The sequence below is a fragment of the Paractinoplanes rhizophilus genome, from assembly GCF_042664765.1.
Lineage (GTDB): Bacteria > Actinomycetota > Actinomycetes > Mycobacteriales > Micromonosporaceae > Actinoplanes > Actinoplanes rhizophilus.
Map to the genome: position 1 here is coordinate 1 of NZ_JBHTBJ010000015.1, position 169526 is coordinate 169526.

A 169526-nucleotide genomic window follows, 5' to 3' on the forward strand; every position below is an offset into this window, starting at 1 on the left:
AGGGCCTTTCCGCTCGACTTGCATGTGTTAAGCACGCCGCCAGCGTTCGTCCTGAGCCAGGATCAAACTCTCCAACAAAAACCTTGTCAAAAAGCATCCTGACAACAAAAGTTGCCAAAGGAATCCAAGCCGGATCAAACCGGCCAGGGAAAAAACTACATTTGGCACTGGCTTTACAAGCACCCTGTTGAGTTCTCAAAGAACAACCACACCCGAAGTAAAACCACCCTCGGGGCAACCGCTCAAACTTACCTGGTCGGTTTCGCCACCGCAAGATCCTAGATCTTGCTGGCACCGCCCAAATTTCCCCGCAAGACGCACCCGTGATTAAGCGGCTTGGTCGTCGAGGTAACCTCGCTGGACCGGCCGACGATCGCTGAGGCGATCAGTCTGCCCGGCTCCCTGCGGGCTTTGTAACTCTACCCGGTCAACTCCGCCGACGCAAACCCAGTTTTCAAGAGGATCTTCGCAGGCTATCGCCCGGTGCTTCGGCAAGTTTACCGCTCGCTTCCGCCGTCCGTGGAATCTCCGACGACCGTCACTTTCGTGCCGTTCCGTCCGGGTTTCCCGCGGGCAGAGAGAAAGTTACGTGATCACCGGCGGCCGATGCAAATCGACCCTCATGACCGCGAGGTCCCGCGCCCGCCCGCGGGACCATGACACAGTGGGGTCATGGGTTCCTCCCCCACGCTGGCGGCCGACGCCATCTCCGATCTCCTCCTCCCCGCCGGGCAGCTGGTGATCGGCGCACTTGTGCTGGTCACGCTGGTGATCTCGACCCTGCGCTTGGCCCGCCGCGGCCCCACCCGGATGGGCGGGGCTCTCCTGCTAACCGGCAGCGCCGTGATCGGGCTGGCACTGATCGGCTACCTGGTGCAGCTCCTGTGACCCCGGTCGCACCCGGTAATCTCAGGGCAGACGACGGTTCGCGAGGCTGGGCAGCTCCTCGCGAATCTTCTCCAGACGCGCCAGGTCAAGCTCGGCCGTGGCGATCGTGACGTCGTCCGGCGCCTGCGCGAGCACCGTCCCCCACGGGTCGATCACCATGCTGCGGCCGAAGCACGTACGGGATGGCTCGTGGTCCCCGATCTGGCCGGCGGCGACCACATAGCACTGGTTCTCGATCGCGCGGGCCCGCAACAGGACCTCCCAGTGGTCGCGTCCGGTGTGCATCATGAACGCGGCCGGCACCACCAGCACCCGGGCTCCGTCGATCGCCAGACGCCGGTACAGCTCGGGGAAACGAAGGTCGTAGCAGATCGACAGGCCGGTAGGGATGCCGGCGATGTCGGCGACCACGGTGCGCTCGCCCGGCGAGACCGAGCGAGACTCCTGGTAGGAGACGCGTCCGGCGATCTCCACGTCGTACAGGTGAATCTTGCGATAAGTCGCGGCAAGCTCTCCCCCGGGCGAGAACACCAGGGTGGTGTTGTAGGTGTGCTCGTCGTCGGGCCCGACCTCGTGGAACGAGCCGGCGTGCACCCAGAGGCCGAGCTCGCGGGCCGTACGGGCGAAGAACTGGGCGAACTCGCCGTCGATCGGCTCCGGCTTCGGCGCGGTCTTTCCCGGGCCCAGATAGTCGACGTACTCGGGAAGCACCGCCAGGTCGGCGCCGACGGCCGCGGCACGCTCCAAGAGGCCGCGGGCCACGCCCAGATTGTGGTCGCGGTCGTCGCGAGAGTTCAGCTGGCACACGGCTACGCGCATGACCCGAGCGTACGCACAAGCACCGCGCCAGAGCCAAGCCGATGCGGCGCTGGGCCGACGCGGTGCTGGTAGAGACGCGTGCTGGACGAACAGCCCTAGGCGGACTTCTCCTCGCGGTCGGCACGACGGCGGCGGCCGACGAACTCGCGGGGCACGATGGTCGGGTTGACGTTCTCCAGGACGACCTCGCGGGTGATGACGACCCGGGCGGCGTCGGGGTTGCTGGGCACCTCGTACATCACGGAGAGCAGAACCTCTTCCATGATGGCCCGCAGGCCGCGCGCGCCGGTGCCTCTGAGCATGGCCTGGTCGGCGATGGCCTCGAGGGCGCCGTAGTCGAACTCGAGCTCCACACCGTCCAGCTCGAAGAGGCGCTGGTACTGCTTCACGTACGCGTTCCGGGGCTCGGTCAGGATCTTGATCAGCGCGTCGCGGTCGAGGTTGCGCACCGTCGTGATGACCGGGAGCCGGCCGATGAACTCGGGGATCAGCCCGAATTTCAGCATGTCCTCGGGCATGACCTTGCTGAAGATGTCGTCGGTGTTGCGCTCCGAGATCGAGCGGAGGTGAGCGCCGAAGCCCACGCCGCCGTGGCCCACCCGGGACTCGATGATGCGATCCAGGCCGGCGAAGGCGCCGCCCACGATGAACAGCACGTTCGTCGTATCGATCTGGATGAACTCCTGGTGCGGGTGCTTGCGCCCGCCCTGGGGCGGCACGTTGGCGACCGTGCCCTCGAGGATCTTGAGCAGCGCCTGCTGAACGCCCTCGCCGGAGACGTCGCGGGTGATCGACGGGTTCTCGCTCTTGCGGGCGATCTTGTCGACCTCGTCGATGTAGATGATGCCCTGCTCGGCGCGCTTCACGTCGTAGTCGGCGGCCTGGATGAGCTTCAGCAGGATGTTTTCCACGTCCTCGCCGACGTAGCCGGCCTCGGTCAGCGCCGTGGCGTCGGCGATCGCGAACGGGACGTTGAGCATCCGGGCGAGGGTCTGGGCCAAATGGGTCTTACCGCAGCCGGTGGGACCGATGAGCATGATGTTGCTCTTGGCCACCTCGACGTCGCTGCCGCTGCCGGGCGCGCCGCTCGACTCGGCCTGGATGCGCTTGTAGTGGTTGTAGACCGCCACCGAGAGCGCCTTCTTGGCCTGTTCCTGCCCGACCACGTAGTTGTCGAGGAAGGCGCAGATCTCCATCGGCTTGGGAAGCTCTTCCCACTTCACCTCGCCGGTCTCGGCCAGTTCCTCTTCGATGATCTCGTTGCAGAGGTCGATGCACTCGTCGCAGATGTAGACGCCGGGGCCCGCGATGAGCTTTTTGACCTGCTTCTGGGACTTCCCACAGAAGGAGCACTTCAGTAGGTCGCCACCGTCACCGATCCGTGCCACCTACGTTCTCCTTGCGATCATCGGCCGGCTTGACGCCGACACCTGGTCGAGGGCAGATCGCCCCGTTGCCATCCCATCGTCTGCCGAACCGCGTAACTGAGGCTGCATGCTCGACGTTACCCGCAAAGGGGCCGTTCTCCGACCCCCCAAAACGGGCGTGTCAGGGGTCGGCCATTTTAACGCGCACCGGCCGGCCCCCTGACATCCCGTCCGACTGCCCCGCCGTCACCCGTGAGCGGGCCGAAGGCGGGGAGGATTGTCCAGGCCCGTGGAGAGCGACCCGCTGACGTGCGGCGAGGTACAGCTCAACGCGGGCACCGAACAACCTTCCCGCCTCGTCAGCTGCCCGATCCGACGGCCTGCAGGCTCTTCTTGCGGGTGGCCAGGACGACGTCGACCAGGCCGTACTCCTTGGCCTCGTCGGCCGTCATGATCTTGTCGCGGTCGATGTCCTTGCGGACCTTGTCGACCGGCTGGCCGGAGTGGCGCGAGATCATCTCCTCCAGCTGCGTGCGCATGCGGAGAATTTCGCGGGCCTGGATCTCGATGTCCGAGCCCTGGCCGTACCCGCCCTCGGTGGCCGGCTGGTGGATGAGCACCCGGGAGTGCGGCAGCGCCATGCGCTTGCCCGCCGTGCCGCCGGCCAGCAGGACCGCGGCCGCGGAGGCGGCCTGGCCGAGGCAGACGGTGGAGATGTCGGGGCGGACGTACTGCATGGTGTCGTAGATCGCCGTCATGGCGGTGAACGAGCCACCCGGGGAGTTGATGTACATCAGGATGTCGCGGTCGGGGTCGGAGCTCTCCAGCGTCAGCAGCTGGGCCATCACGTCGTTCGCCGACGCGTCGTCCACCTGGACGCCGAGGAAGATGATCCGGTCCTCGAACATCTTGTTGTACGGGTTCGTCTCCTTCATCATCCCGTTCGAGGAACGCTCGACGAAGGACGGGAGAACGTAGCGGTTGTGCACCGGAGCGAACCCGGGAGGCATGGTCAGGTCGGTCATTGTTCAGCTCCTCAGTTCAGCGTTCCAGCGCCCTCGGAGACCTCGGTGGCCCCGGTGATCACCTTGTCGATGAAGCCGTAGTCCTTTGCCTCCTGGGCCGTGAACCAGCGGTCACGGTCGAAGTCGGCGGCGATCTGCTCCTGGGTCTGACCGGTGTGGAACGCGATCCGCTCCTGGAACATGCGCTTGGTGTACAGCATCTGCTCGGCCTGGATGGCGATGTCGGCGGCGGTGCCGCCCATGCCACCCGACGGCTGGTGCATCATGATCCGCGCGTGCGGCAGCGCGAAGCGCTTGCCGGGGGCGCCGGCGCAGAGCAGGAACTGCCCCATCGACGCGGCCATGCCCATCGCGACGGTCTGCACGTCGTTGTCGATGAACTGCATCGTGTCGTAGATCGCCATGCCCGAGTAGACCGAGCCACCCGGGGAGTTGATCCAGAGGTGGATGTCGCGCTCAGGGTCCTCGGCGGAAAGCAGCAGCAGCTGCGCGCAGATGCGGTTGGCCACTGCGTCGGTCACCTCGCTACCGAGGAAGATGATGCGCTCGCGCAGCAGGCGGTTGAAGACCGAGTCGTCGAGGTTGCCACTGAGGGTGTCGCCGCCGCGCAGCACGGGGCTCGCGGGGATGTGGAGATCGGTCATGGCAGCCCTTCACAGCTGACTGTGTCGGCCGAGGTTCCGGCCGGCAGGTTGTCCGTCGTACGACCAACCTAACCGGTCGAAAGACCATCAGCTTCCCGCTCGGGCAGGTGTTCGCTGACAGCGCAGTGCTAGCTGGCTCCGCTTCGCTCCGCGGGCGACCGCCCCCTTCAGGGTGATGAGGAGTCAGCCGATTTCCGACGCCGCAAACCCCACGGCGTCGGAAATCGACTGCCTCCTCATCACCGGGGCGGTCGCGACTCTCCCCGGCTCAAACCAAATCAATGGTTGTGGCCCTCGTGCTCGGCCTCGCTGACCTCGCGCAGGTCGTCCAGGGTGAGGACGTTGCCGTCGCTGTCCTTCATCTCGACCTGCTCCATGACGCTGGCCAGCGCCTTGCCGCGGCGGACGTCGCCGAAGACGGCGGCAGCCGCGCCGGACTGGACGAGCTGGTCGTAGTACTGCTGCGGCTGCATCTGGGCGCGCTGCGCGCGGTGCACGATCTCGTGGCCGAACTCGTCGTCGGAGACCTGGACGTCCTCGGCGTCGGCGATCGTGTCGAGCAGCAGCTGGATGCGGACACCCTCCTGGGCGGCCTCGGTCAGCTCCTGGTCGATCTGCTCCTCGGTCTTCTCCTCCGAGGTGAGGTAGTCCTGCAGAGTCGCGCCGATCCGCTCGAGCTGGTCGGTCATGGCCTGCTTGCGGCCCTCGACCTCCTCCTTGACGACGCCCTCGGGGGCCGGGATGTCGGCCGCCTCGACGAGCTGCTTGAGGGCCTCGTCGCGGGCCGCGTAGATCTGCTCGACCTTCTTGACCTTGGTGAGCCGCTCGCGGAGGTCGTTGCGCAGCTCCTCGAGCGTGTCGAACTCGCTCGCCAGCTGGGCGAACTCGTCGTCGATCTCGGGCAGCTGCTTGTCCTTGACGCTGCGCACGGTCACCTTGACCTCGGCGTCGCGGCCGGCGAAGTCGCCGCCGACGAGCTGGGTGGTGAACTCGGCATCGGCGCCGGCGACTAGCCCGACGAGGACCTCGTCGAGGCCCGGGAGCAGCTGCTTGCTGCCCACCTCGTGGGAGATGTTGGTGGCCGAGCCGCCCGGCACCTCCTCGCCGTCGACGGTGGCGTTGAGGTCGAGCTGCACGTAGTCGCCCTCGGCGGCGGGCCGGTCGACGGTCTTCAGCGTGGCGAAGCGCTCCCGCAGGCCGTTGATCTGCTCGTCGATCTCGTTGTCGCCGATCTCGACGGCCGGGACGGTGACCGAGATGGTCTTCAGGTCCGGCACGGTGATCTCGGGACGGACGTCGACCTCGGCGGTGAACTTCAGCGGGGCGTTGTCGGCGAACTCGGTGATCTCCACCTCGGGGCGGCCGAGGGTCTTCACGTCGTGCTCACGGACCGCGGCGAGGATCTGCTGCGGGATCGCCTCCTGCACGGCCTCGTTGAGGACCGCGCCGCGGCCGACCCGCTGGTCGATCACGGCGGCCGGGATCTTGCCACGACGGAAGCCCGGCACCTGCACCTGCGCGCCGATCTCCCGGTACGCCTTCTGCAGGCTCGGCTTGAGCTCGTCGAACGGCACCTCGATGGCGAGCTTCACCCTGGTCGGGCTCAGAGTCTCGACGGTGCTCTTCACAGGCGTACTCCTTGTTGCTGCGGATAGATGATGTCAGTCGGGGTGGCGGGATTTGAACCCACGGCCCCTCGCTCCCAAAGCGAGTGCGCTACCAAGCTGCGCCACACCCCGGTGGCGTGGGCCAGTGTATGCGGTCCGCTTTCGTCAACGTGCTTCGGAGTCACCTAGTGGGGAATCCGGTTCGCACTGACGCTGAGTGATTCAGTAAGCTGGGCGGCGCGCCCCGGGCAGCCGGGGCCACGCGGGCGTAGCTCAATGGTAGAGCCTCAGTCTTCCAAACTGATTACGCGAGTTCGATTCTCGTCGCCCGCTCCAGTCCGGCGTGTTCCCTGTCCGCGGAGGGCGCGGACCTGGGACTTCCGCATATCTGCCTGGGGGCCGAGCCCCCAGACCCCCACGGTGACTGATTCTTGCGGTGGGTGCACGGTCCGGGACACGGACTGCGGTCGGTGCATGGTCCAGGGACACGGCCTGCGGTGGTTGCATGGTCCGGCATACCGCCTGCGGTGGGTGGGTGGTTCCGCCTGCGGCCATTGCCGTGTACGCCTCGCCTGTGCCGATCATTGCTTGTGCAAGGCCCGGCGCAGGGCTGCTGGGGTGTTGCCGGTTTCGGCACGTACGGCCCGCGTCATGTGTGCCTGGTCGGCGAAGCCCACGTAGGCGGCCAGGCCGGCGAGGTTGTCGGCGGTGGGTAGGTGATCCAGCGCGGCGCGCACGCGTAGGCGGCGGCGATAGCGGTTGATCGTGTCGCCGGTCGCTCGGTGGAAGACCCGCGAGAGGTGCCACGGCGACCAGCCGACGGCGGCGGCCAGGGCGGTCAGGTCGAGGGTGGGATCGGTGTGCAGCAGCGCCCGGACGTCGTCGATCGCGGGGGCCGAAACGCCGTCGGGTGCGGGGAGCAACGCGCCGATCAGCTCGGCCACCAGGTCGGAGCCGTCCGGCTCGGCCAGCCGCGGACAGCGGTCGGTGCGGTCGGCCGGACACGAACTGGGGTCGGTGCGGGTGGCCGGCCGCGGGCGACCGTCGGTGCGGGTGGCGGCTAGCAGGCGACGGTGGGCCAGGTCGGCAGCCGGCGGCACCGCGAGCCGGGGCGCGGCGGCGAAGCGTTGCGCCAGCTCGACGGGGAGGCCGATCGACGTGCAGACGTCGCCGCCGGCGGGGTGGGCGATCTGCTGGCACTGGCCCGGCAACTGGACGTAGCCCGTGGTCACGTCGGCGAGCGCGGAACGCCCGTCGGCTCGGCGGAAGAAGACTCCGCGCCGGACCAGCACCACGGAGGCGGGGCCGACGTGCTCCTCGGGGCTCCACGCGTGGCCGCCGGGGCAGCGCACCTCGGCCACCCGCGCGATGGGCGACTCGAGGAGCACACGATGCTCGAGCACGCCGCCAAGGCTAGGCCGGGGGTGCGACAAGAACGTTCAAGACCGGCGCCGCCGGCCCGCGGCAGCCTGTCGGCATGGGCATGACCGACGAGCTTGTGGCGGCCGGACCGTGGCCGGGGCACGAGCGGGAGATGAATCTGTACGGCCGGCTGGTCGGCACCTGGGACGTGGTGAACCGCTACTACGTCGAGGACCGGCAGGAGTGGGTCACCGGCACCGTGGTGTGGACGTTCGGGTGGGCGCTGGCGGGCCACACCGTGCAGGACGTCATGTGGTTCACCGCGCCGGGCCCGGACGGCTATCCGCGCCGGGTCACCGGCAGCACGGTGCGGCACTACGACCCGGCGAGCAAGACCTGGGCGATCGTGTGGTTCTCGCCGCTCGGCTCGGTGACCTCGCTGACCGGGCGGGCCGCCGACGACGGCGGGATCACCCAGGAGGGCACGCAGGCGGACGGCCGGCGGATCCGATGGGAGTTCACGGACGTGACCGGCGACAGCTTTCGCTGGCGCGGCTACACCTCGAGCGACGAGGAGGGCCAAGAGAGCGACAAGGGCGAAAGCTGGCGGCTGGAGCAGGAGATGCTCGCCCGCCGCCGTTGAAAGTCACTGAAGGACCATAAAAGGGGCACAGCGCCGGGCCGCCACCCGGCGCTGTGCCGTCTCAACTTGCGACGGAGAGGAAGAACTCCGCCGCCGGTGAGGTGGTGCACCCCCGGCGGAACGGGAGCGGGCCGGCGGAACTGGGAGCACTTCCATTCTTGAAGGTTTCCAGTGATTCCGGCCGCCAACGTAACGCCCGCCTTCGATGCGCGTCTATTAGGAGTCTCTTAAATCTGACCACGGATCAGCACGCGATCACGCACCGCAATCGCCCCGCCGAGGAGGGCGATGGCCCGCGGAGCGAAGCGCAGCCCGACAACTCAGTGCTTGACACGTGACCGGATGGTCACATAACTTTGCGTCATGGATGACGACGACCGGGTGTTCAAGGCGCTGGCCGACCCGAGCCGTCGTTTCCTTCTCGACCTGCTCTTCGAGCGCGACGGCCGCACGCTCTCGGAGCTCGAGTCGGAGCTGGAGATGACACGGTTCGGCGTCGCCAAGCACCTCAAGGTGCTGGAAGAGGCGGGCCTCGTCGTCACGCGCCGGTCCGGGCGGGAGAAGCTGCACTTTCTCAACCCCGTGCCGATCCGGCTGATTCACGACCGATGGATCGACAAATACACCGAGCACCACGTGCAGGCCCTCGTCGATCTGAAGCACACGCTGGAGGAAGAGCCATGACCGACACTGCCCCGACCACCGCCCTGACCACCCAGGTCTACCGCGTCTGGATCAAGGCGACGCCCGAGCGGATCTGGGCCGCCATCACCGACCCGGAGTGGAACAAGCGGTATGCCTACCAGGCGCCGAGCTACTTCGAGCTGACGAAGGGCGGCTCGTTCCACGCCACCGCCACCAAGGAGATGAAGGACTACGCCGCCGCCAACGGGTTCGAGCTGCCGGAGACCATTCTCGACGGCGAGGTGCTCGAGTGCGAGCCGCCGCGGCGGCTGGTGCAGACCTGGCGGATGCTGATGGACCCGAGGACCGCGGCCGAGCCGTTCACCACGCTGACGTACGAGATCGAGGACGCCAAGATGCAGGCCGGCGTCTGCAAGCTGACCATCACGCACGAGCTGGCCGGCGCGCCGGAAACGGCCGCGATGGTGGCGGGCACCGAGGACGAGGGGGCCGGCGGCGGCTGGGCCTGGATCCTCAGCGACCTCAAGACGCTGCTGGAGACGGGCAAGAACTTCGCGGCGTGACTGTCAACCGGCTCGGCCCTGGGAAGTTCCGGGCCGGGCCGGTATCGTCCGGCCGGTGACCTGGCTCTGGACATTACTGATCGTGATTGGCATCGCCATGATCGTGGTGGCGGTGTGGCCGAGCATCCGCGGGAACAAGCGCGACGCGACGCCGGACGATCAAAACGCGGACGGCGTCTGAGGCCCGCGGGCATGAATCGCGTCCGTCCGGGCATCCCGTCGGCATGATTGATCCGCGCAGCAGATACCCGAAGCCGTCGCTCGATGGCGGCGACCAGCAGCCGCCCGGCTCGACCGAGGCGATGCCCGACCGGCCCGATCACGGCGAGGAGAGCTACCGAGGCTCGGGCCGGCTGACCGGGCGGAAAGCGATCATCACCGGCGGCGACTCCGGCATCGGGCGGGCGGTGGCCATCGCGTACGCCCGGGAGGGCGCCGACGTCCTGATCTCCTACCTGCCGGACGAGGAGGAGGACGCCCGCGACACCGCCGCCCTGATCGAGAAGGCCGGGCAGAAGGCCGTGACCATGCCGGGCGACATCCGCGACGAGGCGCACTGCGACGCGATCGTCGCGCGGGCGTTGGCCGACCTCGGCGGGGTCGACATCCTGGTCAACAACGCCGCCTACCAGATGATGGTGCCGGGCGGGATCACCGAGATCACCACCGAGCAGTTCGACCGGGTCATGAAGACCAACCTGTACGCGATGTTCTGGCTGTCCCGCGCCGCCGTGCCGCACATGCCGCCCGGCTCGTCGATCATCAACACCGCGTCGATCCAGGCGTACCAGTCGTCGAGCGCGCTGCTCGACTACGCCACCACCAAGGGCGGGATCGTGGCATTCACCAAGGCGCTCGCCGAGGACCTGGCCGACAAGGGCATCCGGGTCAACGCCGTCGCACCGGGGCCGATCTGGACGCCCCTGATCCCGTCGACGATGACTTCGTCGAAGGTCGAGTCGTTCGGCTCGGACACACCGCTCGGGCGCGCCGGGCAACCCGCCGAGCTGGCGCCGGCCTACGTCTATTTCGCCAGCGACGACGCCTCGTACACGACCGGCGAGGTACTCGGCATCACCGGCGGCAAACCGGTCAGCTGACCGTTCCCGATCCCTGTCGCACGGCCGTTCGTTGTGGCCGGGCCGTTACTGCACCTGGCCGACCACCCAATTCCAGGCGGTCATGACCCACTCGGTCTGCTGCAGGTCGGCGATGCCGACGCCGGCCAGGAACAGGGCGGTCACCAGGTGCGAGCCGCGGGCCGACCGGCGCTGGCGGCGCATGCCGCGCTCGAGCACGTAGTAGCCGACCACGCGGGCCAGGCAGAAGACGCCGACCGCGACGATCAGGGTGACCACGAAGACGATCACCGACGTGCCCAGCGAGCCGCCGCCGGAGAGCGCCCAGATGCCCCAGCAGACGAAGGCGAACAGCGCGGCCGCGGTGGACCACTCGTTGCCCCGGCGCAGGTCGCTCCAGCGCCAGCTCATGCCCCGGGCGTGCGGCGCGTCGGCGCCGGGCCAGCCCACGCCGGTCGGCTCGTGCTCGGCGAACTGCCGCTGGTGCGCCTGCGGGTTGACCCGGGCGCGGCCCCGCGAGAACGGCGGCTGCTCGTGCTGGACGGGCTGCCCAGGCTGGAGGGGCTGGCCGGGCTGGACGGGGTGGCCGGGCGGAACCGCCGGGAGTGTGTCGCCGGCGCCGCGCGGGCCCGTGGCCCGGGCCGTGGGCTGGTCGGCCCAGGGGTCCTGCGGTGGCATGTCGAGCGTCCGCTCATGCCACTGCGGTTGCTCAGGCATCGTTCCCCCTTGGTTTCGTACTGCCGCCCCCACATCGAGGGTAGCGAGCCCACAAATCGTTCGCCCTCGCGCGTCGAGTCCGTTACACAGAACTCCATGGACGAATCCGTGCGTCTTCGCCAGGGGACGGCCGACGACCACGACGCGATCGTGGATCTGCTCGGCTACGTCTTCCACCACGACTACGACGACGAGGCCCGGGCCCTCGAGCAGACGATCCTGGAGCCGGAGCGCTCGCTGGTGGCCGACGACGACGGCGCGATCGTCGGCCACACCACGGCGCTCACGCGCGACCTCACCGTTCCCGGCGCGGTGCTGCCGGCCGCACATGTCACCGGCGTCGGCGTGGCGCCCACGCATCGCCGGCGGGGCCTGCTCAGCGCCATGATGCACCGCCAGCTCACCGAGGTGGCCGAGGCCGGCCGCGAGCCGATCGCGGTGCTCTGGGCCAGCGAGACGACGATCTACCCGCGCTACGGCTACGGCCCCTCGGCCGGCGTGATGTCGCTGAGCGCGATGACCCGCGAGCTGCGGATTCGCCCCGAGATCCCGGGCGCCGGCCTGCGCCTGCGGCTGATCGACCCCAAGAAGGCGCGCGACGACCTCGCCGCCATCTTCGCCCGGGTCGCCGAGTCCCGGGTCGGCTGGTCGAGCCGCCCCGGCCCGTGGTGGGACTACCACCTCGCCGACCTCAAGGACAACCGCGGCGGCGCGACCTCCCGGCACGGCGTGATCTGTCACGACGCCGACGGCAACCCGGCCGGCTACGCGCTGTGGCGGGTGAAGGGCAAATGGGACGAGTACGGCCCCGACGCCCAGGTGCGCGTCAACGAGGTCGCCGCCGACGACCCCGCGGTGTACGCGGCGCTGTGGCGCTTCCTGCTCGGCATCGACCTGGCCCGCAGCCTCACCTGCGAGACCGCCGCCGTCGACGAGCCGCTCTACCTGATGGTCGACGAGCCGCGCCGGCTGGGCCGCAAGTACGAGGAGGCCCTCTGGGTCCGCATCGTCGACCTGTCGTCGGCGCTGGAGGCCCGCCGCTACCAGACGCCGGTCGACGTGGTGCTCGAGGTGACCGACCCGCTGCTGCCCGCGAACGCCGGCCGCTGGCGCCTGACCGGCGGCCCCGACAAGGCGAGTTGCGTACGCACCGAGGAGTCGCCCGACCTGGCCATGACGATCACCGACCTGGGCGCGCTCTACCTGGGCGGCACGTCCCTCGGCGCACTCGTCGCCGCCGGCCGCGTCCGCCCGCTGACCGCCAACGTCCCGCCGGCCGCCTTCGGCTGGCACCGAGCGCCAAGCCCGATCGAGGTGTTCTGAGTGCTCCACCCGGCGGTAGCGTCGGCACCATGGCCGAGCCCGAACGCCGACGCCGCCGCGTGCGTCCCTCCTCATCCCACGCACAGGCGCCCGCCACCCCGCCCCCGGACCACGAGACCACCGTCCCGCCCGCCGTCGACCAGGGGAATGACCCAGCCTCGGCCGCCGGCGCGCCCGCGGCCGGGACGGGCACCCATCACCCGGCGAGCGACCGGGCCGCGGCGCCTCCGGACGCGGTGACCGGCGCGATCGCCGACCTCGACGAGCCGGCCCGGCCCGCGCCGCCACCGCGCCCCGCAGATCGCCCGTCCGCAGACCGCCCGGCAGGCTCCGGCCCGCCCCGGCGCCCGTTTCCCGGCCGCGGCATCCCGGGCGGCACCCCAGGTGGTACCCCGGGCAACGGCACCCCCGCCGGCACCCCAGGCAATGGCACGCTGGGCAGCGGCACACCAGGCGGCACACCAGGCGGCACCCCAGGCAACGGCACCCCCGGCGGCATCCGCGGACCGGGCGGCAACAACGGCGGGGGCATCGGCAGGAGCGGCGGCAACAGCGGCGGCCGCGACGGAAACGGCGGCGGCAGTGGCGGAAACGGCAGCAGCGGCGGAGGCGGGGACGAGCGGGAGGCCGAGCGCGGGCTGCGAGGCTTGGTGGGCAGTGGTTCGTCGCAGGTCAGCGTGGGTGCGGCGCTGCGGGCACGGGATGCGGCGCGGCCGTCCGACGAGCAGCTTGCCGACGCGGACCGCAACCTGACGATCGTCCGGCGTAACTGGGTGCCGCGCGAGGAGCTTCCGCGCAACCGCTGACATCCCCGACGAAGCGCGCGAGCGAAGCAGGCGCGACCCGCGCGGGCGAAGCGGGCGCCAGCCCGCCTCGCCCGGATGGCCCGGCGGCCGGGTATGGCCGTGAGCCGGCACCCGGCTTGCCCCTGAAACGGGGACTTATCCCGACTCGTACCGTAAAAGGAGCGGCAGAAAACCGCCCAGGGTGACCCCGGCCGACTCAGGATGCGGGGAGGTCGGGGAGTTTGTGGGACTGTTCGTATTCGGCCAGTTGGGCGATGCGGCGGGCGTGGCGTGGGTTGCCGGAGAACGGGGTGGCCAGGAACGCGTCCACGAAGGCCGTCGCCTCGTCCAGGGTGTGCTCGCGCGCGCCGATGCTGATCACGTTGGCGTCGTTGTGCTGCCTGGCCAGCTGGGCGATCTCGGTACGCCAGACCAGCGCCGCGCGGACCCCGTCGATCTTGTTGGCGGCGATCTGCTCGCCGTTGCCGGAGCCGCCGATGACGATGCCGAGCGAGCCCTCGTCGGCGACCACCTTGGCGCCGGTGTGCAGGCAGAAGGCCGGGTAGTCGTCCTCCGGGTCGTAGACGTGCGGTCCCACGTCGACGACGTCATGGCCCTGCTTGGTCAGGTGGTTGACGAGGTGCATCTTCAGTTCGTAACCGGCGTGGTCCGAACCCAGGTAGACACGCATGTCCGAAGTCTCCCAGACGGTCTTTGACTTTTGCTCGCGGTCCGGCGGCGCGTCAGAACAGCAGGGCCGCTCGCAGCGAGGACGCTACCTGGTCGGTCGCGGCCCGGGCGGCGTCGATCAGGGCCAGCTTGCGGGCGAAGCCGTGGTTGACGCCCATGTAGCGGGTGTGCACGACCTGGACGCCGGCGGCGATCAGGGCGTCCGCGTAGTCGGCGCCCTCGTCGCGCAGGGCGTCGTACTCGGCGGTGATGATCAGGGTGCTGGGCATGCCGGACAGGTCGGGCGTGGCGAAGATGGCGGCGTCCGGCGTGAGGCGCTGCACCGGGTCGGGGATGTAGGTCTCCCAGGCCATCTTCATGGCCTGGCGGTCCAGGCCGTATTCGCCCACTTCGTCGTAACTGGCGGACGCCGTCATGGGATCCAGCGCCGGATAGATCAGGGTCTGGTGGTCGAGGGGGGTGCCGGCGTCGCGCTGCCGGCGCGCGGCGATGGTGGCCAGCTGGGCGCCGGCGCTGTCGCCGCCGATGGCCAGGCGGGAGGCGTCCACCCCGAGGTCGGATTTACGGACATAGGAGAGGACGGCCTCCACGTCCTCCTGAGCCGCCGGGAAGACATGCTCGGGGGCGAGGCGGTAGCCGACGTTGAGCACCGCGCAGCCGGAGCGGTCGGCGATGCGGCGGCAGGTGCGGTCGGTGGTCTCGATGCTGCCGTAGGACCAACCGCCGCCGTGCAGGTAGACGAAGATCGGGGCGTCGGGGCGGGTCGCGTAGAGGCGGCACGGCACGCCGTGCGCATCGACGTCGGCGACCACGGCGAGCGGGAGGGCGGGGCCGCACTCGGCGTCGACCGCGTCCTCCATCGCCTGCCGGGCGAACTTGAGCTGCTCGTACGGGTCGGCCGCGAGGATGTCGGAGGGCGGCCGGTGGCGGATCTTGGCCGCCGCCGTCACCTGGGGATGCAGCATGTCAGTCGAGCTGGGCCAGGACGAGGCCGCCGCGCGCCTTGGGCGTGAACCAGGTGCTCTTGCGGGGCAGCTTCTGCCGCTCGAGGTTGACCGTCACGAAGTCGTCGACCGTGACCGGGGCGATCAGCACGGCCAGCTCGGCGTGCTGGGCGTCGACCTCGCCGCGCAGCCAGGCCGCGGGGTAGTCGCCGCCGATGTAGGAGATCCGCTTGTCGCCCGGGTCCAGGCCCAGCACGTCGCCGAGGAGGACCCGCTCGACAAGGGCGTGGTCGAGGTTTTCCACCGGCGGCAGGCTGGGGTCGGCGGGCAGGCCGATGGCGAACGTGCGGCCGGCGACGTACAGCTCCACCGTGCCCTTGGCCGGGACACCAGCCGTGTCGGGCAGCTCGTGGACCGTGCCTCCGGCCTCGCCGAGCCGCTTGAGCAGCTCGCCGAGCGGCAGCGGCAGCTCGCTGACCAGCCGGTTGTAGGGCTGGATGGCGACCGACGCGGGGGTGGTGACCACCGCCAGGAACCGTGGCAGGCGCCCGGTCTGCGCGGCCAGGCTGCGGTGGTTGCCGTCGGCGACCACCAGCTCGCCGCCGCCGGCCAGGGCGGTCAGCTCGTCCTGCCGCGGGCCGGGGGCGATCGGCCAGATGGCGTGGGTGCGACCGGACTGGTCCACATCGGTGGCGGCGGGCTCACCGACCGTCTCGGTGGCGGCCGCGAGGGCTGCGTGCAGCTGGTCACCCTGGGCGGTCTGCAGCAGGAGTACGGGTGAGAGCAGCGTGCCCAGCGCTCCGGCCAGGGCCACCCGCTCGCGCACCTTCTCGATGAAGACTTCCTCGTTGCGGATCACCAGGCCGGCCTCGTCGGCGCTGGCGGAGATCTGATCGGTGTCGACCATGCACCACAGCCCGTACGCGGCGGGCTCGCCGGGCGCGGTGATCCGGTAGAGCACCACGACCTGCTCGGACGGGAGGTAGTTGCCCTCGGCGCGCGCCAGCGCGAGCCGGGCCACCGCGTCGGGCAGCGCGTCGGTGAAAGACTTGCCCAGGCTCTCGGGCGCCAGGTGCGGCATCTCGACGGCGAGAGCGCTGTGGGGGTTGGCGGAGATGATGGCGGTGATTTCGGCGTCGTCGGCGAACTCGTCGTAGTTCTGCGCGCCGGTGGCCCCGGTGGTGAGCCAGGCCCGGCTGATCGGATGCACGACCGTCATGGGGCGCAACCTACCTGGTCGGACGTCGGTGCCGAGTAACCGGCATGTTTCCCCGTGACCTGGCTAACTGTGCTTTGCGCCACGCGCCGAGCGGCCGGCCGACCGGGGCTGCCGAGACGATCACCGGTGGCGCCACCATAGCGGCCATTTCGGGCGCCAGGCCCACCCAGTCGGCACGCTGCACCGCGATTGCCGAGGTGGCGATCGCCTCCGTGTCGGACATCTGTCCGTCTCCGCTCGCTCATGTCGGTCTCCGTCACCCATCCAACGACCGGCGGCCCCGGCCGGTGGTGTGAACGGCCGGTTTCGGGTCTGATTTCCGCCCTGCGGACTCCGGGTGAGGTGCGCCACGACCGGGACGAATACTCTGGCGGGGAATAGCTCGTGCGCTCTGAAGGAGAGTGGCTGTGGCCGGAGTTCGAAACTTGACACAGGTGGAGGCCGCCGATCGCGCCCGCCTGCTCGAGGTGACCGGATACGACGTCGCGCTGGATCTGACCGACGGTCACGGGAATCCGAGCGACGGCACGTTCCGCTCCACCACGGTCGTGACCTTCCGGTGCGCCGAGCCGGGCGCCGCGACGTTCATCGAGACGGCCGCCGCCTCGGTGCGCTCGGCCACGCTGAACGGGGCCGCGCTCGACCTCAGCGGCTTCTCGGCCGAGGAGGGGCTGACGCTGACCGGCCTCGCCGCCGAGAACGAGCTGGTCGTCGACGCCGACTTCGCCTACTCGGCGAGCGGCCAGGGCCTGCAGCGCAGCCTCGACCCGGTCGACAAGGAGATCTACCTCTACAGCCAGTTCGAGACGGCCGACGCGCAGCGGGTGTTCGCCTGCTTCGACCAGCCCGACCTCAAGAGCGCGTTCACCTGGCACGCCACGGTGCCGAGGCACTGGAAGGTCATCTCGAACATGCCGGTCGAGGCGGAGGCGGCGGCCGGCCCCGGCGCCAAGACCGTGCATTTCCGCACGTCGCCCAAGATGAGCACGTACATCGCGGCGATCTGCGCGGGGCCGTACCACGAGGTGCGGCACACCCACGACGGCGTCGACATGGGGTACTTCTGCCGCGCCTCGATGGCCCAGTACATGGACGCCGACGACCTGCACCTGATCACCACGCAGGGCTTCGACTTCTTCCAGGAGCAGTTCGGCGTCCGGTACCCGCTGCCGAAGTACGACCAGCTGTGGGTTCCCGACTTCAACGCCGGCGCGATGGAGAACTTCGGCTGCGTGACCCATGCCGAGGCGCACTACATCTTCCGGTCGCAGGTCACCGACTTCGAGTACGAGCAGCGGGCGAACACGATCCTGCACGAGCTCGCCCACATGTGGTTCGGCGATCTGGTCACCATGCGCTGGTGGAACGACCTGTGGCTGAACGAGTCGTTCGCCGAGTGGGCCAGCCACTGGTGCAACTCGAAGGCGACCCGGTTCACCGACGCGTGGACGACGTTCCTGTCGGTCCGCAAGAGCTGGGGCTACCGGCAGGACCAGCTGTCCTCGACCCATCCGGTCTACACGGAGATGCCCGACCTGGAGGCCGTCGAGGTCAACTTCGACGGGATCACGTACGCCAAGGGCGCCGGCGTGATCAAGCAGCTCGTCGCCTACGTGGGGATCGACTCCTTCCTCACTGGCCTGCGCAGCTACTTCACCAAGCACGCCTGGGGCAACGCCACGTTCGACGACCTGCTCACCGAGCTCGAGGCGGCCTCCGGGCGCGAGCTGCGCAAGTTCGCGGCGCAGTGGCTCGAGACGGCCCAGGTCAACACCCTGCGCCCGATCGTCTCGCTGGCCGAGGACGGCAGCTACGCGAGCGTGGTCGTGCAGCAGGAGGCGCCGGCCGACTATCCCACCCTGCGCACCCACCGCATCGGCGTCGGCCTCTACGACCTGCAGGGCGACCGCTTGGTCCGGCGCGACCTGCTGGAGCTGGACGTCTCCGGCGAGCGCACCGAGATCCCGGCGCTGCGCGGCGTCCCGGCCGCCGACGTGCTGCTGCTCAACGACGACGACCTGTCGTACACCAAGCTGCGCCTCGACGAGCGGTCGCTGGCCACCGTGGTCAACCACATCGCCGGGTTCGACTCGTCGCTGTCCCGCGCGCTGGTGTGGAACGCGGCGTGGGACATGCTGCGCGACGCCGAGATGGCCGCCCGCGACTACGTCACGCTGGTCTGCTCGGGCCTGCCCCGGGAGACCGACATCAACCTCACCACCTGGACGGTCCGGCAGGCGGCCAGCGCGGTGGCGCAGTTCGCCGACCCGGCCTGGCAGCCGACCGGCTGGGCCAAGCTGGCCAAGCTCTCGCGGGACGCGCTGGCCTCCGCCGAGCCGGGCAGCGGCTGGCAGCTGAGCTGGGCGCGGTCGTTCATCAGCTCGGCCCGCACCCCCGAGGAGCAGGCCGTGCTGCGCGGCTGGCTGGCCGGCGAGGGCGTGCCCGAGGGCCTGGTCGTCGACACCGAGCTGCGCTGGGCGCTGCTGCAGGCGCTGACGTCGCTCGGCGCGGCGGGCCTCGACGAGATCGAGACCGAGCTGTCCGGCGACCGTACGGCCAGCGGCGAGCGGGAGGCGGCCATCGCCCGGGCCCTGATCCCGACCGCGGAGAACAAGGCCGCGGTCTGGGCCGAGCTGACCGGCGAGGAGGGCGTGCCGAACTGGCTCAACCGGTCGCTGCTGTCCGGCTTCCAGAGCGTCAAGCAGGTCGGCCTCACGGCGCCGTACGCGGCGAAGTTCTTCGAGGTCGTGGGCGACGTGTGGGCCCGCTCGGACAGCGAGCCCGCGCAGGAGTTCGTGATGATGGGCTACCCCGTCTACCAGATCAGCGAGGAGACGATCGCGCTGACCGACGCGTGGCTGGCCCGCGACGGGCAGCCGGCGTCGCTGCGCCGGCTGGTGGCCGAGGGACGCGACGGCGTGGTGCGCGCGTTGCGGGCCAGGGCCAAGGACCTCTCCGCGGCCTAGATCCAGGCCGCCGGGGCGATGCGCATCGGATAGGGGGCGTCGAGCTTGACCGGCTCGGCGCCCTCGATGCTGTGGCCGGGGCGGGGCCCTTCGTTTGGTCTCAGTGCCGGTTGTGCTCAGTGCCGGTTGTTCTCAGTGCCGGCCGGCGTGGCTCGCCAACTGGTCGATGCCGGACAGGATGCCGCCGGCCAGGTCGCCGCCGGCGAACGCGGCGGCCATCGAAAGGCCGGCCAGTTTCGCGTCGCGGTCGGAGATGCGCTTGCGCGCCTCGTGGCCGGTGACGATCTCGAGCTTGCGCTGGTTGGGCGAGACCGCGATGAGCACGGCGCGGGCCGAGCCGTCGATCTGCTTGTGCAGCTTCTCGGCGGTCTCGCGGCTCGGGGCGACCAGCTCGCCGATGTAGACGCTGAACGTCAGCCCGGTCTGCCGGTCGGCCATTCGCAGCGCCTCGTCGAGGCGCAGCAGCTGGCGGGTCGTGAAGGGGCCGTCCAGGACGGCGTTGGGGCCGAGCTCCTCGGGGTCGGCGACCAGCGTGTCGCCGCCCGGCTTGGTCAGCGCGGTCAGCGGCTGCTCGTGCGAGATCTCAGCGGTCTTTCCCAGGTCACCAGCTGTCACTTGCGCCTCCTACAGGCCCGGGGAGAACCCGATGTCCGGTGGCGTCCTCGAGAATCGGCGCCTCGATCGCCTTCTGGTGCCCGTCAGCGCCGGCGGATGCCCCGGTGACCTGCTCGGGCGAGGCCAGGAACCACATCGGCTGGAAGTCGTAGGGCCGGCCCGGCCGGTACCGGCGGGTCCGCCTGGTGCGGTCGCTGCCGGCGAGGACCAGCAACGCCACCACCAGGATGATGGCGGCCGGAATGATCACAAAGACCAGTACGGTGCTAGATATCGACAACCTCAACGCCCCCAGGCGCCAGCTTTCCCGTTGATCCGAACAACAGTCACGGTAGCGGAGCCCGAGACGTGCCGGACCGTCGGGTCTCATACCGAGGTTCTCACGCCGTCGAGATCTCGGCGAACCTGGCGTTGGGGTGCGAAAATCACCCTCACGCGCCGTTCGTGTCCCAGTGCCCGCGGACGGCAGGAGGGTGATCTCATGCGCCGGTCTGTCCCCGCCGCCCTGGCGGCGCTGTTCCTGGGCCTGTTCGTCCTGTTGCTGGACCCGGCGGCGGCGCGGGCCGCGGCCATCTACCTCGAGCTCAACCCGAGCACGGTTCCGGCCGGCGATCAGGTCGGGCTGCGCGCCTCGTGCGACGACAACCTCAAAGCGGCGAACGTCTCGTCGGCGCTGTTCGGCACTGTCCCGGTGAATCCGCAGTTCGGGCTGCTCACCGCCACGGTGACGGTGCCGGCGAGCACCAAACCCGGCGACTACAAGTTCCAGCTGCATTGCTCCGACAAGGCGACGGCCTCGGCGACCCTGCACGTGGTGGCCAAGGTGGAGCCGGCCCAGGGCCCGGCCACCGGGGGCGGCGGCACCGCGCCGGAGCGGTACGCGCCGATGCTGATCGGCACCGGGCTCGCCGTGATCGGCGCCGGGTTAGCGCTCGGCCTGACCACCCGGCGACGCCGTCGACTCGGCTGAGGCCGCCGTGGCGCGCCGACCGACGCCGGTGACCGGCCCCCGCATGCCCGCTTCGGTGCTGCGCAAGCAGCCCGCCCAGATCGTGGCCCCGCCGCCCGGGACGATCACCGGCCCGCTGCCGCCGACGCCGCCGGCGCCGGGCCGGCATCCCTTTCGGGCCCCGCATCCGCGGCCGAAGCCGAAAGACCCGCCGCGCCCGGCTCGCGGCAAGAAGCCCTGGCCGGTCGGGCCGATCGTGCTCGCCCTGGTCTTCTTCGGCCTGTTCCTGGTGGCGATGGGGATCGGCGCGGCGACCAGCATCGACCTGCCGCGGCTCTTCGACCGCGGGTCGGCCGGCGAGCCGCCGCCGCGCTCCTTCCCGGTGCTCGATCCGAGCCGGCCGGAGCGGCTGACCATCCCGTCGATCAAGGTGGAGGCCCCGATCCTCGACGTCGGGCTGGCCGCGGACGGGTCGGTCGGGGTGCCGCCGCTCAAGCGGCACAACGAGGCCGGCTGGTTCGACGGCGGACCGACGCCCGGGCAGTTCGGCCCGGCGCTGATCGTCGGGCACGCCGACACGAGGACCGGGCCGTCGGTCTTCCACGACCTGCCCAAGCTGAAGCCGGGGCAGCGGATCGAGGTGCTGCGCGCCGACCATTCGGTGGCGATCTTCGAGATCAACTCGGTCGAGCACTTCGACAAGGGCAAGCTGCCGATCCAGCGGGTGTACGGCGACTACAGCCGCCCGTCCCTGCGCCTGATGACCTGCGGCGGCGACTGGATCGGCGGCGACACCGGATACCAGGACAACATCGTGGTCTTCGCCTCGCTGGTTCGCACCAGAGACAGTTAGGCCGCCTCGGCGGCAGGTTCTGCCGGGGCGGCCGGTAGGTCGAGCCAGTCGGCCCAACGCGGGTCTGGCGTGCGGTGCCCGAGCACCCGCCACGCGACCCCGCGTGGCGCTTGCGGTATCGAATGCAGCCTCCACCCCAGCTCGGCGGGGGTCTTGTCGCCTTTGCTGTGGTTGCACTTGGCGCAGGCGGCCACCACGTTCTCCCAGGCGTGCAGACCGCCGCGGCTGCGCGGGAACACGTGGTCGATCGTTTCGGCCGAGCCGCGGCAGTAGGCGCAACGGCCGCCGTCCCGGGCGAAGATCGCGCGGCGGGAGAGGCCGACATGGGTGCGGTACGGCACCTTCACATACCGGGTCAGGCGGACCACCGACGGAACCGGGAGGTTTTGGTAGGCGCTGTGCAGGATGCCGTCCCCGTCGGAGACGCACTCTGCCTTGGCCGTCAGCACGAGAATGGTGGCCCGACGCACCGATACGACGCACAGCGGCTCGTACGTGGCGTTCAGAACTAACGCGGATGAGCCCACTGTGGGTCGTATGTCAGGCATCGCGATCACCCTCCGGTGTAAGTGCTGCCAACCGCTCCCGGTTCGTCGCTGTCGTGGTCCGTGCCAATAGTCCCTGATGAATAACCAAATTGCGAGCGCTATCCCGGGCCGGGCGGCAAAGGTCTGAGGTCTGCGAGCTGTGCGGCACCTGGACGGCGCCTCAGCTTCGCCCGGTACGGTGACTTCCCGTGTTGCTCCTCGCCCCCGTTTCTCCTTCGCCGTCTCCGGCGCCCGACGTCTACAAGACGATCGACGTGAGCGCGATCTGCGATACCGACTGGGTGTGCAGCCGCGTCTTCGAGTGGACCGGCAACCAGTGGCTGGCCAACTCCAGCTACTGGATCATCACGAAGCCGCTGCGGATCCTCGGGATCATCCTGGCCGCGATGCTGATCCGCTGGCTGCTGCACCGGTCGATCCAGCGGCTCACCACCAGCACCACCCGGGCCGCGATGCCGGCCCTGCTCAAGCCCCTGAAGGAGCGGGCCGCGCCGACCGCCGAGGACGGGCAGTTCATCCCCGAGCGGCGCCGGCAGCGGGCCGAGGCGATCGGCTCGGTGCTGCGCAGCTTCGTCACGGCCGTGATCTTCACGATGGCGGCGCTGCTGGTCTTCGGCGAGCTCGGCTTCAACCTGGGCCCGCTGCTGGCCAGCGCCGGCATCGTCGGCGTGGCGCTCGGCTTCGGCGCGCAGAGCCTGGTCAAGGACCTGATCGCGGGTCTGTTCATGCTGCTCGAGGATCAGTACGGCGTGGGTGACACGGTCGACCTGGGCGAGGCGGTCGGCGTCGTGGAGACGGTCGGCCTGCGCATCACCACGGTCCGGGACGCACGCGGGGTGCTCTGGTACATCCGCAACGGCGAGATCGTGCGGGTCGGCAACAAGAGCCAGGGATGGGCGCTCGTGGTGATCGACATCCCGATCGGCTTCGTCAACTCGGAGCAGGCGATCGCCGTGCTCAAGATGGCCGCCCAGGCGGTCGCCGAGTCGGCCGAGCACAAGAACGAGTTCCTCGAGCCGCCGGACGTCGTCGGCATCGAGCAGTTGACCGTCGACGGGGCGGTCATCCGGACCATCGCCAAGACCACCGCGGACGGCAAGCCGGTGGTTCAGCGCGAGCTGCGTCGCGCGTTGGCCGAGGCCCTGGAGCAGGGTGGACTCTCCGAACGCATCGCTGCCTCTCGATTGATGCCGCGTTCCGCGGTGCCGCCGCCGGGTTTCTTTCAACCTTCTGAACCGGAGCCCGGCCCGGACCGGGCCACGTGAGCTGGGATTAGTTCGTCCGGGGGATGCCGGCCCTCCACCGAATGGCCGACAATCCACTCGCACGCCCTAGCATCGACTCGGACGATCGGGCAGAATCCGCTAAAGCTAAAGCATCTGCACATGAGGCATCACGTTCCCGCCGGGCCCGCCCGCGGGTACGCCCGGCTGTCGTCGCGACCCGGCGAGTGCCGAGATCGATGGAGGACCTGGTGTCCGAGGAACCCGCCCGGGGGGCTGACGCGGCCCAAGCGGTGACGGAAAGCGACCGACCGGTTACATTCCGGGATGTCTTTGCCCTACGCGAATATCGCGCGATCTACACCTCCACGCAGGTGAACTGGATCGGCGACTATTTGGCCAAGGCAGCCGTCACCCTTCTCGTGTACCAGCAGAGCGACTCGGTCCTGTTGTCCGCGGCGGCCTTCGGCGTCAGCTTCCTCCCCTGGATCATCGGCGGGACGCTGTTGTCGGCGCTCGCGGAGCGCTACCCGTACCGCCGGGTGCTGATCTCCGCCGATCTGTTCCGCATCGTGCCCACCACGCTGCTGCTGGTACCGCACATCCCGATCTGGATCATGGTGGTGCTGGTCTTCCTGGCCAGCCTCGGCGTGCCGCCCACCCAGTCGGCCCGGTCCGCGCTGCTGCCCCACCTGGTCGGCCGGGAGAAGCTGGCGACCGCGATCGCGATCAACCAGACCACCACGCAGGCGGCCCAGGTCTTCGGGTACATGGCCGGCGCGACGATCGCGACGCTGATCAGCCCCCGGCTGGCGCTCGGCGTCGACGTGCTGACCTTCGCGCTCTCCGCCACACTGGTCACGCTCGGCATCCGCCCGCGCCCGGCCGCCCGCACCCGGGCCCAGCGCACCCACCTGCTGCACGAGTCGGCCGAGGGCTTCCGGCTCGTCTTCGGCCGGCGGGTGCTGCGCTCGATCGTCGTGCTGGTCTGCCTGAGCGCGATGATCACGGTCGTGCCCGAGGCGCTGGCGGCGGCCTGGGCCGCCCTGGGCAGCGACAACCCGGCCACCCGGGGCCTGAACCAAGGCCTGATCATGGCGGCCGGCCCGGTCGGCTTCGTCGTCGGCGGGCTGCTCACTACCCGTCTGGCCGGCCCGGCCCTGCGCGACCGGCTGGTCCGGCCGTACGCGGTGCTCGGCTCGCTCGTCCTGGTGCCGGCGCTGCTCAGCCCGCCGCCGATCGTGGCGGCGCTGCTGGTGATGCTCTCCGGTGTCTTCGCGGGCGGGCTCTCGCCGACGCTCAACGGCAAGTTCGTGCTGATGATCCCGCACGGCTACCGCGCGCGGGCGTACGGCGTGGTGCAGACCGGCTTGCAACTCAGCCAGTTCGCCGGCGTGATGCTCGGCGGCGTCCTCGCCGACAGCTTCCGGCTGCCGATCGTGGTGGGGCTGTGGAGCCTCGCGGGCACGGCGGTGCTGCTCGGGCTCGTGGCCCGCTGGCCGGCCAAGCGCGAGTTCGACACGGCGATCGAGGAGGCGGCCGAGACGATGCCGCCGGGCGTGCCCGCCCCGGCCGGCCCGGCGGAAGCCACGGTCCGGCCGGCCACCCCGGTCGACGACTACCAGCCGGCCCACCTGTCCCGGACGCCGGGTGAGACCACGGCGGCGTCCAAGCCGTACCGGCCGGCGCACGCGGCGAGAACGACGAGCATCACACCCGAGCGGCACTGACCGCCGCCTGCCGCCGCCGCGACGGCTGGCAGGATGGAGAGGTGACGGACGAGCCCAGCTTCTATGACGCGATCGGCGGCGAGCCCACCTTCCGCCGACTTGTCGACCGCTTCTACCAGGGCGTCGCCGCCGACCCGCTGCTCCGGCCGATGTATCCCGAGGAGGACCTCGGTCCCGCGGCCGACCGGCTGACCCTGTTCCTCATGCAGTACTGGGGTGGCCCGAACACGTACTCGGCGACCCGCGGCCATCCGCGGCTGCGGATGCGGCACGCGCCGTTCGTGGTGAACACGGCCGCCCGCGACGCCTGGCTCACGCACATGCGCGACGCGGTCGAGTCGCTGGAGCTCCCGGAGGCGTACGAGAAGGCCCTGTGGGACTACCTCGAGCGGGCCGCGTACTTCATGGTCAACAGCTGAGCCCAGCCGGCTCCGCGTCGCTCCGCGGGCGATCGACGTGTCCGAGGCCAGTTGTTGGTCGTTGTCGAGATTGACAACCGATCACCAGTGTCCTGGAGTCGCCCGCATGCGTCGTCGCCTGCTCGCCGCCGCCGTACTCGTCGCAGCCGCCGTCGCCTGCGCCCATCCGGCCGAGGCCGACCTGGCCCAGTCCTCGATCGTCTCGGCCAACCCCGTCGACTGGACACCGCACGTCCTCGACGGCACGGTCTGGACCATGACCGTCGTGGGCGACACCGTCGTCGTCGGCGGCGCTTTCACCAAGGTCGCCGACAACAGCCGGCGGGACACGTACGCCCGGAAGAACATCTTCGCGTTCGACGCGAACACCGGCGCGATCCGCCCGTTCGCGCCCGCCGTGGACGGCGCGGTCTACGCGCTCACACCGGGCGCCGACGGCACCGTCTACGCCGGCGGGGCGTTCAAGACCGTCAACGGCGCCTCCCAGCGCGGCCTGGCCCGCCTGACCTTGTCCGGCGACCGCGTCTCGTCCTTCGGGGCGAAAATCAACTGGGGCGACGTGCGGGCGCTGGCGGCGCGCGGCCATTACGTGTACGCCGGCGGCACGTTCTCCGCGATCAACGGCGTGAAGCGGGCCGCCCTCGCCCGGATGAACGCGACCACCGGCGCGGTCGACAGCGGCTTCGACGCCCGGCTGTCCGCGCCCGGCCTGAGCCGCACCCGGGTCGAGCACTTCGACATCTCGCCCGACGGCCGCCGGCTGGTCGCGATCGGCGCCCTGCTCCGGTCGGGCGGCTACGACCGCACCCAGCTCGCCATGTTCGACGTGTCCGGCCCGACCGCCGCGCTGACCAGCTGGTACACCGACGCGTACAAGCCGCAGTGCATGAAGGGCTTCGACACTTACCTGCGGCAGGTGAAGTTCTCTCCGGACGGGTCGTACTTCGTGGTCGCGGCGACCGGGCGGGCCTCCTCGCCGGACCGGCTCTGCGACTCGGCGGCCCGCTTCGAGACCGGCGGCTCGGGCCGGCACAACCCGACGTGGGTGCAGCGCACCGGCGGCGACTCGCTCTACGCCGTGGCGGTGACCGGCTCGGTGGTCTATCTGGGCGGGCACCAGCGCTACTTCGACAACCCATACGGCACCGACGCGAAGGGCCCAGGCCCGGGCGCGGTCTCTCGTCCCGGCATCGGCGCGGTGAGCCCCACCACGGGCCGCGCGCTTTCGTGGAACCCGACCCGCTCGCGCGGCGTGGGCGTACGCGTCTTCGTAGTGACCCCGCACGGCCTCTACGTAGGAAGCGACACCGACCAGCTAGGCCACGAGTACCACGGCCGAATCGGCATGTTCCCCCTATAACCCCCGTCTATAAATCCCGTCCATAACCCCGTATTTCCGGTCACTCGGTATCGGGAGACTCGCGCGATCGCCCCGCTGATGAGGAGGCAGTCGATTTGCGTCGCCGCGGGGTTTGCGGCGCCGCAAATCGGCTGACTCCTCATCAGCCCCAAAGGGGCGATCGCCCGCCGAGCCGAAGGCGAGGCCAGCCAGCTCAGCGATCGCCCCGCTGATGAGGAGGCAGTCGATTCGGTGTCGCCGCGGGGTTTGCGGCGCCGCCGAATCGGCTGACTCCTCATCAGCCTAAAAGGGGCGATCGCCCGCGGCGCCGGAGGCGACGCCAGCCAGCTCAACGAGTTTGCGCGACGCGGGGCCTGCTCTCAAAGCTTCGCGACGCGGGGCTGCGCTCAAACTTGCGTGGGCGGCGCCAAGGCAGGCCCGCCAAACCTGCTACAGCAGAGCTCCCTCGTCGTGGAGCCAATCGACGAACGACGTGGCCACGGCCGCGCCGCAGTCGAGCATCTCCACGAGGAGGGGGTCGTGGGCTCCGGCGGCCAGCGGGACCTGCAACTCGGCGTAGATGGGGAGCTGGCCACGCTCGGTCGGGTCGCCCACGTAGGCCTTGCAGAAGCGGCGGGTGTGGTTCCACTCGTTGACCACGCGATAGGCCCGGTCGGCCCAGTCCGGCGGCACCGTCGAGTGCGGCCGGGCGCGCATCACCAGGATCTCGTCGTCGGGCCCCTCGAGCGTGAACAGCACGGCGTGCCGCTCCCACATCGCCAGCAGGCTGCCGCCACCGTCGGCCAGGAACCGGATGTCGAGCAGGTCGAGCGCCTTGCCGATGCGCGCGAGCGTCACCTGCGAGATCTGCTCGCTCTCCTCGGTCTTGGTCGCTTCGGCCGGAATCCCCGTCCGGCTCGGCTCCCGCTGAGCCGGAACTCCCACCCGGACGGTGCTCCGCACCGCCGAATCGCCGTCGGCATCCGGCGGGTTGCCCGCAGCCGAACCCGGACGCCATGACCACCACGGCATCGTTGCGCACCTCACTCCCCAGCAGACCCACCGCCGGACGTAGCGAGAGGATCCGAGGGCCGACGGTACCCGTACAGGTCGCGGAGGTCATCCCCCCAACGGGAGGGCGAGACCGGTCGTCCGATGCGCCATCACCCTTTCGGGTGACCACCTATAGGCATAACGGTCAATTTGCTGACTGTCTGTAGCCAGGCAACTCCATATGGTGCCGAAAGACCCACCCAGCGGCCGGCGATCCGGACTCGCGTGTCCGGCACGCCGGCGCCGCCGGGGCCGAGGAAACCCATCCGGGAGATCGCCTGAACGAGTCGCTGTGACACCTCGACCGGTTCGCCGGCGGACGGTGTCACAACCAGGGCCACGTGATCGAGGAGCGCGTCGCGTACCGCCCGCGGCCCCACCGCGCGCCCGGCCAGGCCGCCGGCCGACACCTCGCGCAGCGTTCCGGCCGCCGCCGCGGCCAGCCTCGACAGCTCGGCCGTGGACACCGTCTCCACCGTTTCGGCGATCTTCGGAGGCAACGGCCAGCGCCATTGGGCATCGCGCCGGGTCGGCAGCTCCTGGCCGCCGGCCGCCAGTACCGACAGCAGCTCGGCGGCGGAGACCGTGGCGTCGTCCGGGCCGCGGCCGGCCACCTCCCGGGTGACCAGCACCTCCCACGGCAACCGGGCCCACAGGGCGGTCCGGCCGCCGGAGCCACGCAACCGCACCGGCGCGCCAGGATCGAGACGGGTCAGCCGGGCGAGAAAGGCGCCGGCGTCGGGCACGCCGGTGAGCCCGTGGGGCGTCATGCGGCCAGGTAGGGACGCAGGAACTCGCGCTCGTCCGCGGAGAGCCGGCGCGGATGGCCGTCGGCCAGGTTGTAGGGCACGCAGACCGACTTCGCCCGGCCGGCCAGCTCGCCGTCGTCGAAGAGCTCATAGGAGACGGTGAACGACGCGGCCCGCTGCTCCGAGATCCACATTTCGACGCGTACGGGATCGCCGTAGTCCACCGGGCGCAGGTAGTCGATCTCGTGCCGGGCGATCACGATGCCCTCCTCGAACGAGCCGAGGCCGTGCTCGCGCGCGCCCTGGAAGAACAGCGCGACGCGCGCCTCCTCGTAGATGGTGAGGAAGCGCGCGTTGTTGACGTGCCCGTACGCGTCCATGTCGGACCAGCGGACGGGCACGTCTACTACAAAACGCCCATGGTTTTCGATCTGGGGTTTTCCGCTGCGGGTCGGCTCAGTCACGGGTCAGCTTGCGGTAGGTGACCCGGTGCGGCCGGGCGGCCTCCGCGCCGAGGCGATCGATCTTGTTCTTCTCGTACGCCTCGAAGTTGCCCTCGAACCAGAACCACCGGGACGGATCTTCCTCTGTACCCTCCCACGCGAGCATGTGGGTGGCGACCCGGTCGAGGAACATCCGGTCGTGGGAGATGACCACGGCGCAGCCCGGGAACTCGAGCAGCGCGTTCTCCAGGCTGGAGAGCGTCTCGACGTCGAGGTCGTTGGTCGGCTCGTCGAGCAGGATCACGTTGCCGCCGATCTTCAGCGTCAGCGCGAGGTTGAGCCGGTTGCGCTCGCCGCCGGAGAGGACCTTGACCGGCTTCTGCTGGTCGGGGCCCTTGAAGCCGAACGCCGCCACGTACGCCCGGGACGGCATCTCGACCTTGCCGACCATCAGGTGGTCGAGCCCGTCGGAGACGACCTCCCACACCGTCTGGTCGCCGCCGAGGCCGGCCCGGTTCTGGTCCACGTACGACAGCTGGACCGTCTCGCCCACCCGCACCGTGCCGCTGTCCGGCTCCTCCAGCCCCACGATGGTCTTGAACAGCGTGGTCTTGCCGACGCCGTTCGGACCGATGATGCCGACGATGCCGTTGCGCGGCAGCGAGAACGACAGGTTGTCGATGAGCGTGCGGCCGTCGAAGCCCTTGGTCAGGCCGTTGGCCTCGATCACCGTGTTGCCCAGGCGGGGGCCCGGCGGGATCTGGATCTCCTCGAAGTCGAGCTTGCGGGTCTTCTCGGCCTCGGTGGCCATCTCCTCGTACCGGTCGAGGCGGGCCTTGCTCTTGGTCTGGCGGGCCTTGGCGTTGGACCGCACCCACTCCAGCTCCTCGGTGAGGCGCCGCTTGAGCTTGGCGTCCTTGCGGCCCTCGACCGCGAGGCGCTGCGCCTTCTTGTCCAGGTACGTCGAGTAGTTGCCCTCGTACGGGTAGGTGCGCCCGCGGTCCAGCTCGAGGATCCAGTTCGCCACGTTGTCCAGGAAGTACCGGTCGTGGGTGATGGCGATGACGGTGCCGGCGTACTTGGCCAGGTGCTGCTCCAGCCAGCTCACGCTCTCGGCGTCGAGGTGGTTGGTGGGCTCGTCGAGCAGCAGCAGGTCGGGCGCCTCGAGCAGCAGCTTGCACAGCGCGACCCGGCGGCGCTCACCACCGGAGAGCTGGGTGACGTCGGCGTCCGGCGGCGGGCAGCGCAGCGCGTCCATCGCCAGCTCGAGCTGGGAGTCGAGGTCCCAGGCGTTGACGTTGTCGAGCTGCTCCTGCAGCTTGCCCATCTCTTCCATGAGCTCGTCGGTGTAGTCGGTCGCCATCTCCTCGGCGATCTTGTTGAACCGCTCGAGCTTGGCCTTGGTCTCCGCCACCGCCTCCTCGATGTTGCCGAGGACGGTCTTGGACTCGTTGAGCGGCGGCTCCTGCGCGAGCATGCCGACGGTGTACCCGGGCATCAGCCGGGCCTCGCCGTTGCTCAGCGTCTCGAGGCCGGCCATGACCTTGAGAAGCGTCGACTTACCGGCGCCGTTCGGGCCGACGACGCCGATCTTGGCGCCCGGCAGGAAGTTCAGCGTCACGTTGTCGAGCACGACCTTGTCGCCGTGCGCCTTGCGCGCCTTCTCCAGGACGTAAATGAACTGGGCCACGGTGCGCCCTACCTCCGCGATGTTGTGCTTCAGCCTTTAGTCCGCTCATGGGTGGCGGGCGGGGCGGTTGGATGGAAGCCGAATGAGTTGCCGGGATGAGTTGCCGAACGCATCTTTCCAGGTCGGCTCCCGCGCACCTAAGACAACCCCGTCGGCGGCGGAAGGATTCCCTCACTCGACCGTTTCGACCGTATTGATCTGAGGCGTCCGGCCGTCGGCGAAACGCACCTCGAGGCGGCGCGTGTTGATCAGGAACGTGTTGCCGTTGGAGGCGGTCGCCTCGTACGCGTTGTCGCCGTCCCGCACGACCCGGTCCAGGAACAGACCGTTCTTCCCCTGGACCAGCGGGGCGTCCACGCCCCCGGTCTTGGACTGGTAATACAGCGAACCGGCCCCGTCCCGGCAGATCCAGACGGTCGTGCCGTTCACCGTGACGACCTTGAAGATCTGTTTCAGGTCGGTCGGGAGCTTCTCCCGCGCCGCGAAGTCGATCGCCTCGGCCGGGCAGTCCTTCGCGGGCTCGACCCAGGACGTCTCGGCCGGCTCCGGCGTCGAGCCGGTGCCGTCGTCCGGCGCGGCGACCTGATTGCGGTGCCGCTCGCCCAGCACGAATCCCCCGGTCATCCCGATGATCGTCAAGAACACCGTGGCAATCACCACAGGGAAGAAGATCGGGCGCCGCGGCGGGGAAAGATCGTCGGACGGTGTCACGGGCCCAGGATGGCACCCGGCAGCCACCCCGGTCCATCGAGGCTGCTTCAGACTGGGCAAGCCCCGCGCAGCTACGCAAAGTAGGCTCGGGGAGGGAACAGAAACGACCCGGAGGTGCACTCAGCGTGGCCGAACGAAGTTCCTTCGTCGTTGTCGCCAACCGTCTGCCCGTCGATGAGATCACTACCCCGGACGGGGAGCGCCAATGGCGCACGAGTCCGGGTGGCCTGGTCACCGCCCTGCATCCGGTGCTCACCGAGCACGGCGGCACCTGGATCGGCTGGGCCGGTGGCACCGGCGCGGCGCCGGAGCCCTTCGAGCTCGAGGGGGTCCACATCCACCCGGTGCCGCTGAGCGCCGAGGAGCTCGAGCGCTATTACGAGGGCCAGTCCAACGCGACCATCTGGCCGCTCTATCACGACGCCGTCGAGACGCCGGTGTACAAGCGCCGCTGGCGCGAGGCGTACCGGATAGTCAACCAGCGCTTCGCCCGGGCCGCCGCCGAGGTGGCCGACGAGGGCGCCACCGTGTGGGTGCAGGACTACCAGCTACAACTGGTCCCGGCCATGCTGCGCGAGCTGCGGCCCGACCTCAAGATCGGGTTCTTCCTGCACATCCCGTTTCCGCCGATCGAGCTGTTCATGCAGATGCCGTTCCGGGCCGAGGTGCTGCGCGGCCTGCTCGGCGCCGACCTGGTCGGCTTCCAGCAGCGGCTGGCGGCGCAAAACTTCGTCCGCCTGGCCCGGCACCTGCTCGGCCTGCGGTACGAAGGCCAGTCGATCCAGGTGGACGGCCGCAAGGTCAAGGCCGGCGCGTTCCCGATCAGCATCGACACCCGCGAGATGGAGCGGATGGCGGCCGACCCGCAGGTGCAGGCCCGCGCCAAGCAGATCCGCGCCGAGCTGGGCGACCCCCAGACGATCATCCTCGGCGTCGACCGGCTCGACTACACCAAGGGCATCGAGCTGCGCCTCAAGGCGTTCCGCGAGCTGCTGGCCGACGGCAAGCTCAAGGTCGGCGACGCGGTGATGGTGCAGGTGGCGACCCCGAGCCGCGAGCGGGTCGAGCACTACCAGGCGCTGCGGGTCAAGGTCGAGCGCGAGGTCGGCCGGATCAACGGCGAGTTCGGCCGGGTCGGCACCCCGGCGGTGCACTACCTGCACCAGTCCTACAGCAAGCAGGAGCTGGCGGCGATGTACGTGGCTGCCGACGTCATGATGGTGACCCCGCTGCGCGACGGCATGAACCTGGTGGCCAAGGAATATGTCGCCTGCCGCGGCGACAGCGGCGGCGCGCTGGTGCTCAGCGAGTTCGCCGGCGCGGCCACCGAGCTGCGCCAGTCGTTCCTCTGCAACCCGCACGATCCCGACGGCGTCAAGGACGCGTTGCTGCGCGCAGCGGGCGCCGAGCCCAGCGAGCTCAAGCGGCGGATGCGCGTGATGCAGCGGCACCTGCGCACCCACGACGTGGCCCAGTGGGCGCGCACGTTCCTGGACGAACTGGCGGCTGCGTCCGACGCCTCCAACGCCAAGGAGTCATAGCACCCCGACGACGTCCCCGATCACCACGGTGGCGGGCGGGCGGAGGCCGGCCGCAGCGACGTCCTCCGCCACCGCCGCCAGGGTGCTGCGCAGCGACCGCTGGTGCGCGGTCGAGCCCTCCTGCACGACGGCGACCGGGGTCGCGGCCGGGCGGCCCTCCTCGATCAGCCGGGCCGCGATGGCCGGCAGGTTCCGCAGTCCCATCATCACCACGATCGTGCCGCGCAGGCGTCCGAGGGCCGCCCAGTCGACCAGCGACTGCTCGCTGTCCGGCGGCACGTGTCCGGAGACCACGGTGAACTCGTGGGCGACGCCACGGTGGGTGACCGGAATGCCGGCCAGCGCGGGCGCCGCGATCGAGCTGGTCACGCCGGGCACGACCAGCACCGGGACGCCGGCGGCGGCGCAGGCCAGGGCCTCCTCGCCGCCACGGCCGAAGACGTACGGGTCGCCGCCCTTGAGCCGGACCACGAACTTTCCGGCGAGGGCCCGCTCGACCAGGATCCGGTTGATCTCCTCCTGCGCCTTCGCCGGGCCGTACGGGATCTTGGCGGCGTCCACGAACTCGGCATCCGGCCGCAGATCGCCCAGCAGCAGGCCGGGGACGAGCCGGTCGGCCACCACCACGTCGGCCGCCGCGAGCAGGCGGCGTCCCTTCACCGTGATCAGCTCCGGGTCGCCGGGCCCGGCGCCGACCAGGGCAACCCCCTTGTACTCGGGCAGGGTGGGCAGCTCACTCTGCAGGGCGTGGGCGACCAGATCGCGTACGGCCATCGCCCGCCGCCGCCCGCCCCCGTCGGTGACCGCGACGGTGACCTGGCCGTGCCGGGTGACCGCGGGAGTCCACGCCGTGGCGGCGTCGCGGTCGTCCGCCCGTACGCAAAAGGTGTTGTGCTCTTCGGCGGCCGCGCTGACCTCGGCCGCCGCGGCCGGATCGTCGATCGCGACCTGCACCAGCCAGGCCCCCTGGACGTCGGCCGGCTCGAACCGCCGCGCCTGCCAGGTGACCCGCCCGGCGTCCACGTGCCCGCGCAGCGCGGGGGTGAGCTCGGGCGCCACGATGTCGATCCGCGCGCCCGCCGCGATCAGGGCCGGCACCCGCCGGGTCGCCACCGCGCCCCCGCCGACCACCAGCACCCGCCGGCCGGTCAGCTTCAGCGCCAACGGATAGAGGCTCATTTCTCCGACACTCCCGCCGAGTCGAACGTGGCGACCTCGTGCAGCACCCGGACGGCGGCGGCGACGACCGGCAGCGCGAGCACCGCGCCGCTGCCCTCGCCGAGCCGCATGCCGAGGTCGAGCAATGGGGTGAGGCCGAGGTGGGCGAGCGCGACGGAGGCGCCCGGCTCGGCCGACCGGTGCCCGGCGACCATGGCGGCGACCGTGTCGGGCGCGAACGCGGCGGCGGCCAGCGCGCCGGACGCGGCGATCACCCCGTCGACGATCACCGGCACCCGGTGCGCGGCCGCGCCCAGGATGAAGCCGGCCAGGGCCGCGTGCTCGAGGCCGCCGACCGTGGCGAGAACGCCGAGCGGGTCGGCCGGGTCGGGGCGGTGCAGCGCCAGCGCCGCCGCCACTATCTCGGTCTTGTGGGCATGAGTCGCGTCGTCGATGCCAGTGCCGCGGCCGGTCACCGCAGCCGAGCGGGCCCCGGTGAACGCGGCGATCAAGGCCGCCGCCGGGGTGGTGTTGGCGATCCCCATGTCGCCGGTGAGCAGGCACCTTGCCCCGCCCGAGATCAGCTGTTCGGCGATCCGGATGCCGGTCTCCACGGCCGCGCGGGCCTCGTCGCGGGTCAGCGCCGGCTCGACGGTCATGTCCCGGGTGCCGCGGCGGACGTTGGCCGCGACGAAATCGCCGGACATCGGCGTCGCCACGCCCACGTCGATCACCGTGACCGACGCGCCGACCTGGCGGGCGAACGCGTTCACCACCGCTCCCCCGGCCAGGAAGTTCGCCACCATCTGGGCGGTGACCTCCTGCGGCCACGGGCTCACTCCCTGGGCGTGCACGCCGTGATCGCCGGCGAAGACCGCGACCGCGGCCGGCTCGGGCAGCGGCGGCGGGCAGACGCCGGCCAGCCCGGACAGGCGCACCGAGAGCGGCTCGAGGTCGCCGAGCGAGCCGGCCGGCTTGGTGAGCCGGGACTGCAGCTCACGGGCGACGGCCATGGCCGGCTCATCGGCGGCGTGGATGGCCGCCACGGTCGTCTCCAGGGTCACGGGCGCTCCTCGATCACGTCGGTCAGGGTGGACACGAAAGCATCGGTGATCGCAGTGTCGCGCACGGCGATCCGCAGCCAATCGGGGCCCAGGCCCGGAAAAGTGTCGCCACGACGGACCGCGTAGCCGCGTTCCCGCAGCTCAAGCCTGATTTTGTCGGCGGACGGCAGGCGTACGGAGACAAACGCGCTCGCCGGTGTGCCGGCGACCGTGAGCTTCGGCACGTGCGCGAGGCGGCGAAGCAGGTGATTTCGCTCGGCCGTGACGCGCGCCGCCAGCTCTCGCTCCGCGGCGATCGCGGTGGGTGACGCGCAGGCGATCGCGGCAGCCAGCGCGGGCGTCGAGACGGGCCAGAGCGGTTGCGCGGCGGCGAGGCGCTCGACCAGGCCGGCCGACGCCAGCAGATAGCCGATGCGCAGGCCGGCCAGCCCCCAGGTCTTGGTGAGGCTGCGCAGCACGATCAGCCCGTCGATGTCCCGGCGGCCGGTCAGCGATTCGGGTTCCCCGGCCACGCCGTCACGGAACGTGGTGTCGGCGAACGCCTCGTCGACCACCAGCACCCGCCCCGGCCGGGCCAGCTCGGCGATCTCGGCGGCCGGGTGCAGCACCGAGGTCGGGTTGGTGGGGTTGCCGACGAAGACCAGGTCGGCGTCCTCGGGGACCAGGCGCGGGTCGAGCCGGAAGCCGTCCTCCGCGCGCAGGATCACCCGTTCGACCTCGTGCCCGGCGTTACGCAGCGCCGCCTCGGGCTCGGTGAACTGCGGATGAACCACCACCGGCCTGGCCTTCGGGAAAGACCGGGCGATAAGGACGAACGCCTGGGCCGCGCCGGCGGTCAGCAGAACCTCATCGGGGGTCCGGCGATGCCTGCGGGCCACGGCCGCCTTTGCTTCAAGATCATTCGGGTACGCCCTCAGCCGGGTCAGCGAGTCGCGGATCGGGCCGGCCAGCCACTCCGGCATCGGCTCGTGCCGCACGTTGACCGCCAGGTCGATCAGGCCCGCATCCACCTCGGCATCGCCGTGATGCCCCAGGTCGATCGTCATGCCACCAGCATGCCCGACGGTATTCCCCGTCTCAGTTCGGCCGTTTCGTCAGTACATGAACGTTTTTGTCATAGCTTCGAGGGGTGGCAGCCGGAAAGATCGCTCCCCTCGTCCGCGCCGGCCTGATCGCGGGGCTCGTGATCGCCGGCCTCGCCTACCCGCTCGCCGCCCTCGCCGGTCTCGGCGTGAAGGCCGGCACCGACGCACTCGCCGGCCTGCCCGACGAGCTGATCGAGGTGCCGACCGCGCAGACCAGCTACCTGTACGCGCGGGACGGCAAGACGGTGCTGACGATGTTCTACGAGGAACACCGCAAGCCCGTGAAGATCGCGGAGATGTCGCCGTACATCACCGAGGCGATCGTCGCCTCCGAGGACGCCCGCTTCTACGAGCACCACGGCGTCGACGCCAAGGGTGTGGCCCGGGCCTTCGTGGCCAACCGGCAGGCCGGCGGCGTCTCGCAGGGCGCGTCGACGCTGACCATGCAGTACGTGCGGATGGCCCTGCGAGACAGCGCCAAGTCGCCGAAGGAGGCGCTCGAGGCGACCGAGCAGACCACCCAGCGCAAGCTGCGGGAGATGCGGCTCGCGATCGAGCTGGAGAAGCGGCTGTCGAAGCAGGAGATCCTCGAGCGGTACCTGAACTCGGCGTACTTCGGGCACCGCGCCTACGGGATCTTCGCGGCCGCGCAGGTGTTCTTCTCGAAAACCCCGAAGGATCTCGGCCTCAACGAGGCGGCGCTGCTGGCCGGCCTGGTCAAGGCGCCGTCCGCGTACGACCCGGCGGCCGGTGACCAGCGGGCCGCGACGAACCGGCGCAACTACGTCATCGACCAGATGCTCAAGATGGGCGTGATCACCCCGGGCCAAGCGTCCACCGCGAAGCGAGCCAAGATCCAGCTCCACCTCACGACGCCGCCCAACGACTGCGGTTCGATCCCCGACAAGCTCAACGACTGGGGATTCTTCTGCGATTACGTGAAGGCGTGGTGGCGGGAGCAGCCGGCGTTCGGCGCCACTCCCCAGGAGCGCGAGGAGAACCTGCGCCGCGGCGGTTACCGCATCGTCACCTCGATCGACCCCAAGATTCAGGGGTACGCGATGAAGCACGTGCTCGCCAAGGAGAAGCGCCGCAGCCGCTACGCCCACGGCCAGGTCGTCATCGAGCCGAACACCGGGCGGGTCCTGAGCATGGCGGTCAACCGGACGTACTCGCTGCGGCCGAACCCGCGCGGCAAGGATTACCCGAACACGGTGAACCCGCTGCTCGGCGGCGGCACCATGGCCGGTTATCAGGCCGGATCCACCTTCAAGATCTTCACGCTGCTCGCCGCCCTCGACGCGGGCATGCCGCTGAGCACGTCGATCTACGCACCCGACCGCTACGTGTCGAAGTACATCACCGCGCCCGGCCCGGCGACCTGCGGCCGGCACTGGTGTCCGAAGAACTCGAGCAAGTCGATGAGCGGCACGCAGACCATGTGGAGCGGGTTCGGCAAGTCGGTGAACACGTACTTCGTGCAGCTGGAGGAGAAGGTCGGCGCGGACAAGGCGGTGGCGATGGCCGAGCGGCTCGGGCTGGCCTGGCGCACCGGCGTCGACCGGGAGCTGGCCAGCCCCGCGCACGCCGCCGGCTGGGGCGCCTTCACGCTGGGGGTCAGCGACGCGACGCCGGTGGAGATGGCGAACGTCTTCGCCACGCTGGCGGCCGAGGGCAACTATTGCGAGCCACTGCCGGTGCTGCGGATCCAGAACCGCGACGGCACGAACGCGAAGTTCCACGGCAAACTGGTCGCCGCGCCGCGCTGCCACCGCGTGGTCACCGCCGACGTGGCCCGGGCGGCAACCGACGCCGCCCGCTGCGTGACGGGTTACGGCTCCGCCCGGGGCGGCTGCGGCGGCTGGTCGACGTCGCCGATGGTCTACGCCACGATGCACCGCCCGGTGGCCGGCAAGAGCGGCACCACCGACAACAATCGAACGGCCTGGTTCTGCGGCTTCACGCCCCAGCTGGCCGCCGCCGCCTTCGTCGCCGACCCCGACGATCCCAACGACTACGTCGGCTCGGGCCGCTCGACCATCTCGAAGTACACCCTCGCCCAGACGCTGCGCGACGCCCTCAAGGGCCAGCCCAAGCTGAAGTTCCACCCGCCCTCCAAGAAGATCGCCCGGCACGGCTCCACGAGCGACGACGAGGACGCCACCAGCAAGAACGACGACCGCGACAACGGCCGGAACAGCGACGACAACTGACCGAACGCGGCCCCTCTCACCTGCGCGGCCATCCCCTCGCCGCGCGCCCTGCCGCCGTGGGCGACGGACCGCCGGAGCGCTAGGCGGCCGGGGCCTGGGGCTGCCGGCTGCGGCGGGGCGGGCGCCAGGCCGGGTCGCGGCCGGCCAGGGCCAGGGCCTGGTCGAGCAGGGTGGGCTCGTCGTCGGTGGGGACCGGCGGCTCGAACACGCCGGGGGCGCCCGCGGGCGGGGCCTGAGCCAGGAACTCGATCAGCACCTCGAGGGTGCGCGGGTCGGCGAAATACTCCTGGCCGGTGGCGCGAGCCAGGTCCCAGCTGTGCATGATCAACTCGTTCATGGCGACGATGCCGAGGGTGGCGGCGGGCATGGTCACGCCGCCGGCCCGGGACGTGCCCGTCCAGGACGCCGGATCCTTCCACGCGGTGGCCAGCTCTTCGAGGAGGACGGGCAGGCGGCCGCGCCAATGGCGGGAGAGGTGCTGGGCCGACGGCGGCGAAGGCGGCTCGGCGGTGCCGGGCGCGTCGGTGCGTTTGCGGGCGGCCTGGGCGAACGCCTGGGCGAGGACCATCAAGTGATCGAGCAGGGCGGCGACAGTCCAGTCCGGACAGGGGGTCGGGTTGGTCAGCTCGGTGTCGTCGACGCCCAGCAGAAGCGCTCGCAGTTTACGAACCGGCGGGTCGAAATCCAGCGGCACACGATCGGCCACGGTCGTCCTCCTTCGGGTCGTCGGTGTTGAACCCACGTTACGGGTGGGGTACGACACTTTCGCGTTCAACGAAGGCCGTTTTCACGGCAGGACGGTTTTCCGATCGTCGATCTTCCACGGCCGGCGACGAAGGCCACCCCGTCTTGCCCGGCGAGCCCCGGCGATCGATGACGGCCGAGGTCAGGACGCGGTGATGTCCGCGGTGTCGGAGAGGTCGGCGGCGCCCGCGATGCCCGACGCGGGGATCGGGCCGGATGCCGGGTCCGGGCCGCCGGGCACCGCGCCGGAGCCGGGCGCGGGCGGGCGAGGCTGACCATGCGGCATGCCCGACTGCGGCTGGTAGGGCCCGTGCGGAGAGGCGGGTGAGGCCGGCTGCGCGTACGGCACGGGGTAATCCTGCGACGACTGCCCGGCGTAGTCGTGAGCCATCGCCTGGGGTGGGTATTCGTGGCCGACGGCGGGCGAGGACGGCTGGTCGTGGGGCATCGCCGACGATGTCGCCAGCGCCGCGGCCGGCATCGACACGGTCGGCGGCTCCTCCGGATCCTGCGGGGCGGACATCGGCGGCATAAGGGGTTGGGTGTGAGCCTGGGAACCGTGCGCCTGAGCGGCGTGCGGCTGGGGGCTGTGTGGCTGCGGGTTCTGCTGCGGGCCGGGCGGGCCGACGATGGCGGCGGCGACCACGCGCTTGGCGATCTCGGGCGCGGCCGCCCAATGCAGGCCCAGGTGGGAGGCGTGCACCTGCCGCCAGACGAAGCCCTCGGGGTTGCCGCCCGACCAGGTCCAGGCCGGGACCGCGCCCGCGCGCGGTGTGATGATCGCGCGGTGCTGCTTGTACCCGGTGATCCGGGCGCCGGCCGGCGCGAGCGGGGACGTCGTGGGGGCGGTCGCCTCGCGGTAGCCGGCCACGGTCTGGTCGCCGGTCACCGCCGACGCGTCGAGCACGGCACACATCGGCCGGCCGTCGAAGTCGCGGCCCAGCCACGGCAGGGCCACGCCCTCCGCGACGACCGGCCAGCCGTCGTGGGCGAACTTGGCGACCGCGTTGCACAGCCGCCGGTTCGCGGAGAGCTCCTCGGCGTACCCCTCGGGCAGGCCGGCCCCCACGACCAGCGCGCGCGTGCCCGCCGGCAGCGACTCGTCGCGCAGCGGATCGATCACCGCCACGTCGGCGCCGGCGGCCGTGAGCAGCTCGGCCGTCTCGACGTACGTGTAAGGAGCACCCGGACCACCGGCCAGCGCGACAATCGGACGTTGGTCGAAGACCTCCCCGCCCACCGCGTCCCCGGGGGTCCAGATCGGGCCGGGAAGGCCCGGCGCGGAGTTGGCCAGACCCATCAGGCGGTCGATGTCGAGGCCGGCCAGCACCGCCTCGCCCAGCCGGCGCACCGCGCGGATCGCCTCGACCGTGCGATGCGCCACCGGCACCGGGCCGTGTGACCGGGCGGGCAGCACGTTCGGCAGGTCGCCGCGGTGCAGCGCGCCCAGCACCGGCATGCCGATGTCGTCGAGCGCGGTGCGCAGCATCTGCTCGTGGCGCGGCGAGGCGACCCGGTTGAGGATGACCCCGCCCAGGTGGACCATCTCGTCGAACATGCGGAAGCCGTGCACCAGCGCGGCGATCGAGTGGCCCATCGCGGCCACGTCGACCACCAGCACGACCGGCGCGCGCAAGCTCGCGGCGACCGCGGCCGTCCCGTCGATCTCGGGCTGACCGGTCAGCGAGTCGAACAGGCCCATCGCGCCCTCGATGACCGCGAGCTGCGTGCCCGAGGCGCCGTGCTGGAAGAGCGGCGCGATGCGCTGCGCGCCGACCAGGCGAGGGTCGAGGTTGCGGCCGGGACGACCGGCGGCCAGGCCGAGGTACGCGGCGTCGGTGTGATCCGGTCCGACCTTGAAGCCGGCGGCCGGGATCCCGCGCGCCACGCAGGCCGCGAGCAGCCCCACGGCGATCGCGGTCTTGCCGTGCCCCGAGGACGGCGCGCTCACGACCAGACGAGGCTGAGCGCTCATCGTGTTCCCCCCACGCTCCAAATTGCTACCCCCAGGCGACCGCGCACGTGAACAGGGCCGCCGGTCAGGCACAGTACCCGGCCTGAGCGGTCGCCGCCCGGTGGCCGGGTAGCCTCAGAGCGTGTACCGGTTCCTGCTGACGCCGCGCTGGCTTGGCGCGGCCGCGCTGGCCGTGGTCGCCGCCGTGATCATGGTCATGCTCGGCAACTGGCAGCTGCGCCGGTACGAGGAGCGCAGCGCCATCAACGACCGCATCGACGCGGCTGATTCGGTGCAGGCGGTGCCGCTGACCTCGGTGCTGACCACCCCGACCGCGGCCGGGACGGCGGGCGCTTCGCCCGGCAAGGGCCTGGCCTGGACAAAGGTCACGGTCGGCGGCCGGTACGACGTCACCCACGAGATCCAGGCGCGCGGCCGCACGGTCGACGGCGACGTCGGCTTCGAGATCATCACGCCGCTGGTGCTGCCGGACGGCACGGCGGTCCTGGTCGACCGCGGCTGGGTGCCGGCGCCCCCGGGCGGCGCGGGGGCTGCGCCGGCGGTGCCGGCCGCCCCGAGCGGCGACGTCACGGTCGTGGGACAGGTGCACCTGTCGGAAAGCCGACCCACGGCGATCGAGCACCGCAACGGCCGCCTGGACACCCGCCGCGTTTCGGTCACCCGCCTGGCGGGCGAGATGCGCTACCCCGTGTACGGCGCATACGTGCTGCTCACCGAGCAGACGCCGGCGAACGATCCGGCCTTCACCCGCATCCCGATCGACCACGAGGACGCCTGGCAGAACGGCGGGTACGCCGTGCAATGGTGGCTGTTCGCGGGGATGGCGTTGATCGCGTTCGGCTGGCAGGCGCGCAAGGAGGCCCAGATCCGTTCGGGGTCGGGCTCTGGGTCGCGGTCCGGCTCGGGGTCGGGCTCGGCCGGCGCTCCCGCGAAGCCGCGGGTGAAGCTGAGGGACCGGGTGGCTGAGGCCGATCGCCGCCGCGAGGCCGCGCGCATGGAATCGCTGCGCGCTCCCGTCGACCGCGTGGAAGAGGCCGACCGCAAACGGGAGGCGGATCGCCGGCAGGAGGCCGCCCGCCAGGCTGCCGGCGGCGACCCCACCTGAGCGACAGCGGCTCGCGACCGCGGGCGGGTCCGACTAGGGTTCCGGCATGACCTCCTCGCCGAGCGACCCGTGGGGCAACTCGGGGGTGCCCGACCCGACGCAGCCGCTCAGGCCGACCCAGCCGTCCGATCCGACCCAGCCGTTCGGATCGACGCAGCAGCCCGACCCGACCCAGCCGTTCGGGCCGCCGGAGCCCTATACGCCGCCGTCGGGCGGACCCGTGGCGCCGGAGCCCTATACACCGCCGCCGGCCGGTCCCGTGCCGCCGCGTTCGCTGTTGCCGGCGCCCGGGCCGGTGCCGCAGGATCCCGGCCCGGTGATTCTGCAGATCGCCGAGATCTCGGTCACCTCCACCACGGTGTTCACGCCGACCGGCGACATCCCGCTGGCCGGGTCGCAGTGGCAGGTCAACGACTACTGGTTCGCCCAGCAGCGCATCCCGAAGTGGGCGATCGTGCTGGCGATCGTCGGCTTCTGCGTGCTGACCATCTTCAGCCTGCTGTTCCTGCTGGTGAAGGAGACGGTGATGCAGGGCACCGTGCAGGTCACGGTGACCAACGGCACCCGGCAGTACGTCGCCCGGATCCCGGTCACCGACCAGGCCGCGGTGACCGCCATCAACCAGCAGGTCAACTACGTCCGGACGCTGGCCGCCCTGTAGTCGGCGCGTCAACCACCGCGCACACCGGCCGCCTTTCGGTCGGCAGGTCGACCACGTCCCACCTGGCGGCCCTGGGGTCACGGCGTGGGATAGCCGCCGATCGTGCGGACCGTCTCAATCGTGTCGGCCTCGGACGCCGGCTTGTCGTCGCGGTAGCGGAGGACCCGCGCGAAGCGGAGCGCCACGCCGCCGGGATAGCGCGGCGAACTCTGGACGCCGTCGAAGGCGATCTCGACGACCTGCTCGGGGCGCACCTCGACCACCCAGCCGTTGTCGCTGACCGCCAGCTCCTGGAAGCGAGCCGTCTGCCAGCGGAGCAGCTCGTCAGTGAGGCCTTTGAAGGTCTTGCCGAGCATCACGTAGCCCCCGGTGGCCGGGTCGAGCGCGCCCAAGTGGAGATTGGACAGCCAGCCCTTGCGGCGGCCGTGACCCCACTCGACGGCGAGAACGACCAGGTCGAGGGTGTGCCGGGGTTTGACCTTGACCCAGGCCGAACCGCGGCGGCCGACGTCGTAGGGAGCGTCGATGGCCTTGACCACGACGCCCTCCTGGCCGGCCGCGATCGCGGCGGCGAAGGCGGCGGCCGCCTCCTCTTCGGTGGTGGCGGTCGAGCGGCCGACGTTCAGCTCGGCGGGCAGGGCGTCGGCGAGGGCGGTCCAGCGCACCCGGCCGGGCTCGTCCAGCAGGTCGACGCCGTCGAGGTGGAGAAGGTCGAAGAAATAGGGAACCAGGGCCGGCGCGGAGGGAGGCGTAGTGGCGGCGGCGGATTTGCGGGCGCCTCGGGTGGCGGCGCGGCTCGACGTCTCCTGGAACGGGCGGGGGCGGCCGGCCGCGTCGAGTGTCATGGCCTCGCCGTCCAGGACGGCCTCGCGGATCGGCAGCTTGCGGACGGCAGCGACCACCTCGGGCATGCGGGCGGTGATGTCGTCGAGGCTGCGGGTGAAGACGGCGACCTCGTCGCCCGACCGGTGCACCTGGATGCGGATGCCGTCGAGCTTCACGTCGACCGTGGCGGGCGCCCCCGTGGCCAGCAGGGCGGCACCGACATCGGGGGCGCTCTGGGCGAGCATCGGGGTGAGCGGGGTGCCGACCCGCAGGTGGATCGCGGCGAGCGCGGCGGCGCCGCCGGTGAGCGCGGCGACGGCGACCTGCTTGAGGTCGCCCGACAGCAGCAGGGCGCGCCGGACGGCGGTGAGCGGCACCCCGGCGGCCTTGGCGATGGCGTCGGCGAGCAGGCCGGCCTGGGCGCCCTGGCGCAGCTCGCCGCCGAACAGGCCGATCAGCAGGCGCTGCTCGTCGGCGGTGGCCGCGCCGAACAGCGCGGCCAGCAGGTCGCGCCGGCGGGCCTGCGAACCGGCGCCGGACACGACCGAGATCTCGGCGATCGCGGCGTCGACCCCGCCGACGGAGAGGGTGGGCTCGGCCGCGGGCGGCGGGCGGTCGCGCAAGCTGGCGTAGCCCACGCCGGTCTGCCGCTGGCGCAGCTCACCGGCGAGGAACGCCGAGCCGGCCGCGATCTCGTCGGGGTCGAGCCGGCGGAGGGCATCGGCCAGGAGCTCGATCTTGGCCTTGCGCCCGGAGGTGGCACTCACGGCGGCCGAGGTGGCCGCCAGGTCAAGGAACCGCACGGACCTATCCTGGCAGCCACCTCTGACATTTTTGCGGTGAAGAAGCTCCTGCGACCCGACCCCCGGGTCGTAGAGCGGGGGACATCAGGCGGCGAGCGGCTCGGCGATGCGGAAGCCGCGGGCACGGACGGCGTCGGCGACGCGGGCGACCTGCGCGTCGAGCTCGCAGAGGGTCTGGGAGATCTCCTCGAGGTGTTCGGTGAGGGCGGAATCGTCCCAGCCGGAGACGTCCACGTCGTCGAGCGCCCGCACCGCGGCGCGCATGCGGACGATGGACTCCAGCCGATCATGGGAGCGAAGCCGATCGATGGCGTTGCGCGGCCCGACGGGCATCGGCCGCACCAGGAGGGTTACCGAGGCAGGCACATCATTCGAACGCATGTTCGAGATCCTAACAGGATCGGCGACCCCGCCGCACCGGGCAGCGGCCCGATTCACCCCGTCATCAGCGGCGGGAAAACGCGCACCGCGTCGGCCGGATCGGCCTCGGCGGCCACGAAACCGTCGGGCCGGACCAGATAGAGCCGCCCCGGGCGGAGCGGGGTCGCGGGGGCCGGCGGGAAGACGTGGACGGGCACGCCCAGGTCGGGCACGTCGGCCGCCTGCACCCCGCCGTACGCGTGAATTTGCCAATGCAGCGAGCGCAACGCGGCGAAATTGTCGCCGGCCCACGGCAGACGCCGGCCGACCACCGGATCCCGGCGGCCGCCCGATGAGCCGGGCGTCATCCAGTAGTGGATGCGGATCTGGGAGATGTATTGGAAGAGGCGGGAGCCGCCACGGGTGTTCGGCAGGGCCCGGATCGCGATCGGCGCCACCAGCGGGACGACCATCCGGCGGGCCAGGCGCGCCCACGCGGTCTGCGCGGTGACACCGGCGAAGATGCGGTCGGTCGTGGCCACCAGGCGCTTCGCCACCGGGCGGCGCTCGGCCTCGTAGCGGTCGAGCCAGGTGTCGCGGCGCCGGCCCTGGAGCACGTCGGCAAGCTTGAACGCCAGGTTGTGGGCGTCCTGCAGGCCCGTGTTCATGCCCTGCGCACCGACCGGCGAATGCACGTGCGCGGCATCGCCGGCCAGGAAGAACGGCCCGTCCCGGAACGCGGCGGCGATGCGGTGGTGCACCCGATATGTCGCGAACCAGCGAGACTCGTGGTAGGTGACGGCGAACTTGCGCAGCCGCGGGACGACGTCCTCCTCGGCCAGCTCGCCGTCCCCGTCCTCGTCGCGGACCAGGCCGATCAGGCGCCACGAGCCGCGGCCCTTCATCGGGAAGGCCAGCATGAAGTCGGCGCCACCGGGGCGGACGTTGACCGCGCCCTCGACCAGCCCGGCCGCCCCGAGCCCGTCGAGCACGTAGAAGCGGTGCGGGTTGGTCGTGCCCTCGAACGGGATCCGGCGGTGCTTGCGGATGGCCGAGCCGGACCCGTCGCAGCCGACGCAGAAGCGGGCGCGGACGGTGTCGTTGCCGACCTTGGCCTCGACGCCGTCATCGGTCTGGGTGACGGCGGTGACCGCCGTCTCCCAGCGCACGTCGACGCCGAGCTTCTGGAGGCTCTCGTAGAGGATCTCCTCATTCCGGCTCTGTTCGAGGACCATCAGGTACGGGTACGGCGTCACGCCCCGGCCCAGCGGACCGATCGGAATCCGGCCGAACGCACGGTCGAGATAGCCGGGCGCGAGAGCGTCCGCCCGCTCCGCCGCGGCCAGGACCAGGTCGCCGAGGCCCAGCTGGTCGTAGATCTCGAGGCTGCGGGCCTGGACGACCAGCGCCCGGGACTCCCGGGTCGGGCCGTCCTTGCCGTCCACCACGATCACGTCGACCCCGAGCTTGACCAGCCAGTTGGCGAGCATCAGCCCGGTCGGGCCGGCGCCCACCACCAGCACGTCGCACGTCAGGTCGGCCATCGGCGACCCGCCTCCTTAGGTCGTGAGCGCCTCCGCGACGTTCTTGAGAAGCAGCGCCTCGGCGACGCAGCACCGCTCGAACTCGCCCAGGTGCAGGCTCTCGTCGGGGCCGTGCGCCCCGGAATAAGGATCTTCCACGCCAGTGACCAGAATCGATGCCTGCGGGAACAGCTCCTGGAAGGTGGCGATGAACGGGATGGACCCGCCGACCCCCATGTCGATCGGCGCGGCGCCGTCCCAGGCCGAGGTGAAGGCGGCGCGGGCCGCGTCGTAGGCCGGGCCGGTCGCGTCGATCACGCACGGCGAGCCGTCGCTCTCCAGTGTGACCTCGACCTGGGCGCCCCACGGCACGTACTTCTCCAGGTGGGCGCGGACCGCCGCGTACGCCGACTTGGGATCGTCGCCGGGCGCCAGCCGTACGCTGATCTTGGCCTTGGCGGTGGGCTGGAGCGCGTTCGCCGCCTCGAACGTGCGCGGCGCGTCGATGCCGAGCACCGAGATGGCCGGCTTGGTCCAGATGCGGTCGGTGATCGTGCCGTGGCCGATCAGCTTGACGCTGTCGAGCACGCCGCCCTCGTGCCGGTACCTGTCCTCGGGGTAGTCGACGCCGGCGCCCTCGCGGCCGACCAGGCCGTCGACGGCCACCTCGCCGTTGTCGTCGTGCAGGCTGGTCAGCAGCCGGGAGAGGACCATCAGCGCGTCCGGGAGCGGACCGCCGAACATGCCGCTGTGCACCGCGCTCTTGAGCACCTTGACCTCGGCGAACAGGTTGACCAGGCCGCGCAGCGAGGTGGTCAGTGCGGGCTTGCCGATGTCCCAGTTGCCGGAGTCGGCGATCACGATGACGTCGGAGCGCAGCTCGTCGCGGTGCGCGGCGATGATCTCGTCGAGCGAGTCGGAGCCGTACTCCTCCTCGCCCTCGACGAAGACGACCACGCCGACCGGCAGCTGGTCGCCGAAGGCGCGCAGGGCGGCGACGTGGGCCATCACGCCGGCCTTGTCGTCGGCGGCGCCGCGGCCGTAGAGCCGGCCGTCGCGCTCGACCGGCTCGAACGGGTCGCTCGCCCAGAGCGAGAGGTCGCCGACCGGCTGCACGTCGTGGTGGGCGTAGAGCAGCACGGTCGGCGCGCCGGGCGGGGCCGCCTTACGGCCGATCACGGCGGGCTGGCCGCCGTGCCGGACGACCTGCACCTCGAGGCCGCAGCCGCGCAGCAGCTCGGCCACGGCCTCGGCGGACCGGTCGACCTGGGTGTGGTCGAAGCCCTCGAAGGCGATCCCGGGGATCCGGACCAGCCGTTCCAGGTCGGCGCGGACTCCGGGCATCTCCCGCGCGATCGCGGCGCGCAGATCGGTTTCGTTCAAGCTCATGAACCGATCCTATGGTGTCTAGCTGTCGGTTTCCCCGTCGCGGCGGCCCCGGCCGGACGCCCAGCCGCGGGCGCCGCGCACGGCCGATCCGGCCAGGTCGCCGGCCCCGTCGCCGACCTTGCGCAAGAGGTTGGCCAGCGGGTCCTGGGACGTCGTGAAACTTTCCCGGTACGACGCCGCGGCGGCCTTCACGTCGTCGGACACCGACGCGTCACCGTCCGAGTCGCGGCGCGGATAGTCGCCGCCCAGGATCCGCGCGTACTCGCCGGAGTCGATCCATTTGCGCAGCTCGGCGGCGCGCGCGACCGGCACCGGGTGGGTGGCCCACAGGGTCAGGCCGATCTTGTGGACGCTGTCCCGGAGGTCGCCGCCGCTCTCGTACTCGGCGGCCTGCTCGAGGAACGCGGCCGTGTCGATCTGGGAGAGGTCGCCGCCGCCGGCCAGCTTCATCAGCAGCCGGGTCGAGGCGGCCGGGTCCTGGCCGGCGAGCAGGCCGGCACGGTCGGCGGAGAGCTCGGCCTTGCGCCACCACTCCAGCATCGCCGCGATGATGGCGCGCAGCGCGATCGCGCCGATCGGCAGCCAGGCCAGCGAGACCGTCCACCGGGTGAGGATCATCATGATCGTGCGGTAGACCGAGTGACCGCTGCGCACGTGGCCCAGCTCGTGCCCGAGCATGGCGCGCAGCTCGTCGTCGTCGAGCTTCTCCACGGCGCCGGTGGTGACCACGATGAACGGCTTGTCCAGTCCGATCGCCTGGCCGTTGATCATCGGATCCTGGGTCACGAAGATGTCGGGCAGCTCGGCCACGTCGAGGGTGGCGGCGGCCTCGGTGAAGCGCTGGTAGACGCGCGGATACTGCCGGTGGTCGACGCGGATGGCGCTGGACAGGAAGGCCAGGCGGAAGCCGCGCTCGTTCCACATCCCGAAGAACGCCTTGATCATGTCGTCGAAGCCGCGCAGCTCGCGCAGGGCGGTGAGCGCGCCGCGGTCGGCGGGGTGCTCCCACGCGCGGGAGCTGATCCCGGTGAGCGTGACCCGCCGGCGTACCGGACGGCTCTCTTCGTCGGTCATGGTCCCACCCCGTCTCCCCGCTCCCGCAGCAGCGTGAAGCGGTCGTCGCCGGTCGTCGCCTCGCCGTCGACGATCAGGTCGGCGGCGGCGCGCGTGTCGTCCTCGGCGAAATGCCGGTCCTCGGCAGCACGCCACCGCTCAAGGTACGCCCGGAACGCAATGCTGTCGTCTCCGTCGCGCGCCACAGACCGGCGCAGCCGCAGGTCGGAGGGCGCCACGACAAAAACGGCGAGACTGAGCTCGGGACGGATCTCGCGCCTGGCGGCGCTGACGCCTTCCACGAGTACGGCGGGAGCAGGGTCGACGCGGACCGGAGGGCCGGCGAACTTCCCGAGGTGCCATTGGTAGCGCCGGTAGGTGGCGGTCTCGCCGCGCCGCAAGGGGCCGAGCACCTGGCGTTCGAGTCGTTCCCAGAAGGTGAATTGATCGTCCCAGCCGTCGAGCAGGTCGTCGGTGTGCACGACCGGGGCGTCGAGCTGCTTGGCCAGCCGGAGGGCGAAGGTCGTCTTGCCGGCGCCGCTCGGCCCGTCGACCGCGATGAGCCTGGTCGCGCCCAGCCGCGGGGCCATATGCCCGATTTCTCGCGCTAATTCTTCATATCTCATGGCGCCGCTCCCGGGGGCACGAACGGCAGGCCCCTGGTCGGACCGTGCTCGATCAGCCGCCACAGCGCCTCGGTGTCGAGATGCTCCTCGACCAGGTCGCCCAAAACGTCAAGAGCCTTTTCCCGTACGGCGGCGAACCGCGTGCCGGGAGCGACGGTGAAGCCGTGCCGGCCGGCCTGCGCCGCCGCCATGGTGAGGAAACGTCGCCGGAACTCGTCGTTCTCGAAGGCGCCGTGCCAGTGCGTGCCGTAGACGTTCTTCAGCGCCGCACCCTCCGGCCGGCCGTCCGCGTATCGCAGCAACGGCGGTGGCGAACCCCGGGTCACCACGCCGTGGTGGATCTCGTAGCCGCTGACCGGCGCGCCGAGCCCCTCCCCGGCCGGCCGGGCCAGGGTCTTGCGCGCCGCGAAGGTGATGCCGATCGGCACCAGGCCGAGCCCCTCGACCTCGCCGCTCCCGCTCTCCACCTCGTCCTGAATGCTCTCGGCGAGCATCTGGAAACCTCCGCAGATGCCCAGCAGCGGCTTGCCCGCCGCCACGTGCTTCTTCAGGGCGGAATCCAGGCCGATCTGCCGCAGCCAGTCGAGGTCGCCGACCGTGGACTTGGATCCCGGCAGCACGACCAGGTCGGCGTCGGCGATGTCGCCCGGCTCGATGGTCAGCTGCACCCGGACGCCCGGCTCGGCGGCGAGCGCCTCGGCATCGGTGGCGTTGGAGACGCGCGGCAGCCGGATCACCGCGACCCGCAGCCACTGCTCGCCGCGGGGCGGACCGGGCCGGCCCAGCGTGCGGCCGTAGGCGAGCGAGTCCTCGGCGTCGAGCCAGACGTCGAGGTGGAACGGCAGCACGCCGTGCACGGGCCGCCCGGTCACCGACGTGATCATGTCGAGCCCCGGCCGGAGCAGGCCGGCGTCGCCGCGGAACTTGTTGATCACGAAGCCGGCGACCAGCGCCTGATCCTCGGGGCTGAGCAGCGCGAGCGTGCCGTGAAAGGCGGCGAAGACCCCGCCGCGGTCGATGTCGCCGACCACGATCGTGGGCAGGCCGGCGTGGCGGGCGAGGCCCATGTTGACGAAGTCGCCGTCGCGCAGGTTGATCTCGGTGGGGCTGCCGGCGCCCTCGCAGATCACCGCGTCGTACTCGGCACGCAGCTCGTCGAGGGCCGCCCAGGCGGTCGCGGCGAGCCGCTCGCGCATCGACCGGTAGTTGTCCCCGGTGACCGTGCCGACCGCCTCGCCGAGCAGCACCACCTGGCTGGACCGGTCGCTTCCGGGCTTGAGCAGCACCGGGTTGAACCGGATGTCGGGCGGCAGCCCGCACGCCGCGGCCTGCATGGCCTGGGCGCGGCCCAGCTCGCCGCCGCGGCCGTCGGGGCCGACCACGACCGCCGAGTTGTTCGACATGTTCTGCGCCTTGAACGGCGCGACCTTGACGCCCCGGCGGTGCAGCCACCGGCAGATCCCGGCGGTGACCACGCTCTTGCCGGCGTCGGACGCGGTGCCGGCGACCAGCAGGCCGCCGCTCATCGCGGACCCCGCCGGCTCAAGGCCAGGCCGGCGGCGATCAGAGTGGCGGCGGCGCCGACCGCGCCCGAGACCCGTGCGGCGCGGCGCAGGTGCACCGCCGCCGGTCGTGGGCCGTCGCCGAGGAACGGGCGCACCTCGCTGCGTCCGAAATAGACGTTGCGGCCGCCGAGGCGTACGCCGAGCGCGCCGGCCATCGCCGACTCGCACTGCCCCGCGTTGGGCGACGGATGGTCGTTGCGGTCGCGCCGCCACACCCGCAGCGTCTCGCGCGGCGAGCCGCCGGCGATGGGCGCGACGGCGATGGTGAGCAGGCCGGTCAGCCGGGAGGGCAGCAGATTGAGCGCGTCGTCGAGCCGGGCCGCCGCCGTGCCGAACCGCTCGTAGCGCGGCGACCGGTGGCCGACCATCGCGTCCAGCGTGTTGGCCGCACGGTAGGCCAGCAGGCCGGGCAGACCGAGCAGGCCGCCCCAGACCAGCGGGGCGACGACCGCGTCCGAAGTGTTCTCGGCCACCGACTCGACCGTGGCCCGGGCCAGCTCGGAACCGTCCAGGGTGGACGGATCTCGGCCGCAGAGGTTGTTGAGGCGGCCACGGGCGGACGGCAGGTCGCCGTGGTCGAGGTGACCCGCCATCAGGCGGGACTCGCGGCGGAGCGTGCGGCCGCCCAGCACGGTCCAGGTCGTGGCGGCCACCAGCGCCGCCCGCGCCGCCGGGTGCCGCCGGGACGCCCGCGCGGCGGCGAGCCCGGCCAGCGCGGGCCCGCCCACCGCCAGCGCGGTGAACGCCGCACCCGACCGGCGATCGGGCCGGTACAGACGGCGCTCGAGCGCCCCGGCCGCCGCGCCGAAGCCGGCGACCGGATGGAACCGTCGTGGATCGCCGAGCACGGCATCGAGCAGATAGCCGGCCACCAGACCGGCGGCGTCCGCGGTCGCCATGTCTCAACCCCCGTTGGACGAAATGTGCCTTATGGGCACAGATTGCACACCCAGACCCGGCGTTCCGACACGCCGGACCGGAACGGCACGGGCTCGGGCTGGCCCCAGACGAGCGCGCCGGGGGCGCGGTCCTCCAGGAACTCGGCGACGATCGCGTGCAGGTCGCTCGTGACGCGGTAGGGCGCCTCGAACGGCAGCTTGTCCTGCCCGCGGGAGCCCGTCGAGCAGCGCAGCTGCCCGGCGTCGCCGTCGTGCCAGACGTAGAACGTGGCCGGCCCGGCGTACGGCATCGCGGACACCTGGTCGCGTAACAGCTCGGCGGTCTCCTCGAACGCGGTGACCACCTCGTCGGCCGACAGGCCCATGCGCTCGTGCGGCGGGGCGCCGAACCAGCTGGTGTTGGCGTGCTCGGCGTCCTGGTCGTGCGGCGCGAGGACCAGTGTCTCGCCCGCGATCGCGCGGATCTCCTTCAACAGCACGGAGCCCAGTGTGCCCGGCCCACCCGGGGCCGGGCCAACCGGGCGGTCAACCCCTGTGCGGACGACCTAACTCGAACAGGGGTTGACCAGCGATCAGGCCGCGACCGGCTCGCGCTTGGTCCGGCGGGTGCGCCGGGTGACCACCGGCTCCTCGGCGACCAGGCGCTCCACCTCGATGGCGAGCTCCTCGTCCGAGCCGGATCCGGGCCCGTCGGCCGGGCCGGGCTCGGGCTTCGCGGCGGGCTCGGGCCCGGGCTCGGCGGCCGGCTCCGGCGTGGCGGCCGGGCCGGGCTCGGCGGCCGGTGCGGGCTCGGCGAAGGTCGGTGCGGGCCCGTCGGGCACGCCGTCGCCGTACGCGATGGGGGTCTCGCCGACCGCAAGCGCGACCGTCTGCTCGCCCGCGACCAGCGTTTCGCCCTCGGCGTCCTCGATCTGCGCGGCGCTCGTGCCCGTCCGGGTGCGGAAGAAGCGGGCGCGCCCGCGGGAGAGGTCATGGCCGATCGCCGACGCCTCCATCTCGTACGAGACCCGGTGGTTGCCGCCCTCGTCCTTCCAGTCCCGGGTGTAGAGCCGGCCCTGGACCATCACCGGGTCGCCCACGGTGATCGAGGAGGCGACCCCCTCGGCCAGCCGCCGCCACGCGACGACGCGAATCCGCAGGTTGTTGCCGTCGATCCATTGACCGCTCTCCTTGTCGTAGCGACGCGCGGTCGAGGCGACCTTGAAGTTGGCGACGAGCGTGCCGGTGGTCGGGATGCGGCGCCACTCCGGGGTGGTGAGCACGTTGCCCACGAGCGTGATGGTGGTGTCGAACACAGGTCCTCCTGATTCGGGAACGGGTGAGGCGGCGAGCATGCTCCCGACCCGTACGCGATGGAGGCCTTGATCTTGATTTTTGGGGACGAGGGCCGACATGTGGATTTCGCCAAGCGGGCCTGTTGATCTGATATGCCTGATCGTGTGGAGATCGACGTGCTGGGGCCGCCCTACGAGAGGCACACCATCGACCTGGGCAGCGACGACGAGGGCGCGGTGATCGCGACGCTGGTGCGCCGCCGCGCCGACCGGCCCACCCGCCGGGCGGTTCTCTACGTGCACGGTTTCGTCGACTACTTCTTCCAGACCCATCTCGCCGACTTCTTCGTCGAGCGCGGCTGGGACTTCTACGCGCTCGATCTGCGCAAGTACGGCCGCAGCCTGCTGCCGCACCAGACGCCGAACTTCGCCCGCAGCCTCACCGACTACTACCCCGAGCTCGACGAGGCGGCCCGGATCATCCGGGCGGTCGACGGCCACAACCAGATGCTGGTCTGCGGCCACTCCACCGGCGGCCTGATCACCTCGCTGTGGGCGCATTCCCGGCAGGGCCGCGGCCTCGTCGACGGCCTGTTCCTGAACAGCCCGTTCTTCGACTTCAAGCTGCCCTGGCTGGTCAAGCGCCCGCTGATGGCCGCCCTGGTCGGCGTCAACGGCCGCACGCCCTACCGCAAGATCCCGACGTCGTCGCCAGGGTTCTACGGCAAGAGCCTGCACACCGACCACCGTGGCGAGTGGACGTACGACCTGGCCTGGAAGCCGATCACCGGCTTCCCGGTGACCGCCGGCTGGCTGAACGCCATCCGGCGGGGCCAGCAGCGCCTGCGCGCCGGCCTCGGCATCGACGCGCCGATCATGGTGGCCTGCTCGACGCGTACGTACCGGGGCCGCGTCTGGTCGGAGGACGTCCGCCTCTCCGACGTGGTGCTGGACGTCGACCACATCGTGCGCTGGGCGCCGAGACTCGGCCCGCGCGTCACGATCGCCCGTTTCGACGGCGGCGTGCACGACCTGACCCTTTCCGGGCCCGAGGTGCGCGCGGAGGTGTTCCGCGAGCTGGCACGCTGGGTGGACGCCTTCGTGCCGCCGCCCGGCACGCCCGAGATCGACGTGCCGAGGGCGCCCGAGGACAAGACGGACGACAAGTCCCAGGCGACCGCCTAGTATGTGGCTGCCAGCCAGCGCTCGTAGCTCAGCGGATAGAGCAACGGACTTCTAATCCGTCGGTCGCAGGTTCGAATCCTGCCGGGCGCGCCCATGTCAACGGTCCTTCGGGGTCTTGCATTGATCGCGGAGTGGAGCCAGCCGCCCCAGGGGCGTTATCGCGCAGCGGTCCCCTCGCGTGCTTCAGCGGTTCATACCCCGGAGTCGGTCGCCGAGCACACGATGCGCGCGGCGCAGCTCGATGCGCCAAGGACGCGGACAAGCTGGAGATGCTCCTCCAAGCTGTCGAATACCGCGATGCCGGCGTTACGCGTACCGGTGGCTGGATCGACTCGGCACGCAAGGACCTCCACCTCGAAACGAGCCGCCGGATCGCCGAAGCGGCCATCACGCTGTCGCCGCTGTCCTGGCGCGACCGCTGAACAGTCAGCCGTGCAATGCGCGCCCCAGCCGAGCCCCGACCGGCGCACCCACCGCCGCGATGACCCCCGCGATCACCGGGCCGATCAGAATGCCGCTGATGATGTGGCCGCCCAGCGCGTCCCCGATCATGTAGCTGCCCACCTCCGGGTATCCGCTACCCCGGTAAGCGGCCCGATCGTACGCCCCGGTCAGCGACCACCGCTGGACCGTGAGCAGGCCGATGGTAACGACGGCGACCTGCAGCGGCGCGGCCAGGCGGCGATCAGTAGGCCGGCCCGCCGCCCGGCGGCGGCGTTGCCGGTCACGACGGCCACGCCGATCGCGACGACCAGGCATATGGCGATGGCGGCGGAGGGCAGCATGGGGGCGACGCCGGCCGAGGCCGGTCCGGTCGTGGCGTTGAGGGCGGTGACGCCGACTAGACAGAGAGCGCCGGCCGCGGCGTAGCGGATCGGGTCGGCGTGGGCGGCGGGCCGGTGCATCGCGCCGGCCAGGTAGCCGGTCAACGCTGCGGCGAGCACTGTGGACAGGACGTGCGCGCTATCGGTCGTGGCGCTGGGATGCGCGATGGCGACGGCGCACAGAACCGCGAGGAAGGTCACCGTGCGGTGGGCGACCGTCGTGGTGTGCGGGGTCGAGCGGGCCGCGCGGGCGGTGGCGTACAGGGCCAGCAGCGCGGCCAGCGTGATGAGGAACGGGGCGAGGGCGGGTACCGCCACGACGGCCACTGTGGACAGCAAAACGACGCCGGTGATGTATACGGCTGCGGTGCGCATGACGTGGTGCGGTCGGCGCGGCGGGGGCAGGGCGGCCATCCGCAGGGCAGCGGCCCGCGCCGATCGTCTGCGTGTCGACGCCGGTGACATAGACGGCGCCCTCGGCGGCCGAGGTGATCTCCGCGCGCTCGCCGAGCTCGGTGCGCAACCCCGCCAGATCGGGCGTGCGCACCAGGGTCCGCGCCGGCGCGACCAGCCGGCCCACCACCGACGCCATCGGGCCCTGCGCCACCAGCCGCCCGCCGGCGATGATGATCACGTCGTCGGCGAGGTGCTGCATTTCCGCCAGCAGATGACTGGACACCAGGACCGTGCGGCCCGCCCCGGCCAGCAGCGTCAGCAACTCCCGCAGCCAGCGGATGCCCTCGGGGTCCAGGCCGTTGGCCGGCTCGTCGAGGATCAGCACCTGCGGATCGCCGAGGAGCGCCGCGGCGATGCCCAGCCGCTGGCGCATCCCCAGCGAGTAGCCCTTCACCTTCCGGTCGGCCGCGCCGGCCAGCCCCACCAGCGTCAGAACCTCGCCGGCCCGGGCCTGCGGGATCCCCGCCGCCTGGCACAACACCCGCAGGTGATTCCGCCCGCTGCGGCCCGGATGCGCCATCTCCGTCTCGAGTACGGCTCCGACCTGGCGCGCCGGGCGCATCAAGCCGGCGTAGCGAACGCTACGAGGAAGCGGTGACGGCCGCTCGCAGCCGGTCGAGCGCCTCGGCCCGCACCCCGGCCAGGACAGCGTCCCGGCCGGCCCGCGCGACCCGCAGCGGGACCGTCCGTGGCATCCGCTCGACCGCCGCCGCGATGCCGCCGATCAGCTCCGGGCCCCAGGATCCGCCGACCACGACCTCGCTCGGGTCGGCCAGCGCGACCACGGCGGCGACCACCCCCGCGATCGCCGAGCCGATGGCCTCGCGGGCCGCGTCGCCGCTCGCGAGCAACCGCTCGACGTCGATCGCCGTGGAACCGGCCCGGCGCAGCCCCAGCTCGCCGAAGACCTCGATGAACGGCACGGCCTGCCCGCGCGGACCGGCGGTCAGCAGGTGCGCGATCTCGCCGGCCAGCCCGCCGTGCCCGCGCCGGACCTCGCCGTCGTTGACGATCGCGCAGCCGAGCCCCTCGCCCAGATAGAGATAGGCGAAATCGCGCGGGCGCCCGGGCTCGGCCAGCGCCGCCCAGTTCACGTCGTTGTCGACGACCACTTCCAGCGGCGCCAGGAGGGCGACCGGATCCAGCTCGCCCACGAGGAACGGCGAGTCGGGCAGGTGGACCAGCTTGCCGGTGGCGCGATCGACCGGGTCGGCGGCGCCGACGACGGCCAGCCGCACGCGCCGGTCCGCCGACACCTCGGCGGCGGCCTGCCGCAGCGCCTCGGCGACCTGGCTGGGCCGGGCGGGCCGGTCGATCTGCCGCGCGGCGCGCGCGACTGTTTCGCCGTACACGTCGAGACTCTCGGCCGTGACCCCGGCCGGCGCGATGGTGATCGCCAGCGCGACGCCCGCCTCCGGCGTGAGCGCGTAGTAGGAACCCACCCGGCCGCGGCCACGACCGCCCGGGGTGCGCTCGCCCGTGTCGGCGACCAGGCCGCGCTCGGTGAGCCGGCGGACGCTCTCCCCCGCGGTCGGCTTCGAGATGCCGATCTCGGCCGCCAGCTCGGCCCGGGTCAGCCGCCGGTGTCGCATCAGCGCGCGCAGCACGTGGTCATCGGTCTGCGCGCGGACCAGGGAGTCCATTTGCCAATTCTAGTGAGGAGCCTTGCCTTGAACTCGGGGCACGGCCTACAGTCCTTCAAGTAAAGAGAGCTGACTAGAAAGGGGAACGCCGTGCTGCCGCACTGGGAGGAGACACCCGCCGACCTCGGCGCCGCGACCCGCGAGATCAAGGCCGCGCTGCGCGAGCGGATCGCCGCGTCCGGCCGCACGGTCGAGGAGGTCTTCGCGGTCGTCGAGCGCCGGGTCGACAAGGCCGTCGGCGAGATCGTCGAGGCGCGCAAGCAGGGTCCGGTGTGGCCCGAGATCGAGTACGCCGACATCGCGGCCGGCACCGTGCCGCCGGCGCAGGTGGCTCTGCTCAAGAAGCGCGGCTGCCTGGTGGTGCGGGGCCACTTCGAGCGTCCCCAGGCGCTGCAGTGGGACCGCGACATCGTCGAGTACGTCGAGAGCAACAACTTCTTCGAGGACTACCGCGGCCCCGGCGACGACTTCTTCGGCAGCGTGGGCTCGAAGCCCGAGATCTACCCGATCTACTGGTCGCCGGCCCAGATGCGGGCCCGGCAGAGCGAGCGCATGGCCACGGTCCAGTCCTTCCTCAACCACCGGTGGAAGTTCGAATCCGCGGGAACTCGGTGGTTCGACCCCGACCGCGACTCGATGTACCCGGACCGCATCCGCCGCCGCCCCGAGGGCGCCGACTCGGCCGGCCTCGGCACCCACCTCGACCCCGGCACCCTCGACCTGTGGATGACCCGGGCCTACCAGCAGGCGTTCCGCCACCTCTTCGACGGCCACGTCGAGCGGTACGACCCGTGGGACGCCGCCCACCGCACCTCGGGCCCGCAGTACCCGGGCACCACCATGTGCTCGGCGTTCCGCACGTTCCAGGGCTGGACCGCGCTGTCCGACATGGACCACGACCAGGGAGTGCTGCACACCGTCCCGATCCCCGAGGCGATGGCCTACCTGATGCTGCGCCCGCTGCTGCCGGACGTGCCCGACGACGACATGTGCGGCGTGACGGTCAACCAGGTCTTTCCGGCCGGCCACAAGTGGCACGCCCCGCTGATGGAGGCGCTCTCCGGCATCCCCGACGTCAAGGCCGGCGACTCGGTCTGGTGGCACTGCGACATGATCCACAGCGTGGCCCCGGTCGAGGCCCAGAAGGGCTGGGGCAACGTCATGTACATCCCGGCCGCGCCCTGGTGCCCGCGCAACGAGGCCTACGCGGCGTCCGTGCGGGAGGCCTTCCGCAAGGGCGAGAGCCCGTCGGACTTCCCGGCCGAGCACTACGAGCGGGAGTGGCCCAACCGCTTCCGCGAGGAAGACCTCAACGAGATCGGCCGCCGGGGCCTCGGCCTGACCTAGCGCTCGCATGCCGTACGGCGGTATAGCTGACAAGTCGCGTCAGCTATACCGCCACCAGCTCACGCCGCGGCCAGCGCCTCGGTCGGCGCCAGGCGCGCGGCCCGGATGGCCGGATAGAGGCCGGCGATCGCGCCGATCACGACCGTCGCGCCGACGCCGCCGCCGAGCGCCCACAGCGGCACCACGGTGGGCCAGCTCTGGGTGGCCGCATAGATGCCGGTCACCACGCATCCGAGCAGCACCCCGGCCACCCCGCCCAGCAGCGACAGCAGCAGCGACTCCATGACGAACTGGCTGCGGACCTGGCCCCTGGTGGCGCCCAGCGACCGCCGCAGGCCGATCTCCGCCCGCCGCTCGAGCACCGAGATGACCATGGTGTTGGCCACCCCGATCCCGCCGACCAACAGCGCGACCGCCCCGAGACCGAGCAGCAACGCGGTGAAGGTCGCGTTCGCGGTGCGCTGGGCGGCCAGGGCGTCCGACGGCTTCGAGACCTTCACCTCGTTCGGGTTCTCCGGGTTCGCGGTGGGGGCCAGCACCGCCCGCACCGCCTCGACGTGGGAGTCGACGGCCCGGGTGTAGACCGTGGTCGGATGACCGTCGAAGCCCAGATAGGACGCGGCGGCCGGCCACCCCACCAGCACCGAGGAGTCGAGCTCCGGCGCGAGCGGCACGGGATCCAGCACCCCGACCACGGTCCACCAGCGCCCGAGCATGTATACGGCGGGCACGTCGCCGAGCCGCCGGGCCGCGTCCGAGCCCAGCACGACCGCCGGGTATCGCGAGGTCGCGGCGTTGAGCCAGGTCCCGTCGGCGAGCTTGGCGCCGACCGTCCGGAGCAGGTCCAGCTCGGCCGCGACGACCCCGAGACCCCCGGTCTGGCCCGCCGGGATCCGGTCGGTCCGGTACACGTGCGCCCCGTCGACCGCGCCGGTGGCGGTGGCCGACAGGACCGGCGCGATCCGCCGGATCATCGGCACCGACGTGTCCGGCAGCTTCGCCTCCTTGCCGAACATGGTCTGGCCGGGCGTGACCGTCAGCATGTTGGTGCCGAGCGCCGCGAGCGCCCGGTCGAGATCCGCGTGGCTGGACGACGAGATCCCCACGACGGCGGTCATCGCGGCGATCCCGATCGCGATCCCGAGCGCCGACAGCACCGCGCGCAGCGGACGAGCGCGCAATCCGGTCCCGCCCAGCCGGAGCAGGTCCGCGGCGCGCATGCGGGCCGGGCTAAGCGGCGCGGGCATCGGCGGCCACCTCCCCGTCGCGCATGGGCACCCGCCGCGGCAGGCTGTCGGCGATCTCGTGGTCGTGGGTGATCACCAGAACGGTCGTCCCGCTCGCGTTCAGCTCCCGCAGCAGCTCGACCACGCCGGCGCCGGACACCGAGTCCAGGTTCCCGGTCGGCTCGTCGGCAAGCAGCACGGCGGGGTCGCCCGCGACGGCACGGGCGATGGCGACTCGCTGACGCTCGCCGCCGGAGAGCTGGTGGGGGCGGTGGGTGAGCCGGTCGCCCAGGCCGACCCGGACGAGGGCGGCCTCCGCGCGCCACTCACGCTCCTTTTTCGGTACGCCCGCGTAGAGCAGCCCATCGGCCACATTGGCCACCGCGTCACGCCCCGGCGCCAGGTGGAACTGCTGGAACACGAAGCCGATCCGCCGGGCCCGCAGCGCCGAGAGCTGCCGGTCGGAGAGCGTCGCCACGTCGTGCCCGTCGATCCGCACGGTGCCCCGCGACGGCCGGTCCAGCGTGCCGATCAGGTGCAGCATCGTGGACTTGCCGGAGCCGGACGGGCCGACGATCGCGACCAGCTCGCCGTACTCGACGGCCAGGTCGACCGACCGGACCGCGGTGACCCCGCCCGGGTAGGTCTTGGTGACGCCGGTGAGCTCGATGACCCGGCCCCCGGCGTCGGCGGCGGACATCTCCGTCACCGCGCTCATACCGGCATCCCGACCTTCATGCCGGCGGCCAGGCCGGCGCCGGTGATCTCGACCTTGCCGTCGGCGAACAGGCCGGTCTCGACCGCGACGACCTTCGTGGTGGCGCCGTCCACGACCTGGACGCCGTACCCGCCCTCGGAAAGCGCCAGCAGCGCCGCGACCGGAACGGTGAGCACGTCCCGGCGCTCGGCGGCGACGAAGTCGACCGAGACGGCCGCGTCGTCCATGCCCTTGGGCGCGCCCGCGAAGCTGATCGTCACCTCGATCAGCGTGGTGTCCTCCTGGTCGCCCTGGCCCTCCTGCACGGTGGTGCCGACCTTGACGATCTTGCCGGGTACCTCGGTGCCGTCGGGCATCCCGACCCGCACGGTGGCGCCCGGCTTGGCGAGGCGCTGCGCGTCCATCGTCAGATCGACGGTGGCGACCAGCGCGGTGCCGGTGTACTTCAGCAGGTCCGCGCCCGGCTGCACGACCGCGCCCGTCGCGGAGGTCTGCGCATCGACGCGGACGGCCGCCGGGGCGTACCAGATCTGGCTCGTCTCGACCGTGCCCGTCTCGCTCCGGCCGAGATCGTCCTGCCATTCCCGCACCGCGTCAGCGGTGGCGGCGGTGAACCTGTCGTCGACCGTGAAGCCCCGATAGCCCAGCGCCCACAGGTTCTTCTCGAACTGCTCGACGTCGGCGCCCGTCACCCCGCTGCGCAGGGTGCGGTAGGCGGGAAGTGTGCCGTAGAGCAGCACGACCGGCCGGTTGTCGAGCTTGTAGAGCGGCTTGCCGCGGCGCACCGTCGCGCCGGCCGCGGGTAACCAGGTCACCGTGCCGCTGCCGCGCGTGGCGAGCGTGGTCGTGCTGCCGTGGCCGAGCGTCCCGTCGTGCGTTTCCCGGTCGACCAGCGTCTCCTTCCGGATGTCGGCCGTGTTCGCGACCGCCGGCCGGTCCGGGGAAGCGCTGCTCTCCGCGTCCGGCAGATTGAACGCGGTGACCGCGGCGGCGACCGCTCCGACCGTGACGACCCCGGCGACCACGCCGGCCTTGCGCCGGGCGCTCATGCGGCCCGCCCCACGGTGCCGGCGCCCCCGGAGTGCTTCTCGGTGTGTTTCGCCCCATCGGGCGCGTATTTCGAGCACGCCTGCTCGGCCTTGTCGAAGGTCGGATCACCGGGGCCGGTGCCGATCTTCCCCCCGTCGAGGGCGATCCCGCCGTTCGGGTCGGGGTCGGGGAACTTCGCGACGCCGTTCTCCCGCATGCATTTGGCCATGTCGCGGGCCCGCTGCAGATCCTCGGCGCTGAGCTTGGGCGGATTGCCGCCGTTCGGCATGTACTTCTTGCACGCCTCGTGGGCGGCCTCGACCTTCGCGCGGTCGGTGCCCTTCGGGATCGCGACCGACATCTTCCCGTGGCTCGGGTCCGGGAACCACGGAAGTCCGTGCTCCCGCATGCACCTCGAGAACTTCAGCGGCGCGTCCGGGTCCTCCGACTGGCTCGGGCGGGGACTCGCGCTCGCCGTCTTGTCGCCCTGGTTGGCGCTGGCCACCTGCGGATCGTTCGCCGCGGTCCGCGCGCAGCCTGCCACCGGCAACGCCAGCATCAGGGCGAGCGCCGCGACCGTCCGGGTTCGCATTGAGGTCTCCTTCCATCTCGTGGAGAGGAAGTAGAGCGAAACGGAGGTTTCCCGGCCGTCACGGAAAAGCGTGACGCCGAGTTGACGCCCCGGCGCGGCACCATGGAAGGCATGCGGATCCTGGTGGTCGAGGACGAGCCGCTGCTCGCGGACGCGGTGGCGCAGGGGTTGCGCCACGAGGCGCATGCGGTCGACATCGCGTACGACGGCGCCGCCGCCCTCGAACGCATCGACGTCAACGACTACGACGTGGTGGTGCTCGACCGCGACCTGCCGGTGGTGCACGGCGACGACGTCTGCGGCTTCCTGAGCGCGAAGGGCGGCGCGACCCGCATCCTGATGCTGACCGCGGCGGCCGGCATTGACGACCGGGTCAACGGCCTGGCCCTCGGCGCCGACGACTACCTGCCCAAGCCGTTCGCCTTCCGGGAGCTGTCCGCCCGGGTCACCGCGCTCGGCCGGCGCGCCCGCCCGGCCGCCCCGCCGATCCTGCGCCGCGCCGGGATCAGCCTCGACCCCCACCGCCGCGAGGTGTATCGCGACGGGCGCTACGTGCCGCTGTCCCGCAAGGAGTTCGCCGTGCTGGCCGAGCTGCTGCGCGCCGACGGGACGGCAGTATCGGCCGAGACGCTGCTGGAGAAGGCCTGGGACGAGAACGCGGATCCGTTCACCCACGCCGTACGCATGACGATTTTGAAATTGCGCCGCAAGCTGGGCGATCCGCCCGTGGTGCTCACCGAGCCGGGAGTGGGGTACCGGATCTCATGAGGCTCACCGTCCGCACCCGGCTCACCCTCGTGTACGGCGGCCTGTTCGTGCTGGCCGGCATGGTGCTGCTCGGCGCCACCTACATCCTGATGCAGCAGCGGCTGCCGATGGTCGCCGGCGAGGCCTCCCGCGCCACCCCGCCCGAAGGCGCGGTCTTCGACGGCCCGCAGAACGCCACCTTCGTCCAGAAGGTCATCGACGGCACCCAGAGCTCCGCGCTGCACACCATGCTCACTCAGGGGCTGATCGCGCTGGCCGTGGTCAGCGCGGCCGCGATCGCCCTCGGCTGGCTGATCGCCGGCCGGATGCTGCAGCCGCTGCACCAGATCACCGCGACGGCGCGCCGCATCGCCGAAGCGCCGCCGGACGCCGACCGCGGCCTGCACGAGCGCATCGCCCTGACCGGCCCGTCGGACGAGATCAAGGAGCTGGCCGACACCTTCGACGTCATGCTGGCCCGGCTCGACCACTCCTTCGACGGCCAGCGCCGCTTCATCGCGAGCGCCTCCCACGAGCTGCGCACCCCGCTGACCCTCAACCGCACGCTGCTGGAGGTCGCGCTGGCCGCGGAGGCGCCGTCCGAAGAGGTACGCCAGCTGGGCACCACCCTGCTGGCCATCAACGACCGGCACGGCCGCCTGATCGACGGGTTGCTGCTGCTGGCGCAGTCGGACCGGCCGGTGAGCGAGCGCTCCTTCGTCGACCTGGCCGACATCGTCGACCACGTGGCGGTCTCGGACACGGTCAAGGTGATGGCCGAGCCGGCGGAGGCGCCGGTCGCGGGCAACCCGGTGCTGCTGGAGCGCCTGGTGCAAAACCTGGTGGAGAACGGCGAACGCCACAATCTGCCGGTCAACGGGTGGGTACGGGTGCGCAGCCTGGCCCGGCCGGACGGCTGGGTCGTGCTCGAGGTGAGCAACTCGGGGCCGGTGATCCCGCGCTACGAGGTGCCGGGGCTGTTCGAGCCGTTCCGCCGGTACAACGCCGAGCGGGTGCACTCGCCCGGGGCGGGGCTGGGGCTTTCGATCGTCCGGGCGATCGCGCGGGCACACGGCGGCGACGTGGTCGCGGGGGCCCGCGACGAGGGCGGCCTGATCGTCACGGTGACCATGCCCCGGGCGGTCTAGGAACTACTGCACCACGGACGCGGCCGAGCTGCCCGGCCGCGACTCGTCGGCGGCCCGGGGCGATGTGGTGCGGCGGGCGAGACCGATCACGCCCAGGGTCATGACGGTCCCGGCGAGCGCGACCACCACGAGCCCGGCCGTGCCGAAACGGAAGCTCTCGTCGAAGAGGATGACGCCGGCGACGGCGGCCACGACCGGGTTGGCGACGCTCACCGTGGCCAGCGGGGTGGCCAGCCCGGCGCCCCGGTAGGAGAGCTGGACCAGCAGGTAGCCGCCGACGCCCAGCAGCACGACCATCCCGGCGAGGAGCATCGAGACGGCTCGGACGCCGTGCTGGGTGAAGGACGCCAGCACCGCCTTCGACAGCACCGACGAGATGCCGAAGGCGACGCCGGCGGCGGTGGCCAGCAGCACCGCTCGCCAGCGGGCCGAATGGGCGATCGTGGCGACGGTGGTGAGGGCGCCGACCACGGCGAGTGTCAGAAACGCGACATACCGGCCGGAGGTCTCGGTGAGCAGGGCCGGCGCCGGGGACTCGACCGAGAGCGACATGATCAAGGACAGGCCGATCACGGTGAGAGCGGCGTCGATCCAGGCGGGGACGCTGATGCGTACGCGATAGCGCAGCACCGAGACCGGCAGGGCGAACAGCAGCGTCAGCGTGCCCAGCGCCTGCACCACCGCGACCGTGCCGAAGTTGAGCGCGAGAATGTGCAGGCCGACGCCCCCCGCGGTGAGCAGCAGCGCCACCGCCCAGCGAGCCAGACCGCGATGGCCATGCTCGGCCAGCCGCTCCTGAGCCACGGCCGCGCCCGCATAGCTCGCCGCCGACAGGATCGACAGTGCGACAGCCCACGCCAGTGACCCCATGGACACCCCTCTTCGAGCTTGCCTCACCGACCCGGCCATGAGCCCGGCGAAAACGCGGATTCTTCGCGTCATCCCCCGGAGGTAAAGATCCTGCCGCAGTTGTAGTACCCCATGGGGGCGCGGTGCCACGAGAATTCGGGTCGCCGACCTCCCGCGCCTCTGCCACGATCGGGCGCATGACGCAGGCGACGAGGGTCCGGATCGGCTGGCGCGACCTGCCCGAGGCCGTGCGCTCCCGGTCCGAGCAGATCATCGGCGGCCGGGTGGTGGCCGCGCATTCCCAGCCGGGTGGCTTCTCCCCCGGCAGCGCCGACCGGGTCGTCACCGACTCCGGGCGCCGCGCCTTCGTCAAGGCCGTCACCCCGGCGGTCAACGAGCGCTCGGCCGAGCTCGCCCGGCAGGAGATGCGCATCACCTCGGCAATGCCCGGCGACGCCCCGGTCCCCCGCATGCTGGGCGGCTTCGACGACGGGCAATGGGTGGTGCTGATCCTCGAGGACATCGACGGCACCCACCCGCGTACCCCGTGGGTGGAGAGCGAGATCGACGCGGCCGTCACCACTCTGCGCGAGCTGGCCGCGGCGGTCACGCCCTCGCCGGTGCCCGGCGTGCCGTCCGCGGCCGACAACCTCGCCGGCGACTTCGCCGGGTGGGACAGGATCGCCGCCGATCCGCCGGCCGACCTCGACCCCTGGGCCGCCGGGCACCTCGGCGAGCTGCGTGCCGCGGCCGCGCGGGGGCTCGCCGCCGCCGCCACCGGCGAGACGCTGGTGCACTGCGACATCCGCGCCGACAACCTGCTGATCCGGCGCGACGGCCGGATGATGGTCGTCGACTGGCCGTGGGGCTGCGTCGGGCCGGAGTGGTTCGACCGGCTGCTGCTCGGGCTCGACGTGCTGGCCAAGGGCGGCGACCCGTCCCGGGTCTTCGAGGGCATCGACGAGGGCACGGTGACCGACGTCATCGCGGCCATCGCGGGGATGTTCGAGCACATCTGCCGCCAGCCTCCGCCGCCCGGCATCCCCACCGTGCGCGCCTTTCAGAAGGCCGGCGCCGACGCGATCCGCCCGTGGCTGCGCGAGCGGCTGTGAGCCGAGCGCGGCCCCCGGCCGTATGCCACCGCGGGTAGTTACGGCCATCGCACCAGATGGGAGGTCCGGCACACCCGGCCGGACCGGGCCCGGCCGCGCACTAGGCTGGGGGAATCTGGGCTTCGACGTGGCGGCCCGACCGGCCACAAATGTCTCACGGAACGGAACATGATGATCGACCAGGCCAAGGTACGAGTCCTTCTGTTGGAGAGCATTCACCGCGATGCGGTGTCCCGGCTCGAGGCCGAGGGGTACCACGTCGAGTCCGTCCGCAACGCTCTGGACGAGGCCGAGCTCATCGAGCGCATCCAGGGCGTCCACCTGCTCGGCATCCGGTCCAAGACCAAGGTGACCGCCAAGGTGATCGAGTCGGCGGACAGCCTCGTCGCGATCGGGGCGTTCTGCATCGGCACCGACCAGATCGACCTGACCGCCGCGACCGCGGCCGGCGTCGCCGTCTTCAACGCGCCGTTCTCCAACACCCGCTCGGTGGTCGAGCTCGCGATCGCCGAGATCATCTCGATGACGCGCCGGCTCACCGAGAAGAACGCGCTGATGCACCAGGGCGTCTGGGACAAGTCGGCCGAGGGCGCCCACGAGATCCGCGGCCGCCGTCTTGGCATCGTCGGGTACGGCAACATCGGCACCCAGCTCTCGGTGCTCGCCGAAAACCTGGGCATGCACGTGTCCTTCTACGACACCGCCGACAAGCTGGCGCTGAGCAACGCGCACCGCTGCGCCTCGCTGGAGGAGCTGCTCGAGACGTCCGACGTGGTCACGCTGCACGTCGACGGCCGGCCCGGCAACGCCGGCTTCTTCGGCGCCGAGCAGCTCAAGCGGATGAAGCCGGGCGCGCTCTTCCTCAACCTGTCGCGCGGCATCGTCGTCGACCACGAGGCGCTGCGGGACGCGCTGACCAGCGGTCACCTGTCCGGCGCCGCGGTGGACGTCTTCCCGAAGGAGCCGAAGGGCCGGGGCGACGAGTTCGTCTCGGAGCTGCGTGGCCTGCCGAACGTGATCCTCACCCCGCACATCGGCGGCTCGACCGAGGAGGCGCAGTCCGACATCGGCGACTTCGTCGCCAACAAGCTGACCCACTTCGTGAAGGACGGCAACACGACGCTGAGCGTCAACCTGCCGTCGGTGGCGCTGCCCGAGCAGTCCGGGATGAGCCGGATCGTGCACGTCCACATCAACATGCCGGGGGTGCTCGCCCAGGTCAACAGCATCCTGGCGGAGCACCACGTGAACGTGGAGGGTCAGCTGCTGAGCACCCGCGGCGAGTACGGCTACCTGATCACCGACATCAGCGGCGGATACTCCGACGAGGTGCTCGATCAGCTGCGCGGCATGGAGCAGACGGTCCGCCTGCGGGTGCTCTCCTAGGGAAATCTAGGCGTTCTCGATGGTCAGCGCCGTGATCCGGGCGCCGGCCGTGACGTCGTAGCGGTCGGCTGTGTCCCAGCCCTTCGGGGTGAGGGTCGAGCCGGCCGCCACGTCCTTGAGGGTCTTCGACCCGGCCACCACGCTCTGGGCGCCGCCACCCACCTTGATGCGGACCGGATTGTCCGCCGGGGACTTGAGGATCAGCTTGTCCACGGCACCATTGATCTTCAGGGGCACGGTGCCGGACGGCTTGGCCAGGGTGACCTCGGCCTGCTTCATCGCCGCCACCATCTCGATCCCGCTGACCCGGCCGCCGCTGAGGTCGATCACCTGCTTCTCGGCGTACCCGGAGAAGCGCAGCTGCCAGCGCACCTTGGCGGCCAGCACCACCTCGATCTCCCCGCCGGTGCCGTCACCGTCCTTGCTGACCTGCAGCTTCACGTCGTCGTTGCGGATCGTCGGGCTGGGCCGGAAGCCGGCGTCGTCCGGTGTGGAGATGCGGTAGAGGTCGTCGCCGAGCTCACCGATGGTCACCCGCACCGAGTTGGCGCCGGCCAGCAGCTCGAAGCTGGCCTTGGTGCGCTTGTCGAGCGGCGCGGTCACCGTGCGCCCGGCGGTGGAGCTGCCGTTGCCGAGCGGGAGCACCGGGTCGGCGCCGGTGAAGTACATGACGCCGGCGATCGACCCGAGCACCAGGACGAGCGCGGTGAGCAGGCCGAGACCGACGGTGACCACGCGTGACTGCCGCGGGGCAGGCGGCGGGGCGGCGGCCGGCGGGTCACGGCGGGCGACGCGGCGCTCACCGGTATCGGTACGCCACGCGTTCGGTTCGCCGGACGGCGCGGCGGTCCGGCGTTCGGCCGTATCGCTGCGCCAGGCGTTGTGTTCTCCCGATGGCGCACGCTGGGCGTCGTCGGGATCGAGCCGGGCCGGCGGCGGCCAGCCGGCGGACGGCGGCGCGGGCGGCGCCGAGGTGGGGCCGTGCCGCACCGGCGAGATCGGATCGTCGGAGAAGCCGAACGAGGCCCGGGAGTTAGCGGCGGCGGGGGCGGCACCGGCGTTGGCCGCGGCAGCCGGCGCAAAAGCGGGGGCGGCACCGGCGCTGGGCGCGGCAGCCGGCGCAAAAGCCGCGGCAGCCGGCGCAAAAGCGGCAGCGGCGCCCGCAGCCGGCACGAAAGCGGCGTGCGCGGGAGCCGATGCCGGCCGAACGCCGGATGCGGGACCGGGCGACGCGGCGGGGATCTCGGTGCCGTCGGTGAACCAGGAGCCACCGGTGGTGGTCTCGGCCGGCGGATGAGCGATCGGCCGGCGATAGAGTGTGTCCCCACGCGAGTCGGCCGCAGCCACATCGGACGACGAGTCGCCAGCTGCTCGGTCCACGAGTCTCCCCTGTCGCAATGCCGGCCACCCGGCGTCCCCGACAGTGGTACGTATTTGCCGTTCTCCCGGATGAGTGCTGGCCGCAACTACTTGCAGTTACTGCCGGCCGGGCCGGATGAGCCCCCGCCGGGTCGCGATCGCCACCGCCTCGAGCTGGCTGTGCGCGCCGAGTTTGGCCAGCACCGCCTTCACGTAGCCGCGGCACGTGTGCAAGCTGATGCCGAGCCGCCGGGCGATCGCGCGAGCGTCCAATCCGGCCGCCATCAGATGCAGCACTTCGTCTTCCCGTACGGTGAGCCCGCTGCTACGCGGCGCGACCACCGGGGACTGACTGCGCAGCAGCCGGGCCAGGATGTCGGTCGACACGGTCATGCCGCCGCCGTGCGCGGTGCGCAGCGCGTTCAGCACGTCACCGAGCGCGCCGTTCTTGGAGAGAAAGCCGGCGGCGCCGGCCGCGGTCGCGCGGCCGACGAGCGCGCCCTCATCGCTGGCAGTGAGGATCACCACACGGGTGTCGGGCTGGCGCACCCGGATCAGCTCGGCGATCGCAATACCGTCCGCATCGGACAAGTCGGGATCGAGGAGGATCACGTCGGGTTGAAGCTGCTGCGCGAGCTGCAGGGCCTCGGCGCCGGTGCGCGCGTGCCCCACGTACTCGAGGTCGGGCTGACCTGCCAGAGCGTGTCCGAGCAGCTCGGCGAACGTCTGGTGGCCGTCGACGACGAGGACGCTGATCGCTTCGCCGTGTTTCATGCGCCACCTTTCAAACCGAACGGACCTCGGAAGTCTAAGGAGTATCCGCACCTATCTTTGCCCTACCAACAGCCTGCCGCGGCGACGGGGCGGATCCGTTCCGCCGGTACGCCCGGAAGCAGGATGAGGCCAAGCGGTCGCGATCACCAGTCTTTCGGTTGATGAGACCCCTAGCATTGGGCCTTGCCGGTCAACTTTGCCAGACGCAAAGTTTGCGTTCATGTTCGACATCCAGCTCTTCGGTCGCATCGAGGTCCGTACTCGGGGCGAGCGCCTCGCGGGCGCCGACTTCGGCGGCGACCGGCCACGCCACCTGCTCGCGCTGCTGGCGCTGCGGGGCGAGGCGTCCATCTCGGAGCTGGCCGACGTGCTGGGCACGGGCAAGAAGTCCGTCGAGGCCGACTTGTCGGTTCTTCGGGCGCACCTCGAACCTGGCATCAACCCGCGCGAATCGGTCATCCTCGCGCACCGCGGCCGCCTCCGCCTCGATCCCGACCGGGTCCGCATCGACGTGGCCCGCTTCGACGAGCTCATCGCTCTCGCCGCCGGCCGCGCGCCGGAGCGCGCCGTGAAGCCGCTCACCGCGGCGGCGTTCCTCGCCACCCGCCCGCTGCTCGAGGACGAGGACGAGCCGTGGGCCGCTGAGCTGCGCAACGAGTACCGCGCGAAGCTGATGATGGCCCGGCGGCCGGCGGCCGAGGTATCGGTTAAATAGCGCGCGCCGCTCCGGGCGGAAGAGCAGAATCGCCGGGTGCTGACCACGTTGCTGCCGGTGCCGCTGGCGCCGGAGATCTCGCTGCATCTCGCGGGCGGCGATGTCGGCCTCTTCGACCTGACCGGCGGCGAGTTCCGCAGCGACCGGCCGCCGCCGTTCTGGGCCTTCGTCTGGGCCGGCGGCCAGGCGCTGGCCCGCCACCTCCTCGACCACCCGGGGACGGTCCGCGGCAAAACGGTCGTCGACCTCGCGACCGGTTCCGGGGTGGCCGCGATCGCCGCCGCGATGGCCGGGGCCCGGCGGGTCGGAATCACCGATATCAACCCCGACGCGGTCGCCGCCGCGCACCGCAACGCCGCCGTCAACCACGTCACCGTGAGTGACGACGTTGTCGACCCGGACGTGATCTTGGCCGGCGATGTCTTCTACAGTCCGGCCGTCGCCCCGCAGATGATCGAACGGCTGCGGGCGGAGCGGCGGAAAGACCGGCTGGTCCTGGTTGGCGACCCCGGGCGAGGGTATTTCCCGGAGCGGCTGTTCGAGCCCCTGGCGGTGTACGTCGTGCCGGTCCCGCCCGCGCTCGAGGAGACCGAGGCACTCACCACGACGGTCTGGCGGATGCGATGAGCGTCACGCTTCGTCCGTCCGCCAAGAGAATGCTTTCACCAAGCAACAAGTTGTAGGCTGCACGCATCAATCGAACGCCGCGGAAAGAAACGCCATGACGGACAGAGCCGAAGCGCGGTTGGCCGACGAGATCATGCGATTCTTCCGGCTCGGCGCGCGAGCCAAGGGCATGCTCAACAGCGGAGAGCTGGGTGCGGAGTTCTCCGCGCTGATGCTGCTCTTCCCGCTGCGGTTCCTCGGCCCGATGCGCGTGACCGACCTCGCGGAGGCGAAACAGGCCGATCCGTCGACGGTCAGCCGGCAGGTCGCCCAGCTGGTCAAGGCGGGCCTGGCCCGCCGCGAGGCCGATCCCACCGACGGCCGGGCATCGCGCCTGGCGATCACCGACGCCGGGCTGTCCGCCTGCCGGAAGCTGCACGACGCTCGCGAGGTCTTCCTCGTCGAGGTGCTCAGCGGCTGGCCGGCCGAGCGCGTCGAAGCGTTCCTCGAGCTCTTTGTCGAATTCAACACCGCGGTCGAAGCACGTATCCGCAATCAGACCGCGCCACCCCAACGGGAGAACGCGTGAGTAACCCCAAGACCGCCGCGCCGCCCGCCGCAGGCTCCGCGGACTTCACCCACCGCCAGATCCTCACGGTTCTCGCCGGCCTGATGATGGGCATGTTCCTGGCCGCCCTGGACCAGACGATCATGGCAACCGCCACCCGGACGATCGCCGACGACCTGCGCGGCTTCGACCTCCAGGCGTGGGCCACCACGGCGTTCCTGATCACCTCGACGATCTCGACGCCGCTGTACGGCAAGCTCTCCGACATCTACGGCCGGCGGCCCTTCTTCCTGTTCGCGATCGGCATCTTCGTGATCGGCTCGATGCTCTGCGGGCTGTCGCAGAACATGTACGAGCTGGCCGCGTTCCGCGCGATCCAGGGCATCGGCGCCGGCGGCCTGATGTCGATGGCGCTGGCGATCATCGGCGACATCGTCCCGCCCCGCGAGCGAGCTCGCTACCAGGGCTTCTTCCTGGCGGTCTTCGGCACCGCCAGCGTCATCGGCCCGCTGCTCGGCGGCTTCTTCGCCGGCCAGGACTCGATCGCCGGCATCACCGGCTGGCGCTGGATCTTCTACCTGAACGTGCCGGTCGGCATCGCCGCGATGGTGGTGGTGGCCCGCGTGCTGCACCTGCCGCACCACCGCACCGACCACCGCATCGACTGGCCCGGCGCGCTCGCCCTGATCGTCGGCCTGGTGCCGCTGCTGACCGTCGCCGAGCAGGGCCGCGACTGGGGCTGGGACTCGCCCCGCGCGTTCGGCTGCTACATCGTCGGCGCGATCGGCATCGCCGCCTTCATCTTCGCCGAGCGGGCCTACGGCCACGAGGCGCTGTTGCCGCTGCGCCTGTTCCGCAACAAGACGGTCTCGGTCGGCGCCATCTCCAGCACGATCATCGGCATGGCCATGTTCGGCGGCCTGCTGACCGTCCCGCTGTACCTGCAGATCGTCAAGGGCTCCACGGCCACCGAGGCCGGCCTGCAGATGATCCCGTTCGTGATCGGCATCATGGCCGGCTCGATCACCTCCGGCCAGCTCATCGCCCGCACCGGCCGCTACCGGATCTTCCCGATCGTCGGCAGCGTCCTGATGGTCAGCGCGCTGGTGTTGTTCTCCCTGATCGGCGCGGACACCCCGCTGTGGAAGACCATGCTGATCATGGTGCTAATGGGACTCGGCCTGGGCGGCAACATGCAGCCGATGATCACCGCCGTGCAGAACGCGGTGAACCCGCGGGAGATCGGCGTGGCGACCAGCTCGGTCACCTTCTTCCGCTCGATGGGCGGCACGCTCGGCACGGCGATCTTCCTGTCCGTGCTGTTCAACGTCGTCGGCGGCAAGATCGCGACGGCCTACCAGAAGGCGCAGGACACCGCGGCCTTCCAGCAGTCGGTGGCCGCCGACCCGAGCCAGATGCAGACGCTCCAGCAGGCGCAGGGCAGCAGCGCGCTGAACGACACGTCGTTCCTCGAGAAGCTGTCGGCCGTCGTGTCGCACCCGTTCAAGGTCGGCTTCTCGGACGGCATCCAGATCGTCTTCATCCTGGCCGCCATCGTCATGGTGGTCGGCCTGATCGTGGTCTTCTTCCTGCCCGAGGTGCCGCTGTCGCAGCGATCCGCCCAGCAGCAGCGCGAGGCCGACATCCTGGCCGCCGAGAACAGCGACGGCGTCCCCGGCGAGGTCGGCGCCGGCCCGCTGCCCGACAAGATCAATCATTAAGGTCAAACCCGTTTCCGGGTACGCCCGGAGCACCGTCGCCACCGAGCCGGGACGCCCACGCGTCCCGGCTCTGTGGTCTCCCGGCTCGGTGCCCTCTACCGGGTGGTGTCGCCGGGCGCGGCGGCCTGGTCGGAGCGGCGGTTCTCGATCGCCTCGGGGTCGTCCTCGCGCCGGTCGGAATCGGCCAGGATCGCCTCCGCCTGCGCCCGCGGGTCGGCGCTGCCCGCCGCACGCTCCTCCGGCAGCAGCTCGGCCGCGCGTTGCTCGATCCGGTCATCGGTCATGGATGATCAAATACCCGGTCCCGGCGGGGGACGAAACACGTCCGCCGCCCCCGGGCGAACCGGAGGCGGCGGACGAGATGTCGGTGTGCATGTCGCCTCGCGGCGAAAGGCACGACACGGCTCCAGCCGAACGGTATTCCGTGAAGGCAAAGTGGTGAGGCCCGGGGACACTGGACACACCGACATCCGTTCACAACTGTCGGTCGCGCCCGCTGATTCCGTTAGCCACTGTGACCCACGCCACCGCGTTTACCGGGGACGGGCCGGGGTAGTCCCGACCCGTGACCGACGAATTCGACCAGCTCGACGCGTTCCTCGACGAGGCGTACGAGGGCCAGGAACGCCTGAGCAGTCTCGACCTCCAGCGCCGGGCGATCGCCGCCGGCCTGCCGGCCACCCTGCTGACCCGGGTCGACGCGCTCCCCGAGGGGGAGTACGCCCAGGACGAGGCGGCCGAGGCGCTGCGCCTGGCCTAGCCTTGCGCCTGGCCTAGCCTTCCGCCGCCTGCTTGGCGCGGTCGTAGGCCATCTGCAGGAAGTCGGAGGCGGCCGTGGCGGTCAGCGCGGTGGCCACCAGCCGGGTCAGCCGGGGCGCCAGGACCAGGCCGCCGGTGAGCCCGGTGGCGACCCAGACCGCCAGGCAGAACGGGCAGGTGATCAGCTCGCCCAGCCCGTGCCGGACCGAGCTGCCCTCGTCGCGCACCTCCTCGTTGAGCTCGGCGGCGCCGGCCGGCTCGGCGTAGCGGGCCAGCGGCGCCCGCAGCGGGCTCGCCACCGCGTCCTTGGCGATCAGGCGGCTGAGCTTGTGGGTGGCGATCGAGATCAGCAGCACATCGGCGAGCGCGGGACGGTCGGGGACCGGCCGCCCGGTGAGCTTCGCCGCGGCGGCCAGCCCGGCAGCGAGCGCGCCGAACGCGCCCATCGCCACCGCGTACCCGGCGAGGGGCCGGTGCTCGTGCGGCGCGTACTCCTGACCGACGCGTTCCATCCGGTCACGCAGCGACTCGGTCACGCGGGCTCCTCAGAAGTCCTGGGTGAGGCGGGAGGGGTCGACCTCGCGGCCCGGATAGCGGGTCATGTACTCGGTCTCCAGCTCGGCGGTACGCCGGAAGTGGTTGTCGAGGGCCGCGTCCGGGCCGTGCCGCAGCGTGGACATCCGGGCCCGGTAGAGGCTGGACAGCTCCCGGAACAGGTTCTCGTCGTCGAGCGTGGCCGGGTCCACGCCGATCTCGGTCTCGGCGTCCGTCATCGTGCACCTCCGTGTGGTCGGCGCCTGGCTTCACAGGCCATACCCGCTTGCCCGCGCCGACGGCGGGCAAACGTGCCGCCGGCACGCACCCCGACCGCCGGCAGCGCGCCCGCCGGTACGCACCCGGCGGCGGGCGGACGTGCCGCCGGTAGGCTCTTGTGCATGAAGGGGCTCTGGACGCCGGCGTGGATCGCGCGGCACGTCCTGGCGCTCGTCGCGATCGCGGGCTGCCTCGGGCTGGGCTGGTGGCAGTTCAGCCGGGCCAGCGGGGGCAACACGCTCAGCTGGGGCTACACGTTCGAGTGGCCGGTCTTCGCGGGCTTCTTCGCCTTCCTGTGGTATCGCGAGGTCCAGCTGGCCCGCAAACCGCCGAGGCCGGCCGACGAGGAACCGGACGATGAGCCCGAGAGGCTCCCAGGTTCGCCTGTTACGGTCGGCCGGCCGGTCCGGGTCGCGATCGACGCGCCGCCCGCCGAGGACGATCCCGAGCTGGCCGCCTACAACGACTATCTCGCCTGGCTCGCCGCCCACCCCGGCGCCCGCCCGGCCGATTACCCTCGCCATCAAAGCAAGCAGAGATCCAAGAAATAAAGGGACGTGGCACTGTGCAGGGAGCGCTCACCCGCTATCGGATCATCGCGTGGATCGTCGGCGTCTGCCTGCTCACGCTCGTCCTGGTCGGCATGCCGCTGAAGTACCTCGCCGACAACGACACCGTGGTGGCGATCGTCGGCCCCGCGCACGGCTTCCTGTTCATGGTCTACCTGGTGCTGACGTTCGACCTGGCGCGCCGGGCGGGGTGGCCGTTCCTCCGGATGCTCCTCGTGATGGCCGCCGGAACGATCCCCTTCCTCTCGTTCTGGGCGGAGCGTAAGGTCAGCCACGCGTGGGTTCCCGCCGACCTGGCGAAAAGTCCGGTTTAAGGCGTCGAATAACCCGCAGTCTTCGTCGAATGACAATGCGTTATCGGGATCAACGGCGCATATCTGGCCTTTCCTTAAATCCCCCGCAGAGACCTTGATTTTGTTTCGCGCATCGATAGGTTAATGCGGTTGGTCCGGTCCGCAGCCACATCCCTCGGTGGCGCCGGCCAGCGCCGCCCTATCGACGCGGCGATCGCGCGCGCCCTCCCCGGGGCGAGCGAGTCCGTCGCGCACGAGCCGGGAAACCGCGTTTCTGGGCTGGATCCGCGGAGCAGCCGGGCCTTCTTCCCGCCCACTGAACCGCCCGGATCCGGTGACAGCTGACCCGGTCGGCGGCCCGTAGCGGAAGAAAGGTCAGCAACCGGTGCCAACCCCCCGCACCAGGCTTCGGGCACTCTTGGCCTCGGCGATGGCGATCGCGATCACCGGATCCATGGCGACCGCGGCACACGCGGCGCCGTCCGAGACCGAGCTCAAGAAGCAGATCGAGACCGCCTCGAACCAGCTCGAGGACATCACCGAGTCGTACAACAAGCTCAAGATCGACCTGAACAAGACGGCGGCCGACCAGAAGGCGCTCCAGGCCTCGCTCGCGCCCGCCAAGGCCAAGCTCGTGGTCGCCGAGGCTCAGGTCGGCAGCATCGCCTCCCAGGCATACATGCAGGGCCGGGTGGGCCCGATGAGCGCGCTGCTGGGCAACCAGCAGGGCGGCCTGGTCGAGAAGATGAGCTACCTCGACATGATCAACCGCAACAATCAGCGGGACATCGACGCCTTCACCGAGACCACGCAGAACTTCGCCGACCGCCAGGCCGCCCTGAAGACCACGCAGGCCAAGCAGGCGGCGCAGCTCAAGGCGATGGACGCCCGCAAGAAGACGATCGAGGCGAACATCAAGAAGCTGCGCGCCATGCGGGAGCGGGCGTACGGCAGCGCCACCGAGAAGGGCGTCGCGGGCGCGGCCGGCCCGGCGCCGTCCATCTCCGGCAAGGCGGGCATCGCCGTCGACTTCGCGTACACGCAGGCGAACAAGCCGGCCTACTACGGGTACGGCGACGCGGGTCCCAACACGTTCGACTGCTCGGGCCTGACGATGGCCGCGTGGGCGAAGGCCGGGAAGTCGCTGCCGCACAACGCGGCCGCGCAGTACAGCGCCACCGCCCGGATCAGCAAGTCGCAGCTGGAGGCCGGCGATCTGGTGTTCTACCGCAGCCTCGGGCACGTCGGCCTGTACGTCGGCGGCGGCATGATCATCGACGCGTCCCGGGAGGGCGAGCCGGTCAAGAAGAGGTCGATCAACGTCATGACCCCGTACGGCTACGGACGAGTCAAGTAACCCCGAACGCAAGGAAGGCCGGTACCCCAGGGGGTACCGGCCTTTCGCGTCACGGAGGGGGGATCAGGCGGCCTGCAGGCCCTCGGCCCGGGCCAGCTCGCGCAGCCGGCCGAGCGCCTGGATCTCGAGCTGGCGGATGCGCTCCCGGCTGAGCGAGAAGCGCGAGGCCACCTCGGTCAGCGAGTGCTCCCGGCCGTCCTCGAGGCCGTACCGCGCCCGCATGATGCCGGCCGAACGGTCGTCGAGGTGGTTGAGCAGACCCTCGATGCGCTGGCGCTCCAGGGCGGTCAGCACGATCTCCTCGGGCGAGGGGGCGTCGCTGTCGGCCACCAGGTCACCGAGGTTGGTGTCGCCGTCGTCGCCGACCGGGGTGTCCAGGGACACCGTGTCCTGCGCCCAGCGGGTCAGCTCGTTGACCCGCTCGACCGTCACGCCGAGCGCCTTGGCGATCTGCTCGGGCTCGGGGTCGGCGCCCAGTTCGCGAACGAGCTGACGGGTCACGTTGCGCATCCGGTTGACGTCCTCCACCAGGTGCACGGGGAGGCGGACGGTGCGCTCCTGCTGGGCGATGGCCCGGCTGATCGCCTGCCGCACCCACCAGGTGGCGTACGTCGAGAACTTGTAGCCGCGCTCGTAGTCGAACTTCTCGACCGCGCGGACCAGGCCGGTGTTGCCCTCCTGGATCAGGTCGAGCATCGGCATGCCGGAGCGCACGTAGCGCCGGGCGATCGACACGACCAGTCGCAGGTTGGCCCGGATGAACAGATCCTTCGCCCGCTGCCCCTCGTGGACGAGCCGCTCGAGCTCCTCGCGGCTCACGCCGCGCGGCACCTCGCCCTCGTCGAGCAGGAACTCCGCGTAGAGGCCCGCCTCGATCTGCTTGGAGAGCTCGACTTCCTGTGCTGCGTCCAGCAGTGGCGTCCGGGAGATCTCGTGCAGGTAGACGCCGACCAGGTCTCGCTCCTCGGCGACCTGATCGGTCCGCATCACGGTGTTCTTCTCCACGTTGCCCACGGTCCCCTCATTGCCTTCACTACTTACCCCGCTACGGGCAAACCCTGTGTTCATCAGTTCCTCCCCGTAACGTCCGCAGTTCGCACATTGCGGTTACTGGCATCTACACAACAAATGACTGCTCGCACTGATTCCGGCTGGTGGGTCGAAAGTGTCACGAATGCCTGGGTGATTGCTGAGAGCCGCATGCGATGTTGCTGAGGAGGGCTCGATCGCGGCATTCGCGTGCCGCAGCCGCTGTCGGTCACGCAGCAGAACGGTTACCCGCGTTGGTCTCAATGACACCATCGGCCCCTCGTCCGTCGCAGCGACGGGCATCACCCAGGCCCGGGGACGTCCGTCACTACCCAGTACGGCCGTCCGGCTTCCTGGGTTCACGTGCAGCATCGACAGCTTCGCGACCGGCCTGAAACAAAAACCTCATCAAAAAGATCCCGAGTCGCGGTGGCGAACGGGACCACCTGCCACAATGCGGCACGACGCGCCGCACTTCACTCGCCCGCACGGGTGACGCCCGTGCAGGTGACGGCCCTCTTGGTAACGGAATTCCGCGCCTCGGGTCATCCGCCGGCGACCGTGACGAAAACCACACCGTGGCGGGCGGCGAAGCGGGCAGCATGATCCCATGGCTAACGCGCGGACGGTCTTCGTCACTGGCGGCGCCGGCGGGCTGGGCAGGGCCACGCTGAGCGCCTTTCTCGCGGACGGGTGGCGGGTCGTCGCGCCCGTCCGGCCGGGCCGGCGGGGCCTGCCGGAGGGCGCGATCACGGTCGAGGCCGACCTGAGCGATGAGACGGATGTCACTGCCGCGATGTCCGTCGCGGCCGACGATCCGGAGGCGCCGTTGCGCGCCGTGGTCAATCTGGCCGGCGGGTACGGCGGGAGCGGCCTCGTCGCGGAGGCGCCCGTCGCGGAGTTCGAGGGGATGCTGGCCCGCAACCTCCGGCCGACCTATCTGGTCACCCGGGCGGCGCTGCCGCATCTGGTGGCGGCCGGCGGCGGCGGGATCGTGTGCGTGTCGTCGCGCGCCGCGGTGGCGCCGTTCCCCGGCGCGGCGGGCTATGTCACCGCGAAGGCGGCGGTGCTGGCGTTCGCGAGCGCGGTGGCCGTCGAGTACAAGAAGCGGAACGTCCGCTGCAACACGATCCTGCCCAGCGTCATCGACACCCCGGCGAACCGGCGCGACATGGCCGGCACGGACTTCTCGAAGTGGGTCAAGCCCGAGGAGATCGCGCCGACCATCCTGTTCCTGGCTTCGGACGCGTCGGCGCCGACCACGGGCGCGCAGATCCCGGTCTACGGCTTGGCCTAAAGGACTTCGGCGAGCTGGTAGCCGAGGGCGGTCGCGCCGGCCAGCAGCGGAGCGCCGGCCAGCATCAGCGCGCGAGCCCGGGCGCGGGCCGGGGTGACCGGGGCGGGCCGCGGCAGCCGGGCACGGATCTCGGCGGCGACCTGGCCGGGGGTGCCGTTCGCGTCGATGACGACGAAGCTGTCGTGCTCGGGGAGCGAACGGTAGGCGGCCGCCGCGGCCGAGAGGTAGTCGATGCTCTCGTGGTCGTAGGCGCGGGCCTCGATCCGGTCGTGAGCGACCTGGGGGTCGACCGCCAGCAGGAAGGTCACGTCGGGCCGCGGGAACAGGCGATAGGCCCGGCGGGCGCGACGCTCGGCGGCCGGGCGGGCGGCCCGGGCGCGCAGGCTCGCGTACTGGCAGACGGCGTAGCGGTCCATCACCGTGATCTCGCCGGTCAGCGCGCGGCGCAGCAGGGTGCGCAGGATGGCCAGCCAGCGCAGCACCGATTCGACGAGGAGCATCGCCGGCCGGCCGAGCAGATCTTCGGCATCGTCGCCGCGCCCGAGCCGGGCGGCGAGCCGGCCGAACCAGCGACGGCCACCGGCGTTGCGGCGGTAGGCGGCGCGCAGTCCCCCGCCGGCCAGGTCGTCGGCGAGCCGGTGGGCCTGAGTCGTCTTGCCCGATCCGTCGATCCCGACGAGGGCGATGGTCCGAGGTTGGCGCGTCATGCCTGTCAACGGTAGCGAGACGTGCCCACCTGGTTTCACGGAAACGGTGCTCATTCCCGTACCAAAATGGGGTTGAGCAGTTGATTTTGCTTGTGGTTCAGACCGGGTCGGGTCGGGTACGGGTTACCGGCACGGACCGGAGTCGAACAGGGAGAACGCCCATGCCGCACCACGTGGACGCCGGCCTGGCCACCACGCTCAAGCGGGTGGCCTCCACGCTCAAGACGGCCGACATCCCCTTCGCGCTCGGCGGCAGCTTCGCGGTGTACGCGCACGGCGGCCACTCCAGCGACCACGACGTCGACTTCCTGCTGCGCGAGCAGGACAAGGAACAGGCGCTCAAGGCGCTCGCCGCGGTCGGCTTCCGCACCGAGCAACCGCCCGAGGACTGGCTGGTCAAGGTCTACGACGAGGACCGGATGGTGGATCTGATCCATCGCCCGGTCGAGACGCCGGTGACCGACGAGACGCTGGCCGACACCGAGGTGATCTCGGTCGAGGCGATCAGCATGCCGGTGATCTCGGCGACCCAGCTGATGATCCACAAGCTGCTCAGTTACAGCCAGCACTACTGCGACTTCGCGACCGGCTTCCCGGTGGCGCGCTCGCTGCGCGAGCAGATCGACTGGCAGCGTGTGCGGCGGGAGACCGCGGGCTCGCCGTACGCGGAGGCCTTCCTGATCCTGCTCGACCGATTGGACGTCGTCCCCAGCGATAGGGACGAGCCGGATGGGGAAGGGGGATGAGATGAGCACCCAACTCGACGAATACCTGGAAGCCGAGATCCAGAGCATGCTCACCGACGGGCGGATCGCCGAACTCGGCATCACCGTGCACCGCCGCGAGCACGCGCTCGTGCTCGGCGGTGAGGTGGAGAGCCCGCACCGGCGGGACGAGATCTGCCGTCAGATCACCGAGCGGTTCCCCGATGTGGAGCTGGTCTGCGACATCGGCATCACCCGGGCCCAGGCGCCCAGCGATGTGGAGGAGATTTCATGATCCGGATCGCCGCCGTGGGCGACGTGCACGTGGACAAGGACGTTCTCGGCCGGTTCCGGCCCGCCCTCGAGGAACTGCCGGAGCACGCCGACGCGCTGCTGGTGGCCGGCGACCTGACCCGGCACGGCACGGTCGAGGAGGCTCGCTGCTTCGCGCGGGAGTTCGGCGGGCTGGCCGTTCCGGTGGTCGCGGTGCTGGGCAATCACGACCACCAGAGCGACCAGCAGTCGCGGATCATCGACCTGCTCACCACGTCGGGCATCACCGTGCTCGAGGGCGAGGCGACCGTGCTGGAGCTGCACGGGCACCGGCTCGGCGTGGCCGGGGTGAAGGGGTTCGGCGGCGGCTTCGCGGGCGCCTGCGCGAGCAACTTCGGCGAGCGCGAGATGAAGGACTTCGTCGAGACCACCGAGGTCGTCGCGCGGCGGCTCGAGGACGCCCTCAAGTCGGTGCAGGTGGACGCGCTCGTGGCACTCACGCACTACTCCCCCGTGCCGGACACGCTGCTCGGCGAGCCGCTGGAGATCTACCCGTTCCTCGGCTGTTACCAGCTCGGGCGGGCGATCGACTCGGTGCCGGCCGCCCTCGCGCTGCACGGGCACGCGCACCACGGCTCGGAGCGGGGACGGACGCCGGGCGGCGTGCCGGTGCGCAATGTGGCGCACCCGGTGATCAAGCAGGCGTACAACGTCTACCAGCTACTTTCCGAAGAAGCCGATCTTCAATTGGTCGCCACATAAGGTGGTTTTGTTTTCCGGCGCCTCGGGTAACCGGTGTGCATGGACGTTCTCCTCTGGATCCTCGCAGTCATTCTGGTGGTCGCCGGTATCCTCGCGCTCTTCCGGCGGCAGCTCATCTGGGGCATCGTGCTGATCATCGTCGGCCTGCTGGTCGGCCCGGGCGGCGTCAGCATCTTCACCTGATCCCTCTCCTCCCGAACCACGTTCACCCGGGGCCACCGATGCGGTGGCCCCGGGTTCTCTTTGTGGTGGGGCCGCACACGCGGTGCGATAAATGTCCGTTGTTGTCCGGGACCTTTGCGCAGTGACAGAGGTCCATCACTTCACGTACGGGGTCTTCAATCCCATCGCCGCCTACCTCCTGGCGTTCCTCGGCTCGCTCTTCGGGCTGCTCTGCACGGCGCGGGCCCGCAACGCCCGCACCCGCGGCCGGCGCAACCGCTGGCTCGGCATCGCCGCGTTCTCGATCGGCGGCGGCGCGATCTGGCTGATGCACTTCGCCGCCATGCTCGGCTTCGACGTTCCCGCCAGCCCGGTGCGCTTCGACGTGCCGATGACGCTGGTCAGCCTGGTCTGCGCGGTGATCGCGGTGGGACTCGGGCTGATGATCGTCGGGCACGGCAAGCGCAGCTTTCCCAAGGTGCTCGGCGCCGGCCTGCTGACCGGCGGCGGGGTGCTGGCGATGCACTACTCCGGCATGGAGGGCATGCACGTCGCCGGCGAGATGCACTACAACCTCTCGCTCGTCATCGCCTCGGCGATCATCGCGGTGGTGGCGTCCACGATCGCCCACTGGTTCGCCATCTCGGTGCGCGGCTGGGCCCGGGTCAGCGTCGCCGCCGCGATCATGGCGATCGCGGTGTGCGGCATGCACTACACCGGGATGGCTGCCATGTCGGTGCACCTCGATCCCGACATGATCGATCAGGTGCACGGGATCCGGCCGCTCACGATGATCGTGCCGATCACGCTGATCACCGCGGCCACCATCGTGGGCGTGGCGCTGAGCGCGCTGCAGGCGATGACCGAGGAGGAGTTCACCGACGGCGCCGGCACCCCGAAACGGGGCGTGCACGCCGAGAACGCCAACCCGTGGTCGCTCAAACAGGCGTCTCTCGCCCCGGTCGCTCGCCGCCCGTCCCCCCGCCCCGTGCCGATGAGGTCGACAAGCAACAACTGACCACTACAGTGTGCGCATGGCGGCCGCGCGGATGCTCCTGTCGATGCCACTGCATGCGATCACCGAGGTCTACGGCGAGGAGGGGCTGCGCGACCGGTTCCTCCTCGAGGTCGACGCCTTCCCGCCCGCCGAGGCGGAGCAGTTGCGCGAGGCACTCGGCCTGGCCGCCAAGCTGCACGCCGGTGACCGCCGGGTCCGCGAGCCCTACCTCAACCACCTGCTGCGGGTCGCCATCCGCATCGTCAAGTACTACGGGGTCCGCGACGTCGACGTGCTCACCGCCGCGCTGCTGCACGACGCCGTCGAGGACCACCCGGCCGAGCTCGGCATGCTCGCCACCGGAACCCACCAGGAACTCACCGAGGCGGCCATCGCCGAGCTGGCGCGCCGCTTCAACCCGCGGGTGGCCGAGCTGGTCCGGTCGGTGACCAACCCCGAGTACGATCCCGAGCGCGACCGCCACGAGCAGTACCGCGAGCACGTGGCGGCCAGCCTCGACCGCGACCCCTGGGCCCGGGTGATCAAGGTTTCCGACTTCACCGACAACGGCGTGGGCGTCATCCACACCACCGCCGCGAAGGCGTTCTCCTCGGCGACGAAGTACCGTCCGCTGGTGCCCAAGCTGCGCGAGCTGGTCGGGCGGCCGGACACCCCGCTGTCGGTGGCGGCCAAGGACCACATCCTCGACCAGCTCGACCTGGCCGAGGAGCGGTTCGCCGCCATCCTCGACGACTGACATCCTGGTGGCATGCTCAACCAGCACCAGTGGTGGCGTGACGCGGTCATCTATCAGGTCTATCCGCGGTCGTTCGCCGACAGCGACGGCGACGGCATGGGTGACCTGCCCGGGATCACCGGGCGCCTGCCCCGGCTCAAGGAGCTCGGCGTCGACGCCGTCTGGCTTTCCCCCTTCTACCCCTCGCCGCAGAACGACGCCGGGTACGACGTGGCCGACTACCGCGGCGTGGACGCGCGCTTCGGCGACCTGAGCGACGCCGACAAGCTGATCGGCGAGGCGCACGCCCTCGGGCTGAAGGTCATCGTGGACCTCGTGCCCAACCACACCTCCAGCGAGCACGAGTGGTTCCAGGCGGCGCTGGCATCGCCCCCGGGGAGCCCGGAGCGGGCGCGCTACATCTTCCGGGCGGGGCGCGGGCCGGACGGCGCCCTCCCGCCCAACGCGTGGACGAGCACGTTCGGCGGCAGCGCCTGGGAGCGGGTGCCCGACGGGCAGTGGTACCTGCACCTGTTCGACGTCTCGCAGCCCGACCTCGACTGGGGCAACCCCGAGGTGCGCGCCGAGTTCGTGAGCATCCTGCGGTTCTGGCTCGACCGGGGCGTGGACGGCTTCCGGGTGGACGTGGCGCACGGGCTGGTCAAGGAGGAGAGCCTGAGCGATTGGGAAGGTCCGTCGACGATCCTGGGCGGGCTCGAGCCGGTCGGGCCGCCGCCGCCGATGTGGGACCAGGAGGGCGTACACGAGATCTATCGGGAATGGCGCCGGGTCGTCGACGAGTACGAGGGTGGCCGGATCCTGGTGGCCGAGGCGTGGGTGCAGCCCGCCGAGCGGCTCGCCCGGTACGTCCGGCCGGACGAGATGCACCAGGCGTTCAACTTCCTGTACCTGAGCGCGCCCTGGCGGCCGGCCGACCAGCGCGCGGTGATCAACCGGTCGCTGGCCGCCAACGACGAGGTCGGCGCGCCCACCACCTGGGTGCTGTCCAATCACGACGTGATGCGGCACGCCACCCGGCTCGGCTTCCCGGTGGGCGAGGCCCGGCTGCACGGCATCGGGCCGGACGACCCGCAGCCGGACACGGCGCTCGGCCTGCGCCGGGCCCGGGCGGCCACCCTGCAGATGCTGGCCCTGCCCGGCTCGGCCTACCTCTACCAGGGCGAGGAGCTGGGCCTGCCCGAACACACCACGATGCCGCACGAGCACCGGCAGGACCCGGCCCGGACGCGCTCGGGGCACACCGTGGTGGGCCGGGACGGTTGCCGGGTGCCGATCCCGTGGGAGGCGGACGCTCCGTCGTACGGCTTCGGCCCGTCGGACCACAGCTGGCTGCCGCAGCCGGCGGTCTGGGCCGAGTACGCCCTCGACCGTCAGCAGGGCGTGCCCGGCTCGACGTGGGAGCTGTACCGGGCCGCCCTGGCGGCGCGCAAGGAGCACGGCCTGGGCCGCGGCACGATCGAGTGGCAGCAGACGCCCGAGAAGGCACTGGCGTTCCGCAACGGGGAAGTGCTGGTGCTGACGAACTTCGGCGCCGGACCAGTCCCGTTGCCGGCCGGCGCGACCGTGCTACTCGCGAGCGAGCCCCTCGACACCGATGGCGGCGTCCCCACCGACGTCACCGTCTGGGCGGTGCTCTGACTCCGACGCGGCCACCAGCAGGGCGGAGTGCGTATCGGCCATGTCCTTCGCCACCGTCCGGCTGGCCAGCCAGAACATGACCCCGGTCGGCACCCAGAAGAGCTGGAAGCCGGCCAGCCCGAGCGCGTAGTTCAGCGGCGGCGGGAACGCGCCGGCCAGGCCGCGGAAGGCCACCGCCACCATCGCGTTGCCGCCGGCCCGGCCGAAGCCGTTCACCAGGTTGCCGAGGCTGTAGACGGTGCCGCGGTGCTCGGGCGGGTTCACGTCGGCGATCAGCGCGAACCAGTTCGGCGAGTTGGCCGAGGTCAGCATCAGCGCGAAGACCGCGGTGATCAGGCAGAATCCGACCGTCGGCTCGGTGAAGACGTCGGCGAGCACGGCCCGGATGACCGTTCCGGTGCCGGCCCCATCGGGCACGTCGATGGTCATCGGCACGAAGAACAAGACCAGATAGAAGGGTACGGCGGCCAGCACGCCGACCGCGGCCACCAGCGCCCGGCCCCGCGGCGTACGGCGCTGCAGCCGGTCGCCGACCAGGCCGCCGAGGATGCTCAGCGCGCCGCCCAGCTGGAACAGCGTGGCGAAGACGCTGCCGACCAGCACCGCGGTGCCCGCCGAGTAGCCCTGGTCCTCGGCCCGGGAGCGGAACAGGATCGGCAGCCAGACCAGCGAGCCCAGCGCGATCTGCGCGGTGAAGCCCTGGAAGATCAGCCAGATGTTGGTGCGCCGGCCGAGGATCACCGGCAGGTCGCCGGCGTGGATCCGCTCGTCGTACTCGACGCCGGCCAGCTCGGGCTGGCTCTCGCCGCGGGGCACGTTGTAGGTGAACAGGTACGCCACCGTGGCGACCACGCCGGCGGTCGCGGCGACCAGGAAGGGCTGGCGCCAGTTGTTGTGCCCGAGCAGGCCGCCCAGCAGCGTGCCGGCCAGCGTGCCGACGCCCTGGGACAGGCCCCAGAAGCTCATCACCAGGCCGCGGCGCTTGGGCGAGATGAGGTCGCTGACCACGGCGAAGCTGACCGAGGCGACGGCGCCGAGGCCGAACGACGCGACCACCTGGGCGAGCAGGAACGACGCGTACCCGTGGGAGAGGCCGGACCAGGCGGTGCCGGCGACCCAGATCGCGGTGCCGAGGATCAGCACCGGCTTGCGGTCGGTGCGGTCGCCGGCGTACGCGAAGCCGATCGCCGCCACCGCGCTGATCAGGAACATGATCGTGGTGGCCAGCGCGATGTGGCCCTCGCCGACCCCGAAGGTGTCGCCGATGCTGCCGTAGAGGGGCGGCACCAGGCCGATCGCCACGTTGTCCAGCGACGCGAGGATCACGAAGACCACGACGCTGTAGACGCGGTGCGCGGTGCCGCCCTTTCTCACGCGAGAAGAATAGTTGGGACGGACTCAATTGGCCCGCGGCGGAAAACCCATGCCAAACCGGTCGAGGACCGCGTCTTGCGCGGCCTTGTACTGCTGCCTGATGAGCGGAACGGGCGTCGCCTCGTACGTCTCGGGGGACTCGGCCGACCAGACCGGCGGCTCGGCCGAGCCGGCGGCCACCCACGCGGCCTGGCGTGCCGCTCCGTCGGCGACGTACTCCCCCGGTGGCGGGACGATCACCGGCAGCCCGAAGAGCTCCGGCGCGATCTTGCGAACGGCCTCGCTCCGGGCGCCGCCGCCGATCAGCACGATGCGGTTGGCGGCCGCGCCCCGCTGGACCAGCGCGTCGAGACCGTCGGCCAGCGCGCCGAGCATGCCCTCGACCGCGGCCCGGGCCAAGTGGGCCGGGTCGGAGGTCTTGAGCGTGAGGCCGTGGATGGCGCCGGTCGCGTTCGGCCGGTTGGGGGTGCGCTCACCCTCGAGGTAGGGGATGAGGACCAGGCCATCTGCCCCGGCCGGCGCTTCCAACGCCAGCTTGGAGAGGGTGTCGTGGTCGACGCCGAGCAGCTTGCCGGCGGCGTCGAGCACCCGGGCCGCGTTGAGCGTCACCACGATCGGCAGGAACCGGCCGGTGACGTCGGCGAAGCCGGCCACCGTGCCGCTCGGGTCGTCGGGCGAGACGTCGGAGCTGACGAAGACCGTGCCCGACGTGCCGATCGAGACCACCACGTCGCCGGGGCCCGCGCCGGTGCCGAAGGCCGCCGCCGCGTTGTCACCGGCGCCCGGGCCGAGCGGGGCGCCGTTGGGCAGGTGGCCGGCGATGCCGGTCGGGCCGAGCACCTCGGGCGTCGCTATCTGCCGGCCGAAGCCCAGCTCGAGCAGGTCGGGGCGGTACTGGTTGGTCTTGGCCGACCAGTACAGCGTGCCGCTGGCGTCGCTGCGGTCGGTCTTGATCGTCGAGATGTCGGTGGACCCGGAGAGCTTCCAGGTCAGCCAGTCGTGCGGCAGACAGACCGCCGCCACCCGGGCCGCGTTCGCCGGCTCGTGCCGGGCCAGCCAGCGCAGCTTGGTCAGGGTGAAGCTGGCCACCGGGACGATGCCCACGGCCTCGGCCCATTTGTCGCCGCCGCCGAGCTCGGCGATGAGGTCGGCGGCCGCGCCGGCGCTGCGCGTGTCGTTCCACAGCAGCGCCGGGCGGACCACCTCGCCGTTCTCGTCGAGCACCACCATGCCGTGCTGCTGGCCCGCGACCGAGGCCGCGGCCACGTCGTCCAGGCCGCCGGCCTGGTCGATCGCCTCCTGGAGCGCGGCCCACCAGGCGTCCGGATGCACCTCGGTGCCGTCCGGATGGCTCGCCCGGCCCTGCCGGACGAGCTTGCCGGTCTCCGCGTCGCGGATGACCACCTTGCAGGACTGGGTGGAACTGTCGATTCCGGCTACCAGAGTCATGTCGTCAGTCGGCCTTCAGGACGTGGTCGATGGCGAGCTGGTGGAGCTTGACGAAGCCGTAGCCGCGCTCGCCGGCCGCGTCCGGGTCGAAGTCCTCGAACGCGCTGCGGTCGTTGAGCAGGTCCTGGTACGTCTCGCCCGCGTTGAGGGTCGGGGTGTTGAGCTCGGCCACGCCGCTGGCCGCGAGGGCCTCCTGCACGGCCGGGTCGGCCCGGAACGCCGCCGCCCGCTCCTTGAGCAGCAGGTACATCCGGATGTTGGCGCGCGCCGACTCCCAGACGCCCTCGTAGTCCTCGGTGCGCGACGGCTTGTAGTCGAAGTGGCGGGGGCCGTCGTACGCCGGGGCGCCCTGCGGCCCGCCGAACTCCAGCAGGTCGACCAGCGCGAACGCGTTGAGCAGGTCGCCGTGGCCGAAGACCAGGTCCTGGTCGAACTTGGGGCCGTGCTGACCGTTCAGGTCGATGTGGAACAGCTTCTTGTGCCACAGCGCCTGGGCGATGCCCTGGGCGAAGTTGAGGTTGGACATCTGCTCGTGGCCGACCTCGGGGTTGATGCCGAACAGCTCGGGGCGCTCCAGGTCGTTGACGAACGCGATGGCGTGGCCGGCGGTCGGCAGCAGGATGTCGCCGCGGGGCTCGTTGGGCTTGGGCTCGATGGCGAAGCGCAGGCCGTAGCCGCGGTCCTCGGAGTACTGCGCGATCAGGTTGAGGCCCTCGGCGTAGCGGTCGAGCGCGGCGCGGATGTCCTTGGCCACGTCGTACTCGGCGCCCTCGCGGCCGCCCCAGAGCACCAGCGTCTTGGCGCCCAGCTCGGCGCCGAGGTCCATCTGGCGCATGACCTTGCGCAGCGCGTAGCGGCGGACCGAGCGGTCGTTGCTGGTGAAGCCGCCGTCCTTGAACACCGGGTGGGTGAACAGGTTGGTGGTGACCATCGGGACGATCATGCCGGTCTCGTCGAGCGCCTTCTTGAAGTTGGCGATGACGCCGTCGCGGGTGTGCGCGTCGGCCCCGAACGGAACCAGGTCGTCGTCGTGGAACGTGATGCCGTAGGCGCCGATCTCGGAGAGCTTGTGCACTGCCTCGATCGGGTCGAGCGGGGCGCGGGTCGCGTCACCGAAGGGGTCGCGCGCTTGCCATCCGACGGTCCAAAGGCCGAAGGAGAACTTGTCTTCACGTGTGGGCTGGACCGGCACGGTTACCTCCACGAAACTGTCTCGATTTGTTTATTGGTTGAATTATTTGAAGCCGGTGTGGCAATGTCAAGGGCGTGACGGCCCGAATCATGACTGCCTCCCGCGCTCCCGTGCGGCAATCGAGCGTGCGGGCCCATAATCTCGCGCTGGTGCTGCAAACCGTGGCGAACAGCACAGATCGGCCATCTCGGGCGGCGATCGCGTCCGGGACCGGCCTGACTCGTGCCACGGTGTCCGCCTTGGTGGACGACCTGATCGCCGGCGGCCTGCTGACCGAGCACGACCCGGCGCCGCGCACCGGGGCCGGACGGCCGGCGGCCGGGCTGGCCCTCAACGCGGCCGGGCCGGCCGGGCTAGGGCTGGAGATCAACGTCGACTACCTGGCCGCCTGTGTGGTCTCGCTCACCGGCGAGGTGCGGCAACGGATCGTCGAGCACGGCGACCAGCGGCCGCTCGCACCCGCCGACGCGCTGTCGGCGCTCGACTCGCTCGCTTCGCGGGCCCGGGCGGCGGCCGCGGCCGAGGGGCTGACGCTGGCCGGGGCGGCGCTGGCGGTGCCCGGCCTGGTCGCGGCGGACGGGCTGGTGCGGGTGGCGCCCAACCTCGGCTGGCAGGACGTGGACGTGCCCGCGCTGCTGCCCGGGCTGGCCGACCTGCCGCTGATCGTCGACAACGAGGCCAACCTGGCCGCACTGGCGTCGGCCGAAGGCGAGCGGACCTTCCTGTACGTGTCGGGCGAGATCGGCATCGGCGCCGGGATCGTGCTCGACGGCGAGCTGTACCGGGGCGGCCGGGGCTGGAGCGGCGAGATCGGGCACGTGACGGTCTACCCCGACGGGCGGCCCTGCCGGTGCGGGGCGAACGGCTGCCTGGAGCAGTACGCGGGCCAGGAACAGGTGGCGGCGGACGCGGCGCTGGCCGCGTCGGCGCTCGGCATCGCGCTGGCCGCGGTGGTCAACCTGCTCGACATCGGGGTGATCGTGCTGGGCGGCGCCTACGCGCCGGAGTTCGACCAGCTGCGGGCCGGGATCGAGGCCGAGCTGACCCGCCGGGTGCTGACCTCGGCGCTGGCGCCGGTCACGCTGCGGGCGGCCACGCTGGGGCCGGACGCGGCGATGCGCGGCGCCGCCGACGCGGTGGTCCAGGCGGTACGCGCCGATCCCGCGGCCTGGTTGACCCGCTGACCCGCCGGCAGCCGGGCCGTTGAGCCGCCGAGCCGTTGAGCCGCCGAGCCGCCGAGCCGCTATCCCGAGCGCGCCGCTACGCCGAGCGGGCCGCTACGCCGAGCGGGCCGCGGCGGCGGCGTCCTTGCCGGTTTCGACGGACGCCGCCGCGAACTCGGTGAGGCCGCGCAGCAGCGACGCCCGGCCGGCGCCCGACATCCGCTCCAGCGTCTCGGTCAGCGCCCGCCGGCGGATCCGCCGCAGCTCGGCCAGCAGCGCCCGGGACGACGGCGTGAGGTAGAGCGCGATCTCGCGGCGGTCGGCCCGCCCCGGAACCCGCTCGACCATGCCGTTGGCGACCAGCCGGTCGCACAGCCGGCTCGCCGACGAGAGCAGCATGTTGAGCTCGGCGGCGAGGCCGCCCAGATTGACGCCCTCGGCTCGCTCGACGGCGAGCAGGGCGTTCAGCTGAGGCCAGGAGAGTCGCGGCGTCACCTGCTCGCGCGCCTGGTCCCAGGCGAACAGCAGGGCTTGCGCGGCGTCGTCGATCGCCGCGGCGTGCATCGGGTCCGGCCCATCGTGAACCGCCATGGTGCAGCAGACACTACCTCCCCTGCCGCCGGACGCGCCGACGGCCGCCACCCCATCGGTGACGGCCGCCGGTTCGTACGGTATGGGGGTTTAGTTCGCCCCGGTGCGGGTCGCGATCGCCTCGAGGAAGATCTCACCGATCTTCGCCGGGTCCGGCGCGATGAACACGCCGCCCGCGGCCGTCGGCTTCACGATCGTCTCGAGCTCCTGCCGGTTGACGCCGGTGCCGATGCCGACGATCACCACGCGGACCGGGCGCTTCGGGTCGTTGAGCGCCTTCAGCTTGGCGACCAGCGTCTGCTGGCTGATGCCGTCCTTGTTCTCGTTCACGCCGTCGGTGAACAGGATGACCGAGTTGACCTTGCCCGGCTGCCACGTGTTCTGCACGTTCTGGTACGCGGCCAGCAGCGTGTCGTAGAGACCCGTGTCGCCGTTCTTCTTCGGCACGATCTTGCCGATCGACTCCTGGATCGTCTGCCGCGACGACGAGAGCGGGCTGATCGGGACGATCTGCTTGTACGGTTTCTTCCCGTCCAGCTCGGTCGAGAACAACCACACGCCGACGGCCCACTTGTCGTCGAAGAGCGCGAGACCACCGCGCGCCGCGCCTCTGGTGACCGCGGCCCGGTCGGCGCCGCCCGCGGTCGGCACCGGCTCGAGCATCGAGCCGGACACGTCGAAGACGGCGAGCACCCGGCCCGGCAGCGTGACCGCCGCCCAGCTGCCCAGCGCCTGGGCGAGCACGCTGGCGTCCAGCCCGGCCGCGGCCGAGCCGCCGGCCGACTTGCCGTCCGCCTTGCTGGCGGAGACGGCCGGCGAGGCGTCCGGCGCGCCGAGCGGAGCCGCGAAGCCGGCGCCCGCCGAGCCGTCCGGGGAGCGCAGGCCCACGGAGGCCAGCGCGTTCTTGAACGCGGGAGTCTGCAGCTGCTGCCGCAGGGCGGTCGCGGCGGCCGACTTCTGCAGGTCGACCTCCGGCATGATCGCGTACGGGTAGTCCAGCGGCAGCGGGCTCGGGTCGAGGTAGAGCGCGACCAGCGGCACCGGCGGCTTCTCCGCGTTGTACGCGACCACGTCCTCCTCCGACAGCGGCGCCGCGCTCAGGCTGGTCGCGAGGTCGTTGGCGTCGGCCGAGTGCGGGAACTTCTGCAGCAGGTCCTCGCGCAGCGCGGAGGCGCTGTTGGCCAGGGCCTTGATCGCGCCCACCTTGGCCGCCTGGGCCTGCGGCCCGGTGCCGGCCGCCTGCCCGAGCGCGAGCAGGCCGGAGAGGCCGGCCGCGTCGCGGGTCGGGTCGACCATGCCGGTGCGCAGCTGGGTGCTGGTAGTCAGCTGCGCCAGCAGGTCCTTCCAGCCCAGCTTCTTGTTGGGCCAGTCGACGGCCTTCTCGGCGATCGGCTGTGGCATGGCGACGACGACCGGGCTCTGCGCGATCGGCTTGCCGTCGGTCGGCACGAAGCCGGTGGCCTCCTGCTTGAGCCGCAGCAGCCAGGTCGACGAGTCGGCGACCCAGACGTCGGGCACCTTCACCGACTCGGGGGCGGCGCCGAGGCCGGCCAGCGTGACCTTGTGCTCGCTGGCCACCGCGGCGGCCATGGTCGCCGGGTTGACCCCGTTGACGGTCACGGCGACACAGGTCCCGTTGACGTTGGCGCCGTCCTGGATCCAGCGTTGTGCGGTCTGCTCGATGGCAGGCGCGATCTCCGTCGCGGCAGCGACGGTCAACCGGATGGAGCCGGTGCACTTGGAGTCGGACAGTCGTTGGTAGCCCACGTAGGACCCGGCGAACACGACGACAACAGCCATCGCGGCACCGACGACGCCCGCTCCTCGGAAATTGAAGTTTCGACGATGGCGGCCTGACACGCGCTCTATAGTGCGCATCACAGAAGCCGAATGCCATATACGTTCGGCGGAAAGTTACTCGGATTAGGTCACTTGGCCGACAAAGTAACCTTCCGTGATGTTTCCATCTCGAGCAGTGCGGGGCCGTGCCCGGGTTGCGGGCATTTTTCAGATGTGTCGGGATCGCCCCATCTAGCGCATCATCTGACGGTCATCGATGTCCAGCGCAACAGGCAGGTGGGGCTGGCCTCGGCCGTTGCCTCACCCTCGGCCTCGGGGATGCCGGTCTCGCGATCGATCCTCAACGTTGTCACGGTCTGTGACAGCTGATTGGCTACGTAGAGGTGATCCCCGAGCAGGACCATGTGCCGCGGCCAGTCACCGCCGGTGCTCACCTCGGCGAGCGGCGTGGCCCGCTCACCGTCCCACGCGAACGTCGCGACGGTGTTCGGCCCGCGGTTGGCCACGTAGAGGAACCGACCGTCCCGGCCGCAGGTGATCTCGGAGGGGAAGGTCGGGCCGGCCTGGGCGCTCGACGGCAGCTCGCCGGCCAGCTCCAGCGAGCCGTCGGCGGCCGGGCGATACCAGGTCAGGTTGGCCGCCAGCTCGCCGACCAGCAGCAGGGTGCCGTCCGGAGCGTGGCGCAGGTGGCGCGGGCCGGTGCCCGGCTTGGCGGTGACCGCCGGCGTCAGCATCGTGAGCCGGCCGCTCACCGGGTCGAGCCGGCACCGCCACACCCGGTCGGCGCCCAGGTCGGCGACGAGCACGGCGCCCCGGTCGGCGACCACCATGTGGGCGTGCGACCCGCTCTGGCGTTCCGCGTCGGGCCCGCTGCCCTCGAGGTCGAGCAGGTCGCTGCGCTCCCCCGGCGCACCCTCGGGGTCGAGCGGATGCACCGCGACCGAGCCGCTCGAGTAGTTGGCGACCAGCAGGAACTGCCCGTCGGAGGTGACCGAGACGTGGGCCGGGTCGGAGCCGCCGGTCGGCTGGACCGCCAGCGGGGTCAGCTCGCCGTCCTCGGCCACGCGGAACGCGCTGACCGTGCCGTCCGGCTCCAGCTCGTTGACCGCGTAGAGGACCGGCAGCGTCGGATGCTGCGCGAGGAAGGACGGCGAGGGTGTGCGCGCCGCCACGCCGAGGCGGGTCAGCACGCCCGAGGCCGGGTCGCGCCGCAGCAGCCCGATGCCCTCGGCCGCGCCGCCCTTGTCACCCGTGTAGCCGCCGACGTAGATCAGCTCATCGTTCGCGCCCATGCCCAAATCCCACCACATCCGGGGCGCGCGGTGGTGGACGCTTTGCTACCAGGGCGTCCGCATCAGGCGATCGGCGGCGCGCCGGCAGGCCGGCGGCAGTGGCAGCGGGTGGCGGGCGGTCACGACGTCGGCCGCGTCGAGGCCGTCGCCCCGCAGGTCCCGGGTCACCGTTCCGGTCAGGCGCGGATAGCGGTCATGCAGATCAAGAGCGGTGATGACGTACGCGAGGGGCACGCGCACGCCGTCCGCGTCGGTGCCCATCGCCGCCAGCAGGGTCGCGGCGTGCGCGGTGCCGATCTCGGCGAGGTCGGTGGTCAGGGACACCGGGCCGCCGTGCAGGACGTCGTACGGGAAGGAGCTCAGCCGGCCGTCGGACCGCCACAGGTGGAACTGCCGCGCCGAGCGGCTACTGTGCAGGCGCCAGCGGACGCCGGCGTCCACGCCGGCCAGCCAGAGCGGCCAGCGCTTGCAGTGGTACGCCTCGACGGACTCCGCCCAGGCGCTCGCACATTCCCGATCGGCCAGGCAGGTGACGTGACACGGCCCGGGAAGAGCTCCCGAGCCGGATTCCACCATCCAGGGCAGGACGGTCCAGTCGTGTCCCGCCAGGCCCAGCACCAGCCGGTCGCAGAGCGTGCACCGGCTCGCTGTGTCGTGGATCAAGAGTCGGTCCCGTCTTCGGACATGCTGGGGCGGCCGCGCGGACCCCCGTAGACCCGCGCGACCGCCGGTTGATCAGCCAGCCAGCATCTCGTAGATGACGCTCGTGGCCTTCTGCTGCTCACCCGCGGCCGGCGCGGCCGGGGTGGCGGTCTTGCCGAAGCCGTCGTACTTGACCGCGTACGTCTTGGCCTTGACCTTGCCGGCCGCCGGGATCTTGGCGACCAGGCTGGTCAGATTGCCGTCGGCGTCGACGACCGCCTCGAACGGCACCTTCTTGGCCTTGTCGCCCAGCGCCTTGAGGGTCTTCTCGTCGACGATCTCGGCCTCGGTCGACTGGGTCAGGTCGGTCGTGCCGGCGAAGTGGCCGGGGCTGGTCTCCTTGATCCCGGTCGACTTCTGCACGAGCAACTTGGTGAAACCGGGGTCGAGCGATCCGTCGTACCCGATGAGGTCCTTGTCCTTGATCTTGGACTCGTCGAGAAGTTGCCAGTTCTTCGGGATCTTGGGAAGGCCGGGGATGGCCGCCGGGCGGAACGCCATCTTGACCCAGGTCTGCTCCCCGATCATGCGGGTGGTCATGGTGAGCGTGAAGCCGGCGTCCGGCTCGGTCTGCACCGCCTTGATCTCGGCGGCCTTCTTCGGGGCGTCCAGCACGCCGGAGGTCGGCACCTCGGCGCCCTTCACCTCGAAGTGGTAGGCCCCGTCGTCGTCGCCCGGAACCGCGTCGATGAGCACGACCTGCGGGTCGGCGGGCTTGGTCGACGTCGGCGCCGCGGCGGGCGGATCGGCCGCGTCCTTCTGCGCCCCGCAGCCGACGGTGGAGAGGGCCAGGATGGCAGCGAGTCCAGCGAGTTGCGCCTTGCGTGCGGTCATCGTCATCGTCTTTCTCAGGTGGGGTTCGGATCGTGCCTGACGTGGCGGTCGCCACCGACGGATCGAAGACTGCGGAACTCCGCCGCCGTCGCGCTGCGGTTATGCTGCTGCCCGCTGCCGTTTCGCTGCGGTTCCAGATAAGTGCTGCTCAGGGGGTGTCTGGTGGCGGTCGACGACCGCTTGAGGTTTGAGGTCCTCGGCGAGGTGCGGGCGTTCCGCGCGGGCCTTCCGGTCGATCTCGGCCCGGCGAAACAACGCGCGGTTCTGGCCGTGCTGCTGTTGCAGGCCGGCCGCCCGGTGCCGACCCACCAGATCGTCGACGCCGTGTGGGGCGACGAGCCGCCGGAGAACGGCGCCAACGTGGTGCAGAAATACGTCGCCGGCCTGCGCCGGGCCCTCGATCCCGACCGGGCGCCGCGCACGCCCGGCGAGTTGCTCGCGCTCACCGGCAGCGGGTACGTGCTGCGCACGGCCGGCGCGGTGGTGGATGCCGACGAGTTCCAGGCGGCGGTCAAGCGGGCCGCGGCCGAGCGGGCGGCCGACCGCCCGCTCGAGGCGGCGAGCACGCTCCGGGGCGCGTTGGGTCTCTGGCGCGGCGAGGCCCTGGCCGGGTTGGGCGGGTCGGTCTTCGAGGCGGCCCGCACCCGGCTGGCCGACGCGCGCGCCTCGGCCTGGGAGACGTGGGCCGAGATCGGGCTGGCGCAGGGGCGCGCGGCCATGATCATCCCGGAGCTGACCCAGCTCGTGGCGGAATTCCCGCTGCGCGAGGGGCTGCGGGCCCAACTCATGCTCGCGCTGCATCAGACCGGGCGGCAGGCCGAGGCGCTGGCGGTGTTCCGCGACTCCCGGGAGTACTTCCTGGACGAGTTCGGCGCCGAGCCGGGCGAGCGGATGCAGGAGGCGCACCGCAAGATCCTGCGAAGCGAGCCGGCGCCGCCGCCCGACCCGGTTCCTTCTCCTGCGCCGGCGCCCTCGATTCCCGCGCCCGCGCCTGCGCCCGCGATCCCGGCCCCTGCACCGGTGCCGTCGATTCCCGCGCAGGTCTCGCCACCCGCGCCGCACCCGGCCCTGCCGCCGCTCTACTGGCGGCCGTCCACGCAGCGTGCATCGGTGGTGGAGGTGCTGTTCGCGGCGATCGTGCCGCTGGCGACCTGCACGATGGCCAGCTGGAGCTACTTCCTCTACACGGCCGTCCGCCGCCGCGACCGGGCCCAGTTCATCACCGCGGCCGTCTACTTCGTGCTGCTCGTGGTGGGCGTTCTGATGTTCGCCGTCGACCCGACCGGGCTGGACGAGGAGGCGTCGGGCGCCGAGACGCTCGGGATCTTCATCGTGCTGCCGCTCGCGATCAGCGCGACCATCCACGGCGCGGTGGTGGCGGTGCGCACCGGCGACTACGAGCGGGCCAAGACGCTGCGCGAACAGGCCCGGCAGTTCGCGACGTTCGACCCGGCCCGCGCGATCGAGGTCGGCGTAGGGCGGCCCGACATCCTGAGCCGGCCCTTCGACGACGGCGGGCTGGTCGACATCAACCACCTGGGCGCGCTCGAGCTGTCCCGGGCCCTCGACCTGCCGCTCGCCCGGGCCCAGGAGATCGTGGTCGACCGGGGGCGGCGCGGACCGTTCGGGCAGCCCGGCGAGCTGGTCACTCGCGGGCTGCTCGGCGAGCGGGTGGTGCGGCGGAACGCCTACCGGTTGATCGCCATCCCGCCGCAGTCCTTCGTCCCCGCCGGTCCCGCCTTCCCCGCCGCTTCTGCCGACGGCCCGGTTCCACCTCCTGCCGACGGCGCGCTTCCGCCTTCTGCCGACGGCCCGGTTCCACCTCCTGACGACGGCGCGGTTTCGGTCGACCGCTCGGCCTCGCCGGATCGGTCAGCGGGTGCCGGCGGCCAGTAGCTGGCGGCGCGCGACGTACTCGACCAGTTCGATCAGGACGTTGCGGGCGCCCAGCGGCTCGCGCGCGTCGAACAGCACGACCGGGACGCCGGGGTCCAGGTCGAGCGCCCGGCCCACCGCGTCGGCGGCGAAGCGCTGCTCGGCCTCGAAGCAGTTCACAGCGACCACGAACGGGGTGCCGCGCTGCTCGAAGTAGTCGATCGACGGGAAGCAGTCGGCGAGGCGGCGGGTGTCGGCGAGCACCACGGCGCCGAGCGCGCCCTGCGAGAGCTCGTCCCAGAGGAACCAGAAGCGGTCCTGTCCGGGGGTGCCGAACAGGTACAGCTGCAGGTCCTCGGTGATCGTGATGCGGCCGAAGTCCATCGTCACGGTCGTGGTGGTCTTGCCCTCCACGCCGTCCACCTCGTCGGCGCCCTCGACGCCGGTGAGGATCTCCTCGGTCTGCAGCGGGCGAATCTCGCTGACCGACCCGACCATCGTGGTCTTGCCGGCGCCGAATCCGCCCGCGATAAGGATCTTGAGCGCTACCGGAATGCGCGACGACGCGCCGTTGCGGTCAGAGCGCACGGAGTCCATTGACAACCGCCTTGAGTACGTCGACGTCGTGCGGCCTGGAGGCCGCCGGGGGTTCGTACATCGAGATGAGACCTGCCGAGCGTAGATCACCGAGCAAAACCCGGACCACACCGACGGACAGGTCGAGACTGGAGGCGAGCTCCACCACCGGGATCGGCTCGCGCGCGGTCGCGACGATCGCGTGGTGCTCCGGCTGGAGGCGGCCAGCCGGTTGCGCCTCGGCGGTGGTCGCCACGACGAACGCCATCATGTCGATCTCACCGCCCGTCGGGGCCACTCGGCCCTGTGTCACCGCGTAGGGACGGACGACCGGACCGGCGTCGTGATCGAGCCAGTCGTGGGCGACGCCGATCGGGTCAGCCGGCATCGGAGGGGGTCACCGCCGGGCGTTCCGGGGCGCTCATGTTCTGACCCACCCGGGTGACGAGCATGGCCATCTCGTACGCGATCAGGCCGAGGTCGGCGTCGCTGGAGGCGAGGACCGCGAGGCAGGCGCCCTGCCCGGCGGCGGTCACGAAGAGGAAGGCCGACTCCATCTCGACCACCGTCTGCCGCACCGGGCCGGCCTTGAAGTGCCGGCTCGCCCCCTTGGCCAGACTCTGGAAGCCGGCCGCCATGGCCGACAGGTGTTCCGCGTCCTCCCGCTTGAGCCCCGCCGAGGCGCCCATCATCAGCCCGTCGGCCGACAGCACCACGGCCTGGCGCGCGGTGGGCACCCGCTCGACGAGGTCGTCGAGCAGCCAGGTGAGGTTCGCGCTCTGGTTGGTCGTCTGGGTCACTATGCGTCCTTTTCCGGCCTGGTCTTCTTCTTGCCCGTCGGCTCGGTCCGGTTCTCGCCGGCCGCGCCGTCTCCCGTGCTGTCTTCTCCCGTCGCGTTGTCCTGCTTGGCCGCGCTGCCTCGTCCGGTCGCGCTGCGTCGTCCCGCCTTGCCGGCTTCTCCCGTCGGGCCGGCTTCTTCCGTTGGCTTGCCGGTGGGCGGCAGGATCGCCGGGAGGATGACGGTAGCCGCATCCGCGCTGGACGCGCCTCCGGGTGATGCCCGGTTGCCGTTTTTCTCCGGCTTCGGGCGATCTTCAGATGGAGAGCCGGTGCGCTGCTTCGGGACACCGAGCCGGTCCGCGTCGATGCGGCCGCGGGTGGTGCCCGACTGGAGCGCGCTCATGATGCTGCGCACCTGCTCGGGCGAGCGGAGCGGGACGGTCGGCTCGTCCGGCAACGCGCCCGCCGGACGACGCAGCTGGGGCACCAGGTTGGCCTGGCGGACCCGCTTGGGCAGACCGTCCTCAGTGGCCGGCCCAGCGGGGGCCACAGCGGGGGCCACAGCGGCCCGCAGGATCTGGGTGACCTCGGCCGCGGGCGGCGCGGGCGCGGGCCCGGCGGTGGCGAGGTCGACCGGGCGGCGTACGCGTCGGCGCTGCACCAGGCCGTCGGAGTTCACGCCGTCCGCAACCGACGACGGCACCGGCCCGTTCAGTGCTGGCGTGGGCTGTTCGACGGCCGGCGCCCCCGCCGCCGCCTCCTCGGTCTCGGCCGGCTTCTCCTCGGTCGTGGCCACGCCGGAGGTGCTGATCTCGATCTCGCGGCGGGCCAGGGCGATCGGGCGACCGGCGACCGTGATCTCGCGCAGCTCCTCGGCGCCCGCCCACTGCAGCGACGCGAGCGAGCGCCGGTCCTCGGTGCCGGAGCCGACCAGCGGGCGCTCCCACCGGTCCGGCAAGGAGCCGCCGGGCAGGGCCGCCTGATCCGGTCCGGCCACCACCAGCTCGCCCGGGATCAGCACGATCGCCGTGACGCCGCCGTACGCGGACTCGCGCAGCGAGACCCGGATGCCGTGCCGGTTGGCCAGTTGGGCCACCACGAACAGGCCGAGGCGGGCGCTGTCGGCCGGGTCGAAGTCGGGCGGCTCGACCAGGCGGCGGTTGGCCGTGTCGATCGCCTCGTGGGTCATGCCGAGGCCGCGGTCCTCGATCTCGATGGCGTACCCGTTCGGCAGCACCTGGCCGGAGACCTGCACCCGAGTTTGCGGCGGGGAGAACGAGGTCGCGTTCTCGAGCAGCTCGGCCAGCAGGTGGATCACGTCGCCGACCGCGCGGCCGAGGATCGCCGACGACTCGATCGAGCGGATGTCGATGCGCTTGTAGTCCTCGACCTCGCTGATCGCGCCGCGGATCACGTCGACCACCGGGACCGGGTTGCGCCAGCCACGGCCGGGGGCGGCGCCCGCGAGGATCACCAGGTCCTCGGCGTGGCGCCGCATGCGGGTGGCGAGGTGGTCGACGCGGTAGAGATCCTCCAGCTCCTGCGGCTCGGTCTCGCGGCGCTCCATCCGGTCGAGCAGGGCGAGCTGGCGGTGCAGCAGCGTCTGGCTGCGCCGGGCGATGTTGAGGAACACCTCGTTGAGACCGCGCCGGACGTTGGCCTCCTCGACCGCCGACTGCACGGCCGTACGCTGCACGTCGTTGAACGCGTGGCCGAGCTGGCCGATCTCGTCCGCGCCGTACCGCAGCGGCGGCGTCTCGACCTCGACGTCCACCGTCTCGCCGCGCTGCAGGCGGCGCACCACGTTGGGCAGACGCTCGGTGGCCATCTCGAGGGCCTCGGCGCGCAGGCGGCGCAGCCGGCCGACCATCGAGCGGCCCACCCGCACCGAGATGACGACCGAGACCGCGAACGCGAACAGACCGAGGATCGCGGCGAGGGCCAGCCGCATCAGGATGGTGACCGCCAGCGACTGGCCGCGGTCGGCGAGACCGTCGATCGCGGCGTTCTCGAAGTCGCGCAGCTGCTGGGCGGTCTGGGTGTACGGCCCGTGCCAGCTGTCCGCGCCGACCGGCGAGATCTGCCCGGACCGGCTCTGCGAGATCAGCCGGTCCATCATCCCGTTGATCTGCACGAACGGGGCCCCGCTGCTCAGCTTCTGATACGCCGCGCGACTCTCGGCGGGCATCTCGTCGACGCCGGTGGCGAGCAGGAACCGGGCCGTGCCCACGTCCTGCACCAGCGCCGAGCGCAGCTCGTCGGTGAACTGGCCGGCCACCGTGGCGCCGGCCAGCAGCGAGTCGACGCGGCTCAGGTACTCCTGGCCGCGGCCCAGCGTGGCCAGCGCGCGGACCTGCCGGTCGATCTCGTCGTCGGGGAAGGTCGCGGTGGCCGTGAACATGTCGAAGCCCGACGAGACCATGCCGTTGTACAGGTTTTGCGCACCGACCGCGTCGAGCTCGCGGAGGTCGATGTGCGAGCGCTGCGACGGCAGCACGTTGATCTCAGTGAAGAACTGGTTGATCCGGCCACGCAGGTTGTCACTGGCCGAGCGCCAGGCGTCACCGCCGCTGGCCGCCTTGCGGAAGTCGTCGACGGCTCGGTCGGTGGCCGCCCGCTGCTCGGTGAGCAGGCCACGGGTCGCGCTCGGGTCCGAGAGGTACTGCACGGAGAGGCGGCGCTCGCGCTGGAGCTCGCCGACCACGACCTCGCCCGGGTTGCCCACGTTGTCGGCGAGAGTGCGCGCCGACAGCAGGCTGAACGCCGGACCGGCGGTCAGCGCGGTCGCGAACAGCCACACCGCGAGCAGGGCCGCCAGCGGCACGGTGACCATGGTGATGATCTTCGAACGGATCGACCAGTTGCGCGTTCTCATCAGGCACCCCCCGGGGAGACGACCGCCCGCTTGCGGTGGGCCGTCACCGTCCGCGTACGCCTCAGGGAGGATACGTAAAACCTTCATGCGGAGCCACCGTCTGACCGTACGATAAATGCCGTGACTGTCCTTTTTGTCCTGCGGATTGGCATGCGGGAGAGCGCGCTCTCGTAGTCGACCTTGCGACAGACCCCTTTTGGACCGTTCTCGGGGAAGGGGATTGACGACTACGGGTGAGTGGGAATAACCGGGGGTGAAGAAGGAGGAGGCCGATGTCCCCCGTTATCACCATCGTCCTGATAATCGTCGTCCTGGTGGTCATCGCCGCGATCGTGTACGGCGTGCAGGCTGGGCGGCGCAAGAAGCTGCAGAGCACCTTCGGGCCGGAGTACGACCGCGTGGTGGCCGACACCGGGAACCGCACGGAGGCCGAGAAGGAGCTGCGCGAACGCGAGAAGCGGCACGCGGAGCTGGAGCTGAAGGAGTTGTCGCCGGAGTCCCAGCAGCGGTACCGCGCCGCCTGGGAAGAGGTGCAGATCCAGTTCGTGGACAACCCGTCCGAGGCCGTCGGCACCGCCGACGAGCTGGTCACCCGCCTGATCGCCGAGCGCGGCTACCCCACCGGCGAGTACGACGAGCGGCTCGCCAACCTGTCCGTCGAGCACGCGAACACGCTGCAGCACTACCGTGACGCGCACGAGATCAGCGAGCGGAACACGGCGGGGTCGGCCACCACCGAGGACCTGCGCCAGGCGCTCGTGCATTACCGGGCACTTTTCGCGGATCTGCTGGGCACCGACCCGGTTTCGGTTCCGCCGTCGACGACTGCTGGTACTACTACTTCCAGTCCCGAAGCTGCTTCCAGTCCCGAAGCTACTTCCAGTCCCGACGACGAGTCCCTCTCCCGTTCCGACGAGTCCACGTCCCGTTCCGACGAGCCCATCTCCCGTGCCGACGAGCCCGCTTCCCGTGCCGACGAGCCCGCTTCCCGTTCCGAGGACGAGCTCAGGTCCCGTTCCGACGATGAGCCGGCGCCCGCTCCCCGCAGGGCCGCCGACACCGATGCCGCCACCGACAACCGCCGCTGAGGGAGCCATCGACCATGAAGTTCTTCTCCAACGAATCCAAAGAGACCGACGACCCCGACCGCGACCGTGACCAGCACGGCGACGTGGTGACCTCCGACCCGGTCGCGGTGCCGCAGCAGCGGGCCGGGTCGCCCTGGAGTGACGCACCGGGCAGCACCGACACGGCTCCTCAGGCCGACACCCTCCCGGCCACCGGCACCGGCTACGAGTCCACCGACTCGGATTCCCGCGGCACCGACTCCGGCGATGCCGACTCCACCGTCGTCGAGGCCGGCAGCCCCGACGACGAGCTGGCCGAGCAGGAACTGCGGGACGGCACCGACGAGGAGCCGGCCGCGCGGCGCGACGGGACCGTGACGACGTACGGGCCGGACGGGACGGTGACCGAGCGGTCCGCGGACGACGACCTCGACCTGAGCCTCGACTCCGACTCGCCCCGCGACGACTCCACACGCACCGACGACGACTCCCCGCACGCCGACGACGACTCCGCGCGCACCGACGACGCCGACGCGCTTCGCCGCGACGACGGCGACACCGCGGGCACCGACGACGTCGACTCCACGGGCACCGAGGCCGGCTCCCTGCGCGGCGACGACGGCGGCGAGCATCGCGCCGAGGACGCCGCGGTCCAGGACGCCGCGGTCCAGGACAAAGGCACGTTCGACAGCCCGCAGGCCGTCGAGCCCGGCACCGGGGAGCCGCTCTCTGGTTCGTCCGACACGTTCGATGATGACGAGAACGCCCGCGACCGGGCCGCGGCCGAGGCGGAAGCCCAGCAGACCATCGACGAGGAGCGGGCCGACGAGCGGCAGGCCGAGCTCGACGGTCAGCCCGTGTCCGTCGAGCCCGAGCCGGTCCCGGTGGCGGCCGCCGCCACTCCCGGTGGCGCCCCGGCCACCGCGCTCGACCGGCTCTTCACCGACGGCGACTCGTTCGCCGACCGGTTCCGCGACATCCAGCTGCGCTTCGTGGACAGCCCCAAGGAGGCGACCGCGGAGGCCGCCGCCCTGGTCGGCGAGGCGGTCGACAAGCTGACGGACGCGCTGCGGGCCCAGAAGGACGCCCTCGGCGGCAACTCGGACGACACCGAGCAGCTGCGCGTCCAGTTGCGCAGCTATCGCGACCTGCTCAACCGCCTGTCCGCTCTCTGATCCCGCACGTCTTCCCCGGGGGAGCCGGTCCGTCCGGCTCCCCCTTTGTGATATCCGCCGGTTAACGTGCGGGGGTGCGCGCCGGCCGACTCGTGTCCCTCCTCCTGCTGCTGCAGACCCGGGGGCGGATGACGGCGCGCGAGCTGGCCGACGAGCTGGAGGTCTCCGTCCGTACGGTGTATCGGGACGTGGAGTCGCTCGGCTCGGCCGGCGTCCCGATCTACGCCGACCGCGGCCCGGCCGGCGGCTATCAGCTGCTGGACGGCTATCGCACCCGGCTGACCGGCCTGACCGGCGACGAGGCCGGCACCCTGTTCCTGGCCGGCATGCCGGGTCCCGCGGCCGAGCTCGGGCTCGGCTCGGTGCTGGCCGCGGCCGAGCTCAAGCTGCGCGCGTCGCTGCCGGGCGAGCTGGCCGATCGCGCCGATCGGGTACGCGAACGCTTCCACCTGGACGCGCCCGGCTGGTTCCGCGGCGACGAGCCGACGCCGTACCTGTCCACGGTGGCCGAGGCGGTGTGGAGCTCCCGCCTTCTCGAGGTCCGCTATCGCCGGTGGAAGGCGCCGCGCGAGGTGACCCGCACGCTGAACCCGCTGGGCGTCGTGCTCAAGGCCGGCCGGTGGTATCTGGTGGCGAGCGCCCGGGAGCGCACCACGGGCTACCGCGTGTCGAACATCCTGGAGGCCGAGGTGCTGGACGCGCCGGCCGAGCGCCCCGAGGGCTTCGACCTGGCGGCTTTCTGGCAGGAATGGGCCGAGCGATACGAGCGGAGCGTCTACCGCATGACGGCGACCGTGCGGATGACCGAGGACGCGCTGCGGTTGATGGCCTTCGTCTTCCCGCCGGAGATGTCGCGCACGGCCCGCGACCTGGCCGGCGAACCCGGCGACGACGGATGGCTGTGCACCACCGTGCCGATCGAGTCGATCAAGCAGGGCCACGTCGAGCTGCTCAAGCTGGGCGCGGACGTCGAGGTCTTGGAGCCCCCCGAACTGCGCGAGCGCATGGCCGAGACGGCCCGGGCGATGGCCCGGACATATCTGTCCACGAACGCCACGACCGCCTCCGCCTGACCTCCGCCGAGCATCGCCGGCCCGAACCGCGCTGCCGGCGACCGCACCGGCCGGACCGTCGCGCCGGGGATCTCAGGCCGCCCGGGTGGTTGCCGATCCGGCGCCGGCGGCGATGCCTCAGGCGCCCGGGTGGTTGCCGATCGGGCCGCCGGCGGCGATGCCTCCGGTGCCGGGCTGGAGGTTGTCCGGGTCGGTCGGGGCGGCGGTGCTGGTCTCGGTGGGCGGGTCGGGCGGCTGGGTCGGATCGGTGGGGTCGCCGGTCGGCGGGGTGGCGGGGCCGGTCGTCGACTCGGTGGGCGGGGTGGACGGGCTGCCGGTGTCGCTCGGCGCCGGGGAAGCGCTCGGCGACCCGGACGGGGTGGCGGGCGTCGGCGAGGTCGTAGTGGTTGCGGACGGCGTGGGGGACGTCGAGGCGGTCAGCCGCAGGACCTTGCCGCGCGGCGTGGCGCCGGCGGTCTGGTCGCCGTCGAGCGGGCTGTCGCCGGCGCCCGAGCCGCCGACCAGCTGCTCCGGGCCGGCCGTGCGCTCGCCGACGACCGCCGGCGGACCCGCCGGCGCGACCTCGACCGCCCCGAGCCGCACCCCCAGCCACATGGCCGGACCGAGCCCGACCGCGACGATCGCCCCGAACAGCGCCGCAGGCCCTCGATGCATGAGTGACCTCCCCCGTATAACCCGATCATCCGACCGCGTCCCCGCACTGCACTACCCATTTCGGAAAACGCCAAGCGAACAACCACTGAGGCTATTGTGACCCAAGGTGATCAGGCGCTAGCTCATTCGTCGCGGATGAGACGCACCTGCTTCCGGTCACGGATCCGCAGGCCAGGAAGTTCACGGTGGGTCATGCCCGTTTCCGCGCAGTGTGCGTGGACGCCCGGTTCGGGGCGTCCGCGACCACGCTGCGAAATACGCCCGGGGCGGCCGGGGTCAGCGCGTGCTGGTGAGGAAGGACACCGCGTCGTCGAGGGCCGTCCAGCCGCCGGGAAGCTCGTCCGAGTCGAGGGCCGTCCGGACGCTCAGCGTGCCGCCGTCGCTCAGCCTCATCGCCCACGATCGCCGCCCGTTGCGGCTCGCCGACGCGCCCGCCATATCCGCGAACGGAATGAACCGGCTCCCGTCGAGGGACGCGAGGACGCCGGAACCGGTAACGAGATCGGAGGCGGGAACGGCTGCGGGACCAGGGGCGGGACCGAGGGCTGCCGGATCGAGGGCGGGGGCTTTCGCGGCGGCCGGGGTGCCGTCGGCCAGGACGCCGTCGGCGGCCAGGCGGGTCAGGCGGCGTTTGGCCTCGCCGGCGCGGGAGCGGGGCAGGCCGGGCAGCAGAAACAGCCCGGTCTCGACCACCAGCACGTCGGTGCGCACGCCGTCGACCAGCACGTTTACCACTCCGCCGACGACCGGCACGCGGGCCGTGGGGCGGCCCGCGGCGGCGGGGCCGGCGGTGGCGAGGTCGATACCCATGGCGGCCAGGCGCTCGCGGGCCGCGCCGACCGTGGCGGGGTCGGCGGCGAGCTCGGCCGGGCCGACCAGGTCGAGATGGGAGCCGTCGATCGCGACCAGCTCGGCCGTGCCCGTCCAGCTGTGCCGCCAGCGGGCCACCCCGCCGTGCAGCGCGGCCAGCGCCAGCAGCAGCGCGATCAGGTCGACGATGCGGCCGGCCACCTCGTCGGCGGGGCGGTCGTCGAAGACCGTCTCGGCGATCTTGCGGAGGCGGCCGTCGGCGGCCAGCTCCAGCACGTCGGCCGCGCCCGTGACCGGCGAGCCGGCGACCCGGGAGATCGCCCGCAGCGACGCGTCGGCCTCGCGTTCCATCTCGCCGGCGCGGGCCGCGTCGAAGAACTCGTCCCAGGACAGCACCGTGCGCCCGGCCGGCGGGAACGCCACCGCCTGCAGCGCGCGGCCGAGGGCCGGCAGGTCGGGCACCAGATCGGCGGCGGCCGGCCGGACCGCGACCTCGGGGCCCTCGTCGGTCAGCGCCACCAGTGCGGCGATGCGATCGGCGAACGGCGGATGGGGATCCCACTCCCCCGGCGGCTCGGGCGTGCGGGCGCGCAGCAGCGCCATGTCGTCGGGACGGGCGGCCAGCACCCGCAGGAAGCCACCGAACACGTCGTCGGGCACGTGGCCGGCCTGCCAGCCAGGGCTGAGGTACTCGGCGTGGAACAGCTGCTGCATGCCCTCGAGCGCGGGGCCGTCGCGCAGCACCTCGGCGGCGGGCCGCCCACCGCCGAACTCGGCCGCGACCCGGTCGGCGGCCAGCTCCTGCTCGCGGGCGAAGGGCGCGTCGATCCGGCGATACCACGCCGCGTAGGCGCGCAGCACCGGGCCGGCCGGGCTGCGCCGCGGGATGCGCGGCACGATGCGCGCCAGCGCGACCCGGCCGCGGTACGCCATCGGGGCGAAGCGGCCCAGCCGGCGGGTGCCGTGGGCGAGCTCGTGCGCCACGGCGGCGCGCAGACGCGGCTGATCCCACGCCAGCAGCAGCGGCAGGCCGAGGAAAAGCTCGCGCCGGCCGCCGACCAAGCCGGTCAGCCGCACCCGCTCGGCGAGCGTGACGAAGGCGCCGGCGACCACGGTCACCGCGTCGGGCGGGCGCGCACCGGCCGCGGCCGCGGCGGCGTCGATCACCTGCCACAGGGCCGGAGCGTCCGCCCTGGTCACCGGCACGCCGGCCGGAGCCGGGCGGGGCAGGCGGAGGGCCCGGACGGTGGCCCACCAGAGGAGGCCGGCGGTGGCGATCACCAGCGGGACCGCCACTCGGACGGCGGCCGAGCCGGGCAGCACCGACAGCACCAGCGCGACGGCGAGCAGCGCCGCGATCACCTGGAACCAGGCGATCAGCAGGAAGCCGGCGAAGCCGGCGGCGGAGAGCGCAGCGCGGTTGCCGTGGCGCACCCGAACCTCCGTACCCGAGGGGAACACGACGGGCACAGCCTAGAGCGGGGCACCGACAGAAAACCCAGACGCCGAGTCCGGCGGCGGCGAGAATTAAGGAAGTCTTGTTGCGGCGGTGTCGGGCAGTCACGGGAGGGAATACGGATGGCCATGGATCGGCTCGATCAGACCTTCGCCATCCCGATCAAGGGTTACGCCTGGCTGCCCGACCTGCGGCGGCGCAGCCACGGACAGCCGGTGACGATGCGTCTGCTCGGCAAGCCGGCGGTCGCGATCGGCGGGCCGACCGCGGCCAAGTTCTTCTACGACGCCGGCCACCTCGAACGCCACACGGCGATCCCGGGCCCGGTGATCGACACGCTGTTCGGCCGGGGCGCGGTGCAGACGCTCGACGGGCCCGAGCACGAGGCGCGCAAGGCGCTGTTCGTCGCGCTGCTGATGGGCGACGGGGTCGAGACGCTGGCCAAGCTCGTCGGCGTGGCGTTCGACGAGGCGGCCGACCGCTGGCGGGGCGCCGGGGAGATATCCCTGTTCGACGAGACGGCCCTGGTCATCAGCGACGCGGTGAGCCGCTGGTGCGGCGTACCGGAAAATGAGCGTGACCGGACCGACCTGGCCTTGGATCTCGTCGCCATGGTCGACGGGTTCGCGACGGCCGGCCCCCGCCACCTCTGGGCCCGGCTGGCGCGACGGCGGCGTGAGCACCGGCTGACCGAGCTGATCGGGGAGGTGCGCCGGCAAGATCCGGCGCCGACCGCGGTGTCGGCGATCGCCCATCATCCGGCCGGCGGCGACCCGCTGGACGCCCGCACCGCGGCGGTCGAACTGCTCAACATCCTCCGCCCGGCGACCGCGGTGACCTGGCTCGCCGCCTTCGCGGCACACGCCCTCGAGCGATGGCCGCAGATGCGTACGAAGATCGCCGAGTCCGACGAGTACACGGCCGCGTTCACCCACGAGGTGCGCCGGTTCTATCCGTTCACCCCGTTCCTCGCCGGCCGGGCCCGGCGCGACCTGCGCTTCCAGCGGGTCGACATCCCCCGCGGGGCGCTGGTCCTGCTCGACGTCTACGGCCAGCACCACGATCCGCGGGTGTGGCCGGAGCCGTACGAGTTCCGGCCCGAGCGATTCCGGCGGCGGCCGATCGGCGAGTTCGAGCTGATCCCGCAGGGCGGCGGCGACCCGCGCACCGGGCACCGCTGCCCGGGCGAGCAGATCACCATCGCGGTGCTCGGCACGCTCGCGCAGCGGCTGGCCCGGCTCGAGTACTACCTGCCGCCGCAGGATCTGACCATTGATCTCGCGCGGATTCCGGCCCGGGTGCGCAGCGGCCCCCGGATCGTGGTGGTGTGAGAGCTAGGCCCTGTTTCGTAACCCGACCAGGGCTGCGGCGTGGCCCAGGGGTCGGCTGACGGCACCCGCAGAACGGCCACATCCAACACCGGGATGCGACCGCCCTGCGGGCGACGCCAGCCGACCCCTGGACCTCGCCTCGCACTTGGCCGGGTTACGAAACAGGGCCTAGGCCCAGTCGATCTCCGCGGATCGGTAGTAGTTGATGCCCTGGGCGGTCCAGCGCGGGCCGTACCCGCCGAGCCGGCGGCGGAAGGAGCGCCACTCGCGGTCGGCGCGCGGGGTCCAGCCGACCTCGGCGATCGCGGCGAGCCGCGGGAACACCAGGAACTGCACGTCGGCGAGCGAGCGCACGGTCTCGGACCAGAGCGGCGCCTCGACGCCGAGCAGGGACTCCTCGCCGACGCCGGGCAGCCGGTCGGCCGGATCCCAGTCGTAGCAGCGCTCGACGCCGACCAGGCCGGCCCAGTCGAGGCCGAGCGGGGTGTCCTTGTCGTACTTCATGTCGAGGTAGCTGCGGTCGGCCGGCGACATGATCACCTGGTGGCCGGCGGCCGCGGCGCGGGCCACGCCGTCGTCGGCCGGCTCGATCCGCCAGTACTGCGGGATCGCGGTCGGCGGGAGCTCGACGGCGGCGATCTCGTGCCAGCCGATCGCCCGCTTGCCGTACTTGCCGGCCAACGGCAGCACCCGGCGCAGGAAGACGCGGTAGTCCTCAGGCGGCGTCGAGAACGCCTCGTCGCCGCCGATGTGCAGGTAGGGGCCGGGCGTGAGGGCGGCGACCGCGCGGACGACGTCCTCGACGAACGCGTACGTCTCCTCCTTGCCGGCCGCCAGCGAGCTGTAACCGACCTCGGCGTCGGTGCGCGGCGGCACCGGTTGCCCGTCGGCGGTGAGCTCGGGGTAGGCGACCTGCGCGGCGTTCACGTGCCCGGGCATGTCGATCTCGGGGACGATCGTGACGTACCGAGCGGCCGCGTAGGCGACCAGGTCGGCGTACTCGGCGGCGGTGAGGAAGCCCGGCCCGGCGCCGTCGACGCCGGTGCCGGGGCCGCCGCCGATCTCGGTCAGGCGCGGCCGGCCGGGGATCTCGAGACGCCAGCCCTGGTCGTCGGTGAGGTGCAGATGCAGATGGTTGATCTTGAGTTGGGCGATCGCGTCGATGTGCGACTTGATCTCGGCCGGGCCGAAGAAGTGCCGGGCGATGTCGAGCATGGTGCCGCGATAGGCGAAGCGGGGCTCGTCGTCGATCCGCCCGCCGGGCAGGACGATCTCGCCGGCCGGCCGCTCCGGCAGGAGCTGCCGCAGCGTTTGCAACGCCGCGAAGAGACCTTGGTTGCTCGGCGCGCGGAGGGTCACGCTTTCCGGCGTGATTTCCAATCCGTACGCCTCGGGAGGCTTGCCGTTCCGGTCGGCGCCCTCGAGGAGGACCCGGAACGAGCCGCCGCTCCCGATCGGGACGGGCCGGCCGGTGGCGCGCCGCAGCAGCTCGGCCAGCTGCTCGGCGATGTCCGCCGCCTCCGGGGAGGCGCTCACGGACAGATCGGAGGGGACGCGGAAGTTGGCGGCCGGATCGGGCCGCACCGAGACCGGAAGGGGGATGACATCGCCGAGTTGCCTGGTGAGTGCCTGCACGCGAGAAACCTTAAACTGTCTTTCCATGTCGATCACGACCCGTCGCGCCGATCTTTCCGATACCGGCCTGCTGCACGACCTCGCGGCTCGTACGTTCGGGCTGGCCTGCCCGCCGGGGACGCTCCAGGCCGATATCGACGCGTTCATCGCCCGGCACCTGTCGCGGGAGGCCTTCCGGCAGTACCTGGCCGATCCGGGCCGGATCCTGCTGATCGCCGAGGAGGACGGGGTGGCGCTGGGTTACTCGATGCTGGTCGGGGGCCCGATCGCCGACCCGGACGTGGCCGCGGTGGTCGACTCGGCGACGAGCATCGAGCTGAGCAAGTTCTACCTGGCGCCGGACCGGCACGGGTCGGGCGTGGCGGCCACGCTGATGGCGGACACGCTGGCCGAGGCGGCCAGGACCGGGGCGAAGTTCTGCTGGCTCGGGGTCAACCAGCGGAACGTGCGCGCCGCGAAGTTCTACGCGAAGCAGGGCTTCGAGGTGGTCGGGGTCAAGCGCTTCCTGGTCGGCGACGTCTGGCACGACGACCACGTACGGATCCGACCGCTGGTCCCTTAGGCGGTCGGGATCGGCACCCAGGTGCGGTATTTGCCGGTGCGGGCGTCGCCGGAGGACCGGCCGCGGAGGCGGCGGTTGATCCACGGCAGGACGTGCTCGCGGTAGTAGCGGGCCTCGGCCAGCACCCGGCGCGGCTCCTCGGGTCCCGGGTCGATCACGTGCGCCTCGGTCGGGTGGCCCAGCGCGGTCAGCACCAGGCCGGCGACCCGGCGGTGGCCGGCCGCGTTGAGGTGCAGCCGGTCCGGCGACCAGTAGCCGGCCCGGCGGATCTCGGTGTCGTGGAAGACGTCGACGAAGGTGAGGTCGAAGCGGTCGGCGAACGGCCGGATGGACTCGGTGAGCATCTCGCCGCGGCGGCGCATCATGGCGCCGAACGGCAGCCGGTCGGACGGGTCGGCGCCGCTGAGCAGCAGCACGCGTACGCCGGCGTCGGCGCACCGGCGCAGCGCCCGCTCGGTGAGCCCGACCAGGCTCGACATGTCACTGCCGGGACGCATCATGTCGTTGCCGCCGCCGTTCAGCGACAGCAGCGTCGGCAGCGGATCCAGCGCCAGGGCCGCTTCCAGCTGTTCGGTGACGATGGGTTCGAGCAGGCGGCCGCGGATGGCCAGGTTGGCGTACTGGATGGTCTGTTTCTCCGCCGCCGCCAAGCCGGCGGCGACAAGGTCGGCCCAGCCACGCTGTGACCCGTCCGGCAACGTGTCGCCGAGGCCCTCCGTGAAGCTGTCCCCGATCGCCACGTACCGCGTCACTGCTGGTTCCCTTCCCGCGCCGAGTGGAGATGACCAAGCTGGCCTTCCCGCGCGAGATTACCGAAGGGTACCGGCCGGTAAGGGTGGGTCGTGACCGATGTCGCCGATCAGTCGATCAACGGACGGATCTCCCGCGCGACCGAGCGGACGAACGCCACCGGGTCCGGGTCGTCGGGCGTCGGCTGGAGGATCAGGCTGGTGGCGCCCGCGGCGACGAACTCGCGCAGGCCGGCCGCCATCTCCTCGGGGGCGCCGGAGACGCCGGGGTGGTCGGCGCCTTCCCGGTGCTGCTGCGCGCGCAGGCGGTCGGCGGCGCCGGGACCGAACGCGGCGGGGACGAAGACGACCAGTTCGTGCTCTCGGTCCGGCACAGCGTCGGCGTGGATGTGGCCGAGGGCCGCGACGACACCGGCCGGCGAGGTGCCGCCGGTGAGGATCGTGCCGTCGCCGACCTGGCCACCGAGCGCCAGGGTCTTGGGGCCGGTGGAGCCCACGTACAGGGGCGGGACGGCGGTGGGCGGCCAGTCGAGCCGGACGGCATCGAGGTTGACGTAGCGGCCCTTGGTGGTGACCTCTTCGCCGTTGAGCAGGGCGCGCAGCGCGGTCGCGTACTCCCGGAGGAGGGTGAGCGGCGACGCCGCGCGATTGCCCACCTGGCCCATCCACTCCTGCACGCCGTGGCCGATGCCCGGCCGGGCGCGGCCGCCGGAAAGGCGGCTCAAGGTCGCGATCTCCATGGCGGCCAGCGCGACGTTGCGGAACGGCAGCGGCATGATGCCGATGCCGACCTTGAGCCGCTCGGTCCAGGCCAGCGCGGCCGCGGCGGCCGAGACGCCGCCGGCGAGGAAGCAGTCCTCCCACAGCCACAGCTCCTCGAGGCCCGCCTCGTCGGCGGCGCGGGCGATGGCCCGCAAGTCCTCGGGCGGGTTCTGCGGCAGCGAGATGGCCCCGATGATCGTCATGAGTGCTCACTCTGCCATTCGTGGCGGGCACGCATCAGGGCGAAGCCGAGCAGGTTGAGGCCGCGCCACCGCGCGGGGTCGGCGGCCCGCTCGTCGGCGGCGGCCAGGCCGATGCCCCACACGCGGTCGGTCGGGCTGGCCTCGACCAGCACCCGGTCGCCGGTGCCGACGAGCCAGGCGCGCAGGTCGTCGTGCTGGCCGAACTTGTGCCGGCTCGCGTCGGTGACGATCTCGAAACGGTGCTCGGCCCAGGTCTCGCCGTCGAAGCCCCTGATCTCACGGCCGAGGGCCTTGGCATCGCGCGGGTCGGTGGTGGCGACGATGCGCTCGGCCATCTCGTGGTCGCCGAAGAGGCGGGCCTTGCGCCACATCATGTAGTGCTCGGCGGAGCGGAAGAGGACGCCGTCCACGGTGAACTCGACCGGCCACCACTGGCTGAGGCAGCCGGCGCCGATGCTGCCGTCGCGCTGCGGTCGATGACTCCAGAAGAAGAGGAATTTCGGAGGTACGGGCCGGGCCAGCAGGTCGGCCACCGAGCGGGGAGGCGTGATCACGGCGTCCATTCTGCGGCCACCGCGCATATCCAGCAATTCTTATCTAAGCGCTGTCTTATAAGCGGGCGAAAAATGTCGGTGGGCGCCGATAGCTTTCTCCTCGCGGATCGGCGCCACGGGGGCGCCGATCCGTCCACCCGTCAGGCGGCGCCGCGCAGCAGGGTCTCGCCGGTGGCTCGGACGCGGTCGCGGAGCTCGGGTGGGGACTCGATCGTGAAGGGGGCGCCCATCGTGCCGAGCACCCAGACCGGCCAGGAGAGGTCGTCCACGTTCATCCGCAGCCGGCACGAGCCGTCGCCGTCGACGGGCTCGACCGTGCCCCAGTGGCCGACCACGGCCCGCACCCGGTCCGGTGCGACCTGCAGGACGACCGAGACCTCGTGGCGGGTGGGGATGGCGGCGATCCGGGAGCGGAGCCAGGCGACCGGGTCGCCGCCGGGGATCTCGCGCGGGCGGAAGCGGGCGCCGGTGGCGGCCGGGCCGGAGAGGCGGTCCAGGCGGAAGCTGCGCCAGTCGGCGCGGTCGAGGTCCCAGGCGATCAGGTACCACCGGCGGCCCAGGGAGACCAGGCGGTGCGGCTCCACGTGGCGATCGGAGGTGTCGCCCTCGCGCGGGGCGTAGGCGAACCGGAGGCGCTCCTCGCCGCGGCAGGCGAGGGCGACGGTGGTCAGCGCCGTGGCGTCGAGGGCCGGGCCGCCGCCGAAGGCACCGGGGGCGGTCACGGCGCGCAGGGCGTCGATGCGCTTGCGCAGCCGCGGCGGGAGGAGCTGGATGACCTTGGCGAGGGCGCGCACCGAGGTCTCCTCGAAACCGGCGACCGCGCCGGCCGCGGCGGTGCGCAGGCCGACGGCGATGGCCACGGCCTCGTCGTCGTCGAGCAGCAGCGGCGGCACGGCGGCGCCGGCCTGCAACTGGTAACCGCCGGCGGCGCCCCGGTTGGCGTCGACCGGGTAGCCGAGGTCGCGCAGGCGGTCGACGTCGCGGCGGAGCGTGCGCGGGCTGACCTCGAGGCGGTCGGCCAGCTCCGCGCCGGGCCAGTAGCGATGCGTCTGGAGCAGGGAGAGCAGCCGCAGCATCCGAGCACTCGTGTTCGCCATGAATCCAGACTCCGCCGTATTGAGGTCAGGAACTGTCCGCAACGCACCCTAGCGTCGAAAACATGATGGAGACACGAGGACTGACCAAGCACTTCAAGGACGTGCGGGCCGTCGACGGCATCGATCTCACGGTGGCGCGGGGCGAGCTCGTGGCGCTGCTCGGCCCGAACGGGGCCGGCAAGTCGACCACGCTGCGGATGCTGACCACGCTGATCCCGCCCACCTCCGGCACCGCGAGCGTGGCCGGCTTCGACGTGGTCCGGCAGCAGCGGCAGGTGCGGCAGCGGATCGGCTACATCGGGCAGGGCAACGGCGCCGGGCACAGCCAGCGCGGGCGCGACGAACTGACAAGTCAGGGCCGGGCGTACGGGATGAGCGTGCGCGCCGCCCGGCAGCGCGCCACCGAGCTGATCGAGTCGCTCGGGCTGGCCGAGGTGGCCGACCGGACAGTGGCGACCCTCTCCGGCGGGCAACGGCGGCGGCTGGACATCGCGATGGGCCTGATCCACGCGCCCGACCTGCTCTTCCTCGACGAGCCGTCGACCGGGCTCGACCCGCAGAACCGCGCCAACCTGCAGGAGCACATCCTGCGGCTGCGCGCCGAGCACGGCACCACGATCGTGCTGACCACCCACTACCTCGACGAGGCCGACTCGATGGCCGAGCGGGTGATCGTCATCGACCATGGGCGGGTCATCGCCGACGACTCGCCGGCCCGGCTCAAGGCCGAGCACGTCGGCGACACCATCCTCTTCGGGTTCGACTCCGAGCACGAGGCCGCGCGGGCGGCCGGCGTCCTGCGGGGGCGCGAGCTCAACGCGTACGGGAAAGAAGTGAAGATCCGCACTCAGGGTGGGCCGCGGCAGGTGCCCGGGATGCTCGAGGATCTGCGCTCCGCCGGCCTGCCGGCGGCGTCGGTCGAGGTCACCCGGCCGACGCTCGACGACGTGTTCTTGCAGCTCACCGGCCGCAGCCTGCGCGAAGGCGGCGCGGGCCGGGAAGAGGAGTCCACCCGAGAGCTCGTGGAGGTCTGACATGCTCACCGACACCGCCGTGGTGTTCAGCCGCGAGCTGCGGCCGACCCTGCGCAACCCGTTCACGATCATCATCTCGATGGTGCAGCCGCTGGTGTTCCTGGCGCTGTTCGCGCCGCTGCTGCCCGGCTCCGACTCGCTGCGCTGGTTCGTGCCCGGCATCGTCGTGATGTCGTGCCTGTTCGCGGCGTCGATGACCGGGTCCAACCTGCTGTTCGAGATCCAGACCGGCTCGCACGAGCGGATGCTGGTCACCCCGCTGCGCCGCCCGGCCCTGCTGATCGGCCGGGCGCTCAAGGAGATCGTCCCGATGATCGCGCAGGCCGCGCTGATCGTGGTCGTCTGCCTGCCGTTCGGCTATCGGCTCGACGTCGGCGGCGCGCTGATCGGCCTGGTCGTCCTGGCCGGCTTCTGCGTCGGCATCGGCGCGCTCTCCTACACCCTGGCGCTCGCCTCGAAGCACCAGGAGTGGCTGTTCTGGACCGTGCAGCAGACGCTGCTCTTCCCGATCCTGCTGCTGGCGGGCGTGCTGCTACCGCTGGACGGCGGGCCCGGGTGGCTGCGCGCGCTCGCCGCGTGGAACCCGCTGCGGTACGTGGTGGACGCCGAGCGGGCGCTGTTCACCGGCGACATCTGGGCATGGACCACGGTGGCCGGCCTCGCCGCGGCCGCGATCGTCGCCACACTCGGACTGGTCGTCGGCGTGCGCGCGATGCGACGTTCCGCCTGACCGCTACCGTCGGTCCGGCAACGTTCAGGGGCGGACAGGGGTCGACGGATGTTCGGGTTGCGCAGGCGCGGGACCGCGCCCGTCTCGGAGCGCCTTCCACGGGCGCTCGGGCGGCTCATCGAGGGTCTCGCGCCGCGCCCCGCGGCGACGATCCCGCGGCAAGGCGGGCACAACCCCGGCGCCGTCGTCGACTGCGCGATCTACGCGGCCGGCGTGCGGCGGCCCGGCGCCGTGCACTACACGGAGGCGGCCCGGGCCGCCCGGCGACGCCGCGGCACGTACGTCTGGCTGGGTCTGCACGAGCCCGACCGGGCCACCATGCGCTCGATTGCCGAGGCCTTCGACCTGCACGAGCTGATCGTCGAGCAGGCGATCGAGGGCGGTCACCGGCCGGCGCTGGAGACCATCGGCGACGTGACCCGGCTCGTGCTGCGCACCGCCCGCTACGTCGAACACGAGGAGCTCACCGCCACGTCGGAGGTCGTCGACACCGGCGACGTCACGGTGCTGATCGGCGCGTGGTTCGTGATCAGCATCCGGCACGGCGCGGCCGGCGCCCTCTGGCACGTGCGGCGCGACCTGGAGAAACGCCAGCCGGTGCTGCGGCTGGGACCGTGGGCGGTGGCGTACGCGATCGGCAGCCGCATGGTCGACGAGTACCTCGGCGTCGCGGCGGCGGTCGAGCGTGACCTGGAGCGCCTCGAGGAGGAGACCTTCTCGGCGCACGTCTCCCCCGAGATCGCCCACTTCTATCAGCTGAAGCGCGAGATGGTGGAGTTCAAGCGGGCCGTGCTGCCGCTGCAGGAGCCGCTCGACATGGTCCTCGGGCAGTCCGGGCTGCCGGCCGGCCTGCGACCCTACTTCGTCGACGTGCGCGGCCGGCTGGCCCGGGCCGTCGACCGGGTGGCCGGCTTCGACGACCTGCTCAACTCGATCCTGCAGGCGCGCCTGGCCCAGGTCTCGATGGGGCAGAACAACGACATGCGCATGATCGCCGCCTGGGCCGCGATCGCCGCCGTCCCCACGGTCATCGCCGGGGTCTACGGGATGAACTTCGCCTGGATGCCGTTCCTGAACGCGCACTACGGCTTTCACGGCGTGGTCGGCCTGATGGCGCTGGTGTGCGCCGGCCTTTACTGGCGGTTCAAGCGCGCGGGCTGGCTGTGACCGGATCCATTTCCCCACCGGCAACAAAGATCAACCGAACGGCCCATCCCCCGCCACCGGCCCGCCGCACGTCCACTCCGGACGGCACCACCCGGGTCGCCCGCTCTCCCGTAGCCCGCGATACACCAAATCATTAGCTTTGTTTCCATCGACGCCTTGCACGTCGATGCGAGGACCTGCGCCCGGCCGACACTGCCCCCCAGCCGGCCGGGCGCATCCCTTTTATATGTTCGGCGAACGAGGTCCGCCGGGTACGAACAGCAGCGGACCACCTTCGCCCGCCCGCGTCGCGCGACCCGATAGCGCCGGCGACTCCCCCGACGTTAGCGGCCGTACCGCGGCGTACGGGCCGATTCCGCCGATTTACCCGGTTCTCGCCGGGCCCGCGGCGAGAACGCGATCAGCGCTTGCCGTGCCCGTTGCCCCCGCCGTGCCCGTTCCCGTGCCCGTTGCCGCCCCCGTGCCCGTTGCCGTTCCCGTGCCCGTTGCCGTTCCCGTGGTCGTTGCCGTGGCCCTGACCCTGGCCGTGGTCGTTGCCGTGGCCCTGGCCGTGGCCCGGCCAGCCCGGGTTGCGGAGGACCGGGAGCGCGAGCGAGAAGAAGCGGCGCTCGGTGCGGGCCCTGAAGCCGCAGTCGTCGTACGAGATGATCGCGCGGAGCCGGGCGATGCCGCCCCGGTCGAGGTCGGCCCGCACCCGGATGGGGGTGGCGTCGACGCGCCCCGGGCGGAGAGTGTCGCCACGGAGGAAGGTCGCGTAGTCGCGCCGGCCCCGGTAGTCGATGTCGACGTCACGGCCGCCGACGACTCGGACCTGAACGTCGCAGATCCGCCGGTCCGTACGCCAGTTGATGTTGACCCAGCTGGCGGTGTGGGCGCGCACCGCGCCCAGCACGCTGGAGACCGGCCGCGGGCCACGGGCGGCGGCCGCGGCGGGCGCGGCGGTGGTCGCGGCGGCCATGCCGACGGTGGCGGTCGCCAGGGCGACCATCGCTCCGATACGCCGAGTGTTGTTCATTCGTTCCTCCGGGAGGCTGTTCCGAGACCGGCCGCAGGGACTCGCGACTGGCAAAACGGACACTATGGGCAATCCGTCGCCTAGGCCCGCCTTTCCGGCGCGTTTCGGACTTATCTACTATTTCTTGTACAAAATGTGTAGTCGCGGCTCGGCCGAAAAGATGATGTTGGCGAGTGGCCGGCGGGGCGACCCGTACGGCGCCGAATACGCATCGCGTCGCGCGCCGCTCGGCCACGATGGAAGGCGTACGCCAGAAGGGAGACGGCATGTCGCTCAGCGGCGCCCACAAGGCGGCGTTCCGCCGGGAGGTGACGCAGGAGGGCCAGGTCTTCGCGATCCGGGACGCGAACGGATTCCCCGCGCCCGCCGACGACGAGGGCCGGCGCGCGGTGCCGTTCTGGTCGAAGCCCACCCGTGCCCAGCTGGTCGTCAAGCACGTCACGGCCTACGGCGGATTCGAAGTGGTGCCGATCCCGATCGAGGAGTGGCTCGGGGACTGGATGGTGGGCCTCGAGCACGACAACCTGCTCGTCGGGATCAACTGGGCGGGCGCGCGGGCCACCGGTTACGACCTCACCCCGGGACAGGTGCTGCGCTGGTTCGCGGAGCTCGAGCCGACGGCCGCCGCCGACGAGCGAATTCATTCGGTCCAGCGCTAGTTGCCATCGAGGTGTACCCCTATGCTTGCGGCACTGCAAACAAGGGGGACATCGTGCGTAGCCTGCAGATCCTCGTCGTCGACGACGACGACGCGGACGCCCTCATGATCGAGGAAGCGCTCGCCGCGACCGAGACGCAGGCGTTGGTCGATCGGGTGACCGACGGCCGCGAGGCGCTCGACTATCTGCGGCGGGAGGGCTCCTACCCCCAGGCGCGGCGGCCCGACCTGATCCTGCTCGATCTCAACATGCCGCGGATGGACGGGCGCGAGACGCTCGCGGCCATCAAGACCGACGACCGGCTCAAGGCGATCCCGGTGGTCATCCTGACCACCTCGGGCGCGACGCCGGACATCGTGGCGAGCTATCAGCAGCGGGCCAACGCGTATGTCACCAAGCCGTTCGGCCTCGAGGCCTTCGAGTCGACCGTGCGCCAGATCGACCACTTCTATCGCGAGGTGGCGAGCCTGCCCGACGTGCGAGCCTGACGAACACGCGCGGGCCCGACGAGTCTGTGTATCGGCGAGGCCCTCGGGGTAAACCCCGGTGCATGACCGACAAGGAAGCTCCCGAGGACCTCGGCGCGCCGGTGTCCTACCTCGTGCTCGCGGACGGCACGCCCGTCTTTGACCGCTCGGGCGACCGGGTCGGCGAGGTCGAGCACGTGCTCGCCGACGAGGGCGCCGACGTCTTTCACGGGCTGCTGGTCAAGACCGCCGCGGGCCACCGGTTCGCCCGGGCGAGCCTGGTCGACGGCCTCTACGAACACGGCGCGATCATCGCGGTGCCGGCCGCCGAGCTGCCCGAGCCGAGCGCGGACCCGTCGGCGCGCCTCGCCGAGGAGGACGAAGGGCTCGGCCACAGCCTCAAGAAGGCGTGGGACTGGCTGATGCAGCCCCGCTGAGGCGATCAGCGGGAGCGATCCCGGTAGGTCCACGCGCCGCCGCCGAGGGCGGATGCCCCGCGCGAGGGCTGCTGCTCGGCCATCGGCGCGACCGGCTGGCGCGGGATCGTCCCGGGCTGGCTGCTCTCGCGGCGAGCGGCCAGATAGGCGGCCGCGGCGCGGTCCTCCTCGGTGGGCGCGGCCATCAGGGCGTACGCGAGGCCGAGGATGCCGAAGACCACGGTGGCGCCGATCGGGACGATCAGGCTGGTGGCGGTGGCGCCGGAGAGCTCGTCCGGCGCCTCGAGGCGTACCGACATGGCGGACATGCCGGTGAAGTGCATGGCGTTGACGGCGATGCCCATGACCAGGGCCGAGATGAAGATGGCGAGCGGCTTGTGCACCGTGACCGCCAGCCAGAGCGCGACCGACGCGGCCACCACGGCGATGCCGATCGACATGCCGACCCGGGTGGTCGAGTAGGAGATCTCGCCGTTGAGGTGCATCGCGGCCATGCCGGTGTAGTGCATCGCGGCGACGCCGAGGCCGGAGATGACGCCGCCGGCGATGATCCGGGCGTTCTGCGCCCGCTCGCCGAACAGCGCGATGGCGAGGCCGACGCCGACCGCGACGACGGCCAGGATGGCGCTGGCCGCGGTGATGCCGACGTCGTACCGGATCGGGGTGCCGCTGACGCTGAAGCCCATCATGGCGACGAAGTGCATGCTCCAGATCGCCGTGCCGCCGATCGCGACCGCGGCGAGGATCAGCCACCAGACGCGCTCGCCACTCGAGCGGGCCGACCGGAACCGGGCCGCGAGCGTCAGACCGAGCAGGGAACCCAACACGGACAGGGTGTAACTGATCGTGGGGGTGATCCACCCGTGGTCGAAGTGATGGATCTGCGCCATTGCCGTTCCCTCCCGAAGCCCCGAGTTCGCGCTGCATCCTGCCTGCTTGATCACCACCTTGTGAAGCGGTGTGACGCAGGTTGCGGCACTTTCCGGCTACAGATGTCGAAACAACGCGCGAAGCTCTCCTAGGCGGCATACCCGCAGCTCAGACGGGCATTGATCGCCGTCGTTGGCGATCATCCAGCGGTTTGGAGCCCGCTCGCCCGGCATACGTCGGACATATCGGAAGCGGCGGCACCAACCGCCGCCACCTTGTCTGGTTCGTCTGCTTTGTCGTGTGCGGCGACGGCCGCCCGGTACGCGTCGCCGAGCCGTGCCGCCGCGTCGGCGAGCGGGGCGTCGGCGTCGGCGCTCGCCGTGACGATCTCGTCGACGACGCCCGCGGTCAGGAACGAGCCGGCGTTCATGGCGGCGGCCAGCCGCGCACAGGCGAGCGATCCCGGCGGGTCGTCGACCGGGGAAGGCCAGGTGGAAGCGGTCGAGGGGATCACGCTGGGTGATCGTTCGGGCGTCGACGGGGACCGCCCACACCCGGCGAGCAGCAGGCAGGCGAGGACGAGCGCAAGTCGCATATGTCCAGATTAGGCGCACTCACGACGTACGCACGAAAAAGCGCGGTCGTCGCCGACCGCGCCTTTCCCGCCGAGCGTGACCCATCACTTCAGGTAGCTGAGTTTCTTCCACTCGCTGTAGCTGACGTTGAAGTCGGTCCAGCCGTTGCCCTGCTTGAGCTTTTCCTCGGTGCCGCTCACCGTGATCGGGTCGCCCATCATCGTGCGGCTGAACAGCCAGGCGCCCATCGCCTCGGAGACGTTGACGCAGCCGTGCGAGACGTTGACGCGGCCCTGCTTGCCCTCGGACCACGGCGCGGCGTGGATGAACTGGCCGCTCCAGGTGATGCGCTGGGCGAAGTCGATCGGGGTCTTGTAGCCGTTGACCGGGTCGGTGTCGGTGGTGTCGAAGACGGTGTGCTTCATCTTCTCCATCACGACCATCGTGCCGCTCGACGACGGGGTGCTGGCCTTGCCCAGGCTGACCGGGAGCGTCTTGATGACCTTGCCGTCCTGCTTGACCGTCATCTGCTTGGTCTTGTTGGAGACCGTCATGACGAACGAGCGGGCGATGTTGAGGTCGACGGTGAGGTCGCTCTTGCCGTAGTAGCCGCTGCCCAGCGGCACGCCGGCCAGCCGCACCTTGTAGAAGACCTTGGAGTTGGCCTTCCAGAAGACCTTGGGACGGTAGTGCACCTCGGTCGGGCTGATCCAGCCCCAGGAGCCCTCCTGCGCCGGGGTGGCGGTGACGGTCATCCGGCGCTCGACGTCGTCGCGGTAGCTCGCCGGGATGGCCCGGCTGAACTTGATGATCAGCGGCATGCCGACGCCGACCTTCTGCCCGTCGCCCAGGAAGCTGGTCACCCGGACGATTTTCGACGGCTTGGCCATCGTGGTGAACGTGCTGGACGCCGTGCCGCCCTTGCCCTCGGAGGCGGTGCCGTTGACCGTCACGGTGTACTTGGTGCCGTAGGCGAGGGCCTTCTCGGGGCGCCAGACCTTGTCGTCCTTGTCGAGGGTGCCCTTGACCTCGTCGCCGCTGGCGTCGGTCACCGTGACGGACGTGTTCTCCGGGTCCTCGCTGGTGTACTTGATCTCGGTGATCGCGGTCACGCCGGTCGCGTCGGCCGCCGGCGAGACGACCGCGACGGTGCTCAGCGTGGGCGACGGGGACGGGGAGGCGTCGTCGGTGCCGGTGCCGTCCCCCTGGGCCTGGTCGGCGCCGCCCTGCCAGCTCGGCGACTTGTCGCCGTGACCGCAGCCCGAGCTGAGCAGGACCGCGCCCGCGATCAGCCCGGCCGCGGCGATCCGCCACGGCCGGCGAACTCGACTGATGTTCATGGTCCCCTCACGGCGTCGTTCGTCCCCGGCGCCCAATCTTGCTCTATGAAAGCCAGGAGACCAATCCCGGATTCGTGCCGCGGCGCGGCCGTCGCACAGGTCAATGGGGCAAGTCGCCCGTTTCGGGCAGTTCGCGAGCCGGGGGGTTTCGCGTTTCCCTACCCATCAGACGCACCGGGATCACGTTCTCGTTGCTTTTCTCACCCCAAAGCTTCGGGTACGGGCAGCGCACTGCCCTTGACGAACTCGTTCCAGCTGAGGTTCCACGGCGTCCAGCCGTCCCCGTAGTCGGCCTTCACGCCGGTGCCCTTCACCGTGACCGGGTCGCCGATCAGCGTCTTGTCGAACAGCCACCGCGCGTTCGACGGCGAGACGTTGACGCAGCCGTGCGAGACGTTGGTGCGGCCCTGCGAGCCCACCGACCAGGGCGCCGAGTGGATGTACTGGCCGCTCCAGGTGATCCGCTGGGCGAACTCGATGTCGGTGCGGTACCCGGCGGCGCCGTCGGTGTCGGTGGTGTCGAAGACGGTCTGCGGCAGCTTGTCCATCACCACGAGCGTGCCGCTCACCGAGGGCTTGCTCGGCCGGCCCAGGCTGACCGGCGCCGTCCGGACCACCTTGCCGTCCTGGGTGACCGTCATCTTCTTGGTCTTGTTGTCCACGGTCATCCGGAAGTCGCGGCCGATCTTGGCAGTCGCCCCGCGGTCCCGGTCCCCGTACCGCCCGCCGCCGGTCGGCACGCCGCCCACCGCGATGCGCACGGTCAGCGTGGTGCCCGGCGTCCAATACTCCTTGGCGCGGTAGTACGCCTGGGTGCCGCTGGACGTCCACGACCAGACACCGGGCTGCGCCGGCGAGGTCTGCACGAACATGCGCTTCTGCACCGCGGCGCGGTCGGCCTTCTTGATGCCCGGGTTGAACTCGACCACCACCGGCATCGCCACGCCGTACGTGTGGTTGTCGAACAGGTAGAGGCCGGTGCCGGTCTTGCGGGCCGGCGTGCCCATGGTGGTGAAGCTGGTGGTGACGGTCTTGGTGAGGCCGCTGTCGGAAGTGGCGACCACGCTCGCCGCGTACGTCTGCTTGGGTTTGAGGGTTCGGCCCGGCACCCAGCTGGACCCGTCGTCGCGCAGCTTGCCCGGGACGGCCTTGCCCTTGCCGTCGGTCAGGGTGACCGAGGTGATTTTGGCGCCCGAGACCTGGAGGCCCAGCTCGGCGCTGAGCGGCACGTTCTTCTTACCGGCGGCGGGCGTCACGGAGAGCTCGATCGGGACGGCGGCGGCCTCGGTCGGCGGGGCGCTCGGCTCCGCGCTAGCGCTGGGCGCTTCCTTGAAGGAGGCGGCGGCCGGCTTCTTGTTGTCACCACATGCGGACAGCGCGAGGGGCGCGATCACCGCCGCCACCACTGCCGTCACCAGCGAGCGCCGCATGCCGACCATCCCTTGATCACGTTCTGGAGTTGGCGCACATCCTGCCCCATGGATGCAAGGCTGCGGGAGCACCCTGAAGTTGATTCACACGGCGAGGGCCGATTTCAAAGATCATGGGGGTGCGTGCTAACGTTTCCGTCGTTGCCGGAGAGCGCCGCTAGCTCAACTGGCAGAGCAGCGGACTCTTAATCCGCGGGTTGTAGGTTCGAGTCCTACGCGGCGCACGTTTTACATGGTCCTTGACCTGGTGTTTTCCTCACCTGGTTGGGGCCATTTTCGTTATGGCGCCGTTGGTCGGGATGCTCGGTGGCTGCCCGGGAGCCGTTGGATCAGTCGCCGCGGTCATGGATTCGCAAAGAGTTCAGCGGACCGCGTGCCGAGACCTGTCAGAGCGAATTGATGTTCTGCGGAAGCCACGCCATCGTTCCCGCAACCGGCCCAGCGGTGGAAGCCGCCGGACCGGCACCACGGCGGGAGCCCGAGTGGCGATCGCTGCGGCAGCGTCGCCGGGCATCCATGCGGGTGTCCGGCGCGTGGCCTTTGACCAAGCGGCGACCCCCGACCGGGTAGACTAAGCTGTTAGCTAACCGAGGGGGTGGGGCGATGTCCGCGGAGGCGGTGCACTACAACATGCACGACGCCAAGACGCACCTGTCGCGCATCATCGAGCGGGTCGAACACGGCGAAGAAATCATCATCGACCGGGCCGGCACGCCGGTGGCGAAAGTCGTTCCGCTGGTCCGCCGGGTAAACCGGACCGCTATCGGCTCTCTTGCCGGTCAGGTCGACCTGTCGAGTGACTGGGACTCGGCCGAGACCAACGCCGAGATCGCCGCCGACTTCGGTATCGGCGGATGAGCCTGCTGCTGGACACCCACATCGCGCTGTGGGCCATCACCGGTGACGCCACCCTCGACGAGGATTTCCTCGACCGGCTGCGCCGCGACCCCGACGTCTTCCTGTCTCCGGTCAGTCTGTGGGAGATCACCATCAAGCAGGCCACCGGGAAACTCACCGGCCCGGCCGATCTCGCCGAACGAGTACGCGACATGGGCTTTCGCGAACTGCCCGTGACGTATGCCCACGCGATTGCCGCCGGACGGCTCCCGCCGCACCACCGCGATCCCTTCGATCGCATGCTGGTCGCGCAGGCGGCCGTCGAGGGCCTGACCCTCGTCTCCCGCGACGAGTCGATCGCACGGTACGACGTCGACATCCTCAAGGCGTAAATCACGGGGTCCGGCAGGTCCGGTTGCTGAGCACCGACGCATCCGCGGCAGGCGCATGGGAGTGCGTCTCAAGCTCGCGCGGACGCTGTCTGGGATTGGCAGCGAAAGTTGGCACACTCGCGCCGCCCTGGACGCTGGGGCCTTCGGCAGACGGGGGCGTGTCCGCGTGGACTGGCCGACACGCGCCGGGACGTTCGAGTGCCGCGGCCGCGGCAGCGCCTCAAAACTGGGTTGGTGAAAGCGCTTGACATGCGCTTTCTGCCGCGCGGTACTGGGTACACGTTCCCCGTGCGGCGGTTGCTTGCCGGGCCATATGGGTCGATGCCGGGGCGCCCTGTCGGGCGCCTTTCGTCGTTCAGGGCCCGGAACCGGGCCGATCGTCGACGCGAGGTTGACCGCGTGTCAGGAGGACCGCGATGAAGGATCTTTTTCCGGCGAGTTGAGCCGCTACCCCGCTACTTCGGCCTCGCCGAAGGATCGGAGGCCCTACGGCTCGGTCATGCACGGTGCTCGGCGGGTGCGCACCCGCGCTGGACCCGTCAGCATCAATTGGACGCCACGGCCGAAATGGCGTGCACCAACAGCGTGTCTGGTCCGAGCACGGCCTCGCCGAACACCGGTATGCCCCTCCCCCGCGCTCGCGAGCGGCCCGAGCTTGTTGTCATCGCGACCGATAGCTTCGCCGGAGCTCGAACCGCGGCCAGCGCCCCCGAGGCCATCCCGGTCGATCGTGGCGCCGGCCGGACCAGCTGGTTCGGGCCGCCGAAGTCTTCGGCCAGCACCCGTGGCATCTGACCGCGGCCTTGCGGGGCCGGCCCGCGCCCACCTGGTCAAGCTGAAGGCGGCGGAGTGGGTGAGCGCCGCGTCCACGACTCACCGGAGTCAGCCGCGCCGCGCTGACCGGTCTGCTGTGAGGCCGGCGCGGGAATCCGCCCACGATCGGATCCGACCGGCAACAGCGGCGGCGATCCTCGCGCTCAACCTAGACCTGGCGGCGCCGGCCGCCAAGGCGATCGTGGACGGGGCAGGCACCGCCCGGCGTATCCGAGCACTGTGCTGCATCGGCTGGTCGCTGACGGCGCAGGCGGCGCAGGTCGGTTGGACGGTGCAGAACTACAGCCCGCTCAAGGATGGTGGACCGGACACCGCGAACACGGCGCGGCTGATCGCCGATCTCCACAGCCAGCTGTGCATGACATCTGCCGTGGAGACGGCCGGTGCCGGCGTCCAGCACCAGGCCGGCCACGACGGTCGATTCGCCATCGATGCGTACCGCGTGTGACACGTCACGGATCAACACGATCCACCGCATCCGCGGTGCGCCTGTCGGGCATTGGGTCAGGGCCGCGTGCTAGGCAGACTGGCCGGCGTGGTGGGCGAGCCGACCGGGGCTCGACCTGCGCGCGGGAGGACATCCACTATGGGAGTGGCTCTGCACAGCAGCCGGTTTGCAGCTGGATCCGGTCGCTCTGGTGGGAGTTGGCGCTTCTCGCTGGGAAGGGCTGAGTCAGATCGTGTGGATCGTGATGAGGTCCTCGAGGCCTGCGAGGTCGTCGGCGTTGCGGGTGTAGATCGCGGCGTCGTGGGCATGTGCGGTCGCGGCGATGAGCAGGTCCATCACTCTTGCGCGTGGCTGGCGGCCGGTCTCGACGACGCGCGCGGCCAGTCGTGCGTAGCTGTCGGCGATGGCTTCGTCGATGGGGAGCGGGTCGAATCGGCGTTGAATGGCGCTGAGCCGAGCCAGGCGCAACGCTCTGGCCTCGGCGGTCTTCGCGACCAAGACCCCGAACTGAAGTTCGGCCAGACTCGCGACGCTGATGGCCAGTTCGCCGGGGATCGGGGTGACGTCAGTGGCGATGAGGATACTGGTGTCGAGAATGCCTCGGCTCACGCTTCGGCCCACGGGTCGGTGACAGCGTCGTCGAGGAGATCCCGGTCGTCGGCCCAGCCAGGGTCGGTGGGCTGATCGAAGACTCCAGCAAAGTCGTCCCATTCGCGCCAGGCGCGAGGACTGACCGGACCGAGTACAGCGGCCGGCCGGCCGGCGACGGTGATCGTCACTCGTTCACCGGCTTGCGCCCGGCGCACCAGGTCGCTGGCGTTCTGCCGCATTTCCCGCAGTCCGACTTCACGCACGGACCAACTGTAGCACATGTGCTACCTACCGTTGAAACGCGCGGGTCGCGACGCTGACCAGCGCCGCCCTTCTGACCGCCTCGGCAGCCCACCACGCGGCGGTGGTTGGGCTGCGGCCTGTCCCTGCTCGTGGGCGGGGTTATCGCCAGCGGGAGCGTTGTTGCGGACCTCTTCGGCACGGGCGGTAGCGGTGCGTCGATCTCAGTGGCGAAATCGAGCATTTCCTGGTGGCCGGAGTAACGGCTCGCCGTCGGTGTCGGGCAGCCGGGCCAACAGCATCCGGTGCCATTCGGCGAGGTCGTCGGTGCGTCGCTGCCGGGTGTAGTCGCCGCAGGGCCTTGCGGCCGATCCCGCCGGGCCGTGGGCAGACGCGCGCCGTCGTCGCCGGCCGGTCAGCGTGCGGGAACGCCACCACCGTCCTCCTGCCTCCGGCCGCCCGCGGCCGGCCGGTGTCCGCGGAGGCGGAGCAAGGACGCCAGGAACGCCCGGCACATGGAGACGAAGACGATCAGCCAGGCCAGGACCGCCACGATGGTCCAGGCCCGGCCGATGCGTTCGACGATGGGCATCTGGACAGCCTTGCCGAGGTGCATGCTGGCCACGGCGTACATGCCGAGCGGGAAGACGATGCTCCACAGCGCCGGCAGGTACGCCAGCCGCACCCGGCTGGGACCGTGCCGCCAGACCCCGAAGATCACCAGGAGGGGGATGAGCCAGGTCCCGAACGCCCACAGCACGACAGCCAGGCCCCCGACAACTGGTCGGGTGGCGTTGGCCGCCGGGGAGTTGGGCATGGTGAGGATCTGCGCGGCCGCGAGGACGGTGATCGCGGTGGCGCCCATGGTGACCCAGTACGGCGGCGTGAGGTCGGCCGGCCGGACCTCGAGCAGGAGCAGTCGGGCGAGGACCAGGGTGGCCACCATGAGATACAGCACCACGCCGACCGACCACATGAGAACGGCGAGCAACGCGGTGAGCCGGGCCTGGCCGTGGGCGGGCTGGTCGAGCATGGCGGCGCTGACGGCCACCGACTGGGTGCCGACGACCCAGACGAACCAGGTGCCGTTGACGCCGGCCAGAACCGGTTGTGGTCGCGGGCCGAGGATCAGCCGGATCGGGACGGTGTAGGTCAGGGCGAGCCAGACGGCCGCGCCGAAGCCGGCCAGCGTGATCGCGACACCGCGGTGAGCGTCCCGGGCGAACTCGGCGGCGAGCACATCGGAGGCGGCGACGATGGTGAAGAACGCGAACGCCCGGTCCGGCGCGGTCAGGTCCGCGAGGACCAGCCGGGGGTATCGGGCGATTCGCCAGCCCAGCGCGATACACAGCGCGACGAAGCTGCCGACGGCCACCACCAGGAGCCCGACCGACGCTCTCGTCCGCCCGACGTCCCCCAGCGCGATCGAGCAGATGCCGGTCGCCATGACCAGCGCGAAGTAGCCCGGATAGAGGTCACGGATCGTCATCGCACCGCCTCCGTCCACCGGTCCGCCGGCCATCGGGCAGCCTAGTGCCGAACATCCTCGGGAGGCAGGGTCGTCCGGCATTTCCCACACGACTGCGCGACCGATCCCGGACCCCCGAACCGGCGACCACGACGAAGCGACCCGGGCACCGAGCAGCCCGGAACCCGCTCCACCGCGCGCGCCGCCGCGCAGGCCGCCACCCGCCAAGCCGTTCTCGAACTGGTGGCTCCCGACCAGCCACACCTGCGAGTACCGGCCGAGACCGCAGCCGACGCCTTCCTCGCCATGTTCTACGGACGCGGCCGCCCGTCCCACCAGGACGAGCAAATCAGCACCGACGACCTCTTCCGGTACGGCGCACTCACCGCCCCGCAGCGGCTTGACATCGGGTAAGCGTTTGCCGGCCGTACGGTAGGCGACGACTTCGACGCTGCCCGCACCCGCCGGCAACCACCGCGACCCGTTCCGTCGCATGCGGTCGCGCAGGCGACCATCGAGGGCATCGTGTGGCGATGCGGTCCGCACGCCGCGCTCACCGCTGTCGCCCGAGCTCCGGACGCCGCCGCGTGGACACATCGTCAGGTCACGATTAGACAATCAAAAATGAAAATGATTATCGTTTCAGCACTGGAGCCGTTCTACACGGCCGCGCTGCTCGCCCGATCGGCTCGGGCGCTGCGGCGCAGGACGGAGTGGTCCGATGCGGTACGCGCATCGGACCACCGGCTCGCTCTTGTACGAAAACGATTATCGCTTTAGGAAGGGTGGCACGGTGCACATTCGGCGACGTGCGGGATTCTTGAGCGCCGGCGCGCTGTCGCTGGTCATGGCGGTCGCGGCGTGCGGCTCGTCAAACGGCGACGGCCCGGCGGCGGGCAGCCCCAGTGCCGCGGCCACGCTGTCGGTCGTCGCCTCGACGAACGTCTACGGTGACATCGTCAAGCAGATCGCCGGCGACAGGGTGACGATCACCTCGATCATCAACGCCCCGGACGCCGACCCGCACTCGTACGAGGCCAACAGCCGCACCCAGCTCGAGCTGTCGAAGGCCAACGTGGTCATCGAGAACGGCGGCGGCTATGACGACTTCGTCGACACGATGCTCAAGGCCGCCGGCAACAGCGACGCCAAGGTGCTCGACGTCGTCGACATCTCCGGCAAGAGGGCCTCGGCCGGCGGTGAGCTCAACGAGCATGTCTGGTACGACTTCCCGACCGTCGAGAAGCTGGTCACCGAGCTCGTGACCGTGCTGTCGGCCAAGGACCCCGCCGGCGCGGCCACCTTCAGCGCCGGCGCGGCCGCCTTCACCCGGAAACTGCGGCAGATGGAGTCCACCGCAGCCGCCGTCAAGGCCGCGCACAACGGCGCCGCCGCAGCCATCACCGAGCCGGTCCCGCTGTACCTGCTCGAGGCCTGCGGACTGGTCGACAAGACGCCGGAGGAGTTCAGCGAGGCGATCGAGGAGGGCACGGACGTCCCCGCCGGCGTGCTGTCGGCGACCCTCGACCTGTTCGCCCGCAAGCAGATCTCGCTGCTCGTGTACAACGAGCAGACCGCAGGGGCGGAGACCGAGCAAGTGGTGGCCGCGGCCAGGAGCAACAACGTGGCGGTGGTCCCGGTGACCGAGACCCTGCCGGCCGGCCAGGACTACGTCAGCTGGATGACCGGCAACCTGGCGAGAATCCAGAAGGCGCTCGGATAGCACGATGGCACCGATCCTCGCGATTCGCGACGCCACCCTCTACTACGGATCCCGGCGGCTCTGGGCGCAGCTGAACCTCACCGTCGAGCCGGGCGAGCTCGTCGCAGTGCTCGGCGCGAACGGGTCGGGCAAGACGAGCTTGCTGCGCGTCATCCTCGGGCAGCAGCGCCTGACCAATGGCACCGTCACCATCGCCGGACACTCGGCGCACCGCGGCAGCAAAGACATCGGCTATGTGCCACAGCAACGGCGGATCGACACGCTGACACCGTTGCGTGCCCGCGATCTGGTCGGGCTGGGCCTCGACGGGCACCGCTGGGGACTCCCCCTCCCCGGCGGCGGCCGTCGCCGGCGCGTCGACGCCATCCTCGGCGAGGTCGGCGCCTCCGGCTTTGCGAACCGTCCGGTCTGGCTGCTCTCCGGTGGTGAGCAGCAACGCGTACGCATCGCGCAGGCGCTCGTGTCCGAGCCGAAGCTGCTGCTGTGCGACGAGCCCCTGCTCGCCCTCGACCCGCACAGCCAGCAGGCAACCACCGCGCTGGTCGACGAGCGGCGGCGCGCCGAGAACACCGCGGTCCTGTTCGTCACGCACGAGATCAACCCCGTGCTTCCGTACGTCGACCGCGTCCTCTATCTGGCGGGCGGGCAGTTCCGCATCGGCTCGGTCGCCGAAGTCCTCAACTCCGAGACCCTGAGCGAGATGTATCAGACGCCCGTCGACGTGATCCGCACGGGCGAACGCCTCCTGGTCGCCGGCGTCCCCGGGCAGTCGGCGGTCCACCACGACGACGTGGCGAGCGCGTCGTGATCTTCAACTTCACCGACTACGGCGAGCTGCTCGGGCTCGTGCACAACTCGATCATCGCGGGTGTCGTCCTCGGTCTCGTCGGCGGCCTCATCAGCACCTTCGTCATGATGAGAGATCTGCCCTTCGCTGTACACAGCATCAGCGAGCTGTCCTTCGCGGGCGCGTCGGCGGCCCTGCTGCTCGGCATCGACGTCGTCGCCGGCTCGCTGGCCGGTTCGCTGCTGGCCGCCCTGGTCATCGGGGCGCTCGGCAGCCGCGCCCGCGACCGGAACTCGATCATCGGCGTGCTGATGCCGTTCGGGCTCGGCCTGGGCGTCCTGTGTCTCTCGCTCTACAAAGGACGTTCCGCGAACAAGTTCGGCCTGCTGACCGGTCAGATCGTGGCCGTCGACACCCCGCGATTGTCCTGGCTGATGGCGACCTCGACGATCGTCCTGATCGGTCTGGCCATCGTCTGGCGTCCGCTCACCTTCGCCAGCACCGACCCCGAGGTGGCGGCGGCCCGTGGCGTCCCGGTCGGCGCCCTCTCGGCGGTGTTCATGATCCTGCTCGGCCTGGGGGTTGCCATGTCCGTGCAGATCGTCGGTGCGCTGCTCGTCCTGAGCATCATCTGCACCCCCGCCGCGGCGGCGATGCGGGTCACCGCCTCACCCCGGCTGGTCACCCTGCTCAGCGTGCTGTTCGCCGTATCGTCGGTGGTCGGGGGCATCCTGCTCTCGCTGGGCAGCAGCATCCCGATCAGCCCGTACGTCACCACCATCTCGTTCGCCATCTATCTCGCCTGCCGGCTGATCGGCAGCCGCCGCAGCCGCCGTGGCTGGTCCACCCGACGGGCCGGCGAACAGGCCCGCGTCACCCGCCATTTCGCGTGATCCGGGCGCCGGGAGCGGCGTCCTGTCCGGTAGGCGTCCGTTCCGGGCGCCCTCTCGGCGTACGCTCGTAGGCCTCTCCCTGGTGGAAGGAGCCATGCCCACGCTTGTCACCACCGCTGATGTAGCCCCGGCCGACCGGTTCGACTTCATTGAAGAGTTGACCGCCACGTTGTGGGTGCCGATGGAGTGCGAAGCCCGGTGCCCGGCCGACTACCGCGGCGAGTTCCGGGCCAGCGGTCTTGGGCCGATGCAGGTCGTGGTGCTGGACATCATGCCGATCACGGTGCGTCGCACCAGCGAGACGATCTCGCAGGCCGATCCGAACATGTTGAAGCTCTTCCTGGTCTGCGCGGGCGGCAGCTCGGTGGTCGATCAGGGTGGGCGGCAGGCCCGGCTGTCGGTCGGGGAGTTCGCGTTCTACGACACCCGCCGGCCGTACGAGGTCTGCTGCGGGGTCGACGAGCGGCCGACGCGGGTGATGACGTTCATGTTCCCGCCGTCGCTGCTGCCGTTGTCGCCGAGCGGGCGCAAACATCTCACCGCCGTACGCATCCCGGCCACGGCGGGGATGGGTGACCTGACCGCCCAGTTCCTGTTGCACCTGGCCGGCAACATCGAGCACTGCACGCCGACGGAGGCGGCCCGGCTGTCCACCGCCGCGCTCGAGATCCTCGCCACCCGGCTGGCCCGGGAGCTGGAGGTCAGCGACTGGGGCACGCCCGAGGCCCGCCGGCACGCGCTGCTGGTGACCATCCAGGGCTTCATCCAGCAGCACCTCGGCGATCCGGGGCTGTCGCCATCCGGCGTGGCCGCGTACCACCACATCTCCCTGCGGTCGCTGCACCAGCTGTTCCACGACGAGGGGCTGACGGTGGCCGGTTGGATCCGGTCGCGACGGCTGGAGCGGTGCCGGCGCGACCTGGCCGATCCGAGCCTGGACGCGCAGCCGGTGGCGGCCATCGCGAGCCGGTGGGGCTTCGCCAGCGCCGCCGACTTCAGCCGGGCCTTCCGCACCGCGCACGGCGTGCCGCCGGCGGAGTACCGCAGGTTCGCACGCGTTGTGAACACCTCTGCGCGCTGATCCAACGACACCGGCGCCGGGCGCCGCCACCCTGTTCCTACATGGACTTCAGGAGAAGGTGGTGGCGATGACGATCTACCCGTTCGAGGACCGGGTCGCCGAGGACCGGCGGCTCGTCGCTCAAGGAGAAGTGTTCGATCCGCTCACCCGGCGGCTGCTCGAGCGGGCCGGGCTGGCGGCGGGCATGCGCGTGCTCGACCTGGGCAGCGGGGCCGGCAACGTGGCGCGGCTGGCCGCCGAGCTGGTCGGGCCGGGCGGCGCGGTGGTCGGGGTGGAGCGGAATCCGGACGCGGTCGAACTGGCCCGGCGGCGGACCGACGCGCCCAACATCGAGTACCGGGTCGGCGAGGTGGAGACGCTGGACGGGATCGAGAGCGGCTTCGACGCGGTGATCGGCCGGCTGATCCTGATGTATGTGCCCGATCCGGTCGCGGCGCTGCGCCGGGCCGCGTCGCGGCTGCGACCCGGTGGGGTGATCTGCGTCCACGAGGCCGATCTGACGTACTCGCCGGCCGCCCCGCCGACCCCGACCTGGACGCAGGTGCACGGATATTTCGTGGCCGCGCTGGAGAAGGCCGGCATCGAGCGGCGGCTGGGACCGGCGCTGTTCACCGCGTTCCGGGTCGCCGGGCTGCCGGATCCGGAGCTGCTGGTCGAACTGTTCGCGGCGGGCGGGCCGGCGGCGCCGGCGTGGGCGTGGGCCAACGTGTTCTCGGCGACCGTGCCGCTGATGGAGCTGCACGGCGTCGCCAGCCGCGCCGACGTCGATCCCCCGACCCTGAGCGACCGGCTGCTGAGCGAGACGCTGGCCACGGACGGCAGCGTGCTGGGGCCGCCGATGTTCGGGGCTTGGACGCGCCTGCCCGCGGCATAAGGCCGGCGGCCCAAGGGCGCCCCGAACCGGCCGAGTCCGGAGGGTGGCATCGACGAAGGCGTACGCGAAAGGTCTATTGATTTTTGCCCGGCCATCGACAAAGGCTGCTTCTGGTGGTCGCATAACGTTCAGATCTTTGTCCGCCACCCTGTCGGACCGGGGCGCCTGGCGTCCGGAGGTCACCCGCAGAAAGCTTGGAGGTCGGGGTTGTGTCCCGTGCTCTCATAAGGCGATGCGCCATATCGGCGCTGTCGCTGTCCATCGTGGGCGTCGCCTGTTCGATCAACGGCACGCCCGCGCTCGCCAACCCGGCCGGCACCGGCCTGGTGATCAGCGAGGCCTACGTCAACGGCGGCTCGGCCGGAGCCAGCTACACGAACAAGTTCATCGAGCTGTACAACCCGACGGACGCGACGATCTCGCTGTCCGGGGACACGTTGCAGTACCGGGCGCCGGCCAGCACCGTGGTGCCGAGCGGGTCGCAGGTGTTCGCGCTGTCCGGATCGGTGGCCGCGCACGATCACTTCCTCATCCAGCTGCCCAGCAACGGGGCGAACGGTGCGGCCCTGCCGCCGGCCGACCTCAGCACCGGCAACAGCGTCAACCCGGGCGCGGCGGGCGGGACGCTCTACCTCGCCGCGAGCGCGACGGGCGTGCTGCCGACCGACGCCGCGGTCATCGACAAGATCGGGTGGGGCACCAGCAACTCGCCGGAGGGAACAGCGCCGAGCGGGAATTCGGTCGTCCTGAGCTACCAGCGCGCGCCCGACGGCACCGACACCGACAACAACGCGGCGGACTTCCAGGTGGCCGCTCCGACGCCGACCCCAGCGGACACATCGGGCGTCACGGTGGTCAATCCGGGAACCCAGAACGCGACCGTCGGCACCGCCGTCTCGCTGACGCTCGGCGCGAGCGGCGGTACGGCCCCGTACACCTGGACCGCGAGCGGCCTTCCATCCGGCCTGGATATTTCCGGTTCGGGGGTCATTTCCGGCACCCCGACCGCGAGCGGCACCTCGGCGGTGACCGTCACGGCGACCGACTCGACCGGGGCCAGCGGCACGGCGACGTTCAGCTTCGTGGTCACCGCGGCCGCCGTGCTCCTGCCGATCGCCGAAATTCAAGGCACAAACACCGACACCTCGCCGTACGTGGACCAGCACGTGATCACCGAGGGCGTCGTCACCGCGGCCTACCCCACCGGCGGCTTCAACGGATTCTTCCTGGAGACCGGCGGCGCCGACACCACGCCGGGCGCCTCGGACGGCGTGTTCGTCTTCGGCTCGAACTCGGTCGCGCAGGTCGCGGTCGGCGACAGCGTCCGAGTGGCCGGCCGGGTCGCCGAGTTCCAGGGCGAAACCGAGATCACCAGCCCGGCGGTGACCAAGCTGGACACCGCGCTGCCGGCCGTCCAGCCGCGCGCGCTGCCCTGGTCCGAGCTGGACACCGACGCCGAGAAGGAGGCGCACGAGGGCGAGCTGGTCGTCCCCCAGGGCACGTTCACCGTCTCCGACAACTACGACACCAACTGGTACGGGTCGTTCACGCTCGCCGCCGGCGACACCCCGCTGCGGCAGCCGACCGACGCCGCCGGAGCCGGCAGCGCCGCCGCGTACGCGGTCGCCGCCGACAACGCCGCCCGCATGGTCACCCTCGACGACGGCTCGAGCACCAACTACTCGGGCGCCGCCAACACGAGCAAGCCGCTGCCGTGGCTGACCCCGGACAACCCGGCCAGCGTCGGCTCGAAGGTGACCTTCCACCAGCCGGTGGTCCTCGAGTACCGCTTCTCGCTGTGGAACTTCCAGCCGCGGCAGCAGATCACCGACGACGGCTCGGCGGTCGCGACATTCAGCGACACCCGCGCCGGCAACCAGCACCCGCGCTCGTTCGGCGGCGCCAGCCTGGCCACCTTCAACGTGGAGAACTACTTCCGAATGACCGGGGAGAAGTACGAGGCGGCGGGCCTGGGCACCTGCACCTACTACACCGACCGCGAGGGCAACCGGATCGCGGTCGACCGGTGCACCGGCAGCGGGCCGCGCGGCGCCGCCAACGACGTCAGCTTCGCCCGCCAGCAGGCGAAGATCGTCACCGGGATCAACCGGCTGAACGCGAGCATCGTGTCGCTCGAGGAGGTGGAGAACTCGGCCTGGTTCAACCAGCCGCGAGACACGGCGCTGGCCGGGCTGGTCGACGCGCTCAATGCCGCGGCGGGTTCCGCGATTTGGGCGTACGTCCCATCGCCGTCCGCCGACAAGTTGCCGCCGCTCGCGGATCAGGACGTGATCCGTACGGCGTTCATCTACAAGCCGGCCGAGGTGGCGCTGGTCGGGTCGTCGCAGGTGCTGACCACGGCGTCCGGACCCGGGCAGTCGTTCTCGATCGCCCGTGAGCCGCTGGCGCAGGGCTTCAAGAAGGCGGGCGCCACGGATGCCGACGCGTTCGTGGTCGTCGCCAACCACTGGAAGTCGAAGGGCCCCGGCACCCCGCTGTACCCCGGCGACGAGGAGGACACGTCCTCCCCCGCCGTCGACCAGGGCGCGTTCAACGCCACCCGGGTGCACGAGGCGCAGGACACCATGGCGTTCGCGTCGTCGGTGGCGGCCGGCCTCAACACCGACCGCATCTTCCTGGTGGGCGACTTCAACTCGTACACCCACGAGGACCCGATGGAGACCCTCTACGCGGCCGGCTACTCCGACCTGGGCAGCGTCTACGACCCGGCGGAGCAGACCTACTCGTTCAACGGTCTCGAGGGCTCGCTCGACCACATCGTCGCGAACGCCGACGCCCGCGCCATGGTCACCGGGGCGGACGTCTGGCAGATCAACGCCCAAGAGGCCATCGCGTACGCGTACAGCAGGTACAACTACAACGCCACGCTGCTCTTCAACGGCAGCGACCCGTTCGCCGCCTCCGACCACGACCCGGTGATCGCCGGCCTGACCCTCCCGTCTGCGCCCGCCTGGAACAAGGCGAAGGTCTACAACACCGGCGACCTGGTCTACGACAACGGCTCCACCTGGCGGGCCCTGTGGTGGACCCTGAACCAGAAGCCCGGCGACCCGTGGGGCCCGTGGGAGGAGATCCGCACCACCCAGGACGGCACCGCGGTGTGGACCGCGTCCCGCATCTTCGTGGCCGGTGACGTGGTGTCCTACCAGGGCAAGAAGTACAAGGCCCAGTGGTGGACCCGCAACCAGAAGCCGGGCGACCCCTGGGGCCCCTGGCAGCTGATCGGCTGAGACCGGATGTGACGAGAGGGCCGCCCACCGGGCGGCCCTCTTTCGCTCCGAGCGACCGCCGGTGGGTGACAACTGAGCTGGGCGTGCGCGACACTTTGCTCTGCTTACCCGCAGGAAGCGTCCACGCCAGGCGGTCCGCACGGTTGGCCGCCCGTCCCGGGAACTGAGAGGCGCTGGCCGCATCGCGGGATCCCCGTCGGCACCCGCCGGACTCATCCCCTTATTTCGGAAGTCGAGGAGGCGGGCGGCGCAGCGTTGATGAGTTGGCGCGCGCGGTGAGCCGGTATTTATCAAGATCTCTGAGGTCGAGGCCCCGGGGCAGCCAAGGTTGGCGCACGCAGTGGACTGGTTATTGTCGGGGCGAAGCCGCCGTCACCTACAGCGACCGCTGGTGGGCTCGGTAGGCGCGGGCCGCCAGCCAGGCCATCGCGAGCGCCAGCGCGGTCAGCAAGCCCACCCGGCTGAGCACGATCCCCCAATCCGGGGTGGCGCTCAACGCCTCGCGGCTGGCCACCGCGGCCCAGTCGACCGGGTTGAAGCGGGCCACCCGGGCCACCCAGTCCGGCATCAGGGCGGGGGCGATCATGATGGAGGAGAGGAAGGCCAGCGGCAGCACCAGGAACTGGGCGACGGCGATGAGGGCCTCCTGCTGGTGCACCAGCAGCGCGATGGCGTTGGACAGGCCGGCGAAGATCAGGGCGATCAGGACGGCGCAGGCGAGCATGACCAGCAGGCCCGGTGCGCCGCCGGGGTAGCGGGCGCCGGCCAGCAGGCCGGTGGCGAACATGATCAGGGATTGGACGACGGTGACCAGGGCCTGGTGCGTCAAACCCGCGGTGACCAGCGCGGAGCGGCGGATCGGGGAGGTCAGGGTGCGGTCCATGACGCCGCGCTCCATGTCCTGCACGATCGACGTGCCGCTCCAGCCGGCGGACATCATGGCGGTCATGACCACCACGCCGGGGGTGAGGTAGTCGAGGTAGTTGCCGGCGCCGAAGCCGGGCAGCTCCGCGACGCGGCGGAAGAGCTGGCCGAACAGCAGCAGCCAGACCAGCGGCTGCACCAGGGTGAACATCAGGTACGCGGGCTGCCGGGACAGGGTGCGCAGCGAGCGTCCGGTCAGCAGGCGGGCGTGGGTCAGCGCGAGCGTCACAGCAGCACCGCCTCACGGTCGGCGCCGGCGCGGCCCGCGCCGATGCGGTCGGCCTCGCCGAAGCTGCGGCCGGCATGATGCAGATATACGTCGTCCAGCGACGGGCGGGCGACGCCGACCGAGGCCAGCTCGATGCCGGCGGCCTCCAGGGTGGCCAGCACGCCGGGCAACACGGCCGCGCCGTCCGAGACGCGCGCCTGCAGGGCGCCGCCCTCGGTGACGACGGCACCCACCCCGGGGATCGAACCGAGCACGCCGCGGGCCCGGTCGGCGTCGGACTGGCGCACCAGGCCGGCCCGGATCGTGTCGCCGCCCAGCGCGGTCTTGAGCTCGTCGGGGGTCCCGGCCGCGACCACCCGGCCGGCGTCCACGATGGCCAGTCGAGCGGCCAGGTGGTCGGCCTCCTCCAGGTAGTGGGTCGTGAGCAGGACGGTCAGCCCGTCCGCCCGGGCCAGCCGGGCGATCTCGGCCCACAGCTCGCGGCGCGCCTCGGGGTCGAGGCCGGTGGTGGGCTCGTCGAGGAACAGCACGCGCGGCCGATGCATGAGGCTCATGGCCACGTCGAGTTTGCGTTGCATGCCGCCCGACCAGGTGCCGGCCAGCCGGCGACCCGGCTCGGTCAGGCCGAACCGATCGAGCAGGACGGCCGCGCGCGAGCGGGCGTCCCGGGCCGAGGCGCCGTGGATGCGGCCCTGGAGCACCAGGTTCTCGAGGCCGGTGGCGACCGGATCGAAGCCCGGCTTCTGCGACACGTACCCGATCAGTTGCCGGACTTTCGCCGACTGCCGCACCACATCGATGCCGTGCACGCGGGCCTCGCCGGTGTCGGGCCGGCTCAGCGTGGTGAGGATGCGTACCGTGGTCGACTTGCCGGCGCCGTTGGGGCCGAGCAGGCCGAACACGGTGCCGGGCTCGACCGTGAAGCTCAGGCCGGTCAGGGCATGGACCGCTCTCGCGGCTTTGCCGTACGTCTTTGCCAACTCCACCGCCTCGATGGCGGGTGCTGGTGCGGGCATGGTGCTCTCCTTCCGGGGGACGGCCGGTGAGCTACCGTGTGGCTGCAGGGCACTGACGGCAGGCCGGCCGAGGTCGACTTGTTCGGGGTGTCATCCGTGGTCGTGGTGTTGGCGCACCACGACCACGGTTCATTTGCCGGGCACGAACAGCATGCGGGCGACCGTGATCATCATGAGCACGACGCCGCCGACGATGGCGAGCCACGACCACAGCCAGCCCACCGTCAGCGTGAGCAGGACGAAGGCGGCGATCGCGATCAGCCAGATCGCCAGTGTGTAGATGCCGAAGCGGGCGGCGGCCGACGGGTCCTCGGTGAAGCGGTTGCCGACGTCGGCGTGCGACTCGGCCATGCGCATCACCCACTCCTTGTGGCGGTTGGTCTGGGTGGCGCCCAGGTAGCCCAGGAGCGCGGCGCCCGCCACCAGCGGCACCGCGCCGGCGAAGACCCACGCGAGGCCGGCGCCGCGCAGGTAGAGCCAGCCGCAACCGAGCCCGGCCAGCACCAGCAGCACGCCGGCGCCGTACCCGATGGCGCGGGCGGTGGGCATCGGGTGGTTGGTCGTGGTCTCCTGGCCCAGGGCGTCGGCGGTGATCACGCCGGCGGCCAGCGCGACGACCAGCGCCGCGACGGCCTCGCCGGCCAGCGCGACGCCGCCGGCCGTGGCGGCCAGCGCCAGCACGGCGAGACCGGTCACGCCGACCGCCGACAGGAGCACCGTGCGGACGACGAAGGCCGGCCGGGGGCGGACCCGGAGCATGGTGCTCATCCCGTACGCGGAATGGTTTGTCTCGTCGATGAGCGTGCGAATGTCGCCCAGCTCTTCCATCGCGCGCCGCGCCGCGGCACTGCCGGAAACGCCCTCGGCCCGGAGCTCGGCCGCGCGGGCGACCAGATTGGCCCGAACCTCCTCCTTGAGATCCTGCCGCTCGGGGGTCATCTCGATGCCCGCGAACGCCTCGTCGAGCAGGCGATGGACGTCCGCGGTGTCGCTGGGATTGGTCACGATGATCGCCCTCCGGCGTTCCGATCCAGGTCTAGCAGCGTGTCGATGAGGTCGCGGGTGAGCGCCCAGGCCGCGACGTTGCGGCGGTAGACGGCGCGGCCGGCGTCGGTGATCCGGTAATACTTGCGGCGGCCGCCCTGGCTCTCGTCGCCCCAATAGGCCTCGATGAGGCCGTCCTTCACCAGCCGGCGGTACGTGGCATACAACGTGGCCTCTTTGATCTCGTGCCGGCCACCGGTCGCGTCCCGGATCCGTTTGAAGATCTCGAACCCGTACCGGTCGTCGTCGCGCAGCACCGCCAGCACGATCGTGTCGGTGTGGCCACGCAGCAGGTCGGCCGCGAGGACGTCTTCGGACGTTTCCTCAATCACGACGACTACTGTATCAGACACAGTACATGACGCGGTATACCTACCGAACGCGCGGTGGTTACGCTCGCGAACGTGGACGTGCGAGGGCGGCGGACGGAGGTCTGACGGGTCAGGAGGACGAGGTGGCGAGCATCAGGGAAAGGTCACGCATCGCCTCGTAGAGCCGGGCCTTGGCCGCCTCGGGGGCGAGGCCGAGCAGCCGCGCCGCCTCGCCGGTGGTCCGGCGGTGGAAGTACGTCGCGACGAGGATCTCGCGGTGCTGGGCCGGGAGGCTTTGCAGCATCAGTTCCGTCGGCGAGGTCGGCATGCCTGGCACTTTGGCCAGGGCCGACCCGCAACTCCAGTACGCAACTGCGGCGTATTCGCCCGATTACCGACGGATGCTCGTCCAAGCTCCGAACATCGGCGGCCCCAGCACGCAGCCAACGTCGCTCCGCCTCATCGATCAGCGCGTGAGATCGATCATCATGCCGTGGCGGGAACGCCGTCCTTCGTACGTGTCGGGATGCTGAGCGTGAAGGTGGCTCCCGCCCCTGGCCTGGACTCGACGTGGATGGCGCCGCCGTGTTTCTGCACGATGGTGGCGTACGCCATGCTCAGTCCCTGCCCGGTGCCCTTGCCGACCTCCTTGGTGGTGAAGAACGGGTCGAAGATCCGCTGTTGGGTGGGCTGGTCCATGCCGATGCCGTCGTCGGCGACGACGATGCGGACCTCGTCGGATGTCCGCGCCGTGCGCACCGTGATGTGGCCGAGGCCGCCGCCCCGCTGCGGCGTCGCCGCCTCGATGGAGTGCGCGGCGTTCACGATGAGATTGAGGATCACCTGTTTGAGCTCGCCCTCGTAACAAGGGACCAGGCCGACGTCGCTGCCGAGGTCGAGGGTGAGCTCGGCGTGATACTTCCACTCGTTGCGGGCGACCTGGGTGGTGCTCTCGACCGCACGGTTGATGTCGACGTCGCCGCGGCCGTGGCCCGGATGGGAGAAGTCCTTCATCGCGCGGACGATCTGCGAGACCCGGCTCAGTCCCTCGAGCGACTCGGCCAGCGCGGTGGGCACCTCACCGACGAGGAAGTCGAGATCGAGGTCGGGATCGAGGTCGGCGATGGGTTCCCGGAGCTGGGTGACGACGCTGAGCAACTGCGTGAACGACTGCTCGACGAACCGGGTGTTGTCGGAGACGAACTGGATCGGAGTGTTGATCTCGTGGGCGATGCCGGCCGCGAGCTGACCGATGGCCTCGAGGCGGTTGGCCTGGTTGAGCTGGCGTTCCAGAGCGCTGATCCGGGTCACGTCGGCGCCGATGCCGATCACCCCGCCGACCCGGCCGTCACCGGCCGGTTGGGGCAGGACGCTCATCAGGACGGTGCGCACGGTGTGGTCGGGCCCGGTGACGGTGGCGTGGTGGTCGACGACCGGCTCGCCGGTGTCCCGGACGCGGGCTTCCAGGTCGGTCAGCAGGCCGGCGAGGTCGTCGGGGACGGCGATCTCGTTCTCGGTCCGTCCGGTGAGGTCGCTGCCGGCGGGCAGGCCGCGAGTGGCGAGGAACGCCGTGTTGTGACCGACGTACCGTCCGTCGCGGTCCTTCCAGTAGATGAGGTGCGGGACGGTGGAGATGACGCCGGTCAGGACGGCCTTTTCCACCGAGAGCTCGCCGGCGAGCGCCTCGGCACGGTTCTTGGCCGCCTGCTGAGCCTGCTCGGCGTTGTACCGCTTGGTGATGTCGCGCTCGACGGCCATCAGCCTGACGACGCCCTGGTCGTCGATGGTCCGGTACAGCACGACGCGCATCCAGCAGGACCGGCCGTCCTTGGTGCGGCTCTCGAATTCGGGCAGCAGCATCGAGCCTCCGACCGGCACCGCGGAGAGATCGAAGTCCGGAAGGGTGTCGGCGCCGAGCAGCTCGGCGCGCAGCCGGCCGGTGGCCTCTGTGCGGGTGTAGCCACTGAGCCGGGTGAAGGCGTCGTTGACCCATTCGATGCGGCCGTCGGCGTCGGCGATCACGACGCTGTCCTCCATGAGCCGGGCGACCACCGCGAGCTGAGACGCCTCCCGGGTAGCCTGGCGCAGTTCCTCCTGGGTGCGCACGGCCGTGGTCTCGTCGGTGAGGGTGAGCACCGCTCGGGCGGCGCCGTGGCCGCGGACCGGGTCGACCCGCATCCGCCACCAGCGAGGCCCGCCGGCCGTCATCACCTGGTGGGTCGCGGTCAGCCGGCTCGACTGGTTCTCCAGCACGTGACGTACGTCCGTCTCGGCCGCCCGGGTCAGCTCGCCGAGCCCGTCCGCCGCGCCCTCGGCCAGTTCGAAGAAGCTGCTCGCGCCACGGTCGCCGTGCACGCGGTCGAGCATCGTGCCCCACACCTGGTTGGTGTCGACGATCCGGCCGTCACCGTCCAGGATGCACAGTCCCGCGTCGATCGAGTCGATGACGGCGCGCAGCAGTTGTTCGGCGTTGCGGATGCGTTCGGTGCGTTCGATCAGGCGGCGTTGCAACGTCAGGTTGCGCTGCCAGGTCGCCAGGGCCGCGCTGTCGGGTTCCCCGGTGGTACGCCGCTCGGCCGCGACGACCAGGGCGTCGATGGTGCGCCGTTGTTCCTCGATCGTCTGGCGCAACGCCGCCATCTCGTCGGTGCGCGGCTTCGTCGCCGTACCGGTCATGGGGTCTCCTCGGGTCGGTCAGCCGAACGCCACGGCCACCAGCGTCTGGTTCATGTGCATGCCGTTGAACTGCTCGCCGTACGTGCTGAAGCCGATCGCCTGGTGCTCGGCGAGGAACGCGCCCACCTCGTCGGCCAGCCCTCGCTCCTCGAACTCCAGGCGGCGCAGGATGCAGTCGAACGCGAGCATGGCGCGGATCGAGCCGAGCTCGGCACCGACCGCGTCGAACCGCTCGGCAAGCTTGTCGAGCATCCCGACCGGACGGCCGAGGCGAAGCACATCACCGGTGTCGACGCGGGCCAACATGTTCAGCGACCCGTCCTCGTTGACCGCGGCGATGCTGCGGATCCAGCTCGACCCGCCCGCCTTGAGCAGCAGCGGATGGGTGGAAAACGTGATGGGCCCGATCTCGGCCAGGTCGGCGCCGACCGCCTCCGCGTACGCCGATGCGGCCGGCCGCCCGTTGAACTGCCGGATGATCCGCCGGCCGGCGTCCACCTCGGTGGCAACCAGGACGGTGTCGGTCAGGTCGTGGTGCTGCAGGCGCAGGAGCCGGAACGGGGCGTCGGCCCGGACCAGCGTGACGGTCGCGGTGTTGGCCAGGAACTTCCCGTCGTGAAGGACGGCGGTATGCGAGAAGGTCAGATCGTCGCCGGCCGAGCCACCCACAATCGGCACGTCGCCGAGCGCCGCCATCAGATTGGCGGCCAGCAGATCTTCGTTGCGGGTCAGCCCGTCGGTCAGCAGGATCGCGAAGCCCTCGCCATCGTCGCCGAGCTCCGCCCGCATCGCGGCCAGGGCCGAGCCGGCCTGCTCGACCGCCGTGGCGGTGTCGTCGAGCGGACCCACTGCCGTGGTGTGGATCCGCAGGCCGCCGCCGGTGAAGCCGGCTGCGCAGATGCCGGACCTGTCGTACCCGTTCGGTCCGATGTTTCCGGAGCTGGTGCAACCGATGACCCGGTCGCCGAAGTGTTGCTTCAGCGCCGCTCCGACGGCGTCGAGGTCGTAGCCGGCGGAGACGAACACGGTGTACATATCGGCGCCGGTGCCGATGGCCGCCGCGATCTCGGCCACCGCCTCGGTGCCGTCCGGCAGGTGTGACACCGCGGACGACGCGGAGACGTGTTGCGCGCTGCGCGGCAGAATCATCGTGGCCATGGCCTTCTCCTGTCTGTCGTCCTTCCGTTCGGCCCGCCGGCGGCAAAATTGAGGTCCCCGCATTCGGCCGTCATTCCCGGCGTACGGGACATATGCTGCGGCCGTGGCTGAGCACATTCTGGTGGTCGACGACGAGCAGCGGCTCCTGGACGGCCTCCGGCGCTCGCTGCACGGCCGCTACGCCGTCGACTTCGCCACGTCGGGCGCTGATGGGCTGGCCCGGATTGCCGACGCGCCCGACCCGTACGCGGTCGTGGTGTCCGACATGATGATGCCGGTCATGAACGGGGCGGAGTTCCTCGCGCGTACCCGCGAAGTCAGCCCCGACTCGGTGCAGATCATCCTCAGCGGCCAGGCCGACCTGACCTCCACCATCGCGGCCGTGAACGACGGAAACCTGTTCCGCTTCCTCACCAAGCCCTGCGAGCCGGACGACCTGACCCGCGCCCTGGACGCCGCCGTGCGCCAGCACCGGCTGGTGATGGCCGAGCGGGAACTGCTGCGGCGCACCCTCGACGGCACCGTGGAGCTGCTGACCGACCTGATGAAGGCCACCAATCCACTGGCAGCGGCCCGCAGCGAACAACTGCGCGCGCTCGTCGACGCGGTCGCCCCGCCCGGGGCGTGGGAACCCCGGATCGCCGCGATGCTCGGGCAAGTGGGACTGCTCGCCATTCCCGGCGAGGTCCTGGACCGGGTCCGCGCCGGTGCGAAGCTCGACCCGGAGGCCGAGGCGCTGTTCCGCGGGCATCCCCAGCTGGCGTACGAGCTGATCAGCCGCATCCCACGGCTCGAACGGGTCGCCGAGTGGGTGGCCGCCCAGCCGCTCGCGCCCGACGAGGAACCAGCCGGCGAGATCGGGCAGGACCAGGCGCCCTACGCCGCCGCTGTCGCGTTGGTCGTGGGCGTCGAGGCGGGCGGATCGCCGGCCGCCATCGCCGTCGGGCTCACCCACTACCCGAGCGAGCTGGTCGACTCCCTGCTGCGTGCTTACACGACCGCGAAGGTGCGCAAGCCGCGGAAGGTCACCGGAGCCGAGCTCATGGTGGGCATGGTCGTCGAGCAGGACGTGGTCACGACCAACGGGCTCGTCCTGATCCGCGGCGGGGAACTGCTCACCGAGTCGATGGCGGTCCGGCTGCGGCACTTCGCGCAAGGGGTCGGCATCGTCGAGCCGGTGGCCGTCCTGGCATGACGCTCCTCGGCGTGGTCACGCCGGCGTGCGGTGCCGCCCCGAATTTCGCGTCAGTCCGGCGGCCGCGGGGTCGATGGGAACAGAGAGCGGCCATTCGCGCGGGCTAACGACGAGGAGGACCGATGGGAGGGCACCTGAATCGGGTCGTATCGCACTGGGCCAGCGGGCATGACAGCATGCTCGAGCAGGTCCGCACGCTCTTCCTGACATTGTGCCTGATTTGGACGCTCGTCGGCCTCGTCTGGGCGGACCTCGACGGCGTGGGCGGGCCCTACGTGACGGTAGGTGCGGTCGCCGCCGTGGTGGTGCCCCTCGTCGTCGGTTACCGCCGCGGTCGTTTTCCCCGCTGGACCTGGCTGGTTGAGGGTGTCGGCGTATGCGTTGTCGCCACCGGTTCCGGGCACGCGGTCACGTTCGGCTTGCTCTTCGTCTGGGTCAACTTCCGCGCTCTGTACGGCTCGCTGACCGACCAGCTCATCGGCGGCGGCACCATCTTCGGGATCATGGCGGCCGGTGCGGTGTTCTGGCACCTTCCCGTGTCCGATGCCTTTTCCATGCTGGTAGCGGCGTCCCTCGGGCTGATCGTCAACCATGTGCTGGCGCGCGGCATCCACGGCCGGGATCGGGCAGCTGTCCGGGAACGGGCGGTCGCCCGAGCAGGCGCGGAGTTCGCGGCCACCACCAGCCGGTCGGACGCCACTGCCGTGGCGGTCAAGACGGCGTTGACCATGGACCCCGACGTGAATGCCACGCTGATCGCCATCGTCGCCGGCGGCAACGCCCGGATCATCGGTGCCGCCGGCGAGGTGGAGCCGGAGGTGGCCGGGCGCATCGCGTCGATCGACCAACTGGGCAACGACGTCCGCGCCGCCCTCGTGCCCAACGGTTTCGCGCTGGTCAGCGGGCCGGCCGCTGCTCGCTTCGCGCGGGCGTTCCAGCTTCCGCCCACCGCGGCCGTCGCCGTGGCGCCACTGGCCGTGCACGACGATGTGTTCGGCATGATCGTGCTGTTGACCCGGCGCCCGACGGACGACCTACGGGCGTCGCTCACCACCCTGGCCGACGCCGCCGCGCTCACGCTCGACCAGCAGCTGAGCCGGTCCCGGCTGAAAATCGTGGTGGAGCATTCACCGGATGCCCTCATCCTGGCAAGCGAGCGGGGAATCATCCGGTTCGTCAACCCGGCCGCCGAGAAGCTGCTCGACCGACCGGCGGCCGGGCTGCTCGGCAGCGACCTCTACCTGCTGCTGAACCCGCAGGACCTGGCGGCCACCCTCGCCACGCCCTCGGCGGAGGCGCGGACTTGCCGGATCCGGGGTCGGGAGGATCAAGCCTGGACCGAGACGGAGGCGATGGTCGAGTACTTCACCGAGCACGACGGCTCACGCAGCATCATTTTCAACGCCAGGGACGTCTCGGAGCGCCGGCGGCTGGAGAGAGAGCTGCAACACGCCCAGAAAGTCCAATCGGTCGGGCGTTTGGCAGCCGGGATCGCCCATGAGATCAACACGCCGATCCAATTCATCGGTGACAACGTTCGCTTCATCGAGGAGGCGTTCGCCGGATTCGTCAAGATCCTCGACGCGTACGAGCAGAAGCTACGAACCACCGAACCGGACGACACGATCACAACGGTCATCGAGGAAGCCGATTTCGAGTACCTCCGGGAAGAGACACCGATCGCTATCCGGCAGTGCCTCGAGGGCATCACTCAGGTGGCCCACATCGTGCGCGCCATGAGGGCATTCGGCCACCCGGGCGGCGAACCGAAGAAGCCGGCCGACCTGAACGAGGCGATCCGGAGCACGATCGTCGTGGCGGCCAACGAGATCAAACTCGTCGCCGACGTCACCACCGACCTCGCCGAGCTACCGATGGTGCCGTGCCGAATCGGCGACATCAACCAAACCGTGCTCAACCTGATCATCAACGCCGCCCACGCGATCAAGTCGGCTGACCGGGGACGCGGAACGATCCACATCACGACCCGGCTCGAGCCGGACCATGCCGTCATCGAGGTGGCCGACACCGGCACCGGCGTGCCCGCAGAGATCGCGGACAAGCTGTTCGACCCGTTCTTCACCACCAAGGAGGTCGGCTCCGGCACCGGGCAGGGCCTCGCGCTCGTACGCACGCTGGTCGTGGACCGGCACGGTGGCGAGATCGGCTTCACCAGCGAACCAGGCGTCGGCACGACGTTCTGCGTGCGCCTGCCCTTGCAGGATGCGGCCGCACCGCATCGGGACGAAGACACCATGGAGGCGGCGGCATGACACAGAAGCCACACGTGCTGTTCGTGGACGACGAGCCACGCGTCCTCGACGGCCTGCGCCGGATGCTGCGCGGACAGCGGAACCGCTGGGAGATGTCATTCGCCAACGGCGGAGCCGAGGCGCTTGCCGTGCTCGACGAACGCCACTGCGACGTGGTCGTCTCCGACTTCCGGATGCCGGAGATCGACGGCGCCGCCCTGCTGGAGAAGGTGCGAACCATGTCGCCGGACACCGCGCGGATCATCCTGAGCGGTCAGACCAGCGCCGACAACGTCATGCGAGTGATGGCGCTGGCGCACAAGTTCCTGAACAAGCCCGCCACCCCCGACGAGATCATCGAGGCCATCGATGTGGTGTTGGGCGCGCAGGCGACAACGTCGACCAGCGCCGACATCATCAGCGACGTCTCCGGCGTGTCGTCACTGCCCAGCCCGCCGGCGGTCCTGGTGGAACTGTTGAGCGTCCTCGAAGACGAGAAAGCGAGCGCCTCCTCGATCGGCAAGGTGATCGAGAGCGACCCAGCCGTGGCCGCAAAGATCCTTAATCTCGCGAACTCGTCAGCGCACAATGCCGGCCGTCGGCTCGCCGATGTCACCCAGGCCGTCGCCCTGCTGGGCACCAACGTCGTACGCGGGCTGGTGCTGCTGCACGACATCGTGAGCGTCTTCGCCGAAGGAGTTCACCTGCCCACAGCCTGGATGGGCGCTCTCAATACGCACTCGGTGCAGTGCGGCCAACTCGCGAACCGGCTGTCCACCGCGAAGCCTTGGGCCCCGCACGCCTTCACCGCCGGGTTGCTGCACGAGATCGGCCAACTCGTGCTCGCCACCTCACGCCCCGACCAGTTCGGAACCATCGTCAGCGAATGGCGGCAAGCCGGCGAAGCCGCCGAGAACGCCGTGGCCGGCGGGAACACCCCCGAAGCCGAAGTGAGCGGCCCCCCAGGGCTGTGCCGGCTGGAGTTCGCCGGCTTCGGCACCACACACAGCGACGCCGGCGCCAGCCTGCTCTCGCTGTGGGGACTGCCATCAGACGTCGTCGACGCCGCCGCCAGTCATGCCAGGACCGATACGCCCACCACAGCCGAAGACCTGAACTCAGCGGTAGCGCTCGCCCATGCGGTGGTCGAGCAGGAACTCGGCCCGGTGTGCGGTACACGGCCGGTCAGCCCGCTCGACGAGACGACGCTGGGTTCCACCGAACGCAACCACATCCGGCAATGGCGGGCCACTTTGCTTCCTCCGGAACCTGCGGCGGCGGAAGGCGGATGACGGATCACCCCCGCGCATGCCGGGTGATCCCCCGGCCAACCGCGGTGACTCGGGCGACGCCCTGGTCACCGCGCATGCGGTGGGATCGATTCGGGTCAACCTTCGGCAGGCTGACGGGCGCGGTGGGCCTGAGCGGTCAGAGGTCGTGCCAAGGACGCGGGCGGGCGGGCTCGGCGACGAGGGATGGGGCGAAGACCTCGAACGGGTCGGCGGCGAAGAACGGGGCCGCGGCGGTGTCGTCGGCGAAAGCCGGCGCCGCGGCGCTGTCGTCGGCGAAGGCCGGGGCAGCGCTGTCGCCGGCGACGACCGGGATCGCGTCGGAGTCGGCCGGGCGGGGGTCGGCCCACAGCGGCTGGCGGGACGGCGGCGCCCAGGTGAGCGAGGGCTGCGCCCCGCCGGCGAGGGCGTGCCGGGCGCGCTGCGGCGGCACCCAGATCGGCGGCGGGCCCCACCAGATGATCCGCTCGGCGTGCGTGGCGGGAGCCAAGGGCGGGACGGGTGCGCGGGGGGCCTCGCGGCGCGGGGCCGGGCGGGCCGCGGCGGGGGCCGGAGCGGCCGGGAGCTCCGGGCGGGGCGCGGGGGCGGGCAGCGCGGGCTGCAGCTCGGCGGCCTCGACGGCCGCCTTGTTGGCCGGGGCGGTGGCCAGGACGACGGCCATGACGATGGTGGTGGCGCCGGCGGCGAGGGCGACCGTGCTCCACCCCGGACGGACGGCGTCGCCGAGGAACAGGATGGCCACGGCCGAGGGCGCGGTCACCTCGGCGATCCAGTGCACCGCGGTGACCGGGCCGACCTGGCCGCGCCGGAGGGCGCTCGCATACAGCATCATGCCGCTCACACCGAAGATCACCAGAGCCGCGACCAGCGGCTCGGTGAAGATGGTGAGGACGGCCGAGCGGACGCTGGACATCATGTCGTCGGGGAAGGCGAGGGCGCGGCCGACCAGGGCGGCGCCGCCGAGGCAGAGGCCCGCGAAGCAGGCGACCACGCCGGGCGGCCCGTATTTCGTGGCGCCCCAGCCGAGCAGCGCGACCGAGACCGCGGCGCCGCAGAGCCACAGGCGCAGCCCGGTGGACGGCGGGACATCCTCCTGCGGGCCGGCCGACAGGGCCAGGGCGGTGAGCGCGGCGATCGAGATGGCGACCGCGACGACGTCGACCGGGCGCAGGCGGGACTTGAGCACGACCCGGGCGGCCACCACGGTGATCGCGAGCGAGCCGGCCAGCACCGACTCGACCAGGTAGACCGCGAGCTGGCTGAGCGCGACCATCGCACAGGACCAGGCGACCAGGTCGAGCAGCACGCCGGTGACATAGAGCGGCTGGCCGAACGACTTGACCGTGCTGGCGGCGCGGCGCGCGCCGACGGCCTGGAAGATCGACGCCGTGCCGTAGCAGAACGCGCCGAAGATGGTGATCGCCAACATGACCCAGGCGGTGGTGGTCATGGCAGCCACCCGCCGCTGTAACTCTGGGTATATTGAGCAATCACGCTCTGATGATATGCATCGAATCCCCTAGATCGGAACCGCTACGAGGATCTGACCCGCATACGTTTCCGCCTGCACGGCCGTCACGTCGGCCGGCGCCATCAGCGCGGCGCCGTCCAGGGTGGTCGAACCGGACGGCGAGCCGAGCCAGCTGCCGGCCGGCTCGCGGGCGCCGTCGGCGGACACGACGAAGAGCCGGCACTGCTCCCCGGCCGGCACGCCGGTCACCGTCGCGGTGACCCGCACCCAGCCCACCGCCGGCCGGACCGTCGCGCGCATCGACACCCCGGTGCCGACGTCGGTGGCCGCCCCGGTGCGCGCGCCGGGCGGGGCCGAGGCCGTGGCCACGACGGACGCTTCCGGCGAGGTGATGCGGCCGATCACCGCGCCCGCGCCGAGCGCCACGACCGCGAAGGCGACGGCCGCGGCGGCGATCAGGGCACGGGTACGGCGTACCTCGCGGCGGCCGATCCGGCGTACCTCGTGCAGCGTGCGCCGCAGCAGCAGGTCGCCGTCGGGCGGCGGACCCTCGAGGAAGGCCTCCGGCGGGATCTCGCCCAGCGCGGCCTCCATCCCGCGCAGGTCGTCGACCTCGCGCCGGCACGGCGGGCAGCCGTCCAGATGCGACTGCACCGCGGCCTGCTCGTCGCGGTCGAGGACACCGAGGACGTACGCGCCGAGCAGGTCGGTCTCGTGCTCGCTCACCCGGCCACCACCTCCCGGAGCCGCCGCAGCGCGTGGTAGCTGCGGGCCTTCACCTGCCCGGCCGGCACCCCGAGCGACTCGGCCGCCTCGGCGACGTCGCGGCCCTGGAAGTAGAGCTCCCGCAGCACCTCGCGGTGCTCGGGCTCGAGCGTCTCCATCGCGCCGAGCAGGGCCATCGCGTCCCCGGAGGCGCCGGCGACACCGGGGGCGCCGGCGAGGTCGCGCACGATCGCGAACAGCCGCGCGCGGGCCGGGCCGTCGAGGACCGTGGGGTCCCGCCAGGCGGCCAGGAGCGCTTGCCGGGCCACGGTCTCGCCGCGGACCCGATCGCCGGTCAGCCGGGACGCGTACGCGAGCAGCGCCGCGCCGTGCTCCTCGAAGATCCGCCGGACCAGCACCTCGTCGGCGCGACCCCGGCGGCTCACTCCCCCACCCGCAGCACGGAGATGGTGTCGTCGGCGCCGTTGGAGACGTAGGCGAGCCGGCCGTCCGGCGCGACCGCCACCGTCCGCGGGCTGTGCCCGACCTTGACCGTGGCGGTGAGCCGGCCGGTGCGGCCGTCGAGCACCGACACCGTGTCCTCCCCCTCGTTCACCACGTAGGCGTGCTCGCCGTCGGCCGCGAACGCCACGCTCTGCGGCTGCTTGCCGACCTTGAACGGCCCGGTCCGCTTGAGCGTCACGGCGTCGATGAGGTTGGCCGCGTTCGCCTCGTAGCCGGCCACCACCACCCGCCGCCCGTCCGGCGAGACGGCGAGGCTGTGCGGCGCCCGGCTGACCGGGATCGCCTTGAGGAACTTGCCGCTCTTCATGTCGATGACCGCGACCGCGTTGGACTCGTGGTTGGCCGTGAAGGCACGCTGCAGGTCGCCGGAGAAGCCGACGGCGTGCGGGTTGGGCGGCACGACGATGCGCGAGTCCTCCTTGTTCTGCCCCGCGGTGTAGATCTCGACCCGGCCGCTGCTGTGGATCGGCACCCAGACCTTGCCGTCCGGCCCGACCGACAGCGCGAACGGCTGCAGCCCGGTCTTGAGGTAGTGGTCGGGCCGGCCGGCCACGGCGTCGACCACGGCCACGCCGCTGCCGGTCTTTTTGTCGTTCTCGTACATCGAGACATACACCTGCTTGCCGTCGCGGGAGACGGCGACGAACCGCGGGGTGTTCCGCAGCGTCACGCTGGTCACCTTGCGCGAGCCGGCGTCCACCACGGACAGCACCTTGGCGGCCTGATTCGCCACATACACGGTGGCGCTGTCGGGCGAGACGGCGACACCCTCGGGCTCGTTGCCGACCTTGATCGTGCCGATCACGGTGGGCTTGGCGAGGCTGGCGATCCGGTGGGCGAGCGCCTCGCGGGTCAGCGCCGGCGCCGGCGCGGGCGCGTCGCCGGCGGCGGCCGAGGCGAGCGGGAGGGCCGGCGCCGAGGCGAGCGGCGGTTCGGCGATCGCGTTCCCCGCATTGCCGCCGCTGCCCCGGTCACCGACCAGCGCCCAGGCGACGCCGGCGCCGCCCAGCAGCACCAGCGCGGTGAGCCCGGCGATCAGCGCCACCGCGCCGGCCCGGCTGCGGCGCTCGGGTGGCGGCGGCAGCACGGTGACCCGTGGCGGCCCGTACGTCGACAGGCCGTCGACCGCCCGCATCTGCGCCTCGACGCCCGTCCGGGTCATCGGCGCCGCGGCCATCGGCACCTGCCCGGTCACCCGCACCTCGGCCCAGCCGGCCGGCCCGCGCACGGTGACCGACCCGTCGAGCCACTCGGACCGCGGCTGCCAGAGCACGCGCAGCTGGTGGCCGGCGAGCATGGCGCGCAGCCCCGGCCCCGAGACGGTGACGGTGGCGGTCGCGGTGGCCAGCGGCGGCCCGTCGACCAGCACGTCGGCGACCACGCGCGGGGTGCCCGGCGCGACCTGTCCGAAGTCGACCCGGTCGGGGCGCAGGCGGATGGCGGTGCGCTCGAGAGCGGTGGCGGCCGCGGCCGAGACGCTGCGGCTGTCGTCCTGGGTCAGGCCCTCGAGGGCGCGGCGCGCGGCAACGGCGACCGCGAGATCGGGGCCGGCGGCGAGCCGGGCCAGCTCGTCCACCGCGGCGAGACGGGTCTCCCGGATCGGGCTGTCGATCTCGGTCAACACATGCGTCGGCAGGCCTAGATCACTCATCGTGTCCCCGCGATCATCATGTAGTGACGATGGGGATCAGCGTAATCTATTTCAGCAGCGCCGCGACCCCGTCGAGAAGCCGGGCCAACCCGAACTCGAAAGCCCGTGCCGGGTCGCTCGCCGCGTTGTACTCGGCGCCGGCGGCGGAACCGACCCGTGAGGCGGTGGGAGTCGCGGATGGATCCAGGACTTCCGCCAGGACCGGGGCGGCGCGCTCCCACCACTGCTCGTCGGTGAGGCCGGTGCGCTGGGCGACCAGGGTCGCCGCCACCGCGGTCCGCGCCGCCCCGTGCACATAGTCGGCGACCAACTGCACCACCAGGTCCATCTCGATGTCGGTCAGCCCGATCCCGTCGATCGCCCGCAGGTCGCGGTCGTACTTGGCGACCACGTGGGGACCGAGCGGCGGTCGGGCGGTGGCGACCTGCAACAGCCACGGGTGGCGCAGGTAGAGGGCGAAGTTGTCGCGGGCGACCCGCTCGAGCCGTTCGCGCCAGTCGTCGCCGTCCACCTCGCCGGAGGCCAGCACGGTGTCGAACATCAGGTCGATCAGCTCGGCCTTGCCCGGCACGTACGTGTAGAGCGACATCGGGCTCACCCCGAGCCGCTCGGCCACCTTGCGCATGGAGAGCGCGCCCAGCCCCTCGGCGTCGGCGATCGCGATGGCGGCCGCGGCCACCTCGGCCACGGTGAAACGCGGCTTGGGCCCGGGCCGGGAAACCGCGGAGCGCAGGCCCCAGAGCAGCTCGATGCTACGCCGCGGGTCGCCGCCGCCGGTGAAGTCGATGGTCACCCTTTACAGCGTACGGAGTCGGGCTATACTCGACGAACTCCGTACGCCGTAAGGAGATAGGTAATGATCTTCGCCGAGGGACTCACCAGGCGATTCGGCTCCACCACCGCGCTCGACGGGTTCGATCTCGAGGTCCCGGCCGGCACCATCCACGGGCTGCTCGGGCCCAACGGCGCCGGCAAGACCACCGCCGTCCGCATCCTCACCACGCTGCTGCGGCCCGACTCCGGCCGGGCCGAGGTCGCCGGCCACGACGTCGTGCGCCGGTCCGACCGGGTGCGCGCCCGGATCGGCCTGGTCGGCCAGCAGGCCGCGGTCGACGAGCAGCTCTCCGGCCGGCAGAACCTCGAGATGTTCGGCCGCCTGCACCACCTGGGCCGCGAACGGGCTCGCCGCCGCGCCGCCGAGCTGCTCGACCGCTTCGACCTCACCGACGCCGCCGACCGGTCCGCCGGGAAGTACTCGGGCGGCATGCGCCGGCGGCTCGACCTGGCGACCGGCCTGATCACCGATCCGGCCGTGCTCTTCCTCGACGAGCCCACCACCGGGCTCGACCCGCGCGCCCGCAACGAGGTGTGGCGCACCATCCGCGCGCTGGCCGCCGACGGGACGACGGTGCTGCTCACGACGCAGTACCTGGAGGAGGCCGACCAGCTCGCCGACGCGCTCGCCGTGATCGACCACGGCCGGGTGGTCGCGGCCGGCACCTCCGACGAGCTCAAGGGCCGGCTGGGCGACGACCATCTCGACGTCGTCGTGCGCGATCCGGCCCGGCTCGATCAGCTGGTCATGATCCTGCAGAAGATCGGCGAGCCCCGGACGGACCCCGACCGGCGGCTGGTCAGTGTTCCGGTGCGCGACCGGGTGGCGGCGCTGACCACGGTGGCCCACCAGATCAAGGAGCAGGGCATCGAGGCCGAGGACATCGGCGTGCGCCGGCCCACCCTCGACGAGGTGTTCCTGTCGCTGACGGAAAGGAGCGCGCCGTGACGGCGTACTGGATGATCTTGGACAGCTGGACCCTCACCCGCCGCACGCTGCTGCACTGGCGCAACCAACCGGCCCAGCTGCTTCTGGGTCTTTTCTTTCCGGTGATGGTGCTGCTGATGTTCGCCTACCTGTTCGGCGGCGCCATGATCGTGCCGGGCGGTGGCGACTACCGCGAGTTCCTGCTGCCCGGGATGTTCACGCTGACCATGGCGTTCGGGCTGGAGGGCACCTACACCGCGGTGGCCGCCGACGCGCAGCGCGGGGTGACCGACCGGTTCCGCACGATGCCGATCTCGGCCGCCTCGGTGGTGACCGGGCGCAGCGTGGCCGACATGCTCGACGCCGCGGTGGGGCTGGTCGCGCTGATCGCCTGCGGGCTCGCGATCGGCTGGCGCTGGCACCACGGCGCCGCCGACGCGCTGCTCGCGGTCGGCCTGTTGTTGCTGCTGCGGTATTCGCTGCTGTGGCTGGGCATCTGGCTGGCGCTGGCGGCCGGCAAGCCCGAGACGCTGATGGCGGTGCAGATCCTGGTGTGGCCGCTCGGCTTCCTCTCCAGCGTCTTCACCTCGCCCGACACGATGCCGGGCTGGCTCGGCACGATCGCCGGGTGGAACCCGCTGTCGGCGACCGCCGACGCCACCCGCCACCTGTTCGGCAACCCGGGCTCGGCCGGGCCGATCTGGCCGGCGGTCGTCTGGCCGATCGTCCTGCTCGCCGTCTTCGCGCCGCTGGCGATCCGTCGTTACCGGCGTCTGACCTGACCGTATTGCCAAGTCTCGCGAACCGGGAACCATGCGGCGGCTCCCCGCCAATTTTGTGAATCCGCTCCTACAGTCGAGAGATGCAGAGCGTCGGCGATCGTCCGGAGATGGCGGTGCTGCCGGCGGATGATGCTGTCAAATCGGGACAAAAGCCCAGAAATCCGGAGCTGCGCCGGAAGCTGCTGATCGCCGCGGTCGTGATCTGGGCCGCGGCGATCACCGCTGTGGTGATCTTCCGCGGCGGCGGCGACAAGGCGGCGCCCGCGGCGCGTCCGTCCGCCGAACCGTCCGCATCGGACGGCCCGCTGACGGCCGAGCAGATCTACCGGACCGTGCTGCCGTCCCTGGTTTCGATCCGCTCGACCGGCAAGGCGTCCTCGTCACCGGCCAGGAGCATGGCCGAGTCGGCGACCGGCACCGGCGTGATCGCGAACGCGGACGGCACCATCCTCACGGCCAACCACGTCATCGAGGGCGCCGCCGAGATCCAGGTGACCTACACCGACGGCACCACCTCGACGGCCGAGGTCCGCAGCGCCGACCCCCGGCAGGACATCGCCACGCTCACCCCAGCCGAGCTGCCCGAGACGCTGGTGCCGGCCGCCCTCGGCGGCGGGCTCGGCGTGGGCGACGACGTGGTGGCGATGGGCAACCCGCTCGGGCTGACCGCCAGCACCTCCCGCGGCATCGTCTCCGGCCTCGGCCGCGCGATGTCCCGCGAGGAGGGCGGCGACATCACCGGGCTGATCCAGTTCGACGCGGCGGTCAACCCGGGCTCCTCGGGCGGGCCGCTGATCAACGACCGCGCTCAGGTGGCCGGGATCGTGGTGGCGCTGGCCAACCCGACCGAGGCGGGCACCTTCATCGGCATCGGCTTCGCCGTACCCATCGGCGCGGCCCTCGGCGGCGGCCAGGGTGACGGCCGTACGCCTCCGCTCTAGCAAGGACGGTGGGATGAACTGGAGCGATGCCCCGGGCGCCACGGCCGGCCCGATCGAGAAGGTGCTCTACGAGGTCAAGAAGACCATCGTGGGCCAGGACGCCCTGCTCGAGCGGTTGGTCGTGGCGCTGCTGGCCCGCGGCCACATCCTGGTCGAGGGCGTGCCCGGCCTGGCCAAGACGCTCGCGGTGAAGTCGCTGGCCCAGGCCATCGGCGGCGCCTTCCACCGGGTGCAGTTCACCCCCGACCTGGTGCCGGCCGACATCGTCGGCACCCGCGTCTACCACCAGCCGACCGGCGAGTTCCAGGTGCAGCTCGGCCCGGTCTTCACCAACCTGCTGCTGGCCGACGAGATCAACCGGGCGCCGGCCAAGGTGCAGAGCGCGCTGCTCGAGGTCATGCAGGAGCGGCAGGTCACGATCGGCCGCGAGACCCACCCGGTGCCCGACCCGTTCCTGGTCATGGCGACGCAGAACCCGATCGAGAACGAGGGCGTCTATCCGCTCCCGGAGGCGCAGGTCGACCGCTTCATGATGAAGGTGCTGGTCGGCTACCCGAGCGTGACCGAGGAGTTCGTGGTGGTGGAGCGGGCGCTGACGCCGCCCGCGGCCATTCAGCGCATCATCGAACCGGAGACGTTGGTGGGGCTTCAGCAGGCAGCCGATCAGGTGTACGTCGACCCGTCGCTGATCGAGTTCGCGGTGCAGCTCGCCCACGCCAGCCGCGAGCCGGCCCGGGTCGGCCTCGGCGACCTCGCCCGTTACGTCACGTTCGGCGCCAGCCCCCGCTCGTCGATCAGCCTGGTGCTGGCCGCCCGCGCGCTCGCCTACCTGCGCGGCCGGGAGTACGTCGTGCCCGAGGACCTCAGCGACCTGGCCCTCGACGTGCTGCGGCACCGGCTGGTGCTCTCCTACGAGGCGCTCTCCGACGAGGTGACCCCCGACCTGATCCTCGCCAAGATCCTGGCGAATCTGCCGGTCCCGGAGCCGGCGGGCCGCGGGCGCTGATCATGGACACCGCGCCCGAGAAGCTGCTGCGCCGCCTGGAGTGGAAGCTCGGGCGACGCCTCGACGGGCGGATGCAGGGTGCGTACCGGACGGTCTGGCACGGCGCCGGCATCGACTTCACCGACCTGCGCGTGTATTCGACCGAGGACGACGTGCGGCACATCGACTGGAACGTCACGGCCCGGGTCGACGAGCCGTACGTCCGGCTGTACACCGAGGACCGCGAGCTGACCTGCTGGCTCGTCCTGGACCGGTCGGCCTCCATGCGCTTCGGCGGTCACGACGGCAAGGAGTCGGTGGCGGCCGAGCTGGCGATCAGCCTCGGCCGGCTGGTCTCGCGGGGCGGCAACCGGGTCGGCGCGATCCTCTTCGACAACGACGCGCAGCAGGTGATCCCGCCGCGCACCGGCCGCGACCAGATCCTCCGGATCACCCGTTCGTTGCTTCGGCCGCCCACGAGCCGCGCGAGATCGACGACCGATCTGTCCAAGATGTTTCGCCTGGCCGCGTCGACGACCATGCGCCGGCGCAGCCTCATCTTCGTCATGTCGGACTTCATCGGCGAACCGGGCTGGGAGCGGGAGCTGGCGCGGCTGACCCACCGGCACGAGGTCGTGGTGATCCGGGTGGTCGACCCGGCCGAGCTCGACCTGCCCGACCTCGGGGTGATCCTGGTCGAGGACGCCGAGACCGGCGAGCAGCTGCTGGTCGACACCGGCGATCCCCTGCTGCGCGGCCGGCTCGCCGCCGAGGTGGGCCGGCGCGAGGACGCGGTCGCCGAGGGCATGCGCAAGGCCGGCGTCGACGCGCACCGGATCACCACCGATCAGGATCTGCTGGCCGCCCTGGTCGGCATGGTCCAGCGGTCCGGGCGGGGGCGCCGGTGAGCTTCCTGCACCCCCTGCTGCTCGCGGTCGCCGTCGTGGTGACGGCGGCGGCGGTGGTCGGGTATGCCGAGGTGCAGAAGAGGCGCGCCGCCGCGATGGCTGCGGTCGGCTTCGCCCCTCATTCGCGCGGGTCCTCCGCGCCGTCCGGAGGACCAGGCGCCGGTAGCAGAGCCGGGTCGCGCCGGGCGTCGATCCGGCGCCATTTGCCGTACGTGCTGCTGCTCGCCGCCCTGCCGATCCTGATCGCCGGGCTGGCCCGGCCCGAGGCGAGGCTTGCCGTGCCGCGGGTCGCCGGCACCGTGCTGCTCGCCTTCGACATCTCCAACAGCATGAAGGCCACCGACGTCGCGCCGTCCCGACTGGCCGCCGCCCAGCGGGCCGCGGCGGCCTTCGTCGAGGAGCAGCCGGAATCGGTCGACGTCGGCGTCATCGTCTTCGGCGAGCAGGCGCTGCTCACCCAGGCGCCGACCGACGACCACGGCCTCGCGCTCGCCGCGATCAACCGGGCCGCCGCCAGCGGCGGCACCTCGCTCGGGCAGGCCATCCTGGTCGGGCTGGGCACGATCACCGGCAAGCCGGTCACGCTGCCGGCCGACGGCGCCGCGCCGGACACCGCCGCGCTCGGCTACTGGCCGTCGGCGACGATCGTGGTCTTCTCCGACGGGCAGGACACCGGCGGGCCGGACGCCGAGGCGGCGGCCGAGCTCGCGGCGGCGGCCGGGGTGCGCATCCAGACCGTCGGGGTCGGCACCGAGCGGGGTGGCGTCGTCGAGGTGGACGGATACCAGCTCGGCACCGCGCTGGACGAGACGCTGCTCACCGGCGTCGCGCAGGTCACCGGGGGCGCGTACCACCGGGCCGGCGACGCCGGGGCGCTCGCCGACTCGGCCAGGTCGATCGACCTGCGGCTGACCACCAAGAAGGAACCGGTCGAGCTGACCGCGCCGTTCGCCGGCGCCGCGCTCCTGCTGCTCGCGCTCGGCGCGTTCCTCGGCATCCGGTGGCACGGAAGGATCGTGTGATGTCGCTCAGCTGGCCATGGGCCCTGCTCGCGCTGCTCGTCGTTCCGTTGCTGCTGGTGGCCCGCTGGTGGATGAACCGGCGGCGCAAGCGCTCGGCGCTGACCGTGTCGAGCGTGGCGCTGATCCGGGCCGCGTTGCCCGGCCACACCTCGTGGAAGAGGCGGGTGCCGGTCTGGCTGTTCCTGGCCGGCCTGCTCGCGCTCGGCGCCGCCCTGACCCGGCCCGAGGCGACCGTCCAGGTGCCCTCCAACAACACCTCGATCCTGCTGGCCATCGACGTCTCCGGCTCGATGTGCAGCACCGACGTCGACCCCAACCGGCTGACGGTGGCGACCGAGGCGGCCCGCGACTTCATCAAGGAGCAGACCGACGGCACCCGGATCGGGCTGGTCGCGTTCTCCGGCATCGCCGGGCTGCTGGTCCCGCCGACCACCGAGAAGGACCAGCTGATCGACGCGATCGACACGCTCAAGACCGCCCGCGGCACCGCGATCGGCCAGGCGATCCTCACCGCGATCGACGCGATCGCCGAGCACAACCCGAACGTCGCCAAGACCGGCGTCGACCTCGGCGACGCCGCGCCCGGCACGTCCGGCGAGTACCAGCCCGACACCATCGTGGTGCTCACCGACGGCTCGAACACCACCGGCGTCGACCCGGTGACCGCCGCCGAGCAGGCCGCGGCCCGCCGGGTGCGGGTCTTCACGATCGGCTTCGGCACCACCGCGCCGACCCCGATGATCTGCACGCCCGACCAGGTCGGCGCCGACCAGTTCGGGATGGGCCGGGGCGGCTTCCCCGGCGGCTTCGGCGGGCGCGGCGCCGGCGGCCGCTACCAGGAGATCGACGAGGACGCGCTGCGGAAGGTCGCGGACACCACCGGCGGGCGCTACTTCCGGGCCGAGGACTCCGACCAGCTCGTCGGCGTGCTCAACGACCTGCCCCGCGAGATCGGCCTGCACAAGCAGCAGGCCGAGGTCACGGTCTGGTTCGTGCTGGCCGGCGTGCTGCTCGCCGGCACCGGCGTGTTCCTGTCGCTGTGGTGGAACCGCGGCCCGTCCCCGCGGCGGGGCGGGATCTGACTCCGGTCACAGATGGGCGGCCAGCTGGGCGCGTGCTTCGCAGCCCAGCTTCTGGAAGACGTGTGTGAGGTGGGTCTCGACGGTGCGCCGCGTGACGTAGAGCTGCTGGGCGATCTCCCGATTGCTCAGCCCGCTCGCGGCCATCGTCGCCACCCGGTGCTCGGCCGGGGTCAGCGCCACCGCCGTCCCGCGCGGCCGGGCGCCCAGCGCCCGCAGCTCGTCCTGGCATCGGCGGGCCAGCAGCCGCATGCCGCACCGCTCCGCCAGCACCATCGCCCGTCCGAGCGGCGCGCGGGCGGCCGCCCGGTGGTTGGCTCGGCGCAGCGCCGCGCCGAGGTCGACCAGGGTGCGGACGTACTCGAGACGGAAGGGTGAGTCGGCGAGCAGCGCCGCCGCCTCCTGCAGCGGGCCGATCGCCAGCTCGTGGTCGAGGGTCGCCGCCAGCGCCCGCAGGCCGCCGGCGCGCGGCGCCGGCAAACCCAGCTCCGAGGCCAGCGCGAGGTGCTCGGAAGCCAGCAACCGGGCGGCCTCGGTGTCGCCGAGGGCGACCAGCGCCCGGCAGTCGTCGACCCGCCACGCGGCCAGGCCGGGGTGCTGCACGTTCAGCTGCTTCCACGTCTCGGCCGCGGCCGTCAGGTCGGCGTGCGCGTCGGCCGGGCGGTGCTGGGCCAGCCGCAGCCGGGCCCGGCGTTCGAGCGTCAGCCCGGTCATGATCGTGCCGTCCGGCAGGACGCCGGCGGACTCCAGCACCGCCGATGCGTCGTTCAGCTCGTCCAGCTCGGTCAGCGCCTCGGCCAGCGGGAAGATCGACCAGAGCAGGGCGGCCGCGGGGCTGTTGAGCCGCTTGAAGTCGTAGGCGAGCCGGGCGTCGGCCTCGGCGTCGCGGATCCGGCCGGCCGCCAAGTGGGCCATCGCCCGCACGAAGCTGCCGTGGGCGAGCGCTATCCGCCAGCCGCGCGGGCGGGCGAGGTCGATGAGCGCCGTACACCTCTCCCGGGCCGCCTCGATCTCGCCGTAGAGGATGAGGGTGAACTTGGCGAACGTGGGCAGGATCGAGTCGGCGTCCTCGGCGGGGAACTCGGTGGCCAGCAGCGGCAGCACCTCGGCGGCGGGCCGGTTGTCGCAGAGCGCCGCCCAGGCGGCGCAGACCCGCCAGAGCGCGAGATCGGAGGCGTGCCGTATCAGGCCCTGCGCCTCGGCCACCCCGTCGGCCCGCATGCAGGCGAGGCCCGCCAACTCGGCCTGGAGCCGGCTCACGAGCTCGGGGTCGGACGAGGCGGCGCAGGCGAGGCCCCGCCGGCACACCCGCATCGCGTCCACGAAATAGCCGGCCAGGCCGAGCGCCCGCGCGCAGGAGAGCGCGATGCGCGACCGCTGCTCCGGGTCGACCGCCATCTCGACCGCCGAGTCGAGCAACCCGAGCGCTTCCGGTCCGACCTGCGCCGCGACCACCAGCCCGAGCCGGCACCGCACCTCCGCCTCGTCGGCGGGGTCGGGCGGCGGCTCGGCCAGCGCCCGCCGCAGGAAGGCGGCCGCGCTCTCCGGCGCGCCGCGGCGGCCGGCGCTGTCGGCCGCGGCGCGCAGCATCCGCACGGTCTCGACGTCGCGGGCCGGCTCGCTGCGCAGCAGGTGCAGCGCTACTGCCTCGGGGTCGGCGCGCTCGCGGCTCAGGATCGCGGCGGCCCGGCCGTGCCAGAGCGCGCGCTCGCCCGGCGGCAGGCCCTGATAGAGCGCGGCCGCCACCAGCGGGTGGGTCAGCTCGCGGTAGTTGAGCAGCCCGGCCGAGCGCAGCCGGTCGGCCAGCCGGGCGGCCTCGTCGGTGTCGAGCCCGGCGAGCTCGGCCGCTTGCCGCAGCGGCGCGCCCCGGCCGAGCACCGCGAAGGCGCGGGCCAGCGTTTCCGCCCCGGACGGCAGCCGGGACAGCTGCCGTTCGATGGCCCGGCCGACCTGCTCGGGGCCGAACGAGCTGAGCCGGGCCGCGGTCTCGGGTGTGGGCGGGACCCGCTCGGAATGCAAATGGTCGATGAGCGCACCCAGCAGGAACGGGTTGCCGGCCGTGGCCGCGTGGCAGGCCTCGGCGAAACCCGGCGCGGCGCCCGGCAGCCGCGACTCGACCACCGCCTCCACCGCGGCCGGCCCGAGCGGCGTGGGCCGCACCGGCGGCTCGGCCGCCGCCGCCAGCAGGTCGGCCAGCAGGCCCGGCGACCCGGGCGGCTCGCCGGTGCGCACCGCGCAGAGGATGCCGAGGCGCAGGTCGGCGATCTGGCGCACGAGCTGGAGGAGCCAGCGCAGCGACGGCGCGTCGGCCCAGTGCACGTCGTCGACGACCAGCAGCGCCGGCCCGCGCTCGGCCAGCCCGCAGGCCAGCCACACCAGGCCGTGGGCCGCCGCGTGCATCGCCTCGCCGTCCAGCGCGGGCTCGACCCCGTCGGCGTCCAGCGCCCGCCGGGCCAGCGCGGCCGCGCCCACGGCCAGCCCGTCCCACTCAGGGCCCCGGCGCAGCGGCGCGAACAGCTGCCGGGCGATGCCCCAGCCGGCGTCGTGCTCGAGCGGGCCGCCCGACGCCCGCAGCACACACACCCCGGCCGCGGCCGCCGCCTGCGCGGCCGCCGCGAGCAGGCTCGACTTGCCGATGCCGGCCGGGCCCTCGACGAGGATCAGCCGCCCGGTGCCGGCGCGCACGGCACCGAGCCGCGAGTCGAGGGCGGCCATCTCGGCGTCCCGCTGGAGCAGCACGCGAGGCATGCCCTGACGGTAGGCCCGCGGCGCCGACCACGAAACCTCGTGGTCGGATCCACGATTCAGCTTCGTCGCATCCCGGCCAGCATCGAGGCATGGATACCTCCGCCTCTACCTCTACCTCTACCTCATACTCATACTCGTTCCGCCGCACCTCGGACGAATACTCGCTCCGCCGCACTCCGGACGAATACCGGCGGCTGCGGACGCAGGCCCGCGTGTGGGAGGCCGCGACCGGCCGCCTGCTGGACCGGATCGGGCTCGCCGCGGGCGCCCGCTGCCTGGACGCCGGGTGCGGTCCGGGCGAGACGATGCGCCTGATGGCCCTGCGGGTGGGCCCGGCCGGCCGGGTCATCGGGATCGACGTGGACGCCGCGCTGGCCGCCGACGCGCAGCACATGCTGCACGAGTCCGGCCACCGCCAGTGCCGGGCCATCGCGCACGACCTGACCGCGTACGAGTCGGTGCCCGGCGGCCCGTACGACCTCGTCTTCGCCCGCCTGCTGCTGTTCCACCTGCCGGAGCGGGTCGCGGTGCTGCGCCGGCTGTGGAACGCGGTCGCGCCCGGCGGCCACCTGCTGGTGCAGGACTACGACCTGAGCACGGTCGCCACGCTGCCGCCGTCGCCGGCCCTCGACGAGGCGGGCCGGCTGATCTTCGGCACGTTCGGGGCGGCCGGCTGCGACATCCGGGCCGGCACCGCGCTGCCGACGCTGTTCGCCCAGGCCGGCGTGGGCACGCCGGACGGCACCGACGTGTCCGGCCGGGTCGAGGCGTTCGGCGCGGGCCGCCGGATGGTCGACAGCGTGCTGCGCAGTCTGGTGCCGGCCGCGCTCGGGCACGGCGTCGCGACCGCCCGCGAGATGGAGTCGGCGATGGCGGACCTGGAGGCGGACGCGACCCGCAACCCGGACCGGCCGATGCTGTGGCCCCTCATGATCGGCGCCTGGAAGAAGCGATGAACGCCCTCGACGCCACCCGGATCCGCGCGCATTTCGACTTCCCCGCGGCCGGACGGGTGGTCACCAACAACGCGGCGAGCACGCAGCCGCCGCGCGAGCTCATCGGCCTGCTGCGCGACCTGACCCCGTGGTACGAGAACGTGCACCGGGGTCAGTCCACCGCCTCCCGCCGCACCACCGCGATGTTCGAGGCGTCCTTCGACACGATCGCGGCCTGGCTCAACGCGCCCGGCCGCGGTTGCGTGGCGACCTACCGCAACACCACCGAGGCGATCAACGCGGTGATGTACTCGCTGCTCACCGAGTTCCGCGACGGCGACAACGTGGTCACCACCATGCTCGAGCACAACTCCAACTACGTGCCCTGGCACGCTCTCTGCCGCGAGATCCTGCCGCGCCTCGGCCGCCGGGTGGAGTGCCGCCTGGCCCGCTTCGACGCCGACGGCCAGCTCGACCTCGACCACCTGGCGTCCCTCGTGGACGGACGCACCAAGCTGGTCTGCTGCACCGGCGCGTCCAACTTCTCCGGCACCAAGCCCGACTTGTCGAAGTTGAGGGAGATAGCCGATGCGTCGGGCTACGCCCAGCCCACCGGCGAAACCCGCGCACTGCTGCTGGTCGACGCCGCCCAGCTCGCACCCACCAGCGCGATCGACGTCCGGGCCCTCGACGTCGACTACCTGGCGTTCTCGTTCCACAAGATGCTGGCGCCCTTCGGCGTAGGGGTCCTCTACGCCAAGCAACACCTCCTCGACCACGCCCTCCCATTCCTCTACGGCGGCGACATGATCGCCGAGGGCCGCGTCACCCCCGAGACGGTCGCCTGGAACGACCTGCCCTGGAAGTACACGGCCGGCACCCCCAACATCCTCGGCACGATCGCCTCGGCGCAGGCCCTGCGCCTGCTGCTCGACCTCGTCTTGCCGACCGCGTTCTTCGGCGGCACGGGCCCGCTGCCGCGCGTAGCGATCGAGGAGGTCATGGCCCGCGTGGGCCGGCACACCGCGAACCTGACGGCCCGCTGCATGGCCGGCCTCGCCGAGATCAACGGCCTTCAGATGTACGGCCCGGAGCACCGCACCCCGCTCGTGTCGTTCAACCTCGGGGGCGTCAGCCCGTTCGCCGTGGCGGAGGCGCTGGACCGCCGGGGCGTCGAGGCCCGCGCCGGCTGCCATTGCGCCACCCTGGCCCACCACGCGCTCGGCCTGGACCCGCCGGCGAGTTGCCGGTTGAGCTTCGCCCTCTACAACACCACCGACGACGTCGACCGCGCGGTCGAGGCGGTTCGCGAGATCGCCGCCAGCCGCCGCCTGGTCGGTTAGGACACGACGGCGACGGCGTCGATCTCGACCAGGAAGCCCGGGGCCAGCCCCGCGACGACGTGGACGGTGATCGCCGGCGGCGGGTCGGCGGGGTTCCACACCTTCTGGAAGGCGGCCACCCCCTCGTCGAAGCTCTGGCCGTCGGGCGTCGCGATGCGCCAATGCACCACGTTCGCCAGCGTGCCGCCCTCACTGCGCACAATCGTCTCGATGTTGCGGAAGGCCTGGGCGGCCTGCTCGCCGAGCGTCGGGCCCACGAGCTTGCCGTCGGGCCCGACGCCGTTCTGCCCGCCGATGTAGATGGTCTTGGCCGGCTGCTCGACCACCACGGCCTGACTGAACGCCGGGCTGCGGTGGAGTCCCTCGGGGTTGATGTGTCGCACGGGCATGGCATTGCCTCCGATCAGCATGACACCGGTTATAGAGGTTTCTGTGACACCAGTTATAGTGGTGTCATGCGAGCGAGCGCAACCGGAAGGCTTCTGGTCGACCCCAAGGGAGGGTCGTTCTGGTTCGACGCGGGCGCGGTCTGTCTCGACTTCGCCCACACCGGCGGCGAGGGCCAATATGCGAGGTTCGAGACTCTCCGCGAGCCGAGCGCCCTCGCGTCGTGGCTGGCCGAGCCGCCATTGTCGGCCGCGATGACGGCCCCGGTGACGGCCGACGACCTCACCGCGGCCAAGGCCCTCCGCCAGGCGATCTGGGAGGCGGCCCACGCCCAGGCGGCCGGGCGCCCCCTGCCGGCCGCCGCGATCGCCACCATCAACCATGCCGCGGCCGCCGCGCCGTTGATCCCCGAGCTCGCCTTCGCCGGCGCCACAGACGACCCCGACCGGGCGGCCACCCTCGGTGCCGGCGACCTGGTCTTCGCGCGGTGGGCGGCGCCGGTGGGGGTGACGCAGGCGATGTCGACGCTCGCCCGCGAGATGATCGAGTTGCTGACCGGGCCACTGGCGGGGCGCATTCGGGAGTGCGCGAGCGACAACTGCCCGATGGTGTTCGTCGATTCTTCGCGCCCGGGGGCCCGGCGCTGGTGCTCGATGGAGCGCTGCGGCAACCGGCACAAGCTCCGGGCGCTGCGCGAGCGCCGCGCCGCGGATCGATGACCGCAGCTCGAGAGTCTGCCGGGGCATCGTGAGCGGCGCGACGATCAGCCTTCCACCGGTTTGATCCGATCGCGGGCGTCCCGCGTATGGTCACCTACCAGCCCCGTCCCCTCGAAGCCCAGGCGCACATGACCGACCCGTACGACGACGCCGCTGAACGGCCCGACCCGGTCCTGGTCCGGCCCTACATCGGTCCCCTCCCTGACCAGCCGGCCCGCGATCCCGGCGACGCGCCGACCGTGGTGGTGCCGGTGATCGTCGACGAGACTTCGGCCGAACCCGCACCGGCGTCGCGTCGCTCGCGGCGTGGGCGCGGACTTGTCCTGCGCCTGCTGGCGCTGGCCGGCGGCGTGGCCGTGGCGCTCGCGGTGGCGGGCTGGCTGATCCTGTCGCCGCCCGACGACGAGACGCAGCCCGGCGCCGCTCTGCCGCACTTCAAGGCCACGCTGCCGGCCGACCCCGCCGACGCGCCGGCCCGTGCCTCGGCCTCGCACCGGCCGTCGCCGTCGCCCAGTTCCTCGAGTCCGTCGCCGTCGGCCTCGGCCTCGGGCGCGGTAAGCGCCTCGGCCAAGTCACCCTCGGCCGGAGCGACCGCGACGCTGGCGCCGCCGCCCGCCTCGGATCGCACCGGTTCGGTACGCGCCGCGAGCGGCCGGTGCCTGGCCATGGGCGGCCTGCTCGGCCTGGACGGGAGCCCGGTGCAGGTGACGGGCTGCGCCGACCTGCCGGTCCAGAAGTTCACGCTGGCCGCCGACGGCACGCTGCGGGTGTCGGGGCGTTGCGCCCAGGCCTCGGGCGAAGGCACCGTCCACATCGAGCAGTGCGGCGACGCGGCTTCGGCCCAGTGGCGGGCCGGGCCGGCGAGCTCCCTGGTCAACCCGTCGACGGGCCAGTGTCTGACCGACCCGGGCCGGGCGGGCGCGACAGCGCGCGTGGCGTCGTGCACGGGCGACTCCGGCCAGAGCTGGTCGCTCCCCTAGACGAGTGATGACTGGGTTGAGCTGGGTCAGTGGTCGTAGGCGATCAGGCTGCGGGTGACCGGTTGGCCGGTTTTGTGGTTGTGCCAGATCGCGGCGGTCATGGCGAGTAGGCGTTGGGCGAT

168 protein-coding genes, 4 tRNA genes, 1 rRNA gene and 3 pseudogenes are annotated in these 169526 nt (G+C 71.4%); 83 read left to right on the top strand and 93 right to left on the bottom strand.

Going from position 1 to position 169526, the window contains the following annotated elements:
* Positions 1-78: ribosomal RNA gene (locus ACFQS1_RS20835) — 16S ribosomal RNA — on the bottom strand; the annotation flags it as partial.
* 594 nt (positions 79-672) lie between these two features.
* Between ACFQS1_RS20835 and ACFQS1_RS20840 the strand changes: the two genes are divergently transcribed.
* On the top strand, positions 673-888 hold the full coding sequence (locus tag ACFQS1_RS20840) for a hypothetical protein (protein ID WP_378970794.1): 216 nt from the start codon (positions 673-675) through the stop codon (positions 886-888).
* Positions 889-909: 21 nt separating this feature from the next.
* Here ACFQS1_RS20840 and ACFQS1_RS20845 read toward each other — a convergent pair whose 3' ends face one another.
* From ACFQS1_RS20845 to ACFQS1_RS20870, 6 genes are all read right to left on the bottom strand, one after another.
* Positions 910-1707, bottom strand: a complete 798-nt coding sequence (locus tag ACFQS1_RS20845; RefSeq protein WP_378970797.1) for a carbon-nitrogen hydrolase family protein — start codon at positions 1705-1707, stop codon at positions 910-912.
* Between the two features lie 95 nt (positions 1708-1802).
* Positions 1803-3095 carry an ATP-dependent Clp protease ATP-binding subunit ClpX gene (gene clpX, locus ACFQS1_RS20850; protein WP_378970799.1) on the bottom strand — a complete coding sequence of 431 codons (1293 nt, stop codon included), beginning with the start codon at positions 3093-3095 and terminating at the stop codon, positions 1803-1805.
* Positions 3096-3433: 338 nt separating this feature from the next.
* Complete coding sequence (locus ACFQS1_RS20855; RefSeq protein ID WP_378970802.1) at positions 3434-4099, bottom strand: ATP-dependent Clp protease proteolytic subunit; 666 nt, start codon at positions 4097-4099, stop codon at positions 3434-3436.
* Positions 4100-4110: 11 nt separating this feature from the next.
* The gene (locus tag ACFQS1_RS20860; RefSeq protein WP_378970804.1) at positions 4111-4743 is read right to left on the bottom strand and encodes an ATP-dependent Clp protease proteolytic subunit; all 633 of its coding nucleotides are present in this window, start codon (positions 4741-4743) and stop codon (positions 4111-4113) included.
* Positions 4744-5021: 278 nt separating this feature from the next.
* A complete protein-coding gene (tig, locus tag ACFQS1_RS20865; protein WP_378970807.1) occupies positions 5022-6371 on the bottom strand; it encodes a trigger factor in 1350 nt (449 codons plus the stop codon).
* A gap of 37 nt (positions 6372-6408) precedes the next feature.
* Positions 6409-6482 (bottom strand) — tRNA-Pro (locus ACFQS1_RS20870).
* 130 nt (positions 6483-6612) lie between these two features.
* Here ACFQS1_RS20870 and ACFQS1_RS20875 point away from each other — a divergent pair.
* Positions 6613-6686: transfer RNA gene (locus ACFQS1_RS20875), tRNA-Gly, on the top strand.
* 245 nt (positions 6687-6931) lie between these two features.
* Here the strand turns inward: ACFQS1_RS20875 and ACFQS1_RS20880 are convergent.
* Positions 6932-7753: a helix-turn-helix domain-containing protein gene (locus ACFQS1_RS20880; RefSeq protein WP_378970809.1), complete on the bottom strand. Its 822-nt coding sequence runs from the start codon at positions 7751-7753 to the stop codon at positions 6932-6934.
* A 74-nt stretch (positions 7754-7827) separates the two neighbouring features.
* On the opposite strand from ACFQS1_RS20880, the gene ACFQS1_RS20885 reads away from it, so the two are divergent.
* The 5 genes from ACFQS1_RS20885 (at position 7828) to ACFQS1_RS20905 (ending at position 10663) form a co-directional block, all read left to right on the top strand.
* Positions 7828-8355, top strand: coding sequence for a hypothetical protein (locus tag ACFQS1_RS20885; RefSeq protein WP_378970812.1), 528 nt, complete (start codon positions 7828-7830; stop codon positions 8353-8355).
* Positions 8356-8718: 363 nt separating this feature from the next.
* Positions 8719-9039 carry an ArsR/SmtB family transcription factor gene (locus ACFQS1_RS20890; protein WP_378970815.1) on the top strand — a complete coding sequence of 107 codons (321 nt, stop codon included), beginning with the start codon at positions 8719-8721 and terminating at the stop codon, positions 9037-9039.
* A complete protein-coding gene (locus ACFQS1_RS20895; protein ID WP_378970817.1) occupies positions 9036-9563 on the top strand; it encodes an SRPBCC domain-containing protein in 528 nt (175 codons plus the stop codon). The genes ACFQS1_RS20890 and ACFQS1_RS20895 overlap by 4 nt, the downstream gene beginning before the upstream one ends.
* Before the next feature lie 55 nt (positions 9564-9618).
* Positions 9619-9744 (top strand): hypothetical protein, encoded by a 126-nt coding sequence (locus ACFQS1_RS20900; protein WP_378970820.1) that lies wholly within the window; start codon positions 9619-9621, stop codon positions 9742-9744.
* Between the two features lie 43 nt (positions 9745-9787).
* Positions 9788-10663 carry an SDR family oxidoreductase gene (locus ACFQS1_RS20905; protein WP_378970822.1) on the top strand — a complete coding sequence of 292 codons (876 nt, stop codon included), beginning with the start codon at positions 9788-9790 and terminating at the stop codon, positions 10661-10663.
* A gap of 45 nt (positions 10664-10708) precedes the next feature.
* Here ACFQS1_RS20905 and ACFQS1_RS20910 read toward each other — a convergent pair whose 3' ends face one another.
* Positions 10709-11359, bottom strand: coding sequence for a DNA-directed RNA polymerase II (locus tag ACFQS1_RS20910; protein WP_378970825.1), 651 nt, complete (start codon positions 11357-11359; stop codon positions 10709-10711).
* A 96-nt stretch (positions 11360-11455) separates the two neighbouring features.
* On the opposite strand from ACFQS1_RS20910, the gene ACFQS1_RS20915 reads away from it, so the two are divergent.
* Positions 11456-12682: a GNAT family N-acetyltransferase gene (locus ACFQS1_RS20915; protein WP_378970827.1), complete on the top strand. Its 1227-nt coding sequence runs from the start codon at positions 11456-11458 to the stop codon at positions 12680-12682.
* Between the two features lie 530 nt (positions 12683-13212).
* Positions 13213-13488 carry a hypothetical protein gene (locus ACFQS1_RS20920; RefSeq protein ID WP_378971148.1) on the top strand — a complete coding sequence of 92 codons (276 nt, stop codon included), beginning with the start codon at positions 13213-13215 and terminating at the stop codon, positions 13486-13488.
* 196 nt (positions 13489-13684) lie between these two features.
* Here ACFQS1_RS20920 and ACFQS1_RS20925 read toward each other — a convergent pair whose 3' ends face one another.
* The 3 genes from ACFQS1_RS20925 to ACFQS1_RS20935 are packed head-to-tail and all read right to left on the bottom strand — an operon-like array spanning position 13685 to position 16320.
* Positions 13685-14158, bottom strand: a complete 474-nt coding sequence (locus tag ACFQS1_RS20925; RefSeq protein WP_378970829.1) for a ribose-5-phosphate isomerase — start codon at positions 14156-14158, stop codon at positions 13685-13687.
* 52 nt (positions 14159-14210) lie between these two features.
* Entirely contained in the window at positions 14211-15122 is a 912-nt protein-coding gene (locus ACFQS1_RS20930; RefSeq protein ID WP_378970832.1) for an alpha/beta hydrolase, read from the bottom strand.
* A gap of 1 nt (position 15123) precedes the next feature.
* Positions 15124-16320, bottom strand: a complete 1197-nt coding sequence (locus ACFQS1_RS20935; RefSeq protein WP_378970835.1) for a DUF1015 family protein — start codon at positions 16318-16320, stop codon at positions 15124-15126.
* A gap of 407 nt (positions 16321-16727) precedes the next feature.
* Here ACFQS1_RS20935 and pepN point away from each other — a divergent pair, with 407 nt between their 5' ends.
* Positions 16728-19286, top strand: coding sequence for an aminopeptidase N (gene pepN, locus ACFQS1_RS20940; protein ID WP_378970837.1), 2559 nt, complete (start codon positions 16728-16730; stop codon positions 19284-19286).
* A 132-nt stretch (positions 19287-19418) separates the two neighbouring features.
* On the opposite strand, the gene ACFQS1_RS20945 is transcribed toward pepN, so the two are convergent.
* Positions 19419-19817: a DUF5130 family protein gene (locus tag ACFQS1_RS20945; protein ID WP_378971151.1), complete on the bottom strand. Its 399-nt coding sequence runs from the start codon at positions 19815-19817 to the stop codon at positions 19419-19421.
* Positions 19818-19887: 70 nt separating this feature from the next.
* Entirely contained in the window at positions 19888-20151 is a 264-nt protein-coding gene (ctaJ, locus tag ACFQS1_RS20950) for an aa3-type cytochrome oxidase subunit CtaJ (RefSeq protein WP_378970839.1), read from the bottom strand.
* Between the two features lie 231 nt (positions 20152-20382).
* On the opposite strand from ctaJ, the gene ACFQS1_RS20955 reads away from it, so the two are divergent.
* Both ACFQS1_RS20955 and ACFQS1_RS20960 read left to right on the top strand, forming a co-directional pair.
* On the top strand, positions 20383-20871 hold the full coding sequence (locus tag ACFQS1_RS20955; protein WP_378970841.1) for a hypothetical protein: 489 nt from the start codon (positions 20383-20385) through the stop codon (positions 20869-20871).
* A gap of 7 nt (positions 20872-20878) precedes the next feature.
* Positions 20879-21703: a class F sortase gene (locus ACFQS1_RS20960; protein ID WP_378970844.1), complete on the top strand. Its 825-nt coding sequence runs from the start codon at positions 20879-20881 to the stop codon at positions 21701-21703.
* On the opposite strand, the gene ACFQS1_RS20965 is transcribed toward ACFQS1_RS20960, so the two are convergent.
* Complete coding sequence (locus tag ACFQS1_RS20965) at positions 21700-22251, bottom strand: HNH endonuclease (RefSeq protein WP_378970846.1); 552 nt, start codon at positions 22249-22251, stop codon at positions 21700-21702. The genes ACFQS1_RS20960 and ACFQS1_RS20965 overlap by 4 nt on opposite strands.
* 188 nt (positions 22252-22439) lie before the next feature.
* Between ACFQS1_RS20965 and ACFQS1_RS20970 the strand changes: the two genes are divergently transcribed.
* The 4 genes from ACFQS1_RS20970 to ACFQS1_RS20985 all read left to right on the top strand — a co-directional run bounded on the left by ACFQS1_RS20970 (position 22440) and on the right by ACFQS1_RS20985 (position 26983).
* Positions 22440-23516 carry a mechanosensitive ion channel family protein gene (locus tag ACFQS1_RS20970; protein WP_378970849.1) on the top strand — a complete coding sequence of 359 codons (1077 nt, stop codon included), beginning with the start codon at positions 22440-22442 and terminating at the stop codon, positions 23514-23516.
* Between the two features lie 197 nt (positions 23517-23713).
* Complete coding sequence (locus ACFQS1_RS20975; protein ID WP_378970851.1) at positions 23714-25204, top strand: MFS transporter; 1491 nt, start codon at positions 23714-23716, stop codon at positions 25202-25204.
* Positions 25205-25245: 41 nt separating this feature from the next.
* Positions 25246-25623, top strand: a complete 378-nt coding sequence (locus ACFQS1_RS20980) for a globin (protein WP_378970854.1) — start codon at positions 25246-25248, stop codon at positions 25621-25623.
* 106 nt (positions 25624-25729) lie between these two features.
* Positions 25730-26983, top strand: a complete 1254-nt coding sequence (locus ACFQS1_RS20985) for a PKD domain containing protein (protein ID WP_378970856.1) — start codon at positions 25730-25732, stop codon at positions 26981-26983.
* Positions 26984-27412: 429 nt separating this feature from the next.
* On the opposite strand, the gene ACFQS1_RS20990 is transcribed toward ACFQS1_RS20985, so the two are convergent.
* From ACFQS1_RS20990 to ACFQS1_RS21010, 5 genes are all read right to left on the bottom strand, one after another.
* Positions 27413-27994 carry a type III secretion system chaperone family protein gene (locus ACFQS1_RS20990; protein WP_378970858.1) on the bottom strand — a complete coding sequence of 194 codons (582 nt, stop codon included), beginning with the start codon at positions 27992-27994 and terminating at the stop codon, positions 27413-27415.
* A 131-nt stretch (positions 27995-28125) separates the two neighbouring features.
* Positions 28126-28785: a DUF8185 domain-containing protein gene (locus ACFQS1_RS20995; protein WP_378970860.1), complete on the bottom strand. Its 660-nt coding sequence runs from the start codon at positions 28783-28785 to the stop codon at positions 28126-28128.
* Positions 28782-29165, bottom strand: a complete 384-nt coding sequence (locus ACFQS1_RS21000) for an acyl-CoA thioesterase (protein WP_378970863.1) — start codon at positions 29163-29165, stop codon at positions 28782-28784. The genes ACFQS1_RS20995 and ACFQS1_RS21000 overlap by 4 nt, the downstream gene beginning before the upstream one ends.
* A gap of 55 nt (positions 29166-29220) precedes the next feature.
* Positions 29221-30897 (bottom strand): energy-dependent translational throttle protein EttA, encoded by a 1677-nt coding sequence (gene ettA / locus ACFQS1_RS21005; protein ID WP_378970865.1) that lies wholly within the window; start codon positions 30895-30897, stop codon positions 29221-29223.
* Between the two features lie 171 nt (positions 30898-31068).
* The gene (locus ACFQS1_RS21010) at positions 31069-31521 is read right to left on the bottom strand and encodes a hypothetical protein (protein ID WP_378970868.1); all 453 of its coding nucleotides are present in this window, start codon (positions 31519-31521) and stop codon (positions 31069-31071) included.
* A 212-nt stretch (positions 31522-31733) separates the two neighbouring features.
* Between ACFQS1_RS21010 and ACFQS1_RS21015 the strand changes: the two genes are divergently transcribed.
* The gene (locus ACFQS1_RS21015; RefSeq protein WP_378970870.1) at positions 31734-33149 is read left to right on the top strand and encodes an alpha,alpha-trehalose-phosphate synthase (UDP-forming); all 1416 of its coding nucleotides are present in this window, start codon (positions 31734-31736) and stop codon (positions 33147-33149) included.
* Here ACFQS1_RS21015 and cobA read toward each other — a convergent pair.
* From cobA to cobC, 3 genes are read right to left on the bottom strand one after another with little or no spacing between them, the layout of a single operon-like run.
* Positions 33144-34328: a uroporphyrinogen-III C-methyltransferase gene (gene cobA / locus ACFQS1_RS21020; protein WP_378970872.1), complete on the bottom strand. Its 1185-nt coding sequence runs from the start codon at positions 34326-34328 to the stop codon at positions 33144-33146. The genes ACFQS1_RS21015 and cobA overlap by 6 nt on opposite strands.
* Positions 34325-35320 (bottom strand): nicotinate-nucleotide--dimethylbenzimidazole phosphoribosyltransferase, encoded by a 996-nt coding sequence (gene cobT, locus ACFQS1_RS21025; RefSeq protein WP_378971153.1) that lies wholly within the window; start codon positions 35318-35320, stop codon positions 34325-34327. Before cobT ends, cobA begins: the two co-directional genes overlap by 4 nt.
* A 47-nt stretch (positions 35321-35367) precedes the next feature.
* The gene (gene cobC, locus ACFQS1_RS21030; protein WP_378970874.1) at positions 35368-36417 is read right to left on the bottom strand and encodes an Rv2231c family pyridoxal phosphate-dependent protein CobC; all 1050 of its coding nucleotides are present in this window, start codon (positions 36415-36417) and stop codon (positions 35368-35370) included.
* Between the two features lie 83 nt (positions 36418-36500).
* Between cobC and ACFQS1_RS21035 the strand changes: the two genes are divergently transcribed.
* The gene (locus ACFQS1_RS21035) at positions 36501-38669 is read left to right on the top strand and encodes a transglycosylase domain-containing protein (protein ID WP_378970876.1); all 2169 of its coding nucleotides are present in this window, start codon (positions 36501-36503) and stop codon (positions 38667-38669) included.
* A gap of 79 nt (positions 38670-38748) precedes the next feature.
* Here ACFQS1_RS21035 and ACFQS1_RS21040 read toward each other — a convergent pair whose 3' ends face one another.
* Together ACFQS1_RS21040 and ACFQS1_RS21045 are read right to left on the bottom strand one after the other, a co-directional pair.
* Positions 38749-39375, bottom strand: coding sequence for a TIGR03086 family metal-binding protein (locus ACFQS1_RS21040; RefSeq protein WP_378970878.1), 627 nt, complete (start codon positions 39373-39375; stop codon positions 38749-38751).
* A gap of 180 nt (positions 39376-39555) precedes the next feature.
* Complete coding sequence (locus ACFQS1_RS21045) at positions 39556-41388, bottom strand: cobyrinate a,c-diamide synthase (protein WP_378970880.1); 1833 nt, start codon at positions 41386-41388, stop codon at positions 39556-39558.
* 121 nt (positions 41389-41509) lie between these two features.
* Between ACFQS1_RS21045 and ACFQS1_RS21050 the strand changes: the two genes are divergently transcribed.
* The gene (locus ACFQS1_RS21050) at positions 41510-42493 is read left to right on the top strand and encodes an SURF1 family cytochrome oxidase biogenesis protein (protein WP_378970883.1); all 984 of its coding nucleotides are present in this window, start codon (positions 41510-41512) and stop codon (positions 42491-42493) included.
* Positions 42494-42539: 46 nt separating this feature from the next.
* Positions 42540-43154 carry a hypothetical protein gene (locus tag ACFQS1_RS21055; RefSeq protein WP_378970885.1) on the top strand — a complete coding sequence of 205 codons (615 nt, stop codon included), beginning with the start codon at positions 42540-42542 and terminating at the stop codon, positions 43152-43154.
* Positions 43155-43231: 77 nt separating this feature from the next.
* Here ACFQS1_RS21055 and ACFQS1_RS21060 read toward each other — a convergent pair whose 3' ends face one another.
* The 10 genes from ACFQS1_RS21060 to ssb form a co-directional block, all read right to left on the bottom strand.
* Complete coding sequence (locus tag ACFQS1_RS21060) at positions 43232-44782, bottom strand: ATP-dependent DNA ligase (protein ID WP_378970887.1); 1551 nt, start codon at positions 44780-44782, stop codon at positions 43232-43234.
* Positions 44783-44866: 84 nt separating this feature from the next.
* On the bottom strand, positions 44867-45163 hold the full coding sequence (locus ACFQS1_RS21065; protein ID WP_378970889.1) for a hypothetical protein: 297 nt from the start codon (positions 45161-45163) through the stop codon (positions 44867-44869).
* Between the two features lie 53 nt (positions 45164-45216).
* Entirely contained in the window at positions 45217-46686 is a 1470-nt protein-coding gene (locus ACFQS1_RS21070; protein ID WP_378970892.1) for an FAD-dependent monooxygenase, read from the bottom strand.
* A gap of 15 nt (positions 46687-46701) precedes the next feature.
* The gene (locus tag ACFQS1_RS21075) at positions 46702-48054 is read right to left on the bottom strand and encodes a dipeptidase (protein WP_378970894.1); all 1353 of its coding nucleotides are present in this window, start codon (positions 48052-48054) and stop codon (positions 46702-46704) included.
* A gap of 18 nt (positions 48055-48072) precedes the next feature.
* A complete protein-coding gene (locus ACFQS1_RS21080; RefSeq protein ID WP_378970896.1) occupies positions 48073-49128 on the bottom strand; it encodes a M48 family metallopeptidase in 1056 nt (351 codons plus the stop codon).
* On the bottom strand, positions 49125-49697 hold the full coding sequence (locus ACFQS1_RS21085; RefSeq protein ID WP_378970899.1) for a uridine kinase family protein: 573 nt from the start codon (positions 49695-49697) through the stop codon (positions 49125-49127). The genes ACFQS1_RS21080 and ACFQS1_RS21085 overlap by 4 nt, the downstream gene beginning before the upstream one ends.
* Positions 49698-49729: 32 nt before the next feature.
* Entirely contained in the window at positions 49730-51259 is a 1530-nt protein-coding gene (locus tag ACFQS1_RS21090; RefSeq protein WP_378970901.1) for a cobyric acid synthase, read from the bottom strand.
* Positions 51256-52197, bottom strand: a complete 942-nt coding sequence (locus ACFQS1_RS21095) for a cobalamin biosynthesis protein (protein ID WP_378970903.1) — start codon at positions 52195-52197, stop codon at positions 51256-51258. Before ACFQS1_RS21095 ends, ACFQS1_RS21090 begins: the two co-directional genes overlap by 4 nt.
* Positions 52198-52226: 29 nt before the next feature.
* Complete coding sequence (locus ACFQS1_RS21100; RefSeq protein ID WP_378970905.1) at positions 52227-52676, bottom strand: hypothetical protein; 450 nt, start codon at positions 52674-52676, stop codon at positions 52227-52229.
* 93 nt (positions 52677-52769) lie between these two features.
* On the bottom strand, positions 52770-53492 hold the full coding sequence (ssb, locus tag ACFQS1_RS21105) for a single-stranded DNA-binding protein (protein WP_378970907.1): 723 nt from the start codon (positions 53490-53492) through the stop codon (positions 52770-52772).
* A 144-nt stretch (positions 53493-53636) separates the two neighbouring features.
* Between ssb and ACFQS1_RS21110 the strand changes: the two genes are divergently transcribed.
* From ACFQS1_RS21110 to ACFQS1_RS21120, 3 genes are all read left to right on the top strand, one after another.
* Positions 53637-54656, top strand: coding sequence for an alpha/beta hydrolase (locus ACFQS1_RS21110; protein ID WP_378971156.1), 1020 nt, complete (start codon positions 53637-53639; stop codon positions 54654-54656).
* Positions 54657-54673: 17 nt separating this feature from the next.
* Positions 54674-54746 (top strand) — tRNA-Arg (locus ACFQS1_RS21115).
* 179 nt (positions 54747-54925) lie between these two features.
* Entirely contained in the window at positions 54926-55078 is a 153-nt protein-coding gene (locus ACFQS1_RS21120; protein WP_378970909.1) for a hypothetical protein, read from the top strand.
* A 4-nt stretch (positions 55079-55082) separates the two neighbouring features.
* Here the strand turns inward: ACFQS1_RS21120 and ACFQS1_RS21125 are convergent, their stop codons facing one another.
* The 4 genes and pseudogenes from ACFQS1_RS21125 to ACFQS1_RS21140 form a co-directional block, all read right to left on the bottom strand.
* On the bottom strand, positions 55083-55208 hold the full coding sequence (locus ACFQS1_RS21125) for a hypothetical protein (RefSeq protein WP_378970912.1): 126 nt from the start codon (positions 55206-55208) through the stop codon (positions 55083-55085).
* Positions 55209-55267: 59 nt separating this feature from the next.
* Positions 55268-55798, bottom strand: coding sequence for a hypothetical protein (locus ACFQS1_RS21130; protein ID WP_378970914.1), 531 nt, complete (start codon positions 55796-55798; stop codon positions 55268-55270).
* Positions 55799-55913: 115 nt separating this feature from the next.
* Positions 55914-56513, bottom strand: a pseudogene (locus tag ACFQS1_RS21135) (ATP-binding cassette domain-containing protein); the annotation flags it as partial.
* 4 nt (positions 56514-56517) lie between these two features.
* Positions 56518-57579 (bottom strand): ROK family transcriptional regulator, encoded by a 1062-nt coding sequence (locus ACFQS1_RS21140; protein ID WP_378970916.1) that lies wholly within the window; start codon positions 57577-57579, stop codon positions 56518-56520.
* 90 nt (positions 57580-57669) lie between these two features.
* Here ACFQS1_RS21140 and ACFQS1_RS21145 point away from each other — a divergent pair, with 90 nt between their 5' ends.
* Positions 57670-58926 (top strand): DUF1479 domain-containing protein, encoded by a 1257-nt coding sequence (locus ACFQS1_RS21145; protein WP_378970918.1) that lies wholly within the window; start codon positions 57670-57672, stop codon positions 58924-58926.
* A 59-nt stretch (positions 58927-58985) separates the two neighbouring features.
* Here the strand turns inward: ACFQS1_RS21145 and ACFQS1_RS21150 are convergent, their stop codons facing one another.
* Genes ACFQS1_RS21150 through ACFQS1_RS21165 form a run of 4 tightly spaced genes read right to left on the bottom strand, consistent with a single transcriptional unit; the run spans position 58986 to position 62491 of the window.
* On the bottom strand, positions 58986-60173 hold the full coding sequence (locus ACFQS1_RS21150; protein WP_378970920.1) for an ABC transporter permease: 1188 nt from the start codon (positions 60171-60173) through the stop codon (positions 58986-58988).
* Complete coding sequence (locus ACFQS1_RS21155; RefSeq protein WP_378970922.1) at positions 60157-60870, bottom strand: ABC transporter ATP-binding protein; 714 nt, start codon at positions 60868-60870, stop codon at positions 60157-60159. Before ACFQS1_RS21155 ends, ACFQS1_RS21150 begins: the two co-directional genes overlap by 17 nt.
* On the bottom strand, positions 60867-61919 hold the full coding sequence (locus ACFQS1_RS21160) for a peptidoglycan-binding protein (RefSeq protein ID WP_378970924.1): 1053 nt from the start codon (positions 61917-61919) through the stop codon (positions 60867-60869). Before ACFQS1_RS21160 ends, ACFQS1_RS21155 begins: the two co-directional genes overlap by 4 nt.
* Positions 61916-62491 carry a hypothetical protein gene (locus tag ACFQS1_RS21165; RefSeq protein WP_378970927.1) on the bottom strand — a complete coding sequence of 192 codons (576 nt, stop codon included), beginning with the start codon at positions 62489-62491 and terminating at the stop codon, positions 61916-61918. The genes ACFQS1_RS21160 and ACFQS1_RS21165 overlap by 4 nt, the downstream gene beginning before the upstream one ends.
* 111 nt (positions 62492-62602) lie before the next feature.
* Here ACFQS1_RS21165 and ACFQS1_RS21170 point away from each other — a divergent pair, with 111 nt between their 5' ends.
* On the top strand, positions 62603-63259 hold the full coding sequence (locus tag ACFQS1_RS21170) for a response regulator transcription factor (protein WP_378970929.1): 657 nt from the start codon (positions 62603-62605) through the stop codon (positions 63257-63259).
* Positions 63256-64386 (top strand): sensor histidine kinase, encoded by a 1131-nt coding sequence (locus tag ACFQS1_RS21175; RefSeq protein WP_378970931.1) that lies wholly within the window; start codon positions 63256-63258, stop codon positions 64384-64386. The genes ACFQS1_RS21170 and ACFQS1_RS21175 overlap by 4 nt, the downstream gene beginning before the upstream one ends.
* Positions 64387-64389: 3 nt before the next feature.
* On the opposite strand, the gene ACFQS1_RS21180 is transcribed toward ACFQS1_RS21175, so the two are convergent.
* Positions 64390-65256: a DMT family transporter gene (locus ACFQS1_RS21180; RefSeq protein ID WP_378970933.1), complete on the bottom strand. Its 867-nt coding sequence runs from the start codon at positions 65254-65256 to the stop codon at positions 64390-64392.
* Positions 65257-65432: 176 nt separating this feature from the next.
* On the opposite strand from ACFQS1_RS21180, the gene ACFQS1_RS21185 reads away from it, so the two are divergent.
* Both ACFQS1_RS21185 and serA read left to right on the top strand, forming a co-directional pair.
* Positions 65433-66347, top strand: coding sequence for an aminoglycoside phosphotransferase family protein (locus tag ACFQS1_RS21185; RefSeq protein ID WP_378970935.1), 915 nt, complete (start codon positions 65433-65435; stop codon positions 66345-66347).
* A gap of 168 nt (positions 66348-66515) precedes the next feature.
* A complete protein-coding gene (gene serA / locus ACFQS1_RS21190; protein WP_378970938.1) occupies positions 66516-67733 on the top strand; it encodes a phosphoglycerate dehydrogenase in 1218 nt (405 codons plus the stop codon).
* A gap of 6 nt (positions 67734-67739) precedes the next feature.
* Here serA and ACFQS1_RS21195 read toward each other — a convergent pair whose 3' ends face one another.
* On the bottom strand, positions 67740-68468 hold the full coding sequence (locus ACFQS1_RS21195; RefSeq protein ID WP_378970940.1) for a hypothetical protein: 729 nt from the start codon (positions 68466-68468) through the stop codon (positions 67740-67742).
* Here ACFQS1_RS21195 and ACFQS1_RS21200 point away from each other — a divergent pair.
* A complete protein-coding gene (locus ACFQS1_RS21200; RefSeq protein ID WP_378970943.1) occupies positions 68461-69030 on the top strand; it encodes a hypothetical protein in 570 nt (189 codons plus the stop codon). The genes ACFQS1_RS21195 and ACFQS1_RS21200 overlap by 8 nt on opposite strands.
* Before the next feature lie 179 nt (positions 69031-69209).
* On the opposite strand, the gene ACFQS1_RS21205 is transcribed toward ACFQS1_RS21200, so the two are convergent.
* Positions 69210-69866, bottom strand: a complete 657-nt coding sequence (locus ACFQS1_RS21205) for a response regulator (RefSeq protein ID WP_378970946.1) — start codon at positions 69864-69866, stop codon at positions 69210-69212.
* 220 nt (positions 69867-70086) lie between these two features.
* Between ACFQS1_RS21205 and ACFQS1_RS21210 the strand changes: the two genes are divergently transcribed.
* The 4 genes from ACFQS1_RS21210 (at position 70087) to ACFQS1_RS21225 (ending at position 73476) form a co-directional block, all read left to right on the top strand.
* Entirely contained in the window at positions 70087-70581 is a 495-nt protein-coding gene (locus tag ACFQS1_RS21210) for a hypothetical protein (RefSeq protein ID WP_378970948.1), read from the top strand.
* A 36-nt stretch (positions 70582-70617) separates the two neighbouring features.
* A complete protein-coding gene (locus tag ACFQS1_RS21215; RefSeq protein WP_378970951.1) occupies positions 70618-71208 on the top strand; it encodes a class I SAM-dependent methyltransferase in 591 nt (196 codons plus the stop codon).
* 94 nt (positions 71209-71302) lie between these two features.
* Positions 71303-71776, top strand: a complete 474-nt coding sequence (locus ACFQS1_RS21220) for a MarR family winged helix-turn-helix transcriptional regulator (protein WP_378970953.1) — start codon at positions 71303-71305, stop codon at positions 71774-71776.
* Entirely contained in the window at positions 71773-73476 is a 1704-nt protein-coding gene (locus ACFQS1_RS21225) for an MDR family MFS transporter (RefSeq protein ID WP_378970955.1), read from the top strand. Before ACFQS1_RS21220 ends, ACFQS1_RS21225 begins: the two co-directional genes overlap by 4 nt.
* Before the next feature lie 95 nt (positions 73477-73571).
* Here the strand turns inward: ACFQS1_RS21225 and ACFQS1_RS21230 are convergent, their stop codons facing one another.
* Positions 73572-73760, bottom strand: a complete 189-nt coding sequence (locus tag ACFQS1_RS21230) for a hypothetical protein (RefSeq protein WP_378970957.1) — start codon at positions 73758-73760, stop codon at positions 73572-73574.
* Between the two features lie 281 nt (positions 73761-74041).
* On the opposite strand from ACFQS1_RS21230, the gene ACFQS1_RS21235 reads away from it, so the two are divergent.
* Entirely contained in the window at positions 74042-74236 is a 195-nt protein-coding gene (locus tag ACFQS1_RS21235; protein ID WP_378970959.1) for a hypothetical protein, read from the top strand.
* A gap of 13 nt (positions 74237-74249) precedes the next feature.
* Here ACFQS1_RS21235 and ACFQS1_RS21240 read toward each other — a convergent pair whose 3' ends face one another.
* Together ACFQS1_RS21240 and ACFQS1_RS21245 are read right to left on the bottom strand one after the other, a co-directional pair.
* Positions 74250-74747 (bottom strand): DUF1360 domain-containing protein, encoded by a 498-nt coding sequence (locus ACFQS1_RS21240; RefSeq protein WP_378971158.1) that lies wholly within the window; start codon positions 74745-74747, stop codon positions 74250-74252.
* Positions 74748-74780: 33 nt separating this feature from the next.
* Positions 74781-75008, bottom strand: coding sequence for a DUF6158 family protein (locus ACFQS1_RS21245; RefSeq protein WP_378970962.1), 228 nt, complete (start codon positions 75006-75008; stop codon positions 74781-74783).
* Positions 75009-75170: 162 nt separating this feature from the next.
* Here ACFQS1_RS21245 and ACFQS1_RS21250 point away from each other — a divergent pair, with 162 nt between their 5' ends.
* The 3 genes from ACFQS1_RS21250 to ACFQS1_RS21260 all read left to right on the top strand — a co-directional run bounded on the left by ACFQS1_RS21250 (position 75171) and on the right by ACFQS1_RS21260 (position 77267).
* Positions 75171-75599, top strand: coding sequence for a hypothetical protein (locus ACFQS1_RS21250; RefSeq protein ID WP_378970964.1), 429 nt, complete (start codon positions 75171-75173; stop codon positions 75597-75599).
* Positions 75600-75613: 14 nt separating this feature from the next.
* Complete coding sequence (locus tag ACFQS1_RS21255) at positions 75614-75931, top strand: DUF3817 domain-containing protein (RefSeq protein WP_378970967.1); 318 nt, start codon at positions 75614-75616, stop codon at positions 75929-75931.
* 409 nt (positions 75932-76340) lie between these two features.
* Entirely contained in the window at positions 76341-77267 is a 927-nt protein-coding gene (locus ACFQS1_RS21260; protein WP_378970969.1) for a C40 family peptidase, read from the top strand.
* A 63-nt stretch (positions 77268-77330) separates the two neighbouring features.
* On the opposite strand, the gene ACFQS1_RS21265 is transcribed toward ACFQS1_RS21260, so the two are convergent.
* On the bottom strand, positions 77331-78335 hold the full coding sequence (locus ACFQS1_RS21265) for a sigma-70 family RNA polymerase sigma factor (protein WP_378970973.1): 1005 nt from the start codon (positions 78333-78335) through the stop codon (positions 77331-77333).
* Positions 78336-78906: 571 nt separating this feature from the next.
* Between ACFQS1_RS21265 and ACFQS1_RS21270 the strand changes: the two genes are divergently transcribed.
* A complete protein-coding gene (locus ACFQS1_RS21270) occupies positions 78907-79593 on the top strand; it encodes an SDR family NAD(P)-dependent oxidoreductase (RefSeq protein ID WP_378970975.1) in 687 nt (228 codons plus the stop codon).
* On the opposite strand, the gene ACFQS1_RS21275 is transcribed toward ACFQS1_RS21270, so the two are convergent.
* The gene (locus ACFQS1_RS21275; RefSeq protein ID WP_378970977.1) at positions 79590-80300 is read right to left on the bottom strand and encodes a dTMP kinase; all 711 of its coding nucleotides are present in this window, start codon (positions 80298-80300) and stop codon (positions 79590-79592) included. The two genes, ACFQS1_RS21270 and ACFQS1_RS21275, sit on opposite strands and share 4 nt — an antisense overlap.
* A 161-nt stretch (positions 80301-80461) precedes the next feature.
* Between ACFQS1_RS21275 and ACFQS1_RS21280 the strand changes: the two genes are divergently transcribed.
* The 7 genes from ACFQS1_RS21280 (at position 80462) to ACFQS1_RS21310 (ending at position 85593) form a co-directional block, all read left to right on the top strand.
* Entirely contained in the window at positions 80462-81046 is a 585-nt protein-coding gene (locus ACFQS1_RS21280; protein ID WP_378970979.1) for a nucleotidyltransferase, read from the top strand.
* Between the two features lies 1 nt (position 81047).
* Positions 81048-81299: a hypothetical protein gene (locus ACFQS1_RS21285; RefSeq protein WP_378970981.1), complete on the top strand. Its 252-nt coding sequence runs from the start codon at positions 81048-81050 to the stop codon at positions 81297-81299.
* The gene (locus ACFQS1_RS21290) at positions 81296-82039 is read left to right on the top strand and encodes a metallophosphoesterase family protein (protein ID WP_378970983.1); all 744 of its coding nucleotides are present in this window, start codon (positions 81296-81298) and stop codon (positions 82037-82039) included. Before ACFQS1_RS21285 ends, ACFQS1_RS21290 begins: the two co-directional genes overlap by 4 nt.
* Before the next feature lie 39 nt (positions 82040-82078).
* Positions 82079-82222 (top strand): GPGG-motif small membrane protein, encoded by a 144-nt coding sequence (locus ACFQS1_RS21295; protein WP_020514625.1) that lies wholly within the window; start codon positions 82079-82081, stop codon positions 82220-82222.
* Positions 82223-82343: 121 nt separating this feature from the next.
* Positions 82344-83219, top strand: a complete 876-nt coding sequence (locus ACFQS1_RS21300; RefSeq protein ID WP_378970985.1) for an MHYT domain-containing protein — start codon at positions 82344-82346, stop codon at positions 83217-83219.
* A 16-nt stretch (positions 83220-83235) separates the two neighbouring features.
* Positions 83236-83955 (top strand): HD domain-containing protein, encoded by a 720-nt coding sequence (locus ACFQS1_RS21305; protein WP_378970987.1) that lies wholly within the window; start codon positions 83236-83238, stop codon positions 83953-83955.
* Between the two features lie 12 nt (positions 83956-83967).
* Positions 83968-85593: a glycoside hydrolase family 13 protein gene (locus ACFQS1_RS21310; RefSeq protein WP_378970989.1), complete on the top strand. Its 1626-nt coding sequence runs from the start codon at positions 83968-83970 to the stop codon at positions 85591-85593.
* Here the strand turns inward: ACFQS1_RS21310 and ACFQS1_RS21315 are convergent.
* The 3 genes from ACFQS1_RS21315 to xylA are packed head-to-tail and all read right to left on the bottom strand — an operon-like array spanning position 85522 to position 89608.
* Positions 85522-86967 (bottom strand): MFS transporter, encoded by a 1446-nt coding sequence (locus ACFQS1_RS21315; protein ID WP_378970991.1) that lies wholly within the window; start codon positions 86965-86967, stop codon positions 85522-85524. The two genes, ACFQS1_RS21310 and ACFQS1_RS21315, sit on opposite strands and share 72 nt — an antisense overlap.
* Positions 86968-86991: 24 nt before the next feature.
* Positions 86992-88416 (bottom strand): xylulokinase, encoded by a 1425-nt coding sequence (xylB, locus tag ACFQS1_RS21320; RefSeq protein ID WP_378970993.1) that lies wholly within the window; start codon positions 88414-88416, stop codon positions 86992-86994.
* A 4-nt stretch (positions 88417-88420) separates the two neighbouring features.
* Positions 88421-89608, bottom strand: a complete 1188-nt coding sequence (xylA, locus tag ACFQS1_RS21325) for a xylose isomerase (RefSeq protein WP_378970995.1) — start codon at positions 89606-89608, stop codon at positions 88421-88423.
* Positions 89609-89697: 89 nt separating this feature from the next.
* Between xylA and ACFQS1_RS21330 the strand changes: the two genes are divergently transcribed.
* On the top strand, positions 89698-90792 hold the full coding sequence (locus ACFQS1_RS21330; RefSeq protein ID WP_378970997.1) for an ROK family protein: 1095 nt from the start codon (positions 89698-89700) through the stop codon (positions 90790-90792).
* A gap of 93 nt (positions 90793-90885) precedes the next feature.
* On the opposite strand, the gene ACFQS1_RS21335 is transcribed toward ACFQS1_RS21330, so the two are convergent.
* The 5 genes from ACFQS1_RS21335 to ACFQS1_RS21355 form a co-directional block, all read right to left on the bottom strand.
* Positions 90886-91362 (bottom strand): MarR family winged helix-turn-helix transcriptional regulator, encoded by a 477-nt coding sequence (locus ACFQS1_RS21335; RefSeq protein ID WP_378970999.1) that lies wholly within the window; start codon positions 91360-91362, stop codon positions 90886-90888.
* Between the two features lie 90 nt (positions 91363-91452).
* Complete coding sequence (locus tag ACFQS1_RS21340) at positions 91453-93162, bottom strand: VWA domain-containing protein (RefSeq protein ID WP_378971001.1); 1710 nt, start codon at positions 93160-93162, stop codon at positions 91453-91455.
* A gap of 239 nt (positions 93163-93401) precedes the next feature.
* A complete protein-coding gene (locus ACFQS1_RS21345; protein ID WP_378971003.1) occupies positions 93402-94454 on the bottom strand; it encodes a lactonase family protein in 1053 nt (350 codons plus the stop codon).
* Positions 94455-94499: 45 nt separating this feature from the next.
* Entirely contained in the window at positions 94500-95117 is a 618-nt protein-coding gene (locus ACFQS1_RS21350) for a hypothetical protein (RefSeq protein WP_378971005.1), read from the bottom strand.
* A gap of 72 nt (positions 95118-95189) precedes the next feature.
* A complete protein-coding gene (locus tag ACFQS1_RS21355) occupies positions 95190-95990 on the bottom strand; it encodes a hypothetical protein (protein WP_378971007.1) in 801 nt (266 codons plus the stop codon).
* 162 nt (positions 95991-96152) lie between these two features.
* On the opposite strand from ACFQS1_RS21355, the gene ACFQS1_RS21360 reads away from it, so the two are divergent.
* Positions 96153-97886: a BTAD domain-containing putative transcriptional regulator gene (locus tag ACFQS1_RS21360; RefSeq protein ID WP_378971009.1), complete on the top strand. Its 1734-nt coding sequence runs from the start codon at positions 96153-96155 to the stop codon at positions 97884-97886.
* Here the strand turns inward: ACFQS1_RS21360 and ACFQS1_RS21365 are convergent.
* The 4 genes from ACFQS1_RS21365 to ACFQS1_RS21380 are packed head-to-tail and all read right to left on the bottom strand — an operon-like array spanning position 97863 to position 102096.
* Entirely contained in the window at positions 97863-98462 is a 600-nt protein-coding gene (locus tag ACFQS1_RS21365) for a GTP-binding protein (protein WP_378971011.1), read from the bottom strand. The two genes, ACFQS1_RS21360 and ACFQS1_RS21365, sit on opposite strands and share 24 nt — an antisense overlap.
* A complete protein-coding gene (locus tag ACFQS1_RS21370) occupies positions 98443-98829 on the bottom strand; it encodes a DUF742 domain-containing protein (RefSeq protein WP_378971014.1) in 387 nt (128 codons plus the stop codon). The genes ACFQS1_RS21365 and ACFQS1_RS21370 overlap by 20 nt, the downstream gene beginning before the upstream one ends.
* On the bottom strand, positions 98819-99241 hold the full coding sequence (locus ACFQS1_RS21375) for a roadblock/LC7 domain-containing protein (protein ID WP_378971016.1): 423 nt from the start codon (positions 99239-99241) through the stop codon (positions 98819-98821). The genes ACFQS1_RS21370 and ACFQS1_RS21375 overlap by 11 nt, the downstream gene beginning before the upstream one ends.
* Entirely contained in the window at positions 99241-102096 is a 2856-nt protein-coding gene (locus ACFQS1_RS21380) for a sensor histidine kinase (RefSeq protein ID WP_378971018.1), read from the bottom strand. The genes ACFQS1_RS21375 and ACFQS1_RS21380 overlap by 1 nt, the downstream gene beginning before the upstream one ends.
* A 272-nt stretch (positions 102097-102368) precedes the next feature.
* Between ACFQS1_RS21380 and ACFQS1_RS21385 the strand changes: the two are divergent.
* The 3 genes and pseudogenes from ACFQS1_RS21385 to ACFQS1_RS21395 form a co-directional block, all read left to right on the top strand.
* Positions 102369-102905 (top strand): annotated as a pseudogene (locus tag ACFQS1_RS21385) (hypothetical protein); the annotation flags it as partial.
* Between the two features lie 293 nt (positions 102906-103198).
* Positions 103199-104338, top strand: coding sequence for a hypothetical protein (locus ACFQS1_RS21390; RefSeq protein ID WP_378971022.1), 1140 nt, complete (start codon positions 103199-103201; stop codon positions 104336-104338).
* 74 nt (positions 104339-104412) lie between these two features.
* A complete protein-coding gene (locus ACFQS1_RS21395) occupies positions 104413-105411 on the top strand; it encodes a helix-turn-helix transcriptional regulator (RefSeq protein WP_378971024.1) in 999 nt (332 codons plus the stop codon).
* A gap of 117 nt (positions 105412-105528) precedes the next feature.
* On the opposite strand, the gene ACFQS1_RS21400 is transcribed toward ACFQS1_RS21395, so the two are convergent.
* Together ACFQS1_RS21400 and ACFQS1_RS21405 are read right to left on the bottom strand one after the other, a co-directional pair.
* Positions 105529-106065 carry a hypothetical protein gene (locus tag ACFQS1_RS21400; RefSeq protein WP_378971026.1) on the bottom strand — a complete coding sequence of 179 codons (537 nt, stop codon included), beginning with the start codon at positions 106063-106065 and terminating at the stop codon, positions 105529-105531.
* 276 nt (positions 106066-106341) lie between these two features.
* Entirely contained in the window at positions 106342-108309 is a 1968-nt protein-coding gene (locus ACFQS1_RS21405) for a M48 family metalloprotease (RefSeq protein ID WP_378971028.1), read from the bottom strand.
* Positions 108310-108453: 144 nt separating this feature from the next.
* On the opposite strand from ACFQS1_RS21405, the gene ACFQS1_RS21410 reads away from it, so the two are divergent.
* Complete coding sequence (locus ACFQS1_RS21410; protein WP_378971030.1) at positions 108454-109662, top strand: cytochrome P450; 1209 nt, start codon at positions 108454-108456, stop codon at positions 109660-109662.
* Between the two features lie 168 nt (positions 109663-109830).
* On the opposite strand, the gene ACFQS1_RS21415 is transcribed toward ACFQS1_RS21410, so the two are convergent.
* Positions 109831-111297: a beta-N-acetylhexosaminidase gene (locus tag ACFQS1_RS21415; protein ID WP_378971032.1), complete on the bottom strand. Its 1467-nt coding sequence runs from the start codon at positions 111295-111297 to the stop codon at positions 109831-109833.
* 25 nt (positions 111298-111322) lie between these two features.
* On the opposite strand from ACFQS1_RS21415, the gene ACFQS1_RS21420 reads away from it, so the two are divergent.
* Positions 111323-111859, top strand: coding sequence for a GNAT family N-acetyltransferase (locus tag ACFQS1_RS21420; protein WP_378971034.1), 537 nt, complete (start codon positions 111323-111325; stop codon positions 111857-111859).
* Here ACFQS1_RS21420 and ACFQS1_RS21425 read toward each other — a convergent pair.
* The 4 genes from ACFQS1_RS21425 to ACFQS1_RS21440 all read right to left on the bottom strand — a co-directional run bounded on the left by ACFQS1_RS21425 (position 111856) and on the right by ACFQS1_RS21440 (position 115224).
* Positions 111856-112611: an SGNH/GDSL hydrolase family protein gene (locus ACFQS1_RS21425; RefSeq protein ID WP_378971036.1), complete on the bottom strand. Its 756-nt coding sequence runs from the start codon at positions 112609-112611 to the stop codon at positions 111856-111858. The genes ACFQS1_RS21420 and ACFQS1_RS21425 overlap by 4 nt on opposite strands.
* 107 nt (positions 112612-112718) lie before the next feature.
* Entirely contained in the window at positions 112719-113573 is an 855-nt protein-coding gene (locus ACFQS1_RS21430; protein WP_378971038.1) for an LLM class flavin-dependent oxidoreductase, read from the bottom strand.
* Entirely contained in the window at positions 113570-114136 is a 567-nt protein-coding gene (locus tag ACFQS1_RS21435; RefSeq protein WP_378971040.1) for an NADAR family protein, read from the bottom strand. The genes ACFQS1_RS21430 and ACFQS1_RS21435 overlap by 4 nt, the downstream gene beginning before the upstream one ends.
* Positions 114137-114267: 131 nt before the next feature.
* Complete coding sequence (locus ACFQS1_RS21440) at positions 114268-115224, bottom strand: helix-turn-helix transcriptional regulator (protein WP_378971042.1); 957 nt, start codon at positions 115222-115224, stop codon at positions 114268-114270.
* Positions 115225-115286: 62 nt separating this feature from the next.
* Here ACFQS1_RS21440 and ACFQS1_RS21445 point away from each other — a divergent pair, with 62 nt between their 5' ends.
* From ACFQS1_RS21445 to ACFQS1_RS21455, 3 genes are read left to right on the top strand one after another with little or no spacing between them, the layout of a single operon-like run.
* Positions 115287-116258: an ABC transporter ATP-binding protein gene (locus ACFQS1_RS21445; protein WP_378971044.1), complete on the top strand. Its 972-nt coding sequence runs from the start codon at positions 115287-115289 to the stop codon at positions 116256-116258.
* Position 116259: 1 nt separating this feature from the next.
* Positions 116260-116988: an ABC transporter permease gene (locus ACFQS1_RS21450; protein ID WP_378971046.1), complete on the top strand. Its 729-nt coding sequence runs from the start codon at positions 116260-116262 to the stop codon at positions 116986-116988.
* 48 nt (positions 116989-117036) lie between these two features.
* Positions 117037-118155, top strand: a complete 1119-nt coding sequence (locus ACFQS1_RS21455; RefSeq protein ID WP_378971048.1) for a magnesium and cobalt transport protein CorA — start codon at positions 117037-117039, stop codon at positions 118153-118155.
* A gap of 400 nt (positions 118156-118555) precedes the next feature.
* On the opposite strand, the gene ACFQS1_RS21460 is transcribed toward ACFQS1_RS21455, so the two are convergent.
* Positions 118556-119170 (bottom strand): hypothetical protein, encoded by a 615-nt coding sequence (locus tag ACFQS1_RS21460; protein ID WP_378971050.1) that lies wholly within the window; start codon positions 119168-119170, stop codon positions 118556-118558.
* Positions 119171-119436: 266 nt separating this feature from the next.
* Here ACFQS1_RS21460 and ACFQS1_RS21465 point away from each other — a divergent pair, with 266 nt between their 5' ends.
* The 3 genes from ACFQS1_RS21465 to ACFQS1_RS21475 all read left to right on the top strand — a co-directional run bounded on the left by ACFQS1_RS21465 (position 119437) and on the right by ACFQS1_RS21475 (position 120733).
* On the top strand, positions 119437-119829 hold the full coding sequence (locus tag ACFQS1_RS21465; RefSeq protein ID WP_378971052.1) for a DUF2750 domain-containing protein: 393 nt from the start codon (positions 119437-119439) through the stop codon (positions 119827-119829).
* 53 nt (positions 119830-119882) lie between these two features.
* Entirely contained in the window at positions 119883-120317 is a 435-nt protein-coding gene (locus tag ACFQS1_RS21470; RefSeq protein ID WP_378971054.1) for a response regulator, read from the top strand.
* A 62-nt stretch (positions 120318-120379) separates the two neighbouring features.
* Positions 120380-120733, top strand: coding sequence for a PRC-barrel domain-containing protein (locus tag ACFQS1_RS21475; protein ID WP_378971056.1), 354 nt, complete (start codon positions 120380-120382; stop codon positions 120731-120733).
* Between the two features lie 5 nt (positions 120734-120738).
* Here ACFQS1_RS21475 and ACFQS1_RS21480 read toward each other — a convergent pair whose 3' ends face one another.
* The 4 genes from ACFQS1_RS21480 to ACFQS1_RS21495 form a co-directional block, all read right to left on the bottom strand.
* The gene (locus ACFQS1_RS21480; protein WP_378971058.1) at positions 120739-121623 is read right to left on the bottom strand and encodes an MHYT domain-containing protein; all 885 of its coding nucleotides are present in this window, start codon (positions 121621-121623) and stop codon (positions 120739-120741) included.
* A gap of 179 nt (positions 121624-121802) precedes the next feature.
* Positions 121803-122117 (bottom strand): hypothetical protein, encoded by a 315-nt coding sequence (locus ACFQS1_RS21485; protein ID WP_378971060.1) that lies wholly within the window; start codon positions 122115-122117, stop codon positions 121803-121805.
* 165 nt (positions 122118-122282) lie between these two features.
* The gene (locus tag ACFQS1_RS21490) at positions 122283-123518 is read right to left on the bottom strand and encodes a L,D-transpeptidase (protein WP_378971062.1); all 1236 of its coding nucleotides are present in this window, start codon (positions 123516-123518) and stop codon (positions 122283-122285) included.
* Between the two features lie 200 nt (positions 123519-123718).
* A complete protein-coding gene (locus ACFQS1_RS21495) occupies positions 123719-124957 on the bottom strand; it encodes a L,D-transpeptidase (RefSeq protein WP_378971064.1) in 1239 nt (412 codons plus the stop codon).
* A gap of 142 nt (positions 124958-125099) precedes the next feature.
* Here ACFQS1_RS21495 and ACFQS1_RS21500 point away from each other — a divergent pair.
* From ACFQS1_RS21500 to ACFQS1_RS21515, 4 genes are all read left to right on the top strand, one after another.
* Positions 125100-125172 (top strand) — tRNA-Lys (locus ACFQS1_RS21500).
* 379 nt (positions 125173-125551) lie between these two features.
* Positions 125552-125806 carry a type II toxin-antitoxin system Phd/YefM family antitoxin gene (locus ACFQS1_RS21505; RefSeq protein ID WP_378971066.1) on the top strand — a complete coding sequence of 85 codons (255 nt, stop codon included), beginning with the start codon at positions 125552-125554 and terminating at the stop codon, positions 125804-125806.
* A complete protein-coding gene (locus ACFQS1_RS21510) occupies positions 125803-126177 on the top strand; it encodes a type II toxin-antitoxin system VapC family toxin (RefSeq protein WP_378971068.1) in 375 nt (124 codons plus the stop codon). The genes ACFQS1_RS21505 and ACFQS1_RS21510 overlap by 4 nt, the downstream gene beginning before the upstream one ends.
* 784 nt (positions 126178-126961) lie before the next feature.
* Complete coding sequence (locus tag ACFQS1_RS21515; RefSeq protein ID WP_378971070.1) at positions 126962-127459, top strand: hypothetical protein; 498 nt, start codon at positions 126962-126964, stop codon at positions 127457-127459.
* Positions 127460-127684: 225 nt separating this feature from the next.
* Here the strand turns inward: ACFQS1_RS21515 and ACFQS1_RS21520 are convergent, their stop codons facing one another.
* The 3 genes from ACFQS1_RS21520 to ACFQS1_RS21530 all read right to left on the bottom strand — a co-directional run bounded on the left by ACFQS1_RS21520 (position 127685) and on the right by ACFQS1_RS21530 (position 129779).
* Positions 127685-128068: a PIN domain-containing protein gene (locus ACFQS1_RS21520; RefSeq protein WP_253237430.1), complete on the bottom strand. Its 384-nt coding sequence runs from the start codon at positions 128066-128068 to the stop codon at positions 127685-127687.
* Positions 128065-128313: a type II toxin-antitoxin system Phd/YefM family antitoxin gene (locus ACFQS1_RS21525; RefSeq protein WP_378971073.1), complete on the bottom strand. Its 249-nt coding sequence runs from the start codon at positions 128311-128313 to the stop codon at positions 128065-128067. Before ACFQS1_RS21525 ends, ACFQS1_RS21520 begins: the two co-directional genes overlap by 4 nt.
* A 392-nt stretch (positions 128314-128705) precedes the next feature.
* Positions 128706-129779, bottom strand: a complete 1074-nt coding sequence (locus ACFQS1_RS21530) for a tellurite resistance/C4-dicarboxylate transporter family protein (protein WP_378971075.1) — start codon at positions 129777-129779, stop codon at positions 128706-128708.
* 222 nt (positions 129780-130001) lie between these two features.
* Between ACFQS1_RS21530 and ACFQS1_RS21535 the strand changes: the two genes are divergently transcribed.
* The 7 genes from ACFQS1_RS21535 to ACFQS1_RS21565 all read left to right on the top strand — a co-directional run bounded on the left by ACFQS1_RS21535 (position 130002) and on the right by ACFQS1_RS21565 (position 138367).
* Positions 130002-130172 carry a hypothetical protein gene (locus tag ACFQS1_RS21535; protein WP_378971077.1) on the top strand — a complete coding sequence of 57 codons (171 nt, stop codon included), beginning with the start codon at positions 130002-130004 and terminating at the stop codon, positions 130170-130172.
* A 379-nt stretch (positions 130173-130551) separates the two neighbouring features.
* The gene (locus tag ACFQS1_RS21540) at positions 130552-131481 is read left to right on the top strand and encodes a metal ABC transporter solute-binding protein, Zn/Mn family (protein WP_378971079.1); all 930 of its coding nucleotides are present in this window, start codon (positions 130552-130554) and stop codon (positions 131479-131481) included.
* 4 nt (positions 131482-131485) lie between these two features.
* Positions 131486-132289, top strand: coding sequence for a metal ABC transporter ATP-binding protein (locus tag ACFQS1_RS21545; protein WP_378971081.1), 804 nt, complete (start codon positions 131486-131488; stop codon positions 132287-132289).
* Positions 132286-133161 (top strand): metal ABC transporter permease, encoded by an 876-nt coding sequence (locus ACFQS1_RS21550; RefSeq protein ID WP_378971083.1) that lies wholly within the window; start codon positions 132286-132288, stop codon positions 133159-133161. The genes ACFQS1_RS21545 and ACFQS1_RS21550 overlap by 4 nt, the downstream gene beginning before the upstream one ends.
* 94 nt (positions 133162-133255) lie before the next feature.
* Positions 133256-134242, top strand: coding sequence for a helix-turn-helix domain-containing protein (locus ACFQS1_RS21555; protein WP_378971085.1), 987 nt, complete (start codon positions 133256-133258; stop codon positions 134240-134242).
* Positions 134243-134309: 67 nt separating this feature from the next.
* Entirely contained in the window at positions 134310-135116 is an 807-nt protein-coding gene (locus ACFQS1_RS21560) for a class I SAM-dependent methyltransferase (protein ID WP_378971087.1), read from the top strand.
* A 209-nt stretch (positions 135117-135325) separates the two neighbouring features.
* Positions 135326-138367: an ExeM/NucH family extracellular endonuclease gene (locus ACFQS1_RS21565; protein ID WP_378971089.1), complete on the top strand. Its 3042-nt coding sequence runs from the start codon at positions 135326-135328 to the stop codon at positions 138365-138367.
* Between the two features lie 376 nt (positions 138368-138743).
* Here ACFQS1_RS21565 and ACFQS1_RS21570 read toward each other — a convergent pair whose 3' ends face one another.
* From ACFQS1_RS21570 to ACFQS1_RS21600, 7 genes are all read right to left on the bottom strand, one after another.
* Positions 138744-139520, bottom strand: a complete 777-nt coding sequence (locus tag ACFQS1_RS21570) for an ABC transporter permease (protein WP_378971091.1) — start codon at positions 139518-139520, stop codon at positions 138744-138746.
* Positions 139517-140536, bottom strand: coding sequence for an ATP-binding cassette domain-containing protein (locus ACFQS1_RS21575; protein WP_378971093.1), 1020 nt, complete (start codon positions 140534-140536; stop codon positions 139517-139519). Before ACFQS1_RS21575 ends, ACFQS1_RS21570 begins: the two co-directional genes overlap by 4 nt.
* Positions 140537-140665: 129 nt before the next feature.
* Positions 140666-141541 carry a permease prefix domain 1-containing protein gene (locus ACFQS1_RS21580; protein ID WP_378971095.1) on the bottom strand — a complete coding sequence of 292 codons (876 nt, stop codon included), beginning with the start codon at positions 141539-141541 and terminating at the stop codon, positions 140666-140668.
* Entirely contained in the window at positions 141538-141912 is a 375-nt protein-coding gene (locus ACFQS1_RS21585) for a PadR family transcriptional regulator (RefSeq protein WP_378971097.1), read from the bottom strand. Before ACFQS1_RS21585 ends, ACFQS1_RS21580 begins: the two co-directional genes overlap by 4 nt.
* A gap of 109 nt (positions 141913-142021) precedes the next feature.
* The gene (locus ACFQS1_RS21590; RefSeq protein ID WP_378971099.1) at positions 142022-142219 is read right to left on the bottom strand and encodes a sigma factor-like helix-turn-helix DNA-binding protein; all 198 of its coding nucleotides are present in this window, start codon (positions 142217-142219) and stop codon (positions 142022-142024) included.
* Positions 142220-142377: 158 nt separating this feature from the next.
* A complete protein-coding gene (locus tag ACFQS1_RS21595; RefSeq protein WP_378971101.1) occupies positions 142378-144567 on the bottom strand; it encodes a PAS domain-containing protein in 2190 nt (729 codons plus the stop codon).
* Between the two features lie 18 nt (positions 144568-144585).
* Entirely contained in the window at positions 144586-145725 is a 1140-nt protein-coding gene (locus tag ACFQS1_RS21600) for an FIST N-terminal domain-containing protein (RefSeq protein ID WP_378971103.1), read from the bottom strand.
* A gap of 103 nt (positions 145726-145828) precedes the next feature.
* On the opposite strand from ACFQS1_RS21600, the gene ACFQS1_RS21605 reads away from it, so the two are divergent.
* The 3 genes from ACFQS1_RS21605 (at position 145829) to ACFQS1_RS21615 (ending at position 150464) form a co-directional block, all read left to right on the top strand.
* Complete coding sequence (locus ACFQS1_RS21605) at positions 145829-146920, top strand: response regulator (protein ID WP_378971105.1); 1092 nt, start codon at positions 145829-145831, stop codon at positions 146918-146920.
* Between the two features lie 122 nt (positions 146921-147042).
* Entirely contained in the window at positions 147043-149193 is a 2151-nt protein-coding gene (locus ACFQS1_RS21610; RefSeq protein ID WP_378971107.1) for a sensor histidine kinase, read from the top strand.
* Positions 149190-150464 carry an HDOD domain-containing protein gene (locus tag ACFQS1_RS21615; protein ID WP_378971109.1) on the top strand — a complete coding sequence of 425 codons (1275 nt, stop codon included), beginning with the start codon at positions 149190-149192 and terminating at the stop codon, positions 150462-150464. Before ACFQS1_RS21610 ends, ACFQS1_RS21615 begins: the two co-directional genes overlap by 4 nt.
* Before the next feature lie 136 nt (positions 150465-150600).
* Here the strand turns inward: ACFQS1_RS21615 and ACFQS1_RS21620 are convergent, their stop codons facing one another.
* The 5 genes from ACFQS1_RS21620 to ACFQS1_RS21640 all read right to left on the bottom strand — a co-directional run bounded on the left by ACFQS1_RS21620 (position 150601) and on the right by ACFQS1_RS21640 (position 155606).
* Positions 150601-151911 carry a hypothetical protein gene (locus tag ACFQS1_RS21620; protein ID WP_378971111.1) on the bottom strand — a complete coding sequence of 437 codons (1311 nt, stop codon included), beginning with the start codon at positions 151909-151911 and terminating at the stop codon, positions 150601-150603.
* Positions 151912-151980: 69 nt separating this feature from the next.
* Positions 151981-152658, bottom strand: coding sequence for an anti-sigma factor family protein (locus tag ACFQS1_RS21625; protein ID WP_378971113.1), 678 nt, complete (start codon positions 152656-152658; stop codon positions 151981-151983).
* A complete protein-coding gene (locus tag ACFQS1_RS21630) occupies positions 152655-153083 on the bottom strand; it encodes a sigma factor-like helix-turn-helix DNA-binding protein (RefSeq protein WP_378971115.1) in 429 nt (142 codons plus the stop codon). The genes ACFQS1_RS21625 and ACFQS1_RS21630 overlap by 4 nt, the downstream gene beginning before the upstream one ends.
* Positions 153080-154813 carry a YncE family protein gene (locus ACFQS1_RS21635; protein ID WP_378971117.1) on the bottom strand — a complete coding sequence of 578 codons (1734 nt, stop codon included), beginning with the start codon at positions 154811-154813 and terminating at the stop codon, positions 153080-153082. Before ACFQS1_RS21635 ends, ACFQS1_RS21630 begins: the two co-directional genes overlap by 4 nt.
* 46 nt (positions 154814-154859) lie before the next feature.
* Complete coding sequence (locus ACFQS1_RS21640) at positions 154860-155606, bottom strand: TetR/AcrR family transcriptional regulator (protein ID WP_378971119.1); 747 nt, start codon at positions 155604-155606, stop codon at positions 154860-154862.
* Positions 155607-155669: 63 nt separating this feature from the next.
* Between ACFQS1_RS21640 and ACFQS1_RS21645 the strand changes: the two genes are divergently transcribed.
* The 7 genes from ACFQS1_RS21645 to ACFQS1_RS21675 all read left to right on the top strand — a co-directional run bounded on the left by ACFQS1_RS21645 (position 155670) and on the right by ACFQS1_RS21675 (position 162295).
* Positions 155670-156596: an ATP-binding cassette domain-containing protein gene (locus ACFQS1_RS21645; protein WP_378971121.1), complete on the top strand. Its 927-nt coding sequence runs from the start codon at positions 155670-155672 to the stop codon at positions 156594-156596.
* A complete protein-coding gene (locus ACFQS1_RS21650) occupies positions 156593-157357 on the top strand; it encodes an ABC transporter permease (protein ID WP_378971123.1) in 765 nt (254 codons plus the stop codon). The genes ACFQS1_RS21645 and ACFQS1_RS21650 overlap by 4 nt, the downstream gene beginning before the upstream one ends.
* A gap of 80 nt (positions 157358-157437) precedes the next feature.
* Positions 157438-158298: a S1C family serine protease gene (locus ACFQS1_RS21655; RefSeq protein WP_378971125.1), complete on the top strand. Its 861-nt coding sequence runs from the start codon at positions 157438-157440 to the stop codon at positions 158296-158298.
* 13 nt (positions 158299-158311) lie between these two features.
* Complete coding sequence (locus tag ACFQS1_RS21660) at positions 158312-159304, top strand: AAA family ATPase (protein ID WP_378971127.1); 993 nt, start codon at positions 158312-158314, stop codon at positions 159302-159304.
* Between the two features lie 2 nt (positions 159305-159306).
* Positions 159307-160191 carry a DUF58 domain-containing protein gene (locus ACFQS1_RS21665; RefSeq protein ID WP_378971129.1) on the top strand — a complete coding sequence of 295 codons (885 nt, stop codon included), beginning with the start codon at positions 159307-159309 and terminating at the stop codon, positions 160189-160191.
* Positions 160188-161213 (top strand): VWA domain-containing protein, encoded by a 1026-nt coding sequence (locus tag ACFQS1_RS21670; RefSeq protein WP_378971131.1) that lies wholly within the window; start codon positions 160188-160190, stop codon positions 161211-161213. The genes ACFQS1_RS21665 and ACFQS1_RS21670 overlap by 4 nt, the downstream gene beginning before the upstream one ends.
* Positions 161213-162295: a VWA domain-containing protein gene (locus tag ACFQS1_RS21675; RefSeq protein WP_378971133.1), complete on the top strand. Its 1083-nt coding sequence runs from the start codon at positions 161213-161215 to the stop codon at positions 162293-162295. The genes ACFQS1_RS21670 and ACFQS1_RS21675 overlap by 1 nt, the downstream gene beginning before the upstream one ends.
* A gap of 6 nt (positions 162296-162301) precedes the next feature.
* Here the strand turns inward: ACFQS1_RS21675 and ACFQS1_RS21680 are convergent, their stop codons facing one another.
* Positions 162302-165040, bottom strand: coding sequence for an ATP-binding protein (locus ACFQS1_RS21680; protein ID WP_378971135.1), 2739 nt, complete (start codon positions 165038-165040; stop codon positions 162302-162304).
* Between the two features lie 212 nt (positions 165041-165252).
* Between ACFQS1_RS21680 and ACFQS1_RS21685 the strand changes: the two genes are divergently transcribed.
* A complete protein-coding gene (locus ACFQS1_RS21685; protein ID WP_378971138.1) occupies positions 165253-165996 on the top strand; it encodes a class I SAM-dependent methyltransferase in 744 nt (247 codons plus the stop codon).
* Positions 165993-167318, top strand: coding sequence for an aminotransferase class V-fold PLP-dependent enzyme (locus tag ACFQS1_RS21690; RefSeq protein ID WP_378971140.1), 1326 nt, complete (start codon positions 165993-165995; stop codon positions 167316-167318). The genes ACFQS1_RS21685 and ACFQS1_RS21690 overlap by 4 nt, the downstream gene beginning before the upstream one ends.
* Here the strand turns inward: ACFQS1_RS21690 and ACFQS1_RS21695 are convergent.
* The gene (locus ACFQS1_RS21695; protein ID WP_378971142.1) at positions 167315-167707 is read right to left on the bottom strand and encodes a RidA family protein; all 393 of its coding nucleotides are present in this window, start codon (positions 167705-167707) and stop codon (positions 167315-167317) included. The two genes, ACFQS1_RS21690 and ACFQS1_RS21695, sit on opposite strands and share 4 nt — an antisense overlap.
* Before the next feature lie 66 nt (positions 167708-167773).
* Here ACFQS1_RS21695 and ACFQS1_RS21700 point away from each other — a divergent pair, with 66 nt between their 5' ends.
* Positions 167774-168424, top strand: coding sequence for a CGNR zinc finger domain-containing protein (locus ACFQS1_RS21700; protein WP_378971144.1), 651 nt, complete (start codon positions 167774-167776; stop codon positions 168422-168424).
* A gap of 86 nt (positions 168425-168510) precedes the next feature.
* On the top strand, positions 168511-169404 hold the full coding sequence (locus ACFQS1_RS21705; RefSeq protein WP_378971146.1) for a ricin-type beta-trefoil lectin domain protein: 894 nt from the start codon (positions 168511-168513) through the stop codon (positions 169402-169404).
* A gap of 26 nt (positions 169405-169430) precedes the next feature.
* Here the strand turns inward: ACFQS1_RS21705 and ACFQS1_RS40665 are convergent.
* Positions 169431-169526, bottom strand: a pseudogene (locus tag ACFQS1_RS40665) (IS982 family transposase); the annotation flags it as partial.

Bases quoted from the DNA above. Each gene is read 5' to 3' on its own strand.
- ACFQS1_RS21170 (WP_378970929.1), top strand. From the start codon at position 62,603: ATGCGGATCCTGGTGGTCGAGGACGAGCCGCTGCTCGCGGACGCGGTG.
- ACFQS1_RS21245 (WP_378970962.1), bottom strand. From the start codon at position 75,008: ATGACGGACGCCGAGACCGAGATCGGCGTGGACCCGGCCACGCTCGAC.
- ACFQS1_RS21205 (WP_378970946.1), bottom strand. From the start codon at position 69,866: ATGAAACACGGCGAAGCGATCAGCGTCCTCGTCGTCGACGGCCACCAG.
- ACFQS1_RS21460 (WP_378971050.1), bottom strand. From the start codon at position 119,170: ATGAACAACACTCGGCGTATCGGAGCGATGGTCGCCCTGGCGACCGCC.
- ACFQS1_RS20930 (WP_378970832.1), bottom strand. From the start codon at position 15,122: ATGCTGCATCCCCAGGTGACGGCGGCGGCCAAGATCCGCCACCGGCCG.
- ACFQS1_RS21230 (WP_378970957.1), bottom strand. From the start codon at position 73,760: ATGACCGATGACCGGATCGAGCAACGCGCGGCCGAGCTGCTGCCGGAG.
- ACFQS1_RS21635 (WP_378971117.1), bottom strand. From the start codon at position 154,813: ATGAGTGATCTAGGCCTGCCGACGCATGTGTTGACCGAGATCGACAGC.
- ACFQS1_RS21400 (WP_378971026.1), bottom strand. From the start codon at position 106,065: ATGCATCGAGGGCCTGCGGCGCTGTTCGGGGCGATCGTCGCGGTCGGG.
- ACFQS1_RS21380 (WP_378971018.1), bottom strand. From the start codon at position 102,096: ATGAGAACGCGCAACTGGTCGATCCGTTCGAAGATCATCACCATGGTC.
- ACFQS1_RS21530 (WP_378971075.1), bottom strand. From the start codon at position 129,779: ATGACGATCCGTGACCTCTATCCGGGCTACTTCGCGCTGGTCATGGCG.
- cobA (WP_378970872.1), bottom strand. From the start codon at position 34,328: ATGAGCCTCTATCCGTTGGCGCTGAAGCTGACCGGCCGGCGGGTGCTG.
- ACFQS1_RS21140 (WP_378970916.1), bottom strand. From the start codon at position 57,579: ATGGACTCCCTGGTCCGCGCGCAGACCGATGACCACGTGCTGCGCGCG.
- ACFQS1_RS21610 (WP_378971107.1), top strand. From the start codon at position 147,043: ATGGGAGGGCACCTGAATCGGGTCGTATCGCACTGGGCCAGCGGGCAT.
- ACFQS1_RS20925 (WP_378970829.1), bottom strand. From the start codon at position 14,158: ATGCGTGTCTACCTGGGTTCGGACCACGCCGGTTACGAACTGAAGATG.
- ACFQS1_RS20995 (WP_378970860.1), bottom strand. From the start codon at position 28,785: ATGACGCCCCACGGGCTCACCGGCGTGCCCGACGCCGGCGCCTTTCTC.
- ACFQS1_RS21085 (WP_378970899.1), bottom strand. From the start codon at position 49,697: ATGGCCCCGCGGCTGGGCGCGACCAGGCTCATCGCGGTCGACGGGCCG.
- serA (WP_378970938.1), top strand. From the start codon at position 66,516: ATGATGATCGACCAGGCCAAGGTACGAGTCCTTCTGTTGGAGAGCATT.
- ACFQS1_RS21240 (WP_378971158.1), bottom strand. From the start codon at position 74,747: ATGGAACGCGTCGGTCAGGAGTACGCGCCGCACGAGCACCGGCCCCTC.
- ACFQS1_RS21045 (WP_378970880.1), bottom strand. From the start codon at position 41,388: ATGAGCGCTCAGCCTCGTCTGGTCGTGAGCGCGCCGTCCTCGGGGCAC.
- ACFQS1_RS21700 (WP_378971144.1), top strand. From the start codon at position 167,774: ATGCGAGCGAGCGCAACCGGAAGGCTTCTGGTCGACCCCAAGGGAGGG.
- ACFQS1_RS21575 (WP_378971093.1), bottom strand. From the start codon at position 140,536: ATGCCCGCACCAGCACCCGCCATCGAGGCGGTGGAGTTGGCAAAGACG.
- ACFQS1_RS21180 (WP_378970933.1), bottom strand. From the start codon at position 65,256: ATGGGGTCACTGGCGTGGGCTGTCGCACTGTCGATCCTGTCGGCGGCG.
- ACFQS1_RS21070 (WP_378970892.1), bottom strand. From the start codon at position 46,686: ATGGCCGACCTGACGTGCGACGTGCTGGTGGTGGGCGCCGGCCCGACC.
- ACFQS1_RS21295 (WP_020514625.1), top strand. From the start codon at position 82,079: ATGGACGTTCTCCTCTGGATCCTCGCAGTCATTCTGGTGGTCGCCGGT.
- cobC (WP_378970874.1), bottom strand. From the start codon at position 36,417: ATGACGATCGACCTGGGGCATCACGGCGATGCCGAGGTGGATGCGGGC.
- ACFQS1_RS21430 (WP_378971038.1), bottom strand. From the start codon at position 113,573: ATGACGATCATCGGGGCCATCTCGCTGCCGCAGAACCCGCCCGAGGAC.
- ACFQS1_RS21560 (WP_378971087.1), top strand. From the start codon at position 134,310: ATGACGATCTACCCGTTCGAGGACCGGGTCGCCGAGGACCGGCGGCTC.
- ACFQS1_RS20840 (WP_378970794.1), top strand. From the start codon at position 673: ATGGGTTCCTCCCCCACGCTGGCGGCCGACGCCATCTCCGATCTCCTC.
- ACFQS1_RS20895 (WP_378970817.1), top strand. From the start codon at position 9,036: ATGACCGACACTGCCCCGACCACCGCCCTGACCACCCAGGTCTACCGC.
- ACFQS1_RS21165 (WP_378970927.1), bottom strand. From the start codon at position 62,491: ATGCGAACCCGGACGGTCGCGGCGCTCGCCCTGATGCTGGCGTTGCCG.
- xylB (WP_378970993.1), bottom strand. From the start codon at position 88,416: ATGACTCTGGTAGCCGGAATCGACAGTTCCACCCAGTCCTGCAAGGTG.
- ACFQS1_RS21505 (WP_378971066.1), top strand. From the start codon at position 125,552: ATGTCCGCGGAGGCGGTGCACTACAACATGCACGACGCCAAGACGCAC.
- ACFQS1_RS21080 (WP_378970896.1), bottom strand. From the start codon at position 49,128: ATGACCGACGAAGAGAGCCGTCCGGTACGCCGGCGGGTCACGCTCACC.
- ACFQS1_RS20915 (WP_378970827.1), top strand. From the start codon at position 11,456: ATGGACGAATCCGTGCGTCTTCGCCAGGGGACGGCCGACGACCACGAC.
- ACFQS1_RS21555 (WP_378971085.1), top strand. From the start codon at position 133,256: ATGCCCACGCTTGTCACCACCGCTGATGTAGCCCCGGCCGACCGGTTC.
- ACFQS1_RS21675 (WP_378971133.1), top strand. From the start codon at position 161,213: ATGTCGCTCAGCTGGCCATGGGCCCTGCTCGCGCTGCTCGTCGTTCCG.
- ACFQS1_RS20990 (WP_378970858.1), bottom strand. From the start codon at position 27,994: ATGCCGTGGTGGTCATGGCGTCCGGGTTCGGCTGCGGGCAACCCGCCG.
- ACFQS1_RS21600 (WP_378971103.1), bottom strand. From the start codon at position 145,725: ATGGCCACGATGATTCTGCCGCGCAGCGCGCAACACGTCTCCGCGTCG.
- ACFQS1_RS21150 (WP_378970920.1), bottom strand. From the start codon at position 60,173: ATGCCCGCGCCGCTTAGCCCGGCCCGCATGCGCGCCGCGGACCTGCTC.
- ACFQS1_RS21645 (WP_378971121.1), top strand. From the start codon at position 155,670: ATGATCTTCGCCGAGGGACTCACCAGGCGATTCGGCTCCACCACCGCG.
- ACFQS1_RS20860 (WP_378970804.1), bottom strand. From the start codon at position 4,743: ATGACCGATCTCCACATCCCCGCGAGCCCCGTGCTGCGCGGCGGCGAC.
- ACFQS1_RS21705 (WP_378971146.1), top strand. From the start codon at position 168,511: ATGGTCACCTACCAGCCCCGTCCCCTCGAAGCCCAGGCGCACATGACC.
- ACFQS1_RS21250 (WP_378970964.1), top strand. From the start codon at position 75,171: ATGAAGGGGCTCTGGACGCCGGCGTGGATCGCGCGGCACGTCCTGGCG.
- ACFQS1_RS21290 (WP_378970983.1), top strand. From the start codon at position 81,296: ATGATCCGGATCGCCGCCGTGGGCGACGTGCACGTGGACAAGGACGTT.
- ACFQS1_RS21075 (WP_378970894.1), bottom strand. From the start codon at position 48,054: ATGAGCTTGAACGAAACCGATCTGCGCGCCGCGATCGCGCGGGAGATG.
- ACFQS1_RS21410 (WP_378971030.1), top strand. From the start codon at position 108,454: ATGGCCATGGATCGGCTCGATCAGACCTTCGCCATCCCGATCAAGGGT.
- ACFQS1_RS20855 (WP_378970802.1), bottom strand. From the start codon at position 4,099: ATGACCGACCTGACCATGCCTCCCGGGTTCGCTCCGGTGCACAACCGC.
- ACFQS1_RS21065 (WP_378970889.1), bottom strand. From the start codon at position 45,163: ATGCGTTCGAATGATGTGCCTGCCTCGGTAACCCTCCTGGTGCGGCCG.
- ACFQS1_RS21055 (WP_378970885.1), top strand. From the start codon at position 42,540: ATGACCTCCTCGCCGAGCGACCCGTGGGGCAACTCGGGGGTGCCCGAC.
- ACFQS1_RS21665 (WP_378971129.1), top strand. From the start codon at position 159,307: ATGGACACCGCGCCCGAGAAGCTGCTGCGCCGCCTGGAGTGGAAGCTC.
- ACFQS1_RS21260 (WP_378970969.1), top strand. From the start codon at position 76,341: ATGGCGATCGCGATCACCGGATCCATGGCGACCGCGGCACACGCGGCG.
- ACFQS1_RS21695 (WP_378971142.1), bottom strand. From the start codon at position 167,707: ATGCCCGTGCGACACATCAACCCCGAGGGACTCCACCGCAGCCCGGCG.
- ACFQS1_RS20905 (WP_378970822.1), top strand. From the start codon at position 9,788: ATGATTGATCCGCGCAGCAGATACCCGAAGCCGTCGCTCGATGGCGGC.
- ACFQS1_RS20975 (WP_378970851.1), top strand. From the start codon at position 23,714: ATGGAGGACCTGGTGTCCGAGGAACCCGCCCGGGGGGCTGACGCGGCC.
- ACFQS1_RS21090 (WP_378970901.1), bottom strand. From the start codon at position 51,259: ATGAGCGGCGGCCTGCTGGTCGCCGGCACCGCGTCCGACGCCGGCAAG.
- ACFQS1_RS21285 (WP_378970981.1), top strand. From the start codon at position 81,048: ATGAGCACCCAACTCGACGAATACCTGGAAGCCGAGATCCAGAGCATG.
- ACFQS1_RS21510 (WP_378971068.1), top strand. From the start codon at position 125,803: ATGAGCCTGCTGCTGGACACCCACATCGCGCTGTGGGCCATCACCGGT.
- ACFQS1_RS21680 (WP_378971135.1), bottom strand. From the start codon at position 165,040: ATGCCTCGCGTGCTGCTCCAGCGGGACGCCGAGATGGCCGCCCTCGAC.
- ACFQS1_RS20965 (WP_378970846.1), bottom strand. From the start codon at position 22,251: ATGCCTGACATACGACCCACAGTGGGCTCATCCGCGTTAGTTCTGAAC.
- ACFQS1_RS21450 (WP_378971046.1), top strand. From the start codon at position 116,260: ATGCTCACCGACACCGCCGTGGTGTTCAGCCGCGAGCTGCGGCCGACC.
- ACFQS1_RS21185 (WP_378970935.1), top strand. From the start codon at position 65,433: ATGACGCAGGCGACGAGGGTCCGGATCGGCTGGCGCGACCTGCCCGAG.
- ACFQS1_RS21335 (WP_378970999.1), bottom strand. From the start codon at position 91,362: ATGGCGGTTCACGATGGGCCGGACCCGATGCACGCCGCGGCGATCGAC.
- ACFQS1_RS21615 (WP_378971109.1), top strand. From the start codon at position 149,190: ATGACACAGAAGCCACACGTGCTGTTCGTGGACGACGAGCCACGCGTC.
- ACFQS1_RS21280 (WP_378970979.1), top strand. From the start codon at position 80,462: ATGCCGCACCACGTGGACGCCGGCCTGGCCACCACGCTCAAGCGGGTG.
- ACFQS1_RS21370 (WP_378971014.1), bottom strand. From the start codon at position 98,829: ATGCCGGCTGACCCGATCGGCGTCGCCCACGACTGGCTCGATCACGAC.
- ACFQS1_RS21620 (WP_378971111.1), bottom strand. From the start codon at position 151,911: ATGACCACCACCGCCTGGGTCATGTTGGCGATCACCATCTTCGGCGCG.
- ACFQS1_RS21390 (WP_378971022.1), top strand. From the start codon at position 103,199: ATGAAGTTCTTCTCCAACGAATCCAAAGAGACCGACGACCCCGACCGC.
- ACFQS1_RS20890 (WP_378970815.1), top strand. From the start codon at position 8,719: ATGGATGACGACGACCGGGTGTTCAAGGCGCTGGCCGACCCGAGCCGT.
- ACFQS1_RS21125 (WP_378970912.1), bottom strand. From the start codon at position 55,208: ATGATCGGGGACGCGCTGGGCGGCCACATCATCAGCGGCATTCTGATC.
- ACFQS1_RS21365 (WP_378971011.1), bottom strand. From the start codon at position 98,462: ATGGACTCCGTGCGCTCTGACCGCAACGGCGCGTCGTCGCGCATTCCG.
- ACFQS1_RS21340 (WP_378971001.1), bottom strand. From the start codon at position 93,162: ATGGCTGTTGTCGTCGTGTTCGCCGGGTCCTACGTGGGCTACCAACGA.
- ACFQS1_RS21435 (WP_378971040.1), bottom strand. From the start codon at position 114,136: ATGGACGCCGTGATCACGCCTCCCCGCTCGGTGGCCGACCTGCTGGCC.
- ACFQS1_RS21655 (WP_378971125.1), top strand. From the start codon at position 157,438: ATGCAGAGCGTCGGCGATCGTCCGGAGATGGCGGTGCTGCCGGCGGAT.
- ACFQS1_RS21155 (WP_378970922.1), bottom strand. From the start codon at position 60,870: ATGAGCGCGGTGACGGAGATGTCCGCCGCCGACGCCGGGGGCCGGGTC.
- ACFQS1_RS21010 (WP_378970868.1), bottom strand. From the start codon at position 31,521: ATGACCGGGGGATTCGTGCTGGGCGAGCGGCACCGCAATCAGGTCGCC.
- ACFQS1_RS20935 (WP_378970835.1), bottom strand. From the start codon at position 16,320: ATGACGGTCGTGCATCCGATCAGCCGGGCCTGGCTCACCACCGGGGCC.
- ACFQS1_RS20955 (WP_378970841.1), top strand. From the start codon at position 20,383: ATGCGCCGGTCTGTCCCCGCCGCCCTGGCGGCGCTGTTCCTGGGCCTG.
- ACFQS1_RS21330 (WP_378970997.1), top strand. From the start codon at position 89,698: ATGACTGCCTCCCGCGCTCCCGTGCGGCAATCGAGCGTGCGGGCCCAT.
- ACFQS1_RS20910 (WP_378970825.1), bottom strand. From the start codon at position 11,359: ATGCCTGAGCAACCGCAGTGGCATGAGCGGACGCTCGACATGCCACCG.
- ACFQS1_RS20885 (WP_378970812.1), top strand. From the start codon at position 7,828: ATGGGCATGACCGACGAGCTTGTGGCGGCCGGACCGTGGCCGGGGCAC.
- ACFQS1_RS21490 (WP_378971062.1), bottom strand. From the start codon at position 123,518: ATGAACATCAGTCGAGTTCGCCGGCCGTGGCGGATCGCCGCGGCCGGG.
- ACFQS1_RS21595 (WP_378971101.1), bottom strand. From the start codon at position 144,567: ATGACCGGTACGGCGACGAAGCCGCGCACCGACGAGATGGCGGCGTTG.
- ACFQS1_RS21275 (WP_378970977.1), bottom strand. From the start codon at position 80,300: ATGACGCGCCAACCTCGGACCATCGCCCTCGTCGGGATCGACGGATCG.
- ACFQS1_RS21220 (WP_378970953.1), top strand. From the start codon at position 71,303: ATGACGGACAGAGCCGAAGCGCGGTTGGCCGACGAGATCATGCGATTC.
- ACFQS1_RS21420 (WP_378971034.1), top strand. From the start codon at position 111,323: ATGTCGATCACGACCCGTCGCGCCGATCTTTCCGATACCGGCCTGCTG.
- ACFQS1_RS20985 (WP_378970856.1), top strand. From the start codon at position 25,730: ATGCGTCGTCGCCTGCTCGCCGCCGCCGTACTCGTCGCAGCCGCCGTC.
- ACFQS1_RS21690 (WP_378971140.1), top strand. From the start codon at position 165,993: ATGAACGCCCTCGACGCCACCCGGATCCGCGCGCATTTCGACTTCCCC.
- ACFQS1_RS21545 (WP_378971081.1), top strand. From the start codon at position 131,486: ATGGCACCGATCCTCGCGATTCGCGACGCCACCCTCTACTACGGATCC.
- ACFQS1_RS21175 (WP_378970931.1), top strand. From the start codon at position 63,256: ATGAGGCTCACCGTCCGCACCCGGCTCACCCTCGTGTACGGCGGCCTG.
- ACFQS1_RS21465 (WP_378971052.1), top strand. From the start codon at position 119,437: ATGTCGCTCAGCGGCGCCCACAAGGCGGCGTTCCGCCGGGAGGTGACG.
- ACFQS1_RS21310 (WP_378970989.1), top strand. From the start codon at position 83,968: ATGCTCAACCAGCACCAGTGGTGGCGTGACGCGGTCATCTATCAGGTC.
- ACFQS1_RS21495 (WP_378971064.1), bottom strand. From the start codon at position 124,957: ATGGTCGGCATGCGGCGCTCGCTGGTGACGGCAGTGGTGGCGGCGGTG.
- ACFQS1_RS21355 (WP_378971007.1), bottom strand. From the start codon at position 95,990: ATGACCGCACGCAAGGCGCAACTCGCTGGACTCGCTGCCATCCTGGCC.
- ACFQS1_RS21660 (WP_378971127.1), top strand. From the start codon at position 158,312: ATGAACTGGAGCGATGCCCCGGGCGCCACGGCCGGCCCGATCGAGAAG.
- ACFQS1_RS21120 (WP_378970909.1), top strand. From the start codon at position 54,926: ATGCTCCTCCAAGCTGTCGAATACCGCGATGCCGGCGTTACGCGTACC.
- ACFQS1_RS21445 (WP_378971044.1), top strand. From the start codon at position 115,287: ATGATGGAGACACGAGGACTGACCAAGCACTTCAAGGACGTGCGGGCC.
- ACFQS1_RS21210 (WP_378970948.1), top strand. From the start codon at position 70,087: ATGTTCGACATCCAGCTCTTCGGTCGCATCGAGGTCCGTACTCGGGGC.
- ACFQS1_RS21160 (WP_378970924.1), bottom strand. From the start codon at position 61,919: ATGAGCGCCCGGCGCAAGGCCGGCGTGGTCGCCGGGGTCGTCACGGTC.
- ACFQS1_RS21475 (WP_378971056.1), top strand. From the start codon at position 120,380: ATGACCGACAAGGAAGCTCCCGAGGACCTCGGCGCGCCGGTGTCCTAC.
- ACFQS1_RS21305 (WP_378970987.1), top strand. From the start codon at position 83,236: ATGGCGGCCGCGCGGATGCTCCTGTCGATGCCACTGCATGCGATCACC.
- ACFQS1_RS20845 (WP_378970797.1), bottom strand. From the start codon at position 1,707: ATGCGCGTAGCCGTGTGCCAGCTGAACTCTCGCGACGACCGCGACCAC.
- ACFQS1_RS21590 (WP_378971099.1), bottom strand. From the start codon at position 142,219: ATGCCGACCTCGCCGACGGAACTGATGCTGCAAAGCCTCCCGGCCCAG.
- ACFQS1_RS21480 (WP_378971058.1), bottom strand. From the start codon at position 121,623: ATGGCGCAGATCCATCACTTCGACCACGGGTGGATCACCCCCACGATC.
- ACFQS1_RS21265 (WP_378970973.1), bottom strand. From the start codon at position 78,335: ATGAACACAGGGTTTGCCCGTAGCGGGGTAAGTAGTGAAGGCAATGAG.
- ACFQS1_RS21345 (WP_378971003.1), bottom strand. From the start codon at position 94,454: ATGGGCGCGAACGATGAGCTGATCTACGTCGGCGGCTACACGGGTGAC.
- ACFQS1_RS21455 (WP_378971048.1), top strand. From the start codon at position 117,037: ATGTTCGGGTTGCGCAGGCGCGGGACCGCGCCCGTCTCGGAGCGCCTT.
- cobT (WP_378971153.1), bottom strand. From the start codon at position 35,320: ATGGCCGTCGCCCGTGAGCTGCAGTCCCGGCTCACCAAGCCGGCCGGC.
- ACFQS1_RS21440 (WP_378971042.1), bottom strand. From the start codon at position 115,224: ATGGCGAACACGAGTGCTCGGATGCTGCGGCTGCTCTCCCTGCTCCAG.
- ACFQS1_RS21270 (WP_378970975.1), top strand. From the start codon at position 78,907: ATGGCTAACGCGCGGACGGTCTTCGTCACTGGCGGCGCCGGCGGGCTG.
- ACFQS1_RS21095 (WP_378970903.1), bottom strand. From the start codon at position 52,197: ATGGCGACCGCGGACGCCGCCGGTCTGGTGGCCGGCTATCTGCTCGAT.